Genomic DNA, 230686 nt, shown 5'->3' with positions numbered 1-230686 from the left:
CGGTTGGAATCCGCGATCCTGCGCGCGGACCCGGCGCTGGATCCGGCCGCGAGACCCATGGACACATCACCACCCGAGCCGGTACGACCGGCGCAGTTACCGCCCGCCGCCCACGGATTCGCCGGACGCGCAGAAGAACTCGCCCGGCTCGACACCGGATTGGAATCCGCGTCGGGCATGAAGATCTGGGTGATCAGTGGCACCGCCGGCGTCGGCAAGACGGCGCTCGCCCTCCACTGGGCCCACCGCCACCGGGAGAGGTTCCCGGGTGGGCAGCTCTACCTCGACCTCCGTGGCTTCGACGCCGAGCACGACCCGCTCAGCGAGTCCGCCGGACTCCTCCAGTTGCTCAGCAGCCTCGGTGTCGATCACCGGCTGATCCCAGCGGATGCGGCGGGCCGGGCCGCCCTGTTCCGCTCACTGCTGGCCGGCCACCGCGTCCTGCTGGTGCTGGACAACGTGCGCGACGCCGCCCAGGTGTACGCGCTGATTCCGTCGGCGGGCACGGTCATCCTCACCAGTAGGCAGCGGCTCGGAGAGCTGATCGCCCGCACCGGCGCGCAAACACTGTCGCTGTCCGTGCTCACCGCCGCCGACTCTCGCCGGCTGCTGGAGGCCTCGCTCGGCGTCGACCAGGTCGCCACCGAAGCAGCCGCAGCCGGGAAGCTGGCGGATCTCTGCGGTCACCTGCCGCTCGCACTGCGGATCGCGGTGGCCAACATCGTCGCTATTCCGAAGGCGGAGATCACCGGGTTGGTGCAGGAACTCTCCGATGGCGACCGGTTGGCCGGGTTCACCGTGGACGGCGCCGAGGAAAGTGCCGTCACGAGAGCGTTCGCCTCGTCCTACTGGGCGCTTCCGGCGGAGCATCGCCTGCTCTTCCGTCGCCTCGGGCTGCTGCCGGGACCGACGTTCACTGCACTGCCCGCGAGCGTGGCCGCCGGGCTGCCCCCGGCTCGGACTGACCGACTGATAAAGGCACTGGCCGCGGCGCACCTGATCGAGCAATACACACGCGGGCGCTTCCGGCTCCACGACCTGCTCCGAAGGTATGCGGTCGGCCGGGCGCTGGTAGAAGACACCGCTGTCGAGCTCGAACACGCTCGCCGACTCGTCCTGGACCATTACCTGCACACGGCTGACGCGGCGGGCAGGCAGCTCATCTCTCACTTTCTGCGGCTGCCGAGGAAGGTGGAGAACGGGATCAGCTTCCCGGACAACAACAGTGCGCTCGCCTGGCTCGACGCCGAGTGGCCGACTCTCGCCGCCGCGGTCGGTCAGGCAGCGGCGCGAGGTCCACGACCGCTGGCATGGCACATCGTCGACGCCCTCCGCGCCTATTTCCACCAGCGCGGTCACCGGACGGAATGGGTGGAGATGGCCTCGTTGGGGCTGGAAGCCGCGCACGGCGAGGGCGACGAACGGGCGCAAGCTGCGATGCACCAGAGCATCGCGCTCGCCTACGTCAACATGGGCCACTACGTCGAGGCACAAGACCATCTCGACAGTGCACTACGGCGGAACGCGGCCGACGGCTGGCACGAAGGCCGCGCCGCCGTGCTGAACAATCTCAGTGCGGTGCACCAGCGCCTCGGTGACCCCCACGCGTCGATCGACTGCGGGCTGGAATCGCTGGACCTTCAACACAAGTTGGGGAATGGCGCCGGGAGCGCCATGACACTGGCGAATCTCGGCTTCGCCTATTGGCAGTTGGGCCTGCTGGACCAAGCGCTGGAGCACTTCGGCCGGGCGCTGGAACTGGGGGAGCGGCAACGCGCCCGCTTCAGCGTCGCCGTCCTGCTCGTGGATCTCGGGAACGTGCACCGTGACCTCGGCAACCCGGACACGGCCGAGGAGTTCTACGCCCGGGCGCTGGCCGCCAACCGTGAACTCGGGTATCACTACGGCGAAGCGACCGCGCTGTCCGGCCGTGCGCTGCTGCACTGTCAGACCGGCCCATCGGAGCAAACCCTCGACGACGCCCGGTCGGCAGTCGAACTGACCAGGAAGATCAGTGACCGCGGCACCGAAGCGTGGGCGCTCAACGCCCTCGGTGATGTCTGTCTGCGGTTGGGCCTGCCCGCCGAAGCCGCAGACCATCACAACCGAGCCCTGCAGGTGGCGCGCTCGACCAGCTTCCGCTGGTGTGAGGCTGACGCGTTGCGCGGCTCGGCCATGGCGCTGCTGAACCTCGATGTCCTCGACGAAGCCCAGGCCCGAGCCACGCTCGCCATCGACCTCGCTCACCGGGCCGGGTACCGGCTCGTCGAGGCCCGCGCATCGCACGCCCTCGCCGAGATTCGGGCGAGGCTAAATGGGGCATCTCGCAAGTCGGTGGAGGAGTAGCCGGGCAGGGCTGCTGGTGTCACCCGACGTTCAGGTAGAACGGTCCTCACCTCGACCGGACACGGCCAGCATCATTAAGAGCTCCTAACTCTTTGGAAGTGGTCGAGTCGGCGCCAGCAGGTGATGGCGCAGGCGAGGGTGAGAAGCGAAGTCTCCGGGTACGGTCGCCCTGTGGACCTTCGATCTCGGCGAGCTGCCAGCAAGCGTGTACTTGGAACCATGGCGATAGCTGGAGGTTTCCTGGCCTGCGTGCTCACGATGGCGAGCGACTCCGGGCACGCCGAAACGTATGTCATTGCGGGACTCCTTGTCCTGGCAGGGATCGGGCTGCGTATTGAGGCTGCAATCATCGATACAGCAGTGCAGCTGCCGTTGCTGCCACCATCAGCGCAAACGTTGGCCGATGCGAGTGGCAACGACGCCGACAGCGCGAATAGCTCGTCGTCACAGACAAGAGACCGCAGTCCGCAGTCGCCGTAGGACCAGACGATGCCGAACTCGCAGCAGAATCCGGCCAGACCGTGGTCGTCAGCGGCCATAGCCTGCCGCAATGATCAGATCCGAACACCGCGCCTTGCCGGATCGCGGCCCGGACTCCGCCTCGGCTCGACCGCCCTTATGAAACAGGCCCTAGTTGGATATCGGTTGTCTGCTGACGAGGTGAAGGCGCGATCCGACGCCCCTGCGGCGTCTAGCTCTTTGCGCGAAACCCCGGATGAGCTCAATGGAGCTTCAGGCCCTCCTTGACGACTCCCTCTCCCGCTCGGCCGGGCACCTATGGGACGGGGCGCGCTTCAGAAGGATCGGGATGCTCACTACGTCGCGCCTGCGCTGTCGCCCGTCCTCCCTGGTCGAGGTCGATTTGCGAGCCGAGCCGGACGAGTGCATGGGTTCTGCAAGCGCGTCACGTGACAGTGGTCGGACTGGCCCATCAACTGGCAGGAGCCGATACGTGCGGAAAATCCTCAGCCTGGTCTTGACTGTTCTGTCAGTCGTCATGTCCGCGGCGACAGTCGCGCATGCCGACGACGGGCCCGTGACCCGGGTGACGCTGACCAGCGCGAACAGTTTCCACTCGCGGGTCGAGGAGCGTCTGCTGAGCAGGACGGTCACCCTCGCGGCCGGTGAATCCCGGCACGTGCGCGGACGCCTCCAGGCGACCAGCAGCGTGCAGCAGATCGTGTCGATGAACAACACCCTGAAGTGTGTGAACCCAGCCGGCGCAGTCGTCGGCACCACATCAACGTCGTCGCGGAACCACGAGGGCTCGGACACCACCTATTACGCCAAGCCTGGGCACCTGCCGATCTACGCCGACCTGCTCTTCACCGCGCCATCGGCGGGCACCTACACCTGCGGCATGTACGGGTACACGGCCTCCACCTCGCTCGACGGCTACTACCTGACCGCCGTCGCGACAGACACCTGGCTGGAGGTGAGCGACACCAGCCAGGTGGGTGCGCGGTGGTGGCAGAACCCGGCGTGCAGCAGCACCGGCACGTCGAGCACCTGTACTTACGTCGGCGCCGGTACGTCTACGGCCTGGGTGTTCTACGACGACGGCACCCCCGTGCACAAATGGAACGCCGCCGCCAATGCGACCTCGGCTCAGGCGCTGGCGACGCTGGAACTGACCACCTGCTACACGGGCACCGCGTCATGCAAGAGCGCCATCGACGCGTACGAGCAGCCGCGCGGGACGAATGCGGTGGTCGACGTGCGTTTCGAGTTCATCCAACTCGACCGGACCGCCCACACCTGCCGCACGACGAGCACCGCAACCTCGCGCAAGACGATTCGCGACGACGCCCACCACTACGTCGCGAACTTCGCCCTCACCGGCGTGCCGATCGACCCGACCTGCGGAACCCGGACCTTCATCATGCGGATCTTCGTGAAACACGTCTCCGGTAATCCGATCAAGATCGACGGGGTCCAGAGCACGACCTCATTGACGAACGGCATCGCCATGAACATCTTCTGACCGTCGCCGGCCCCGGCTGCCCGACCGCCCGTCAAAGAGGACATGGAAAGGATGCGGGCCCTCCACGGGAGGGGCCCGCATTCGTGCGTTCCGTAGGCCGAGGTGGGGCCACCGCGATCCGGCGGTAGGCGGACTGCAGGCGGATTGCAAGGGGACTGCGGGCATCCCGCGCGAAGGTAGCGGCATCGAGCCCATCGCCCCAAGAGGAGGTTCCGTGCGTAGACGCATGGTGTTTGTGAGTTGTGTACTCGTAGCGGTCGCGGGTACGACGTCCGCAGCCCAGGCAGCGGTGTCCCCGGACCGAGCGGCCGCACAACCGTCGCTCGCCGGTTTCGCCCCGGCCGTCGACGTCGACGCGATGAACCGGCAGTTCCACCACCTGGAAGCCATTGCCGCCGGAAGTCCGGAGGGCTCGGGCGGCACGTACTTCGACGAGAAGACCGGGCAACTGGTCGTCCGGCAGGTGGCGAACGCCGACGGCGCGCGACTGCGGGCCGAGGTGGCGGCACGCTCGCGACAGGCGGGCGAGGTGCCGGTCCGGTTCGAGACCACGACGGTGTCGATGCGGCGGCTGGAGACCGCCACGAAGGCGTTGAAGAGTTCCCGGGCCTGGGCCGGCGGCAGCGCCGGGAGTGTGCACCAGGTATGGCTGGACCGCCTGACACCGCAGATTGTCATCGACGCCTCCGGCGACGCCGAGGCCCTCGTCGCGGCGGCGGTCAAGGCCACCTCCCTGACTCCGAGGGTGTCCCTATCGAAGACCGGAACTGTCGAGGCGAGCCGCCGGGTCGACAGCGTCCCCTACTACGGTGGGCTGGCACTGTTCAACAGCGTTCCCGGAAACGCCCGTACCGCGGACGCATTCTGCACGACCGGATTCCGGATGACCCGCGGCGGGACCAACAGCAACTGGGTGACCACCGCCGGACACTGCGGCCCGAACCAGCGCAACTTCTGGCACGGCGGCTGGAACCTGCGGGTCAGCTCGAACTACTACAGCCTGGGCACGGACGTCGCCATGCTGGCGGGGGAGAACGGCGCCTACTTCAGCCGGCACTCCTGGTTCGGTGGGCGGGACACCAGCACGTCACACCCGGTGACGGCGAAGTTGACCGGATGGCCCGCCATCGGGTCGGCGGTCTACCTGTCCGGTGCCAACGGTGGTCTGGTGTACGGCCTGGTCCGGGACACCAACAACACCGACTGCAACGGCACGCCGACGGTTGTCGTCGACACGGTCACCGGGCACCCGAGCGACGGTCCGGTGCTCGGTGGCGACTCGGGCGGACCGGTCACGCGATGGAACACCGCCACCTCGGCGACGAACGACCTCACCGCCGAGGGCATCATCACCTGTAGCAACAGCTCGAGCCGGGCGGACTTCACGCCCATCCACCGCGTCGAGGCGGCCACGGATGCCGTCGTGGTGATCGGCGGCAACTGACCCGGTCCGGTACGCGGGCGGCGAGCGTGCCGCCCGCGTACCGGTGCCTTGGGGCCGGGGTCAGTTCGTGTACGACGACGTTGTCGGCTCGGGAGGCGAAGGCGCGCCGGGTCCAGGTGCCGTTGCTGTCGGTCCAGGTGGAGGTGACCTCTCCGGTCCGGAAGTCGGTGATGCGGGCGTACCCGTTGGCCGTGGTCATGCCGGGCGTGCTGATCTGCAACTCGAAGCCGGGGTGGTAGGTCTGGGTCCAGCGCAGGCTCCAGCCGGCCGCGAAATCCGTGTTGGCTCCGCCGTAGTTCCCGGCCAGCGCCTTGTCCCGCGCGTCGGCCAGCCGCCCCTGGAGTACCGGCGAGGTGACACCCCGGCTCCCGTTGGGCAGCACGAAACGATGGTTATCGAAAATCACCTTCTCGAGGGCGGCGTTCCGTACCGGACCGCGCCGTACTCACCGTTGCCGGTGAGGAACCCGTCCGTCCAGGTTGTCGCCGCCCTCGCGTCGTGGATCCCGCGCTCGGGCAGGGTGACGTGAGGCGCGGCGGCGGTGGCCCGTCCGGCGCCCACGGCCGGGATCAGGACCGCCGAGCCGGTGGTCAAAGCGGCGGTGGCGAGCAGGCGCCTCCGGTTCACGGGCAGGTCCGTCATCAGGAGTCCCCTTCGACACCGAGGCTGAAGGTTGTGCGTCATATCGCCCGCAGCCCGTGGGGTCTGGGCTACGCCGCAGCGTCCGACACTCGTGGGGTGGCGCTCCGGGTCGGCGACACGGTCTACGTCTCCGGGCCAACTCTCGCACGACGACCAGGGCATCGTGGGTGAGAACGACATCCACAAGCAGTGCGAGATGACGTTCGCCCACCTCGACCGCTTGCTGGAGCACTTCGGTGCGACGCGCCGTCAGGTCATTCGGACCACCGTGATCCTCACCAACCGGCGGGAGAACTTCGGCTCGGCCGCCGCCGCGCACAGCGCCTACTTCGGTGACCACCGGCCGACGAGCACGACCTTCGGGGCCGTGGAACTGGCGCTCCCGGGCCAGGTCGTCGAGATCGGCGCGGTCGCGCTGCTCAACCTGCCGCGCTAGCTCGATCGTCAACCTGGTCCGAGCTGGTCAGGCATGCTGTCCTGGGGGCCAGGAGCACTGGCCAACGAATCCCTCACGTAGCACCGCCGGAACCGACCGATTGACCGGCCGATCCGGTGCCGGCCGTAGCGTCCGACACTCGTTACCTAGAACCCAACCGGACGCGCCTGCGCACGGGGTGCGCTCAACGGGCGCGGCCGGCCGAACCGAGCACCCGAGCACCCGAGCACGGCGACCGTCACCCTCTCGTGACAGCGCCAAGGATGTGAGAAGCGATGACAAGCCTGGCAACGACGACGAGCTGGCCGAGCCTGCGGGTCTCGGACTGGACCGCCACTCGCGACACCCTGCACATGTGGACCCAGATCGTGGGCAAGATCCGCATGGCGCACGCTCCGTTTCTCAACCACTGGTGGCAGGTGACCCTGTACGTGAGCCCGCGCGGGTTGACGACATCCGCCATCCCGTACGGCACGGGAGCCTTCGAGATCGAGTTCGACTTCATCGATCATCGGCTCGACATTCGCACCAGCGACGGCGGCGCGCAGAGCCTCCCGCTCCGGCCGATGCCGGTCGCCGAGTTCTACTCGCGGGTCATGGCCATGCTCGACGAGCTCGGGATCGAGGCACCGATCCGGCCGCGCCCCAACGAGGTCGACCCGGCGATCCCGTTCGCCGAGGACCACCAGCACGCCTCCTACGACGGTGAGTCGGCCGCCCTGTTCTGGCGACAGCTGTTGCAGGCGAACCGGGTGATGGGCGAGTTCCGCTCACACTTCGTGGGCAAGGTCAGCCCGGTGCACTTCTTCTGGGGCGGGATGGACCTCGCCTGCACCCGCTTCTCCGGCCGGTCGGCCCCGCCGCACCCGGGGGGCGTGCCCAACTGCGGGGACTGGGTCATGGTCGAGGGCTACTCCCGCGAGCTGTCCAGCTGCGGGTTCTGGCCCGGCGGCGGTGAGGAAGGTGCCTTCTACTCGTACGCCTACCCCGCACCCGACGGGTTCGCCGAGCAACGGATCGGCCCCGAAGGCGCGTACTTCAGCAGCGAATTCCAGCAGTTCCTCCTGCCCTACGAGGTCGTACGCGCGGCACCGGACCCGGACCGCGCGGTCGCCGAGTTCCTCCGCACCACCTACGAGGCCGCCGCGGACCTCGGGCGCTGGGACCGCTCCGCGCTGGAGGACAACCCATCTCGCTGGGACCGAAAATCTGCATCGTGACGACAGAGACTGGCGCGGCATCAATGGGCGCACGGGCGGACCGGTCGTGCGCCCGTGGGCGTCTAGGGCCCGTGTCAAAGCCCCTGGCCGGACTGTGCCTCGGCTCGACCGAGGACTTAGACACAGGCCCTAGCTGAGCCGTAGGTCTCCAGCGAAGTCGATCCTGGCCAGCTGCCTACGGGAGGTGATGCCCAGCTTGGGGTAGACGTTGGCCAGGTGGTGGCCGACCGTGCGGGGGCTGATGAGCAGCTGCGCCGCGATCTCCCGATTGGTCAGACGGTCCGCGGCCAGCTGCGCGACCCGGAGCTCCTGCGCGGTCAGCCCGGCTGCTGTCGGAGGATCGGCTACGCGGGGGGTGCCCCCCGGGTCGGTCAGGGCCTGCTCGCGTAGCGCCCGCACCCGCAGTGGGTCCGCGCCCAGGCGGTCAAAGGTCTCGGCGGCTGCGGCGAGCTGAGTACTGGCGTCGGCCCGGCGGCGTGCCCGCCGCAGCCACTCCCCGTAGAGCAGCCGAGTGCGGGCGTACTCGAACGAATGCGCCCCCGCCCCCGCGACGTCCAGGGCGGCTCGGAACGAGATTTCGGCCGCCGATCCGCCCTGGACGAGGGCCCGGAGACGGTGGCTGGCTGTGCGGGCCCAGGTCGCACCCGTACGCTGCGCCCACTCCTGCACCATGGCGACCTGAGCCACGGCGACGTCGCTGCTGCCGACCTGCACCGCCGCTTCGACGGTGTCCACGGCGGCGAGCAGCGCGATGGTGGCGTGGGATGCCTCGTGGCCGGACTCGACGAGGCACAGCAGGTCACTCAGCGCCTTCTGTGGACGGCCGTCGAACAGCGCTGCCCGTCCACGAAGCCAGTACGCCGATGCGCTGAGCGCTCGCACCCCACGCGGCACCGAGACCCGCAGCATCCGGGTGCCCCGACACCGCAGCACCGTCGCGTCGGATGCCGCACTGACGGCGTACTCGAGCAGTGTGGTCTTGCCGATGCCCGGCTCACCCCACAGCACGAGCCCGGAACCCGCGCGATCCGCCGCCCGATCCAGCAGCCGGTCCAGCGCCGCGGTCTCGGCGTGCCGTCCGAACAGTTCCATGTCTCACCCCATTGTCGCCTGGCCGTGATGCGAGCACGGCCCATCGCGGCCAGCGGACGAAATCGGTCTGGCCGTTGGACGCGGCAGCCGTGCCGCTTGCGGTGTTGCACGCACGTGTCCTGCTGGACCACGACGAGCGCGTCCCTCCATGACAGCGTGGACGCGCCCGAGGCGTCAGTGACGCGGTGTCACGATCGCTGGTGACCTGGTGTCACTGTTCGTAGCCGGGTGAGCGCCGAACACTGGGGTGGTGACCGCCGCGCCGGTCGGCCCCGTATCGGACATGAAATCTGATGGAGGACACATGGTAGTGAATGTGAAAGATGCCCCCGAGGCCAAACAGTACGAGGCTCGGTTCGAGGGAGAGTCCAAGGTCGCGGGTATCGCGCAGTACATCCGCACCACGGAACTCATCGCGTTCGTACACACCGAGGTCTCGTCGGAGTACGAGGGCAGGGGAGTTGGGGCGGCCCTGGCCCGCACCGGCCTCGACGAGGCCCGCGCCGCGGGCCTGCTGGTCCTGCCCACCTGCCCATTCTTCGCGGGGTGGATCGCCCGGCACCCCGAGTACCAGGACCTGGTGTACCAGTCCCGCAGCAGAGTCAGCGACTGAACAGCAGGGCAAGTCAGCGAGATGGAGGTCGGTATGAGCAGCGGAACCGCGAAGAAGGCATACGAGGGCCAGTCGATCACCGTGACCTTTCAGGCCACGCGTTGCCTGCATGCCGCCGAGTGCGTCCGCAGCTTGCCGGAGGTCTTCGACCCGGGCCAGCGCCCGTGGATCCGACCCGACGCTGCCGAGGCCGAGCGCTTGGCCGAAGTGATCCGGCGCTGTCCCTCCGGAGCGTTGCAGTACGAACTCGTCGACGGTGGGGCGGAGACCCCGGATCGGCCCACGCGGATCACGGGCGACTCCGCCGGACAGTAGATCGTGCGCGGACACTGCCTCGACCGTGTGGCGGCGACAGGGTTATCACTGGTGCGGCAAGTCTTGAGTAGGGGAGTCAGATGCGAAAAACCTTGTCGGTCGTGCTCGTTTCGGCGGTCGCGGCGATGTCGCTGGTGTCGGTTCTGGGGGCTTCCCAAGCGACGGCGCAAAGCGGGTTGAAGTGGGGTCCGTGCCCCGCCGACAGCGCGCTGCCCGGACTGGAATGCACGACGGTCCAGGTTCCCCTGGACTATCGGAAGCCGCAGGGGCGGCAGCTTGACGTGGCGGTCTCCCGTCTGCCGAGCAAGGACCCGTCGCGGCGCCGGGGCGTGTTGGTAACCAACCCGGGCGGTCCCGGCGCCGGGGGACTGATCTACCCGGGCCTGCTCGCCGGCAATCTGTCGCCGCAGCCGCTGCCGCGCAGCGTCCAGGACCAGTACGACGTGATCGGATTCGACCCGCGCGGTGTGGGCCACAGCTCGCCGGTGACCTGTGACGTGACGCCGGAGCAGATCGCCCGGCGCAACCTTTGGTACCCGGCTGACGCGGCCGGCGTACGGAAGGACGCCGAGATCGCGAAGGCGATGGCCCGGCAGTGTGCGACATCGGAGACGGCCGCGCTGCTGCCCCACATCACCACCGCGAACACCGCACGGGACATGGACCGCATTCGGGAAGCGCTGGGCGAGCCGAAGATCTCTTACCTCGGTGTGTCGTACGGCACCTACCTCGGTGCGGTCTACACGACGATGTTCCCCCAGCACAGTGACCGGTTCGTGCTCGACAGCAACCTCGGCCCCGGTGGTTACGACCTCACCGCCATGCGACGGCTCGGCCGCGGCCTGGAGGACCGGTTCCCGGACTTCGCGACGTTCGCCGCCGCCAATCCCCAGTACGGACTGGGCACGACGCCGAAGCAGGTGCGCGCGAAGTTCTTCGACCTCGCCGCGCGGCTGGAGAAGTCACCGGTGCAGGGCGTGGACGGTTCGTTGTTCCGGGGGATCACGTTCGACCACCTCTACAGCGACGTGAGCATGCCCACCCTGGCTGCAGTGTGGAAAGCGCTCGACACGAACGAGTCGATGCCGCCCGAGCCGCCGCCCGCGAATATCGACAACGCCGTCTCCGGCCGCCTGCATGTCATCTGCGGCGATTCGAAGTGGCCGAGTTCCGTCCGCGATTATCAGCGGGCCGTCGCGGTCCACCGGGTCAAGTACCCGATGGTCGGTGCCGCCGCGGCCAATATCGGTCCGTGCGCATTCTGGCCGTCCCCGGTCGAGCGGCCGGTGCGAATTGGTGACCGAGGGCCGTCGAACGTGCTGATGGTGCAGAACCTTCGCGACCCCGGGACCCCGCTGGTCGGCGCCCGCGAACTCAGGAACGCGTTCGGTGACCGGGCGCGGATGGTGACGGTGGACCAGGGTGGCCACGGTGCCTACCTGCTCTTCGCCAAGAACATGTGCGCCAACAACACGGCGACGGCCTTCCTCACCACCGGCCAGCGTCCGCGGCACGACATCACGTGTGCGGCCGAGGCCGGCTGAGCGACGGAACCTACTGCCCTCGGCGGGCACCGGCGGCGTAGATCGTCGTCATCTGACAGATGTCTCGACGCGGCGCGGCACCAAGACTGCGGGTAGTTCCATCGATGCGTGCTCGCACGCGCGATCACGCCTGCCGGAGGTCTGCCATGCCGACGACACACTCAGCATCCGCCCCACCGGGTCCGGCGAAGAAGCCGGTTCTCCGGTGGCCACGGCGCTCCCGACAGCCCAGGCCAGCGATCGCCCTGCTCGTCATGACCCTGGTCGCGACGACCGCGACAGCTGTCGCCGGTCCGGCCACGCCGGCCTTCGCCAACGACCACTACGGCAGCATCGAATCCGCCGCCGAGGCGAACCGGGACTGGATGGCACGGGTGTCGGACGACGCCAGCCTGGCCGACCTGTCGATTCCCGGCACCCACGACACCCTCGCGCTCTGCGGCCAGTCGGCGGGCAACGGCGACTGCGAATTCATCTCGACGAGCCTCACCCAGACGCAGGAACGCCACGGGTACAGCGCGGAGACCCTGGCCACCCAACTGGACGCCGGCATCCGGTCGATCGACATCAGGGTCCGGGTGGACAGGGGCGACGCCGGACTGACGTTCACCGTCCACCACGGTGTCTACTACCAGTGGGCCAACTTCACCGACGTGCTCACGAAGATCGAGACGTTCCTGCGGGCGAACCCGACCGAGACGGTGCTGCTGAACCTCAAGGCCGAGTGCCTGGGCAGCGATGGAAGTTGCGCCGACGCGGAGGGCTACGACAGCACCGAGTGGCGCCGGAAGGTGTTCGACTCGTACCTCACCGGCCGCTACCACACCGGCAACGGTGACGAGACGAGGCAGGGCAGAGCCTGGGGAAGCCTGTTCTGGAGCAACTCCGTCAACGGTGTCGAGCAGACGACCACGCCGACCCTCGGCGCCGTACGCGGGAAGATCGTCCTGCTCGGGTTCCGCGGACCGGCCGGCGGCATCTACGGCGGCTACGGCATCGGGCAGCTCTACCCCGCCGGCGGCTCCTACGAGGGCTACGTGCAGGACAACTTCACCGTCACCCAGGTCAGCGACATCGACGACAAGTGGGAGAGTGTTCGGACGCACCTGCGCAAGACCAACGGGGTGTGGGACGCCAACCGTGGCGAGCAGACCCGACACGACCACGAGCCGGGCTCGCTCTACATGAACTTCACCAGCGGCACGGGTGGCCTGGCCCACCCGTACACGGTCGCCGGTGGCACCCCGACGGCGACCGGGGTCAACGAGTTCCTCATCCAGTGCCTGCGGGCCAGCAACGACAGGTGCCCGGAGTTCTACCCGAACCGGGCGGGCAACTTCGGTGGACGCCAGACCATGGACCGGCTCGGCATCGTGATGATGGACTTCCCGGGCGGAAAGCTGATCGACGAGATCGTCGCCCGCAATCCCGCCGGTCGGGCCGGCGGCAGTCGCAACGGCGGGGCCGGCGACCCGATGGAGCAGCATGCCGGCGGTGACAACGGAGGCACCCGACCGGTGGTGCCGACGGACCACGCGCAGTGCCGCCCGGACGGCATGATCCCGACCGCCGGCACCAGCACCCCCTACTGCCGGGTCTACCAGGGCGACGGCCGGGAGTGGCTCGGCCAGGGCCGGAGTCGTCGGGTGATCGGCTACTTCAACGGCAGCCGTACCGGGGCCGACGGCAAGCCCTCCTACCTGGTCAAGAACATGCCGTGGTCAAAGCTGACCCACATCAACTACGCCTTCGCCCGAGTCGAGAACAACCGGATCTCGGTCGGAGCGGATGGCCCGAACAACCCGGCAACCGGCATGACCTGGAACGTTCCCGGCACCGAGATGGACCAGAGCCTGCCGTACCGGGGGCACTTCAACCTGTTGACCACCTACAAGCGTCAGCACCCCCGGGTGAAGACGCTGATCTCGGTGGGCGGCTGGGCGGAGAGCCGTGGCTTCTACGGCATGACCACAAACGCCGACGGTACGACCAACCAGGCCGGGATCAACACGTTCTCCGACTCGGTGGTCGACTTCCTTGGCCGGTACGGCTTCGACGGCGTCGACATCGACTTCGAGTACCCGACCGTGCTGGACGACACCGGCAACCCGAACGACTGGAACGATGCTCGCTCCCGCCGCAAGGGACTGCCGACCTCGTACACGGCCCTCATGAAGACGTTGCGGGAGAAGTTGGACCGGGCGTCTGCCACCAACGGTCGCTACCACCTGCTCACCTCCGCCACGTCGGCCTCCGGCTACCTGGTCCGGGGCATGGAGAACCAGAAGGCGCTGCGCTACCAGGACTACACCAACCTCATGGCGTACGACTACCACGGCTCCTGGAACGACGTGGTCGGTCCGAACGCCGCCCTGCACGACGACGGCAAGGACCCGGAGCTGAGCGACCTGTACTCCACGCCGGAATATCAGAAGATCGGCTACTTCAACACCGACTGGGCCTTCCACCACCTGCGCGGCGCGATGCAGGCCGGGCGGATCAACATCGGCATCCCGTACTACACCCGGGGTTGGCGCAACGTCACAGGTGGCAGCAACGGGATGTGGGGCAGATCCGTCGGCAGCAACTGTCAGCCGGGTACCGGCCTGGTACGTCCGTGCGGCAACGGCGCGCTCGGCATCGACAACATCTGGCACGACCTCGACGCCAGCGGTCAGGAGGTCGGCGCCGGGGTCAACCCGATGTGGCACGCCAAGAACCTGGAACGCGACCTCACCCCCCGTTACGCGAAGGCGGTCGGCCTCACGCCGGACAGCGACCCGAACGATCGGCGCACCGGCACGTACGACCGGCACTGGGACGCGACGACCCGTACCGCGTGGCTGTGGAACCCCGAGAAGAAGACCTATCTCTCCATCCAGGACACCGAGGCCTTGGACCAGGTCGTCGACTACGTCAACCGCAAGGGCGCGGGTGGCGTGATGATGTGGGAACTCTCCGGTGACTACGAGTGCCCGGCCGAGGCGACCGCCGACAACCCCTGTGTGATGGGCTACAGCCTGACCAACCGGCTGCACGAACGGCTCCAGGGCGCCGCCGCGTACGGCGACAGCCGCAGCGCCGGCAGTTCGGTGCAGCGTCCGGCACTGGCCCTCGACGTGACAGTCGACCTGATCCGCTACCCGACCGACACGGCGAGTCTATGGCCGCTGACCCCGACCGTCCGGATCAGCAACAACACCGGAGTGACCATCGGCGGCGGCAAGGGCAACGTCATCTCGTTCGACCTGCCGACCTCGACACCCCCGCTGATCAAGGACGGCAACTGGCAGACCGGCGCCCAGGGCGGCCGGTGGCAGGTGCAGGCCGGGCACACCGGCCCCAACGTAGGCACCGGACTGTCCGGCGCCTTCCACCGGGTCAGCCTCACCCTGGACTACTGCCAGATCATCCCGGCCGGACAGAGCCTGGACGTGCCGATCATCTACTACATCCCGGCCACCGGGCCGGTGAACACCACAGTCAAGCTGGGCGGCACCACGTTCGCCTCGGTGCCGGAGCAGAACCGGGGTGCCGCGAAGGTGATCCCGGCGACGGGCGGGTGTTCGGCACCGGCCTGGGACGCCGGCAAGGTCTACAACCCGGCGACCCAGTCGGTGGAGAACACCACAGTGAAGTACGCCGGCAAGGTCTGGCAGGCCAAGTGGTGGACCCAGGGCAACGTGCCCGGCACCGGGGCCAACTCGGACCTGGAGCCCTGGCGGCTCATCGGCCCGGCCGGCTGACGCGGAGGCGGTGGCATCCAGGTCCGGCCCGGATGCCACCGCCCTCGCAGCACCGGTCAGTGCTCGACGACGCCCTCCGACGCCCGGCGCAGCACCGCCCCCGCGATCTCCACCCGGCTGTGCATGTTGAGCTTCGCCAGGATCCGCGAGATGTGCGTCTGGGCCGTCCGGCGGGTGAGAAAAAGATTCTGTGCGATGTCCGGCGTGGAACGACCCGCCGCGACAAGCAGGGCGACCTTGCGCTCGGTCGGCGTCAACGCGTCCCAGCCGTGCCCCGGCCGTCTGCTCCGGGCACCCCGTACCCCACGACGAATCCCGCGACCGCGCAGCCTGGCCTCGGCACGGCGAATATCCCAGGTGGCGCCGAAAGTGCCGTACAGGTCGATCGCCTCGTTCAGGGCGGTCCGTGCCTGCGCGATGTCGCCCCGCTGCGCCAGGACGACGGCGAGATCCTCCAGCGTCCCGGCGAGTTCCACCGGCACCCCGCTCGCCCGGTAGTGCGCCACGGCGGAACGAATAGTCGCCGGGTCGCCGCTGCGCAGGCCGCGACACCGATCAGCGGACGCGGCCGCTCGCGCCGGCACCTGCTCTGCCGCCGCCTCCGCCAGGCAGGCGCGTACCCCGGCCTCCGCGGCCGACCGGTCGTCGACCGCGAGAGCGAGTCGGACGAACCGGGGCAGCCACTGGTGGGTCAGGGTCATCTCCCCTGGCCGTCGGTCGAGAAGAGCGGCCAAATGGTCCAACGCCATCCGCAGATCGCCGTCCTGCTCGGCGGCAAGGGACCGCGCCACTAGCAGGAAGTCGAGGTTTTCCCGATCGGCAACGGTCACGACCGGGCGGTCGAGTCCCGCGCGAAGATGGGCGGCGGCCCTGACCCGCTCGCCCCGATGGCCAGCGATGAGCGCGGACACACCGTGCCAGAGCCGCCCCGGGCCGCCATCGCGCAGCCCACGGTATGTCGATGTCGAGGTGTCCTGCGCGACCGCGTCGAGTTCGGCCAGGGCGTCGTCCCACCGCCCCAGCCAGAACAGCAACACGGCGGCGGTCACCCCGGCGGTCGTGTCGTCCATGCGGTTGGCCGCGCGGAGAAAGTCCCGGGCTTCACACAGCGCCGCCTCAGCGTCCGTCCATCGGCTCAGGTTCTGGAGCGAGAAGATCCGTCCGTGCAGGGCGAACGCCCTCAGGTCGACGTGGTCGGCGACGAAGCTCAACGCCTCGATCGCCGCCTCCGCGCTGTGCAGGGCGAGCCGGTGCTGCCGTCGCACGGAATGGCTGGCCCAGAGACCCGTCAGCGCGTACGCCGTCGCGAAAGCGTCTCCGGCCACGGCTGCCGTGCGGAGCGCGTCCCGAGCGGTGGCGTCCGCCGCCGCCAGGTCCCCGGAGCCCGCCCGCTGGAACATGGCCAGCGAGGCGAGCAGCCGGGCCCGCCAGGCGTCGGGTAGGTCAGCTCCGGCGAGGGCCCGGTGCAGGTTGGCCACCGCCGCGTCGTTGTGCCCGCCACTGCACAGCGCGCGGGCGAGCATCCAGTGGAGCTGCCCCCGGTCGTCCGGGTCGACGACCAACCCCAGGGTCTGCCGCACCCGTTGCGCGGCTTCCTCGTGCTCGCCGGCGGCGATGAGGACCCGCGCCAGGTTCATGCGGAGCACCACCCATACGTCCTCGTCACCCGGGTCGTGGTCCACCTCGCGACGGAGCAGCTCGGCCGCGAGATGCGGCGCCCAACCCGCCAGCACCGGTCCGGCCCCGGCCAGCCACCGTCGCGCCCAGCGGTTCCCGACAACGCCGGAGGCGAGGAGATGCTGAGCCACACGCTGCGGTTCGACGCTGGTGGACTCCAAGGCCCGTGCCACATCGAGGTGCAGTGCGGCGCGCAACGCGGCCGGCATCCCGTCGTACAGGGCCTGCCGGAGCAACGGATGCCGGAATCGCAGCCGAGGGCCGGCCTCGACCAGGATGCCCGCAGTCACCGCCTCCTGGAGGTCGGCGGAGAAGTCGATCGCCGGACGGCCGAGCAGTGCGGCGAGTTCGGTGACCGCGAATTCGCCGCCGAGCAGCGCGGCCGCCCGCATCAACTCGACGGTACCGGCCGGGACGGAACTCAGCCTGCCTTCCAGGGCCGCGGCCAGCGATCTCGGGACCACGCCGGCAGCTGAGTCGCGCACCTCGGCCTGCGCGCCGATGTCCAGCAGGTCCTCACGAACCAGTGACTCGACCAGTTCCCGCAGGAAGAGTGGATTGCCGGCCGCCTGAGCGGCGAGCCTGACGAGTCCGTCCCCGGGTGGCACGCCCACGAGTGCGGCGAGCAGATCGCGGACCGACTCCGGGGTGAGGGAACCGAGCGGGACGCGGAGCACGGCCCGCCGGCGTGCGACGGCGCGCAACCGCCGCACTGTCGACCGGTGAGCGCCGGGACGGTAGGAGAGGACCAGCAGCAACGGCAGGTACGCGGCGACCGAGGCCAGCCGGCGGCACACATCGATGGACGCGTCATCGGCCCACTGCACGTCGTCGACGAGGAGCATCATCGGGCCGGCGGTGCACAGTTCGTCGACCAGAGCGACGACCATTTCCACGGCCGCCGCGGCGTGACCGGCGTCGGCCAGATCGAGGACGGATCGCCTGTCGCTCAGGAGCTCCGCGATCCGCGCCCGGTGGGGATCCGTCGAGCGCGGCCTGATCTCCAGGCAGTCGAGTAGCACGCCCAGGAGTGGCGGATGAGCCAGTTGGTCGGCGACACCCTCGGACACCTGGCAGCCCAGCTCTCTGCCAACGTGGGCAGCGGCCGCCATCAGGGATGATTTGCCAATCCCCGGCTCGCCCTCGATCCAGACCACGCCGCCGGCGCCGAGACGCACCCGTTGCACGGCGTCCCACAGCTCCGTGAGTTCGGGCCCACGCCCGATCAGAAACCCTGGAGAGTTAACGGACGTCAGCATCGTGCCTCAGATCCATCGGCTGCCCCGCGCCGTCGGCCCGGTCATCGACGGCCAGCCACGTCGGCGGCGAATGCGGCAACCCAGGTCAGTGCGGAGTTCCAGTTGATGGTGATCTCGTTGACCGACCAGGCTTCCAGATTGTCGACGTAGCAGAGCTGCGGGGCGCATCCGTGCAGCCAACTCGCCGAGAGCGGGTCCTGGAGGCTGGAGTTGGGCCCCCCGGCAACCGATCCCACCGGCGGGTTCGGCAACCGGGCGTCGAACGATTTCGCGTACCACCGGCTGTGCTGGTTCTTCGCGTCGTTGCTGCCGTAGCCGGTGATGTAGGACTGCCCGAGGGCGTTTCGGCCCAGCAGGTAGTCGAGCCCTTCGAAGACGGCGTCGGCGTACCTGTCGTCGCCGGTGAGGTCGTGGGCGGTGGCCAGGACGACCTGGTTGTTCAGCATGGACGCGTTCGAGCCCCAGTCGTAGCGTCCCGTGGTGGGGGTGTAGGTCTGCCCGAAGCGCTCGGCCTTCTGGAACGAGATCAACCGGTCCGCGGCGGCGACCACCCATCCCTTGATTTGTTCGCGGTCGCTCAACCCGGTGCCGAGCCGCGCCAGATCGAGTTGGGCCAGCGCGGCCACCGAACCCCAGTAGAAGCCGTTCTGGCTGAAGGCCGTACCGGCGGTGTGGAACCGGCTGGCCCGGACGGCGGTGAGGTAGGTGGCGTCCTTGGTGGTCAGGTACAGCTCGGCCGCGGCCCAGTAGAACTCGTCGGAGACGTCCCCGTCGTTGTAGGGCCCCCCGCCGCTGCGGTCCTCGTACGGCGCGAAGAGCGCCGGGTTGGCCCGGGCCGCGGCGTACGCGCGTTCGGCCGCTGCCCGCAGCCGGGCGGCGAAGCCGGCGTCGTGCGCCTGGTAGATCCTCGCTGCCTGGGCCGCGACGGCGGCCAGGTTCAGGGTGGCCGCGGTCGACGGGCGGTGCAGTTCCCGGGGTTTCCGGTCCTGGTGTGGCAGCATCGGCGGCCCGGTCCAGGTCTCGTCGTGAACCTTGTGGTGGACCATGCCGGCCAGGGGGAGGCCGTCGGGCACCTGCATCTTCAGCATGAAATCGAGGTTCCAGCGGGCCTCGTCGAGGATGTCCGGGACACCGTTTACGCGTTCCGGCACGGCCAGGGTGCCGTCGCCGAGGGCCGCCGGCCGGTTGCGCTCCCAGGTCGACAGGAGCTGGTACGTCGCGATGCCGCCGTTGACGACGTACTTGCCGTGGTCGCCGGCGTCGTACCAGCCGCCGGTGACGTCCAGTCGGTAGGAGCAGGTCCAGTTGTTCAGGAACGACTTCGGCTCCTGACAGGGCACCTGGGTGTCGCCACCGTTCGGTGACTCCGCGACGTGCCCGGCCGGGCGGGCGTACGCCGCCCCGGCGATGCCCCCGTCGATCGCGATCCCACTGCGGTTGGTGTAGAAGAGGCGGGTCGCGTCGGTGCGCAGCCGGTCGTACAGGTCCGCGCGGATGTCGAACGGGTGACTGGGGCGGTCGACCCAGCCGTCGTACACCAATTCGAACCGGCCGGTGGTCGTGACGTGGCTGAAGTCGATCACATGGGTGTTGGCGCTTGCCGACGCGTCGAAGCCGGTCGGGGTGGTCCGACCCGTCGCCACCGTCGCACCGCCGCCGACCCGGCGCAGCGTCCACGGCACCGCGTGGGACGCGCCGTACAGCAACGTCGCCCGTTTGGGTCCGTTGGGTAGGTAGCCGTGCTGGTTCACCTTGAGGTCCGGCCCGGCGTCGGCCCGGTACGCGTACTCGGCGCCGGTGAGCGTCACGTCGTCCATGCAGAACTCGTACGGCGCCGTGGACTTACCGAGCCGGAACTGGAGCTGGGCCAACCGGTACGGCTCCGGGTAGGTCGTGGTGATGGTGTACTCGTACTCCTTCCAGGCGGTGCCGGTGGTGAAGCCCTTGTTCAGGTACGTGACATTGGTCGGGTTGTCGAAGGGCGCGAGGTAGACCAGCGGGCTCGCCGCCGTGTTCGTCCGGGCGCGGAACCGCAGCGTGTACGTGGCGCCGCCGGGCAGGTAGATGCTGTTGTGGCCCACCAGGACGTCCCACGGGTTGGTGGACGCGGGCGCGGTCACGCAGAAGGTCCCGCCGTCCAGTTTCGGCGTCATTCCGGCGTTCACCCACCACGGCTTGTCAGTGCCGGTGAACGTGCTGTTCTGCAACAGCCGGCCGTCGAGCTGCGGCCGGGGTGGCCCACCCCCGTACGCCGGCAGCGTTCCCGCCGGCAGGTCCTGCCCGCCGCCCTGGCCGGGCTGTCCCGGGCCGGGATCCGCGCTGCCGTACCGGGGCAGCAGCCAACCGTCGAGGCCGCCGGAGGCGGCGCTGACCAGGACGAAGTCGCTGATCAGGTCGGCGTCGAGGTCGGCGAACAGGCCGGTGGTGCCGGCGAACGGGCCATCGTCACGGATCGGGCCCAGTGACCGCCAGCCGGTCGTCGCGCTCCACGGTGCGCCGGTGTTCTCCCAGGCCTGCACTTTGCCGCTGGGGTAGTCGACGCGCAGCACGTCGGCCCGGCGGTCACCTGTGACATCCGTGAACGACGTCTGGTAATAGCCGTCGGCGGGGGTCGCGAAGCCACTGACCGAGTGCCAGTCGCCCGGCACCGGCGTCCGGCCCTGGGACCGGTTCTCCCAGAGGCTGGCGTGGCTCAGCCGATCCGAGTTGATCAGGTCGTCGTCTCCGTCACCGTCGATGTCGACGAAGCGCGGGTTCTCGTAGCGCAGGTCGTTGGCCACGATGGTGGGTGCTCCCAACCGGATCTGCGCGGCGTCGGACTCGTTGCGGGACATCCAGATGACCCGGGTCCCGGTGGGCGACTCGTCAGCGGTCTGCAACCGGACGTAGTCGTCCCGGTCGTCGCCGTCGAGGTCGCCGAAGTGCACCGTACTGGGCAGACCCCGGTCCGGCGGGCTGATGTCACCGAGGGCGGTCCAGGTGGATCGGGGGCCGTTGTTGCGCCACGCCGGTATCCGACCGTCGGGCTGAACGATGACGTGATCGGCGTCGCCGTCGCCGTCGAGGTCGGGGAAGTGGGTCTCCGAGCCGGCCGGGGTGGCGTCCCGGAACTCACCGATCGGGTCCCAGCGCGGGCCGATGCCGTTGCGGGGCTCCGGTCGCCACTGGTAGAAGTCCTGCGCGACCACCAACCGCGCTCCGAGAGCGTTGGCGGAGGGTTGCAGGGAGCCGCCGAGCCCAGGCGTGAAGATCTGCCCGTCCTTGAACTGCCACCGGGACACATCTGCCTGCTCCGAGCAGAGGGTGCTGCCGGTGCTCCGGGAGTTCGCGTCCCAGGACAGACACCGCTCGGTCGCCGGGTCGGCCTGCGGCCAGGCGAGCTGGTACTGACCCCCAGCCGTGCTGAAGCGCACCTGGAGGGCCTCGTCGAGGCTGCCGCGCGGCGTCCTGACGTGTGGTCCGATGTCGTCGCCGTCGTTCGTCTTCGACGCGATCACCGCGTGCTCCAGGTGGCGGGCGAAGAAGCGGTAGGTGTCGCCGGGGACCGGGGCGTAACAGTCCCGCTCGGTCGTCGTCCGGGGCGCGAGGCCACCGCCGGAGCCACAGCCGGCGTTCACGACGTAACGGACATACCTGTGGTCGGAGTTCCCGCCGCGAACCTCGGCGTTGATGGTGTTGTTGTTCCCGTTGCTGGCATAGGCGAAGTCCAGCTCTTCGCCGCCCTCGTGGGTGGGCTGGCCCGCCGCGACGATGTGGCTCTGCAACGCGGCCGGCATCCGTGCCGGGTCCTGGTTGAAGTCGGCGAGCACCATCCATTCGCCGGTGGGGCGACCGGCCATGAACTGCCGCGCCGTCTCGATGATGTCGGGGGCGTCGTTGGCACTGTTCGGACCGTTGGACTGCGCGTGGGCGGTGAAGTACCAGTCGGTGCCGATCTGGACGCCCATCATCGGCCGCGAGTTGAACCGCGAATGCACCGGCAAGATCACGGCGTCGGTCACCGTCTCCCGGGTGACGATGGCCAGGCCGTTGCGTTGTTGACCGGTGTCGGCCCAGTAGATCTGCACCAGGTCCGGGCGGCTTTCCGAGCCGATGTTGTACAGATGCTCGGTGACGCCGGCCTCGGCGAATTGCCGATCCATCCACACCGCCCGGTCGGGCGGTTGGCTGCCCGCCTCCTGGAGTGCGGCGACCTGCACCCCCTCCTGGTTGAGCATCTGCTGCACAGCGGTCAGCCATCGCGACTCCGGAGGCCCTCCGCCCCCTTGATGCTGGCCCTGCATGTTCCAGGACCCCACGTTCAGGTCCCGCGCCACCGCTGCCGCCGGTGTCGGCGGTTCCAGGGCGTACAGAGCCGTCGACACCGTCGTCAATGCGATGATCGCGGCCAGTCGCCTGCGCACCACGCCCACGTCAAATCCTCCAGACCGACCTCGTCGCCCGCCACCGAGATCACGGAGACGATGCGGCAGCGGAGCCCCGCACCGCATCGGTGGAAATTGCCTATTCGGGCAGGGGATCCGGCCGGCGTGCGTTCCGCCGCTGCCTCCCGGGGTTCCTTTGTCCAGACTGGAACGATGTCGTCAACCCAGTCGATCCAGCTTCTCGCGAGCGGTGGTGTCGGGCCGAGGCGTGAGGACCACGAGGCGCAGGTCGGTGTTCTGGGTGGTCAGGACGTTGGCGTCCAGCGGGATGGCGCCCACGTCCGGGTGGACGGCTGTCTTGTGCGCGCTCTCGTGATGGGCCACCGCACGGAGGGCCCAGAGGTGGCGGAACCTGTCGTTCCCGGCCATGCGCGAGATCAGGGCCGCCACGTCGGGGTCGTTCGGATAGCGGGCGCTGGTCGCGCGCAGGTCGGCCACCAACGACTGCTCGAAGTAGGCGCGCTCGCTGTCGGTCTGGCGGACGCGAGGGTTTCGGGATTCGAACTGGACGATCAAGGCGTTGCGATCGTCGGCGATGGCGCCGGTGGGGTCGCCGAAGACGGCCGCGAACAGCCGGTTCCAGTGCAGCAGTCGCCACACGGCGTCGTAGACGGCCGCCGGGGTGTCGCCGAGGTGGTCGATGACGCGGTGCAGGCTGCTGGGGATCAGGTGGGGTATCCGGTCCGGGGCCGCGGCGAAGCCGGCCAGGCGCATCAGGTGCGCCTCCTCGTCGTCGGAGAGTCGTAGCGCGCGAGCCAGGGAGGTGCACACCTGCGCCGATGGTGTGGCGGCCCGGCCCTGTTCGAGGCGTGCCACGTATTCGGGGGAGATGCCGGCCAGTGCTGCCAGCTCGCCGCGCCGTAGCCCGACGACGCGCCGAGGTGATGCGTTCTGGAGACCGACTGCGGCCGGGTCCGTGCGATCCCGCCAGGCCCGCAGCGCGGTTCCGAGGTCATTCATGAACCCCATGATCCGCCATTGGTCCGGGGAACTGGGTGGTACCAGCGGTACGCGGAAGATCTGTGGCTTCCACAGTGGTGGTTCCGCCGTCGAGGATGGGGATCATGAGCAGAGTGACCAGAATGCATCACATCGGAGTGCCGGTCAGCGATTTGGCGCGGTCGGTGAGGTGGTACGAGGACGCCCTCGGCATCGCGCCGAACGGTGTGACGATCTCGGCGACGAACCCGGCGATCGGTGCGGTTGTCGAGGTCGAGAACGCGTCGATGCGGGCCTCCTTCGCGTTGGCCGGTGACAACGTCCTGCTGGAACTCATCCAGTACGACAGCCCGCGGCCGAGGCCCTTCACCGGGCGCAACTCTGACGTCGGGGTCATGCACCTGTGTTTTGAGGTCGACGACCTCGACTCGGCGCACCGCGACCTGGTGCGGCGGGGCGTGCACGTCAACGCCGATCCGGTCGTGCTCCAGGACGGCGATGGCGTCGAAGCGGGGGCGCTGGCCGGGACGAAGATCCTCTACCTACGTGACCCCGACGGCATCCAGCTGGAACTGTTCGAGTTGCCCTCGTAGGAGCGCCGACTCCAGACCCGGCGGCCGTCCCGGTCGGTGCGCTGCTGTGGTTACCATCGGTGGGGCCGATCAACCGGAGGGCACCATTCGTCCGGCGACACGCAGAAGCTGATGACAGATACCAGGTCGGGATTGTTCGTCGCTCGCGAGGCGGAGCTGGGCGAGATTGCCTCGGTGACGGCAGCCGCGGCGCGGAGCCGCGGCGGGGCGATGCTCGTTCTCGGTGACGCGGGGATCGGCAAGTCGACGCTCATCGGTGCGGCCGCTTCGCGGCTCGACGGATGGCAGGTGCTGCGGGCCGGTGGTGTCGAGTTCGAGAGCGAACTGCCCTACTCGGCCCTGCACCAGTTGTGCGCGCCCGTGCTCGACCACCGCGCTGGGCTCCCCGTACCGCAGCGGAGCGCGCTCGACGCGGTGTTCGGGCTGCACGCCGGGGTCAGGCCGACTCCGATGCTCGTCGGGCTGGCCGTCCTGGGCCTGCTGAGTGCCGTAGGCCGGCGCAGGCCGGTGTTCTGCGCGGTCGACGACGTGCAGTGGATCGACGCCGGCTCGCGGCTGGTACTGGCCTTCGTCGCGGCACGCGTTGCGGCGGAGCGGGTCGCCATGGTGTTCGCTGCCCGCGACGCCGACTCGGTGTCGGAGCTCGGTCGCCTACCCGCCCTCACTCTCACCGGGCTCACTGATTCGGAAGCCCTCACCCTGCTGCGGTATCGGGCACCCTTCGGCCACGATGCAGCGATCGTGCAACGGATCCTCGCCGAAGCGGCCGGCAACCCTCTTGCCCTGGTGGAGTTCGCCCGCGACGCCGGACCGTTCGGGCTACCCGGGGACGCCGGGCACCGCGCCGTGGAACACCGGTTCGTGAGTCGGTTCCTGCGGCTGCCGGCACCCACGCGCGCGGTTCTGGCGCTGGCCGCGGCGGAGCCGACAGGCGATCTCGTGCTGCTGCGGCGTGCGATGGCGATCCAGGGGTTGGACGCCGTGGACCTGACCGCGGCCGAGGACAGCGGCCTGTTGGTGACCGGGCCCCGGGTGCACTTCCGGCATCCGTTGGCGCGTTCCGCGGTGTACCGGTCGACCGGCGCCGGGTTGCGACGGCGGGCACACACGGCGCTCGCCGCCGGTACCGACGTCGACGTCGATCCCGACCGCCGCGCCTGGCACCAGGCGAACGCGATCACCGGCCCGGATGAGGAGACCGCTGCGGAGCTGGAGCGTTCGGCCGGACGGGCACAGCGCCGCGGCGGATTGGCGGCCGTGGCCGCGTTCCTCGAGCGCGCGGCCCGACTGACCCCCGGCCGGTCGGGGCAGGCCCGCCGGTTGTTGGCCGCGGCGAGAGCGCGGTTGGGTTCGGGGGAACCTTCTGCCGCCCGGGATCTGGTGGACGAGGCCGAGCGTCTCCAGCCGGACCCCGTCGACCGCCGCGCCGCGCGACTGCTGCGCGCGACGATCGACTATCACGTGGCGCGCAGTATCCCGGCGACGATCGCGCTCATCGAGGCGGCCGACGGCGTGGGGCCCGACGAGGTCCGCGAGACCTACCTGGAGGCGTTCGCATCGCTCATGTTCAGCGTCGACGAGCCGGGGAGGTTGCGGCGGCTCGCCCTGCACATCCGGGAACGGGTGCCCCAGCGTCAGCCGCCACGCCCGGTCGACCTGCTGCTGCAGGCGTTGGTCGAGCAGAACCTCCGCCCGGTGGACGAGGCGATGCCCCTGATGCGCCGCACGGTCGACGCCTTCCGGGACCACGCCCGCACGTCCGACGCGGATCCGTGGTGGATGGAACGCGCCTGCGTGCTGAGCGTCGACCTCGGTGACAGCGACGCCATGGAGGAGATCGCCGACCGTCAGGTGGATCTCGCCCGGACACAGGGCGCCTACGCGATCCTTCCCCATGCGTTGCGCTTCCAGGCGGCAGCCCGGACGATCGTGGGCCGCTTCGCCGACGCGCAGGTCTGCATCATCGAGGCGCGTGCGGTCGACGAAGCCGCCGGCACGTCCAACCTCGTCGGGTCCGACCTGATGCTTGCCGCATGGAGCGGGGACGTCGACCGGTTCCGCGAGATCCGGGAGAAGCTGCGCGGCTGGGTGGGGGTGAATTTCACCGCCCTGCACTACGCGGAGAGCGTGCTGTGCAACGGCAGCGGCGATCACCAGTCCGCGCTCGACGCGTTGCTGCTCGTGCGGGACCAGCACCGGCGCGGCGCGTACGCCGTCACCGCCTTCCACAACGAGCTGGTCGAAGCCGCCGCGTACCTCGGACGTGCCGAAGAAGCCAAGGAATCGGCTGACTGGATCGGGGATGTCGCACGGGTCAACCCGAACGCGTGGACGACGGGCGCGCATCTGCTGGCGTGTGCGCTGCTCGACCCGGGGCTCGGCGCGCAGGACCACTACCGTGCCGCGATCAGCCGGTTCGCCGGGAGCAGGATGCGGGTCCACTACGCGCGTGCCCGACTGCTCTACGGACAGTGGCTGCGACGGGTCGGCCGTCGCGCCGAGGCGCGGGTGGAACTGCGCGCCGCGCACGAACTGCTCTCCACCATCGGCGCGCGCGGGTTCGCCGGCCGCGCCGCCCGCGAACTGGACGCCATCGGCGAGCCGACCCTGGCCGACGACGCCGATCCGCTCGCAGGGCTGACCGCCCGCGAACTACTCGTCGCCCGCAAGGTCGCCTCCGGCGCGGGCACCAAGGAGGTCGCCGCACTGCTGTTCGTCAGCCCGCGAACGATCGATGCCCACCTGCGCAACCTCTACCGCAAGCTGGGCATCACCTCACGCCGGCAACTGCGAGAACTACTCCGCTGACGGAGCAGGGCCCACCGAGCGACGAAAGGGCCCCGCCGGTACGAGACCGGCGGGGCCCTTGGGTCACGTCAGCGCCGGGCCCGATCACACTCCCGTTCGGCACGCGTCTTCAGCTCCGTCAGCCACGTCTCCAGGCCCGCCCCGAGAGCCACGGTGGAGAAATCGACGTCCTGCTCCACCTGGTCACCGCGCCACGTCTCCTCGGTACGCACGAGAACCCGGCCGTCGATCTCGGTGAACGTCCACACGTGCACCCCCTCGTCGATGCGCAGCCCCGCACCGATCGCCGGGCCGTCCCACCGAAGGCACCTCTGCTGCTGAAGCTGCCGGACGGTGGACGTGACGACGAGGGTCGTGGCGGGATTCAGCGCGGTCTCGAGGACCGGTGTCGTCCATCGGAACGACGAACCGGGACGCAGTGGGCCACGATCGAGCCGCTTGCTGGATGAAACGGGCGTCTGCCACGACGGCCAGCGTTCCACGTCGGTCTGCAACTTCCAGACGGTCCGTAGCGGAGCGTCGATCGTCGTCTCCGTCCGATAGCGAATCTTCGCCTCGGTGTCGACAGTCCGTCCCGCACAGCGCACCGTCGCGCGGTCGGAGCCGACATCACGCCCGACCTCGGCCCGAGCCGGCGCACCTGCGGCGCCCACGAGGCCGGCCACAACCACTGCCGTCGCGGCAGCGGCGAACACACGGTTCTTCACGATGCGGTCACCGCCTCGGCGGCACCCTTGAGTCGTTCCAGCCACCCGGCGAGGGTCGTGTCGAGGCCCTCCTGGAACGGCGCGGGGTCGGCGTCGACAGGCGGGCCGGCGAAGGACTCCTCGGTCGACACCTCCACACCGTCGCCGGCTGGAGTGAGAGCCCAGACGTGGACGCCGAGGACCCCGTTTGGTCCGTCACCGTATCCCCGCCACACGAGGCGTTCCCGCAGCCGTACCTGAACGATCGTCGACTCGATCTCCATGCCCGCGGCCGCCCAGCGGAACACGGAGCCCGGCGCGAGCGGACCGGGTGTTTCCACGCGTGCGTACGCGATGTCTGGCAGCCAGGTCGTCCATGCGTCGATGTCGGTGAGGATCCGCCACACGACGTCCGCCGACGCGGTCACCGTGACGCTGTGGCGGCTGACCACCGGGGCCGACACGTCAATGCCGGCCCCGTCGGTGTCCGTGATGTTCTCCATCGTGAAGCCTTTCTGCGGTCACTGACCATCGGATCGCCGGGCATGAGCGAGCCGCTAGATCCACACCCGGTAGACGCGATCGTGCCAAGACGGCAACCGCTGCACATCGGCAAGAACTACCTAGTTCGCGGTATGTGCGCCGGCCACGGTGAAGATCCTTACCTCCGTGCCTGCTACAGCTGACGGCGTCCCGGGTGGCATGGGCATCGACTGCGGGGCGATCTGATCTCGGAGGGTGTGTAACTACACACCCATGTGCTTCAATGCCGCTACCGGATAGTTGATCGTGGCCTCAACACCTGAGGCTCGCAGGACAACGAGGAGAGTGCATGAGGCGACGGATACCCGCACTGCTGGCGGCAATCGTCCTCGGCCTGGGACTGGCCCCGGGGCCCGTCCACGCGGCGCCACCCGCGAGCGTCAGCGTGGGCGGGGGCATCGTCGCCCCGCCGCGGTTCGACTTCGCGACCGCCCGCGCCGCCGCGGACCCGGAGACCCAGGCACGCATCGCCGCCATCGCCGCGCTGCTACCGGAAAACTGGCAGGCCATGCTTGCCGACAAGCGGGAGAGGATGGGCCTGAAACCGTCCCTCGCGCAACAGTTGGTCACGGACGCGATCGACCCGTCGCTCTATCAGTGCCAGGACACCCAGTTCAGCACGTACACACTGGGCCTGCTCGAAGGCGTCGACCTGGACACCCTGCTGGTCCTGCTCATCTTTGGCGTCCTGGATTACGCGGCCTACGACGCGCTCATCTACGGCCAGCCCAACAACGAGGCGGACTACGGCCTGCCCGCCAGCCACAAGAGCACGTTGAAGCGGACCTTCAAGGACGCACAGCAGTTCTGGGACGTCAACCTGTTCGACGTCAAGCTCATGGCCATGCAGAACGACATGCTGCAGGATCCCGCGCGAGTAGCTCGGATGGTGGCCTTCATCTGGGGACTGGACGAGGATCAGGCGGCAGCAGCCGCCGCCGAGATCATGGGCATCATCGGCTCCGTCCCCGCGCTCGACGGAGGACGCAACCCGATCTTCACCCTGAATGCCTTCGCCTTCACCGCCGAGGGTGAGGTCGACCCGTTGCTGCGTGACGTCCCGGACAAGGTCGTCTTCGGCGAGGGCATGCTCACCGCGATCGGCGCACTCGGCCTGGGAACAGCCGGCGCGCGCGCGATCCTCGCCCACGAGATGGCCCACCATGTTCAATTCGAACAGGGCCTGTTCGACAGCCCGCTGACCGGCGCCGAGGCGACCCGCCGCACCGAACTGATGGCCGACGGCTTCGGCACCTACTTCGTCACCCACCCGCGCGGGCTCAACTTCAACGGCGTCCAAATCCACCAGGCGCAACAGACGTTCTACGAGGTCGGCGACTGCTTCTTCGACGACCCCAGCCACCACGGCACCCCGAACCAGCGCCTGCGGGCCTCGGTCTGGGGCGCCCAGATCGCCCAGCAGGCCACGGGCATCCGGCCCATCCTGCCGTCGATGAATCTCTTCAACCGATTCGAGCGCAAGCTCCCGGCGCTGATCAAGCCAGACGCGCACCCGGAACCGGCCGGCCGCCTCTGACCCGTCGTACCCCCGGTGGGCCGTCGGAATCCGGACGGCCCACCGGGGCGCTTATGCAAGATGATCGCCTTATCGCCGGGCTAAAGCCGGTTGGAAAAGAAGGTCACCCCAGACGAGGGCGGCAGGTTGCGGTTCATTGACCCCGACCGCGACGAGCGCGTGGACGTTGACCCTCCGCTCGTGCTCACGGACCTTTATCGTCAACGCGTCCATTCGCACGAACGGGTAGTGGGCGGCATTGAGAGGCCGGTCGCGGAACGCCTCGACCTGGACGTCCAGGTGCGCTGCCCGCGTTCGACCCGGTCGTCTACCAGCCGCGTCCCCAACCTCTCTGGGTTGAACACCTAGCGGACGCGAAGCTCGGCCACGAGGAGGTGGACCAGGCGGCGTGCGTCGTGACGGGGATCGTTGCCCGCGCCGATGCAGAGATTGCCGACGCCGCGTAGTAGCCCGTGGGAGTCCATGTGGGGGCGGATCTCATCGGCGGTCGCCGTGGTTGTACTGGCCCTGCATCCGTCGGTCACGCTCGTCCACACCTGCCGCCCGGTGTAGCGGGGGATCCTGAACCAGTCGGCGCCCCGCCATGCTTCTCCGGGTCAAGTTGGCCCTTGAGATGTCGTTGACCGGTTCGATCAACTGGCGGTGGTCCTTGACTCGGCCGGATCCATTGTGGAAGGCCGGGACCTGTGCCACGGCCACGGAACAGTAGTGCCGCGAGCGCGGGAAGGGTGGCGGCGACGGCGATCGTCGCCCACGGCCCGGCGCCGGTGACCAGCACTCCGCCCGCGGCGTAGGCCAAGGATCCAGCCAGCCCGTTCGCGGACGCCAGCCAAGCGAACGCGGTCAGCCGATGCCCGCCTGTCAGGTTCTCGCTCAGATCGGTCAGCAGGGCCGCTGCCGACGGTGTGATGAACACGCCGGCGAGGAACGCCAGCGGGTACAGGGCCGGAGCGGACCGGGCGGCGAGCAGCAGGGCGAACCCGACAGCGCTGCCGAGCAGCAGCAGCCGTACCTGCCGGCGCACCGGTGCACGCCAGGACCGCGACCCGTACCACAATCCACCCACGACACTGCCCGCCGCCCACGTCGCGAGCACTGCCCCGCTGGCGGCCGAGGAGCTGAACGTGACCGCGACCGCGATCAGCGCGACCTCCACAAGACCGATCGCGGCCATCTGGACCGCCGCCACTCCCAGCCACGGGGAAAGCCGGATCAGCATCCGGCGGTCCGCAGCCTGCTCCGGTGCGTCCGGCGACGACTCCGGCGACGGGACGCGACGCTGCTGGATCAGCAGGGTGGTGGCACCGGCAACCGGGAGCAGCGCGGTTCCGGCCAGGGCAGCCGTCGGGCTGCTCAAGGCCACGACCAGCCCGACGAGGGCAGGCCCCAGTACGAACAGCACTTCGGTGCCCACGGTGTCCAGGCCGTACGCGGCGATGCGTTCCTGCGGGTCCTCGATGGTAGTCGCGATCGTGGCTCGGAGCGTTGCGCTCAGCGGTGGGATCGCCGCACCGGCCAGCACGACACCGGCCCAGAAGTTCCACGACTGCCACGGCAGGACGATGACTAACAGGCCGGTGCTGCTCAGGATCCCGGCGATCAGTAGGACGAGGTTGCCGTAGCGTTCGGCCAGCCGGGCGATCAGCGGCCCGCTCAGGCTCGCGCAGAGTCCGTAGGTGGCGGCGGCCGCGCCCGCAATGGCGAACCCGCCGTACCGCTGGTTGGCCAGCAGCAGGATGAGCAGCGGTGACATCGTCTGGGCTAGCCGTGCGACGAGTGCGCCGATCAGGGCCGCCAGAATCTGCCGGTTCGCGACCACTCCGGCGTAGCGGCGCAGGCCCGTCGTCTCGTTACCGGTCATTCGGCAGTCTCCGTCCCTGGTGCGGTCTGCGCGAAGCCGCGCACGGCCAGCCGGACCGGGCCGCGTCCGTCGCGGCGGGTCCGGCCCGCCTTCTCCACGTGGCCGCGGGTGATTTCCTCGACCGCCTCGCCCCAGGCTCTGAGTTCGGCGGGTGTCATGAGGACGGTCCGGGTGTACACGGTGGTACTCGATGCCCAGTCGTCGCTCCCGGCCTGCGGTGACGCCAGGAAGCTTAGGAAGAGCCTGAGGTCGTGCCGGGCCGCGGCGCCGATCGCGTCCGTGCGGGCGCTGTCGGAGTCCGCGCCACCGGTCTTTCCTGGCAGGGGCATCCGTACCTCGTCGAAACGGCGTCGCCAGGGTCGCTGCCGGTTGTCTTCGGCAAGTGGAGAGCCCTGCTCCACCAGGCCCTGTTTGGCGAGCACGTGCAAGTGATACGAGCAGGACTTGGGAGAGAGATTGAGCTGCGTCGCGCATTCCGAGGCGGTCAGCCGGTCGTGGACGCGGAGCAGATCCAGGATCCGGAGCCGCGCGGGATGGGCCAGCGCGCGCAGCCCTTCGACATCTGTGACAGATGTGGAAGACATGTTCCGAATCTACCCGCAGCCCGGATCCCCGCACCTTCGTCGAGCAGGTGGTCGAATTAGATAATTCCACCAGGAACATTCCTGCCCTTCCGCCCGTCAGCGAGGCTGGACCAGGCCGTTGTCGTACGCGAAGATCACTGCCTGGATCCGGTCGCGGGCGCCGATCTTGAACAGGACTCGTCCGACGTGCTTCTTCACGGTCGACTCGGTCAGCGTGAAGCGTTCGGCGATCTCGGTGTTGGTGGCGCCCTGGCCGATCGCCTCGAGCACCTCGCGCTCCCGCTCGCTCAGCGTGCTCAGGCGGGGATTCTCGGATGCTGCCGGCGCCGGTTCCTGCAGGTAGGCGTCCATCAGCTTGCGGGTCAGGCTGGGGGCTACCACTGAGTCTCCGCTCGCGACGGCGCGAATACCGGCGATCAGTTCCTCGGGGCGCGCGTCCTTGAGTAGAAAGCCGCTCGCTCCGGCTCGAAGTCCGGCGTAGACGTATTCGTCCAGATCGAATGTGGTCAGGATCAGCACGTGGGTGCGGGAACCGGACGCGGTTATGCGGCGGGTGGCCTCGATGCCGTCCATGCCGGGCATACGCACATCCATCAGCACCACATCGGGCCGGGTCTGATCGACTTTCCGCACTGCCTCGGTGCCGGTGGCGGCCTCACCCACCACGGTGATGCCGGGGGTGCCGTCGAGCAGCATCTTGAAGCCCATTCGTTGCAACTGCTGGTCGTCGACGATCAGGACGGTGGTCATAAGGGCTCCTTGAGGACTACGTCAACGAGCCAGCCGTTCTCCACCGGGCCAGCGGTCACTATCCCGCTGTACATGGCGGCGCGTTCGCGTATGCCGAGCAGGCCGTGGCTAGGAGGGGCCGGTATGGCACGGCCGTTGTCGTGAACGCGTACCCGTACCTCTCCGCGGCAGGCAGCGAGAGTGACTGTCGCGGACGCGCTGCGCCCCGCGTGTTTGAGGGTGTTGGTGAGCGCTTCCTGGACGATGCGGTAGACCGCTAGCTGCAGCCCCTTGCCGAGGGTGTGCAGCTCGCCCGAGGTGGAGTAGGTGACTGGCAGCCCGGCTGCCCGCACACTCGGCAGCAGCCGGTCGAGATCGTCGATGCCGGGCTGCGGTCTCAACTGCGGACCAGGGTCACCCTCGCGCAGCACGCCCAGCACCCGGCGCAGCTCCGCGAGCGCCTGGCGGCCGGTCTCGCCGATCAGCCGGAGCGGTTCGGCGGTCTGCTCCTGCCGCGATCTGGCGAGGGCGGCGCTGCCGTCGGCGAGGCCGACGATCACCGACACGTGATGGCCGACGATGTCGTGCATCTCGCGGGCCACCCGGGCCCGCTCCTCAGCGACGGCCAGGCGGGCCTGCTGATCCCGTTCGATCTCGAGGCGGGCGGCCCGGTCCTCCAGGGCGATGAGGTACGCCCGGCGGGTGCGCACCGCGACGCCGGACGCGACCGCGGCCGCCTCCGTGCCGATCGCCAGGAGCAGGGTGGTGACGCGGTTCTCCGTCACCGGGTTGATCAGGTAGATCTCGGCGACCAGCAGCGCGAGGGCAATCCCGGAGGCCCAGGCCAGCGCCCGCCACGAACCGCGGGAGGCCACCCCGAACAGCATCACGAGCAGGATCACTCCGGCGCCGACGCCGACGTCCAGCAGTCCCTCGACCAACTCGATGGTCGCGGTGGCCAGGAACGCCGGGAACGGGTACCGCCGCCGCCAGTAGAGCGGTGGCAGCAGCACCAGGGTCGCGATGGTCGCCGACAGGGGTTTCTCGATGATGTTCGGGATGCTGAAGAGCACGATCGGGACGGCTACCAGGGTGTCCATCACCCACGGGTGGCACCGGTCGAACGCCCGCAGCCGTGCCTGCCGGTCCACGAGCCATCCCTGCGTGCTCATCGCCCGAGTCTCCCTTACGCGTCGGTCTTCTTGAGCCGATAGGCGGCAGCGGCGAGCGTCACGGCCACGTACCCGGCGAAGACCGCGAGACCGGCCCACGGATCCAGCGTGCCGTCCGTGGGAGCCAGTGCCATCACGGCGCTGCCCGCGTTGCTGGGCAGGTAGGGGGTGACGGCATCGTCGATCGAGTCCGGCAGCAGCGGGGCCAGAACGGGCACCACCAGCAGCGCGCCGGACAGGATCGCGATGGCGCCGGCGCTGGACCGGACGATCATGCCGAGCGCGACGCCGAGCACCGCGACCAGCCCCAGATAGAGGCCGGCGCCGAACAGGGCCCGCACGACGCCCTCGTCACCGAGGCCCAGACCGTCGACCTTCTCGTTGAGCACGGCCGACCCCACGGCGAAAGAGGCGAAGGCGCCGATGGTCATCGTCACGAAGGCGGCCGCCCCGGCCACGAGGCCCTTTGACCACAGCACCGGCAACCGGCGCGGCACCGCGGCCAAAGTCGCCCGGATCATGCCGGTGGTGTATTCGCTCGCCCCCAGCAACGCGCCGAGCACACCGACGGACAGGGCGGCCAGGACGCTGCCCGACAGGGCCAGATCGACCGAGGTCGGACCCTCACCGGAGAAGGACGCCGAGGCGATCATGCCGAAGACGATCAGGAGGAAGACGGAGATTCCGGTCGTGATCCAGGTGGAGCGCAGGGAGGAGAACTTGGTCCATTCGGCGGCGACGACGCCGCCAGGGGTGATCTTCATCGGGAGGCCTCGTATTCGACAGCGTCGCGGGTCAGGTCCATGAACGCCTCTTCGAGGGAGGCGTTCTGCGGGGTGAGTTCGAACAGCGGGATGCCGCGAGCAGCCGCGGCCAGCCCGATCACGCGGGCGGAGGTGCCGGAGACGAGCAGTTCCTCGGCGCCGGTCGAGGTGACCGTGATGCCCGGGCCGGCAATCGTCGTGCGCAGCGCGTCGGGCGCGGGAGTGACGATCCGGACGCCCTCGACTGTCACGAAGTCGGCCACTGTGGTGTCGGCCAGCAGTCTGCCCCGGCCGATGATGACCAGGTGGTCCGCGATCAGCGACACCTCGCTCATCAGGTGCGAGGACAGCATCACGGTGCGGCCCTCGGCGGCCAGGCCGGTGAGCAGGTTGCGCACCCAGAGGACACCCTCGGGGTCGAGGCCGTTGACCGGCTCGTCGAGCATCACCACGGCCGGGTCGCCGAGCAGCGCGGCGGCGATGCCGAGCCGCTGGCCCATGCCGAGGGAGAACGCACCGACCCGCTTGTGGGCGACGGCCGAGAGGCCGGCCAGGTCGAGCACCTCGTCCACGCGCGAGCGCGGGATGCCGTTCGTGCGAGCCAATGCCAGAAGGTGGCTGACCGCCGTCCGGCCGGGGTGTGCGGCCTTGGCCTCGAGTAGAACGCCGATGTCGCGCAGCGGCGCCTGCGACGACGCGTACGGCCTGCCGTTGACCAGCACGTCGCCGGAGGTCGGGGCATCGAGACCGACGATCATCCGCATGGTCGTCGACTTGCCGGCGCCGTTGGGGCCGAGGAAGCCGGTGACCTGTCCGGGCTTCGCGGTGAACGACAGGCGGTCGACGACCGTCTTCGCACCGTATCGCTTGGTTACTTCGCGTACCTGAATCATGCTCACCACGCTAGGTCCGGGCACAGCCCCCATCGTGGTACCGCGGTCGGCATTTCCGGCCCGCCATTGGTACCCAGGTTCTACTGGCCATCGCTCGCGCTGCTCGCGTTCGGTCTCGCCGTGTTCGCCGGCACCTGGCTGGCGCCTCGGCTGACCGAACGGGCCGGGAGCCGGACCGCTGTGGCCCTCGGGGCGGTACTGACTGCGGCGGGGTACATGCCGACGGCACTGGTTCACGACGCCGCAGCCACCTTCGTCGTCTGGCAGGTCCTGATCGGGGCCGGCAACGGCGTGGTGCTGGCCACGCCCTCGACGTATGTGGTTACTCGGGCGCCTGCGGACGCGGCCGGCATCAGCTCCGGCTTGTTCAACACCGCGCGGGCGGTCGGAGGCGCTTTGTCCGGTGCCACCTTCGCGGCCGTGTCATGGCGGCCCTGTCGAGCCACGTGCCCGGGGTCGCAACGCCGGTGACGGGTAAGGCCGGCTACGTGACGGTCTGGCTCGCCTGCGCCGTCTTGGCGGTCGTCGTAGCCGCTGTGGCGCTCTGTTTGCCCATGAGAAGGTCTGTTCGAACTCGAAATCCTTCGCGAGCCGGCCAAGGACCTCCACGGCGGTTTGGCAGACCGAGCACTTGAGCAACCGGCCGAGTTGCACAGTGACGAATTCCGGCTCGGTCTGCTGTCCACAGGACTCGCACCTTGGGACCAAATTGCCACCGCTGGTAGCTTCGCTGAAGCTCTCAGCAGAGGTCACCATCAAAGCCAGACTTGCGCGAGCTCCAATCATCTACATCGGCCGGCAGATGTCCGGAATGGTGCGGCCTTGAGGCGGGCGACCGGTTGCTGCCGGCGGTTTGCCCGGCGAGCCTGACCAGAGCTGAAAGTGGGCCAGGGCAGTGGGGAGAGTCGTACGTCCCGCGCGTCAACCGACGCGGAGGGGGCCCGCTCGCTCACTGGAGGCGTCCGGCGAGGTCACGTACGACCTCATCGAACACCCGGTCGGCTTCGCAGGGGCTGTGTCCCTTGATCGGTGGCGGGAAGATGTCTCCGGGCGCGGCGGTGACGTCCCGTGGGTCGCGTAGCCGTCGATCCACCGACGGCGTTCGGTCGAATGTCCCGGGTGCCGCGTCGGGTTGCTGAGGCGGCGGGAAAACACGGCCGCCGATGGGGTCGGTGTCTCGCCACAGGTTCACCCACCGCCAGTCGACCCGGTTGGCGATCTCGTGGATCACCTCGTCGCTGATGTACGCGGGAAAGAGGCGGCCGTACAGACGTCGCAGCGGCGAGCCGTGGGTCAGCAGCGCGATCCGGTCGGTGACCCGTGGCGGCAGTTGGAGCACTGTCGCGGCAAGTAGGGCGGAGCCGTGGCTGTGTCCGGTGAGCACCACAGTGTTTCCGGAGTCGACGAGGTGGGTGATGCGGCAGGTCAGTTCGGGGACGGCCCGTTCGGCGTAGCAGGGTGGCGCGAACGGGTGGGCGGCTCTGGGCCAGAAGGTGCCCAGGTCCCACAGCACGCCGACGTACCGGCGGAATCCGGGGGTGCGGTAGGCGAAGATTCCGCCGATGATCAGGCCGAGGAAGAGGGCGGCGATCAGGTAGCTGCCGGCGCCGATGGCGAAGTTGACGAAGCCGGCGGGGAGGCCGACGTAGCGCTGGATCAGTTCGCTGGGAGGCGTCGGGAGCAGGCCGAGCGTGACTGCTGCGATGCCGATTCCGGCGAGGCAGGTGTAGAGAACCGCGAGCGGTACCAGCTTCTCGGTGAACCGGGCACGGGCCATGGTTCTGCGTACCTGCCGCAGCCGTGGTGTGGCATCGGTAGGCGCGTTTGGGAAGTCACGAGCGACGATTGCCGACGCGGCCCGGATCCGTCCCGGTCGGGTCGCCAGCGATTCCACGCCAGCGACGGCCAGTGTCACCAGCACGGCCAGTGAGAAGCCGAGGATCGCCCAGATGCAGGCGTGGGGTGGGCTGCTGATCGACGCCTGTGCGGTCGGCGCCCCCCTGTTCAGGATGTCGGACACCCGGTAGACCAGTTCCGCGGAGAAGGTGAGCGCCAGATTGATCGCGGCGACGGAGGCCGCCAGGGCGCCGAGCCTGAGCGAGAACGCGACATGCGGCTGTCGATCCCGGTGCGAGAACAACGCCACCCCTAGGACAACCAGCAGTACCGCCTGACCGATGAACAGCCCGACGACGGTCAGCTCGTAGCCGGGCAGCCCGTTGCGCTCCGGCCAGGAGGCGGAGCTGGTCAGAATGTGGAGCCAGACCAGCACGGTCAGACCGAGGGCGATCGTGCGCAACACACGGACCAACCGGTCGAGCCGCCGTTCAGTGGGCGTGGTCAGGGGTGGGGTGCAGAGCAGAACCACACACATGATCAGCAAGAGTCCGGACGTTGCCGCCAGCGCGACGGTGCCGATCGACAGACCCTGTGCCGCCCGGGCACCGAGCAGGCTGAGGTCCAGCGTGGCAAACGCCGCCGCGACATGAATCGAGCGCAGTCGACCGACCAGCGGCTCATTGTCCCATCGGCCGACTGCGGTGAGTCGGTGCGTCGGAAGGGGCTGGTTGGCCGCGCGGGGAACGTGAGCCGGCAGTGCCGGGCGAGCGGTGATCCTCCACACCAGGGCGATCGCCGCTACCGGCACCAGCGCGAGCACCGCCAGACGCAGTCCGGCGGGACGCCCTCCGAGCCAGGAGAGCCAACTGCGTCCCGCCAGGCACTCCGGTGAGGACATGCATTTCCAGGCGATCACGTCCAGCGCGATCCCGACGATGCTCAGCACGTACATCCCGGTCAGGGTGAGTGCCAGCAACCGGCACAGGGCCTTGATCACCGGGTCGGAGCCGGCTGCGGCCGGACGCATCCAGATGGCGAGGTTGATCAGCATGAAGGGCAACAGGATCACCATCGACAGCGTTCGCACCGCGTTGCCGGCCGGCAGATTGTTCCAGCGGTAGGCCTCGAGCGTCACTCCGTCCGCCTCGCCGCCCTCGTGAAATTCCGGCCCGGGCCGGTAGAAGCCACCCCGGTGGTCGCCCGCCACCTGTCGCACATGTGGCCGATCCAGCAGCTCAGCCGGGCCGATGGCGGACACCCCGTGCACCCGCAGTTCCACCACACCGACATCCCCGGCGCGCCCGCCCGCCTCTCGCTGATCCATCCCGTACCGGCCCCCGGCGCGTCCGCGGCGCACACGACCCGCTCGGCTGATCCGGCGGCGCCCGCGTGGCGGAACGGCGTACCCCCCGAAGGGGGAAACAACCCTGAGCTGTCGGCGTGGCATCAAGTTCGGCGATGGTGCTGACCGACGCGACGCCGTCGCCGACCACCCGGCAACGTTGACCCACCACCGGCGCGAAGATCCACCGAGAGTCCCTGACAACCATCGAGGTGATCGGCCCTCGCTCAGCCGACGACTCGGCGGCGACGAGGTGGAGTGGCACGTCTGACGCAACCCCGGCCGCTCGGGTCGGAGATCAATTCAGACCGACCCGCCGGGGCAGCTATGCGGTGGACGGGGTGATGAGCTCATCGGCGACCCAACGCGCGACGCCAGCGGGGTAGGGCGCCGGCAGTATGAGCACGATGTGCCCGAAGCCGGCACCGATCGCCCTGCCGATGGCGTCCCGGGTGAGCCCGGGCTGGTCGTAGGGGACGGGCAGGTTGATCGAGCGGGTGATCGACGCTGGGTCGCGGCCGATTTCGGCGCAGTAGCGTTCCAGCAGGGCGCTGCGGCTGACGGCGTCGTCGATGTCTCCGCTGGCGATGTTCCAGATGTCCGCGTGCTCGGCGACCACCCGCAATGTGGCGGCGGAGCGGCCACCGATAACGATCGGCGGGTGCGGGCGCTGCACGGGCTTGGGGCTGGCGAACGCTCCGGTGAGGTCGACATACGTTCCGTGGAAGTCGAACGGCTCGTTGCCGGCCCAGAGTCGCCGGATGACAGTGAGCGCCTCGGCGAGGCTGCCAACGGCGTCGGCGGTGTCGGCGAATGGCAGGCCGTGCGCGGCGTATTCCCGCCGAGCCAGAGGGTGACCAGGCCGTGACCCGACGCCGATGCCGAAGTCGAGGCGCCCGCCGGAGACGATGTCGACGACCGTGGCGATCTTGGCGAGCATCGTGGGAGGCCGGAAGCGGTTGCTGGTCACCATCACGCCCAGTCGCAGCCGCTCGGTCTGCGCGGCGAGGGCGGAGAGCAGGGTCCAGCCTTCGTACGCCGGTCCGTCCGGGTTGCCACTGATGGGCATGAGGTGGTCGAACAGCCACGCGTGCTCGATCTCGGCAATGGCGTCCGCTTCCTGCCATACCCGCAGGATGTCGTGGTAGTCGACGTGCATCGGGGCGGTCATGAGCCCGAAGCTGGGCGAGGGCTTGCTTGGCATGGGTCCGTTCGTCCTTGCGGCGCCGAGCCCGGAAGGTCTGGCTCTGTGGCGGGTCAGCGGCAGGCGGACGCGCGGGCGCACGTCCGCCTGCCACGCGGGCACTGACGTGCCGAGTGATCAGCGGCGGCGCAGCGCCGGCTCGAGCAGAGCGGGCGGGGTGTCGTTCTTCTCATGGGCGGCGAGGTCGACGCCGGGAGCCACGATCGCGTCGATCGCGTCCAGCACGTCGGCCGAGAGCACCGTGTCCGCGGCGGCGAGCTGCGAGCGGAGGTGGTCCATCGTGCGGGGGCCGATGATCGCGCTGGTCACGCCCGGGTGCGCGGTCACGAAGCCGAGCGCGAGTTGGATGATGCTGAGGCCAGCCTCGTCGGCGACTGTGGCGAGCTGCTCGACGGCGTCGAGCTTGGCGCGGTTGGCGGGGATACTGATGTCGTAGCGCTGCTGCATGAAGCCCGAGCGGTTCGTGCTGATGTCCTGGCCGGCACGGATCGCGCCGGATAGCCAGCCCGATGCCAGCGGGCTCCAGGCGAGCACGCCCATGCCGTACTCCTGCGTCGCGGGCAGCACGTGGGTCTCGATGCCACGCTGCAGAATCGAGTAGTTCGGCTGCTCGGTCACGTAACGGCTCAGACGTCCCTCGTGGGCGGCCCACTGCGCCTGCACGATGCGGTAGGCGGGGAAGGTCGAGGAGCCGAAGTAGCGGATCTTGCCCGCGCGCTGCAGGTCCGTCAGCGCCGACAGCGTCTCGTCGTCGCTGGTCGTCGGATCCCACCGGTGCATCTGGTAGAGGTCGACGTGGTCGACACCGAGGCGGCGCAGGCTGTTCTCCAGCGCGGTGACCAGCCAGCGGCGCGACCCGCCCCGCTGGTTGCGCTCGTCGCCCATTGGCAGGGTCGCCTTGGTGGCCAGAACGACGTCGTCGCGGCGGCTGGCGATGGCCTTGCCGACCATCTCCTCGGACTGGCCGCCGCTGTAGGCGTCGGCGGTGTCGATGAGGTTGATCCCCGCGTCGACCGCCGCCTCGACGATGGCGGTGGCGTCCTCCTGGGTGGTGTTGCCGATCTTGCCGAAGTTCATCGCGCCGAGCACGAGAGCGCTGACCTGCACGCCAGTGCGACCCAAGGTGCGGTACTGCATGGCTGGTTCTCCTTCAGACGTCCGGCGGTCCACGGTTTGGTGGTAGCGCGACCGGTTCATTATGCTGAGCAAGCGGAGCATCGTTCCGGTAAACACTATACGGAACTATGTTCCGGATGCCAGGTGGAGTGACGGAGGTAACGCGACGTGGCTGACATCGACAGCGGCGTGGAGCAACCGGTCCCGCGCAAGCGGGCCGACGCCCGGCGCAACGAGAAGGCCCTGCTCGACGCTGCCGCTGCGGCGTTCGTCACCTCCGGCGTCGACGTCCCCGTGCGGGACATCGCCGTACGGGCGGGCGTCGGCGTGGGCACGATCTACCGCCATTTCCCCAGCCGGGCCGACCTCATCGTCGCCGTCTACCGGCACCAGATTGAGGCGTGCGCCGAGGCGGGGCCGGCCCTACTGGCCGAGAGCGGCACGCCGTACGCTGCCCTGGCGCAGTGGATCGACCTGTTCGTCGACTTCCTGGTCACCAAGCACGGTCTTGCCGCAGCTCTGCAGTCCGACGACGCCGCCTTCCAGACCCTGCACTCCTACTTCCTCGACCGGCTCGTCCCGGTCTGCGACCAGCTCCTCGAGGCCGCCGTCACCGCCGCCGAGATCCGCCCCGACCTGGACGCCTACGGGCTGCTGCGCGGCGTCGGCAATCTCTGCATCGGCGCGGGCAACGACCCCCGTTACGACGCACGCCGCCTGGTCGACCTCCTGGTGGCCGGGCTTCGCGTCCGCTAGTGCGGTGTCCACAACGTTCACCGGGCGTCCGGTGGTCGTTGCGGATCCTCGCCTTGTGGGCGAGCGACTCCCCAGCGCCACGTCCCGATCGCCGGTCTGCGGGCATCCCGCGATCTACCCATGTCAAGCAGCGGCTGAGGGGTTCTGAGCAAAGATCTCTCGGAGCCTGACATTTTCCTGGCCTGCGTCGTCATATTGGTGAGGGCGGCGACCGGTGGCCCGGAACGGAGTGAGAAATGAAGGTTTTCATCGCTGGTGGGCGCGGCCGTGTCGGCTCCCCCCTTGCCGACAAGCTGGAGGCCAGGGGCATCGAGGTGGTCTCGGGAGGACTTGACGACGGGATCGACGTGATCTCTGGTGAGGGGCTCGCCGAGGCCCTCGTCGGAGTCGACACCATCGTGAACGTCCTGAACACCCCCCGTTTTGATGCGGAGGGGGCCATTTCGTTCTTCGAGGAAGCGATCAACAATCTGAATGCGGAGGGCAAGCGGGCAGGTGTGCGTCATCACGTCCTGCTCTCCATCGTCGGCGTCGGACAAGGAGACGCGTCTGAGATTGGGTACTACCTCGGAAAGGTAGCGCAGGAGAAGGCCGCACGATCCGGTTCGATCCCCGCAACCATCATCCGAGCCACTCAGTTCCAGAGCTACATTCCCATCCTCATTGACCAACACACCGTGGACGGAAAGGTTTTCGCTCCCAGATCGTTCATCCAGCCCGTCGAGCTGGACGAGGTCATCGAGCTGCTCGCCGAGGCTGCCACGACTTTGGAGCCGGGAAGCGAGGTCGAGATCGCTGGACCCGACCGCTACTACCACGATGACCTTTTCCGTGCCACGCTGGCTGATCGCGAAGACGACCGCGAGGTTGTGACCGTGGACGCGGAAGGGGCAACCGATGCCATGGTTCCACGTGGCGCTCACCGGGTAGGCACTGTGAGGTACCCCATTTCAGGAATCCCCCTCGCCTGAAACCAAAATAGGAGGACGATGGAACGCTCGACTGTCGGGTGATAGTGAGGCATGCCGCGCTTGGACCGGAAAGGGTGCCCAATGTCGGACGATTCTCCTGCCGAATCCGTAGGGTTTGGAGGAGTCGAGCGCGATGAATCGCAGATTCTCGATTCCGTCGCGGCCGAGCGACGTCGTTTGATGTCGCTGGCGTTTCGCATGATGGGCACTCTGGCCGATGCTGAAGATGTTGTGCAAGAGACGTACGTCAGATGGTATCGCCTTGAGGCCGAGGAACGCGAAGCGATTGCCACGCCCGCTGCGTGGTTGATGCGAGTTGCGAGCCGTATCTCACTCGACATGCTGGGCTCCGCGCGGGCACGACGGGAGACGTACGTCGGACAATGGCTACCGGAGCCAGTCCCATCTGACCTCTTCGCGGACACAGCGAAGGAGCCAACGAGTTCCAGCCATATCGCCGCCGATCCGCTCGATCGCGTTTCCCTCGATGATTCGGTCAGTATGGCTTTGTTGACGGTCCTCGAGTCTATGACCCCGGCGGAGCGAGTGACGTTCGTACTTCATGATGTATTCGGCGTGCCGTTTGGCGAGATTGCTAGTGTTGTAGGCCGTTCACCAGGAGCCGTACGGCAATTGGCGACGTCCGCACGTCGGCACGTTCGAGGAGGAAGGCGGGCACAAGTTTCTCCTCAACAGCATGATGAAGTTGTTCGGGCATTCCGCGACGCAACGGTTGGAGGGAATATTGAAGACCTGTTGCGCGTATTGGCCCCAGATGTCGAACTGCGAGTAGATGGCGGCGGATTCGTCAATGCCGCACCTCAGGTTATTCGCGGTTCGGATCATGTGGCGCGGTGGCTCATGGGAGTGATGCGTAAGCAACCCGCTCTCCGTTTTGAGCGACGAGACACGGCTGACGGCCTCGGATACATACTTAGAAACGAGGAGCGGCGATATGGGATGGCCACCTTCGACGTCAGTGCCGAATGTGTCACGAACGTGTGGCTGATGCTTAATCCGCTGAAATTGAGGAATTGGTCACTCGACTAAGAGATTGCAGATCATTAACACGTTGTTTTGATCTTGTTGTCCTCGCCGGTCTGTGCCTGGACCCGGTCCCGAAGGGCGGCGAGGGTCGTGGGTGGGGTTGTCGCCGGTGGGATGGTGATGCCGTGTGCCGCCGGGTTGGGCAGCGGCTGGGTGTGCACGATCCGACGCCCAGCTCTGGGGCGTCACCCTGAACCGCTTCCGCTATCAGCGGCTCGGGCCCGAATCGGAGTTCCCGATCACGATGCTGGCGGGCGAGGGGGGATCGGGTCAGATCTGGGTCGATGTCCTGTGCGCCGGTCGAGACCCCGCTCGGTGTCGCCACCGAAGTGCGCGCCGCAACCGAACGGCTGCTACAACGACTCGCCGACGAAAGCGGATCCTCCCTCCGGAAACTCGACCCGAACCGCGGTCACCCACCCGCGCGCGTGAGCGCCGGCCTGGCCGCACAGGTCTTGCATGGCGACCGTACTTCTCGGCGATGTGCCGGCCCGCTGGCAGACGCTGATTGTCGGCGGGCTACAGGTTGTTGATCCGGGCCAGTAGGTCTGCCTCGGTCAGGTTTTCCAGGACCGCGTCCTGCTTACGGCCCAGGACCGCCAGCAGCTTCTCCTTCTCCAGCTTCTTGGCCGCCGCCGCCTTCGCCGCCTGGTCCTCCATGAGGCGGACGGCGATGACGTGCTTGACGACCTCCAGCTTGGCTTCCAAGGTTGCCTTGGCCGGATTGGCCTCGGTGGCCACGAACGACTCGGTGTCGACGGCCTTGAGCTCGGCGTTGACCGCCTTGGCCACATCATCGAGGCTGAAGCCGGATTTGGCGGTCAGCGGAAGCTCCCACAGCTGTTCCGTGGTCAGCAGTCCCTTGGCCGACGGATAGCGGAACTTCTCCCGTGTGGCCTTCTCAAAAATGGTCACGGTAGCCTCTCCGGAATATCTGGTTAAGGAATCAGAACTGGATGCTGATGAGGCGGCGCCGGCCGCCGGTCATGGTCACCTTGGCGACCACAGAGCTGCGGACCGTGGAGCTGAAGCCGAGGCCGGACAGCTGATCCGGAGACGGCTCGCACTTGGTGCGGTCGCCGAGAACCTCGAACACCTTGCGGTGCGGTTGCAGATCGCTGCGGAGGAACTCGTTGTAGATCCCCCGCGTCGGCTGGTCGTTGACGCACCCCTTGAGGATGAAGAAGTAGTGCCGGTTGCCGACCTCGTTGTCATCGAAGTAGTTCGGCGAGTACATGATGGTGGACACCGGTACGAACTGTTCGGTGGTGATGCCCCACAACTCCTTGCCCGCACTGCCCGGATGCACGTCCTTACCCGGCCGGAAGGCGGTGATCACCCCGTCGGCAACCGTCATCCGGCCCACCTCGACGGTCTCCTTGTGGCCGACCGCGCGCTCGTGGCTGTAATGCTCGATCTTCCCGTCGCTCTCGGTCTCGATCACGAAGCCGACCTGGGCGCTGTCCCGCTTGCGGTACTGGTTCACCTCGATCCGGTACTCACCGTCGGAGACACGGTCGGTCCAGGTGATGTTCTCCACCGGCTCGCGGGAGAGCGTCCCGCTGGCGTTCATGTCGACGTCCAGCTTGTTGCGCTTCTCCTGGTACCAGATGTGGTCGCCGTTGGGTTCGTACACGTGCAGGTCTAGGTCGTCGTGGTTGAACCAGGACAGGCTCACCCGCAGCTTGCCGGTGACGTTGCCGCCGGCCCGCTTTACCTTCTCCCTGATCGAGTCGGTGACGTTGCCGCCGTACGACCAGCCGAAATCGTTGTCCCACTTGAACAACCGCGGAGCAGCCGGGTTCCGGCCGGTGGTGAGGCTGACGAGGTGCGGCTCGTAGGTGTTGGCGACCCACAGGTCGATGGTGGCGGCACCGGGCAGGATGTCCTTCATGAAGGAGACCACGGGAACCTCCTCCGGCTTGGCGTCGCGAAGGAGCGCACCCGACGATCGGATGGTGGCCGCCTGCATGAGCAGCCCTTCGATGCCGTCCTTCATCCGCGCCTGGGTGTCGTTGTCGACCCACAGCACATTGGTGACCGACACGTCGGACAGCCGGGCGAACCGTCGCTGCAACGACTCCTCGATGCCCAGCTCGGCAATGGTCCTCATGGCGGCCTTGACCATGCCCGGAGTAATCAACGCCGTGGGGCGCTGGTAATTCTGCGGCGCCACCTTCGCCTCGAACGACCGGACCGCCTGCTCCAGGTCGACACCCGCGGAGAGACCCTGAACCAGGGTGCCGATCACCGTGTTGCGGAGCCGGGCCGCCGGGTTCATGGCGTTGGTGAAGACGAAGGCACGTTGGTCGGTCGCCTGGGTCCACCAGTTCTGCAGTGAGCGGAACTCGGTCACCGCCCGACGATGCTCCGCGCCGCGGTAGAGGGCGTTGTCGTCGACGAGGTCGACGACGGTGTCCAGAGCGTGCCGGGTCAGCTCGGCCAGGCCACGCTGGAAGACCTGCACCGCGGCGTCAAAGTTGCCCTGTGCCGCGCCGACGTCCTCGCTGCGATGCCGCTCTTCCACCCGGCCGTGCAGGTGGTGCCACACCTCGACCTGGCCGTCGCGCAACGTTCGGGTGGTCTTCGTCCCGTACTGCGCCTGGGTGGACCGGAAGATGGTGGACAACGGCAGCGAAAGAACGAACTCGTCCAGAGCGGCGGCGACGACGGAGAAGACCGGGTCGAATGCCGACACCCCGGACCAGACGGTACGGACCCGCCCGTCGTGGATCTCGACGACGTTGCCGAAGTGCTTGATGAAACCGCGGCAGGTCGAGCAGTCGTACTCGGATCGCTCACGGAACCGCAGATTGGTGCCGGCGGGAAAGGAGTCGAGAAAGGTGAGCCAGAGCGAGTCCCGGTCGAGACCGTCGCCGACGGCGTACAACTCGCCGCGGGACATCGTGGACAGACGCGAAGTCACATCCGTCGTGAACTGCTGGAAATCGCCCACCGTTCATCCCCCTTGATCGTCGGAGATGCTACGCAGCGAACGCCAATCGGAGAAGCGCGTTTACGGCTGTCCGCACGGTCACGGGCCGGCGCCGGTGGCCGGCGGTAAGTCGACCGGAGCGCGTACGGCGGTGGGGACCGGGCGCCGGCGGTCATGCACGGCGATCGTGGCCCCGGCGGCGGCGCAGCCATTACGAGACGTCCCTTGGACGAGAACCTGTCCGCGAGCGCGATCACCATGGCCGCGGTCGACGTGATCGCGACGCCCGGACACCCCAGCGGACCAGTGACCTCCCGGAGCCCTCGGTCGCACCTTGGAGGCGCCAGCTTCAAGACCACGAAGTCGATCACGATCTTCAGGGCTTCGCTCGACGTCCGCACCCCTGCGGCGGTCAGGCGGAGGCCCGGCTTCATGAGAATCCGGGCCGCCCGCCGGGCGTACGCCCGTTGACCAAGCCGCTTACTTCGGCAGGCGGACTACCGGTGAAGTCAGGCGAAGAGGTTGCCGGTGATGTCGGCGTAGAAGTCGGCGGGATCGCGGGAGAGGGAGGCCTTGACGTTGGCGGTGGGCTGGTCAGCGATGACTTCGATCTTGCCTGCCTCCAGTCCGTCGAGGGCCTGGGCGACCACCACGTGGGGCGCGAGCTTGGGGATGTCGACGCCAGCCATCATGTCCGTGTCGGCGATCGCCAGCGCCAGGGCGGTGACCAGAGTCTTCTGGTCGGCCAACTCAAGCCGGATGCCGTTCGTCAGGGACCACTCCGCGGCCTTGGAGGCGGCGTAGCCGTTGCTGCCGGGGCTGAAGGTGTACCAGCTCAGCGCCGAGATGACGTTGAGGATGGCCCCACCGGCCAGCCTGGGCGCGAAGGCGCGGGTGACGTTGAGAGTGCCCCAGAAGTTGGTGTCGAGGTCGCGGCGGATGTTCTCCGTGGAGGGGCCGAGCAGCGGGGCTTCGGTGGAGGTGCCGGCGTTGTTGATGAGGATGTCGAGGTCGCCCACCTTGCCTGCGGCGGCCTCGATAGACGCGGGATCCGTGATGTCCAGCTGAAGCGCGACGGCGCCGGGGATGTCGATGCTTTCCAGGCGACGGGCGGTCGCATAGACGGTGGCGCCCCGGGCGAGAAGGGCCTCGGCGAAGGCCTTGCCGAGGCCGCGGTTGGCTCCGGTCACGAGAGCTGTTGAGCCGTTGATTTGCATATCGCCACGCTAAAACCTCACGTTGACGTCAGGGGCAAACATGTGCGAGGTGAATCACGCTCGCGAACTGATCAAGAGCTGATGATTGAGATCCGCGACCGTCGACGGTGCAGCGGGGAAGCGCGACCCAGCCGAGCTCCCGGCGCACGAAGGGATCGCGCTGCCGATGACCGGCCGTTCGACCGGTGGCCCGACGGCGATCTGCACTGGAGCGGTGCCCAGATCTAGGGCATGTGTTGAAGTCCGTCACAGCGCGGAGGTGTGGTGCGGACCATAGATGTGGATCTTATGGCCCACGTGCATGTCCTGAGCTGCGGGATGGCTGGCACCGGCCGGCGTCTCGAGTCGTCTAACGCCACGGCGGCATGTCGCGGCCGGAAGCCGGCCATCATCCGCTAGCCGGCGCTGCCCTCGTGTCGTAGCGTCTTCGGCCTCGCGCGGAAGTGGACCTGCTCACCCTGCTGGCCGAACAGGCTGAGGAACTCGGCCCCTTCACCGTCGAGTGTCCCGAACCAGTGGGGGGGTACGGGTGTCGAACTCGGCGGCCTCGCCGGGAAGGAGGACGAGGTCGTGACTGCCAAGCATGAGGCGTAAGCGCCCGTTGAGGACGTAGAGCCACTCGTAACCCTCGTGTGTGCGGAGGTCCGGCGTGTCCGATCCGCCTGCCGCAATCACGATCTTGAAGGCCTGGATGCCGCCCGGTCGGCGCGTGAGCGGCAGCAGGGTCGCCCCGTCGCGCCTGACCGGACGGAGGTTGGCGAACCGCTGCTCGAAGATCGCCGACCCCGATCTCGGCTCTGCCGGACGCCCCGACCATCGCGCGCGATGCGAAAACTCCCCGCTGCCCGAAATGTCCGACTAAGTTCACTGGTGCTGCACCGCTTCAGGTGGTGAGCCGTAAGGAGCTTGATCGAGATGCGGGAAGTGAACGAGGAGTTCCTGGTCGGGCTAGCAGAAATCGCAGCCACGCTTCTCGGGACGTTCCTCGTGGGCGTGTTCTTCTATCTGGACTCAGGGCAGCGCCGCGTTCGCCAGTCCGGGGCTGACCGATACGTGCGTTCGGGTGCGCGGGGCGTGTTTTTGCTGACCGGGCTGCCGCTCGTCGTGCCACTCGCACTCGCCAATCTTGCTCCCATCTGGGGTGTGCTGGCGTTCGCTGTGCTCAGCGCCCTGCTGGTCGCTGCGGCGGCCGATTCTGCCTTTCGGATCCTGCGGAACCGCAACTCGCGCACGTCCATCGCGTTCGCCGTGAATGAGGTTGTGTCGGACATAGCTGTGCTCTTTATCGTCGCAGCACCCTGGGTCCTCGGCGGATGGATCCCGCCGCCATCCGCGTTCGTTCCTTCGCTGGTGCTAGCGCTCGGATGCGGATTCCTCAGCACAGTTGCGCTCGTCATGACTCTTTTTGATCCACCACCAAGCGAGTTCGTGTCCGGTAGGTGACCGGCTCACCTTCGGGCGTCGGCAGGGTTACCTGGAAGCCCGAGAGGAGACAGCATGGGGAAGGAAGGCTCCGGCTGGGGCTGGTGGAAGCGACTGCCCGCCAAGCGGCCACCCGCGCCGTCACCGCGACCATCGTCAACAACCTCGTCGTGGCGGCGGTGTTTAGCCAGCAGTGATCGACGGTCTTTCGCTGGTACTCCAGTCGAGGATCGTGACCAGGGCTCGTCGGGTAGTAGTGGCTACCCTCGTGCCCGCCGCCTGTGATCCCTGCCTGGAAGCCGCCTGGCACGTCGGTCAACCAGCTGCCGGCTTCTCGGGAGAGGGCGGTGCTGGGCGCGGTGGCAGCCCGCGTCGGCCGTCGGGCTATTCAGTCATCGCAAGTGCGTCTTATCCGTGGGCGCTGCGGCAACGTGGTACGACTGCTTCAGCGATTAGCCGACGAGGCGGGCGGACCGGGTGACGAGGAATAGAGTGGCCAATCTGCTGCGCAAACGTGAGAGTCCGCAACGGCCGACTTTCCTGGAACTGTTCTTCGATCTCGTCTACGTCTTCGCGCTCACCCGGATTGTGCACGAGTTGGTGTTGGACTACACCAGGGGTCACGTCCCGGAGCGGTTGACCACCTCCCTTGCGGAGAACGGCGAGACGCTGCTGTTGCTCCTGGCTCTCTGGTGGATCTGGACCCAGACGGCATGGGTGACCAGCCGATTCGATCCGTTCCAGCCGCCGATCCAGTTCGTTGTCGTTGCGACGATGTACGGGAGCCTGCTCCTGGCGGTCGCGATTTCGGGGGCTCTCGCCGAGACGGGCCTGCTCTTCGCGAGCACCTATGTCGCGATTCAGGTGGGCCGCACCCTCTTCTTCGTAGGTGTCGTGCGCGGTCATAATCTGCGCCGCGTCAATATGTTGGCGCTCATCTGGTTCGGCGCGTCGGCCGTACCATGGCTGGCCGGAGCCTTTGTTCCCGAGGTGACGCGCAATTCGCTGTGGACGGTGGCCCTGGCAATCGACTACCTGGGGGCCAGACTCGGCTGGCCGGTACCGGGGGTGGGTCGCTCGCGGGTGTCCCCGTGGGCCGTCGCGGGCGAGCACTTGGCCGAGCGCTACTGGCAGCTTGTCATCGTCGCGCTTGGCGAGACGATCCTGACCTCCGGATCGAGTCTTCTCCGCGGTCCGATCGTGGCTGAACGAACGATGGCCCTTACATTGTCGTTCCTCACCACGGTGTTGCTGTGGCGGATCTACTTCTATCGAGCTGGCCAAATTCTGGGCGAGGCCATCGCGGCATCCCCCGACCCCGGCCGGCTCGGTCGGTTGGCCGAGTTCTCACACCTGCTCATGGTGGCCGGCATCCTCGGCAGCTCAGCCGGCTCCGAACTCGTCCTCATGGATCCGTCCGGAGACGCCAAACCCGCCTGGGTCGGAGCCATCCTCGGCGGGCCTGCGCTCTACCTCGCCGGGCGCTCAGTATTCGAGTATGTGGCCTTCGCCCGAGTGTCCTGGCCACGACCGATCGGGATCCTCGTCCTCGCGGCCATGGCACCGATCATGGTCGGCCTACCGCCTCTCGGGGTCGCTGCGGCAGCAGTCGCGGTCCTGCTCGGCGTCGCCGTCTCGGATACGGCCCGAGCCCACGGGCGTCCACTGGAGGAGGCCTCACCGCCACGCTGACGCGTGTCCGGTGCTGCAGCGATGCCGGGCCTGCGGTGTCGATCCGGGTGCACCCGGCGTCCGTACTGTCCCGTCGCCGTGGGGGCCTGTTGCTGGCTGCGACAGATCAGTTCGGCCCTCGGCGGACGTCCGTCCCCTGCTCGGCGAACGCTTTGAAGTCCTGCATGTGTTGCCGCGACTGCTTGCGAAACGAGCCAGGCATGAGCAGCGCCACCAGCCGCATCAGGAGTCCGTCGAACCGGAACTCGCTCTCGCTCTCCCACAGTGTCGTGTTCGGACCGGCGTCGATGAACCGGTCGCGTTGGGCCTGCCACATGCCCTCGCCGACGATCTCGCGGTCGTAGTGCACGACGACCGAGCTCGGGATGGCGTGCAGATCCGTGGGATCCACGCGCGTGATGGTCTCGGTGGCCTCCATCCTCTGCTTCCCCATCTGGAACACGACTCGCGAGGTGGTCCCGAGCTGGCCGTGCGCCCCGTTCATCGGCTCGTGCAGCACCAGGCCCCGCAGCCACTTTGGCACCTGCGCCGGGTCGGAGATCAGCCGGACCACCTTCTCGCGGGGCAGGTCTACTTCGATCGAGGTGGTGTACTTCATCGCTCGTTGCCTCCGGGGACGTAGAACGCGGTCGTGGCCTCGACCGCGGCCGCCACGTGATCCGGATCGCCGCCGGCGGCCAGGTGAGCTTCGCCCCACGCCACAGCGCTACGCCTGGCGAACTCGCGGCCCGCGGGGGAGGTCTCGAACTCCTCGTGATCGAGGGCCTCGCCGTCGGCTAGGAATCGGGCCAGGGTGAGGAGATGCAGGTCCCAGCCCACACCACCGGCACCGGGGCCGTAGGTCGGGAACATGGGCTCGCCGACTGCCGCTGCGTGGACCAGCTCGAACTCGGTGCCGCCGGCAGGGCTCGGGGACAGGAGCACCTCGACCTCGCTCGTACCCGGCCACTCGTCGGCCTCCGGACCGAAGAGCCAGGACACCCGCAGCCGCCGCGGCGGGTCGCACCGGAGGATCTCGCCGTGCTCACCGCCGTCCAGTTCGAACGACCCCCCGAGCCGAAGGTTGCCGGTGATCGGCTTCAACCAGCGGCCCAGCCGCTCGGGGTCGGTGATGGCGTTCCACACCTCGTCGACCGGTGCGTCGTAGCAACGCCGCAGCTCAATCGTGTACGCGTCGCCGCCGGACAGGGTCGCTGCGCCCATCGTCCGGCGCGCAGCGGCCAGTTCGTCCAGTACATCCTTCATGTCATGTTCCTTTCGCTGGCGGATCGGCCTTGCCAACACCCGGGGTCCGGGATGCACGCCTGCCACGGGCCAGCTCAGTTCCCAGGGCATCGAGCCGCTGATCCCAGAACCTGCGAAACCGGTCCAACCACACGTCAACCTCGCTCAGCGGCGTGGGGTCGACGGCGTAGAACCGGCGAGCCCCCTCGGCCCGGACCGACGCGAACCCGTTCTCGCGCAGAACGCGCAGATGTTGCGAGACGGCCGGCTGGGACAGTGTGAACTCGGCCCGGATCACGTCGGTGATCGCGCCGGAGGTCTGCTCACCGTCGGCGAGCAGCTCCAGGATGCGCCGGCGCACCGGGTCTCCGAGGATGTCGAACGCGTGCACGACTCAGAACCATACCAGGCACTACTTATATAAGTCAGAACTGGCACTTCCCCGTCACCCCCTGACCCACGCCCACCGCCGCCCTTGCCGCACGGGGGGAGTGGTTGGCGATGACGACAACCACACCCTCGCCGCCATGTACCGATCCTGACGGAACTCCCGTAGTTCGACACCATCCGCCTCTGCCGCTGACAGGGCGAGCACGGTCGCCGATATTCGCACCGCGACGCCTACTCCTTCACACCGATGTCGTCGATCGGGGGTGCGCTGAGTAGCCGTCGGACGGGCCACACAGTGGTTGCCAACGCCAGCAGTGTCGTGCCGCCGAGCACCGCCACCCATCCGAGCGGCGGGACGTACGGGATCGGGCTGCCGGTCAGTCCGTTGACGATCGCGCTCAGGGTCAGCGCCGCGATCGTCGCGCCGATCAGCACCGAGGTGCCGAGCAGCCCGGCCTGTTCGGCCTGGACCATCCTTCGAATCTGACGGCGGGTGACCCCGACCAGTTGGAGCAACGCCAACTCACGGCGGCGGGCCAGCGCGGCCATCACCATGGTGGTGGCCGCCGCCAGCGCCGCGTACCCCACCATCACGCCGATCAGCAGCCGGTTGAGCCAGGCGTCGAGCGCCAAGTCGGTGCTGATCAGGCGTGTACGGGCGTAGGGACACCAACCCCACCCCCGTCGCGCGCGATCACCCTCGCCGCTCCGCTCGGGGCGTCGTTCAATGGTGATCGCGCCCGGTCGGACGGCGACGCTCCGCGCGATCCTGGTGCGGACACCCGCCAGAGACAGGGGCGGTTCGCGCGCTGTGCGCCCGACTCGCGTCTGGTCAGCGGACGGCGACGGCCTCGGTAGGTTCTGCCTCGTCCCGGACGGCACGGACCGAATTTTTCGGGCCGTGCAGTGTGATGTGGAGAAAGAGTGCGCCCATGACGGCGACGCCCGCCGTCAGGAGCCTATGTAGCGACCACACCGTCATATGGTGACTTGCCGGCGGGCGGCCACTCTGCTGACTGTGAAGTTGATTGCGAAAATCCCAACCACGGCTTCGAGGAGTAAGTTTCGCGGGCTCCAGTCCCAACCGTAGAGCGTCCAATTGGTCGGCTGATAGGCCAGCATGGGCAGCATTAGTGCCAGAAGGACCGCGCTGGCCGCGATCGATACCCGCACATCAAAGGCTGCGCCCACGAGGGCCGCCACCAGCCCGGCGGCCATGATGACCGGTAGGGTCAACCCGCCTGCCCAGCCATTGAGCGGATTGGGCGTTATGAACGCTATAGCCATCGTGGCACCGAGAAGCCAGGTCCATGGTCGCGTGGCCCGTGGCTGGCGCGCTCGAAGTAGTGCCACCATTGTTAACACGGCTAACAAGCATATCCACGTAGAGATTTGCATGATCAGGTAGAGACCTGTCCGGAGCCCCAAGGCGTCGTCGTACCTCGCCCATGGCTCTACTGCGTATCTCAGGTCATTCGCTGCGGAGTACCAGACCTCCCAGCCGAAGGCGCCGATGGTTATGGGGAGTGCGAGGCGGTAGCGAGCCCACACCGCGGCGGTCAGCGCGAGAAGCAGCAATGTGGGCGTGACCGAGCTTCGCTCATACAGGAAGTTGGCGGAATTACCCGGCAGCAGCAGCCATACGCGCCACGTGAGGGGCAGGGCCGTAAGGGCGACGCCGCACACGAGCAGGGACAGTGCGATCGATCGCAGGGCGGAGTGTCGCAAGGTGTCCCGGGAGCGGAGCTGGTCTACGCCGGAGCGGACCCGCAGACCTCCCACCACGAGTGCGAGGGACTCCCGAAGCCTCGGGTGCCTCCGGTCCGTCTCGCCCGCGACCAGCAGCGTCTCCAGCATCTCGTCGGCGCGGTACTGCCGATAGGCCCGAGGGTACGCGCGCAGCAGCCACCGGTAGCGGCGCTCAAGGCCGGTCATGCCGGCGCCGTCCGAACCGTCGCGGCCGTCGACCGTACGGAGCGGTCTCGAACGACCCGAGCCGCAGCGATCAGCCGCGTCGCCTCATCGTGCAGTGCGGACAACCCGCGCTCGGTCAGCTCGTAGGTGCGACGGGCACGACCGTTGACCACCGTCTCCTCGGCCACCCGCACCATCTCCTCACCGTTGAGCCGGTCGAGTGCGGCGTACAGCGTGCCGGTCGTCAACCGCACTCGCCCGTCGGACAACTCCTGCGCGCGTTTGACGATGGCGTAGCCGTGCAACGGCTCGTCCTGCAACGCGGCGAGGATGAAGTACGTGGGCTCGCGCATCGGAGCGGAGGGTCTAGTCATGTCATCGACATAAGCAGATCGTCGACGTATCCGTCAAGCGCAAGTGTCGGCCGGATGCGGTGAGGCGAGGCGAGGCGAGGGAGTATGCCGTGGAGCTGCAACTGCGCATGTCCGACAAGGTTCGAGATTTCGTCGAGCAGATACCGCACGAAATGCTGGTGCGGTTCCCGATCATTCGAAACGAGGCCGTGGGCCGGGTGAATCAGGCCTGCGCACACCACCACGGCGACCAACTGCTGACCCCACCCGGCGGGCCGGCCGTCCGCTGCTCGGTCGAGCTGTCGTACCTCCGTCACTCCTCGTGCCGCCATCGGGATTGACCCCCGTTGTCTACGTCCCATACCGTTGGCCACATCAATTCACGGGGGTGAATGATGTATCCAACGGATGTCTCTCGTGCCACTGTCCGCCAGAGACGACTGCCTACTGGACGATCCAGGCCGCTGACGCCCACTGCGCCGGCCGAACGTTCGTCTCCACGTACGGCGACCCGGGTTGTGCCCGATCTGATTCCGTAGTCAACGCCCTGCACGCCGCCGATCCGCGTCGGGCGCTGACACGGGCCCGCCGAGCGGTCGTCACCGACCCCGAGTGCCAGCCCCGGTTCCGTCGGTTTCGATGGCGGCCCAGTCGCCAGGTCGCTCCCGCGACCATCCCGCACCTCACGAAATCCCGATCTCGCCTAACAACGACCAGGCATGGCCTGGTCGGTTGGAGCTGCCATGTCTGTCGATGTAGGTCACGCCGCCGCCGACCCAGCAGAGGTGGGTGGGCTGCGCAGCCGCAGCGGGCCCAACGGGTGGCTCGGATTGGTGCGGCTGCGCTGGCTCGCCGCCGCCACCGCGCTACTGATGCCGGCGGCGGGGATGCCGGTGTTGGCCGAACGGCCGGCCGCCGCGGCACCCGCCGCTGCCCCCTGCGTGGCGGAGGCGGCCTCCCCGGCGCAGGCACTGGCCGTGGCGAAGGACTGTGCCCGGCCGGTGGTGGTCGGCTCGTCCCGCTCCGAGTACGCGCAGGTAACGGCGCAACCGGACGGTCGGCTCAGGTTCGAGTCCGGGGTGGTTCCGCAGTGGACCCGCCGCGCGGACGGCACCTGGGTGGACGTCGACCTCGACCTCGCCCGGGGCTCCGACGGACGGGTACGGCCGGCCGCGTCGGCGGCGGAGGTGGCGTTCTCCGGTGGCGGGGCGGCTCCGCTGGCAACCCTGACCAGGGAAGGGAAGACCCTCACGGTGGGCTGGCCGGCCGCGCTGCCGGCGCCGGCGCTCACCGGCGACACCGCGACGTACCCCGAGGTGTTGCCCGGCGTCGACCTCGCGGTCCAGGCGACCCGGACCGGCTTCACCCACGTGCTGGTGGTGAAGACGGCCACGGCGGCTGCCAACCCGGCGCTGCGCCAGATCCGATTCGACCTGGGCGGCGACGCGCGGGCGGTCCGATTGCCGGACGGGTCGTTGCGGGCCGACGTCGGCGCCACGGCTTTCGCCACGGCCACACCGGCGACGATGTGGAACTCCGCGGGTCAGACGACGATCGCCGGCAGGGCCGGTGTGGCTTCGGTGCCCGCCGAGCGTTCCTCGGTCGACGGACCGGCGGCGACCGCGCGGACCGTACGGGTGGAAACCGCAGTGGACGCCACCGGTGACCTGCTGCTGACCCCGGACCCGGCCATGCTCGGCGCAGACGCGGGCGACTTCCCGGTCTTCATCGACCCGGCCTGGTCGGTGAAGCAGAACCGCTGGGCGTACGCGACCAACAACGGCTGCTCCAACTCCGACGTCAGCGTGGCCCGGGTCGGGCTGAGCCCGGAGGGGCCCTGCCAGGGGCAGCTCTACCGGTCGTTCTTCCAGTTCCCCCTGACCGCCATGAAGGGGAAGCACATCGAGAGCGCCTACGTGCAGATGAAGCTGGACCACTCATGGTCGTGTGACGACAGTTGGGCCTACATGTACCACGTGCCGGCGATCGACCACGCCATGCAGGCGACCTGGTCGAAGATGAAGCTCAACGCGATCATGGACGGTGCGCCCGGGCACGCGAACGAGGCGGGTGGTTGCGGTGTCATCCAACCCGACATGACCATGAACTTCGAGTCCGGCGTGGTGACCTCGAAGGTCCAGGCCGTCGCCAGCGCCGGCGGCACCGCGATCACTGTCGGCTTCGCCGCCCGGGACAGCGCCGGCGACGGCGAGTCCACCCAGGGCCGGTGGAAGAAGTTCTTCCCGAACGACGCCAAGCTGGTCGTCGACTACGACTCCATCCCGGGCAAGCCGAACGGTCTCCAGGTCGCCGGTGTCGCCTGCCTGCCCGACGGCGTACTGCCGATCGGCACGCTGGCTCCGAAGTTCTCCGCCGTCTACCCGGACGCCGACACCACCCAGAGCCTGACCGGCACCTACGAGTGGATCGAGGTGCCGGCCGCCGGCATCGGCACCGTCACCGACGCGTACCCGACCCGGCTGACCCGGCCGCCGACCGCGTCCGCACCCGCGAACGGCCGGGCCACCGCCGCCGCCGTGGCCGTCGTCACCGGCAAGACGTACGCGTACCGGGTGACCGCCGTCGACCCGGCACCGTACTCGCGGTGGAGCGGCTGGTCGCCATGGTGCCAGTTCACCGCCGACACCACCGTTCCCCCGGTCACGGTCACGCTCCAGGGCTCGCCGGGCGGGCCGGGCGAACCGGTCACCTTCCGGATCGAGTCGGCCGCCACCGACGCCACGTCGTTCAAGTACGGCTGGACCGGCCCGACCACGGTGGTGACCGCAACCGGCACCCCGAAGAGCGCCACCGTGACGCTGCGGCCCCCGAAGTACGGCCAGAACACGCTGTACGTCTCGGCCGTCGACGCCACCCGCAACGAGGGGTATGGCAGCGTCGAGTTCGTCGTCGACCGTCCCTCCCCGGCGATCGCCCGCTGGGGGCTGGAAACCTACCCGGGTGTCACGCAGGGCCAGGCGCTCGCCGACCAACAGGGCGCGGTCGCCGGTGACACCCCGCTGGCCCCGACGAACGTCAGCTGGGCCGCCGACGCCCGGCTTCTCGGCGGTGGCAGCGCCGCGTTCAACGGCACCACCTCACAGGCCGCCACCGCGGCTCCCGTGCTCGACACCACCAACTCGTTCAGCGTGGCCGCCTGGGTCAGGCCGGGTGTCCTGCCGACCAGCGACATGAAGGTGCTCACCCAGGACGCCACCGACGCCGCCCGGTTCGAGTTCGGCGTACGCCGGCAAGGCACCCCGCAGGTCCCGCACTGGTCGTTCGTCATGAAGGACACCTCGGCGCAGACCAGCGCGAGCCGGGTGGCGATCGCCCCGACCCCGTTCACCGCGGCCGAGGCGGCACGCTGGACCCACCTGGCCGGTGTCTACGACAGGACCGCCGGCAAACTGCGGCTCTACGTCAACGGCGTACGGGTGGCCGAGACCGACTACGTCGCGGCGCCCTGGCCCACCAGCGGTAAGTTCGTGGTCGGTCGAGGCTTCGCGGCGGGTCTCCCGTCCAACTGGTGGACCGGCAACATCGCCGACGTGCAGGTGTTCAACCGGGTGCTGGTCGACCACGACTTCACCGGCCAACTCGCCACCGACGAGTACTCCGGTGGCTTCGACGAACCAGGCATCCTCGCCCCGATCGAGGTCGGACGCTGGGACATGAACGCCGCCAGGCCCTGTTACCAGGTCGGCATCCCGTCCACCTGCGAGGCACCGGACGGAGCGACGTGGGGCCGGCGGTTGAGTCTGACCCAGGGCGCGACGGTCGACGCCGGCTACCGCGACAGCGGCCTGATGCTCGACAAGCGCCACTTCGTGGAGGACCCGGCCGACCCGTACTTCGGCCTGTCCACGCTGGAGTACGGCTGGTCGCAGCGAAACCTGGCCGCCGAGGGCAGCCCGCCGCAGTGGCAGGACACCCCGGTGCTACGTACCGACGACTCGTTCACCGTCTCGGTCTGGGTACGCCCGGACCAGTTCGAGCCCCGTACCTTCACCGCGGCCGGGCAGCGGGGCACCAAGGAGTCAGCCTTCTACCTCTCCCTACGGGAGTACCGCCTCGCCAGCGGCGCGAGCGAGCACCGCTGGCGGTTCACAGTGGGCGGTGCGGACGACGACGTCACGCCGGTGCGCGTCCATGCCGAGGGAAACCGGCTGCTGACCGAGGACGACATCGGCACCTGGACCCACCTGGCCGGCGTCTACGACGCCCAGGCCGCTGAGATCCGGCTGTACGTCAACGGCGTCCTGGAGAAGTCCACGCCCTGCGCCGGGGTGTTCCGCGCGACGGGGCCGCTGACAGTGGGGGCGGCGCTGTTCACCGGCCCCGGCGAGCAGCCCCGCCTCGTCGACTACTTCCAGGGCGGCCTGGACGACCTGCTGGTCTACCAGGGCGCCCTGACCGACACCGCGGTTTCCGAACTACACAAGTCACAGGCACAGGCACAGCTCCAGTCCTGAGCGCCGGTCAACCGCCGGACCGGTGACCGGTTCCGGTCCCACACCCGACCTCGTCGACCCCTTATTCCGGAGGATCCAGTGAACGGTCCGCGTCAACGAGGCTCGGGTGCCAAGCCACCGGGTCGACCTCGTCAGGTGCTCGCCGCCATCGTCACCGCGGTGGTAGCGGGGTCGATGCTTGTGGCATCGCCGGCGACGGCGGGCGCGCTCGCCGCCCCGGAGCGCCTGCGGTCGCAGGCCGACCCGGTGGACAAGCACGGCGGGGAGGTACGCGGGATCGCCTGGCCCACACCGGCCCCGGCGGGCAAGCCGGCCCCGCCGCCGGTGTGGCCCAAGGCGGGCCGGGCAGCGGCCTCGCTCGGGACCGGGCGCGCGGACACCTCGGGCACACCAGGCGTACGGGTTGGTCAGCTTCCGGTCTGGGTGAACCGGGCCGGTGGTTCCGCGAGCGGGGACCCGACCGACGTGACTGTCGAGATCGTCGGTCGCGACGCCGTTGCACCGACCTGGCGGGACGGCGTGGTCCTCCAGGTGGGCGGTGCGCAACGGGCTGCCGGACCGGCGAGGGTCAACCTGTCCGTCGACTACAACGAATTCCGCCATGCGTACGGAGGTAGCTGGGCTGACCGTCTGCGGCTGTGGCAGCTACCGCCCTGTGCCCTGACCACACCGGATGCTCCGGGCTGCCAGGCCAGCCCCCTCCCTTCCCGCAACGACACCGTGACCGGTCGCGTGTCCGCCGAGGTGTCGACGGCCGGCGGCAGCGTGGTCGCGCTCGCGGCCGACGCCAAGGGGTCGGCGGGCGACTTCACCGCCACCTCGCTGTCAGCGTCGGCCACCTGGACCGGCGGCGGCTCCACCGGCGGGTTCTCCTGGGCGTACCCGATGCGGACCCCGCCGGGGCTGAATGGCCCCAGCCCAACGGTCTCGCTGGCCTATTCGTCGGCGAGCGTCGACGGACGGTCGGCCGCCACGAACAACCAACCGTCATTCGTCGGCGAGGGCTTCGACTACTGGCCCGGCTACATCGAGCGCAGCTATGTGTCGTGCAGCGACGACAAGACCCCCGGCGCCAACAACGAGAAGAAGACCGGAGATCTCTGCTGGCGCTCCGACAACGCCACCATGACCCTGAACGGCACCGGTACGGAACTGGTGTTCCAGGACGGCAAGGGCTGGCATTCGCGCAGCGAGCAGGGCGCGAGGATCGAGAAGCTGGCGAACGCCTCGAACGGCGACAACAACGGCGAGCACTGGCGGGTCACCACCACCGACGGGGTCCAGTACTACTTCGGGTTGAACAGCCTGCCCGGCCAGAGCAGTGGCACCAACTCGACCTGGACCGCACCCGTGTTCGGCAACCACGACAACGAGCCCTGCCACGCCAACGAGTTTCTGGACTCGGACTGCACCCAGGCGTGGCGATGGAACCTCGACTACGTCGTCGACCCGCGCGGCAACACGATGTCGTACTGGTACGACAGAGAGAACAACAAGTACGCGCAGAACCTGACCGCGGCGTCCGACGTCTCCTACGTCCGGGGCGGGATGATCCGCCGGATCGACTACGGCACCTGGGACCGTGGCACCAGCGACCGGTCGACCACCCCGATCGCCCAGGTCCTGTTCACGCCGGCCGACCGGTGTGTGACGTCGAACTGCGGCACCCACAACGCGACGAACTGGCCGGACGTGCCATGGGACCAGGAGTGCACCGGGTCGGAGTGCGGCGACAACTTCTCCCCGACCTTCTGGACCACGAAACGACTCGCGAAGGTCACGACCCGGGTCTGGGACACGACGAAGGCGACCCCGGACTGGCAGGACGTCGACTCCTGGACCCTCACCCACACGTTCCCGTCGCCCGGCGACGGCACCAACGCGGGGCTGTGGCTCGCCTCCATCGCACGCACCGGTCACGTCGGCACGGCCGTCACCCTGCCGCCGATCACGTTCGAGCCGACCGCGATGCCGAACCGGGTCCTCACCGACTCGAACACGACGAACAACTGGCAGCGTATCGCCAACATCGTCACCGAGACGGGCGCGAAGATCCAGGTCACCTACAGCCTGCCGGAATGCCACAAGGACAACGTTCCGAGTGGAGCACACACCAACACCAAGCTCTGCTATCCGGTCATCGGACCCGACCCCAACGGTGCCGAGGACGCGCTGCTGACGGAGTGGTGGCACAAGTACGTGGTACGCCACGTGTCCGAGTCGGACGTGCAACTCGCCGGTGGACACCAGGCGCCGCCGAAGTTCACCACCTACTCGTACGGTGGCAACCCGGCCTGGCACTACTCCGACGACGACGGTCTGATCAAGCCGAAGCACAAGACCTGGAACCAGTTCCGGGGCTATTCGGAGGTCACCACCCGGGTCGGCGACACCGACGGCCGGAAGACCCTGACCGTCACCAAGTATCTGCGCGGGATGCACGGTGACCGCTCCAGTCCCACGGGCGGCACCAGACAGGTGACCGTCGGCGCCTCGCTGGGCAACGAGACCGTTCACGACGAGGACTGGTTCGCCGGCTCGGTGCGTGAGGAGACCGTCTACAACGGCGACCTCAACAAGCCGGTCAGCAGGACCGTGAACGTACCCTGGCAGTCCCCGCCGACCGCCAGTCGCACGATCAACAACGACCTGGTCACGGCCCGCTTCACGAACACCCGGCTGACCTATTCCGCGACCGCGCTCGGCGCGGACGGTGCGGCCGGCTGGCGGGTCACCCGCTCCACGTCGGCGTTCGACGACACCCACGGCACCCTCGACTGGACCCAGGACGACGGCGACGTCGACGTGGCCGGTGACGAGCAGTGTGTCACCCAGACCTACAACCGCAACCTGGGCAGGAACCAGACCGGGCTGTTGAAACGGGTCACCACGAACGCCCTGCCCTGTGGGACGGCACCGGTCAGCGCCGGCGACGTCGTGGCCGACGCCCGTTACAGCTATGACGGTGCGGCCAGCGCGGACACCGCGCCGACCTACGGCTCCATCTCCCGAACCGAACAACTGCGCGACTGGACGGCCACGACCGGCACGGTTTTCCAGACGGAGGGCCAGGCCACCTACGACGCTTTCGGACGGGCGGTCACCACGACCGACGCACGGTCGGTGACCACCGCGACCGCGTACACGCCGGCCGTGGGCGGGCCGGTGACCAGGGTCAGCAAGACCATCAAGAGCGGGTTCAACTGGACGAGTCACGAGGAGGTGTCGCGGTACTGGGGGACGGCCTGGAAGACCACCGACGTGAACTCCCGCGTGGCCGAGGTGACCCTGGACGGCCTGGGACGGACGACTCAGGTCTGGAAGGTGGGTTGGTCGAAGGCGGACAACCCGCAGAAGCCGTCCGTCCGCTACGTGTACGCCTATTCACCGACCCGGTCCGACTACTCGTCGGTCAGGACCGAGACTCTGAACGCCGCCGGCAATTACCAGACGACGTATCAGATCTACGACGCGATGTTGCGGCCCCGGCAGACCCAGTCCTCCGGGATCGGCGGCGGTCGTCTCGTCACCGACACCATCTACGACCGCTGGGGGCGGACCGCCGTCGCGTACGGGGCGCATGCCGAGCCGGGCACGGCCTCGGGGACGCTGTGGTGGGAGCCCGAGTGGTCGGTGCCGGCGGTCGCCCGCACCGAGTACGACGACGCCAGCCGCCCGATCGCGGAGGTCTCGCTCGCCGGGGACGGTGTGACGAACCTGGTGGAGAAGTGGCGGACCAGCACGTCGTACCGGGGTGACAGCATCGCCCGCACCCCGGCCCCCGGTGACGTCCCGACCACCAGATTCCTCGACTTCAAGGGACGCGACGTCGAGGTACGCCAGCACACCACTCCGGCGGGTGTCTCCGGCGCCTACGACGCGGTCAGGTACACGTACAACCGGAAGAACCAGCTCACGAAGATCACCGACCCGGCCGGCAACGAGTGGACCTACAAGTACGACATCAGGGGTCGACAGATCGAGTCCCGTGACCCGGACAAGGGCACGAGCGTTTCCGCCTACACCCTCTACGGCGACCTGGAGAAGGGCGTCGACGCCCGTGGTGAGGTGCTCGTCTACACCTACGACGCCATGGGCCGCCGGACCGGCCAGTACGACGACGCGGTCTCGCCGGGCAAGCTGCGGGCCGAATGGAAGTACGACCAGCTCTTCACCGGCGTCACCGTACGCGGACAACTGACCCAGTCGACCCGGTACGAACCGGCAGGCTCGGCCAACGCGTACACCTGGCGGGCGATCAACTTCAACACCCGTTACCAGGTGATCGGGGACCAGTACGTCATTCCGAGCACGGTCACCGGACTGGGACAGGAGTGGACCTACTCGTACGGGTTCGCCCCCACCGACGGGACACAAGTCTCGATCACCTACCCCGGTGCCGGCGGCCTCGCCGAGGAGACGGTGAGCACCGGATACGACGGCACGACCGGACTGCCGCAGACGCTGACCACGAACCTGCCGACGGTCGGGTCGTACGTCGTCGGGCAGCAGTACACCGTGTACGGCGAGCCCACCGTCCTGACCCGGAAGACCGCCGGGGGGACGTACGTCGAGGACAACAACGTCTACGAGACGGACACCCGCCGGATCCGACAGACGACGATCAAGCCGGAGACCTCGGCCGGCACCATCTCCGACCGCACCTACTCCTACGACGCCGCCGGTAACATCCTGCAACTCGTCGACAAGCCAGGGGTCGGACAGGCCGAGAGCCAGTGCTTCCGGTACGACGGGCTGCGCCGCCTGACCTCGGCCTGGACGCCCCGAGCCGGCGTGGAGTGCGCCACCGATCCGTCGGTGGGGAACCTGGGCGGACCCGCCCCCTACTGGACCGACTGGACGTTCGACCGGATCGGCAACCGGCTGACCCAGACCAGCCACGGCTCGACGGGCAACACCACGAACACGTACACGGTGCCCACCAGCGGCGCGAACTCCGTACGGCCGCACACGGTGACCTCCGTCCGGACCGAGGCACCCGGACAGGCGCCGGTGACCAAGTCGTACGGCTACAACGCCACCGGCGAGACCGCCACCCGGCCGGGTGTGGCCGCCGACCAGACGTTGGCCTGGGATGCCGAGGGTCGACTGACAAGCGTCACCGAGAGCGGCGCCACACTGGCCAGTCACGTCTACAACGCCGAGGGCGAGCGGATCCTCCGACGAGACGCCACCGGCACCACCCTCTACCTGCCCGGAATGGAGATCCGGCGAGACCTCGGCGCGACGCAGAACACCGCCACCCGGTACTACTCCTTCGCCGGCAAGTCGATCGCCAGCCGTTCGGACGGCGGTGGACTGCAGTGGCTGTTCAGCGACCACCAGGGCACCCAACAGATCAGCGTGAACGCGGCGACCCAGGCGGTCACGATCCGCCGCCAGACCCCGTACGGTGCACCGCGCGGGGACCAGGCGGCCTGGCCCAACGGCAAGGGCTTCGTCGGTGGCGACATCGACTCGACCGGGCTGACCCACATCGGGGCACGGGAGTACGACCCGACGCTCGGCAGGTTCGTGTCGGTCGACCCGTTGATGGACCAGAACCAACCGCAGCAGTGGCACGGCTACGCGTACGCCGGCAACTCGCCGATCACGTTCAGCGACCCGACCGGGTTGATCCAGGATGACGTCTGGGCCGGTCGGGCAAGTCCGGACGACGTAAAGCGAAACGACGGAGGCTCGGGTTCCGGCGGTGGCGGCGGTGGCGGTGGCGGTGGCTCGAAAGCCGGCCAACCGGATCGTGATGAGGAAGTCAAGAAGCGGCGGAAAGCCTTCATCAATTTCACGGTTCACTACATCGGTGACTGCGATACCTACGGCGGCTTCCGCGGCTACCGCTATTTCAGGTGTCACATCTCCGACTTCACTCCGGCTGAACTTCAGGAGTCGCTTGCCGCCTTCATGTGTGAGGTCGAGGGCGACTGCGCTATGCGGGACGCCCGGGCCAAGGAATCGAAGCTCAAGTTCTACGAGTGGATGAGCTGGATTCCTGGCATTGGGATTCCGTACTCCATTGCGCTCGCCAAGGAGAAGCTTGACAACGGCGACTACGTCGGGCTGGTTCTCGATCTCGCCGGAGCAATTCCGGTGGGCAAGGCCGGAAAAGTTGTCGGCGAAGGCGTCGATCTTCTTTCCGGTGCCTCGAAGGCAGCCGATGACGTGGTCGAGGCATGCAGAGTGGTCAACAGCTTCAGCCGGGACACGCCGGTACTCATGGCGGATGGTTCGACAAAGGAGATCGGGGACGTCAAGGTCGGTGACCTGGTGCAGGCGACCGATCCCCACGCCGGTGTGACTGCAGCCAAACAGGTGACTCGCCTGCACCTGAATCGCGACTCGCAGCTCACGACGCTCGTCCTGGTGCTGCCCACTGGTGCGATGGCTGATGTCGAGACCACGTGGGAGCACCCGATCTGGTCCGTGTCCCGTGGCTACTGGGTTAATGCGGCCGAGCTTGTGGCGGGGGAGCGGCTGCGCTCGAGCGCTGGGAGTGAGGTGCGAATCGCGAGCGTCCGTAATTACACTGGCGCCCAGTACATGCACAACCTCACCATTTCCGATATCCACACGTACTATGTGCTGGCCGGCACCGCGCCAGTGCTGGTTCACAACGTCAATGATATTCCGCTACCAACTCAGGTTCAGGGTAAAAATCAGCCGCTGACCAACAAGCAAGCTGAACATCTTGCTAAGTATCTTGGATACAAGAAAACGAACTTCCGTGTTCGTGGTCAACCTGTTTTCACGAACGGGAAGACTTTCATCTCGCAGGACATTGGCAGTGGGGATGGATCACACAACGGCGGAACGTGGAAGATTGCCAACTCGGTGGACGACCTCGGGAGGAAATCTACTCGGCTTGCCACCACGGACGCGCTCTTGAACAAGATTGGATGCTGAAAGTGGGAGATGACAACACCCCTGAGAAGCAATTTTACTGGAGCCTTGATCTGCCGGGCATGACGGCCGATCAAGCAGTCCAAGTGGGCTCTGTCATTAAAGATCAAGGGATTGACCTTGAGGTGCTGTTGGTCGACCCGTCCAACTTCCTGACGCTTCATCTTGATCGGGAATCGGTGGAAGCTATAGTGGCCGGCTTGACTGTGGTCCGCTCGAATCCTGTTAATGACAGCTTGAGGGAATCGCTGGAAGATTGGTTGGCGTACCCGGAGCGTTGATCCGCCTGATCTGTCCGCTCGAGAGTTGCATTCAAAATGGAGAGGTGATCGCGGTCAGCGCGACCGCCGGTTGCCGGTTGCGGGTCGCGTGGCTACACCGCTAAGCCGTATCACGGAGGGCCTCAGGTGCTGCCCACGTCTGCTTCGCTGGTGGAATGACTCCGCCTTCGTCCGTACTGTGCCGTGAGGCTGTAGCGCGCGCATTCAAGCACCGAGCGGCCAGTTGCCGGCGGGGTCTGGCGCTGGCGCGGGAGGCCGGGTACGAGAACACGGTGTCCGCGCACCTGGCCAATCTGGCGCTGCTGGCGGCTCCGCGCGGTGACGAGGAACTCTGCGAGCGGCGGGCCCGCGAGGCGCGGCCATCGCCCTGCCACACCGGGTGGGACTGTACGGAGGTGGCGACGTACGCGCTGACGATGCTGAGACGCTGACTTTAGGCAGTGGAAGAAGTGGGCTGGTCGGGCCGAGTCGTCGGAGGAAGTGCAGGACCAAACGCCGCTTCTGTAGATGCTGTATATCGGCGTAGAGCGTTTCGGGCGAGCGGGCTGCGGTCCGTCCCAGGTCCGTCATCTGAGATGCCGATCCCACGGGCAACGTCTTGAGCAGGCCCATCAGGCTCGAGATCTCTTCGACGGGCTCGAAGATGTCGGCCATGGTGCTTCCGGCTGTCAATCGGGTGACGTCCGCTCATGCCGAGATCGGTGCGTTCGTGACGTCAGCCGGCCTGCCAGCCGGCGGGGTCGATGCCGCCGGGCAGTGGCGCCGCAGGGTCGTAGGGCTGCCGGGTGAAGATGAAGGTGCCAAGATCGAGGTGGCTGACGGCGCCGGCCGAGTCGTGGTGCACCCGCAGCCGTTCGCCGGCGAAGTAGCCGTTGATTCCCTTCCAGCCGCCGTCGTCGGTGGGGCGTAGCCGGGTGCCGCGCCCGCCGCCGGACAGCGAGGTCAACTCCAGGAAGCCATCAGCCTGCGGGCGCAGCAGATAAGGGGCAGGCCCCCAGTACCATGGGCCGGCGAGATCCAGTAGCTGTGGGTCAACTGAGGGTAGTGGTCGCACGGGGCAGGGATCCGCGGCTCCCGCTCAGCGACCGTCTGCAGAAGATCAGCGGCGAGCGTGCCGGCGGAGAGGCCGGCGGTCACGTTTCCCATCACGACCGCGCCCAGCGCGTCATCGGGGCTGACCCAGACGGTCGCGACGAAGCCCGGCATCGAGCCGGTGTGCCCGGCCAACAGCCGGCCGTCACGGCGCAGCAACTGCATACCGAGCCCGTACCCGCTGTCTGAGTCCGTCGCCTCCGGCGGGCTCGCCGGGTTGCGCATCTGCGCGACGGTGCCCGGATGCAACACCCGGTCGTCGCCGTCGATGAGGAACGCGGCGAACCTGGCCAGGTCCGTTACGGTCGACCACAGCTGTCCGGCAGGCGCCATCAGACCGGTGTCCACGGCGGGCTCCGCAAGGAGCACATCGGCCCAGGGATGCACCGCCCAGCCTGTGGCGTGCGGCGCGACCGGCAGCAGGGTGGTGCGGGTCATTGCGAGCGGCTCCAGCACCTCGCGCCGCAGCACCTCGCCCCACGCCTGGCCCCGGACCCGCTGCACCAGCGCGCCGAGCAGCGCATAGCCGGGGTTGGAGTAGTGGTGGCGCTGTCCGGGCGGATGCACCTGCGGGTCGCTGCCCAGCACGTCGGCCAGGTCGGGTCGCAGCGCGCCCGGGGTTCGTTCCCACCATGGGCCGGGCGCTTCGGCGATCAGCCCGGCGGTGTGCGCCAGCAGCGCACCCACCGTGGCCTGACCCGCCGCTGTGTCGGGGAGGTGGTCGGCCAGTGGGTCGGTAAGCGCGAGTCGCCCCTCGTCGCGCAGGCGCAGCACCAGCACCGCCAGGAAAGTCTTGGTGATCGAGCCGATCCGGTATTGGAGGTTGCCGTCCGGCACCCTGCCGTCCACCGTTCCCCACCCGTCCACCCACACAGGACGACCATCCCGCACCACGGCGGCGACGACCGAAGGCGCCCGACCCGCTACCTGAGCAGTGGCCAGCCGGTGGACCAGCGCCCGTCGGGTTTCGGGTAACAGCGGCGCCGGGATCGGTGACATGCGGGCCAACCTACCGGGTGGGCCGTGTGATTTGGGCGGCCCAGCCACGAGGCGGTCACCTTTGCCTGGAGTGGGCTCACCCCGGGCGATGCCGGCGGTGCTCCGGCGGGAGGTCGCCGAACCCGAGCCGGTCCTCGTTCAGCGCGTTGTAAATGATCAGCCAGCCGTCTGCGAATCTCTCTGGCGGCAATTTCTCGCTGGGTCCGAGCCAGCCTGGCGTAGGCGCCGCCGACGCGGGTTCTGCGGCCTCAACTGACCCGTGTGCGGATCTCGCGGACCACGGTGGGCCAGATTTCCTGGGGCAGGTCGTGACCGGTGCCGGGCAGTTCGACGTAGCGGGCGTCTGGCACCGACGCGGCGATGCGGCGGCCGGCGGCGGGGCGGATCAGCGGGTCCTGCTCGCCGTGTAACACCAGGGTGGGCGCGCGGAGTTCGCGCAGGCGCGGGCCGTGCCAGGTGGCGCTGGTCTGCCGGGCCTGGGCGCGGCTGTCGCGGACACCGCTGGGCAGCCCGGCGTCGAGTTCGCGCTCCACGCGGAGGCGGGCGTCGTGCTCGTCGAACGGGTAGCCGGGAGAGGCGACCGCCCGCAACAGGGCCAGGCCGGCCGCCACGTCGCCGTCGCGGCCGACGGGCTGGCGCATGCGCGCCAGGCGTGCCAGGAACGGGAGGCGCACATAGCGCAGGACCGCGCCACCACGAATGTCGCTCGGCACGGCGGCGAAGGAGGTCACTGTGTGCACCCGCTCCGGGTGGCGTAGCGCGGTGCGCTGAGCGACCAGGCCGCCTTGGGAGATGCCGAAGAGGTGGGCACGCTGCCACCCGAGCGCATCGAGCACGGCGACGGTGTCGTCGGCCATGTCCTCGGCGGTGTAGGCGGGCGGCCGCCGGCGGAACAGGGCGGTCACCGGGTTGCCGACCGGGGTGTCGTCGAAGTGGGTGGAGCCGCCGGCGTCGCGGCCGTCGAACGAGGCCACGTGGAAGCCGGCGTTGATCAGCGCGGCGACCAGCCCGTCGGGCCAGTAGAAACGGGACACGCCGAGCCCCATGAGCAGCAGCAGCGGCTCGCCGCCGGTGCCGCCGTGGTCGTCGGCCGCGAGGTGTACGTCACCGTTGCGTGCGGTGTACGGGGTTCTGGTCATCTCTGCCTCACCTGTTCGAGAACGGCGTTCGCGAACACCGTATGCCAATAGGTAGGATGGACGCAATCGAGAGGGGTGGCAATGGAGGCGATGCCGATATGGCTTCGGGAACGGCGCACGGGAGTGGGCCGGCCCGCCGAGCGGTCCCGAACGGAGGTGACCGCCGCGGCGATCGCGCTGGCCGATCAACAGGGGCTGGCCGCGGTCTCGATGCGCCGTATCGCCGCCGAATTGGGCACTGGGGCGGCGTCGCTCTACCGCTATGTCGACAGCCGGGACGACCTGCTCGACCTGATGACCGACGAGGTGGCGGCGGCCTACCAGCTGCCGGCGCCGGGTGGCCCCTGGCTGCCGGGCCTGCTGGAGGTGTGCCGACAGGGGCGCGAGCTGATGCTGCGGCACCGCTGGCTGCCGGAGCTGCTGCTCACGCGCTCGGCGCTCGGCCCGCACGGTACCGATCTGCTGGAGCACGTGCTGGCGCTCCTCGCCCGGCACCCGGCGGATGTGGGCCGCAAGCTGGAGGCGTTCGCCGTGATGAACACGCTCACCGCCGCGTTCGTCCTCAACGAACTCAATGGGAGCACTAGCACCCGGCAGAGGCAGGGCGCGTACCTGGCACACGTGATCGCGGCGGGCCGGCACGCCCACCTGACGGCGGCGCTTGCCGACGGTCCGCTGGTGCCCGCGCCACGCTTCGAGGACATGATGTCGCGGGTACTCGTCGGCTTGCTGAAGGAGTGAACAGCCGGCTGCCCGTCATCGCAAGGCGTTTGAGACGAGGGCAAGGCTCGCGGGCTCGACGAGCGGCAGCGCGGAAGACGACGGATACTCGCCTGATGACTGGACCCGATCTCGACCCCGAACAGTATCCGCCCATCGACCCGCGCGAACCGGTGCCCGACGACGCGGGAGTCCTCCTGCCCGGCGCGCCGGACGAATTGCCAGAAGCCCCGACCGAACCGATGCCGGACGACGGCGGGAACGCCGGTGGCGTGCGCGAGCCGGCATAGATCAGTCCGTGAACGAGCGCGACACCAGCCTGACCGCCGATGTCGGCGCCGACGGCGCTCAAGACGTCGGGGGATGGGCGGTCAGGCGGAGTGCCGGTTGCGGCCGAGTGACAGGAGCAGACCGACGGCGGCCAAGGCGATTCCGGCGGCGGCGGTGTATGCGGGGAGTTGGGCGGGGATGCCGAGGTGGACGGTGATGCCGAGGATCCGGGACAGGCCCCAGGGCAGCAGCGCGAGCTGGTCATTCCACACCGTCAGCGCGCGTTCCAGGCCCACCACCGATACCAGGGCGGACAGCACGCCGAGGGGCACGCCCGCGGCGGTGAGGGTCAGCCCGACGGCGCTTCGGCGGCGCAGGCCGTACCGGTCCCGTAGGACCACGGCGACGACCACGAACAGCCAGCAGAACGCCGCGAACGCGACGGTGACGTACGCCGCGCGCCGACTCGGCGCGGTCCAGAAGGCGAACCAGTAACCGCCCGGTCCGCGCCCGGCGAGCGCCGCCAGCAGCAGCACGCTGCGCAGCAGCGCGACGCCGCCGACCACGGCCCACAGGTGGAACGGGTCTCGGCGACCGACGGCGAGGCGTACGACGAGGGTGAATAGCGCCCACCCACCGAGGGTGACCAACAGGTGCGCCGGCGCGGCGAACCAGGTCAACACGATCCGGCTCGCCACCAGCACCACGGCCGGGACCAGCCACACCAACACCCGGTCCGCCCGCGTCACGGGCGTCGGCAGCGCGGCGACCCGCCACGGCCGGAGCGCGCCGAGCAGCAACCCGCGTGCGGCGGCCGCGCCGAACCCGCGCCCGTACAGGCCGAGCAGCACCACCAGCAGGATCGACCCGAGCAACGCCCGGGCCGCCCAGGCCATCGCCGGGTCCCGGTCGGCGCGCCGCGCCCCGAGGTCGGCGGCGGTGAAGTTGTACGCGGGCAGGTCCAGGTCGGCGCCGTAGCGCTGCCGGTGCGCGTCGCGCGCGTCGTGGTACGCCGCCGCGGCCAGCCGCCAGTCGTCACGGGCGGCCGGTGCACCCGTGTCCAGCCACTGCGCGTGCCGCAGCACCATGGCCCGGTACGCGCTCAGCGTCTCGAACAGGTCGACCTGGTAGTCGAGAGTCGCGGTGAAGCGCCCGCGCAGTTCGGCATCCCGCCAGGTCGCCGGATCGGTCGCGGCGACCAGGTCGCGCATGCGTCGGGCCAGCACGACGGCCTGCGTGCCCTCCTCGATCGCCTCGTCGACGCGACCGCCGGTCACCGCGTAGATGCTGTCCAGCGCCGCCGAGTCGCCGGTCGGGATGTCCCACTCGAAGATCCACATCATGGGCGGCGGTTCCAGCCCGAGCGCCCGCACCGACCGGTCGGCGTACGGACCGATGTAGAGGCCTCTGGTGACCGCCTGCCGGGACAGCGCCATGGCCTGCCCGATCGCGGCGACGGTGCCCGGGTCACCGGAGAACGTGCGGTACGCCCAGTCAGCCGTGACCTGCGCCGGGTCGGCGTGCGGATCCCAGGCCAGGCGGCCGACGGCGTACGTGTTGAGGTCGTAGAGCTGCCAGAAGCCTGCGCGCAGGTACAGCGACATGGGCCCGGCGCGCAACGGCCCGCCGTCCTGGGTCCAGTTCCAGACACCCTCGACGTTCGGGTTGGCGGCAAGGAAAGCGCGTAGTGCCTGGCGGTGCAGCGGGCCGAGGTCGTTGGGTAGCGAGCCGAACGCCTCGAACTCCCGCCGGGCCTGGAACTCCACGATGCGGCGGTGCTCGCCGCCCAACAGTGTGGTGTTCAGCGGTAGGTGGCTGTAGAAATCGCCGAGTGTGTACTTGGTGGACACGATCAGGTGCGGATCGTCGAGCCCGCCGAGGACCTGCGCGTACGACACCGGGTTGGTGTGCAGGTCACCGACGGCGCCGACGCCCACCGTCCAGGTGCGGAAGATGATCTCTTTCCCGGCTGGGCCCGCGGTGTCCAGCAGCGCCCGCAGCATCGCGCGTACCGATGTCTCCGTGGTGACAGCGAGCCTTGACGAGTAGTCCCAGCCGGTCGCGGCGTACACCTCGCCGCCCTCGCCGACGCGGACCATCAGGCCGTCGACGAACGGCATGTTCTCGAACAGCTCGGCCAGACCGGCCTGGTAGACCGCCCACAGCCGAGGGTCGGCCACGTCGAGGGCGCCGACGGTCCGCGTCAGGTATGCCTCCAGCGGGGGTGACACCGCGAGCATGTCGGTCAGCAGGAAGACCCGCACGCCCATGTCCTCGGCGTACCGGAAGACGGGCCCGAACGCAGCGACCATCGCCCGTGCGCGGTCGACGTGCGAGTCGCCGGGCGGGTAGACCGCGCGCCCGTCGCCGACCTTCGCGAACGTGACGTACTCCAGGAAGCCGGGCACGACGATCCCGTTGAATCCCTGCGCCACCGAGTGATCGACGAACTGCCGAAACTGCGCGTCGATGCGTGCCACCGCGCCAGCGTCCACCCACGGGGCGCGAGGCAGCACCGCCGATCCGACCACGTCGGTGTTCAGGCCATAGTCGTCGCCGGCGGCGAAGACGGCCGGGTCGGGCTCGCGTCCCACCGAACCCGCGTCGGTCAGCCGCAGGCCGAGCCGCGGGATGACCACTCGACCCGCGTCCGCCGCGGGGAGCACCTCGGCGCCGGAGCGGATCCGGTCGGCCAACCGGTACATCCCGGCCGCCGCGCCCGCGACGTCGCCACCCTGGACGGTCAACTCGGTGCCGCGCACGTCGAGCCGGTACGACTCGCGCGTCCCGCTGAGGGCGGCCAGCACGCCCGCCCGCAGCGTGCTCACCGCCGACAGGTCCGGAGCCGTGCCGTCGCCCGGCGCGGCCGTCGCGGACCCGGCCGGGCTCGACGTGGCCGGGACGAGCACCGGCCGAGGCAGGCCGCGGAAGACGACAGCGTCGGCGACGGCGGCCGCGGCCTTCCTGACACGAAGCTCGTCGGGCACGACGAGGGACGCCAACGGCGGGACCGGTGCCGGTGTCCGCGCCGGCGCGGCGAGGGCGTCCTCGCGCGGCACGGCGGCGGGGGAGTGGCTCAGCCCCAGCGTGCCACCGACCCCCCAGGCCGCTGCCGCGCCGAGCGCCAACAGGACCACCGCGGCGACGAGCAGCGGGTACGGCCTGCGGACCTGGGCAACATGAGCCACGCTCGCATGGTAATAGCCGTAGGCTGGGTCAATGCGGTCCGGACGTGCCCTCGTCGGGCTCACCACGCTCCTGACCATCGTGTTCGCCGTTCCAGAGTGGCGGATCGTCGAGGAGTACCCGCTCCGCGCCATACCCCTGCTACTCGCCAACACCCTGCCGGTGCTGGCGATCCGCTGGAACCCCGTCGCCATCGCGCTCGTCTTCGGTGTCACGTACCCGCTCTGGCTCGAAACGCCATTCGACGGAGCGCACGAGGGCCACTTCCTCCAGTCGCTGCCGCTGATGGTCGCCCTCTACGCCGCCGGCGCTTGGCGCCGGCCGCTCTGGCAGCGGGCCATCGCCCTCGCCACTCCCTTGTGGATGATGACCGCTGTCGTCGCCGGCCAGTGGCCGGTGAGCGTGACCGACCTGCTCTACGTCGCAGTGGTCTGCGGCGTGGTCTGGGCCCTCGGAGTCGCCATCGACGACCGGCAGCGCCACGCCGAGGACCTGGAGGTCAAGGCCGAGCTGTTGCGGGCGGCGCAGCAGGCGCTCGCCGAGCGCGCCATCGCCGACGAGCGCTCCCGGCTTGCCCGCGAGCTGCACGACGTCATCGCCCACGCGATGAGTGTCATCACCGTCCAGGCTGGCGTCGGCGCTCACCTGGTCGGCGCCCGTCCGGCGCAGGCCGCCGAGGCGCTCACCATCATCGAGCGGACCGGTCGGGAAGCGCTCTCGGAGTTGCGCCGCATGCTGACCGTTCTCCGCGACCCGGCCCGAAGCGACCAGGTCGGTCCGGCCCCAGCGCCGCAGCCGGGCCTCGCCGACGTGCCGTCGCTGGTGGCCGCCGCAGGCGACGCCGGGGTCACCGTCACCGTCGCGGCCTCGGGACCACCGGTGCCGCTCCCACCCGGCCTCGACCTCGCCGCCTACCGGGTGATCCAGGAGTCGCTCACCAACGTCATCAAGCACGCGCCGGGCGTGCGGACCCAGCTCACCATCAGCTACCAACCAGACCGGCTCACAGTGGAGATCCACGACCTCGGCGCTGCCGAGCCGGCGTACATTCCTGGCCAGGGCCTGCGGGGGATGGCCGAGCGGGTCGCCCTCTACGACGGCGAGCTGTCGACCTCGGGCGGACCCGACGGGTTCCGGGTAACCGCCACCTTTCCACTGGAGGCGCCGTGATCCGAGTCCTGATCGCCGACGACCAGGCGCTACTGCGGGCCGGCTTCCGGGCGCTGCTCGACAACGACCCTCAGATCGAGGTGGTGGCCGAGGCCGAGGACGGGGAGCGGGCGGTGGCCGCCGTCGCCGAACACCGACCCGACGTGGTGCTGATGGACATTCGCATGCCGAAGCTGGACGGGATAGCGGCGACGCGCCAGGTGCTGGCCGCCGCCGACCCGCCGCACGTGTTGATCCTGACGACCTACGACACCGATGAGAACGTCTTCGACGCGCTGGAGGCGGGCGCCGTTGGCTTCCTGGTGAAGGACACCCCGCCGGTACAGCTGCTGGAGGCGGTCAGGTCGGCCGTGCGCGGCGGCGCTGTCATCTCACCATCGACGACCCGCCGCCTGGTCGACCATCTGGTCGCCGCTCGGCTGCGGCGGGACCGGCCAGCGCCGACCGCGCTGGCGGCCCTCACCGAGCGGGAGCGCGAGGTGTTGGGTCTCATCGCCCGCGGCTGCTCCAACCGGGAGATAGCCGGCCGGCTCCACATCGCCGAGCTGACCGTGAAGACCCACGTCTCCCGGGTCCTGACCAAGCTCGCGGTGGAGAGCCGGGTCCAAGCGGCAGTGGTCGCCTACGAGACAGGGCTGGTCCAGGCCGTACCTCCTTCGGAGTAGCCGCGAACGCCGCCTTTGGCGGACGTGCCCGGGCCCCGCGCTCTCGTAGCGTCACCTCATGGATGTCGTGAGGGTCGAGAATCTCCGCAAGAGCTGCGGGCGCGTGGTCGCCGTCGAGGACGTGTCCTTCACAGTGCGGCGGGGCGAGATCTTCGGGTTGCTCGGCCCGAACGGCACCGGCAAGACCACTATTGTGGAGTGCCTTCAAGGTCTGCGAAGGCGAGACGGGGGCAGGGTCGAGGTCCTGGGCCTGGACCCGGCCCACGAGCCGGACCAGTTGCGCCGCCGGGTCGGGTCGCAACTGCAGTCCTCCGCCCTGCCCGACCGGCTGCGGGTGGCCGAAGCGATCCGGCTCTTCGCCCCGTCGGGGTCCAGCGGAGACGTCGAGGCAGCGCTGGTGGCCTGGGACCTGGCCGCGTTGCGCCGCCGACCGTTCGCCGCGCTCTCCGGCGGCCAACGGCAGCGGCTCTTCCTCGCCCTGGCGATGCTCGGCCAGCCGGAGGTCGTCTTCCTGGACGAGCTGACCACCGGGCTGGACCCGCAGGCGCGGCGCGTGACCTGGGACCTGGTCCGAGGGGTACGCGAACGGGGGGCCACAGTTGTCCTCGTCACCCACCTCATGGAAGAGGCGCACGCACTCTGCGACCGGGTAGCCATAGTGGATGGCGGTCGGGTTGTCGCGCTCGACCGCCCGGACACCCTCACCGCTCAGCAGGGCGGCCCGATCACCATCACCTTCACCCTCGACGGTCACGACGTCGGCTTCCTCGCCGGAATACCGGGCATCAGCAACGTCAGCGCCACCGGCGGTGTAGTCACCATCGCCGGGCAGGCCCGGGTCACGGTGCCGGTGGCGGCAGCCCTCGCCGAACGGCGGCTATTTCCCGCCGACTTTCGGACTCACCATCCCACGCTCGAGGACGTCTTCCTCGCCACCACCGGTCGCCGGCTTCGCGACGAACCACAGAGGAGACCGTAATGACCGCCCGCATCGTCTGGACCGAGATCAAGCTGCTCGGCCGGGAACCGATCACGCTGCTGATGAGCCTGGCGTTTCCCGCCCTCCTGCTGGTCCTGCTGGCCGGCTCGTTCGGCAACGAGCCCGATCCGGAGATGGGCGGCATCGGCGGTGTCGACTTCTACGTGCCCGTGTACGCCGCCGCGGCGATCGCCGTGATGGGCTTCCTCGGCGTCCCTACCCACCTGGCCGCGTATCGCGAACGGGGAGTGTTACGGCGGTTCCGCGCGGCCGGGGTCTCCGCCTGGCCGCTCGCGGGTGCGCAGATCATCGTCACCGCACTGATGGCCGCGGTCGCCGCCGCTCTCATGATCGCGATCGGATTCGGAGGCTACGACCTCAACGCACCGTCCTCGACCACCGGGGTGCTGGCCGGGTTTCTCGCCGGCACGCTGGCCTTCGCGGCGCTCGGAGTCCTGCTCGGGACGCTACTACCGACCGCGCGGGCCGCTCAGGGGGTGGGGCTGCTGCTCTTCTTCGGGCTCTTCTTCATCGCCGGTGGCGGGCCTCCGCCGTACCTGCTTCCCGACGCCCTCAACACCGCCGTCGACTTCACCCCGATGGGGCCGCTGATGGACGCGGTCAGCGACCCGTGGCACGGCGCCGGTTTCAACCTGACCGCCGTAGCGGCCCTGCTCGGCATAGCCGTGATGGCCGCGTTCCTCGCCGTCCGCCGGCTCGCCCGAACCTGAACGACGGCCCCCGGGCCTGAGCTGGAACGGCCATCACCTGCACGCCGAAGTCGACCTGCCGGTGTGGATGTGGTTTGCGGCCTGGCCGACACGACCGGCACGGAGCCGGTCGTCCTTCCAGTGGACCAGGATTCGGCAGACCTGGTACTTGTCCGCGCATACGGTCGGCCCCGAATGGACCCGCCGCGTCGAAGGCCGCGCCTGCTTCGGGCCCTCGGCTTGGTGTTCAGCCGCAATCTGCGACTGGCGTTGGTCGGCACGGCCGCGATACTCGCCACGGCCAGCGTCCTGCTGGCGTACACCCGCGCGTTTCATCCTTGGCAGCGCCGGCGTTCGCAGCCGCCATGATGGGCCAGCAGGTCATCGACACCATCTCGGTCGGCCGCCGGGTATTGCTGGTGGCCGAGTTTCCCGTTGGCGCCGGGTCCGAAATCGAGGGACGGTACTGCCACGACGTCAACCAGCCGGGCGCAGTGAGGGTGATCGCGGTGCGGACCGGTCGGACGGGACAGACCATCTGGTCGTTGCCGGAACGTCGGCCACTGGTCCGCACCGACCGGCTGATCGTGCTGGCCACGCGCGCCGGTCTCGCCGCGCTGCTGCCCCGCACCGTACCCAGCCCCGACGCTGAACCACTGGCAGAGGTCGCGCCTTTGCGGCTGCTTGCGCCGGCACCGCGCGATGGCGAGTGAACGCTCCTCGTAGCCCCGACCGTACTCCGAGCATCGCATCTCTCGGCCGTTCGATCCGCGCTCGGGCGAGGAACCGCGCGTGAGTAGGCCAGTCCCGCCGCCCTCGCATTCGCCTATGCTGCGTCGTCCGGCGGCGTCAGCGAGGTGGTGGAGGCAGCGTCGGGCTGTCGAGCCAGGCGGCGAACAGGCCGTCCAAGGGCTCGCGGGCGAAGCGCTGGGCGTGCAGCCGGAACTGTTCGGTCGTCACCGTCGCGTGCTGGTGCTCGGCGACCCAGGCTCGCAGCAGCGCGAAGAACGACTCGTCGCCGACCCTCTTACGCAGGGCATGCACGGTCAGCGCGCCACGCTTGTAGACCAGCGGGTCGAACATCCTGTCGACGCCGGGATCTGCGACGACGACATGGCGTGGGCGAGCCGCGACCCACGCGTACCACCGGGCGGCCAGGGCGTCTGTTGGCAGGTCGCCGCAGACTCCTGACCACAGCCACTCGGCGTAGGTGGCGAAGCCCTCGTTGAGCCAGATGTGCCGCCAGTCCGCCACCGTGAGGCTGTTGCCGAACCACTGATGGGCCAGTTCGTGCACGACCAGCCGCTCGTGCGTGCGCCGCCCGTCGACGTGGTTTCGCCCGAAGACCGCCATGCCCTGCGCTTCGACCGGATCGTCGAGGTCGTCGTCGGCGACCACGACGACGTACTCCCCGAAGGGGTACGGCCCGAAGAGCCGCCGCAGCGCCGACATGATCTGGCCATGCCGGCCGAAGTCGTGAGCGGCGTTCCGGCGCAGCGCGGGCGGAATCGCCGCGCGCTGCGCCACCTCACCGACAGCCAGATCTACCATCTCGTAGCGTCCGATCTGCACGCTCATCAGGTATGGCGAGGTGGGTTCGCGGCGCTCGTACACCCAGGTAGTGCCACTCGCGCCCCGCTGCTGTAGTACGGGATCACCGGTCACCAGAACGGTGTAGGGGGAGGGCGCTGTGACTGCCACCCGGAAGGTGGCCTTGGCGCCGGGTTGGTCATCGCACGGGAACCATGACGGAGACCCGTTTGGCTGGCTGGCCACGAGCACCCCGTCGGTGAGTTCCTCCCACCCGAGCTCGCCCCACCGGCCGGAGATGGGCACCGGCTTTCCCGCATAGCGGATCTCCACCCGGAAGGTGTCCCCGGCGCCGATCGGCCGCTCCGGTTTGATCTGCAGTTTGTCCGGCCGGTGCAGGTACTTTGCCGGGCGCCCGTCCACTCGGACGTCCTGGACGCGCAGCCGACCGAAATCGAGAGTGAACCGAGAGAGCGACTGCGAAGCCGCAGCGGTGATGCCAGCCCGGCCAGCGAGCCGGTTCGACACGACCCGGTAGTCGAGGTCCAGGTCGTAGTGCCGTACCCGGTAGCCGCCGTTGCCGTGCTCGGGCAGGTAGGAGTCGCCCGAGTGGCCGGCGCCGGGCGTTGCGCCGCTCGACGCCGACGCCGCCTTCGGATTCATGCCGACCGTGCCGCTGGCGCCGACCAGGTGGTGATCGGATTGCCCAACCACCGGCTGTCGCACGGCACGGCGTCGCCGCGGGTCACCAGTGAACCGGGCCCGACCGTGGTCCGCGCGCCGATGCTCGCGCCCGGCAGGACGATGCCGTGCGGGCCCAGCGCGGCTCCCGCGCCCAGTGTCACCTGGTCCATGCTCATCACACGATCATGGAACAGGTGGGTCTGCACCACACAACCGCGGTTCACCGTCGCACCATCGCCGAGGCGCACCAGGTCGTACTCGGGGAGCCAGTAGGTCTCCAGCCAGACGCCCCGGCCGATCTTCGCACCGAGCGTGCGCAGCCACGCCGTCAGCAGTGGCGTGCCGGTCGCGAAACGGACCAGCCACGGCGCGGCGAGGACCTCGACGAACGTGTCCGCGAGCTCGTTGCGCCACACGAAGGAGGTCCACAGGGCGCGCTCGGCGACCCGGAAGCGCCCGACCAACAGCCACTTCGCGGCCGTCGCGATGGCGGCGGCGACGATCGCCGCACCCAGCAGCACCGGCCCGGCGGCGAGAGCGGCCGCCCACCACCCGGCAACCCGCCAGACGAGCGAGAGTACGGCGAGGACGCCGATCGCCAGGGCGCCGGCGCACATCACCGGAACGATCCGGCACAGCTCGATCGCAGCCCGGGCCAGCTTCAACCGGACCGGTGGGTCGAAGGTGCGGCTTGTGTCGGCTGCTTCCACGGTCCGGCGCAGCGGCATCGGCGGTGCGCCGAGCCAGGATGAACCCTTCTTCGCCTTGAACGGCGCTGACGACAACACCCCGACCAGGCCCCGCTTCGGCACCGAACGTCCGGGCGCGGCCATTCCCGAGTTGCCGAGGAACGCCTGCTTACCGATGCGGGCCGGAGCGACGCGCAGCCACCCGTGGCTCAGCTCGTAGGTCGCGACCATGGTGTCGTCGGCCAGGAAGGCCCCGTCGGCGACCGTGGTCATCGCCGGCAGCGCGAGCACTGTGGATGCCTCCACCCCGCGTCCCACCTTGGCACCGAGCAGCCGCAACCACACAGGTGTGAAGAGGCTGGCGTAGAGCGGGAACAGCCCCACCCGGGCCATCCCCATCAGCCGCTCGGTCGTCCAGACCTGCCACGCCACCCGCCCCTGCACCGGGTGGTACCCGGCGCGCAGGCCGATGCTGAGCGCCCGGACGGCCCCGAGCACCACCAGCGCGTAGCCCACGACGTAGGCGACGGCCGCCACCGCGACGGCGGCCAGCACCGCGCCGACAGTTGGTCGGATGGCGAGCGTCCAGCCGAGCAGGGCGAGCGCAGGCAGGGCGGCCACGACCGGAACCAGCCCCAGCAACTGGGCCGTCAACCCGTACGCGAGCGGCCAGAGGCGTGCACCCGTCCGCGATCGAGAGGGACGCTGCCCGGGCCACCCGTCCGAATCCTTGGCAACTGCGGCTGCGGCCGGTGAGCCGGCCCAGTATTGGTTGGCCGGTACGGCGCCGGCCACCGTCGAGCCCGCGGCGACGCGGGCGCCCTTGCCGATCCGAGCGCCGGGCATCAGGGTGCTGCGGGAACCGACCCGGGCGTCGGCGCCGACGCGAACCCTGCCGATGCGGACGACATCGCCATCAACCCAGTGGCCGGACAGATCGACCTCCGGCTCGATCGCCGCGCCCCGGCCGAGCTTCAGCAGGCCGGTCACCGGCGGCGCGGAGTGCAGGTCGACGTCGGCCCCGATCTGCGCGCCGAGGGCCCGGGCGTAAGTGATCATCCAGGATGCTCCGGCGACGCTGGTGGCGCCGGTCAGCTCGGCGAGGCGTTCGGCGGCCCACAGCCGCAGGTGCACGCCGCCACCGCGGGGGTAGCTGCCGGGGCGTACCCCACGAAGCAGCAGTCGCGCTCCCGCGGCGGCCAGGGTTATCCGACCCGGCGGGCTGAACAGCACAAGCCAGCCCAGCGCCACCCACCACCAGGAAACGGCCGGCGCCCAAGGTGCGGGAGCGAACAGGGCGAGGACGTTGCCGAGGGCGGCCAGGACTGTCAGCCAGCGCAGCCCGACCAACACGAGCATCGGCACCATCATCGCGGCCTGGATCAGCCCGGCGCGCCTCGGCACCGGCCGGACCTCACGGCGCGTCGCCGCAGTGGTGTCGAGTGCGTCGAGCACCGCCGCGAGCCGCGACAGTTTCGGGTGGAGGTAGATGTCGGCCACCGAGACGCGCGGGTGCCGGCGCCGGATCCACGCCACCAGTTGCGCCGCGTTCAGGCTGCCGCCGCCGTAGGTGAAGAAGTCCGCGTCCGCCTCGGTGGGGCGTACACCCAGGATCTCCGCCCAACCGCCAGCGAGCCACTCCTCCGTCCCGGTCAGCTCAACCACCGCGTCGCCCGGGGTGGCCAGCGGCCAGGGCAGCGCGGCCCGATCCACCTTGCCGGATGTCCGGGTCGGCAGCGCATCCACCACGGCCAGCAGCGGCACCAGCGCGGCCGGCAGCTGCTCACGGATCCGCAGCGCCGCCGTCGCCGCATCGAAGGTGACGCCGTCGTGCGGAACCACGTACCCCACCAGCAGTTGGTTGCCCGCGGCGGTGCGCTGCACCGCCGCGGCCGCACCGGCGACTGTGGGCAGAGCCTGCAGCGCGGCGTCGATCTCACCCAGCTCGATCCGGCGTCCGCCGAGCTTCACCTGCTCGTCACCGCGACCGACGAACAGGAGCCCCTCGGGCTCCGCCCGGACGATGTCCCCGCTGCGGTACGCCCGCTCCCAGCCGAGCGCGGGCAGCGCCGCGAACTTCTCGGCATCCTTGCCCGGATCCAGATAGCGGGCGAGTCCCACCCCGCCGATGACCAGCTCGCCGGTCTCACCCATCGCTACCGGAGCGCCGGATCCGTCGACCACGGCGAGCGCCCAACCGGCCAGCGGCAACCCGATGCGGACCGGCCCCTCGCCGGTCATCCGCGCGGCGCACGCGACCACAGTCGCCTCGGTCGGTCCGTACGTGTTCCAGACCTCGCGACCCTCGACGGCCAAGCGCTGCGCGAGCTCCGGCGGGCAGGCCTCCCCACCAAAGATCAGCAGCCGCACCTCCTCCAGCGCCTCGACCGGCCACAGCGCAGCCAGCGTCGGCACCGTCGACACCACCGAGATGCGCTGCTCGGCCAACCACGGACCGAGGTCGACACCGCTGCGGACGAGCGACCGCGCGGCCGGCACCAGACACGCGCCGTGCCGCCACGCCAACCACATCTCCTCGCAGGACGCGTCGAACGCCACCGACAGCCCGGCCAGGACCCGATCCTGCGGGCCGATCGCCTCGCTCGCCTCGTCGGCGAGGAACAACTGCGCCTCGGCGTCCACGAATGCCGCCGCCGCGCCGTGGCTGACCGCCACACCCTTCGGGGTGCCCGTCGAGCCGGAGGTGAAGATGACCCAGGCGTCGTCGTCCGGGCCGGGCCGAGCGGTCCGACCCGCGGGGGTACGACGCAGCGACACCGCCAGCCCGTCACCGAGGACCGCCACGACCCCCGCCTCGGTGAAGACGAGCTCGGCGCGTTCCTCGGGATCGTCCGCGTCCACCGGCACGTAGGCCGCGCCCGCCGCGAGAACGCCGAGGATCGCCAGGTACAGCTCTGCCGTACCGGAGGAGATCCGGACGCCCACCCGGTCGCCGACACCGATGCCGTGCCCGGCGAGCGACCTCCGTACGGCCTCGACCTCATCGGCCAGTTCGCGGTACGTCAATGTGGTGGCACCGCTGTCGAGCGCACCCGCGTCGGCGTGCGCGCGCACGGAGTCGTCGAGAATGTCGACAAGCGTGCGGCGGGCCGGGGCGGAGGCGGATCGGAACACCGCAGGGATCGTCGGTGCGACAGCTGACGGCGGTAGCGCGACCACCTGGGGTTCACTCGTCACGGGCACCCGGCGTTCACCTTTTCGTCTTGCGGATCGGCGTCAACCAGGCGCGCGGCACGCGGGCCGCCCTGGGCAGCCCTCAACGCTACGTCGCACCTGGCCGTGAGCAACGGCATCGTGTCCACCACCACAGCGACCCGTGGGAACGTCGAACGCCTGCGAAACGCCACCGGCCGGGCACACTCGTGTCTGTGCTCAGGCCGTGTCGTCGCTACGGATGTGAACGGTCCCACCGTCGCTGCGCAGTTCCTCCGTCACCTGCTTCTCGGTCAGGGCGACCAGGTGCGAGTCGATGCTCGCCCCGTCCTTGAGGCGCTGGTGCGTTTCGTGCACGAGGGCGGAGATCTCGCTCTCCTCGGCATCCGGGAATCGTTGTTTCAGCGTCTCGACCTGGCGTTGCAAGGCGATCTCCGGGTCAACGAGACCGCCACTGGCTGCGGGTTCGGTCATCACACACCTCGCACGTCGTCTTCAGTGTCTGCACAGGTAGTGCCCCGGACATCCACTTGACATTCCGTCGTTTGTGCAATGTTCACCTGCGGGAGCAGGCCTTCTCGGCAACCGCTCGCCCGTAGCCCGGACTTCCACCACCGCCTTACCGGAGCGCTACTAGCTCTGAGCCTGGCGGTGGCCGCCGCGCTGATCACGACCGTGCTCGTGGCCCAATCTGCGCCGGATGACGGCGACTGGCCTGGGTGATCGGGCGACGTAGGCTCGGGCGATGAGCAAGCTGTCCGTCGAGTCGGCGCCTGCCACCGGTCCGGCAGCTCGCAGACAACCTCAGCGTCAACCAGAACACCGTCGTGAAGGCGTACGCCGCGTTGCGTGAGACGGGGTGCGGGCGGCGTTCGTGGAGTGCAACGAGGAACGCGCGCAGGCGTTCTCGAAGGAGCTCTACGCGTTCGAGCGCGCGTCGATCTTCCGGCTGGAGGAACGGCTCATCGTCGACGGCAGACCGGCCGGTTCCATCCGCCGCAAATACCTGCACAGCGATGTCTCCCATGCCGACCTGCCTGGGTTGCCGGCGCCGATCCAGGTGTTCGCGGTCATGGTGGCGTTGAGCGGCTGGGACCTCGTCGACGCCCTCGGGTAGGGCGCAGAGTGCGCCGGACATCAGATCGACGCCGACCAACGTTGCCCGGGCGGTGAGCAGGTAGGTCATTTGCCGCACATCGGGGCGCATCCCACGGAAATGAGGCGGATGAAGCGGCGCAGCGGGTAGCTATGACATAGATGGGATTACATGTCTTGCGTGAACTCAGGTAGGAAGGCTGAAGGCACGTCTCGGTGCTGATTCCTGAGAAGGAGCGACAGATGAAACATTCCCTGCGCCGCTTACGAACGGGGGCGGTCGCGCTCGCCGCCTGCACACTCGGGCTGAGCCTACTGTCGGTACCCGCCGCCGAGGCGTACTCGGTTGCCCCTCTCGCGCCACAATCCGAGCGGGCACCGGAATCGAACCAGTTCTCGGCGGAGGGTGTGACCACGATCGGTGAACTCCGCACCGTCGACAGCTCCCTGTCCTACGCCACCAACGGCGGAACACAGATCATCCAGCACCCCGGTGCCACCTACGTCAAGGTGCACTTCAGCGCACTGCGGCTGGCCGAAGGCGACCACGTCACCGTGTCGAGCCGCGACGGCAAGGAGAGCTACCGGTACGACCGCCACCTGAACCGGGCGACGGGTTCGGACTACACCACCGACGGACAGCCGGGTTTCTGGGCGATGTCGGTGGAGGGCGACACCGCGGTGGTGACACTGCACAGCAGCCGCCCCTCACGTGGCAGCGCCGCCACCATCGACCGGTTCTGGCGCGGATACGACCGCACGGAGATCGCCGCGCACAACTTCTCCGCCCAGTCCGTGTGCAGCACCGACGCGCGCCGGGACGTGGTCTGCTACCAGAACAGCCACCCCACCGAGTACGCCCGCGGCAGGGCGGTGGCGCGGCTGCTGATCAGCGGCGGTGGACTGTGCACCACCTGGCGGGTCGGCGACACCAACCGGATGCTGACGAACAAGCACTGCTTCTCGACGCAGTCCGCCGTGAGCGGCAGCGAGATGCAGTTCAACTACCAGTGCGCCACCTGCGGCGGCGCGAATCCCGGCGCCGGCACCAAGGTCAGCGGTGCCACCCTCTACAGGGTGAGCAGCGGCGGCTCCAACCAGCTGGACTACGCACTGTTCTCGGTCAACAACTTCGCCGCCATCCAGGGATTCGGCACGCTGTACCTGGCAACCACCGCCACCAGCAACGGCACCCGGATCTATGTCCCCGGGCACGGCGACGGCAGTGCGAAGCGGCTGTCGATCTACGAGGACACCCAGAACGGCGCGACCTGCGCCGTCCGGAACGCGAACTACAACACCTGGAACATCAGTTACAGCTGCGACACCTCCGGCGGCAACTCGGGTTCACCAGTGCTGAACGCCAGCCACCGTGTGATCGCCCTGCACCACCTCGGCGGTTGTCCGTCGAACCAGGGCGCGAAGGCGCACCTGATCTACAACGAGATCGCCAGCCTGATCGACAACGGCTGAGACGGTGGGCCGCCGATGCGCGCTCTGCGCCTTGGCGGCCAATCGGCATCCTCGCCACCGGTCGCCCCGGTCCGGCTGCGTGCCAGGGCCCGCCGTTCGGCGGACCCTGGCACCCGGGAGAAGATCAGCGCAGGGTGTCGATGTCGATGACGAACCGGTACCGCACGTCCGAGGCGAGGACCCGTTCGTACGCGTCGTTGACTGCCTCGGCGCCGATGACTTCAACCTCGGGAGCGATGCCGCGCTCGGCGCAGAAGTCCAGCATCTCCTGCGTCTCGGCGATGCTGCCAATGCTGGAGCCGGCGAACGAACGTCGATTGCCGAACAACGCGAAGACGGGCACCGGTAGCGGCTCAGGCGGGGCACCCACGCTGACAAGCGTGCCGTCCAGACGCAGCAGACCGAGGTAGCTGGCCATGTCGATCGGTGCGCTGACCGTGTTGATGATCAGGTCGAAGTTGTTCTTGAGCACCTCGAACGTCGCCGGGTCCTTGGTGGCGTAGTAGTGCTCGGCTCCGAAACGCAGGCCGTCGTCCTTCTTGCCCAGCGTCTGTGACAGCACTGTCACCTCGGCGCCCATCGCTGCGGCGATCTTGACGGCCATGTGGCCCAGACCACCCAGGCCCACCACGGCGACCTTCTTGCCGGGGCCGGCGTTCCAGTGCGCCAACGGGGAGTACGTGGTGATGCCCGCGCACAGCATCGGCGCGGCCGCCTCGTAGGGGATGCTTTCCGGCACCCGCAGCACGAAGTCCTCGTTCACGACGACGTGGGTCGAGTACCCGCCCTGGGTCACGGTGCCGTCCCGGTCGACGCCGGCGTACGTCTGGGTGTTGCCCTTGAGGCAGTACTGCTCGTTGCCGGTGCGGCAGTTCTCGCACTCGCGACACGAGTTGACCATGCAGCCAACACCGGCGCGGTCGCCGACCGCGTGACGGGTGACGTCGGCGCCGACCTCGGTGATCCGGCCGACGATCTCGTGGCCGACGGTGAGCGGGTAGGGAACGCTGCCCCAGTCACCGCGCACTGTGTGGATGTCGGAGTGGCAGATGCCGGCGTAGCGGATTTCGATGAGAACATCGTGCGGGCCCAGGTCTCGCCGTTCGATAGTGGTGCGCACGAGCGGTTCGGTGGCCGAGGGCGCGGCGATGGCGTTGACGGTGAAGATGATGTCCTCCGGTGACGTGATGCTGACCTGCCTGCACCTCACCACAGCCGTGGCGGCGCTGCGAGTCTCTGTCGAGGCGCGTACTGCTGGTACCCCTCAGGAGCGCGGGGTGTCGCTCCGGGCGATCAGGCTACTTCTTTGCTGCGCCCACCTTCCCGGCAACACCAGCTGGCAGGCAGTGAGACCGGTGATGAATGCCTGATCTAGGTTTGTAGTACCAGAACATCCCTTCCCTGGGCTCCGATGGCGGACGTGCGGGCCGCTCAGGTCACCAGGCCCCGGCGGTACGCGTACACCACGGCCTGCACCCGGTCGCGCAGGTCGAGCTTGCTGAGGATGCGGGACACGTACGTCTTGACCGTCTCCTGGCTGATCACCAGGGCCGCGGCGATCTCGCTGTTGGAGAGGCCCTCCGCCATGAGCCGGAGCACCTCCAGCTCGCGCGGGGTCAGCGCGCCGCCGTCCGGGTCACCCTCGGCCGGGCGGATGCGGGCCGCGTACCTGCCCACCAGTTGCCGGGTCACCTCCGGGGCCAGCAGCGCGGCGCCCGTCGCTACCGTGCGGATGCCGTGAAGCAGCTGCGCAGGTGGGGCGTCCTTGAGCAGGAAGCCGCTGGCACCCGCGCGCAGAGCCTCGTAGACGTACTCGTCGAGGTTGAACGTCGTCACCACGAGGACCTTCACCGGCACGGGAACCCCGGCACCGGCCAGCAGGCGGGTCGCCTCGATGCCGTCGAGCACCGGCATCCGGATGTCCATCACCACCACGTCCGGCCGGAGCCGAAGGGCCAGGTCGACTGCCGCGCGTCCGTCGCCGCACTCGCCGACGATCTCCATATCGGGCTGGGCGTCGATGATCGTGGCGAATCCGGCGCGGATCAGCTCCTGATCGTCGCAGACGAGCACCCGGACCGGCGCGGTCACGACGGGTTCCCAGCCGGGATCCGGGCCCGCACAAGGAAGCCGCCGCCGGCCTGCGCACCGGCGCTGAAGTCGCCACCGAGGACTGTGACCCGCTCCCGGAGCCCGGCGAGGCCGCGCCCGCTGCCGCCCGGGGATGCGCTGTCACCCCCGGAGCCGTCGGTGCTGATCTCCACGGTCGTCTCTCCTTCCCCGTGGTGAACGCGAACCCTGGTCCGGCTGCCGTGCGCGTACTTCAGCGCGTTCGTCAGCGCCTCCTGCACCACCCGGTACGCCACCACCTCGGCGCTGCCGGTGGCCACCGCCGGTGTGCCCTCCCGGACGAACTCGACCGGCTGCCCGGCCTGCCGGGAATGGTCGACGAGGGCGTCCAGGTCGCCGACGGAGGGCGTACGCGGATCGGCTGTGCTGTTGTGATCCGGGTTGAGCAGGTCGAGCAGCTGCCGGAGGTCGCCAATGGCCCGGCGGCCGGTCCCGGTGATCGCTGTCAGGGTCTGGTCGAGCTTGTCCGGGGCGCCCGTCAGGTAACGCGCCGCCTCGGCCTGCACGACCATCGCCGTCACGTGGTGGGTGACGACGTCGTGCAGCTCCCGGGCGATGCGCGTGCGCTCCGCAGTACGGGTGGCCTCCTCGACGTGGCGGCGGCGTTCGGCCTCGGTGGCCCGGTTCTGGCGCAGCCACGCCCCGATGCCCCACGCGAGCGCCAGCAGCAGGTAGAAGGTGGTGAACCCCGCAACGCCCTCACCCGAACCGAGCCGGTCGAGGGAGATCGCCAGGGGCACGTACGCCGCCGAGGCGAGACCCACGACGGACCAGCGGTGCCGTTCCAGGTGGGCGCCGGCGCTGATGAGCGCGATGGCCAGCCCCGTACCCGCGATGGTGTGGTAGCCGCGGAGCTGGTCGATCGCGAAGCCGAGCGACACGAGCGTGAGGCAGACGGCCGGCCACCGACGCCGCACGGCGAGCGGCAGGCACTCCAGGGCGACGACACCGATGGTCAGCGCGTCGTACGGGCGGTCCGGAAGGTCGCCGAGCTGCGTACCCTGCCGCTCCAGGGCCGGGACCACCGTCGCGAGGGCGAGGGCCAGGGCGATCGGGAGGTCCCGGACCGTGATCGGCCACTGCTGCCACAGATCCGGGAGCCTCCGGAGCTTGATCACTGGGTGACTGTAGCGGTTGCCGGGGCCTGCGCCGTGCGGCGGCGGCGCGGGATGATGTGCCCGCGGCGCTTGGCCAGCCACAGGAACACCACGGTCAGCACCACGCCGGCCAGCACCGCGTACAGGCTGCCCTCCGGCCCGAAGTCGCCACCGCTCAGCGCGACCGGGCCCGACGTCGAAGCATCGAGCAGGCCCTTCGACTCGCCGTTGCCCGAGACCACGACGCTGAAGATGCCGCCGGCGGCGAAGTTCCAGCCGAAGTGCAGGCCGATCGGGACCCACAGGTTCCGGGTGGCGGCGTAGCAGGCGGCCAGCATGAACCCGGCCTCGATGGCGATGGCGGTCGCCCCCCACAGTGTGGCGTCCGAGTTCGCCAGGTGGATCGCGCCGAACACCACGCCGGTCAGGGCGAGAGCGATCCAGGTGCCCGTACGCTCCTCGACAATGCGGAACAGCACACCCCGGAACAGCAGTTCCTCGGTGACGGCGGCGGCCGCCATGAACCCGAGCAGACCCAGCGCTCCCGTCGGCGAACCCCAGCCCTGCACGTGGTAACCATCGAGGAATGCGATGTTGGCGATGACGGCCGCGAACATGGCGAAGCCCGACCAAGGAGGTGAGCGATGGTCTGTCCCAAGTCCGTAAGGCGGTAGTTCGTCGGGAACCGCGGTTCAGGCACGCCTCTTGTGTTCTGCGCGTCGTGCAACTCATCCTTTTCCTCGGCGGAAAGGTGTTGCTGGCCACGTTCAACCGCTTCGACGAAATTCATTTTCACCGTCACCACCACCGACGGCCGGAACCGCACGTTGGTCGGTAGACCAGCGACACCGATTCCTCCACGATGGAGCCGCAGGTGCCACGGTGTTTCCAGCGGCACGTTGGACGATGGCAACCGCTCGATCTTGTGCCTCTCCCATGCGTCCATCCTGCTCTGCCTGCGCCAGCCGATTCGCCCTGCGCGCGCCTGATGAATGCGATTGCCTCCGGCGGGTGTACCTCCCGCTCCAGACCGGATCCGACTCCGGTAACCAGGCCGGCCGCCCCTGGACTCCGGGCAGCTTGGGGATGGCCGACGAACCACCGTCATCCGACGCGCACCACCCGGCAGGGCCAAGCCTGCGCGGCGGGATCCGACAACCAGTCAGACGGCAAGATCAACGCTGGGAGGCGACCGTACGGGTAGGTCCACCGACCTGACCGGACCCCTGCCGATCAGACGATTTGAAATGCTGTGGTGGGCGCATGAAACGCCAAACGGCGGCCCGCTGAATCAGTCGGGCCGCCGTTCGCAGGGTGGATCAGAGCGGGCGGATGTTCTCCGCCTGCGGGCCCTTCTGGCCCTGGGTGATGTCGAACTCCACCTTCTGGTTCTCGTCGAGGCTGCGGAAGCCGCTCGCCGAGATCGCGGAGAAGTGGGCGAAGACGTCGGCGCCGCCGTCGTCCGGGCTGATGAAGCCGAAGCCCTTGTCGGCGTTGAACCACTTCACGGTACCTGTAGTCATGTCTGCTCCTCGCAGGCTGTTGGAGACCGCACTGTGCGGACCCTTACGCCGCCGCGTTGATCACCCGCGTCGAAACGACACGAAAAACGAAGAAGCGCCTGGGTGGGTTCAGATGACCCATCAGGCGCTGGAAAACGTCTACGGAAATCAAAACTGCAACACGGCTACCGTAGCAGATGATCCGTCGTCCATCCCGGTGGGGGGACCTGGTCACGTGTCTGCTTCATCGATACCGCCCTGGCGAAGCGTGAAGCGAACGTCGACCGGCCGTCGCTGCCCACGACGACCGGGCGGGCCGGCAGTGCGGGGCCGGCGCCAAGAGCGCCGGCCCCGCTGTGGTCGACCTGTTCAGGCGCGGAAGAAGGTGCACTGGAAGGCAAAGTCGTCCACCCGCACCGCACCGCTGCCACCGAGCAGGGAGACGCGGACGAACACCTTGTTTGGACCGTTCGCGTAGCTGGCCACGTCATGCCGCCGCCACGTGGTGTCGGTGATCCGGACGGTGCGCAGCGCGAGGTAGGTCCAGCTCGCCGGATCGATCACCTCGATGTTGAGCACCGCCGGCCCGCTGACCGCCCGGACGAAGAACCCGCCGCCACAGGTGGTGGAGTGCCCGGCGGTACGAGGCCCCACTGTGAGCAGCTTGCCCACCCCGGACCAACCACCGGTCGAGGTCGTGAGAATGGCGTTGTTCGAACCAGACCGGGCCGTTCCCGTGCCCAACTCGAAGGCTCCGCTCCCGGCCCCGGAGCGATGGAACTCCCATACCGCTGCCGGATTCCCCTCGAATCCGTCGGTGTGCTGCCAGAGGTCCGCCTGAGCGGGGCCGACGGCCACGGTCAGGGCCACCGCCGTCGCCATGACGGCCGCGGCGGTGAGGCGTACGGCTCTGGTGATTGCGGTTCTCATCCCTGTCTCCTTCGCTCGTCGCCGCTCGTCACGGCGCGCCGTAGATGACGACCTGGTACGCGTTGATCGCCTCTCCCACCGGCTGATGCCAGGTGCGCGGCGTCGAGTTGCACTGGCTGCCGTTCCGGTTGGCGTGCGAGTTCAACCCGTAGGCGGTGTTGGTGGCGAACAGCGGCCCACCGCTGTCGCCGCCGAGGGTGCAGATGTTGGTCTCGACCATCTGCCGTACGGTGCCGCCGGCGCCGTTGACCGTCACGTTTGTCTTGAGCACGGAGCCGCACCTGAATCCGGTGGTCCTGCCCGAGTTGCAGACCGACAGCCCACTCACGGCCGTCGCCCAACCGTGGATGCTGCGGCTTGTGTTGTTCCACAGGTTGATGACGCCGGTCGCCCAGACCGACGAACCGTTCATCCAGATGAGGCCGTAGTCGTTCTCCGGATAGTTGCTCTCCAGCGACGGCCCGACGTCCTGCCCGTTGGGCAGTGTCCAGTGCGGGTAGCCCTGAGTGCAGTGGCCGGCCGTGATGACGTAGTTGAAGGTGTAGTCGGTGGCGGTGAACCCGACCGAGCAGCCGCCCAACGAGTCCCCACTGGAGATCCCGACGTTCGGCTGAATCTGGCCGGCGCTGGTCTCGAACCGCACCGCCGCGCCGAACTTGCGCGCCATGGAGCGTTGCACGGCGTTCTTCACCCCCGACGCCGGCAGGCTCACCACCACCTGGTTGGTCGCCGGGTCCACCCCCCAGGTCGTGTTCGGCTCACTCGGCGCAGCCTCCAGCGCCCGCTGGATGGACTGGAGTTGCCGTTCGCCACGAGCGACGATGCGCGCCTTCGCGCCAGCGGCGGTCACCTTCGCGGCAGCCGCGGCGTCGGTGACAGTGACGACGAGGGTGCCATCGGACAGGTAAGCGCCGCCCGAACTGGCACCCAGCTCAGTGGTCAACTGGTTGGCGACTCGCACGTTGGCGTTCTCGGCACTGAGCAGCTTCTCGGCGGCATCGCGGCTGATGCCCCGCTGCTCGGCGATCGCCTCGGCCATGTCCGCAGCCCTGTCCGCCCGGTACCCGCCGACGGGAGCCAGGGCAGCCCGGCCATCGGTGTGGGCCGGATTCGCCGCGCCCCCGGGTTGGGCCGGTCGGTCTACCGGCCCGGCCGCCGCGGCCGTCGGGACGAAGGCCACCGACGCCACGACGGCGAGTGCCATCGCGAGCAGGGACCTGCTGCTGGGTCTTTTCGTACGCGGGTGGCTGACAACAGGTTCTGACATTCACCGCTCCCATCACGAGGGGGACTGGTCGGCCGGGTCAGGAGTCGGACGGCCCGGACCGGACGGCAATCCTCGCAATCGAGAGGGGACGGCGAGTGGGATGTTGGACGCGACTGGACATGGCTGGACACGGCTGGACGCCAAACTCCGGTCGGTGCCAGGTGGGAGCGTCAGCCGATTCTTGCCGTCATCGATCGCAGAAAGAACTACTGGCGGGTGTGGCGGTAGGAGGGGAGAAGCCAGCCAGGTGCGTATCGGGTGCGGCCGGCGATCACCCAGACGAGCTCGACCGTCAGGGCTGCCGCGACCACCGCGAACGCGGCGCCGCGCCAGGACAGCCAGTCTTGGGGGGTGACCAAGGCCAAGAGCGCGGCGAGCAGGCTGACGATTCCCACGTCGTAGGTCAGGCGGGCGCGGAAGAGGTACTTGCCCTGTAGGAGGTAGTCCCTGCGCTGCACTTGCCGCATCCGCTCCGCCACGTCCGTGTCGTCGGCGCTGGGCTGCCAGCCGGAGCGTTCGGCGGGGGAGGCGGAATACAGCAGCCCGGCGACGGTGAACTGCACACAGAAGACGAACATGGCCGCGGCGAGGGCGAGCGCGAACGTAGCAGGTCCGGCGAGGCGCACTTTCACGTCGCTAGTGAGCAGCACGGCGAGCGTGGCGAGGGCGAATCCGGCCAGTAGCGGCGCGGCGACGGTGCCCATGGATCGGAACGCGTCGGTCGTGCCCAGGGGGTAGCGCACCAGCCAGCGCGGTCCGTTCGACATGGCGGGCCTACTCGGTGTCGGCAGGCGGCGGATCGGCGCGCACCGGCGCCGCAGGACCGGAGTCGCCCTCGGGCGGCATGCCGGCATCGCCTGCGTAGTGGGCGGAGCACCACGTTTCGTGTCTGCCACGGGTGAGCTCACACTCGGGACAGAAGTCGTCGATCGGGAATGCGCCGCGGTCGGTCAACGCTCAGGCTCCAGATCCGGTGCGGGTGAGGCCAGTGTAGACAGGGTACCGTCGTCGCCCTGGCAGACGAACGCCGCCCAGTAACGGGGCTCGGGGTGCCGCTCGCGGGTGCGCAACTGTGCCTGGCGCAGCGCCTCGGCGCGGGGCTGCCCCTCTCTCAGAAGCTGATAGAAGTCCGTCATGAGCTGCGCCGTCTGCTCGTCCGGGACCTTCCACAGACTCATCACGAGGGTGCGGGCGCCGGCCAGCACGAAACAGCGGCGTAGACCGAAGACGCCTTCGCCGGGTTCCACCTCGCCCAGACCGGTGTCGCACGCGGACAGCACCACAAGCTCTGTGCCGTTCAGATCCAGGTCGGTCACCTCCAATGCCGTGAGGATGCCGTTGCCGGCACCGTCGGGTGGCTCGCCGCCGCTCAGCCATGTGTTCGCGCCGGCCATCGCGAGCGCGGAACGCAACAGCGGGTTCGCCAACCGGCTGCCGGCCATGCGGGCGAAGTCTTCGTCGGCGGCCACCAACGGGCCCGGAGTTGCGAGTACACCGTTGAGCACGAGCGACATCTGATCCGGGCCAGTCGGGCGGATGGTCATGCCGACGGCGATCTCGTGCGGTGCCAGGGGCGGTTGGCGCTTGAGGGCGAAACCGTGCGTGGCGATGTGGAGGACCACCGGTGCGTGAGTGTCCTGAACCGCCGTCTTCGTTGCCTCACCGGCGAGTCTGGGCAGTACACCTAGCAGCCTGCCGACGCGTTTGCCCTCTTCGACGGCGGCTGGCAGCGGTGCCAGGGGCCTCCCCAGCCCGCCGGGTGAACCGAGGTCGTAGTCGGGGCCGGCCACCACCAGCGGCGGCGTAGACGACCGCCGGGCCGGTGCGCCAAGCCGGAGCAGGTCCCGGGTCGCGGTCAGGTAGGAGATGGTGTAGTCGTCGATCACCTGTCGGCCCCCAGTGGTCGCCAGCATCTCGAATGGCAGCCGCAGCAGGTCGCCGTCCGGTGCGATCAACAACCGGCGGGTGCCGCCGACCGCAGCGCACAACGGGTCGAACACGACTGCCCGGAGGCGCTGCGACGCGTCCGGGGGCGCAGCCTCAGGGCTGATCGGCTGCCGCGCCCCGATGGGTTGGTCGCGTCGGCCGGTGACCTGGGCCCGCACGGCCGCGACAAGCTCGTCCACTGCCGCGGCCACCCCCAGGTCGACCAGCACCGGCTCATCGGGCCGCTCGGGTAGCAGGACGACAGCGAGGTACCGTGCCGGCCGCCACTGCTGCTCGCCCCGGCTTCGAATGGCGGCGAAGTCGAAGTCGCCGTACCGCAGCAGCTCCACCGACGCCGCGCCGGCAGGCGTCGCCCGCGCCACCGTCGCACTGTCCATTCGTCGGCCAAGGCGGCCCGCATCGAAGCCCGGCAGGTCCCGCGCCAGTTCCGCCTCCAGCACCTCACACTCCTGGCGAGCCCGACGTAGCTCTCGGTGGAAGCCCGCCTCGTTGCTCTGGCCGGGGCCTGCGAGCTGCTGCTCAGCTACCCACCGGCGTAGCTGAGCCAACTGATCGAGTCGCGCCCGCAGACCAGGATCCGCAGCGGCCGCGGCACGCCGCTGCGCGAACGAGTCAATCCCCAGCCCTTTGCGGTCCACCACCAGATCCGCCAGCCGGCGGACACACTCCGGTGAGTCCGTGAACCGTGACATCACCAGCGCGACGTACTGCCCGACGCGGACCCGTGACGCCCTCAGCAGCTGCACAAGCTGCTCCTGCGAGCCGTAGGCGCTGAGCTCGGCGAACATCTCGCGCTGCCGGTCGAGTACCTCGGTCAGCAGCCGCAGGGCCTCGTCCGCGTCGCCGTGCGCCGCGTGCAGCTCGGCCAGATTGCCCAAGAGCGCTGTGTGTTGGTGCCCCCCGATCGCCGAGGGACGGGTTGCCGCCAGGGCAGCCCGATAGTTGTGCCATGCGTCGTCAAATCGGCCCTGCGCCTGCTGCAGCCGCGCAAGGTTGCTCAGCATCACCGGGTCGTCGTCCCGACCCAGTTCCCGGGTGATGGCGCGTGCGTCGTCGAGCAGTTCCTGCGCCCGCGCGTACTCGCCGCGCTGCTCGTGCAGGACGGCGACAGACATGAGCGTCGGGACCACCTCCGCGCTGCGATCCCCAGCCACTCGTCGTTTGATCGCCAGCGCATGCAGGTAGTGCTTCTCAGCAGCGTCGAGTTCGCCGGCACTTTGATAGAGATGACCAAGGCGGGACAGGATGGCAGCTACCGGTAGCCGATCGTTGTCGAGTTGCTGGCACAACCTGAACGCCTCGTGCAGGTCAGCCTCTGCCGCGTTGCCGTCGCCCACCTGCGCGTGCAGCTCCGCGCGCACCGCCAGCAGACCCGCCAGCGCCTCAGGCAACCGGGAGGCGAACGGCCGCAGCGGCTCGATGCTCGAACGAAGCTGCGCCCGCGCATCGCCGAGCGCACCGGCCTCCAGCAGACGCTGCGCCTGATACCGAACCGCGTACGCCATTTGAGCAAGGGGTGCGCCGTCGGTGTACTCCACCGGTTTGTAGAGCGGGAAGTAGCCGGCTTCGTCGTCGACACCCACCGGGTACACCAGCCGCTCTCGCCACCGGTCGGTGTCCAACTCGGGTACCACAGCTGCTAGCCGAAGCTGGTCGAACAGCTCCCGACCATGCGCGGCGTACGCGGCCTCGATGCCGTTAGGCTCCTCGTCCGAGAACACCGCGATATGGCGGTCCGGGACCTCCAGCAGGGTGATCTGTGTACGGACGCCGTCGGTCACCCTGTCGAGAATCTTGAACAGCCGGTCCCTCGGCCACAGACACAGGCCCCAATCGGCAAGCATCAGCGGAAGCGTCCGCGCATTCGCGGAAAAAATCAGATAACGATGCCGGGCGACGAAACCACCCGGTCGCCCCGAGGCGTCGCAGAACGTCGGCTCCCGAAGAAACAAGCCGGGTCGGTACTTCGCCAGCACCGCGCTCGGCAGGCTGGTGTCTCGAAAGAACACGCCACATTCGGCAAAGTCCGCCCTCAGGTCACCCATAGACGGAACAGTATGGGCGGGTGTCCAGGTCCGACCGACCCGCAGTGCTGCCAGAGTGCCCCGCTGTCGATCACCGCCGGGGGCGTAGCCGTTCGTCGTCGAAAATGATCTCGATTAGCGGGCTGTGCCTGAGCCAGTCCTCCAGGCGCTGGCGTTGGGTGACGCGCATACGCAAACCGGGCTCGTCCTGCAGGGCGACGACCGCCGACAGTACGCGGTGGCGTACCGCGGGATCCTTGACCGGCACTGCGGTGGCCGGGAGGTCTGCCCGGACGCCGTTCTTGAGGTGGAAGGTGAAGTGCGGGTGCGCCGACAGGTTGGCGTGCCAGCTTCGGGGCACCGGCATCCCGCTGAGGTACCAGCGGCCGTCGACATGGTGGAACCAGATCTCGATGCGCCTCGGGCGGCCGGTGCGCCGGCCCAGGGTGGTGATGTCGATGGTGCGTGCCTCGCGCGGCGAGCCCGGGCCGATTGCCAGAGCGCCCCTGACCGCGCTCACGTCGTAGCTTCTGTCCGCGGTGTCGGTCATGGTCGGCTGCCTCACTCGTGCCTCACCGAAATGGCTTTGGGGCAAGTCAACCGTCACGCCGGAAGGGCTGCTAGGGGCATCCTGGCGGATCCTTGCACGATCCTGCCCTCGTGCAGACACAGCGCGGCGGCGAGCGGGGCAGACGCAATGGCCGACGCACCCCTGGGCGGCGAGCACGTTGACACGGTCCATGCCCCGGCCATTCAAGAGGATTGGGCATGAGGCGAAGAGGATCGTTCTTTTCGCGGGCCCGGCGCAGCGGTCTTCTGGAAGGGACACACTTCGCACGGATTCCGACGAATCCTCAGGCCTAGGAGGCACACCATGAAGGTAGCCGTCGTCACCGGTGCAAGCTCCGGCATCGGCCAGAGCGCGGCCCTGCAGATCGCCCGGCGCGGTGCCGGCGTCATCCTGACCTACAGCTCCAACGAACAGGGTGCCAAGGACACCGTCGCGCGGATCGAGCAGCAGGGTGGCGTTGCCGTGGCGCTGCACCTGGATCTCGGTGATACGGCGGGATTCACCATCTTCCGGGAGACCGTTGCCGAGGCGCTGCGCGAGACCTTCCAGCGGCACTCCTTCGACCACCTGGTCAACAACGCCGGATTCGCCGGCATGGCGATGATCGAGGACACCCGCGAGGAGGAATTCGACCGGCTCACGGACGGCCTGTTCAAGGGGCCCTTCTTCCTCACCCAGGCCCTGCTGCCGCTCCTCGCCGACGGCGGCGCCATCATCAACCTGACCAGCAACTCCACGCTGCCCCAGGTGACCGCGCCGGGATACTCGGTCTACGCGGCGCTCAAGGGCGCCGTGGCAGTGCTCACCCGCTACATGGCCAAGGAGTTCGGTCCCCGCGGCATCCGCGTGAACTCGGTCGCACCGGGAGCCACCGTCACCCGCTTCGCCGACGACGCGTTCGGCAAGAACCCGCAGATCATCCCGGAGCTGGCGAAGACCTTCACTCTCGGCCGCGTCGGTGAGCCCGACGACATCGGCATGGTCATTGCCATGTTGGTCTCCGAGGAAGGCCGGTGGATCACCGCCCAGGACATCGAGGTCTCGGGAGGACAGAACCTCTGAATGTCTGCCCAATCCTGCCGGGTCAGCGACCCGCGTGGAGTTTTGTGCAAGGATGGCTTCATGTCTGCCCTGGACGAAATGCGGGAGCTTCTCAACCGGCATGCGCGGCCCGACATGAGCACCGCGATCGAGGGCATCAAGGTGTGCAAGTTCAACCATCCGAATGCGTCGGCGGCCGGGATGTCCGGGACCGTGCTCGCAGTCATCGCCCAGGGCGGCAAACGCCTCGCCCTGGGCGAGCGCCTTTACGAATATGGGCCCGGTGAGTACCTGATCGCCTCCGCCGACCTCCCCGTCACCGGCCATGTCCTGGACACCGGGCAACCCACCCTCGGCTTCGGCATGACTCTCGCTCCCTCAGCCCTTGCTGAGCTCCTCCTGGAAGCCGACCCCCGAGACCTGCCGGTCACCCCACGCACCGCATCACCCGGCATTGCCGTCTCCACGGCCTCGCCGTCACTGCTGGACGCCATCGTGCGCCTGTTGCGGCTGCTGGAGCAGCCCGCGGACCGCAAGATCCTCGCTCCCATGGTCAAGCGGGAAATCCTCTGGCATCTCCTGCGCGGCGAGCAGGGCGTCGCCATCCGTCAGCTCGGTCTCGCCGACAGCGGACTGGCCCACATCAACCGCGCTGTGCGTCAGATCCGGGAGAACTACGCCACCGCCTTTCGCGTGGAAGACCTGGCGGAGATCGCCGGCATGAGCGTCTCAGCGTTCCACCGTAACTTTCACACCGTCACAGGAATGAGCCCCATCCAGTTCCAAAAACGCATCCGCCTGCAAGAAGCTCGGCTCCTGCTCGCCAGCCGCCCCTCAGACATCACCGGCGTGGGCCTCAGCGTCGGCTACGACAGCCCTTCCCAGTTCAGCCGCGAATACCGCCGCATGTTCGGCACGCCGCCAAGCAGGGACACCCAACTCCGCACTCCGCCAGCAGAATTCGTCACCGCGCTGCCCTGAACCAGACCCTGTCGGGACCTTGGTGTTCCCAGTGCGGGAGCATGACCAGCGGACATGCTCGGGGCTAATGGTGAACTATGACCCACTCAGAGCGCGGGCCGTCCGCTCACTGACGGCTCTCCTTTATCTTCGGCACTGGCGTGCCGTCGTCGCACCGTGCCTTGATCTCGCTCCTGTTGCCCGCGGACAGCAGCACCACCTGGATCTCCTTGACCGGCCCGGCGTTGTAGTCCTTGACGCGGTAGCCAGGGGCAGGCGCGACGTCGACAACGCGAGCCTGATCGCCGGTGCAGAGCACAGTCACCACACCGCCGAGTGCCCGAAGGGGCGTACCTGGCCTCGGGGAGGGCGGCGCCGGCGCGGCACTCGGCGGCCCCGTCGGCTGTTCGGCACTGGGTGACGTTGTAGGGCCAGGGCCGGCCGTGGAACCAGCTCTGGCGATCGGTTCGACCGGCCCGGCCGGAGCGGTCGCCGTACGGCTCGGTCGTGAGACTGGCGCGGGCTCCGCGGACGTCTGCCGGGGAGCAGGTGCCTCAGAGGCAGCAACGTCGAAGGCGGCGTCGGGTGGGGTGGAACCGTCACGCGTGGCGACCCCGCCCGATCTGCCATCGACGGGCATGAACTGGGGGAGCAGGAGCGACATGGTCCCCGCCGTCACGATGAGGACGGGGACCAACACGGTGTTGGGGATGCGGCGACGCCGACCGGGAGGGGGACTGGCGGTGGTCGGGGCCGACACGGGCGAGACGGATGGCGACTGCGCCGCCTGTTTCTCCCGCCGTTCGGCGTCATCGGCCAGACCGTGCAGGGTCGTGGCCACCTCTGCGGCGTCCGGCCGATCCGCGGGATCCCTGGCGAGGCAACTGTCGAGGAGGCGGTGAACCTCCGGTGACACTCCCTCGATGTCAGGCAGTGGCGCCGGATCGACGTACACGTGAGCGGTCAACATCTGCGTGGGAGTCTCCGCCGACCAAGGCAGCTCATTGGTCAGCGTTCGGTACAGCAACAGTCCGAGCGCGTAGACGTCGGAGGCAGGCAGGACAGTGCCACCGGCGAGCCGTTCGGGCGCGAGGTACGCCGCGGTGCCCAACAGCTGTCCGTCCGCCTCCAGCTCCGGCCGACCGACAGTGCTGGCGATACCGAAATCGACAACCTTCACACCGGCCGGTGTGAGCATCACGTTGGACGGCTTGATGTCCCGGTGCACCAGCTTACGTTCGTGCGCGGCAGCGAGCGCCTCGGCGACCTGCGCGCACGTCCGCATCGCGGTGGCCGGCGGCAGCGGACCGGCGGCAAGTCGCTGGGACAGGGTCTGGCCGGGCAGCAGTTCCATCACCACATACGAGACCTGGCGGCCGGCGGCGTCGGTGTGCTCGCCATAGTCGTACACACTCGTCACGTGCGGGTGCCAGAGGCCGGCCGCGGCCCTGGCCTCTGCCTGGATGCGTTGCTGTGCGCCTCGGGCGGTAGCTTGCGCGCCGGCCAGGACCTTGACGGCCACCGCGCGTTCGAGGACCCGGTCCCGCGCCCGCCAGACGGCCGACATGCCACCAGTACCGAGACGGCTCTCGACCTGATACCTGTCGTCCAACAGATCACCGACCATCACTGGGACAGCTTGCCAGAATGGACTCGCAGCGGCAGGGCGACCCGGATCCACACTGGTCAGCAGCCTTCACGGTCAAGGCTCTCACCGCCCCGACGACGTCCGGCTGCGGTACAGCCGAATCGATGGCATCATGCCCTGGATCAGGGACGTTCATCGATTCGGGGAGTGACGGTGTACGGAGCGGGCAGCTCGGCGACCCGACGGCATATGCGACAGCTCATTGCGGTTGTGGTCGGCGCGTTGGCCGTCCTGGTCGCCGTTCCGGCACCCGCGCGGGCGGCCACGTGGTCCCCGATCCAGGTGGTGTCGGAAGCCGGTTGGAGCGGGCAGGACCAGCCCTTCGTCGCTGTCGACAGGCAGGGCGACTCGCTGCTCGCCTGGGCTGGCTGCGACAGCAACGCGAGCGGCTGCTACGACCAGGTGAAGGCGCAGACCGCGTCGGTCGACGGCGTGCTGGGGCCGGTCCAGACGCTCTCGCCGCTCGGCGCGTCCGCGTCCTGGCCCAAGGTCGCCTCCGACGACGACGGCGACTCCGCTGTCGTGTGGACGCAAGACGGTCTCGTGGCGGGCCGCCGGGTGTCTGCCACAGGCGAACTAGGCCCGCTGCGCACTATCGCGACGTGGAGCGCGACGAGTCCGGCTGTGGCTGTCGACCCCTCGGGTCTGGCGCTTGTCACCTGGACGGAGTCCCGTGACGGCGCGTACACGACGAAAGCCCGTTACTTCGGCGCGGACAGCTCGCTCGGCCCGGAGCTGACCCTGGGCGTCGGTCCGGATCAGCCGGTCGTGGCCGTCGACCGCACCGGAACCGCCCTCGTCGCCTGGACGGAGAACTACGAGCGGGTCGTAGCGCGCCGGGTCCGCCCGGAGGGGGTCTCCGCCCTGCGCGCCATCGCCGGGGTGGCCACCGACGTCAGGTACGCCAGCGTTTCGGTAGCAGTGGATCGGGACGGGGACGCGGTGATCAGCTACCGGTGGTCGAAGGCGGGTGAGCCGCCTCGCCTGCGCGTGCGGCACTACAGCCACACCGACACGTTGGGCACCGTCATCAGCGTGTCGCCGGCCGCCCACGAGCTGACCTTCTTCGACGAACTCGCCGGCGACCTCGACGGTGACGCGGTGCTGACCTGGGGCCGCTGGACCTCCGACGGCACGCAGGTCTTCGCCCGCTCGATCTCCAGCACCGGCGCCCTCGGCGCGGTCACCAGGCTCGGTGCCGGCGACTGGCCGAAGGTCACAGTGGACGACGACGGCGACGGCCTCATCACCTGGCAAGCGCCCAGCCCTGACTTCTCGACCAGTCGAGTGCACGCCAGGACGATCGGGCAGGACGGCGCCTTCGGTGCGGCCGAGATCCTCGCTCCCGACGGACGCTACGCGCAGCCGGCGTCCAGCCCGACGGGCCGGTTCTGGGTGATCTGGCAGAAGGGGTCCTACCCGAGCGACATCCGGGCGCGCTTCGGTGGGCAAGCGGGCTGACCCGGTCGTCGAGTCAGCCGGCCAGCTGCCGACGGCGTGCCGCCAGGTCCGCTAGCACCTGACCGCGCCGGTCGTGCCAGGCCAGGGAGTCGGCGATCCCGGTGAACAGGTCGCGCTTCGCCCTCCAGCCCAGCACCTCCCAGGCCCGCCGGCTACGGGTGAAGCCGCCAGCGGTGTCTCCGGGGCGCCGAGGTGCCTCGCGGACCAGAACCGGACGGTCCACCACCGCGTTGAACGCCGCGACCAGTTCCAACACCGTCGTGCCGGTGCCACTGCCCAGGTTGAGGGCGGTGTGCGAAGCGCCACCGACGGCGAAGATGTCATCGAATCGGGCCAGCGCCCGAAGGTGGGCGTCGGCCAGGTCCCAGACGTGGACGTAGTCACGCAGCCCCGAACCGTCGCGTGTGGGCCAGTCCAGACCGTTCACCGAAAACGGCACGCCGGCCTGGTGCGCCTGCATCAACCGGCCCAGAGCGTGCGTCGGCGCGGCGACCTGGAGCCCGGTGCGCAGGGCCGGGTCCGCGCCGATTGGATTGAAGTAACGCAGGGACAGCACTCTCAGTGGGCTACTGGCCGCGATGTCGGCGAGCATCCGTTCCACCACCAGCTTCGTCTGCGCGTACGGGCTGGTGGCGTGCAGTGGCGACACCTCGTCGACACCGAGATCCGCGTCCGGCCGGTAGATGGCCGCGGACGAGCTGAAGATCAACCGGTGTACGCCATGCGCGAGCAGTCGGTCGACGAACTCCAGGGTGGCGGAGACGTTCGCCCGGTAGTAGTCCACCGGCCGGGCCACCGAGTCCGGTACCGCGATGAGGGCCGCGCAATGAACTACCGCATCGATGTCCGGATGCCGCGTCAACAGCCGGTCCACCCCGTCCGCGTCCGCGATGTCGGCGAGGTGGAAGGACCGCCCCCGGCAGAACTCACGACGACCGGTGACCAGGCTGTCCAGCACCACAGGTGTGTGGCCTGCGTCGATCAGGGCGGACGCGACAGTACTCCCGATGAATCCTGCCCCACCCGCGATCAGCACCTTCACGAGCAGACCTCCCCGCCGGTACCCGACAACGCGTCGCACCCTTTTGCATTCTTGTCCTAACGCAGGGCCTCTGAGCTGGGAAATTGACCGATCGGTGCGCCGCCTGGACGTTGACGAAGACCGATGACTGGTCGGCGGCTGGACGGGTACGCGGCGGCTCGGGTCGGACGCGCGGGTCGAATCAGGAGGCGGTATGACTGAGGAGCGCATCGGGGTCGCGGTGGTCGGACTGGGTGGAGCGGTCGCGACCACGGCGATAGCCGGGGTGGAGTTGTTGCGATTGGGCATGACGGACATGTCGGGACTACCCCTGGCGCACCGCACCGATCTGGTGTCGTACGAGTCGATGGTCTTCGGGGGCTGGGACCTGGCTCCGGACGACCTGGCCAAGGCGGCACACGTGCACCGCGTGGTGGAGCCAGCCCACCTGGACACCGTCGCGGGGCCGCTGGGGCAGATCCAGCCCTGGCCGGCCGTGGCTGACCCGGCGTACTGCCGCAACGCCACCGGGGCGAACGTGGTGCCGATCGGGCCGCTGCGCGAGCGGGTGTCGCACCTGCGCGCCGACCTGGGCCGATTCAGGTCGGCGCAGGACGTCCAGCGGGTGGTGGTGGTCAACCTGGCCTCCACCGAGGCCCGACCGGACCCGGCGTCGCCGGTGCTGCAGAGCCTCGACGGGTTCGAGGCTGGGCTGGACGCCGACGATCCCGCCATCACCCCCGGTCTGCTCTACGCGTACGCGGCGATCCGGGAGGGCTGCCCCTACGTCAACTTCACGCCCAGCCTGGGTGCCGACGTGCCCGCGCTGTTGAAGTTGGCCGAGCGGGAGGGCGTGCCGGTCGCCGGCAAGGACGGCAAGACCGGTCAGACGTTGATCAAGACGGTGCTCGCCCCGGCCTTCCGGTCCCGGGCATTGACCGTGGAGGGCTGGTACTCGACGAACATCCTGGGCAACCGGGACGGGCAGATCCTCGACGACCCGTCGTCGTTGGCCAGCAAGCTGGACACGAAGGGCTCGGTGCTCAACCAGATCCTCGGTTACGACGTGGACGACCACGTGGTCCGGATCGACTACTACCGGCCGCGCGGTGACGCCAAGGAAGCCTGGGACAACATCGACCTGATCGGCTTCCTCGGGCAGCGGATGCAGCTCAAGGTCAACTTCCTCTGCCGGGACTCGATCCTCGCCGCGCCACTGGTGCTGGACCTGGCGCGACTCATGGCGGAGGCCGCCCGCCGCGGTGAGAGTGGCGCGCAGGAGCAACTCGGTTATTTCTTCAAGGCCCCGATGACCCGGGACGGCCGGACCCCCGAACACGCGCTGCACGCGCAGGAGCGGACACTGCTGGACTGGCTGGACGCGGCGCCATGACCACCGCGCTGGCGGCTCCGCCGGTCGACCGACTGGCCGCTCTGACACCCACGCTGCGCCAGATCGGCGACCTCAAACGGGTCCGGGTGGCCCACGCCGACGGCTCGGTGGCCGAGCGGGCGTTCTCCCGAGCGTGGGCGGCCATCGCCGGCGGCGCCGACCCGGCGATCGTCGCCGACAGCGAGTGCGCCGCCGCGCTGGCGGGGGCCCGCCTCGGGGGGATGGACGCGGCCACCCTCAGCGCCTGCGGGCTGGCGGAGACCGAGGTGGAGAACGTCCTGGGCCGCGCTGTCGACGAACTTGTCGGCTCGCTGCACCCGGACACCGGACGCCGGGTGCGAGCGGCGCTGCCCTACCTGGTTGCCCAAGCCCTGTCGGACGCGCCGGTTCCATCGTTCGTGACGGCCCTGCGCCGACAGCCGCGTGCCGGTGCCACCGCCGCGGGACGGCCACGCCTGGTGGTCGAGCCAGCCGAGAACCACGCCGAGCACTGCTGGGCCGTCGCCGTGTACGGTGCGCTGCTCGCCGACGACACCGGCGCCGACCCGGCGCAGGCGTTCCTGCTCGGCCTGGCCCACCACCTGCACAACGCCCGGCTACCCGACGCGGGCTTCGCCGGTGAACTGCTGCTCGGCGCTTACCTGGAGCCGATGACCGACCGGCTCACCGAGTGGGAGTTGGCCGAGCTGCCGGAGCACCTGGCCGCCCGAGTCAAGGCGGTGCTGGCGTTGCGGGTGGACGCCGACACGCCCCTCGGACGGGCCTTCCACAGCGCGGACGTGCTGGACCGGGTGCTCCAGGTGCACCATCACGCCCGGGCCGCCGCGTTCACCGTCGAGCACGCCCTGGTGGATCTTGAGATCGTGCACGACGGCCCGGTGGTGGACTACCAACGGGCCGTACTGCGGGCGGCCGGGCTGTGACCGCCGTCCGCGCGGTGCCCGCCACCACAGCGACCGGGTGGCGTGGCCCCGACGGCACACCCCTGCACGCCGACACGTCGTGCACCCTCACCGACGGAGTACGCCGCTGGCCCGTGGTGGAGACCATTCCCTGGCTGCGTCCGGACCGCGACGACCTGCGGGAGCAGGCGGTGGCCGCCCTCGACGCTGGTGAACCGGATCAGGCCGCTGTGACGCTGCTCGCCGACTCCGACGACTGGTGGGACGGCCCGGCGCCACCGGCGGATCAACTTCGTGCGGCGCTACGTGCCAGCACCCTGCGCGAGGCTGTCGAGCTGCTGGGGCTCGGCCGGGTCGGGCTCTACTTCCTGCACCGCTGGTCCGACCCGAGCTGGTTGGCGGCCCTGGCGCTCACCGCCGCTCATCCGCCCAACGGTCGGCCGGTGGTCGATCTGGCCTGTGGGGCCGGCCACCTGCTGCGACACCTGGTCCTGCACGGCCACCGCGATCTGACCGGCGTCGACGTGGTCTTCGCCAAGCTCTGGCTGGCCCGCCGGTTCGTGCTGCCGCCCGACGCGCCGGTGGCGCTGGTGTGCGCCGACCTGACCGCGGCCTGGCCGCTACCACCGCAGTCGGCGCCTCGCCACGTGGCCTGCCACGACGCGCTCTACTTCCTGCCGGACAAGGCTGCCGTGGTGGCCGCCGCGCTCGACTGCGCAGGGCCCGCCGGGGCGGTGCTCCTCGGTCACCTGCACAACGCACAGCACCCCGCCGGCACGACCGGGCTGCCGCTGCCACCCGACAGCTGGACGGCCCTGCTGCCTGGCGCCAACGCGTACGCCGAGGAAGACCTGACGGCGGCGACGGCGGCCGGGCACCTGCCCGCTCCGGCCGACCCCGCCACGCTGATCGGCACCGAGGCTGTCGGCCTGGCCCGGGACGCGGGCGACGCACCGGCCGACGCCGCACTGCTGCGGCCCGCGCCGGCGAGCCCACTGCGACCCAACCCGCTCTACACCGACGGGGTCCGCCGCTGGCCCGACCCGCGATGGGCAGCCGAGTACGGCGACCGGGCCGCCGCGTACCTGCCGCAGCGTTGGCCGACGGACCCGGGCCCGGACGCGGTGCGACGTCGCCTTCTGCTCGACCTGCCCGAGCGGTGGTGAACGATGAAACCCGTCGGGTGGGGTGTGGTCGGCTGCGGCTGGGTCGCCCGTGACCACGTCGCCCCGGCGATCCGCGCCGCCGGGCACCGGCTCGTCGCCGCCTGCGACAGGGATCCGGCCGCCGCCCGGGGACTCGCCCCGGAGCGGGTGGCCACAACCGACCTGCACGAGCTGCTCGATCACCCGGAGGTCGAGGCGGTACACGTCGCGACCCCCAACCACACCCACGCCGACGTGGTGGCCGCGGTGGCAAAGGCAGGGCTGCCAGTGCTGTGCGAGAAGCCCCTGGCGGCGACGGTGCCCGACGCCCGTCGACTGGTCGACGCGGCCGGTGGCGCCCTCGCCGGGGCCGCCTTCGACCAGCGGTTCCACCCCGCCCACCAGCGAATCGCCGAGATGGTCGCCGCCGGTGATCTGGGCACTGTGACCGCGATCCGGATCGTCTACGGCTGTTGGCTGCCCGAGCGGTGGAGCCCCGACGGCCGACCGCACGACAACTGGCGCATCGACCCGGCTCGCTCCGGCGGCGGGGCCCTGGTGGACCTGGCCCCGCACGGCGTCGACCTGGTCGGTGTGCTGCTCGGCGACGACCTGGTCGAGCTGACCGTACGGACCCAGCGGCGGGTGCACCCCTACCCGGTGGACGACGGAGCGCTGGTGGCCGGCGTGACCGGCGGTGGGGTGCTGGTCCAGGCACACGTGTCGTTCAACACCGCCGATCCGCTCCCTCGACGCCGACTGGAGGTGGTCGGCACCGGCGCACAACTTGTCGCTGTGGACACCCTCGGTCAGAGCGCCGGCGGCACACTGACCCGTCTCGACGCCGCGACCGGCACCGCCACCGAGGTGCCGTTCGACGTCGACACGACCCCGTTCACCGGTCAGGCGCGCGCCTTCTCCGCCGCCGTACGCGGAGGCGGTTGGCAGTGGCCTCTGGACCGGGACCTGCGCCTGCACGAGTTGCTGCAGACCGCCGCGGAGAGGAGCTGACAGTGCCCCTCCGCCCGTATGCCTGCGCGAACTGCGGCCACTGGCAACGCTGGTTCGCGTCCCCGCCGTCCTGCCCGGTCTGCACTGACGTGCGCAACGCGCTGCCCGAGGATGGCTGGCAGTTCACCTCCGCCGACGAGGTGGCGGTCGGACGACAGGCACGCTCGGCAGTGGTCGCTCCCGGGGTGACCGGTTACTGGTGCGAGCCGCAGCTCGGGCTCGGCACCACCGGCTGGGTGATCGAGTCCGACGTCGGTCTGGTCGGTTGGGAGGCGGCCGGCTGGTACCCGGCCGACGCCATCGCCGACCTGCGTGCCCGTGGTGGTCTTGTCGCGCTCGGGGCGAGTCACGTGCACGGGTACGGCGCTCTGTGGCAGCTCCAGGACGAACTCGCCCCGACGGTGCTCGCGATCGGTGTCGACGATCTCGTCTGGACCAAGGCGTTCCAGGTGACCTGGCCCACCGACGATCGGCACCTGCTCGCACCCGGCCTGGTGATGTACCGCAGTGGCGGCCACTTCCCCGGCCACAGTGTGCTGCACGACGAACAACGCGGAATCCTCTTCGTCGGTGACCTGATCAAGGTGGAGCTTGCCGGTGAGACACCGGTCGGTCTCTCCTGCCACAAGGCGTTCCACGCCCAGATTCCGCTCTCGCACGCCGAGGTGCGCCAGGCCCGCGACCTGGTCGAGAAGCTCGACTTCGACGCGGTGGCCACACCCTTCGAGTACGCGGCGCCGGTCTCTCGCCGGCAGGTGCTCGCCCTGTTCGACCGGCAGCTGCGGGGGCAGCCGACGGCCGGACCCATACCGATCGAGGAGCTGACGTGACCCGAGCCGCCGAACCGCGTACCCCCACCGTCTCGGCGATGTCGGTCGCCGACCGGCTCGCCGCTGTCCTGCCAGCCGGCGAGGTCGGTGACTTCGACATCTCCAGGCTGGACCGGCTCGGTCTGCCGGTGGTCTCCGCCGACCACCTCGGCGACGGCTGGCCCCGGGCCGCCGCCGTGGGTTACGGCGCCACCCTCGAGCAGGCGCGTACCGGCGCGTACGGGGAGCTGGCGGAGGCCCTGTTGCTGCACGGACAGCTGCGGGCCATGGTTCCCCGGCGGGCCTCGTACGCGCAGCTTCGTACCGAGCTGGGCGCCGGTGGCGTGGTGGATCCGCGGTCCCTGGTGCTGCGAGCCGGCACCACTGTCGACGACGACCAGCCCCGCTCGTGGCTGCCCACGGTTCGGTGGCGTACCGGAGAGACAGTGCTGGTGCCTGCGGAGTTCTGCGGTTCCTCGAGCGAGGACCTGCCCTGGCAGGACCCGGCCGAGCGACTCGTCACGGTGATCACCAACGGTTCGGGCGCTGGCGACACCATTGAACGGGCCGTCGCACACGGCCTCCTGGAACTGCTGCAACGCGACGGCAACACCACAGCTTTCCGGGCCATGGACGCCGGCGTGGTGATCGACCTCGACGAGGTCCGGGACCCGGTGACCCGAGCCACGGTGGACCGGCTGCGGGCCGCCAACATCGACGTCGTCCCGAAGCTCGCCTCCACCGCCTTCGGGTTGGTCGACGTGCACGTCGTCGGCATCGACAGGGAGCCGGAAACCCCGCCGCTGGCGGTCACCGCGTGTGGGGAGGCCGCTCACCCGGACCGGGAGACCGCACTGCGCAAGGCGCTGCTGGAGTACGTCTCCTCCCGCTCCCGCAAGGTTTTCTCCCATGGGCCGTTGGAGACGCTGCGGCGGTTCACGCCGGAGGCGTACTGGCGGCGAGAGTTCGCCCGACCGGCCGAATCACAGGAGACCCGAGCGTTCACCGCGATGCGCGAGTGGACGCACCTCGACGGCGGGCAACTGCGTGCCCTGCTGGAACCCGTGGTGCTGGCCCGACGCAGCACCGTGCCCTTCACCACGTTGCCCACAGTCGCGCCGGGAAGCCTCGACGACCCGAGCGCGTTGCTGGCCGACCTGCTGCACCGGCTCGCCGAGTTCGACGTACTGGTCGTCGTCGCACCGGGCGACGGGGCGGTGGCGGTCAAGGTGATCGTGCCCGGCCTGGAGGCGGAAACCATGTCGTACGGGCGAATCGCGGCTCGTGGGGTCGAGCGCCTGATGGAGAAGGACTCGCCGCTGGTCGGGCTCGGGGCGCCCCCGCACGGCGGTGCCGCGCCGGTGGTCCTCGACCCGGCCGGTCGGGAGCGACTGGGCAACGACGCCTGGCTCGACCTGAGCTTGGTCGCCCGGACGATCGGCCCGCTCTACCCGCTCTACCGTGAACCGAGCCGGCACGCCGTCGCCGCGGGGGGCGGCCTCGGCACCGGGACCCGGAGTCAGCCATGAGCCTGCGATACGCCTACAACACCAACGGGATGACGTCGCACCGGCTCGACGACGCGCTCACCCTGCTGGCCGACTGCGGCTACGACGGCGTCGCGCTCACCCTCGACGTCGCCCACCACGACCCGTACGCGCCCGACCTCGCCGGGCGCACCCGCCGGCTGGCCCGCCGTCTCGACGCGCTCGGACTCGCCAGCGTGGTGGAGACAGGTGCGCGGTTCCTGCTCGACCCGCGGCGCAAGCACCATCCCACACTGGTCTCGCCGGCCGAGGACGACCGGACGCGGCGGCGTGACTTCCTCCGTCTCTGCGTGGACGTCGCTGTCGAACTGGGCAGCGAGGCGGTGTCGTTCTGGGCCGGCGTACCCGATCCCGGCACCGACAGTGACCGCGCCTGGCACTGGCTCGTCGACGGCGTCCGCGACGTCGCCGAGTACGCCGGCCGGCACAGCATGACGTGCGCCCTCGAGCCGGAGCCGGGGATGCTGGTCGACGACTGCGACGACTGGGCCCGGCTCGCGGCCGAGGTCCCCGGCCTCACGCTGGCCCTGGACACCGGTCACTGCCTCGTGTCCGGCCGGTACGACCCGGCCGCCGCGGTGCGCGCCTTCGCGACCAGTCTGGGTGCCTGTGCCATCGAGGACATGCCCCACGGCCGGCACGAGCACCGCGCCCCCGGCGAGGGCGATCTGGACTTCCCAGCGGTGCTCGGCGCACTGACCGAGGCAGGCTATTCCGGCCTGGTCAGCCTCGAACTCTCCAGGGACGCACATCGGGCCGACACCCTGGTGCCTGCCGCACTGGCCGCGCTGCGCCACGCCGAGCAGCAGCCCCACACGTCCGCCGAGCTGAAGGTCGGTGTCCGATGAGGATCTGCTTCGTGTCGCGCCGTTACTGGCCGGCGGTTTCCGGGATGAGCGCGTACGCCGAGAACCTGCTACGACACCTGGTCCGCGCCGGCCACGAGCCCACACTGGTGTCCCAGTACCGGGGCGACACCGCGGGCCGCGCCGTCTACGGTGGCGGCCCACCACCGTCGGACCGGGTGCCTGCCGGCGTCGAGGTGCACGCCCTGGAGGCGCGCGGGGAACAGGCCGTGGGCCGGGGCGAGCCGGCGGACTTCGAGGCGGACGTCGCGGAGATGACCGACACCGTGCTGCGACTGCACGCCCGCCGACCCTTCGACGTGCTGCACGCGCAGTACGCGTACCCCAACGGGCTTGCGGTGCTCCGTGCGGCCCGGGCGGCCGGGCTGCCCGCCGTGGTCTCGGTGCAGGGCGGCGACGGTCACTGGGTCGGCACCTGCTGTGCCACCCACCGTCACCTCGTGCGGGCGGTCTTCACGCACGCGCCGGCACTGCTGATCGGGTCACCGTCGTTCGCCGCCGAGGTCAGCCAGCGGCACGACCTTGATCCGACCCGCTTCACCGTCGTACCCGGGGCCACCGACACCGAACGATTCGTGCCGGTCGCGTTCCCCGGTCGGGTCTCGGACCCGGCAGTGCTGCTCTACCACGGCCGGGTCGACGCGCGGAAGGGTGTGCTCGACCTGCTCGACGCGGTCGCCAAGCTCCGCGCGGAGACGGTGCCGGTGCGTCTGCTGATCTCGGGCATCGGCCCCGACGTGGGTGCCGTCGAGACCCGGATCACCGAGCTGGGTCTCGCCGACACCGTCGAGCTGCTCGGCGCGGTGCCCTACGAACGGGCCCACGAGGTATACGCGCGGGGAGAGATCTTCGTCAGCCCCACCTACGCGGAGGGCTTCTCCAACACCATCCTGGAGGCGATGGCCAGCGGCCTGCCGGTCATCTCCACCGACGTGGTCGGCGTCCGCGACTGTGTGCGCCCGGAGGAGAACGGTCTGCTGGTGCCGGCCGGTGATCCGGCGGCTCTGGCGGGCGCCGTTCGCCGCCTGATCGACGACCCGGCGATGCGCCGTCGGCTCGCCGGTCAGGCCCGCAATGACGTCGAGCAGCAGTGGAGCTGGCCGGTGATCGCTGGTCGGATCACCGCCGTCTACGACGGGCTGGGCGCATCCGTACCGGAGATCCCTGACCCGCCGGTCGACTCGACCTGTCGCTTCCGCGCGGCACCGCACCTGCTGTGAGCGCGGGTCGGCAAGCCCCGCCGTCCCGACCGACGGGCCACCGTTGACGACGCGTCCCGGGGTCGCGGTGGCGGTCAGCCCGCACCTGGACGACGCGGTGTTCTCCGTCGGCGGCACCCTCGCGGCACTGGCCGCGACGGGTTGGACGGTACGAGTGGTCACCTGCTTCACCGCCAGCATGCCAGACCTGTCACCGTTCGCCCTGGCCTGCCAGCTCGACAAGGGGATCGCGGCCGACGTCGACTACATGGCGCTGCGCCGGGCGGAGGACGAAGCAGCCTGTGCGGTGCTCGGGGTGCAGCCGGTACACCTGCCACTACCTGAGGCGCCGCACCGCGGTTATCCCGACCCGGCCGCGCTCTTCGCCGGTGTCCGAGCCGACGACCGGGCGGCGGCGGCCCTCGTACCGGCGCTGCTTCCGCACCTGGCGGACGCCGACGTGATCCTCGCGCCGCAGGCCCTCGGTGACCACGCCGACCATCGCATCGTCACCGAGACGGTCGCCGCGCTCAGCCCGGACGCCCTGTGGTGGCGGGACGTGCCGTACGTCAGCCGGCAACCAGCTGCGTCACAGTGGCGTTGCGTGCCCGATGGTGTCGAGGCGGGCGCTGAGATCGGCGAACATCTGACCAGGAAGGTGGCCGCCGCCGCCAGTTATCACAGCCAACTTGGTTTCCAGTTCGGTCAGGTCGGGGTGGCTCCGCTGCTGCGCAACCTCGCCGCCGCGGAGGCTGCCAGGTTGGGCCTGCCGGGCGCGGTCGAGGCGTTACGCGGCAGTGTGGACAGTCTCCGGTTGATCGGCGCGGTGTCATTCTTGCGGAGCGACCGATGAGGGGCGGCGGTAAGGGCCGGTCGTGCTCGGCAGGCACTTCGGTGTGCGGTGGGGGACAATCGAGAAATGTTTGTCATCAAGGAGCGGTTCTTCTCGATCGGCGACGACTTCGACGTGCTCGACGAGCACGGCACCAAGGTCTTCCATGTCGACGGCAAGGTGCTCAGCGTCCGCAACAAAGTCGTCATCGAGGACGCCTCCGGCCATGAGGTCGCCACGCTGCACCGGCATCTGGTGGCGCTGCGTCCGACGTACGAGATCCGGATCGGCGGCGAGAAGGCCGCAGAGGTCCGTAAGAAGCTGCTCACGCCGTTTCGCGACAAGTTCACCATCGACGTGCCGGGGCCTGATGACCTGGAGATGAAGGGTGACCTGCTCGACCACGAGTACGTGATCGAGCGCGGCGGCACCGAGGTGGCCTCGGTCTCCAAGCGGTGGCTGACGATCCGGGACACCTACGCCGTGCAGGTCACCGCCGGCGTCGACCCACTGCTCATCATCGGCAGCGTCCTCGCGCTCGACCTGGCCCTGAACCGCGACAAGAAGAAGAAGGACGACGAGGACTGACCCCCTGGGCGACAGCGGCATCGCTCGGGCTCGTGGCCGGGACGCCCTGACGCAGCCCCTGACCAGGCTGGGCATGAGCAGCCGGCCGCGTCACTGGTTGTGGGGCCGGATGTTGTGGTTGAGGTGGAACACGTTGTGCGGGTCCCAGATCGTCTTGAGCGCGGTGAGCCGGGCGAGCTTGGCGGCCGGGTACGCGCGGCGTACCCCGCGTTGCCCCTCGTCGGCGGCGAGCGAGTTGACGTAGACACCGTCGGCGTACGGGTCGAGCGCGGCTGCCGCGCTGCGAGCCGCGGTCGCCGAGGTCCGTCCGCAGACCGGCCGCTGATGATGCCCGCGCACGAGGGAACACCCGCCACACGTATCGCCGCTCACGAGCCCGACGGCCGTCGGCGACAGTGCGGCGCGGGATTGAGCTAGTCGGCGCGCGATCATCTGATCGTGGGTTGGGCTCGGGCCGACGAGATGGGTTCGTCCCGGCACAATGATTGCGATGATCTCGTGGCGTGGTGGGCTGTGGTGGCTGGTGGTCGGTCCGGCTGCGGGGGTGGCGCTGGGCGCCGTCGACTCGCTCGTGAACCATGTGCCGGTGCTGCTGGGCGAGGTCGGCACCGCGCGTGCTGAGCGGGGCGGCTGGTCACAGGCCGCGGAGTTCGCCAGTCTCATCCTCGACGCCGGATGGGCCTGGGCGGCGATGGCCGTGCTGGTGGGCTGGCTGGTGAGTCGGGGCGTACGACTGGCGGCGGGGATGCTGCGCGGCGCCCTGGCGAGCGGCTGCACGCTGATGTCCGCCACCATCGCGTACTACGGCGTGGACGTGATTTTCGACGGCGGCATCTGGTGGGACACAGCGACCCGGTACTGGCTGATCGCCAGTGTGTGTCTCGGCCCTCCGCTCGGGGCTGTCGGGGCGTTGATCCAGCGCTCTGGTCCGGTCGGAACGCTCGCTGTCCTCCTTGTGCCCGTCGGCGCGGCGCTGCAGATGGTGCTGCTGCCCCCGCCGCCGGAGAGCGCGATGGCCTGGCCGGTGCGGTTGAGCGTCTGGGCCGCGGCAGTGGTCGCCGCCGTGCTGATCGCTCGTCGGACACCCCAACCCATGGACACTCGCTGATGCTCTCGCGGTGCGAGGACCGACCGGGGAACCTGGAAAGGGGTCTTGGGCGTGGGCCTCGCCTACCTGGCGCCGCACCTCACGAGCTGTCGCAGTGCATCGAGTGTCGCCGGGGCGAGCACGTCCGGGTTCGCGGCTCAGCCCGTGGGCGAACGCGGAGTGGGCCTGCTGGCCTACGCTCCGGCCGGGGAGGAGTTCGCCGGCGGGGTCAGGAGCCCGAGGTCCCCAGCGGCGAAGGGTGGGAGCGCGGCGGCACCGCACCCTCGTCCACCACACACGCGATATCTACTGAGCACCATGAAGGGGATGACCGTGAACGACGACGTCACCGAGTACATCAACAAGACGCAGCCGTGGCAGATCGACGTATGCGACAAACTGCGTGCGATGATCAACGAAACTGTTCCAGGTGTCGAGGAGCGGCTTCAGTACGGCAAGCCGCACTACCTCAAGAACGGCCATTACGCTGCCGTCATCGCGGTAGCCAAGGCCAAGGTCTCGTTCATGGTCTTCAACGCCACTGACATCCCCGAGGTCAAGGGATTCCTGCGGTCGATGGGCAACGGTGAACGCAAGACTGTCGACATCACGGAAGGGCAAGACGTCGACTATGGCCAACTTGCCAGTTTCCTGAGCAAGACCACGGCGGCCCTGTAGGCGCAGCCCCCCGCCCCGGTCCCCTCGCTCGGAAGCGAGGGGACCGGGGCGCCGCTGCGCCCCGGACCCGTCCGGCCTGCTCCGTCGGTACGGAGTGGGGCCTCTTCGCTCACCCGCAGCGTTGACCGTTGAGGGTGAAGGCGGTCGGTGCCGGGTTGGTGCCGCTCCACGTGCCGTTGAAGCCAGTGCTGGTGGACGCGCCGGGGGCGAGTGTGCCGTTCCAACTCATGCTGTCCGCTGTGACGCTCGTTCCGTTCTGTTTCCAGGTGGCCGACCAGCCCTGGCCGACCTTCTGGCCGGTGGTGGGGAAATCGAAGGCGAGTTTCCAGCCGTTAATCGCGGTGGTGCCGGTGTTCTTGATCGTCACGGTCGCGGTGAAGCCGCCCGGCCAACTGTTCGCCGCGTAGCCGACCGCGCAGACGTTGGTCGGGGCGGTGGGCGCGGTCCGTACGGTCAGGCCGGGGGAGGCCGCCGAGACGTTGCCCGCCGCGTCCCGCGCGGTCACCACGAAGGTGTACGGGGTGTCCGGCGTCAGCCCGGTCACTGTGTACGTGGTCCCGGTGGCGTTGCCCACCTTCACGGGGCCGGCGGTGTCGACCCGGTGCACGTCGTAGCCGGTGACTGCGGTGTCGTCGGTGGACGGCGTCCAGGCCAGCGCGACGCTGTCGCCGGTGATCGTGCCGGCGGTCGGCTTGCCCGGGGCGGTCGGCGCCTGGGTGTCGCCGGGCGTGGTGTCGCGCGGCAGGACCAGGTGAGTGATCGAGTTGGCCGGGAACGTGGCCGTGAGTCCGCCGGCGGTCACCGGCTGGTCGGCCTCCCGGACGACGCCGGCGAGGTCCGCCCCGCTGTAACGGTAGACCTGAGCGGTGCTGGCGGAGGCGCCGGTGAGGGCGATCGGGCTGGTCAGGTCGTCGCCGGTCTTGTTGATGACGACAACTGTGAGCGCCTTGTCGGCGCTCCGCTCGGCGGCGTACACAGCCAGCCTGCCCTGGTCGGCGCTGGTCGCCTGGACGGAGGTTTCGCCGAACGCGCCGCCCTTGCCGTCGTAGTTGCGGTAGACGCGGAAGGCGTTGGCCACCGGCTGGTCGGCCGTGGGTGCGGTCCAGAGGGTGGCCAGGTCGAGCCCTTCGCGGCCGAAGATGCCGAGGACGTCAGCCTGGGCGAGCGCGCCGTTGAGCGATCCGTGGCCGCCCCAGTTGTACTCGGTCATCGCGATCTTCGTGCCCGGGTAGTGCTGGTCGACCAACTCGCGCAGGCGCGGGATGTACCGGACCGGACTGTTGATCCAGCTCTCGTCCACGTAGGTCGGGTCCCAGAGTTGGCGGGTCGAGCGCAGTCGCAGCGCCTGGGTGTTGGCGTCGCCGGCCGCTTCGCCCAAAACGCCGGACTGCTGCGGGTAGAGGTGGACGTCGAAGTAGTCGAGGATGCGTGTGCCGTGCTGCTGCTCGTACTCGCGCATCCGGTCCAGGTACCACGGGCCGAGGTCCTGGCCGCCGTGCGCGGCCTTGTCCGGCGGGTTCGACCAGCAGCCGGTGCGCGAACAGGTGTCCTGGTCGAGGCCCGAGTAGAGGATCGAGTTCAGGCCCCAGCCGACGGGACCGAGGGTCTTAGCGCCCGGGTCGGCAGCCTTGATCGCGGCGGCGTACTCGTAGGTGCGGTCGCGTAGCTCGTCGTAGCCCAGCCCGGCCGGGCGGACGTCGCGGTGGGTGGAGTGCCACAGGTCCGGCTCGTTGTCCAGGTTGTAGAACTGGACCCCGCCGTCGGCGGCGGCGCCGAACTGCCCCTTGAGGTGGTTGACGAAGTCGGCGGCGTACTCCGGACCGACGGCGACGCTCGTGTCCTTCGGATCGTTGCCGGTGATCAGTGACCCGTCCGGCTCTATGCCGTTGCCACAATCCGGTGCCCAGGTGTCGGTGGATTGCTGCGGGCCGTACTTGGCGACGCTGAAGCCGCACGCCCGCGACCGGTCCTTGGCGATCCAGCCGAGCATCGGAATCGTCATGACCGTGGCGGCGCCGGTGGCCTTGTTCTGCTGCACGAACCGGTCGGTCTCCGAGCCCTCCGGGAGTTCTTCCGGACTCGGGTTGTCGTTGGGGATGTTCTCGAAGAACCAGTCCGACGCGCGGTTGGTGGTGTCGGCTCGGAAGTTGTAGCGGGTGGTGGCGTTGCCGCCGTAGCGGTGCACCGGCAGCCGCAGGTCGCGGGCGAGGACCTGGTCGGCGAAGTTCATGCCGTAGACGTACGGGCTGATCTGGTGCCGGGCGGCAGTGGTGTCCACGGCCAGCGCGGGGCCGGCTGCGGCCAGGGCCGGCTCCGGCAGGGCCAGACCGCCGAGAGCCGTGGCGAGCACGACCGGAAGTAGAGCTGTGGTGAGACGCACGAGCATTCCTTTCGCAGAGGAGCTCGACGATGGGAGCGCTTCCACAGCGTTACGCCTTCCTGGCTCCGAGTCAACGCCGCAGGGCATTCCACTGTCGGCCGACCGAAGTCAACCTCTTCACATATAATGACGTCCGTCAATGTGGTTGTGGCTGATGCGGCGTGCCGGAATAGCTCGGATCGCCGCAGCGCGGAGGCAACCGCGCCGCAACGGTGCGAGCGGGAGCACCTCAGCGTCGCACGGCCGGAAAGTTCCTGCTGGTCCGTCCCCTGTGGTGGGCAGCCAGCCGTCATGAAGGATGACAATGCGCAGATTTTTCGCGGTGTTCAGCGCCGCCCTGATCCTCGGCGCCGCGGTTGGCAGTGTCCCGGCCGGCGCATCGGGGGCCTCCCCGCCATCGTGCCCCCGTGGCCTGCTCTTCTGTGAGGACTTCGAGCGACTGCCTCCCGGGGGACCCAGCACGTTGAAGTGGGGCGTCGACACCCGCCATGGCACGCTCACCGTCGAACGTGCCCGTCGTGGCAACCAGGTGCTGCACGTTCACACAGTTGACAACGGACGTGCCTTCCTGCGCGTCGACGACTTCGTCGCGCCGGGCAACCGCTTCTACGGCCGGATGCGCCTGCGCGTCGACGCCTTCCCCGCGGCCCCGGACTGGGCGCACTTCACGCTTGTGGAAGCGACCGGCACCGGCAGCGCGGAGGTCGTCCGTCCGGTCGGTGGGCAGTACGCGCCAACGGTCCCCGGAACCTTCTGGGGGGTCGGCGCCGACGGTGGTCCGACCGGCGACTGGACCAACTGGCGGGAGTCCGCCCCGGTGGTCGAGGACACCTGGCAGTGCTTCGAGTGGAAGATCGACGCGGCGGACAACAGCGTCGCGGTGTGGATCGATGGCGTGGCGAACCCGGAGCTGACAGCCTCCACGAACGACCACGGTGGCAACGACGTTCCCTTCGTCCTGCCGACTGTCGACACAGTGAAGATCGGCTGGCAGCTTTACCAGGGCGGCACGACACCGGGCGAGTTCGACCTCTGGATCGACGACATCGCCCTGTCGAGCAAGCGGCTCGGCTGCTGATCCGGGGCCAGTCCCGATGAATGTCCCTGCCGGGGTGTGGCTTTGCTGCCGCACCCCGGCGGCGGACCGGCCTCCATGGCGATCATCGATATCTGTCGCTACGATCCGACATCGACAGGCTACTGAGCGTCAATGTGTGCTGTCGGCACGTCCCGGACGCCGGCAGTCCGGCGCCGCTACGAACGAGGTGCCGGCCTGAGGATCACGCCGTCTCGACGAAGGGAACTCGGATGACGGAGAGCGCGCAGACCACCGATAGCCGAACCGTTCCGCCGGCCCGGTCGTACCCGTTCAGTGTGCCCGACCGTCTCGTCGTCGACCCGACCTACGGCGAGCTGCGCGAGAACGAGCCGATGACCCGGGTAAAGCTCCCCTACGGCGAGGAGGCGTGGCTCGCCACCCGGTACGAGGACGTCCGCACGGTCCTCGGCGATGTGCGGTTCGGCCGCGCCCCTGCCGTCCAGCGCGACGAGCCCAGGCTCACACCGCGCCAGCAGTACAGCGGCATGCTGACCCTGGACCCGCCCGATCACACTCGGCTGCGCCGGCTGGTGGCGAAGGCGTTCACAGCACGTCGGGTAGAGGCGCTGCGACCCCGAACCCAGGAGATCGCCGACGCACTGGTCGACAACATGGTCGCGCTCGGCCCTCCGGCCGACCTGGTGGAGCACGTCGCCACGCCGCTGCCGATCCAGGTGATCTGCGAGCTGCTCGGGGTCCCGTACGCCGACCGCGACCGCTTCCACATCTGGTCCGAGGCGATCGTCTCGACCACCTCGCTTCCCATGGAGACGATCCAGGAGTACCTGAACAATCTCTGGGGCTACATCGGTGACCTGGTCGCCGAGCGCCGCCGCGAGCCGGGGATCGACGACCTGCTCGGCGCGTTGGTGCGGGCCCGCGACGAGATTCAGGATCGGCTCAGCGAGACCGAGCTGGTGGAGTTGGCCGGCGGGCTGCTCGCGGCCGGCCACGAGACCACAGTGACCCAGATCCCCAACTTCATCTACGTGCTGCTGCAGAATCCCGACCAGCTCGCTCTACTGCGGGCCGACCCGTCGCTCGTGCCGGCCGCGGTCGAGGAACTGTTGCGGTACGTGCCGCTCGGCGTCGGCTCCTCCTTCGCCAGGTACGCCAAGGAGGACGTCGAGGTCGGCGGGGTGATGGTCCGGGCAGGCGAGCCCGTTCTCGGCTCACTGTCATCGGCGAATCGCGACGGTACCGTCTTCGCCGACCCGGACCGGCTGGATCTCGAGCGCGCGCAGAACCCGCACCTGGGTTTCGGGCACGGCGTACACCACTGCGTCGGCGCGCAGTTGGCCCGAATGGAGTTGCAGGTAGCCGTAGCCACCCTCGTGACTCGACTGCCCGGACTGCGGCTCGCCGTACCCGAAGCCGAGCTGGAGTGGAAGCGGGGCATGTTGGTGCGGGGCCTGCTCGGCATGCCGGTGGTCTGGTGAGCACCGCCTGGCGAATCGGGGTGGACACACGCCGCTGCATCGGTACGAGCATCTGCGCCGGCACCGCGCCCGAGCACTTCCACCTGGTCGGCGGCCTGTCCGCGCCGCTGGCCGACGTCGTCGCCCCGGCCGACGTCATCCTCGACGCCGCCGACTCGTGCCCCGTGGAGGCGATCACGGTTCACGACCTCACCGACGACCGGCTGATCGCGCCGCAGGATTGACCCGAGATCGAGCCCGGCCGTCTGCGCCCACGAGCTGGGCAGGTGCGGAAGTTTCGGCAGATCAGCGACGAGACGGTCGCTCTGCCGCGGCGGCTCTGCTGACGGCTTGCGCCAGCACTCCGATCCGGTTCGTCTTCGCCGACCAGGGCTTCGCCGCCGTCTGGTCGACTGGTGCCGCGATCTCCTCCGGACGGTGCTCGACGGCCTGCTCAATCACTGACTTAGAAAGAGAGCAGTCAGAAGCGTTTGGCGTATCTCGCGGCGGCCAGTGTGGCGAAGGCACTAAACGAGACCCCGCCACCGGCCGTACCGGCAGTGCCCGCTGCCGTTCAGCCAGACGGTAAGGCGGATCTTGGACAGTGCGATGCTGGCGGGCTCCTCTGATCCGCACGATGCCAGGTAGCTCCCGGTCGCACCGGCGTCAGACAGCCGCCGTCGCCGGCTGTCGGACGATCGGAGATGCTCATGACCACCCCGATGGGCTCGCGCCGGCACCGCCCCAGCGACGACGTCCGGCGGCTGCACACCGCGCTGCTACGGATGCCCGCCGACATCGCCACCGACGAACTGGTCGACGCCCGGTACGGGCCGACCACCCGCCGTGGGGTCGCTGAGTTCCAACGGGCGTACAAGCTGCCGGTGACCGGCACTGTGGACGGGGCGACCCGGGACGCGGTGCAGATGGTGCTGGCCGAGCCGCCGTCGGGGTTCGTCGTGGTGGGTCGGGTGCGTTGGGCCGACGGGCAGCCGGCGAACGCTCTGACTGTCAGCGCGTTCGACCGGGACCTGCGGGACGCCGAGAAACTCGGCGAGGCGACCACCGGGGACGACGGGCTGTATCGCGTCGACTATTCGCGGGACGGTTTCACCCGCTCCGAGAAGCAGTCCGCTGACCTGTTCGTCCGGGTGTCCGCTGGTGATCGCCTCCTGTCCGACCCGCCGCTGAGCGCGGTGCTGTTCAACGCCCCCGAGCTGGCCGTGCTCACAGTGGACCTGTCCGGTGGTGGGGACCGGAAACGCAGTGAGTACGAGCGGATCCTCGCCACGATTGTCCCGCTGCTCGGCCAGGTCCCGTTGTACGAGCTGCGGCAGGACGACGAGGCCGAGGACGTGACGTTCCTGGCCGCCGAGACCGGACTCCCCGCGACGGCGCTGGCGCACTTCGGTGTGGCGCAGAAACTGGCCGCGTCCTACAAGCTGCCGGCGGTGTTCGGTTACGCGCTGTTCGCCGAGCGGACGCTGTTGACCACGAGCCGCACCGGCGCCGCGCTCGCCCGGTTCGACGTCGATTTGAACACCGAACTGCGGCCGCTGTACTACGACATCGCCCTGCTCGACGAGCACACCGTCCGGAACGCCGTCGCCGACGCCGTGCGCCATCGGTTCGTTCCCGAGGACCTGCTCGGCGAGCTGGACCGGATTCTCGACATGTTGGCCCGGGTACGGCCGGAGGCCAAGGAGTACGTCGCGCAGGAACGACCGAAGGTGTTGTACGGGCGGGTGGAGCGGTTCCTCGCCGACGGCGCGCACGAGCGGGTCCAGAGTCTCCTCGCCGCCGACGCCGCCGGTGACCTGCCCGGGCTGATCGCCCGCCTGGCCGAGGCGGCGGCGTTTCCCGACCGGTCGGCTGCCGAGGCGGCCGGCGCGGCGAGCGTGCTGGCCGACGTGCTGGGCTACGACGAGACGATCGTCGACCGGGTCCGTGACAGCGAGGGGATCGAGGGGGCGGCTGACGTACGCCGGCTGGCCCGGCTGGCCCCGGCGGACTGGCGGCGGGTGTTGCGGGACAGCACCGCGGATGTCCGGGTGGCCGGTCAGCCGGTTCGGCCGGAGCTGATCGACCTGCACGCCGGTGCACTGGCCCGCAAGCTGGAGAGGCGCTATCCCACAACCGCCTTCACCGCGCAGCTCGAACGCGACGCGGGCACCGTGGTCGGCACCGCAACCGCAGCCGGCGCCGGAGGCCAACGATCCGACGGCAGCGACATTCGGCCCGGCCCCGATCGCCGGGCTGACCCCGACGAGCAGCCCGGCGAGAACGAGGAGCCCGGCAACGACGAGCGGGCCAGCGCCGCCGAGCGCGCCTTCGGTGGGCACCGGGACGTGGTGCTCGAACTGCTCACCGCGAATCCGGATTTCGACCTCGCGACCGGCAACGTGGAGCGCCTGCTGCGCGACCACCCGGAGCGGCTGCGGACCGGGCGGCCGGCGCTCAAGGCCGCGCAGCGGATCTTCAAGCTGGCGCCGACCTATCGGCAGACGACGGCGTTGCTGGCTGCCGAAGTGCCGTCGGCGGCACGGATCCACGCCCTCGGCGAGACGCGGTTCGTGGCCACCGCAGTGAACACCGGCCGGTTCACCGACGAGCAGGCCCGGTCGGTGTATCGCCGGGCCGTGGACGTGCACGTGGCGAGCGGGCTGCTGGCCGGCGAACTCCAGAGCGCGGCTCGGGCGCTACCGGTCCGGGCCCTGGGCGGCTCGGCGGCCCCGGACCTCACCCCGGTCAGCGCCGACTTTCCCAACCTGAGCAGTCTGTTCCAGCTCGCCGACTCCAGCTACTGCGAGCCGTGCCGCAGCGTGCACAGCGCCGCCGCGTACCTGGTGGACGTCCTTCAGTTCCTCGGTAACCGGCTGGTCACCGACGCCGACACGCCGGGTCCGGCCACCAAGGTCGCCCGGGACGTCCTGTACGGTCGCCGGCCGGACCTCGGCGACCTGGATCTGAGCTGCGAGAACACCGACCTTCCGTTGCCCTACCTGGACCTGGTGTGCGAACTGCTGGAGGAGGCGGTGGCACCGGACGCGGGCCTGGCGTTCGGGGGCCCGCTGAGCGGCGGCGTCGATCCGGTGGAGGCGCCGTCGGCCGGACTGCTGAGCCTGTTGCAGGGCCAGGGATGGCCGTTCACCGACCGATCGCTCGTGTACGAGCCGGACCTGGCTGGAGCCCGCGTGGTGCGGGACATCGGCGTGGTGGCCAAGGCGACCCCGGACGGGGGCGGCGGGTGGTTCGTGCGCCGATTGCGCCAGACCACCGGCACCGCCCTGGAGTTGGCGGCCGCGCCGCAGTACGTGAATGCCGCCGCCTACACCCTGCTGGCGGGGAGCCGGTACGCGTTCGCCCTGCCGTTCGACCTGGCGCACGAGGAGACCCGCAGCTACTTCGCCCAGTTCGACATCGCCCGTGCCGACGTGATGCGGGCGCTGCGCCGGTCGACAGGCCCGAACGACGAGGCCGTCGCCGCCGAGGAACTGGGGATCAGCGACGCGCAGCGGCAGCTGGTGGTCACCGCCGACCCGGCGGCACAGGACGACATCTGGAACACCGCGCCGCTCGGCGCTCTGGGCGGCATCGCCCGCGTGGACAACTTCCTCGCTCGGGCGCGCCTGGACTATCGGGAGTTGACCGAGCTGCTGGCGCTGGCCTGGGTCAATCCCGGGAACGCCATGTTCGTCAAGCACCTGGACACCGGGTCCGACTTCAGCGCAAAGCGGATCCAGCAGCTCACCGACGCACGCCTGGACCGGATCCACCGGTTCCTGCGCCTGCTGCGCGCGCCGGCCTGCACCGGTTGGACGCCGCCGCTCCTGGACCGGGCTATCCGGGCCGACGCGTTGGGCGGGGGCGCCCTGGACGACGACCTCCTGGTCGCGGTGGCGGCGCTGCACCGGCTGGCCGCGCGGCTCGGGCTGCCGTTGCCCGAGGTGGTCGACCTGTTCGCGCCGCTGGACGAGTCGCGGTACGCCGAGGTGTTCCGCAACTCCGCGAACGGCCCGGTCCTCGAAGCGTTCGAGCCGGCCCACGTGCTCGCCAACGAGCAGGCGGAGCTGACCACGCCCGGCTCGGGTGCCCCGCTGTCGGCGCACGAGGCGTACCTGGCGACCTGCCTGGGGGCCACGACGGCGGACACCGCCCTGCTGGTGGCCGATCTTCCGGCCCCGGCGATCGTCAGCAACGTCGGCCTGCACGCGGTGTACGCGGGGACGCTGCTGGCCCGGTCGCTCGGGCTCACCACCACCGAGTACCTGATCATGAAGGATCTGACCGGGTCGGATCCGCTCACCGCACCGGCCACCGCGCTGGCCTTCGTCGACCTTCTCGACGCTGCCTGGGCCGGCACCGGCATCCGCCCGGCGGACCTGCGCTACCTGCTCCGACACGAAGCCGACGACCTGGCCGCTCGGGACCTGCCGGACGAGACGCTGACCACGGTGCTCACCGGGTTGCAGGCCGGCTACCAGAGCGGGTACGCGGCGACCCGACCCGCTGTCGACCCGGCGGCGCCGCCCGAGGAGAACCTGCCGGGCATGCGTGCCCTGCTGGCCACAGTGCCCGGGATGACCGAGGCGGACCTGGCCGGCTTCGCCTCGATAGTGGAGGGTGGTTGGACCGACGCGGTGACCACCCCGGCGCAGTTCGTCGACGCGAAGCTCGCCGCCCTGGTGGACACCACACCGATAACAGCGGCGATCGTGGCCAACCCCACCGAGGCCCAGCAGAACACGCTGCTGCTGGCCATCACCACTGCCCTGTCCAGCTCCGCGTACACCCGTACCAAGCAGGAGCTGGCGGTGGCGGCGGTGGCCGACACCTTCGGGTTCTCGGCGGACGCCGCAGCGACGGTGCTGGCCGGCGCGGAGCTGACCCGGCCGCTGCTCGCGGTGCTCACCGACGACGCGCTGGTGGACCTGGTGAACGAGCCACCGGCGCCGCCGGCGGTCACCCCGGCCGGGTTCGACGAGCAGTACCGGGCACTGCGCCTGCTGCACGTGCTGGGCCGGCTCATCGAGCACCTGACGGTGCCCGACGCGGACCTCGGTTGGCTGCTGACGAACGCCGGGTCGCTCGGCTGGTTGGCCCCGGACCAGGCGCCCTACCAGACCGGCCGCCCGCCGGCCCCGTTGGCCGACTGGATCCGGTTGGCTGCCGGGGTCGAGCTGGCCCGCACCTACCCGCCGGTGGCGAACCCGCTGGACGCGGCCGCGCCGTGGACGGTGTACGGGCTGTTCGACCTGGTCCTGGCGGCCGGCACCACCGCCGCGCAGGTCCACACCCACCTGGCGCAGCTCGGCGGCTTTGACGCCACAGTGCTGGCCGACCTGGACGCCCACCTCGAACTGTCGGCGGTGGACCTCACCGCGTACCGGTCGCCGGCGACGATCCAGCGGCTGGCCCACGCGCTCACTCTGCTGCGCCGGCTGGGCCTACCGGTGGCGGCGGCGGTGCCGCTGGGTCAGCCAGTCACCACGGCGGCGGGGGCGGCAACCATGCGGCAGGCCCTGAAGGCGCGCTACGCCGAGGCCGAGTGGTTCGGGGTGCTCCAGGGGGTGCAGGACCGGCTGCGGGTGGCCAAGCGGGACGCGCTGGTCGCGTACCTGTTGGCCGAGAACCCGGGGCTGCGCGACACCAACGACCTGTACGACCACTTCCTCATCGATGTCGAGATGGGCGCCTGCATGGCGACGTCGCGCATCGTGCAGGCGCACGCCACCGTTCAGCTGTACGTGCAGCGCTGCCTGCTGGGCCTGGAGCCGGACAGCGTCGCGGCGGTCACCGAGGATCCGGGTTGGGACCAGTGGAACTGGATGGCCAACTACCGGGTGTGGGAGGCCAACCGGAAGATCTTCCTGTATCCGGAGAACTGGATCCTGCCGGAGTTGCGGGACGACAAGTCGGAGCTGTTCACCGAGTTGGACGACCAGTTGCAGCAGGACGAGCTGACCGACCTGGCGGTGGAGAACGCCACGATCACGTACCTGGAGAAGCTCGACGACCTGGCGCACCTGGACGTGATGGCCTGCTACTACCAGCACGACAGGCATCTCATGCACGTGTTCGCCCGCACCCGGGGCGGCGACCCGACGGTGTACTACCACAGGCAGTTCGAGCGGGAGCGGTACTGGACGCCGTGGCGGCGGGTGCCGCTGGACATCGCTGGCGACCACCTGCTCGCCTTCGACCGCAACAGCCGGCTCACGGTGGCCTGGCCGGTCTTCACGCAGGAGACGGACACGGCGCAGACCTCCCAGATTCCGGACCCGGACGGCATTCCGCCGGGCGGAACGGAGACGGAGCGGCCGCGCCGGCGGTGGCGGATCCAGCTGGCCATCGGCGAGCGGGCGCAGGACCGCTGGCAGCCGAAGAAGATCTCGAAGGACGCGCTGTACTACCCGGCCAGCGGCTACCGGGAGGACCTCCCCGCAGCGGACGAGTTCACCTGCTTCGCGTACGCGGCCGGAGCGGCCGGCCAGGCGATCAGCGTGCTCACCGGCACCGAGTTCGTCGGCTCGTTCGCGCTGACCGGCTGCCGGGGCTATCCGGAGCCGGTGCCTGGCGGCGGTTCCGGCAACCTGCTGCTGTCGCCGGTGTTCAAGGACACCGAGCTGCTGGCCGAACGGTTCACCGAACTGGTCTTTCGGGAACAGAACGACCTGGCGATCAGCACCCCGCTGATGGGCGCGTTCCAGACGCTGGTGGCGCAGACGCCCGGCCGGTTCCGGGTGACGTACCCCATGCAGATGTCGTTGCTGGACTGGATCATCATGCTGCTGGGACTGGCGCAGAGCGTCCGAGGCACCCACGACCGCCGGCCGGTACTGCCACTGGGCACCCTGATGCCGTACTTCTACGGCGACTACGACCGTGGCTACGTGATCATCCCGGGCTTCTACGACCGGCGTGCCGAGGACCCGGCGGACCGGATCGAGAAGACGTACAGCGACGTGGACGAGTTCGCCCGCGACGTGTTGGCGCTGCTCACCGAATACCTGCGCCGATACGCCGAGGACCCGGCGCACGACCTCGCGGCCGCCGTGCAGGCGATGACCGAGGACGCGGAGTACCACCGGCTGATCGCCGAGTTCGAGGTCTACGGCACCCTGTCGTACGGGGTGCGGTTCGCGAACTTCTACCACCCGCTGCTGTGTTTCCTACGGGCCACTGTCTACCGCTCGGGCGTGCCGGCGTTGCTGAGTCGGACCACCCAGCTCACCAACACGGGGTTCGACTTCGCCGCCACCTACCAGCCGGCGCCGGTGGTCGTGTCGCCGTACCCGGTGGAGGACCTGGACTTCGCCGCGGACGGCGCGTACGCGGGCTACAACTGGGAGCTGTTCTACCACCTCCCGTTCGACATCGCGCTGCGGCTCAACCGGGACCAGCGGTTCGCCGAGGCGCGCAACTGGTTCCACCACATCTTCAACCCGGTCGGCACCGCCGACGGTGCCGCCGCTCCGCAGAAGTACTGGGTCACCAAGCCGTTCTTCCAGACCGGAGTGCCCGAGCTGCTCGACCAGCGGATCGGCGACATTCTCACGGCGATAGCGGCCGACCCGTCGGGGGCCAGCATCACCGACCTGAAGTTCGCCGTGGAGCAGTGGCGGGCGAAGCCGTTCAACCCGCACGTGGTGGCTCGCAGCCGGCCGGTCGCCTACCAGCTCGCCGTGGTGGTCAGCTACATCAAGAACCTGGTCGACTGGGGCGACCAGTTGTTCCGGCAGTTCACCCGGGAGTCCGTCACCCAGGCCACCCAGCTTTACATCCTGGCCGACAAACTGCTCGGGCCGAAGCCGAGCGTGGTGCCGCCGCTGGTCAGTCCGGCTCCGGCCACCGTGAACCAGCTCCAGGCCACTGTGGACCTGTTCGGCAACGCGCTGCTGGACCTGGAGAACCTGATCCCCGACCTGGACCTGCTGCCGCACGGCGGGGCGGAACTGCCCAGCCCATTGAGCTACTCGGCGCTGTACTTCTGCGTCCCGCCCAACGAGGAGATGCTCCGGCTGTGGGATCTGATCGCCGATCGGCTGTTCAAGATCCGCAACTGCCAGAACATCGACGGGGTGGAGAGCATGCTCGCCCTGTTCTCGCCGCCGATCGATCCGGGAGCGTTGGTCCGGGCCGCCGCCGCCGGCATGTCCGTCTCATCGTTCCTGGCCGGGCTCGGCGCGCCGCTGCCGAACTACCGGTTCCGGGTGCTGGCCCAGAAGGCCACCGAACTCGTCGGGTACGTCGGTGAGCTGGGCGGCGGGCTGCTCGCCGCAATGGAGAAGCGGGACGCCGAGCAACTCGCCAGGCTGCGCGCCGGCCAGGAGATCGCCCTGCTCGACGCGGTACGGGCGGTCAAGCTCGCCACCATCGCGGAGGCCGAGGGCAACGTCGCGGCGCTGGAACTGAGCCGCAAGGTGGTGGAGGAGCGGCAACGCTACTACGCCGGCCGGCCGTACATGAACGCCTGGGAGATCACCGCCACCACGTTGTCCGGGGTGTCGCTGCTCGGCGAGACCGCGATCGCTGTGGGCTACATCCTGTCCGGCGGGCTGAAGCTGATTCCCAACTTCACCGCAGGCGGCGCCGGCTTCGGTGGCTCGCCCACCGTGACCCTCACTCTCGGCGGGGACAAGGCCGGTGCCGCCGCCGACTCGGCGGTGATGACCCTGGAGGCGATCGCCCGAGCCCTGGACAAGGCCGCCGGGATGGCAGCCAACCAGGGCGGCTACCGCCGCCGGATGGACGACTGGGAACACCAGGCCGCGCTGGCCGGTCTCGAACTGACCCAGCTCGACCAGCAGCTCCTCACCGGGCGGCTGCACGTGGCTATGCTCACCGACGAGCTGGCGGCGCACGACCGGGAAGCCGACAACGCCCTCGCCACCGAGGAGTACCTGCGCGGCAAGTACACAAACACCGAGCTGTACCAGTGGATGGTCAGCCGAGCCAGCTCCGTCTACTTCGGGGCGTACCAGCTCGCCTTCGACGTGGCGAAGAAGGCCGAGCGGTGCTTCGCCCACGAGCTGGGCAGCGAGGCCACCTTCCTGCAACCCGGCTACTGGGACAGCCTGCGTAAGGGGCTGACGGTGGCGGACGCGCTGCGCCACGACCTGAAGCGGATGGAGGTGGCCTACCTCGACCGGCACAGCCGCGAGCGCGAGCTGACCCGGCACGTCTCGCTGGCACAGCTCGACCCGGCGGCGTTGATCGAGCTGCGGGCCACCGGCAGTTGCGTGGTAAACGTGCCGGAGGCGCTGTTCGACCTGGACCACCCCGGGCACTACTTCCGCCGGCTCCGCACTGTCAGCCTGTCCATCCCGTGCGTGGCCGGCCCCTACACCCCGGTCACAGCGAAGCTCTCCCTGATCGGCAACCGGTACCGGACCACCACCGCGGCCCGGCAGAGCGCCACCAGCGCCAAGGAGAAGTACGCCGAGACACCCGGCGACGAGCGGTTCGCGTACAACGTGGGCGGCATCGAGTCGATCGCTACCAGCAGCGGCCTCAGCGACAGCGGCATGTTCGAGCTGAACTTCGCCGACGACCGCTACCTGCCGTTCGAGGGCAAGGGCGCGATCGGCACCTGGCGGCTGGAACTGCCGACGGCGGTCCGCCAGTTCGACTACGACAGCATCAGCGACATCATCCTGCACCTGCGGTACACGGCCCGCGACGGCGGCTCGACGCTGCGCGGCGTGGTCGAGGACTCCCTGCGGGAGATGCTCAACGAGATGCTTGTCGACGCTGGCCGGACGGGGCTGTACCAGGCATACAGCCTGCGCCACCACTTCCCGGACGAGTGGTGGCAGCTCACCCAGCAGCAGAGCACCGAGCTGACCATCGGGCCGGAGCACCTGCCGTACCTCGCCCGCGAGCACCAGCCGGTGGTGGACCAGGTGACCTGGTACGCCCGGGTGGACGGTGATCCCGGGACGTACGACCTCACGGTGGCCGGTGACCCGGTGACGTTGAACCGGGACGCTGACCTGCGGCAGTGCGTGGGTCAGTCCGATCCGCTGGTTCTCGGCACCCCGGTCACGGTGGCGGCCGACCCGGACGGCCTGACCGACCTTGTCGTCCTGCTGCACTACCGGCTCGACGGCTGAGGGGGCGCGGTGACGACCAGCTACCCGGTCGGCGGCGGATCGTGGGGGCCGGGGCCCGGCTCCCGGTGGCGGGGCTCCGCCGACCCGACCGGCGCCGGCGCTCCCGGCGGAGCGGGTGGGGCATTCGGACCGGGCGGGCCGCCGACCGACGCGACCGGCACCGGGCCGTCGTCGGCCGGTCGGGGCGCGACCGGGCCGGGACTCGGCGGACCGGCGATCAGCCTGCCCACCGGCGGCGGTGCGATCCGGGCCATCGGCGAGACGTTCGCCGCCCACCCGGTCACCGGGACCGGCGGCATGTCCGTGCCCATCCCGGTCAGCGGCGGCCGGTCCGGGTTCCAACCCGACCTGACGCTCAGCTACGACTCGGGCGCCGGGAACGGTCCGTTCGGCCTCGGCTGGCAACTGCCCGTGCCGGCCATCAGCCGGCGCACCGACCGCGGCCTGCCCCGCTACGACGACACCGACACCTTCCTGCTGTCCGGGGAGGACGACCTGATCCCGGTGCCCGGCGGCACACCGGTCGCCGGGCACACTGTGCAGCGGTTCCGGCCACGGACGGAGGGGGCGTTCGCCCGCATCGAGCGGTGGACCCGGGACTCCGACGGTGACGTGCACTGGCGCACCCTGTCCGGGTCGAACCTGCTGGCCGTGTACGGCCGTGACGTCGGCTCCCGCATCGGCCTGGGCGGGCGGGTGCACACCTGGCTGCTCTGCGAGACCCGCGACGATCGGGGCAACGCGGTCACCTACACCTACAAGGCCGAGGACGCCGCCGGCCTGGACCTGGACCGGCCGCACGAACGGCACCGCACCGACCGGAACGTCAACCGCTACCTCAAGTCGGTGCGGTACGGCAACACGGTGCCGCTGCTCGACCCCGACGGCCGACGCCCGGTGGACCTGACGCCGGCCCAGATCGCCGACGCCGGCTGGCTGTTCGAGGTGGTGCTCGACTACGGCGAGCACCACGCGGACACCCCGCTACCTGCTGACACCGGGGACTGGACCTGCCGGCCGGACCCGTTCTCGACCTACCGCGCGGGATTCGAGGTCCGCACCTACCGGCTGTGTCGCCGGATCCTGATGTTCCACAACTTCCCCGACGAGCCGGAGGTGGGCGCGGACTGCCTGGTCCGCGCGGTGGAGTTGGAATACGCCAGCGGGCCGGTGCTGTCCACCCTGGTCGAGGTGACCCAGCGCGGCTACGCCCCGGCCGCCGGCGGCGGGCACACCAACGCCGCGCTGCCCCCGGTGACATTCGAATACACACCGGCCACCATCGCGGCGACCACCCGGGAACTCGAGCGCGGCAGCCTGGAGAACCTGCCGGCCGGCGTGGACGGACGGACCGATCTGTGGGTGGACCTGGACGGGGAAGGACTCGCCGGCGTGCTGACCGGGCACGAGGGTGCCCTCTACTACCGGCCGAACCTCGGCGCCGGCCGGATCGGCCCGGTCGCCGCGCTGCCCACGGTGCCGTCGCTGACCGACCTGGCCGGCGGACACCAGCAACTGGTCGACGTGAACGGTGACGGGCGGATCGAGCTGGTCCAGCTCGGCACCGCACCGGCGGGCTTCGTCCGCCGCACCGACGACGCCGGCTGGTCCGGCTTCCAGCCGTTCAGCGAGCTGCCCGCCGTCGACTGGGCCAGCCCCGACCTTCTGCTGCTGGACCTCACCGGGGACGGCCGTGCCGACCTGCTGATCGCCGGTGACACAGTGCTGGCCTGGCACGAGTCGCTGGCCGAGGCGGGGTACGGGCCGGCGCGACCCGCGCTCTGGCCCGCGGACGAGGACCGTGGGCCGCGGCTGCTGCGCTCCGATGACCGGCAGAGCATCTTCCTCGCCGACATGTCCGGCGACGGGCTCACCGACCTGGTCCGGGTCCGCGACGGTTCCGTCTGCTACTGGCCCAACGTCGGTTACGGACGATTCGGCGCCACTGTCGAGATGGACGACGCGCCGTGGTTCACCGGGCTGGACGAGTTCGACCCGGCCCGGGTGCTCCTCACCGACGTGGACGGCACCGGCGCGATGGACCTGTGCTACCTGGGCCGGCGCGAGATCCGGCTCTGGTACAACCAGTCCGGCAACGGCTGGTCGGCCCCCGCCGACCTGCCCGACCTGCCGCACGTCACGCCCGATTCGACTGTGACAGTGACCGACCTGCTGGGCACTGGCACCGGCTGCCTGGTGTGGTCGTCGCCGCTGCCCGGCGACGCCGCCGGCCCGGTGCGCTACCTGAACCTGGCCGCCGACGGCAAGCCGCACCTGCTCACCCGCGTGGTGAACAACCTGGGCGGCGAGACCACCATCCGGTACGCCGCTTCCACCGCCTTCCAGCTGGCCGACCGACGAGCCGGCCAGCCGTGGTTGACCAGGCTGCCGTTCGCGGTGCAGGTCGTCGAGCGGGTGGAACAGGTGGACCGGATCACCGGGACCCGGCTGGTCACCGGCTACCGCTACCACCACGGGCACTACGACGGCGTCGAGCGGGAGTTCGCCGGCTTCGGCATGGTCGAGCAGATCGACGGCGAGTCGTTCGTGGACCACGTGTTGGGCGTCGAGGCGGTCGACGGGCACCAGGACACCTCGCCCGAACTGTTCCAGCCACCGGTCACCACGAAGACCTGGTACCACACCGGCGCGCCTGTCGACCTGTCCACCGAGTGGTACGCCGGCCGACACCTGCCCACAGCGGAGCTGCCGGCCGGAGTCTCCGCCACGGAGCTGCGGGAGAGCCGGCGGGCGTTGCGGGGCCTGCCGCTCCGGCAGGAGGTGTACTCGTACGACGGCGGTGCCGCGCAGGAGCACCCGTACGGGGTGGTCGAGCAGACGTACCAGGTGCAGCGGCTGGACGCGCGGGTGTTCGTCGCCGTCGAGCGGGAGGCAGTCAGCCTCTCCTACGACCGGCAGCCGGACGAGCCCCGGATCAGCCACCGGCTCAACCTGGTCCTCGGCCCGTACGGCACCGTCGTCCAGGCCGCCGCGGTGGTCTACGGCCGCACCACGCCCGACCCCGAGCTGCCCGCCGAGGTGACCGCCGAACAGCGGCGTCGTCACGTCACGTACGGCGAGCAGCGGTACACCCCGGACATCGACGAGACGCTGCCGGTGCCGGCGTACCGGATCCGCGCCGCGTACGAGGCCCTCGGGCACGAACTCACCGGGCTGGCCCCGGCCGGCCCGCTGTTCACCCGCGACGAACTGCTCGCCGGTTTCGCCGCGGCCACCCCGATCGGGTACGAGGTGGTGGCCGACGAGGTCAGCGCGCAACGGCGGTTGCTGTCCCGGTCACAGGTGCGGTTCCGGGACAACGCGCTGACGCCGCTGCCGGCCGGGCAGTGGGACAGCCTGGGGCTGGGGCACCAGACGTACCAACTCGCCTTCACCCCGGCCGCGCTGGCCGCCGGTTACGGCACGGCGGTGACCGACGCGGACCTGGCCGCCGCCGGCTACGCGCACCTCGACGGCGGCCCGGACTGGTGGATACCGTCCGGCGAGCTGCGCTACCCCGCCGATCCGGCCGCGCACTTCTACCTGTCCGACGGGGCCCGGGACGCGCTGGGCATGGCGACGGCGGTCACCTTCGACGGCTACCACCTGCTCACCGAGCGGGTGACGATCGACCAGGCGGCCTGGTCGGTCACCACAGCTGTCAACAACTACCTGGTGCTCGGGCCGAGCCTCGTCACCGACCCGAACGGGCAGCGCCGCGCGGTGCGCTACGACGAGTTGGGCCGGGTGGTGGCCTCGGCGCTGCTCGGCCGGCCCGGCGCCGGGGACGGCGACACGCTCGACGATCCGACGTTGACGTTCACCTACGACCCGTTCAACTGGGTGGTCAACGGCCAGCCCGCGTACAGCCGGGGCCGGCACCGGGAACGACACGGCCCGACCAACCCGCGCTGGCTGGAGAGCTACGAGTACAGCACCGGCACCGGTGGTGTGGCGATCACCAAGTCGCGGGTGCATCCGGGCAGGGCCCTGGAGGTGGGTGAGGACGGGGTCGCCGTCGAGGTGGACGCCGACCCGCGCTGGGTCGGCACCGGCCGCACTGTGGTCAACAACAAGGGCAACCCGGTGAAGCGGTACCAGCCCTACTTCAGCACCACCCACGAGTACGAGGACGCCGCGGCGCTGCGCGAGATCGGCGCCACAGCGATCCGCTACTACGACCCGCTGGGCCGGGCCGTGCTGACCCGGTATCCGGACGGCACCCTCAGCCGGGTCGAGTCCACTGCCTGGTCGCATCGGCTGTCCGATGCCAACGACACGGTGCTCGACAGCCAGTGGTACGCCGAGCGGGGCAGCCCCGCCGTGTCCGATCCGGAACCGGCCGACCCGGCCACCCGCGCCGCGTGGCTCGCCGCCAAGCACGCCGACACGCCCTCCGTGATCCACTTCGACAGCCTCGGCCGGGCCGTCTACACGGTGGCCGACCGGGGTGCCGGCCAGCGGTTCGGCGTACGCACCAGCGGAGACCTCACCGGCCGGTCCTCGGACGGGTACGACGCGCTGGGCCGGCACATCGCCACCGCGGCCACCGCCATGCACGGCGCGGGAGTGCGGTCGTGGAGCGCGGAGAAGGGCGAGCGGTGGGTGTTCCAGGACGTGCTCGGCGGGGTGCGCCGGATCTGGGACGAACACGGCCGGACCTTCCGCACCACGTACGACGCCCTGCACCGGCCCGTCGGCCTGTACGTCAGCGAGTCCGCCGGCGCGGAACGCTGCGTGCAGTACGTGGTCTTCGGCGACCGGCATCCGGACGCGGCGACGCTGGGCCTGCACGGCGTGCCGTACCTGGTGTTCGACCCGGCGGGCCAGGTGCGGGTGCCCGAGGTGGACTTCAAGGGCAACCCGCGCCGCGCCGAACGGAGACTCGCCACCGACCACGTCGACGGCCCGGACTGGTCGCCGGTGGCCGCCGCGCCCGACCACGCCGCGCTGCTGACCGCCGCGGCGCCACTGCTGGAGAGCGAGGTGTTCGGCACTGCCGCCGAGTACGACGCGGTGAACCGCCCGACAGTTGTCACCCTGCCCGACGCCACCGAGCTACGACCGACCTACCTCGAGGGCGGCATGCTGGGCCGGCTCACCGCGCGGCTGCGCGGCCAGGGCGCGGAGGTGGAGTTCCTGTCCGAGCAGGACTACGACGCGCTGGGTCGGCGGCGGTTCGCCCGGCACGGCAACGGGCTGGTCACCGAGTACTTCTACGACCCGATGACGTTCCGGCTGGAACGTCTGCTCACCGCCGGGGTGCGCGACCTGCGCTACACATACGACCCGGTGGGCAACCTCACCCGGGTGGCCGAGCCGGGTGCGCCCACCTTCTTCGGCAACGCGGCGGTGCCCACCGCCAGTGACTACGAGTACGACCCGCTCTACCAGTTGGTCCGGGCGAGTGGGCGGGAGTTGGCCGGGGCGCCGAACGACGCGATCCGTGACCACACCGACGTGCCGCCGGCCGGAAGCCTTACCGATGCCGGAGCGGTACGTGCCTACACCGAGGAGTACGAGTACGACCCGCTGGGCAACCTCACAGTGCTCCGGCACCGGTTCCGGACGCAGGCCGGCGTAGGCGCCGGCTGGACCCGGCACCACCGGTACGCGTACCAGGACGACCCGGCCGACGCCACGAACCGGCTGGCCGCCACGAGCCTGCCCGGCGACGCCGACGGTGGCCCCTACTCGGCCCTGTACGCGCACGACGCCGTCGGCAACCTGACCGTCATGCCGCACCTGCCGGCCCTGGAGTGGAACGTCCACGACCAACTCCGCCGGGTCGACCTCGGCGGCGGTGGCGAGGCCCGGTTCGTCTACGCCGCGAGCGGGCAGCGGCTGCGCAAGGTCGTGGACCGGCCGGGCAGCGTCCAACTTGAATGGATCTTCCTGGGTGCGGTCACCGTGTTCCGCCGACGCAACAGGGTCACCGGCACCCTCCAGCACGAACGGTGGACCACCACGATCGCCGACGACACCGGCCCGGTCGCCCAGGTGGACGTCAAGACCGTCGACGTCGGCGGCTTCGACCCGGCCAACCCCCTCGGCGTACCGCTGATCCGCTACCAGCTCACCAACCACCTCGGTTCGGCCGTGCTGGAAACCGACGAGGCCGGGGCGGTGATCTCCTACGAGGAGTACCACCCGTACGGCACTACCGCGTACCGCTACGGCCGCCCGGGCGCCGACCTCAGCCTGAAGCGGTACCGCTTCGGCGGGCACGAAATGGACGACGAAACCGGCTTCTGCTACGCCGGGGCCCGGTACTACGTGCCGTGGCTGGGACGGTGGGCGAGCAGCGACCCGGGCGGCTTCGCCGACGGGGGCAACCTGTTCCGGTACTGCCGCAACAACCCGGTGGGAATGGTCGACCCGTCCGGGTTCAAGCCCACCACTGTCAAGGGGCCGGAAACCCACGACATCTCCATCACGGAGTCCCACTTCACCGGGTCCGAGAACCCCACAGTGGAGGACTTCCGCCGCTACCTCAGCAGCCACGGCGCAACCCTCGACCCGCGAATCAACAACAAGAACTCGGTCATCTACTACCAGGCAAACGTCACCCTCAACCTGGAGGGCGGCAACTGGTCCGAGCACCCGGGCGGCACCTGGGTGCTGCACGCCGTACTGCCGCCGCCGGCACCGCCGAAGCCGAAGCCGGCGCCGCCTCCGCCGCCACCGGAGCCGCCACCGGCCGAGCCGCCGCCACCCGCCCCGGCCCCGCCACCCGAACCGCCGCCCGCCGCGCCGCCGGCCGACACCGGCGGCAAGGCTCCGGCCGCACCCGGCGCCGTCGGCGGGGCCGCCGCGCACACCGCGCCCGCCGCCGAGAAGTTCATCTGGAACTTCAAGTTCAAAGGCGGCCGGGGGACGTTCCGCGGCAACATCCTCGAATGGTTGTACGGCATGCCGTGGCGCGACAACACGGCGAAGTACGACCTGGAGACCAGCACCACGGTCAAGCAGATCAAGACGACCGACCGGTACGGCAAGGCCGGTGACATCGCCCGGGAGGCGACCCGGGACGCGGACGCCGCGATCCAGGCCAACCCGACCGGCACCATGGCCGGCAAGCGATCCCAGGCCGTCATCATCACCGAGACCGACGCGCCGGCCAGCGCCGGAAACGCGATCCGCACGGCCACCAACCCGGGACGCGGGCGGGACATCCCGGCCAGTGCCACCGCGCCGGAGCACGTGCGAGGACTGCCCGGCCGGACCGGCATGCTCGGCAAGGGGCTCGGTATCGCCGGCTTCGGCCTGTCGGCGTTCGCCCTGTGGGGCGACTACCAGCACGGAGACTGGGAGATGGGCGTCGGTGACGCACTCGGCGCGGTCGGCGGTGGCCTGGAGCTGTACGCCATCGCCGTGCCCGGTGCCACTGTCGCGACCGTCAGCGCGATGACCGCCGGACTGGTGATCGGTGGCATTGGTCTGGCCGCCGTCTCGTACGTCAGCATGAACCGGGCCGCCGAGGTCGGCGACACGCCGGGGGTGGTGGCCGGTGGCGTCGGCATCGGGGCCGGCCTGGCCATCGCCGCGGGTGCCATCGGCATCGCGGCCGGCAGCGTGGTGATCGCCCCGGTCGTGCTCGTGGTCGGCATCGTCGCCGCCATCGGCGTGGGAGTCTTCCACGCGGGCCGCTACTTCGACTGGTGGTGACCCAGGTTTCCCGGGGCCACGTCGGCGATACTGTCGGCGTGGAGTACGTGTCCAGAGTGCCGCGACCGCCGCTGGACGGGCTGATCGACGACCTCTACTACCTGGAGGGTGCGCCGCCGTACGCCCGGCTGACGCTGCCGGCAAGTCCGGCGGCGTTTCTCATCGTCAACCTCGGCGCACCGTTTCGTATCCGTGCCGGCACCGACATCGAGACGGCCGACTACGCCGACGGCTGCGTGGTCACCACGCCCACTCGCGCGTTCGAGTTCGGCTACCCGACCAGGACCCGGTCCGTCGGCGTGCACTTCAAGCCGTGGGGGCCGGCACCGTTCCTGCCGATGCCCGCGACGGAGCTGTGTGACCGGCCGGCGACGGTAGAGCAGGTGTGGGGGAGGCGCGCCACTGCTGAGCTGCGGGACCGGCTGGCCACAGCCGAGGGACCTCACGAGATGCTGACGCTGCTCGAGGAGGAGCTGATGCGACGGCTGGGCGACGCGGCCGGCCTGGGGCTGGTCCGCCATACGAGCCGCATCATCGCCGCGACCAGCGGTGCGGTGGCGATCGACGACCTGAGGGTTTCCGCCGGTGTCAGCAGCACTCACCTTGCACAGCGGTTCAAGGAGCTCATCGGCGTCACGCCGAAGCGGTTGGCCCGCAGCTACCGCTTCGCCGCCACAGTGCTCTCGATCAACCTCGCCGAACCGATCGACTGGGCCGACCTCGCCGGTGGCGCCGGCTACTTCGACCAGGCCCACTTCGGCCACGAGTTCCGGGCCTTCACCGGGCTCACACCGACCCGGTACGTCGACGTCAGGCGGCGGTTCCTGCGCGAGCATCCCGGCCACGTGCTGGGCGGCTGGCCGCTACCGACCGATTGATTCCTTACAAGAGCGACAGCCCACGAAACTCTAGCCTGAGGGCATTCCCAAGCAGAGGAGCGCGCACGTGGGCGACGTAGTCATGTACAGCTCGGTGTCGGTGGACGGCTTCATCGCGGACGAGAACGACCAGCCCGGACCGCTGTTCGACTGGTTGACCAGCGGCGACGTTCCATTGGACGAGAGCGGCACGTTGACGGTGTCGCAGACGTCCCACGACTACATCAGGCCGTACTGGGACCAGATCGGGGTGACGATCGCCGGCCGCCACGTCTTCGACCTGACGGACGGCTGGGACGGAAAGCCTCCGAGCGGGATCGACAACGTGGTCGTCGTGACGCACCGGCCGAAGCCCGAGGGCTGGGACCCCGAGGCGCCGTTTCACTTCGTCGACGGCGTCACAGCAGCAGTGGCCAAAGCGCAGGAGCTCGCGGGTGATCGCATCGTCGAGGTCGCCGCTGGCGACGTCGGCGGCCAGGTGCTTGCCGCGGGCCTGGTCGACGAGGTGCGCATGGACGTCGTACCCGTGGTGTTCGGGTCCGGCAAGCGCTACTTCGGGTCGGTCCACGCGCAGCACCTGTTGGAGGATCCCGACGTGGTGATTCAGGGCAACCGGGTGCTTCACCTGCGCTATCGGGTGCGCCGTTGACCGATCTGAGCGGGCTGGCGGGTCGCGCGGCGGGGGAGAGCCGAAGTGACGCTCCTTCTTCTCCTGCCCCGACCTGACCACCCAACCCGCCTGGACGGCCTCGGCCTGGCGGTCGCGGGCTTGGCTGATCGAGCCCGATGGGCGCTGTGCCAAGCGTCCCTCAGCCACGGGTGCGCCTAGTGATGCGGGCCTGGGCGGCGAGGCTGATGAGCGTGAGGAGGACGGTCAACGCGGTGTAGCAGACGACTGCCGGCACCTCGCCGAGAGGGCCGACGAGCTGCCCCTCGATGACGATGGGTAGCCCGAAGGCGACGTAGGAGACGACGTAGATTCCGCCGACGACTCCCGCGCGCTGGTGCGCTGCCGCGAGCGGGAAGATGAGGCGTAGCGCTGCGGTGAAGGACGCGCCGAAGCCGACACCGGCGACAGCCTGCCCGATGATCATGACGGCCAGGCTTCCGACGAACACTCCACCGATGATGCCGATGGCCCCGGCGAGGGACGCGTAGATCCCGATGATCATCGCGCGCCGCGGGTCGACGCGCGCGAAGGCCAGTCCGACGATGGCCGACACCGCCGGCGCGATGAACCCGGCCACGCCGTTGAGCAGGCCGCTGTCCAGATGAAAGACGCTGCGAACCATGCTCGGCGCCAGCCCGCCGGAGAGACCTGCGAGCATCCAGACGGCGGCGACCACGGGTGCCGCGGCGGCGAACTCCGCTCGGGCGGCGGGCGGGACGGCGACGCGCGGAACCATCGAGCGGAGAGCGCCCGCGGTACGGGGCATGGTCTCCGGAGACAGGGCGATCACGACGGCGCCGAGAATTGTGAGGACGACCAGGACGGCGAAGACGATCGAGTTCGCCCTGGGCGTGAGCTGGATGGCGAGACCGGCCAGCAGGGAGCCGGCGCCTAGCCCACCGGTCAGGCCGACACTGCCGAGGACCGTACCCAGCCTCTTCTTGTTCGGCGGGGCGAGTTCGACGAGCGCCGCGGTGAAGGCGGCCGTCGCCGCGCCGCTGGCGACGCCTTGGACGATGCGACCGGCGATCACCCAACTCACGTCGGGGGCGACGAGGAACAGCACATTCGACGCGAGCTGGATCACCAGTGCGCCGATCAGCACCGGGCGCCGGCCGACATGGTCGGACAGCGACCCCAGGGTGAGGACGGCGGCGAGGAAGCCGATCGCGTAGACAGCGAACGCCAGCGTGAGCAGCGACGGTGCGAAGTTCCACTGCTGGCGGTAGAGCACCAGCAGGGGCGTCAGCACACCCGCCGCGAGATACAGGCTGGTGAACGCGAGCGCTGTGCCTGTCAACGCCAGGCCGGCGGGGAGGGTGCGCCGCCGCCGGGTCGAGGGCGCGTCGATGGTTCCCGAAATCGTGGACATGACAGCTCCAGAGGGGCGGCCGCAGCGATGGGCCGAAGGATTGGTGAAGGTGGGGAGGGGATGTGGCCGCCCGGGCCGCTGCCGTCGGGCCCGGATCTGGTCCACTGCCGAGTTCGGCGCGGCGCGGCGGCCAGATCGCGATCGCTAGTCGGTAATGACGACGACGCCCGACAAGGCATCCAGCAGTTCCACAGTGCGCTCGGCAGCCCGATCGATCTGGACCCGTGGCTCGGCCGGGATCCGCTGCTCGTTGTAGGTGCCGGGCCCGTAGAACTGTCCGTAGCTCAGTACCACGCCACCCTCGGCGAGGACGGCGCGCTCCAACTCGGCGACAGCCCGGGCGTCGGGCCCGTCCGGAAGCTGCCAGGCGACGGTTTGGGCCAGGATCTTCGGCGATCCGCTCTGCCGCGCCGCCTCGATGAGATTCTGGTTGCCCTCGGTCCGGATCCGAGCGTTCAGCTCCGCATGATCGCCGATCCTCTCCACCTCGTCCGGTAGATCGGTCAGTTCGTTCAGAATGATGTCCGGTCCGAAGTCTCGAACCGCCTGGACCAGGGCGTCCCGGTCGAAGACGTCACACAGGATCGGCTCGGCGCCAAGGTGCGCCAGCAGTTCCGTCTTGTCGGACGATCGCGTCATGCCACCGACCACGTGCCCCCTCTCAACCAGTCGGGGGATCAGCCGCTGTCCGATTACGCCGGACGCACCGGCAAGAAATACCCGCATCATTCTTCCAATCGTTCGTAGGTCGGTAGGTCGAGCTCTGCGCGCTGCCGCCGCCGGATCACCTGTCGGTGGAACATTCGCCCAGCTCAGGCGTGCTGTGAGCTCTGGGGCTCTTGTCCGTTTGCTGGTGCTTCGTTCGTGGTCACGGCCGCAAAGTTACGCGTCGAGTGGCACTGCCCGCTGGTCCAATTCGGCGACAGATCCGTGGGCCAATTGGGCCTGATCCGGAGCATCCACGAGCGCCAGGCGTACGCCATCCGCAGCGAACGCCGACCTGACGAGGCACGGCTAGGGCATGACCCCGCACAAGGCGTCCAGCGCTCCCGCCCATGCGCTGTCCGAGGGAGCCGCGTAGTTGACCACCAGGGCGTCCCGCTCGGCCAACTGCCATTTCGAGTCGGCCAGCTCATGGCGGAAGTCGGCCATTCGGGCCACGGCCAGGCCCTGGCGGGCGGCCGCCTGGACGACCGGACCCTCGGTGCCGGACGGAAGCTCGATGACCGCTTGCAGCCCGGCGGCCAACCCGCTCACGCGGACGCTGGGCGCCCGCTGGGCCAACGCGGCGACCAGCTCGTCCCGGCGGCGCCGGTAGCGCACACGCATCGAGCGCACCTGACGGTCGTACGCGCCCGAGGCGATGAACTCGGCGAGCGTCAGCTGCTCCAGCGCACTCGACATGTAGTCGATGTCCCCTTTGGCCGCCACGACCTCCGGGACCAGATCCTTGGGCAGCACCATCCAACCGAGCCGCAACCCGGGAGCCAGCGACTTGCTCGCCGTGCCGAAGTACACCACCCGCTCCGGGTCGAGGCCCTGCAGCGCGCCCACCGGCTGGCGGTCGTATCTGAACTCCCCGTCGTAGTCGTCCTCCAGAATCAGCCCGTTGGTGGCGCGGGCCCAGTCCACCGCCGCCATGCGCCGCTGCGGGGTCAACGCGACCCCCGTTGGGTACTGATGCGCCGGTGTCAACAGCGCCGCCCCTGCCGCGTTCAACCCCGCCAGGTCATCGGTACGCGCGCCGTGCTCGTCAACGTAGAGGGGTGGGATGCGCAGGCCGGCGCTGGTCAGCAGATCGCGATACACGTCGAGGCCGTACGACTCGACAGCCAGCGCCGTGACCCGCCGCGCACGCAGGACCTGCGCCATCAGCGTCAGACCGTGGTGGAAACCGGCGCAGATCACGATCCGGTCCGGCTCGGCGTACACCCCGCGAGCCCGCGCCAGATAATCCGCGAGGGCGGTACGCAGTTCCACCCGGCCGAGAGCGTCGCCGTAACCGAAGGCATCGTTCGGGGCCGCCGTCAGAGCCCGACGAGCTGCTGCGAGCCACTGTGTACGGGGGAACTCCGCGAGGGTCGGCGTACCCGGCAGCAAGCCGTACGTGGGACGGCGCTGAGCGGGCCTCGGGCGAGCTGCGGCGGGCGTCGCGCCGCGCGGTTCGGCCCTTTTGGCCACCCGCGTTCCGGAGCCCTGTCGGGCGGTGATCCAGCCCTCGGCGACCAGCTCGGCGTAGGTGTCGGCAACGGTGTTGCGGGCGACACCAAGATCAGCTGCGAGCGAGCGGGACGACGGTAGCCGCGTGCCGGGCACCAGACGTCCGGTCCGGATGGCCTCCCGCAGGGCATCCGTGAGCCCGGCGCGCAGGCCGGGGCCGGTCAGGTCCAGATGGAGGTCGACGCCGAACATCGACGCTGACCTGGACCCCGAATTGGCCCGCGAATCTGCCACGAAAGCAGACCATATAGCAGTCCAACCGACCACGGAGCGAAGCCGGATAACGACCATCAACGGCACGGTGCGGCCAGTGACCCGGGGCGGGGCACGTGACAGTGACCCGCCCCTGATCAGATCAGAGTTGCCGGTAGTAGACGGCCACCGGCAGCGGCGTGCAGCCCAGTGCTTCGTACAGGGCTCGGGCGGGCGCGTGGAATCCGTCCCCGCCCGTGCCGATCGTGACGACCTCGGCGCCGAGGTCCCGCATCGCGGCGAACGCGTGCTCGCACAGCACGGTGCCCGTGCCGAGCCGGCGATGCTCGGTGGACACGGCGAGGATAGTGACGCTGGCATTTCGGCGCTCAGGCTCTACCGCCCAGGCCACGTAGCCAGCGATGGCACCGTTGATCTCGGCGACCGCGACGTACCGGTGCTCGGCGGGGTCGTGGAGCTCGGCAACCTGCTTGACGTAGTCGTCGCGCCACTCACCGTGCTGGTTGGCGAAGACGACCTCGCCCACCAGCGGGCGGAAGGAGTCTTCGTAGAACGGTCCGAACGTATCGATGGTCAGTTCGGTGAGCTGGGCCAGGTCATGCTGAAGAAACGAGCGGATACGCATGTGAGTGTGCCTCTCAAGCTGAGGGTCTGAAAGCCAACAGAACGGGCATCAGATGGCCAGCCAGCGGCCGGAACGGCGGCGAGCCGACCCTCAGTGGCGCGTACGCCAAGCGGCGAAGCAACTCATGACCGAAATCCTACCGGGCGGCTGCAACCGCATTCGTGGCACAGAGCGTCCGCCGAGGCCGCGGGGAACAGGTTTCAGAGCGCGTTCTTCACCCGCCGGGCGCCCAGACCGGGATCCTCCTCGCTCGCGGCGACGGAGACCACCAACGCGCCGCAATCGGTACCAGGTGGCCGGCCGAGTCGGGTTCTTCTTCCGCGGACCTGCATCCTGACGTACCCCCGAATCTGGGGGCATCGGCTGTCGTGGAGCAGGCACGGTCCTACCCGACCCGTGGTACGAGTCGACCGACGGTGTCGCCTGGTGCCGTCGGGTCAGGCTGGGCCGTTGACCAGTGGGTCGTGGACCCGGCCGAGGAACAGCGGTACGCCGGTGAGCCGGTCATGGATGACGTACAGGAATGGCCGGTTGACGAAGAACTGCGGCCCTTGCGGGATCGACGGCGGGCGGACGATGACCGCCGACGCGGCTGCCGCCTCGGTGCCCTTCTCGTCCACCCCGATGAACGTCTCGTGCACCACGTCGTCGATGCACAGGGCCGGCTCGGTGCTCATACGGGTGAAATCGGCCTGTGACGTGAATGCCGTGGGCATGCCGAGGCTGCTCAGCGCGGCGCCCAGCTCGGCCGGCAGGCGGAACGTCCACCGGGGCAGGCGCAGTTCGACGTCCGTGATCCGGAACCCGGTCAGCAACGCGCCCAGCCACGTCGCGTCGAGGTTCGCCTCGACCGCGGCGAGATCGTCCCGGGTCGGCATGACGATAGCCATGGCAAGCCCGTCGCCTGCGTACGGCACGTCGACTGCGCGCCACCCGTCCCCCTCGAGGTAACCCATTCGGTCGAAGGGACCACGCATGATCGGGACGTCGACAACCGTTCCGTCGTCCCTTGTGAACGGTCCCACCGCCGTGGCCGCCACGGTGAACGGGTACTTCCAGGCCGCCTTGAGGTAGATCGCGTTGGTCAGTATCAGGCTGGTGTTGGGGCTCACGGCGTCGGACTGCAAGAGCTCCGGAATCTTCGCGTTGGTCCGATCGGACACCCAGGTGTTGATCTCCTGGCGGGCCACCTCCGGCGCACCGCGAAAGTCGACCGGTCGCGGCGTGGCGCCGTAATAGCCGGCCAGGGTGTCCCGGAACCCGGGTCGCAGACACAGATCGAGTCGTGTCCACAGCGCATTGGCAGTGGTCAGCCGAGGCTGCTTGACTCCGTCACCGTCCTGGTAGCGGCCGGCGAGCGTCTGCTCGACGGTATTGAGCCCGCTGTCGAGTGCGCCGGGGCGCGGATGCGGCGCGTGGAGCACCGTGTCCATCTCGTCCGCCGTGGCAGAGCCGGCGCCCGCCCTGGTCATCGCGAGCGCGAGCCCGACCGAGTACGGCGCGCACACCACATTGCCGCCTGCCCGGGTCGATGCCACCGTGCGGTAGAGGTCGGCCGTGAAGCCGCGAACGGCGGTAGCGGCGGCCGGCATCGTGGCCGGGTCGGGTGGTACGCGGACCGCATCCGTCGCGGTGGACGGCGTGCCGGGCCAACGGAAATCACCTGGTGCGGCGGTAAGGGCAGCGGCCGCTAGCGGGACCGCCCGCAACACGGATCGACGCGAGACCATGTCTCGAGGTTAGAGCAGTCCCACGGAGACGCACCAGGCGCAGACCCAAATTCATCGAAACTCAGCGATGTCTATCACTCATGCGTTGAAGAAGCGCGAGATCAGCGGGAGTTCCGGCGGCTTGTTACTCGTACCGGTACTTCAGCGAGTCCGCCTCGGCCTTCTCGATGTCGGCGATCGTCAGTTCGGGCATTCGTAGCTGGGCCAGCGTCACCTCGGCCGAGGTCGGCTGGGCGTCCGTCGGTAGCCACTGCTCGGGCTTCCAGGCCCCGCTGCGCAACAGTGCCTTGGGGCAGTGCGGGTAGACCTCGTCGATCCCCAGCACCAGTGCACTGGCCGGTGGCTTGCCCACGGCGGTCAGCTGCGACAGCAGCTCGGGGCGAGTGGAGACGCAGGCCCGGCCGTTCACCCTGAGCGTCGTGGTGCGCCCGGGGATGATGAACAGCAGCCCGGCCCGTCCGGTGGCGACGACGTTCTGCAGGCTGTCCAGACGCTTGTTGCCGGTGGCGTCCGGTATTGCCACCGTCCGTGCGTCCAGGACGGCGACGAAGCCGGCAGGGCCACCGCGCGGGGAGACGTCGCAGTTGCCCTCGGCGTCCATGGTGGCGACCAGGACAAGCGACGAGCAGCCGATCAACCGCCGGGTCTGCTCGGTGAGCTCGGTCATCTGCTTTCGCACGGCCGCTTCGCTGGGAAGTTCGTAAGCCCGGCGCAGCGACTCCTGGTCGGGCACGGCGTCGAGGCGCAGCGAGTCGAAGGCACTGGCAGCGAGAACTGGCGTCATGCATCGACACTAATCGACCAACCTGACCGTTCCGGCCTTCGTCACGGCGACGGTCTTGCCCAAATCATCTTAGTCATTAAGATAATCGTGTGAGCATATCGACGGACTTCTCCGTGGCGATCGCCGGCGCCGGACTCTCCGGCCTCTGCCTCGCCCAGTACCTGATGCGCGCCGGCATCGACGTGCACGTCTACGAGCGGGACCCGGGTCCCTTCGTCCGGCGGCAGGGCTACCGGATCATTCTCGACCGGTACGGCCTGGAGGCGCTGCGCGAGAGCCTGCCCCGCTCGCTGTACAGCCTGGCGCTGACCACCGGCGACGAGCCCGGCGGCCACCTACGCTTCACCGACAGCCGGCTCCGGGACGCGTTCGCCATCACCTTCAAGGACGAGCCGCACGCGACCCGCCAGGTCGACCGGCTGACCCTGCGGTCGATCCTGCAGTCCGGGCTGGAGGGGCGCATCCACTACGGCAAGAATGCCGTCGCGGTGGACGATGACGACCCGGCGCGGCCGCGGCTGCTGTTCTCCGACGGCGGGGCCGCGGCGGCAAGCGTCGTCGTGGGCGCCGACGGCGTTGGCTCGGCGCTGCGCGCGCAGATCATGCCGGACGCGAACCCGGCGAACACCCCGATGGCGGGCATCTACGGCCGGTCGCCTCTGTGGCGCAACGGCGAGAGCATCATCCCGGACACGCTGCGCACCAGCGGGGTCCTGGCCATCGCCGACCGGCCGGGCCGCGCCTTCTTCTTCACCCCCATGCGCTTCGGCGAGAGCCCGCCCGAGGCGTTCGCGCGCCTGGCCCCGGGCAGCTATGCGCCCACCGGCGACGACTACGTCATGTGGGGACTGCTGCTCCGGCAGGAGGAGGTGCCCATGGGCCTCCGGGGCGACCTGCTGGCGTTGTGGCGACTGGCCTCCGGGATGAGCATGGACTTCCACCCGGTCATCCGGCGGCTGGTCGGCACGGCCGAGCTGGACGCCACTGTGCTCAACCTCTTCGCCACCGGCCAGCGCCCGCGCCGGTGGGCGATGCCCCGGGCGACGATGATGGGCGACGCCGTGCACGTCATGCCGCCGTTCGGCGCGCACGGCGGCAACACCGCGCTGCGTGACGCCGCCCTGCTCGGCCACAAGCTCGTCGAGGCCCGGGCCAACGGCGCGCCGGTGGAGGAGGCGATCGCCCGCTACCAGGACGAGATGGTGCCCTACGCCTTCCGCGCCGTCGACACCGCCGCGAGGCTGATGCGCCGCCTCACCGGGGACGCGGCCGCACCCCACTGGGTGCTGACCCGCGTGCTACCTCGGCTGCACCGGGTCACCGTCCCGGAGGGATGATTGCCGGCATGTCCCACGAGCCGGCCCGTGCGCCCGCGATCGCCGACCTCATGCGCGCCGGACGGGAGACGTCGCGGCTGTCCATGGTGTTCCGGTACGCCATCGCGGAGCGGCTGGGCCTCGCCGTGAGCGACCTGGAATGCCTCGACTACCTGGCGGACTTCGGATCCGCCACCGCGGGGCAGGTCGCCGAGCGGACCAACCTCACCACCGGGGCGGTGACCAGCATGCTCCGCCGGCTCCAGCAGGCGGGCTACGTGACGGCCGAGCGCGATCCGGCGGACCGGCGGCGGGTGATCGTCGCTCTGCGGCCGGAGCGGATGGCCGAGTTGGAGCGACCGTACGAGCGGTTCGCCGAGCGGGCGGAGCAACTCATCGAGGGCTACAGCGTCGAGGAGGTCACGCTGCTGGTCCGGCACTACGACCGCATGCAGGCGATGTACCTCGCCGAGTTGGACCGTCTCCGCAGCGGCGACACCGCGCAGCGGTCGGTTTGAGGTGGCGTGGTGCGACTGACGGCGCTGCCCGTTTACCGTCTGGCGACGAGATGTTGCCAGTCACCGGTCGGCGCCCGTTGTGCGCAGGCCCTGTCCGCCGCGATGGCCGTTCGACTCGAGCAGATCCACCGTGAGGCGGCCGTCGGCTAGCGGGAGTCGGGGCGGTCACGTCTCACCGGTCCCGCCAGTTCGAGCTTCTGCAGCTCGGCCCGCACCTCGTCGGCCGCGGTGTGGCCGATCTGGTCGAGCGAGACGACCGCATCCTCCAGCGCCTCCCGCGCGCCGTCATTGTCGCCGATGGCGGTGAGGCTCTCCGCGAGGTGTCGCAGGATGTCCGCCTCGTTGTAGTGGTCGTCGAAGCGGCGGATCAGCGCCCGCGCCCGGTGATAGCAGTCGATGGCCTGCTCGTACTCGCCCAGGTGATGGTGGGCGTAGCCCATCGTGTCCCAGGTGCCCGCTTCGGCGTGTTCGTCGCCGATCTCCTGGTCGAGGGCCGTCGCCTGCGCGCCGAAGCGCAACGTCTGCCGATGGTCGCCGAGCATGCTGTACAACCAGCCCACGTTGTTCAACGCCGCCGCCTGCCCCGGCCGGTCACCGAGCCGGCGGTAGAGCTCTAGCGCCCGTTCGTTGTGGCCGAGCGCGCCCGGCCAATCGCCCTGGTTGTGGCAGACCCACCCCAGGCCCCGGTGGGTGTCGGCCTGTTTCGCGTGGTCGTCCAGCTCGACGAAGATCTGCAGTGCGTGATGGTGCTGCTCGTACCCCACGTCCAGACGCCCCAGCTGGGTGTGGGCTACGCCCAGACTGCGATGGGCCTGCGCCTGCCGGTGCCGGTCTCCCATCCGCCGCGCCGCGGCGAGCGCCAGGTGCTGGGTGTCGATCCAGTCGTTCCAGTGCCCCTTGTAGTCGAAGAAGGTCTCCAGCGTCCGTGCCAACTGCCATACGTGGAGGTCACGGCCGTGCTCCGCCGCGTACGCCAGGATGCCCAGCAACATCTGGTGTTCGGTGACGAACCAGGCGAGAGCCTCGGCGTGGTCGGCCAGCGAATCGACGCCCATCGGCACGTCGGTCCCGGCCGCGCCGTCCGGCTCGGCCGCGTCGCGATTGGGCTCGACGAGCCGGGCCGCCCGGCCGGCGGTGTGTAGGACAAAGTTCAGCAGCCGGTCCATCGCGTCGCTGCGGGCCTGCGCCGGCTGGTCGTCGTCCACCCGATGCCGAGCATAGAGGCGCACCAGATCGTGCATCCGGTAGCGGGCCTGTCGCGGCACCTGGACCAGATGCGAGTCGCGCAACTCAGTCAACAGGAGCCGGCTGCGGTCCCGGGAGCGGCCGACGAGGCTGGCTGCGGCGGCCAGCCCGATCTCCGGTGCGGGCACTAGTGAGAGCAGAACGAACAGTCGGGCCGCCTCGGCGCTGAGCGCGTGGTGCGAGGCGGCGAACACGGCGCGGATGTCGCCGTGCAGATCGCCCACGGTCAGGGCGTCGAGCCGGGTCGCTTCCTCGCGAAGCTCCTCGCTGACCACGCTCAGCGGCAGGTCAGGCTGCATCGCCGCTCGAGCCGCCACGATGCTCAGGGCCAGGGGAAGGCCGGCACACCGGGACGCGATGTCCCGTACGCTCTGCGGCTCGACCGCCGCCCCGTGCCGGTTGAGCAGGTGGATCAACAGGTTGCGGGCCTCCGGCTCCGTCAACACCTCCAGGTCGACCGGCCGGGCGCCGTGCGCGGCGATGAGCCCGCCGAGGCGGGCCCGGCTGGTCACCAGCACCGTGCAGTGCTGCCCGCCGGGAAGCAGTGGAATCACCTGGGTCACGTCGCGGGCGTTGTCGAGCACGATCAGCATGCGTTTGTCGGCCAACAGGCTGCGGTAGAGGGCGGTCTGTGCGTCCAGGTCTACCGGAACCGTCTCGGCGGGCACGTGCAGCGCGTCCAGTAACCCGCGCAGCACGACCTCGGGTGACACCGGAGCGCTAACCTCGAAGCCACGTAGGTTCACGTACAACTGACCGTCCGGAAATCGCTTCAGGTTGTCGTACGCCCAGTGCAGCGCGAGCCAGGTCTTGCCGACGCCCCCGGGACCGCCGATGGTGGCGACGCCGCCGTCGGCGCCGGAGGCGGCGGACAGCGCGGCGAGTTCGTCGGCCCGACCGACGAAGCCCGCGGGTGGCGCCGGCAGTTGGCGGGGTACGTCACTGCGGGCGACGGCGGTCTCCGGGATGGGCGCGGCGAGAGTTGGGTCGCCGCTGATCATCCGCAGGTGCAGGCGTTGCAACTCCGACATGGGATCGACGCCGAGTGAGTCCGCCAGTCGGCGGCGTAGGGCCAGGTAATGGTCGAGCGCGTCGGCCTGCCTCCCGGACCGGCACAGCGCCAGCATGAGCTGACCGATCAGCCGTTCGTCGAACGGATGCTCCGCCACGGCGCGCAGGAGTTGCGGCACCAGGGCGGCGTGCTGGCCGCAGCGCAGCGCGACATCGGTGCGGTCCCGGTCGGCGGTGACCCGCTCCCGGTCGGCGGCCGTCCGGACATCATCGAGCCACGGCGTGTCGAGCTGACCCAGCGGAGTGCCTCGCCACAACCCCAAAGCCTCGTCGAAGATCCGCAACGCCCGTCCGGCATCCTCGGTGGTCCGGGCGACAGCGAGCAGTTCGCGGAACCGGTGCAGGTCGATCGCCCACGGGTCCACCTGGAGCAGGTAGCCGCCGGACTGCCGCCGGATCGACACATCGGCGGCCTCACCGAGACTGCGGCGCAGTCGTGACAGATAGCTGTAGAGCGAACTCGACGCCGACTGCGGTCGCAGGTCACCCCAGGCCCGGCTGATCAGTTGATCCGTGCGGATCAACTGATTGGCGCCGATGAGCAGGACCGCCAGCACGCCCCGCTGTCGAAGATGCCCCAGGTCGATCAACCGGCCTGCGACGCGAGCCTCGACCTCACCCGGCAGTCTGAACTCGACAGCCATCGCCGCGACCCCATTCGTCCCGGCGCGCGCCCCGCACGCTCACCCGTCACACGGTTGCTCACGATGGTTCCAGGTGGACGGCCACGCCGCCGCCCCACTTCCACAGTCTGGAAGTGCCCAGGACCGCGGCTCGCCGGCCCGCCACCGCCTGACTAGGGGATTCAAGGTACCTACAAGGTTCGCGGCAGTGGTCAGACGAATACTCGGCCGATGTCACTCCTTCCGTTGTTCAGAGGCGCCATGACGCTGGCGCTCCTGATGCCGCTGACACTGGTCGCGGCGGCGAAAATCCCTGGTGCCACGCCGGCCGCTCAAGCGAGCGGTCGCGGGCTCGAAGGCGCCTGGGCGAAGGCGGCCCAGGCCGGCGCGCCCGTCGAGGTTCCCGACCGCTTCACCGAGACGATGAAGGTGTGGGCCGATCCCGATGGCAAGCACCTGCGGGCTCAGCTGCACACCCGACCCATTCAACTCAAGAACCCGGGCACCGGCGTGTGGGAGCCCATCGACACCAACATCGTCGCTCGCGACGGTGTGCTGCGGACGGTACGCACGAAGGTTCCGCTGAGCCTCGGCGGGCGCGGCAGCAAGAGCCTGGTCTCGGCAGCCGGTAGCAACGGTACGGTCAACCTGAGCGTGAAGCAGGCGCTGCCGGAGCCGAAAATCTCCGGCAACACGGTCACCTACCCCGACGCGGTGTCCAGGGGAGTGGACCTCGTGGTGCGGGCCGAATCCGACGGGTTCGTCTCGCAGGTTGTCTTCCGGCACCGGCCGACCGGCCCGGTGACGGTGCGGATGCCGCTCACGCTGCCCAAGGGAACCACCTTCGGCAAGACGTCGCAGGGACTACCCCAACTGAAGGACGGCAAGGGCGCGGCGAAAGCCGCACCGGTCGTGCTGACCGCAACCGACGCCAAGCTCGGCAAGGCATCTCCGGTCGCGGCGCGCGTGGAGAAGTCGGAGCTGGTCTTCTCGCCGGACCCGAAGTTCCTCGCCGACCCGGCGGTGGCCTTCCCGGTGACGGTCGCCGCCGCCTCGGAGTGGTTCGGCGGCGGCGTGCCGCAGGATGCCTGGGTCAGCAAGAACGACCCCTACAACAACCATGCCGCCGAGGGATGGTTGCGCGCCGGTACCACCCAGACCAGCGCCGACATCGCCCGGGTGTACCTGAGGTTCAACACCGACGCCCCGGAGTTGGCGGGGGCATCGGTCGTCCAGGCAGACCTGATCATGTGGAACTACAAGTCCGGCGGCCCCAACGGAGCCCTCTGCGGTGACCCGCTGGGCGCTGGCATCGTCGCCGCGCGCCTCGGCTCCTCGTGGAGTTCCACCACTTTGGACTGGTACAACCAGCCCTCCACCACCGGCAGCGCCGAAGGCCTGAACCGGGCGGGCTACAACTACGACGCCGTCAACACCTGGTGCGCCAAGGACGAGGAGGTCTGGCACCGGGTCACCGGCATGGCCCGGGCCTGGATCGAGCAGGACGCACCCAACTACGGGCTGGTGCTGCGGGCCGCCAGCGAGACCGCCGCGACCAACTGGCGCCAGTACTACGCCAGCGAGTTTGGTGGCGGCGACCCGTATCCGGGCTACCGTCACCCGCCCGCCCTCATGGTCGAGTACACGCCGCCACCCACGCGCACCGAGTGGGTGAAGTTCGAGTCGGACGCCGAGTTGACCGAGTTCCCCAGCTACGAAGAGGCCAAGGAGATGGCCGCCCAGCCGCTTGACGACGCCAGCTGGGGGCTGACCAACGAAGAGGCCGACGAATTCGAGAAGCTCGGCGTGGGCGTGCCCAGCGAGGTCGACTCCCGGCGACTTCGGCCGATACCGAGTGACGAGGAGATCGACCCGGCCGACATCGAACCCGACGAGGTGCCGTCCGGAGACCTCCCGGTCGACGAGACCAAGCCCACGGTCACCGGCGTGCAGCCGGTCGCCGGCAGCACCAACGTCCCGGTCGACACCACCGTCACCGTGACCTTCGGCGAGAAGGTCTGGAATCCGAAGATCATCATTAAGGACCCCAGCGGGACCGCGGCCCCGGGCACGACGACCTGGGACGCCACCGGACAGATCGCCACCTTCACTCCGGCGCAGCCGCTGAAGCCCAGCACCGCGTACAGCGCGGAGGCCCGTGAGGCGCACGACGAGGACGGCAACGAACAGGACCCGCACGGCTGGCAGTTCACCACCGAGAACGACACAAAGCCCCCGGCCGTCTCCGCGGTGACCCCGGCGGCCCAGGCGACCGACGTTCCGGTCGCCACGGCAGTCACAGCGACGTTCACCGAGCCGGTCGACGGTGCCCAGCTCGCGCTGAAGAACCCCGCTGGCACGTCGATCATTGGAACATCCGCCATGGACGCCGCAAAACGGGTACTCACCTTCACCCCGGCGGGGCCGCTGGCCGAAACCACCGCGTACACCGCCGAGGTGTCAGGGGCCACTGACGTCGCGGGCAACGCGATGTCCTCCTCGCACACATGGTCGTTCACCACCGGTGTGAAACCGCCGACCGGGCTCGTGGCCTCCTATGGCATGAACGAGGGGACCGGGACGAGCGTGGGTGACTCATCCGGCCAGAGCAACGCCGGCACGGCCACCAACACGACGTGGAGCACCAACGGCAGGTACGGCAAGGCGTTGTCGTTCAACGGCACCAGCAGCCTGGTCACCGTCGCCGACGCGCCCTCGTTGCGGCTCACCGGCGGGCTGACCCTGTCGGCGTGGGTGCGGCCCTCCTCAGTCGTGAGTTGGCGCAGCGTGGTCACCAAGAACCTCGCCACCGGGGAGGGCGCCTCCTACGTGCTGTACGGCTCGAACGGCGAAGCGCCGTCGGGCTGGCTGCAGCGCGGCGGCCAGCCGTACCAGGTGAGCGGTGGCACGCCGCTGGCCGTCAACGCCTGGAGCCACTTGACGGTCACCTATGACAGCGCCGACGCCCGGCTGTACGTCAACGGAACCCAGGCTGCCCGGACACCGCTCACGGGGCCGCTTGACGTCGACGGAGGGAAGGTGACAATCGGTGGCAACACGGTCTGGGGCGAGTACTTCAGCGGCCTGATCGACGAGGTGCGCGTCTACAACCGCGCCCTCGACGCGACCCAGATCCAGGCCGACATGGCCACTCCGGTCGGCGCCACCGGCCCCACCCCCACACCGACTCCGACCGCGACGCCAACGCCCACCCCGAGCCCGTCGCCCACCGGCCCGTCGAACCCGGTGCCCGGACTGGTGGCGGCCTACAACATGAACCAGGGCTCCGGCACTACGGTCTCCGACTCTTCTGGGCAGGCCAACAGCGGAGCGGCCCACGACACGACCTGGGCCACCAACGGCAGGTACGGCAAGGCGTTGTCGTTCAACGGCACCAGCAGCCTGGTCACCGTCACGCACGCGCCATCGTTGCGACTGACCACCGCGCTGACCCTGTCCGCCTGGGTCAGACCGGACGAGCAGTCCGACTGGCACACGGTGGTTATGAAGAACCTTGCATCCGGAATCAACGCCTCGTACGGCCTGTACGCCTCCGACAGGGACGGGCCCGCGGGGTGGCTCACCACCACCGGCGAGCCGGTCACTCCCCAGGGGCCCACCGCACTGCCGGACGGCACGTGGAGCAATGTGGCACTTACCTACGACGGCAGCAGGGCCACCCTCTACGTCAACGGCACAAAGGCCGGCGAGGTCGCCGTCACCGGCACCATCGACGACGACGGGGGCACGCTCACCATCGGCGGCAACGAGATCTGGGGCGAGTACTTCAGCGGCCTGATCGACGAGGTGCGCGTCTACAACCGCGCGCTCACCGCGGCGCAGATCCAGAGCGACATGAACACGCCGATCGGCGCCGCCCCGGCGGCGCAGCGCGCCACGTCCGCCAGCAGCACCACGGACATCGCGAAGCTCGCGATCTCCGGGGCTGAGGGGACCACTCCGGCGTTCACCACCTGGGTGTCGCGTCCACCGAACCAGCCGGCAAAGGTGCAGGTCGAGGTGGCCGCGCTGCCGGAGAAGTCCCCGACGGGTAAGTCGGCGGTCGACGCGAAACCGATCTGGTCGGGCACCGTGACCAGCACGGGCGGCGCGGCACGCCACACGCTGCGGATGCCATCCGGCAAGCTCACCAAGGGCCAGTGGGTGCGGTGGCACGCACGCACGACGGCGCCCGACGGAACCGGCGCGTGGTCGAAGTGGCAGACGTTCCAGGTCGGCGAAGCCCACTCGGCCGGGAAGCTCCCCCCGCAAGGCGCGTTCGCGGCGGCCGACGAGAACACGGGGGCGCCGTTCAACTACGAGCGGATCGACCGCGCGGGCTGCAACGCCGCGCGTCTGAGCTCGCCCCGACCCAACCACGCGTTCGGCTGGACCGTCCTGCGCCCCTATTCGGCCTGCCACAGCAAGATCCTGGGCTGGGCCGACTTCGAGGTGAATCAGTACACCGGCCTGCCGACGAGCCGATGCCCGAAGTCCAAGGGCGTGATGATGACCGTCAACGTGATCGTGTTCACCAACCTGGGCACCACGAACGGCAAACCGGTTGTCGGCGCCCCAGCGGATTCGACCCTCACAGCCAGGGACATCAGCCTCTGGACCAGCATCACCAACATCAAGACCGAGGCCGCCAACTGCACGCCCACGAACGCGTTCGACGGCGACACGCTTCGGCTCCGGATCGACGCGCGAGGGTCCGACAACTCCGAATGCACGATGACCGAGGGATCCAACCGGGACGCGACGATCGGCGCCTTCAAGCGGGACGGTGAGGACGCGTTCGTCTTCCAGTCGCAACCAAGGGCCTGGGGGAACTGCACTCTGCGGCCCAAGCTGTTCAACGCCGACAGCTTCCTGTTCATCGATCCCACGCCCTTCCGACTGTGGCAGTATCTCTCCACCCAGAACGGACCCCCGACCAGGCGGGGCGATCTCCCCTTCGTCGCCCGCTGCGACAGCGAACGCATCAGGTATCGCACGTTGATCGGGGGAGAGCTGAAGTGGACCGGCAACACCGGAGGGTGCAGGTTCCTCGGTGCCGATCGGGTCTACACCATGTACTCCCAGGACCCCGACCGGTGGGAGGTGGCGCAGCACATCCAGTTCGCCTTCCAGAACCCGCAGGGCACGGAGCCGAAGGTAAGTCTGACGGGTGTGCCCATCGCCAAGAGCTTCCCCGGCAACTACGACGCCTGCGGGGCAACGCCGTGCGCGAAGGTACCCCTCACCAAGCGGGCGAACAGCGCGCGTGTACCCCAGCCCGACGGGGCGCTCTACACCTCGAAGAACAAGTATTTTCGCGACAAGTACCGCGTGAACCTTCCCGGATACGGTCCGGGTAAGCAGTGCGACGAGTATCCGTTCGCATCCACCAACCAGGCGCTCGGTATCGAGGGGCAGATGGTCAACAATGTCTGGACTCCGAGCCTCAACGCGTCACTACGCATGGTGACCACCGCCCAGAACGCGGCTGCCGGGCGTGACCTCGGGGCCTTCTACGCCCGATATCGCGTGTTCAGTAGCGGGCAGCTCGAAGGAGGACTGCAGAACAGGCCATCCAACGCCTTTTTCGTTCGGATCAAGCCGGGCCTTCCACCGGCCTCGTAGCGACTGGTTCTCGTAGCGACTGGTTGAGGAGGGGGAGCCCATCTGGGCCCCCCTCCGCCCGGCTTCCGGTGATTCTCACCCCTCCGTGGGTTGCCTCGGCAGCCACCACAAGAGGAGTGAGCCCGCATGCCGTACCACGTCACCTATGGTCCGTAGCCGCCCGCTGACGCCGCAGGGACGGCCGGGGCGGCCAGCTTGACCCTGGGGCGGTCGGCGTCCGGATGACGCAGCTCGTCGAAGATGGTCAGCGCCTCTCGCCACGCCCGGCGCGCGGCGTCGAGGTCACCGGCGGCCTGCAGGCTGTCGCCCAGGTTGTCCAGCACCTCCGCCTCGTCGTAGCGGTCGCCGAGCTCCCGGTGCAGCACCAGCGCCCGCCGGTAGCAGTCCGCGGCCCGGTCGTGGTCGCCGAGGCCGTGCCGGACGTAGCCGAGACTGTCCCAGGTCAGTGCCGCGCCGTGCCGATCGCCGGTCTCCTCGTGCAGCCGCAGGGCCTCCTGGCAGCAGCGCAGCGCCGGCCCTGGCTCGCCGAGCCTGGCGTGCATCCAGCCCAGGTTGTTGAGCGCCTTGGCCTGCCCGACCCGGTAGCCGGCGGCCCGGTACAGGTCGAGGGCCAGCCGGGTCTCGTCGAGCGCCGCCCGTAGCTGGCCCTGCCGTGTGAGCACCCAGCTCACCCCGAGGTGCGTGTGCGCCCGTCCGGTGTCGTCGCCCAACTCGCGGTACAGCTCCAGGTCGCGCCGGTAGTGCCGGTGTGCTGCCTCGTGTTCGCCCGACCAGGTGCAGGCGATGGCGAGGCCACGGTGCGCCAGGGCCTGACCGGCCAGGTCACCCCGGCGCAGCGCCGCCGCCAGGGCGGTCCGCTGCGCGGCGGCCAGCTCGGGCCAGTGTCCGCTGCGATCGAGGTACGTGGTGAGGGCCGCCGCCAGTGTCCACGCGTGCCGGTCCAGGCCGGTGCCCGCCGCCTGCTCCACACAGGCCAGCAGGACGTGGCGCTCGGCGGCGAACCACGCCGTCGCCCATGCGTGCTCCGGCCGGTCGCCCACCGTCACCCCCGGCTCGGCCGGCGGGAGCGTGGCAGGTCGCGCCAACCGGTACGGGTCGAGCAGGTGGTCCGCCGCGTGCGAGGCGTACAGGTAGTGGTCGAAGAGGCGGCGTCGGGCGGCCTTCCGCTCGGACTCGGGGTCGGTGCCGTGACACAACTCCGAGGCGTACGCGCGAAGCAGGTCGTGCATCGTGTACCGGCCGGGGGTGCGCTCGGTGAGCAGGTTCGCCCGGGTGAGGTCGGCCAGCAGTGGTTCGACCCGAGCCGGCGGCAGGCCGGCGAGGCTGGCCACCGCCGTCCGTCCGGCGTCGGGGCCGGGGTGCAGCCCCAGTAGCCGGAACAACCGGGCCGGGTCGGCGTCCAACGCCCGGTACGACCAGGAGAAGACCGCCCGTACGTCGGTCGTGGGGTCGCCGGTGGCCAGTGCGGTGAGCCGAACCGGGTCGGTGTCCCGCAGTTCGGTGGCGAACGCCCCCAGCGGTACGTCGGGCTGCCCGACGGCGCGGGCCGCGACGACGGCCAAAGCCAACGGCAGGCCGGCGCAGCGGCGCACGATCTCGTCCAGCGCCGCCGCTTCGCGCCCGACACGCCCGCGACCGAGCCGACCGACCAGCAGCTCCCGGGCCTCGCCGGGCGGAAGCACGTCCAACGTCACAGGGTGGGCGCCGGCGTTGACCACCAGGCCGGTGAGCCGATTGCGGCTGGTCACCACGACCAGGCTGCCCGGGGATCCCGGCAGCAGGGGCCGCACCTGCTCCTCGTCGCGGGCGTTGTCGAGCAGCACCAGGACCCGACGGTCGGCGAGCAGTGTCCGGAACAGGGCGGCCTGCCCGGGCAGGTCGGCAGGCACCCGCTGGGGCGGCACGTGCAGCGCCTCCAGGAAGCCGCGCAGCGCCTCGCCCGGCGACACGGCCCGGCCGTCGAGGTCGAATCCGCGCAGGTTGACGTAGAGCTGCCCATCCGGGTACCGGTGCGCGACCCGGTAGGCCCAGTGCACCGCGAGGGTCGTCTTGCCGACCCCGGCGGTGCCGGCGATGGCGGAGATGACCACCGCCCGGCCCGGACCCTCCTCGCCGGAGTTACCGGCGGCCCCCGCCGGCCCGGCGGGCAGCAATGCGTCCAGTTGCCGCAGCGCCGTCGCGCGGCCGGTGAACCAGGCGGGGGCGCCGGGAAGCTGCGCTGGAGACGGGCCGTGGGGCTTGGCAGGTGTGGGCTCGGTCGGCGTCCGCCCCCTCAGCACCCGCAGGTGGGCCCCGCTCAGCTCGGGGCCGGGCTCCACGCCCAACTCGTCGACGAGGTGGCGGCGGGTCTCGGCGTAGAGCCGCAGTGCGGCGGCCCGCTGGCCGCAGCCGGCCAGGGCGAGCAGATACCCGGCCACCAGCGACTCCCGCAGCGGATGCTCGGCCGCCAGGGGGCGTAGGGCACGCGCGGTCGCGGCGAACCGGCCGAGGCCGAGTTCCACGGCGGCAAGCCGCTCGTATGCGAGCAGGCGTTGCTCATCAAGGCCGGTGGCCGCAGCGTCGACGAAGGCTCCGGTCGCGCCCGCCAGCGCCGGCCCCCGCCACAGCGCCAGGCCGTCGCGCAGCAGCCGCGCCGCCTCCGCCCGCCGGCCGGCAGCCTCCTCGGCGCGGGCCTGCTCGATCGCCGCGGTGAACTCGGCGAGGTCCAGCTCGGCCATGGGTACGGTGAGCCGGTAGCCGCTGCCCTGGGTCGTCAGCAGGTCGGCCGCTCCTACCTCGCGCAGGGCCGACCGGATTCGGGAGACACAGACCTGAACCTGGGTCCGGGCGCTGGCGGGTGGTTCCTCAGCCCAGAGCGCCGACACGATCTGCCCGAGGGGCACCAGCCGATCGGCGTTGAGGAGGAGCAGCGCGAGCACCGCGCGTTGCTGAGGGCGGTCGATGGGAAGGACCCGCCCCCCGGCGGTCACCTGGACGGGGCCGAGGAGGGTCCACCGCATGGCTTTCCTCGTCAGTCGTGATCGGACGTCCACAGTCTACGAACGCGGTGGTCGGCACGGCCGGCGCCAAGCGGTCGGATAGCGGACGACAAGCGGCCCCGCCCAGGCTCGTCTCAGTCATCGGACCTGTTGGTCCGGGCGGGAGGCAGGCCGGCACGGCGCCGGTCGAGGCGGACAGGAGAGCGACATGCGAGTAACCAAGGGGCGGGGCGTGCTGACGGCCGTCATGTCGACGGCAGCTGTGGTGGCCGGCATGGGTTGGGCGGCGCCGGCCTCGGCGGCGCCGGCGGGGTTGGAGACGGTCACCCATTCGGCCGCGGAGAGCAGCGCGGACAAGTCGGCGCTCGCGGCCTGCCCGGCCGGCAAGGTGGTCACCGGGGGCGGCGGGTTCCTCGTCGCCGGTTCGTCGGCCGCCGGACGGGTGGGGCTGGACCGGTTGGAGCCGCTGTCGAACGGCACCGGGTTCTTCGTGACGATGCGGGAGGCGGGCCCTGTCAACTTCACCGGCGACTGGGCATTGCAGGCCCTCGCCCAGTGCGCCACCACGCCGGCCGGGTACCAGGTGGTGGCCACGACCGGGGCGATCGGAACGGAGTTCGTCACGGCGAGCTGCGGGACGAAGAAGGTCATCGGCATGGGTGGGCGGATCAACAGCGGCCTGGGCGACGTCGTGCTCGACCAGGTGGTGCCGTCGTCGGACCTGACGTCGGTGACCGTCCGGGCGGTCGCTGTGCAGGGCACCTCGCCGGCCGGCTGGAGCGCCACCTCGATCGCGGTCTGCGCCAACGGGCCCGCCGGGCTGGAGCGGGTCGTGTCGACGGGGACGAGCGCGAGCAACTCGTCCGACAGCGGCCTCAAGGCGTGCCCGGCCGGCAAGGGCCTCTACAGCGCGGGCGCTGACATCAACGCCGGCAACGGTCAGGTGCTACTGACCGCAGTCAACATCACCGGGGGTGACACCGTGCGGTTGCGAGCGGACGAGGACGCCGACGGCTTCGCCGGCTCGTGGAGCCTCAACGGATACGGCATCTGCGGGAGCTGATCCGGCATCGCCCCTCTTGGTTCGTACAGGTCAGAAGGCTGCTTCCCGGGTTCGGGAAGCAGCCTTCTCACTGTCGTGCGGCAGCAGCCCTGCCTGTTCTGGGTCGGGGTGTGGTCAGCGGACGTCGCCCGTAACAGGGAGCGCTCGGGTGACGACAGGAGTCGATGGCGTAAAGATGCGAAACGTCGGCATTGGCGCGTGGTGAACGACGGGTATCCCGGGCGGGGGTCCTACGTCGATCATTGCCCGAGGATAGATATGAGTCACTCTCACCTCCTGGCGGAACGCCCGGGCGCGGAGGGCGAGACGTCGGCACCGGAAGCCGGGCGTGACCGAACGGCCCGACTCCGCGTCCCCGGAGGATCGCCATGCCCCGTCCCGCTCTCCGTAACCGGCTCGCGGCCTTCACCGCCGCCGTCCTGACCGCGAGCGTCCTGACGGTGACCCCGCCGTCACCGGCGCTGGCCGCCACGACGTTCGCCGCCAACGACTACTGCCTCGGCCAGTGCGCCGACATCCTGCCCCCTGGGCAGAACGGCAACGCCACGCTGGTCGCCATCCTGGCGCACCAGGCGCTCGGCACCCGCCCGGCGCACTCCAGCGACCAGCTCGACGAGTACGCGAACCTGGTCTACAACTACGCCGGGCTGACCGACGAGCAGATCGCCCACTTCTACAACGACGCCTCGTTCGGCGTCCCGGCCGCACAGGTGGAGAGCACCGTCTCGCCGCGCGCGGACGTCACCATCGTGCGGGACAAGGCCACCGGCGTCCCGCACGTCACCGGCACCACCCGCGCCGGCACCATGTTCGGCGCCGGCTACGCCGGAGCCCAGGACCGGCTCTGGGTGATGGACCTGCTGCGGCACGTCGGCCGCGGCAACGTCACCTCGTTCGCCGGCGGCGCCCCTGGCAACCGTGAGCTGGAGCAGAGCGTCTGGGCCAACTCGCCCTACACCGAGGCGGATCTCCAGGCCCAGGTGGACGCGCTGCGCACCAAGGGCGCCCGGGGCCAGCAGCTCTACACCGACGTGGTCGACTACATCGCAGGCATCAACGCCTACATCGACAAGTCGATCGCCGAGGACAACTACCCGGGTGAGTACGTGCTCGCCGGCGCCGGCAAGCCGAAGCACTTCACAATGACCGATTTGATCGCCACCGCCGGCGTGATCGGCGGACTCTTCGGCGGGGGCGGCGGCAGCGAGATCCAGTCCGCGCTGGTCCGGGTGGCCGCCCGCGCCAAGTACGGTGCCACCGAGGGCGACCGGGTGTGGGCGGCGTTCCGCTCGCAGAACGACCCGGAGACCGTCCTCACCCTGCACGACGGGCAGAGCTTCCCGTACGGGGCGACGCCGCCCGGCGCGACCAGCGCGGTGCTCCCCGACGCCGGCTCGGTGGTCGCCGAACCCCTCGCCTACGACGCCACCGGCGGGGCCGCCGCCCGCACCGGCGCCAGCACCGCCACCAAGGATTTGCTCGGCGGCCTGGCCAACCTGCGCGCGCACGGCATGTCCAACGCGGTGGTGGTCTCCGGACGGCACACCACCACCGGCAACCCGGTGGCCGTGTTCGGGCCGCAGACCGGCTACTTCGCGCCGCAGTTGCTGATGCTCCAGGAGTTGCAGGGCCCGGGCATCAGCGCTCGGGGCGCCGCGTTCGCCGGGCTCAACCTCTACGTGCTGCTCGGCCGGGGCCAGGACTACGCGTGGAGCGCGACCTCCGCCTCCCAGGACCTCACCGACACGTACGCGGTGCCGCTGTGCACCACCGACGGCAGCGCCCCGACGCTGCGCACCAACCGCTACCTCTACCACGGGCAGTGCCTCGCCATGGAGGCGCTGGAGCAGCGCAACTCCTGGTCGCCGACGCTGGCCGACTCCACCCCGGCGGGCTCGTACACCCTGCGTGCGCTGCGCACGAAGTACGGGCTGGTGGCCCACCGGGGGCTGGTGAACGGGCAGCCGACCGCGTTCACGAAACTGCGCTCGACCTACCGGCACGAGGCTGACTCGGCGATCGGCTTCCAGGCCTTCAACGACCCGTCGGCGATGGGCAGCGCGGCCGCGTTCCAGGCGTCCGCGGCCGACGTCGGGTACGCGTTCAACTGGTTCTACGTCAACTCGACCGAGGCGGCGTACTACAACTCCGGCGCGAACCCGGTCCGTCCGGCCACCGCCGACCCGAACCTGCCCACGAAGGCCGACCCGGCGTACGAGTGGGCCGGCTGGAACCCGGACACCAACGACGCCACCTACACGCCGGCGTCGGCGCATCCGCAGTCGGTCAACCAGGACTACTACGTCAGCTGGAACAACAAGCAGGCGCGGGACTTCGGGGCCGCCGACGGTAACTTCAGCTTCGGCTCCGTACACCGGGCCCAGCTGCTCGACGGCCCGGTGCGCGCGGCGATCGCCCAGCGCAAGCTCGGCCGCGCCGACGTCGTCACGATCATGGCGGACGCGGCGGTGACCGACCTGCGCGGCCAGCAGGTCCTCGGCGACCTGCTGCGGGTGCTGGACAGCACGCCGGTCACCGATCCGGCGCTGGCCGACGCGGTGGGCAAGCTGCGCGCCTGGCAGCAGGCCGGGGCCCGCCGGGTGGAGACGTCACCCGGCTCCAAGGTCTACCAGCACGCCGACGCGATCCGGATCTTCGACGCCTGGTGGCCGCTGCTGGCCTCGGCGCAGTTCCGCCCCGGCCTGGGGCCGGATCTCTACGCCGCGCTGGTCGACGCGATCGAGGTGAACGAGGCGCCGTCGGGCGGCCAGAACGGGGGACGCGACGGTGCCGCGAGCTGGGCGTTGCAGGGCCAGGCGCACAAGGGCTCGTCGTTCCAGCACGGGTGGTGGGGCTACGTCGACAAGGACCTGCGGACCGTGCTCGGCGACCCGGTGGCCGGTGGGCTGGGCCGCGCGTACTGCGGCAACGGCAACCTCGGCGCATGCCGGCAGGCACTGCTCGACGCGCTCGGCCAGGCCGCCGCCGTGCCGGCCACCACCGTCTACCCCGGCGACAAGTCCTGCGGGGCCGGCGACCAGTGGTGTGCCGACTCGATCGCCCACTCCGGGCTCGGCGGCATCACCCACCCGGTGATCGCCTGGCAGAACCGCCCCACCTACCAGCAGGTCGTCTCGTTCCCGGCGCGCCGGGGCGACGACGTCACCAACCTGGCGCAGGGCCGCCCGACCACCGCGTCGAGCACCCAGTTCCTGACCGGCCACACGCCGGACAAGGCTGTCGACGGCAGTCTCGGCAGCCGGTGGGCGAGCAGCTACAACGACAACCAGTGGCTCCGGGTCGACCTCGGCGCGGCCCGCAGCGTCAGCCGGGCGGTCCTTCGGTGGGAGTCGGCTCACGCCACCTCGTACCGGATCGAGGTCTCCGGCGACGGCACCTCCTGGACGCCGGTGTTCGCCACCACGACCGGCAACGGCGGCGTCGACAACGCCACCTTCGCCCCGGTCACCGCCCGCTACGTGCGGGTGTACGGGGTCAAGCGGGCCACCTCGTACGGGTTCTCGCTCTACGAATTCGAGCTGTACGGCAAGTGACAGTGCTCGGAGGGGCCGGCGGGAATCACTCGCCGGCCCCTCCGGTGCACAGCGGGGCCCGACTAACGGGTCGGCTCCCCGGACGGCTGCACCAGGAACGATCTGATGTGTTCCAGCGCCATGTCCAGAGCGACTTCCATGGGTGCGACGTCGTGCGCGGCGTTCGCCAGCAGGTAGCCGCCCTGCAGAGCGGCCATCAATCCCGTGGCCAGCTTCTCCGGGTCGGCGTCCTGGCGCAGAAGGCCGCTGTCGCGCATCCGGTGCAGACCATCACTGATCAGCTTTTCCCATGCCGCGAACGTCTCCGACAGGGACGATCGAGCCTGCTCATCCTGATCAGACAGCTCGAGAGTCATCGACCCGAGCCCGCACCCGTACTTGCCGTTGTTCAGCGAGTTGGCCTGGACCAGCGCGTTACGCCACCGGACCAGCCCTGCGAACGATCTCAGTCGTTCGAGCCCCGCGCGCTCGCGCTGAAGCACTAGCGCGCCTCGATACTTGACCAAGGCGCGCACGAGTTCCTGCTTGTCGGCGAAGTGGTGGTAGAGCTGAGACTTGCTCGTCTGGCTTGCCTCGCGGATGTCGTCAAGGGTCGTCGCGTTCACTCCGCGCACGAGCATCAGGCGGTTCGCTGCCTCGAGGATCCGCTCTCGCGTCGCGATGCCTCGTTGACTGATCCTCCGCCTGGTCGTCGGCGCAGCCACCTGCTCGTCGCTCATTTGTCAAGTCTATCCAGCGGGCCAGATGATCTAGAGGGAATGGGACCTCGGAGTCCACGTCCCAACGGCCAGGTGGACGGTGTACCCACTATTCCTGATCATCGTGACACGAGCTTTCCTGGACCATCTGGTCCTCAACGCAAGGATTGTCCGGGCGGACCGCCTCGGCCCGGACCGGCGCGCGGACCGTGGTCCGCGCGCCGGAGGTGTCAGGCCGTCGCCCGCTTCGGAAGCTTCCACCCGGGCCGAGGGAAGTGGCAGGTGTATCCGTTGGGGTAGGTCTGCAGGTAGTTCTGGTGCTCAGGCTCGGCCTCCCAGAAGTCGCCGGCAGCGGTGACCTCGGTGACGACAGTGCCGGGCCACAGGCCCGAGGCGTCGACGTCGGCGATGGTGTCCTCGGCGACCCGCTTCTGCTCGTCGCTGGTGTAGAAGATCGCCGAGCGGTAGCTGATGCCGATGTCGTTACCCTGGCGGTTCCTCGTCGACGGGTCGTGGATCTGGAAGAAGAACTCGAGCAGCGCGCGGAAGTCGGTCTTGTCGGTGTCGTAGACGACCTCGATGGACTCCGCGTGGGTGCCGTGGTTGCGGTAGGTGGCGTTCGGGACGTCGCCGCCGCTGTAGCCGACGCGCGTGGACACGATGCCGGGCTGGCGGCGGAACAACTCCTCCATGCCCCAGAAGCAGCCGCCGGCGAGGATTGCCTTTTCGGTGTTCACGTCGTCTCCTTGCCTGTCGTCGTGCCAGCCCACCTGGACACGCAAGTGAAGACACTCTTCGGGCCGGCGATATTCCCGCAGTCTCTACCTTACCTGGACCCTATAGTCCAGGTAAGGCTTGTCTGACCGATGCCTGGCCATGACGTCGCTAATGAGGCTGATCTGGTACTTCCCACCGGCCACGGCAGCGCCCGCGTGGCCCAATAGTGGACTTGACGGACCAGTTTTACCGTAGCTAGGTTCGGGGGCCACCGGTCAGCGTGGTGCGGCACGGCGCCGAGGCGTGGCGTCGCCGATGCCGGGAAACGGAAAGGCGCTCCTCGTGCCAGTGCAGACGAGGGCTGGATACAAGGAGGTATCTGATGAAGGCGATCGTGGTGACGGACGAGGCTGCGGGAACGGCCGGGATGAGGCTGGTGGAGCGGCCTGAGCCGGAACCGGCGCTCAACGACGTCGTCGTTCAGGTGCATGCGTCGGGGTTCGTCCCGACCGAGATGGCGTGGCCCTCGACCTGGACCGATCGCCTCGGCCGTGACCGGACCCCGTCGATACCTGGGCATGAGCTGGCCGGAGTGGTCAGCGCTCTCGGGTATGGCACCACGGGGCTCTCAGTGGGACAGCGGGTGTTCGGCCTTACGGACTGGACCCGCGACGGCACCCTGGCGGAGTATGTGGCCGTCGAGGCGCGCAACCTCGCGCCGCTGCCCGGCGACGTCGACTTCACGGTGGGAGCCAGCCTGCCGATCTCTGGCCTGACCGCCTGGCAGGGGTTGTTCGAGCACGGCCGCCTTCGGGCGGGGCAGAGCGTCCTCGTGCACGGCGCGGCCGGCGCAGTCGGTTCGATGGTGACGCAGCTCGCCAGTGAGGTCGGCGCCTACGTCATCGGCACCGGACGCGCCGCCGACCGTCATAACGCCCTCGACTTCGGCGCGCACGAGTTCGTCGACCTTGGCAGCGATGCCCTGGAAGACGTCGGCGGAGTCGATCTGGTTTTCGACGTCATCGGCGGTGACATCGGGAAGCGGTCGGCAGGCCTGATTCGAGCCGGAGGAACACTGGTTTCCGTTGTCGGGCCGTCCGAGACGCGGCCCGTGGACGGCTTGGCGATCGATTTCGTGGTGATGCCTGACCGCACCCAACTGGGTGAAATCGTTCAGCGGGTACGGGACGGACGACTGCGGACGAACATCGGCAACGTCGCAGGCCTCGACGACGCCGTCGCCGCTCTCAACCCGACCGAGCGCATCACCGGAAAGACGATCATCCGCACTCGCTCCTAGGGATTCGCCACGGGCGTCGCCGCGGGCCGCGACGGTGGCTGATGCCCTGGTCGTCTCGTACCGGGGCCGCCGATCGGTCGCCCACCACACCGCCTGCCTGACGCAGGTGTGGTCGGCGGTTGTTCGCCGATGTTGGCCGCCTGCCCCTGGACGGGGTGGCACCCTGAGAACGTGGACTGGGCAGTGAGCCGGGGGAAGCTGGCATCGGGGTTGCGGTGAACGGCCTCTGATGCGTACCGCATTGATCGTAGTGGCCGCGCTGGCGACGGCGGTGGTCGTGGACCTGATCGCTGGCATGGTCGTCCGTCGGGTGGCCCATGGCCGTTACCAGTGGTTGCTGGAGCCGCTGCGGCATGCCTGCCGCCGCCCGGCGGCGGCGCTGCTGCTGGTCGGGGCGCTGTACTACGCGCTGCCGCTGGGTCCGGCCGGGTGGCAGCGTCATCTGCGGCACGCCGTCCTGGTGGCTCTGGTGCTGTCCGGGGCGTGGTTGGTGATCAAGGCGTTGCACGTCGCCGAGGCGGTCGCGTTCAGTCGGCTGCCGGGTGACGCGGTCGCCAGCCGGCGGGTGCGGCGGGCCCGGACGCAGATTCGCCCCATGCGGCGGCTCACCGTCGCCGTGGTCACCATCGTCGCGATCGGCCTGATCCTGATCACCTTTCGGCCGGTACGCCTCTTCGGCGTCTCCGTGTTGACGTCGGCGGGGGTGGTCGGCGCGTTGATCGGCCTTTCGGCCCGTACCGCGCTCGGCAACGCGTTCGCCGGTGTCCAGGTCGCTTTCGCCGACGGCCTGCACGTCGGCGACGTGCTGGTGGTGGACGGCGAATGGGGTCGAGTTGAGGAGGTGAAGCTGACCAACGTGGTGATCCGGCTCTGGGACGAGCGGATGCTCATCCTGCCGACCACGTACTTCACCGAGCGGCCGTTTCAGAACTGGACCCGGAACGAGTCAAGGGTTGTCGGCAAAATCCAGATCCATGTCGACCACACCGCGGACCTGGACGACCTACGTCGGGAAGCGCGCCGGCTGGTGGAGTCCTCACCGCTGTGGGATCGCGACCAGTGGGTGCTTCAGATGGTCGACTCCACCCCGCAGACAGCTGTCATCCAGGTGCAGGCCTCGGCCGCCGACGGCGCCAGCGCCTGGGACCTGCGCTGCGACCTGCGCGAGGGACTGGTGCGCTACCTGCGCGACCGTCATCCCCAGTGGCTGCCCCGCACCCGCGGTCAGTATCAGCCTTGAACGGGCGGGTCCGACGGGCCGCTGTCAGACTGCCCGCTCTTCTCGTCCCGCCAGCCATCGGGTCGCGGATGGTAGCCGTAAGCGGCAGCCCGAACCGTTTCCTCGTTCTCCAACCCGGAGCCGATCGCGCCGCCGACGGTGGCCAGCGAGCTGGTGATCCAGGCGAGCGTCAGATAGTCGGTGAAGTGGACCGGTCGCTGCAAGGTCTGTTCCAGCACTGATGTGTCGATCAGCAGCGCCGCGACGAGCACCGTTCCCACGAACAACACCACGTAGGACAGCACAGTGGCCAGAGTGAGGGTGAGGATCGTACCCAGGTTGAACAGCCGGGCCAGTTCGGTCGGCGTCTCGCGGCTCGGTTTCTCCCACAGGTCGTGCGCGATGATCAACCAGGCCACCAACGCTGTCAGCCCGAGCAGCATGATCACGGCGAGCCGGAGTCCGCCGAGCGCGTCGCCCATCTGCCAGATGGTGTCCGTGGTGAGCGCGAACGCGGCAGTGCCGAACGCGCCGACCAACAGCTTCGACAGGCCCAGCAGGGCACGCCCCGGACGGTTCGCGCGAACCATGCCGATCAACAGCCGTAACCGGCCGACGAGCCGCGAGGCGACGTAGCGCCGCTCACCGGGGTCGGCCTCGCCGACCACCTGGTGGACGGCGGGAACCCGGGTTGCCATCTCGGCCGGTGCCCAGCCGGCCGGCGGCACCCGCTGGTCGGAAGCCTCGGTCAGCAGCCGGCTCACCAGATCCGGAACGGCAGCGCGGGCCGCCCGCAGCTGGTGCAGTCCCAGCGCGGGCAGGGACACCACAGCGACCCGACGCCGAGCGGAGGTCTGCGCGACCAGCGGCACCCGTTCGGCATGCAGCGGCAGGTCGGTCAGGCAGATGGCGACGTCCCACTGGTCGTCGGCACGCCGTTGGGCAAGATCATCGAGTAGTGCCTCAACGCCGCCGTCGCGGCGCGGCGCCACGTCGCCCCAGCCTTCCCGGACGGTCCACCGCACGTCCGCGTTCACCCGCTCGGCGAGCCCGCTGGCCAGTTCGGTGGTGAGCCGCGCGGCCACCCGAGCCGGGTGGTCCGGCGGGGTCGCCACCAACCCGACGACGATCTCCGTGCGGTCCTCTGTCATCGGTGCTCCTCAGCGGTAGCCGTGCTCGGCCGCTGCCGCCGAGAGGAGCACCCCGACCAGCCCGCACAGCGCCACAGCGACGCACTCGTCGAACCGGGCGCCCCGTCCACGCAGCCTAAGAGACCACCCCGATCGGTGCAGCGGGTTCAGTGGAAGGGGCCACCCGGTGATGGCCTCGACAGTGTCGCGCCGCCGTGAACGATCCCGTTGGCTACGAGGTCAGGACGATCCTCCCGAAGACCTCGCCGGCGTCCATCTTCTGGTGCGCCACCACCGACTGCTCCAGCGGCAGGACCTCGTGCACCACGGTCTGGAGTTCCCCACGATCGGCGGCGGCGAACTGCTCCACTCGCACGGCTCGTCGAGCGGCCGCCGGCACCGTCGCCGCACTGAAGGTGGCGAACGACATCGACTTCTGGAACGCGGCCATCAACCTCGTCCCGAAGTCCGCTGGCGGTTGGCCGCCCACCGCGCCGACGGCCACGAGCCGGCCGTTGGGGTTGAGTCGGTCGAGGAACGTGGGCATGTCCGGACCGGCGACGACCGCCTGCTCGGCGTAGCCGCCGCCCGTACCGGTGAAGGCCCAGACGCGTTGCCCGACCACGCGGGGCCGACGCCGTCGCCCACGGCCGTGACCGTTCCGGCAACCTCGCCGCCCGGGATGTGACCCTCGCGGAAGCCGTACGCGGCGAGAGCACCGCTCCGGATCAGGACGTCGGCGCCAGCCACGCCCACCGCCTCGGTGGTGATCAACGCCTCTCCGGGAGCGGGCACCGGTACAGGAAGGTGATCGGCGCCCAGCCGGCGGTACGCGGACAATGGGGCGATGAAGCGAGACGTGAGCCTGATGCGGTTGACTGGTACGCGCGCCAACGGCGCGGTGGCGACGGGCGCGGCGGCTACCGGCGCCAGGGCTGCGGGGGCGGCCTCGATCGGCGCCCTCGCCGTGGGGGCGCTGGCCGTGGGGGCCGTGGCTGTCGGGGCGCTGGCCATCGGGCGGCTGGCGATCCGCCGGGCGGTCGTACGGGAGTTGCGCATCGGCCGGTTGGAGATCGACGAGTTGGTGGTGCACAGCCGACCCACCGCCGAGGGATGAGGGGTGGGCAGCCGGTTGGTCTGCCCACCCCCCTGACATCGGGTCAGTAGCGACGCAGGACGCGCTTGTCCGCGTCCAGGCGGCGATCGAGTTTGATCACGATGAACTCGTTGTTGTCGGCCTGGCCGGGCGTCCGGCCCGCCGACGACGGGAAGTTGTTGTCATTCAGGACGGCGAGCGTGCGGTCGTCGAGGATCACCACGTCCTCGATCGTCTGGAACGGGAACGTGAACGGGTCACCGAACCCGCCGACGTGCCGAGGGTTGGCGATCGCCATCAGGTCGGCGACAAGCGTCTTGTCGAGCAGTCCGTCGCGGTTCCGGTCGCGCTTGTCGGCGAGATAGATCTTCTTGACCTTTGCCGTCTCGCCCTGACCGTTGTCCCGCTCGATGATGAGGAAGCGGTCCCGATCGACCATGATGGCGTCACCGATCGCGTGAGCAGGAGAGTCGAGCGCGTAGGCCCAGCGCCGGCCGGTGTAGGCGTTGGCCCGGGTGTCGAACTCGTTGAGCCGGAGGGTGCCGGCCGGGTCGCCAGTGGTCGTGCCCTCAAGCAGCGGGTAGAGCATGCGACCGTCCGGAGACTGGGCCATGCCCTCGAAGCCCTTGCTGCTGGCGAGGTTGGCCGGGGTGGCACCGCGGCCCGGGTTCTCGGGGGCGAACACCCCCGGCAGCGGCACCGGCGCCTGTAGCAAGCGGCCCGCCCGGTCGAAGTGCAGCAGGTACGGACCGAACTCGTCACCGAGCCAGTACGTGCCATCCGCCGTCCGGGTGATCGACTCGACGTCGAAGTCGGCTCCGGTGAGCACGCGGTCGGCACGAGTGAGCGGGAACGGCACCTTGCCATACGGGTCGGTCAGGTTGATGCCACCGACCACGTCCACGGCCCCGCTGCCGAAATCGGGCGCGACCCGCTGAACACGCAGCACGAAGTCCGCACTGTTGGCCTTGTTGCCGAAGCCGTTGTCGGACAGCACGTCGAAGGTGCCGTCGGTGTTGCGCAGGACGCCGCTGAACCCCTGGATCGGTTGGTCGGCGAACGGCGGGGTGATCCCATTGATGGGGGCACTGCCGAGCGACGAGCCGGACGGTTCGCTGCCGGAAACGAAGGTCGCCGCTGGCAGCGCGGCGAACGTCAACAACTCGGCCTGGCCCCACGTGTTCCGCTCGGCCGCGGCCGCTGTCGCGGCGCCCGGCAGCGTCAGGGTCAGGGCGACCACCGCAGCAGTCAGGCCCACCCGCTTGCTTACTGCCATCAATCCTCATCTCTCCAGGTACGAGCAGGACGTTCTCGGTCCGCTGGCACCGTAGAGCGACGCGGTGAATTCGAACTGGCCACAGGGGAATGCACGCTCAAACCGTGCTGTCACTTTGTCGGCGGCTCGACTGAAGGCTCACGGCGGGGTGTGGTGCCGTACGGCTGTCAGCCGCGCCGGGGGTACCGGCGGACGGTGAGCACCCCGGCGGTCGCCAACAGTGCCCCCGCCAGGAGATACATCCAGCGGTCGTGGGCCGCGTCCCAGCCGTCGCCCACGTCGACGAGGAAAGCCACCGAGGCCGGCAGCAGCGCCACCACCGTCATCCCGAGCAGCAGCATCGGGGCGGCGAGTGGACTGCCGATCCCGCGCGGCGACCGCCGCCAGCCGACTGCCGACGTGAGGAACGCGACCGCCGCGACGGTAGCGGCCTCACGGGTCAGGTCCGCGTACGGCAGCGACGCGGTCTCCGGCCCGGACCGTGTCACCAGCAGCGCTGCCGCCCAGCACGCACCGCCGACGACCGCGGCGGGGACCGCTCGTAGCAGCGCCCCGAGCCAGGCCGGGACCGGCAGCGTCTCCGCGGTCGGCTTCGCCGGGTCGTCGAGTACGAACGTGACGCCGAGGCCGACGCAGGCCATCACCAACCGCAGCAGCGTGATGTGCTCGTCGGGAGGCAGGACCGACCCGGTCACAGCCGGTGGGGACACGATCGCCACACCGACGACCCCGGCCGCCAGCAGCGGCGAGATCCGCGTCGCCCGCAGCGTCGGCCAGACCAGCGCCGCCACCGTCCGTAGTCGCCCACCCCGCCTCGGCGCGGGCCCGCCGGCCGCCGGCCCCGCCGCGCCGACGGCTGGCACGTCGCTCACGGGACGCACGGCAGCGCCTCGGCGTCCGGGGCGAGCGGCTGGATCGGCACCCCGAAGATGGCGCCGAACCGCTCCAACGGTGTGTCGGGCGCCGTCAGCTCGGCCCAGTGCCGCTCGACCAGCAGCGGTACCTCATCGGACGGCCGTTCCAGCAACTCCAACGCCGGTGCCGCCGCCCGGTCGGGTGCCAAGATGCCGTACAGGCCCGATATGTCGCTGAAGACGAGCGCACCGGTGCTCGTCTCGTCCAGCGAACGCATCCCGGCCAGGGTGGTCGGCGACGCCTGCCCGACAAGCCACACCAGGAGCGCCGCCCGCGCCCCGCAGAGGAAGTTCCCCCCGTCGTACGCCTTCGCGGCCATCAGCCGGTAGGCAACCTCGGCGGCCAGGGCGGCGGCTGCCCGATCGTCGCCCCACGCGGTGTCGACCCGGACCGCCTCCGGGGTGCCCGCCGCCGCGTCCTCGACCTTCCAAGCGGCCACCGCCTGCATGGCCTCGGCGACGGACCCGGAACCCCCGGCCGAGATCTCCTCGGCGAGGGCCCGCTGCCGCACCGCGAGCGGTGGCCCGGACGAGGCGGCGCTGTCCGGCACGACAGCGCGTACGGCGGTGACCACCGACTCCCACCCGGGAACGAACCCGTCGAACCCGTCGAAGTAGCAGTAGGTGACGTCGCCTCGCAGGACGCACGACTGGATGCTCGCCGGCCGGTCTTTGACGGTCGCGCGGGCCACCGCGATGTCGGGGTCGGGCCGCGACTGGGTCAGCCCGCCGCCGACGGCGAGGATCAGCCCGACGACGAGCCCGGCCGCGACGACCTGCCGCCGCGCGTTGGCCCGGGCCAGAACGGCCGCGGCGAGCAGGACGGTGATCCCGACCAGGTAGACCAGGTGCCGGGCCGCGGGCCGGTCGGAGACACCAGCGGGCACCGGAGCCGGGAACTCACTGATGTAGACCGGAAACAGGAAGCGCCAGCCGGTCCCGATGAGCATCAGGGTGGTCACCATGATCGCCGCGTACTCCAGCACGAAGACGAGCAGGACGAGCAGGGGGGCGACCAGCACGGAGCGGATCAGGACCCCGGCGAGCACCCCGACGGCGCCGAGGAGCAGCGTCAGCGCCGACGGGGTCAGCATCGTGGCGACGTCGACCGACCCGGCAGCGCCCGGCAGCGCCGCGGAGACCCCGACCCGGACGGCGACGAGCAGCAAGCTGAGGCCTGCCAGCGGTAGCAGGGCCAGGAGGAACCCGCCGACCCGCCATGCTGGCGGCAGCACCAGGACGTCGTAGGACGCGTCGACATGGTGTCGGTGCGCCCGTAGCGTGACGAGGTTCGCCACGATCAGCGCCGACCCGCCGAGGACCGGCAACGCGAGCAGCTGGATCGTGATCAGCTCATCGGGGAGCACCGGATATCGGTTGGCCGAGCCGGACAGCCAGCCCCACAGCCACGGGCCGAGGAACAGCAGCGCGGCCGCGACGGTGAGCGGGTGTCGGAGCATCCGAACCGACTCGAACCGGGCGAGTGCGAGCATCGCCTGCCGACGCCCGTGCGTCGACGGCGGCGTCGGTCGGGCCGGCGCGTCCACCGTCAGGACCGCGGTCATCGCGCGCCGCCCGCGATCGCCGACGCCTCGGTGGTGGCGCCGACCAGCGTCAGGTAGCCGTCCTCGATCGACGGCTGCACCAGCGCGGCCCCGGATGGGGGGTCGCCGACGTGGCGGTGCAGCCCCGTGCCCGTCCGCCATGATGCCAACGCCCCTGCCTGCCGCGCCGCGCTCGTCCACACCCGGCCGGCGGCCAGCCCGGCGAGCTGCGCCGGGGTGCCCTCGAACCGCACTCGGCCCCGGTCGAGGACGACGACCTCCTGGCACAGCGACATGACGTCCTCGGTCTGATGGGTGGACAGCAGCACCGTCTTGCGCTCGCCGAGGTCCGCGATCAGCTCCCGGAACCGCAGCCGCTGCTCCGGGTCGAGGCCGACCGTCGGTTCGTCGAGGATGACCAGGTCCGGGTCGCCGACCAGGGCCGCCGCCAGCGCGAGCCGTTGCTTCATGCCGCCGGACAGGGTCCGGATCCGGGATCGCCGTCGGTCGTCGAGGCCGACGGCGGCGAGCACCCGGGCGACCTCGGTGTGCCGCGTCGTGCGGTGGGTGAGCTCCTTGAGAATCGCGACGTAGTCGACGAACTCGAACGCGGTGAACGACGGGTGGAAGCCCGGATCCTGCGGCAGGTAGCCCAGCAGACGCCGGACCGCGAGCCGCCCGGGCGGCGTGCTCGGGTCGTGACCGAAGACCCGCAGCGTTCCGCCGTCGGCCGGCAGGGCCGTCGCGACGATCCGCAGCAGCGTCGTCTTGCCCGCGCCGTTCGGGCCGAGCAACCCGGTCACCCCGGTGCGCAACGTGAACGACACGTCCTCGAGCGCTGTGGCGCGCCCGTACCGCAGCGCCAGACCGGTTGCCCGAACGGCAGTCATGAAGCTCTCCTCATCAGGTTGGGGACGTGGTAGCTGTCGTAGGTGCCGCGCTGACGCGACAGTGCCACCGCGGCGATCCCGCCCACGATGACGACGCCCACCTGCCCGGCCACTGTGAAGACGAGCCGGTCGCCGAAGGTGGCGGCGACCACTGCCGCCCAGCCGACGCCGACGGCGACAGCGGCCGGTCCCGCGCCGAGGCGAGGCGAGAGCAGCAGCGACAGCACTGTCAGGGCGAGCGACGGCAGGAACCAACCGGTCGCGCGCAGCCCGTACTCGTAGATGAAGAGGCTGGCCACGGCGGACAGCGCGGTGGTCGCGGACAGGACCGCGAGACACCGCAACAGCAGTAACCGGAACGAGCGGATCGGAGTGACCACAGCGATCTCGTGGGTGGGGTCGATGCCGGGCGCGAACGACATGGCGACCGCGACCAGCGGCAACAGCGGGGCCACGGCGAGGAACACGACCGGGTCGGTGAACACGGCGACCGTCGCCGTCAACGCGGCAGTGACCGCTATCGCCACCAGCCACGACAGCCGCAGCGCCGGCGTCGCCGCGAGCAGCCGCGCGGTGTGGTCGGAAACGCCTACCGTGATCATCAACCGTTCGACAGGCCCCGGTCGCGGCGCGTCCAGGGCGACGTCGAGGCGGGCCCAGCCTCCGTCGATCGCCGACTCCAGGTCGACTGTCGCGGCGGCGGCGAGGCGTTCGCGGCACTCACCGCACGCGACCAGGTGCGCCTCCGTGGACCACAGACCAGGGGCGGCGAGGGTACGGGTGGCGTAGGCGCGTAGGTCCTCGTCGAGCAGGTGCCAGGTCATGTCAACTCCTCTCGCAGCTGCCGGCGGGCGCGCATCGCCCGGGTCTTGACGGTGCCGGCGGGGATGCCGAGCAGGACGGCGGCCTCGGCGGTGGAGAGGCCGTCAAGGACGGTGGCGCGGATGACAGCGCGCAGCTCCGGGGAGAGGCGGGCGAGAGCCCCGCCGAGGTCGCCGTGCTCGAGCCCGATCAGTACCTGCTCCTCGGCGGACGACTCGTCGCGGCCGCGCAGGCGGGCCAGTAGCCGACCGAGCCGGTCGCGGGACGTGCGGCGACGCAGCGCGTCGATGAGCCGGCGCGACCCGATCCGCCACAGCCAGGCAGCGGCGTCGGTGTCGCGAGGCCGGAACGAGGCCGCGGCGCCGGTCCACACGGCGAGGAACGTCTCCTGCACGACGTCGTCGACGAGGGCGTCGTCGGCGCAGCGGTAGCACAGGCGCAGACGCAGCCACGGCGCGTGCCGGCGGTAGAACGCCTCGAGCGCGTTCCGGTCGCCGCCTGCGATCAGGGCCAGGAGGCCGGCGTCGTCCTGGACGGTCATGCCTACCTATCGCAGCGGGACCGAACTTTGGTTCGCAATGGTGGCACGACTTCTCATCCCTGGTCGGTGCGCCGCCGTCACCCGTCAGCGGCCCTGCAGGCGCTTCACGTTGTCGCCGAAGGTCCAGCCCTTCGACCCGTCCCAGTTCGCCGACCAGGTCATCAGGCCCTTGAGGCCGGGCACGGAGTTCCAGGCCTGCGTGACGAGCGACGTCGACAGGTAGCCGCCGCCCGCCCCGATCTGTGCCGGCAGACCCGGGACCTGCTTGTCGTACGGCACTCGGATGGTGGTGCCCTGGATCGTGAGCCCGTTGTTCAGGCACTGCGTCTGCACGGTGAAGCCCTGCACGGTGCCCGCCGGGTACGAGTCGCCGGCGCAGCCGTACATGCTGCCGTTGTAGTACTGCATGTTCAGCCACCAGAGCCGACCGTTGTCCACGTACTTCTTGATGATCGGCAGGTACGAGCCCCAGATCGAGCCGTAGACCACGCTGCCGCCGGTGACGTAGGCCGTCTCCGGTGCCATGGTCAGGCCGAAGTTCGACGGCATCCGGGCCAGCACTCCGTCGATGATCCGGATCAGGTTGGCCTGCGACGTGGACAGGGTGTTGATGTTGCCGCTGCCGGTCAGGCCGGTCTCGATGTCGATGTCGATGCCGTCGAAGTGGTAGGCCGTCAGGATCGGCACGATCGTCGCGATGAACCGGTCGGCGACAGCGGCGGAGCTCAGGTCGATGCCCGCTGCGGCTCCGCCGATCGACATCAGGATGGTGGCGCCGGCCGCCTTGGCCTGGCACATCTCGGCCGGGGTGGCCACCTTCACGCCGGCGTCCATGCCGTTCTCCCAGAGGACCGTGCCGTCCGAGCGGATCACCGGGAACGCAGCGTTGATCACGTTGTAGCCGTGCTGGTTGAGCCGGCTGTCGGTGATCGGGATCCAGCCGAGGCCGGGGTGCACGCCGTTGGTGGCCCCGTCCCAGTTCTCCCAGTAGCCCTGCAACACCTTGCCGGTGGGTCGCGACTTCACCGCGCAGTTCCCACCGGTTGGCGGCGGTGTGGTGGGGGGAGGTGTGGTCGGTGGTGGCGTGGTGGGCGGCGGGGTCGTCGGCGGTGGCGTGGTGGGCGGCGGCGTCGTTCCCGAGCACGCGCCGAGGTCACGCCAGAGCGACGGGGTCGAGGCGGGGTTCCAGCCGGCGCCGGGGTGCGCGGTGTGGGTGACCAGTGCCTGGTAGAGCCGGCCGCTGTAGGTGACCTGGGCGCCCGCCTGGTAGGTGGGGCCCTCGGCCCAGGTGGGGGCGGTGCAGGCGACCATCGGGACGGCGTTGGCCGAGGGTACGGCCGCCATGCTGCTGGGAACGAAGGCGACGGCGGCCGTGACGGTCATCGCCGCCCCGGCTACCACTGCGAAAATTCGACGGCTTCTCATGGCTCACTCCCCAGGCTTCGATGACCCGCGACCTCCACATATTGACGTTCGTGAGAGTTAATATCAAGGGTTGTTTACAGATGCCGGGAAGTCGGGGGAGCGCGGCCGGCTGGAGCGTCCACCGGCCGTCGAGTGAGCCCGTTTGGTGGCGTGTCCTCCCGCAAGGTGAAACTTGAGTTATTTTCCTCTTCTGTCCGAGATTCGCGCTCGGCGTGAATACGGTGAGGTCGGGCGATCATGCACGTCATCGCGCACATCTGCCCGCGTTCGGAAACCACTGACCAACGAGGGAGAAGAGACATGCTCGGTATCTCGCTACGTCGGCCGAAGGCCATCGCCGCAACGCTGGCCGCCGCAACGCTGGTGACGGTGCTCGGCTCAGCCGCCCCAGGCGTGTCCGCGGACGGCGGTGGGCGACCAACGCCGGACGAGGGGCATCGCACCAAACCAACAATCGTCCTGGTCCATGGCGCCTGGGCCGACGGCTCGAGCTGGAGTGGGGAGGTCCGCAGACTCCAGGCACGCGGTTTCGATGTCCAGGTCGCGCCGCAACCCAACCGGGGGCCGTCAATCGACAGCGGCTACCTGAAGGACTTCCTGTCCACCATCGAAGGTCCCATCGTGGTCGCGGCCCACTCGTACGGCGGCTTCGTGGCGAGCGATGCCTTGACCGGCAACAAGAATGTCAAGGCACTCGTGTTCGTCGACGCCTTCGCCCCGGACAAGGGTGAGACCGTGGAGCAACTCACCGCCGGCTCCGGCTCGGTGCTCGAGCCGGCTCTGACCGACCCCACGAGCGTCTTCAAGCTCGTGCCGTTCCCCGGTGCCCCGGAAGGTGCTGTCGACGCGTACGTCCTGCCGAAGATATTCATCACCGGCTTCGCCAACGGTCTGCCTCGGCGGCAGGCGGAGGTGCTCGCCGTGTCCCAGAGCGCGCTGGCCACGAACGCCCTGGGTGAGCCGGCCACGGAGCCGGCGTGGAAGACGATCCCGGTATGGGCGGTGATCGGCACCGAGGATCGGGTCATCCCGCCGGCTCGTCAGGAGGAGATGATGAAGCGTGCGGGGGCCGACATCACCCGGATCGACGCCGGTCACCTGGGCCTGATCTCGCATCCCGGTGAGGTCACCGAGGTCATCGTGGAGGCGGCCCGGACGACCGCCTGACCGTCTCATGACCCTCGGCAGCAACGGCGAAGAGGCCGGCCGTGGCATCGCGGTGAGCGACGCCACGGCCGGCTGTCGTGTCAGTCGGTCGCCTTGGCGGCCGCCTCGATCTGGTTCGTGACCGCTCCCGCGTCCGTGACCATGGACAGGTGGGGGGCGTTGATCTCGATGGCGTGCGCCTTGGCCCTCTTGGACATGGCGACCTGCTGAGCGGCAGGGATGACGGCGTCCTGCTTGCCGATCACCGACCACGAGGGAATGGTGCGCCAGGCCGGCTCGCCGGACTCCTCGACCAGGGCATTGAAGGCCAGCGGACGCTGCCGGGCCGCCAGCACCGCGACGTCCTTGGCGGAAATGGTCTTGTCGGCGAACGCCTTGCCGAAGATCGACGGCTTCACGTAGAGGTTGACATTGTGCGGGTCGTCGCCGGGGATCGCGACCTGGTCGAAGACGGTGGACGCTTCGGCCGCGAAGACCGAGCCCGGCACGGCCGAGGTCAGCGACAGCACCGTGTCGTGCTGGTCCGGGATGTACGCGTCGACGTACACCAGGGCCTTGACCTGCTTGTCGCCCAGAGCGGCGTTCGTGATGACCATGCCGCCGTACGAGTGCCCGACGAGGACGATCGGTCCGGTGATGGTGTCCAGGTACGCGCGCAGATTCGCGGCGTCGTTCTGCACGCCCGTCAGGAGGTTCGGCGGCGTGACCACCCGGTAACCGTCGTGCTGGAGCTTGGCCGCCACCTTGTCCCAGCTCGACCCGTCCGCCCACGCCCCGTGCACGAGCACGACTGTCGGCTTGACCGCTGCGGGGCGCGAATGCAAAGCGCTACTCGTCGAAGCCTGCGCGGTGCCGATACCGGCACCTACCAGGGTGAGGGCACCGATGGCCACGCCTACGGAGATGAGGCGCCGCCGGAAGGACAATGTCACAGTGTTTCCTTTCACTTCACTTCGCAAAGAAGTCGAGCAGGGCGGCGTTGACCTGATCGCTGTGGGTCCAGGCAATGGCGTGCGGCCCGCCCTCGATGACGAGGAAGCGCGAATCACCGACGAAGGCGGACACCCGCTGGCCGGTAACCGCGATGGGCAGGACTCGGTCCTGGTCGCCCTGAATCACGAGTACCGGCACGTCAATCTTGGACAGGTCGGCACGGAAGTCGGTGAGCCAGGTCGGGATACAGGCCACCGCGGCGACAGGAGATCCGGCCACGGCCACGTTCACACTTGCCTGGAACTCGTCGTCGCTGACCAGCGAGCCGCCATAGACGTCGAAGTTGTAGAAGTTCTTTAGGAACTGCTTGAGCCACCCGTTGCGGTCCGCCCGCGCGGCCTCAATGAACCCATCGAACAACGACTGCGGTGCGCCTTCGGGGTTATCGTCCGTCCGCAGGAGAAAAGGCGGGATCGGCGACATCAGCACGGCCTTCGCGACCCGCTCGGTGCCGTAACGACCCAGGTACCGGGCAACGTCGCCGGTTCCCATCGAGTGACCCACGAGAATGGCGTCGCGGACGTCCAGTTTCGTGAGCAGCACGTTCACGTCGTCGGCGAACGTGTCGACGTCGTACCCACCGTCGGGCTGGCTGGACTTGCCCCAACCCCGCCGGTCATACGTGATGACCCGGTAACCGGCTGCGAGTAGTGCGGAGACCTGCTTTTCCCAGGCCTGCCCGCTCAGCGGATAGCCGTGGCTGAGTACCACAGGCGTACCGGAGCCGTGATCCTCGTAATAGATCTCGATCGGGTCGGCTCCCTCTGAGCCAACTGTGACATGGGGCATGCGCACTCCTTGGGCTTGCGTTCCGCGTTGGAACCATGCCGAAGGTACGGAGATGACACCCTTTCGCGAATCGCCCGAACCACGTAGTCCCCGTTGTTGGCGACCGGCTCGTCGGACAACGAGAAGTGGGCGATGCGGGGGACCCGGGGCAAACCGCAGGCTGAGCCGAAAAGCGAAGCCGCTGCCCTTCCATCCCTAGGATGTCAATCGTGACGACGCCCGACCGCAGGCTGCCGGACGGGCCGCCGTCCCACTGCGAGTTCAAGGTCTTCGGCGGTCTCGGCTGCCGGCGAGACGGCTCGGACGTCGATCTTGGCCCGGTCCGCCAGCGGATCATCCTGGCCAAGCTCCTCGCCGCCGGGGGTGACGCGGTCAGCCTCGACACCATCATCGACAGCCTGTGGGACGAACAACCGCCGGCCAGCGCCGCCAACCAGATCCACCGCCACGTCGGGAACCTCCGGCGGATCCTCGAACCGGACCTGGACGTCCGCGAAACCGGTCGATACCTCCTACCGGCCGGTACGGGCTACCGGCTGACCCTCGCGACCGAGGCCTCCGATCTGGCCATGTATCGCGAGTTGGTCCGGCGGGCCCGCGAGGCGCTCGCCGGCGAGGACGTCATGGCCGGCGTCCGGGCGTACCTGACCGCTCTGGAGCTTGGCCGAAGCCCTGCGTTCACCGACCTTCCGGCCAGTGCGTTGAGCTCGCCGGAGTTCGTCGCCATCGAACGGGAGCGCGTCGCGGTGGCGCTCGCGGCCAGCGAGGCAGCGATCGCCCACGGCATGGCTGACACCGTGTTGACCCCACTGCTGAGCGTGGCCGCCGCGGTGCCGCTGGACGAGGCGCTACAGGCGTGCCTGATGCGCGCGTACGTGGCCACCGGTCACCGGGCGGAAGGGGTACGGGTCTTCGAGCGGACCCGTCAACGTCTCGCCGAGGAACTGGGGGTGGACCCGGGGCCGGAGCTGCGGGAGGCCTATCGGGAACTACTCGCCAGCGGCTGGACCCTGCAGGAGGAACTGCGCCCGCCGGAGGCTCCCCGGCCCGCACAGCTGCCGCCGCAGGTCGCGGGCTTCGTCCGCCGAAACGACGTGGCCGCCGTGCTCGACGACCAACTGTCCGACGCGTTCGGCGATGCCACCATCGTGATCACCGTGCTCGGCGGCATGGGTGGCATCGGTAAGACCGCGCTCGCCGTGCACCGGGCCCACCAGATCGCCAGCGAGTTCCCCGATGGCCAGTTGTTCCTGAACTTGAGGGGTCTCGATCCGGACGGACGCGTCATGTCACCGGAGGAGGCACTCGCCACGTTGCTCGCGTCCCTGGGCGAGCCGGCGGTCTCGTCACCGCAGGAGACCGTCGACGCGCAGGCAGCTCGTTACCGCAGTCGCCTCTTCGGTCGTCGCCTGCTGATCCTCCTGGACAACGCGCGCGACTCCGATCAGGTCCGCCCGCTGTTGCCAGCCTCCCGGGGCTGTCTGGTCATCGTGACGAGCCGCAACCGGATGACGAGCCTGGTCACCCGGGAGGGCGCACGTTACCTGCACGTCGATCGGCTGACCGGGGCCGAGTCCCGCCAGCTTCTGATCAACCGGCTCGGCGTCCGTCGCGCCACAGCGAACCCGGACGCGTTGGACAAGGTCATCACGCTCTGCGCCGGGCTGCCGCTCGCACTGGCGATCGTCGCGGCCCGCGTGGCCCTCAACCCGGCCCTGCCGTTGAGCGCGGCCCTCAGCGACGTCTCGGCGCCGTCCGCCCGACTCGACGCGCTGTCCAGCGCGGACTCGTCCGACGACGTCCGATCGGTGTTCTCGTGGTCGTACCAGTCGCTCGACCCAGCAACGGCGCAGGCGTTTCGTGCCCTCGCCGTCCACCCGGGTCCACTGATCCCGCTGGAGTCGGCGGCCAGTGTCGCCGGAGTCGGTCGCGCACAGGCGCGCGCACTGCTCATGGAACTGGTGACCGCGAATCTGCTCGACGAGTCGCAGCCAGGGCGGTATGTGCTGCACGACCTGTTGCGGGCCTACGCGGGTGAGCTCCTCGACGAGGATCAAGAACGCCCGCAGTACGAGCGGCGTCTCATCACGCATTACCTGCACTCGGCCCGCGCCGCGTACGCGACGCACCACCGGCAGCCAGTCGGCGCCGTCGGCGAACCGCCGTCAGAGGTGACGCCTGAATCGTTCGACAGCGTGCCACAGGCTGCCGCCTGGTACGCACGGGAACGGGCCGCCCTGTGGGCGACAATCGATCTGGCCCTCGCACACGGCCTCGGGCGGGACGCGGCGGCCATGGTCCTCGCCGCCTCGGCGCCGGGCAGCACCTCCATACCCCCGGGCCGGACACAGACCGCACTCGCGATCCTCGATCTGGTCAGCGTGCTCGGTGAGCCACTGATGGAGGCCGAACTTCTTCGTAGCGTCGGTGAGGTCTTCGCCCCGCTGCCGCAGGCCGACGAGCATCTCCGTCGATCCCTGTCCATCTTCGAAGGCGCTGGAGAGCTGGCCGGGCAGGCCGACGTCCTGCGAAACCTCGCCGTGCTGTCGTTGTCGCGTGGTGACCATGACGCCGCCAACGCGTACGGCGAACGCTCGGTGGATCTTGCCCGGCAGACGGGGCACCAGGAACTGCTCGCCGTTGCGCTGCTGACACTCACGAGAGCGCTCCTGGGGTCCTCTCGGTTCGAGACCGGCACACGGTTCGCGGACGAAGGGTTGTCCATTGCCGTGGCGCAGCACCTCGATCACCTGAAGATCTACTACGCACAGGTCATCGCCGAATCCTCCTGGAAACTTGGCCGGCTCGAACGAGCGGTGGAGGTGTCGGAGTGGGGATTGACGGAAGGCCTCTGTGAGTCGGACGGTCCCCGGTGCGCCGTCGCGGCGATCCTCGCGCGGGCCGCCTTCGATCTGGGCGACCTGGTGCGCGCGGAACGGGGGTGCCAGCAGTTCGAGAGCCTCATCGCCGACAACGGCTTCCGGGAACTCATCGAGTTCTCCGGCATGGAACAGGCCGAGACATACCGGACAATGGTCGCGTACGTCCGGGCCCGCCTGAGCCTGATGAGGGGTGCGTCGTGAGCGGCTAGGGCGAGCACTCAGTCTGCACTCGTCGTGCACCGCGGTGCGGTCGGATGGTCGTCGAGACCCCGAACCCTCGCCCGAGGAGCACCATGCGCCGCGTCGTAACCGAGCCTGCCCGAGTCCTTCCCCGTGCGGTACTGACCCCGCGGCAGGAACAGATCGCCCTGCTGGTGGCGGCCGGCTCCACGAACGTCGAGGTCGCGACGAACCTGGTCATCAGCACCCACACCGTCAAACATCACCTACGCGGAGTGTTCCACCGGCTGGGCGTCGCATCCCGCCGCGAACTGCGTGGCAGGCTGGCCGGCCACGACACGACCAACCACTTCGCCCAGAGTTGCTGCCTGACCAGCCAGGAGCGGGCCATCGCGCGGCGGGTCTCGAACGGCGCCTCCAACCGCGAGGTGGCGGCACAACTGTTCATCAGCCCGAGCACTGTGGACTATCACCTACGCAAGATCTTCCGCAAGCTCGGCATCACCTCGCGCAGAGAACTGGCGGGGCGGGACGCACGCGTTGCGCCCGAACTGGTCCGGCGACCAACCCCTGCACTAGCGACACCAGGCGTACCGCAGTGTTCGCCTGACCGACGACTCGGCTTGACGTCTCGGCCAGATCTATCTACATCCATATACCTATGACGGGACATCACCCACACCACTGCCATCACGACCACGGATCCGACGACGACGTGCCGTACGGCCAGGTGGAGATCCCCGCAGGCCTCGGCCGACGGGCGCTCCTGGCCGGTGCCGGCGGAACGCTGATGCTGGCCGCGCTACCGACCGCCGCCCGGGCGGCCAACACGACGATGGCCGGGGCCCCGACCGCTGCGGCCGGCGCCGGCCGGTCATCCCTGATCACCCAGGGCACGATGCTGGTCCACACCGACATGCACAACCACACGGTCATGTCGGACGGTGACGGCAGCGCCGAGGCCGCGTTCGCCTCGATGCGCGAGGCCGGTCTGGACGTCGCCGCGCTGACCGACCACGCCACCCTCTTCGCCATCGACGGGCTCAGCTCGTCCGAGTGGCGGACCACCGGTGACCTGGCCAACGCGGCCAACGACCCGGGCCAGTTCACAGCGATCCGCGGGTTCGAGTGGTCGCATCCGTTGCAGGGGCACATCAACGTCTGGAACACCTCCGACTTCGCCGACCTGTTGCGGGCCGGTAGCCCCGGCAGCCTGTACAACTGGCTCGCCGGCAGGCCCGGGGGTCTGGCGAGCTTCAACCACCCTGGTCGGGAGGCGGGCCGGTTCAACAACTTCTCCCTCAACGCCTCGGTCCGCAATCAGCTCGTGGGGCTGGAGATGTTCAACCGGACCGACGACTTCCTCTTCGAGGGCTGGTCGTCGGGTGTGACGTCACCGCTGGTGGCCTGCCTGAACGCCGGTTGGCGGCCGGCTCTGACCGGTGTCACCGACGAGCACGGCACCACGTGGGGCTTCCACGAGGGCAAGGGCCGCAGCGGCCTGTGGGTCGCCGAGAACACCCGCGCGGCGGTGTTCGAGGCGATGGCCGCCCGCCGTTCCTTCGCCACGCGCGTCTCGGGCCTCCGCGTTGACGCCACAGCCAACGGCGTACGCATGGGTGGGGTGCTGAACGTGACCTCCGGTGACGTCCGGTTCCTGCTGGATCTGGACCGCGGCTCGGCCTGGGACGGCAAGCCCCTGCGGATCCAGGTCCTCCGTCCCGGCACCTCGGCGCCGACCGTCGTCGACGTCATCGACACCGTCAACGGCCAGGTCACCGACTTCACAGTGCCGCTCAACGTCACCGACGGCGACTGGGTGGTGCTCCGGATCTCCGACCCGTCAGTGCCCAACGGCACCCCCGGCCCGGCCGGCCACCCCTGTAACGACTTCGCGGTGGCCTACACCAGCCCCTGGTGGCTGCGGCCCTGACCGTCGAGGTGCCGCTCCCGGCACAGCCGGCCAGCCGCCTGCGGCTGGCCGGTCGTTCCGGGTCGCCGCAATCTGTCCACGATCGGCGACAATACGGTCGGTATTCTGCACCTGTCATCCGACAAGCTCCCCCTGTGTTCGTTCGCGGTGACCTGAGCGCCCAGGGATGCGGCCATTGAGAGGACCCGGCGATGAGCCTGCCGTTCCCGTTGCACCAGAATCCGAGCCCGGCGAGCGCGCAGCGGCGAGCCGAGATCATGGCGAATCCGGGGTTCGGCAGGCACTTCACCGACCACATGGCACGGGCGGTGTGGAGGCCGGACGGCGGCTGGCAGGACTCCGAGATCATCCCCTTCGGTCCGATTCTCATGCACCCGGCGGCGGCCGTGCTGCACTATGCCCAGGAGATCTTCGAGGGGATGAAGGCGTACCGGCACCGGGACGGCTCGATCTGGTCGTTCCGGCCGCAAGCCAACGGCGAGCGCTTCGCCCGATCGGCCCGACGGCTGGCACTGCCCGAACTGCCGGTGCCGGACTTCATGGCCTCGGTCGAGGGACTGGTCCGTGCCGATCAGGTGTGGGTCCCGGACGAGAACGAATACAGCGTCTATCTGCGGCCGTTCATGTTCGCCTCCGAACCGTTCCTGGGAGTTCGCCCGGCCAAGGAGATCACCTACATGGTGATCGCCTGCCCCGTCGGCGCGTACTTCTCCGGTGGCGTCAAGCCGGTCTCCATCTGGCTCTCCACCGAGTACACCCGGGCGGCGCGGGGCGGTACGGGCGAGGCGAAGTGCGGCGGCAACTACGCCTCCAGCCTGGCCCCGATGGTCGAGGCCGCCGAGCACGGCTGTGAGCAGGTCTGTTTCCTGGACGCCGCCGAGGGCCGCTACGTGGAGGAGCTCGGCGGCATGAACCTCTACTTCATCACTGCCGACGGCCGGATCATCACCCCGGGACTCGGCACGATCCTCGAGGGCGTCACCCGGGGATCGATCCTCATCCTGGCCAAGGACCTGGGCCTGGAGGTCGAGGAGCGCCCGGTGGAGATCAGGGAATGGCAGGAGGGCGTGGCCTCCGGCGCTATCACCGAGGTCTTCGCGTGTGGCACCGGCGCCGTGGTCACGCCGGTCGGGCGCCTGGTCTGGGACGGCGGCGAGGTGACGGCCCCGGAGGCCGGCGCCGAGGGCTCGGTGACCATGCGGCTGCGCCGCCACCTGCTTGACATCCAGTACGGCCGGGCCGCCGACCCGCACGGCTGGATGACCCGCCTCGTCTGACGAGGTACGCCGGGACCGCCCCCACGGCCGCTCGGATCAGCCGCTGCTGTCCGTGGTCGCCCAACGGGCCGGCGGCGGTGTCACGGCGTGCGGTAATGGCCGGTGAGCCGACCGAGCTTCATGGCCAGGTGCAGGCACAGCCGTTCGTTGCCGTCCTTGAGGTCGGTCCCGGCGAGCTGCTCCACCCGTTGCAGCCGGTAGTAGAGGGTCGTCCGGTGCAACCGGAGCTTCTCGGCGGTCGCGTGCGCGTTGCCCGCCAGGTCGAGGTAGGCCTCCAGGGTCTCCAGCAGCACCTGGTGGGCATCGTCGCGCAGCAGCCGCTCCAGCCCGGGATGAACACCCGCGACGTCGAGGTGCTCGCTGTCCAGTTGAGACAACACGCGGTAGATGCCCAGGCCGGCCCAGGAGACGACCCCGCCCAGCGCGGGTAGTTGTGTGCCGACCCGGGCGGCGTGCGCAGCCTCCTGGTAGGAATCGACCGCGCTGGAGAGCCCGCCGCGAGGCTGTCCGATCCCGGTCACCGTCCGGTCCACCGAGGCCAGGCCCCGGGTCGAGGCGCCCAGCGCGTCGTTGAGATGAGCGGCGGAGGCCTCCGGCGAGGGGCGGCCAGCGACCCGGTCGCCGCAGACCAGCAGCACCCCATGGTCGTGCCAGACCAGGTGCAGTGTCTCCCGCACGCCGATCCACCGGCGGGTGGCTACCAGGGCCTGTTCAAGGGCGATCCGGGCCACCTCGTCGGGCTGCCTCCCAGCGGCCGGCACGAGCTGGGCGACGAGCGCGACTGTCGCCCCGTCGGCGACCACCACGCCTTCCTCCAGCAGCGCCCGCGCCGCGTGCTCGCGCGCCTGCCGGCTCTCCACCAGCAGGGTGCGGGTGGCCTCGGTCTCCCGCTGTGAGGCGAGTTCACCGAGCAGGTTCTCCCGGTACAGGGCCAACGACAGGTCGGTGAAGGGGCCGGTCGCGGTGGCGATGTCGGCGTCGGTCATCGAACCGTCCGCGTCGATGAACCAGACGAACCCGAGCAACAGGTCGTCGTGCCGGATCGGCACGCAGACCCTCGCCAGCAGGTCCAGCTCGGCGCACGCGGGGGTGCGGACCGGCGCGTGCGCCGTGAGTATGCCCCTGTCTCGGAACCAGGCGATCACCTCCGGCGTCGTCTGCCGGCGCAGGATCGACGTCCGGCGGACGTCGTCCATCGGGCCGTCGTGCTCGCTGTAGGCGACCACCCGCTGTCGCCGGTCCTCGATGAGGGCGGGTCGCCCCACCCGGACGGCGACGGCGTCGACGATTCGCTGGAGCTCACCGTGCATGTAACTCCCAAGGTTGCGCTGCGTGACAGGGATCGCGCGACCGCCAGTCCTTACCCTCCGGTGCGGGTGGGTCATCGCGCAAGGTCCACTGTCGAAGTCACGACAAAAAGACGGGCCGCGTCGCGACGGTTCCGGCATCTGTCCGAAGACCAGGGGCGACAGGCGTTCCTAGGGTTCCGGTACGGACCGCACCAGCACCGCGCTCGGTGCGGGTGGGATGACGGGCGGGGGATTGCCGAGTGGGAGCTGGTAGGCCCTGGCAGGGCGTGCTGGTCGCCATCGCCACGCCGTTTCGCGCCGACCTGTCGGTCGACTTCGACAAGCTTCAGGAACACGTCCGTTGGCTCGCCTCCGAGGGGTGCGACGGGGTTTCGCCGTGCGTGTCGATGGGGGAGTACCGGGCCCTCTCCGACGATGAGCGGGCCGCGGTGGTGAGGGCGACGGTGCAGGCCGCACCGTCCGGCTGCGCTGTGGTGCCCGGCGTCGGCGGTTACGGCAGCAGGCAGGCCCGCCGTTGGGCGGAACAGGCCGCCGAGGCCGGTGCCCACGGCGTGCTCGCGCGGCCACCCGACGGACCGGCCGCCCGCCCCGCCGACGTGGTCGCCCACTACCGGGAGGTGGCGGCGGTCGGCCTGCCGGTGGTCGCCCACAACGACCCGTACGACTCCCGGTTGGACCTCACGCCGGACCTGCTGGCGACCGTCGCCGAGATCGACGGGATCGTCGCGGTCAAGGAGGTCACCGGCGACGTACGCAGGTTGCACCGCCTGCGGGACCTCTGCCCGCACGTCGACGTGCTGGTCGGCGCGGACGACGTGGTGCTCGAACTGGTGCTGTGTGGCGCCGCCGGATGGGTCGCCACCCTGCCCAACGCGCTGCCCCGCCAGGCCGTGCGCCTGTACGAGCTGTGCGCCGCCCGCGATCTGGGCCGGGCGCTGCCGCTCTACGCCGAGCTGCACCCGATCCTCGGCTGGGCCTCTCGGCCGGAAGCCGTGCAGGCCGTCAAGCTCGCCATGGAGTGCGCCGGACGGTTCGGTGGGCGCTGCCGTCCACCGCGCGGACCGCTGTCCGGGACTGCCGCCGACCGGGTGCGCCGCGACGTGCTGCGGGCCCTCGCGGCAACGGCCGATCCGGCTTCCGGGACCGGCCCTGGCTGATCCGCCGGTGGGCGCCGGTCATTCAGGTGTCGGAAGTCGCCGGCCCACCTGCCGACATCTGCACAGTGACCGGCACCGGCCCGTACTCCTAGATTCGCTGCGCGGCCTGCTGACAGGTGTTCCGCTACACCCCCACCGGGACGCCGGCGCCGCGTTTCCTCCGACGAGAGGTGGTTCCGTGCACCGTGCTACCCCCCACCGCACCCGGCTGAGGCGGGCCGTGCTGGCCGCAGCCGTGGTGACCACGCTCGTGGCGACCGGCGCGGCGCAGGCCGCCGCGGCCCCGGCCAACCCGGCCGGCGGCACCGCGCCGTTCCAGGTCCTCGACCCGCAGGCCTGGCAGAACCCGGACACGATGACCTGGAACGACTACAAGGCCGTGCCCGGCAAGAACTGGGCCGACCCGAGCGTGTCCGGCTCGGTCCGTAACTTCAAGATCGCCCTGGTGGCGCTCGACTATCCGGACGAGACGTTCGCGGTCTCCCAGCGGGCCCGCTCGACGGTCTTCGGCAACCCCCAGTCCGTCGCGACAAACATTCCCCGGGCGGACGTGCCGAAGTTCTACCAGGACTTCCTGAACACCCCGAACACCCTCAACAAGGGCCACACGCTGCACGAGTACTGGATGCAGGACTCCAACGGTCGCTACGGCGTCGACCTCACCGGGTTCGGGCCGTACCAGATGCCGGCCAAGTCCTACCAGTACGGGCTGGACAACGGGTTCAACCCGGGCGCCTGCCCGAGCGGGGACGTGTGTGGCAAGAACATCCGTACCGACGGCCTGGGCGCCTGGCGGGCTGCCGTCGGCGAGGAGGTCGCCAACCAGTACGAGCTGGTGTTCATCCTCAGCGCCGGCCAGGACGAGTCGTCGACCTGGCAGGAGTTCGGGCAGATGATCTTCCAGAACAAGGAGGACGTGCCGGATGCCTGGGGCCCGCCGGACCCCAACCTGCCGAACTGGGCTAAGACCCGCTACGTGGACTGGACCTCGTGGAAGGCGGCGGCGACACTGTGGCCGAACGCCGGTGGCGGGTCCTCGACGCAGGGGGAGAGCTCCGGCATGGGCGTCTACGCCCACGAGCTGACCCATCTGCTGGGCATCGGCGACAACTACAACAACCCGTACGGCGAGCCGCTGCGCAGGGCGTACACCGGGATCTGGAGCATGATGTCGCGCGGGTCGTTCAATGGCCCGGGCGGCCCGCACACCCGCTGGCAGATCCCGCCGACCAACGGCGGCTCGATGGGCTCGCTGCACACGGTGCGGGACAAACTCAAGATCGGCCTGCTCGGTGAGGAGCACGTGCTGCGGCTGTCACGGGAGTCGCTGGCCTCGTCGGGCCTGGTGGTCGCGCAGGTCACGGCCCGGGCGGTCGACGCCGGCCAGAAGGGTCTGAGCGGCGTGAACATCGCGCTGAACAAGGACCTGTCGCCGACGTGTGGCGTCACCACCGACCCGTTGTGCGACGGTGGCAACTTCAACAACTACACGGTCGAGGTCGTCGACCGGATGGGCGCGGACTCCTTCACCCCGGACAGTGGCGTGCTGGTCAGCAAGACGAAGAACGCCGACAGTGCGCCCTTTCAGTGGGTGGTGGACGCCAACCCGCAGGATATCGACATGATCGACTTCTACCGGCCCGACGGCACCCCGCAGAAGATCACCATGGGTGACTACCGGCAGCTCTCCGACGCGCTGTTCCACGCCGGCGCGGACACCGGAAGCCAGTACGAGTACGTCGACGAGGCCAACCGGCTGCACTTCTACATCATCGACCTCAAGCGGGACTCGGCCGGCTCGCTCTCCTACACCGTGGCGGTGCGTTCGCTCGACGGCACCGGCGGGCCGAGTAGTCACGGCGTGCTGCTGGGCAAGGGCGAGGTGAGCGGCGGCGGCAAGCCGACCAACCGCGGGGTGACCTGCTCGTTCGAGCTGACCAACACCGGTTCCTACTCGGCCGGCGGGCAGCAGCACCCGGAGGACGTCAGCGCGTACCTGAAGTCGGACGTCTTCCGCCTGTCGGCGGAGGTCGCCGGCAAGGGCTGGCGGACCTGGCTGCCCAACCAGCTCGCCACCGCGCAGTTCGGCAAGGCCACCACTGTCAAGGTGTCGGTGGGCGCCACCGCCGCCGCCGCGAACACCGGTTTCGTGAAGCTCACCGCGACCTCGGAGAGCGACCCGACGAAGACGGTGACCAAGCAGTGCCGGGTCGAGAAGTCCTGACCTGCGCCCGAGGTTGACCCCGTTCCTGCCGGGTCCGCGGCGGTAGGCCGCCACGGACCCGGCAGGCGGACGGAAGGAGGATGACGTGCGGCGAAGCATCGTGACTCTGCTCTCCCTGCTGCTGGCTGGCGCTACCGGCTGCGGCACCGTCGGCGCCGCCCAGGAGGCTGTCGATCCGACGACCGTCCGGGTCCTGGTTCGCGACATCAACATCCGGGCCGCGGGCGTGGACTGCGCCGGAACCGGTCCGTACCAGCACTTCCACAACCGGGCGCCGTTCCGCGTGCTCGACCCGGACGGGGCGGCGCTGGCGAGCGGGCAGCTACCGGCGGGGACCGCGGTGGCCGCCTTCGCCGAGGATCTGGGGGTCGAGCGTCTGCCCACCTACTGCGAGTTCGCCGTTGGAGTGCGCGTGCCGCAGCGGGCCTCCTATCGGCTGGAGGTGGACGGCCGGCCGGCGCTCGACCTGACGCCGGACAGCAGCGAGGGCCCGGCGCTCGTGGCGGTGGTGCCGTCATGAGGCGGGTGTTCCTGCCGCTGGTGCTGGCGGCGGCGCTGCTGGGCGGATGCAGCACGCCCGAGCCCGCGCCCGCCCCGACGCCCGTCGGAGGGGCGGCGGCGCTGCCCGGGCCGGTCCCCGCCGACCTGGCGTTGCGCCCGGCGCCCGGCACCGCCCCGGCCGCCCCGGCGTTCACCGGCGCACTGACCGACGGCACACCGTTCGCCGCCGCCGAGCTGTGGGCGCAGCGTCCCGTGGTCCTCACCTTCTTCAGCTCCTGGTGCACCACCTGCGCCAGCCGCCAGGCCGCTCTCAGTGAGCTGGCCCGCAGCTATCGGGACCGGGTGGTCTTCGTCGGTGTGACCGGCGCGGACCAGGCCGACGAGGTCCAGGACTACCTCCGCGCTCACCGGGTGGAGTACCCGGTGGTCGTGGACGACCAGCAGACGATCTGGCGTTCGTACGCGGTGCGGGAGCCGCCGACCGTCGTGCTGGTGGCCAAGGGCGGCGCCCTGCTCCGCGGCTGGCCGGGTGGCCTGGACGCCCCGACACTCGACCGGCGGCTGCGGGAGCTGGTGCTGGCCGACCAGCCGTAGTCCCGTCACCCGGGCACCCCGGGTGCGGCCCGCGTCGAAGCACACCCGGCGAAGTTCCTACAGGTGCAGGTGGTGGCGCAGGCCACCGGCTCGTAGCGTACGCAGCCTCGGACACATCAAGGAGAATGCATGCCTACAGTGGGAACGCGCTGGCGCACAGGCGTGGCCGTACTGTCCGCGACTGTGCTCGCCGCCCTCGGCGCGGCGCCGCAGGCGCAGGCGGCGGACGGCCCGCCGTCGATCGTCGTCCAGGACGGCGTCACCCAGCCGGTGTTCGGCTACGCCGACGCCATTCGGGAACGCCTGTTCATCGACTCCACCTTCGACAGCGACAACGACGGTCTGCGCGACATCATCGCGTTCGACCTGATGCGGCCGGCGGCGACCGCGCAGGGGCTCAAGGCCCCCGTGGTGATGGACGCCAGCCCCTACTACTCGACGGTCTGCCGAGGCAACGAGTCCGAATGCAAGGCGGACCTCGACGGCGACGGGCTGCTCGACAAGTGGCCACTGTTCTACGACAACTACTTCGTGCCGCGCGGCTACGCGGTCATCCTGCTGGACATGGTCGGCACCAACAACTCCACCGGCTGCCCGACCACAAACGCCAACCAGGACAACCTGAGCGCCAAGCAGGCCATCAACTGGCTCAACGGCCGGGCCACCGCCCGTAACGCCGCCGGCGAGGTCGTCAAGGCGGACTGGCACAACGGCAAGACGGGGATGATCGGCAAGTCGTACGACGGCTCGCTGGCGATGGCCACGGCGGTGACCGGCGTGAAGGGCCTGACCACTGTCGTACCCATCAGCGGACCGACCGAGTACTACGACTACGTGCGCAGCAACGGCGTGGTCACCCGTGGCAACAGCTACGTGTCCTCGCTGGCCAACACGGTCACCAACCCCGAGCGCCGGGACTACTGCAAGCCGGTGCGCGACGCGATAGGCGCCGCCGACGGCGACGAGCACGGCGACTACACGGCCTTCTGGAACGAGCGCAGCTACGTCAAGAAGGTCCCCAACGTCACCGCCAGTGTGCTGCTCTACCACGGCCTCAACGACGACAACGTCCGGCCGGACCACTTCAGCAAGTTCTGGTACGCCCTGGCGGAGAACAACGTGCCGCGCAAGCTGTGGCTGTCGCAGGAGGGCCACGTCGACCCGTTCGACTCGCGCCGCGCGGTGTGGGTGTCGACGCTGCACAGGTGGTTCGACTTCTGGCTGCAGAACGTCGCCAACGGCATCATGGACGAGCCGCGGGTGGACCTGGAGCGCTCCGCCGACGTGTGGGAGACCCACGCCGACTGGCCGGTCCCCGGCAAGGCCGACACGGAGGTGTTCCTCCAGCCCGGCACCACCGGCGCGGGCGGTCTCGGGCTGGTGCCCACCACGAAGCCGGCGACCGGCGCGTTCCAGGACAGCCGCACGCAGAGCCAGAACACCATGATCCTCAACCCGGACGTGGTGCAGCCCAACCGGCTGGCCTTCCTCTCCGCGCCACTCACCGCGCCGCTGCACATCTCCGGCACACCCACAGTGCAACTGCGGGCCTCCGCCGATCAGACCGACACCAATCTCGGGGCGATCCTTGTCGACTACGGCACCGACGAGCGGGTCGCGCACCGGGCCTCCGGCGAGGGGATCATCACCCTGACCACCGAGGACTGCTGGGGCCAGAGCAGCCCGACCGACGACGGCTGCTACAAGCAGACGACGAAGCGGGTGGCCACTGCCGACTACGAGCTGGTCACCAAGGGCATCATGGACGCCCAGAACCGGCAGTCGATCCGCGTCGCCGTGCCGCTGGTGCAGGGGGAGTCATACAACTTCAGCTTCCCGTTGCTGCCCGAGGACTACGTCTTCAAGCCCGGCCACCGGATCGGCGTGATCATCGTGGCCAGCTACCCGCAGTACTCCAGCCAGGCGGACACCACCGCCGCGAACCTGCAGGTCGCGCTGAAGAGCAGCAACATCGTCCTGCCCGTGGTCGGCGGCACCGCCGCCGCACACGCCGCCGGCCTCTGACCGGCTGACCGACGGGCCGCCCTGCGCGGCTCGTCACCGGGGCGGCCCGGCGATCAACCCTCCACCGAGGGCTACCGATCGCCGGGCCGATCGGTCGTCATTGGAGGACCGCTGAGGGGCGGCGGTAAGGGTCGGTCGCGGCACCTGGTGGCGCTGCGTCCCACGTACGAGATCCGGATCGGCGGCGAGAAGGCGGCAGAGGTCCGTAAGAAGCTGCTCACGCCGTTTCGCGACAGGTTCACCATCGACGTGCCGGGGCCTGATGACCTGGAGATGAAGGGTGACCTGCTCGACCACGAGTACGTGATCGAGCGCGGCGGCACCGAGGTGGCCTCGGTCTCCAAGCGGTGGCTGACGATCCGGGACACCTAGGCCGGGCACCGCGCCCCTGCTCGCGGCGTTGGATGTGCTGGGTTCGGCCGTGCGGTCCGGACAGCCGCCCGAGCGTGCGGACACCACTATGGCATTGACAGAGATTTATCTCCCGGTCCACACTCTCTGTGCGAGAGAGCGCTCTCCGCGCCGTTCGGTACCTCCTCCGCCACCGCCGGTCCGCAGTCGACCTGCCGCCGGGAGCTGGAAGGAATCGCCATGAACCGTGCACCGAGGATGTTCGGCATCGCCGCCGTGGTGCTCGCCACGCTCGGCCTCACGCCGACCGCGGGCTTCGCCGACCCGGGTCCGGCTCCGGACGCGCCGAGCGCTTCGCCCACCCTGGACATGGACCCCGCGATGGTCGCCGCCATGCGGAGGGATCTGCACCTCACCGACGCCCAGATCGTCAAGCGGGTACGGGTCGAGGCCACCGCGCCCGCTGTCGAGCGGCGGCTGCGCGCGAGGCTCGGCCCGTCGTTCGCCGGCGCCTGGATCCCGGAGGGCGGCGATCGCCTGACCGTCGCGGTCACCGACACCTCCGCCATCACCGTGGTACGCGCGCAGGGCGCGGACGTGAGCGTCGTCTCCCGCAGCGAGAAGCAGCTCAACGCTACGCTGGCGGCGCTCGACCGACACGGTGCCAAGGCCGGCGGTAGCGTCCACGGCTGGTACGTCGACGTCCAGGCCAACCGCGTCGTCGTGCGGGTGAAGCCCGGCGGCGAGGCAGCCGCCAGAGCGTTCGCCCGGCAGAGCGACGTCGCCGTCGACGCCATCGCCGTCGTCGAGGCCCCCGAAGCACCCCGGCCCCTGTACGACGTCCGCGGTGGCGACCAGTACGTCATCAACGGCAACACGCTCTGCTCGGTCGGCTTCGCGGTCGTCGGCGGCTTCGTCAGCGCCGGACACTGTGGCGGAGTTGGTAGCCCCACCCTCGGCTACAACAACGTCGCACAGGGCAGCTTCGCGGGCTCGTCCTTCCCCGGCAACGACTACTCGTGGATCCGTACCAACAGTTCCTGGACACCTCAGCCGTGGGTCAACAACTACTCCGGCGGCAACGTGACGGTGGCAGGTTCGCAGGACGCCGCGATCGGCAGCTCGGTGTGCCGGTCCGGCCGTACGACCGGCTGGCGCTGCGGCACGATTCTGGGCCGCAACGAGACGATCAACTATGCCCAGGGCGCCGTCTCCGGCCTGAGCCGCAGCAACGCCTGTGCCGAGCCCGGGGACTCCGGCGGCTCCTGGATCTCGGGGAACCAGGCGCAGGGCGTGACCTCGGGCGGGTCCGGTAACTGCAGTTCCGGTGCCACGATGTGGTTCCAGCCGGTCAACGAGATCCTCAGCACCTATGGACTCAGTCTGATCACCTCCGGCGGAGGCGGTAACACCCGCTTGATCAGTAACTGGAACAACAAGTGCATAGACGTGCCGTCGTCCAACTTCTCCGAAGGAGTACCGCTGCAGACCTGGGTATGCAATGGCACTGCCGCCCAGGCCTGGACGTTCAGCGGCGGGGCGTTGCGGTCCCAGAACAACAAGTGCATGGACGTCTCCGGCGGGTCCACCGCCAACGGTGCGGTCGTTCAGCTCTGGTCCTGCAACGGCACCGGTGCTCAGCAGTTCGTCCTGTCGGCGGCCGGCGACCTGGTGAATCCGCAGGCAAACAAGTGTGTCGACATCGACGGCTGGAACGGCAACGACGGCGCGCGTCTGATCATCTGGGACTGCGCCGGCACCGCCAACCAGAAGTGGCGGCAAGGCTGACCCCTTCAACGACGAGCTCACGGCCAGGCTCCGTCCCCTCGTCATGGCCCTCCCGGTTGGTACGCCACCGGCGGCGGCAAGGTCGGAGCGCGGCCACCGATGCGGTCAGCGACCGAGCCGGTCCTCGTCGCCGACAGTGCTGCACGCCGGCCCCCGGCGGCTGTCGGCGGGATCTGACCGAAGCTCGCGGGTGGTCGCCATGCACGTTCGGATGGTCTGGGGTACGTAGGCCGGGTCGCCGGCCGGGCACGGCCGCACACCTGGACGCCGCCGCGCAGCCGGCCGGTCGATGATGGTCGCCGTCCGGCCGCGCAGGTTGTTCGGAGCTGTCGGGCCTACCGGCGCATGGCGGGTCGCCTGCCGTGGGTCCACGCGCGCAACGCCCATTCCAAGGGGCCGTACCGGAACCGCCGCATCCACCAACGACTGGCTGCCACCTGGACCACAAAGATCGTCAGTGCGATGAGCAGCGTCTGCACCGGCGCGGTGTGGCCGGCCAGGCCCAGCCCGACGCCGGTGAAGACGAGCACGCAGATGAGCGACTGGCCCAGGTAGTTCGTCAGCGCCATGCGCCCCGCGGGCGCCAACGCGTCCGCGACGCGCGGACGCCGTGTGAACAGACGCAGCAGAGTCGCGGCGTAGGCCGCCGCGAGGAACGGCGCGGTGACGATGCTGACCATCAGGCCGGTCATGTTCGCCGTGCCGCCGCCGATCGCGAACACGGCGGCGCCGGCCAGGCCGACCGGATAGCCGACCCGCTCGCATCGGCGCAGCACGTTCTCGTGGGCGTGCGCGGCGGCGAGCATCCGGTGCTTGCCAGCGGCCAGACCGACGAGGAACGCGGCGAAGGCCAACGGTCCTTGCACGGCAAGGGTGCCGAGCATCGCCGGCAACGAGCGCAGGTGCTCGAGGACGACATCACCGAGCCCGCCGCGTAGGGCCTCCGTCGAACGCGCACCGGCGGTGACCGCGGCGGCCTGGTCCGGGACCACAGCGGCACCGAGAACCGCGGCCAGACCGACAACGAACGCGGTAACGCCCACGATGACCGCCGCCGTACGCAGGGCGGAGCGCGGCTCGATCCGCCGTATGGCGAGCAGTACGAGACCCAGCAACGCGTACGTGGTGAGGATGTCACCGTGGAACAGCAGCACCGCGTGCAGCGCCCCGAGTACGAACAACCCGGACAGCCGGCGTAGGAACGACCGGCCGAAGGCCGCCCCACGCCGGGCCGCCGAGTCGAGTTGCAGGGTGAAGCTGTAGCCGAACAGGAATGAGAACAGCAGGTACGCCTTCATCGCGAACAGCAGTTCGACGGCACCTGCCACCAGCCGGTCGAGCGCACCGTACGACGGATCGCTGACCAGTTGGAACGCATATCCGGAGCTGAAGTACCACACGTTCACCAGCAGGATGAGCAGCAGCGCAATCCCGCGCAACGCGTCGACGACGTTGATCCGGGCGCCGTCGATGCTCCCAGCGGTTGCATCCGGGACATGGCCCTGCTGGCCGGGGCGGAGCACAGTCATGACATCGCTCCTCGCGAGACGCTTGTGTCGGCGTACGAGGCAGCGACCGGTTCGCGGGTCACCGCGCGGCCACCGGGGCCATCGGCGGCGTTACGAAGCGACTTCAGAGCAGTGGAATCAGTCATGTCGTACAGCGTATGAGTGCACTAGCTGCCATCAACAGTGAGGCTGGCACCCGTATTTGTCCACGGGGTACCGTGACTGCACTAGTGCACGGGAGGCTGTTGTGGAGGAACCGCCGTACCGTCGGATCGCCGCCGATCTCGCGGACCGGATCTTGTCGGGCGAGCTCGCGCCCGGGGTGAGGATCCCGTCGACCCGGCAGCTCATGGCCGAGTACGGGATCGCGATGGCGACCGCGACGAAGGTCCTGGCAACGCTGCGCGAACGGGGTCTCGTTGAGCCCCTGCGGGGCGTCGGCACAGTGGTCGCCGCGGCCGGTGCGGGTAGAGCACCCGACCCTGATCGCGAGCAGGTGGTCGCCGCCGCCGTGGCCATCGCCGCCGCCGAGGGGTTGCACGGCCTGTCGATGCGCCGGCTCGCCGGCCAGCTCGGCATTCCGACGATGGCGATCTACCGGTACGTGGCCGACCGCGAAGAGCTGGTGCTGTTCATGATCGACAAGGTGATGGCCGACAACCCGCCCCCGGCCCTCACCCCGGACCACGACGGCTGGCGGGTCTGCCTGGAGGCCGTCGCCCAGTTGCAGTGGGCGATGTACCGTCGGCACACCTGGCTGGCCCAGGCGCTCTCCTTCACCCGGCCACTGCCGGCCCCGCACGCCATGGCCCACACCGAGTGGATGATGCGCGCCCTGGAGGGGCGCGGGCTCGACCTGAACGCACAGTTCACGGCGGCGGTGGCGGTGGCCAACTACGTGCGCGGCACGGCGGTGAACCTGGCCGAGGAGGCGCAGGCCGAGCAGGACAGCGGCCTGACCGACACCCAGTGGGTGGCGGCCCACGGAGAACGGATCGGCGCGGCTCTGGCCGACGGGCGGCTCCCGCTGATGGCCCGCTTCATCACCGCCGACGACATGGTCTGGAGCCTGGACACGCTCTTCGAGTTCGGCCTCCAGCGCCTCCTCGATGGCCTCGCCCCGCTCCTGCGCTGACGTCAGGGGCCTTTACCGGGCCGGCGGCAATGGAGACCGCCGGCGCGGCGCGATGTGGCGTCAGAGTCGGGAGGTGAAGGTGGCCAGGAAGCGGTGCGGGGTGACGACACCGGCGTTGTCGAAGCAGATGACGTCGACGTCGGCGTTTGTGGTGTACGTCCAGGGCTGGGTGAGGTGGCAGTAGTTGCTGCCGGTGCCCTGCGCCACCACCTGAACGTGCGTCTCCTTGAGGCCGACCTGCGGGAAGGTCGCCAGGTAGCGGCCGGAGGGCGCCAACGGTGCCACGGTGTTCGCACCGACACCGAGTACCGAGTTGTCGTTGGTCGGCCCGCCGACGGCGGTGCCCAGATAACCGAAGTACGACGGCGGTCCGAGCGAGCCGATCACCGGCCGCCGACGGTGGTACGAGAGGACGAAGTCGGTGTTGATGAACGCGCCGGCCTGGTCGTAGCAGAAGACGTACACCTGCACGCCGGTGCCAACGGCGCTCCAGGAGTAGACCTTGCAGCGACGCGGACCGGCGTTCGGCTGCACGGCGGTGACCTGCACGTTGCCCGCGAGCAGCCCGGCCAGTCCCACCCCGGGCAGCCGCACCAGGTACTGCCCGACGCCCAGCGGTCCGACAGTGTTCACCGCACCCGTGGAGTTGTACGACTGCGCCACCAGGCCGCTGCTCCACTGCGCGTACGCGTGGGCGGTGCCGGCCGGCAGCACGCCCGAGCTGGTCGTCCAGAGCACTGTGAACGGGGTGTCGTCGCGCGTGCCGCCCGGCTTGTGGCACTGCACGTCGACGATCTCGTCGGTGCCGGACTGGAACCAGCGGACCACCTCGCAGTAGTGACCGGTCCGGTTCACCGGGGTCACGTGCGGCACGCCCCGGGAACCGGCGCCGATCTGCGGGAAGCGGACCTGGAACCGGCCGGGCGCGAGCTTGATGCCGTCGGCCCAGGCGGCCGGAAACGCGGTCTTCCAGCTACCCCACTGCCGGCTGGTGTCCAGCACGGTCCAGGCCGACACTGTGGGGTCCTTGACGTACGCGAAGCCCCAGCGGTCGGCGGTGGCCGCCGCAGCCGGTGCCGGCGGCGCGAGTGCGCTGGCTGCCAGGACGGCGGCCAGCGCCGTGGTGACGAACGATCGGAGACGCATCTGTTCCTCCAGTCGACGGGAACATCTCGGAGAGGAGTGTGCGCGTAGTGATCTGATGGTCACAGTCGGCTACATCGTGCTCTGGTGTCGGCTGTCCGCTACTCGTGAGCGAGATTCTGAGCAGTGCTAGCACTTTGCTGACGCCTCGCGTCTGCTGCCGCTGACCGCACCGGCCGAGGCCTCGGGCACCCAGGGATCGGCGCGCGCCCACTGGCATTCTTCGGGTAACGACTCGACGACCTGCCCGGCGTGGTACCAATACCCGGATAGGCGAAGCCGGCAGGAATGGGCGGCCCATGTCGACAAGGGCAGCAGCGCTGCTTCGAAAACCCGGGCAACCCCAGCGACCGAGCCTTCTGGAACTCTTCTTCGACCTGGTCTTCATCTTTGCCCTCAATCGGGTCTCGCAGCGGCTGGTCGAGGAACTCACCGAGCAGCGTGTCGTCCTCATCGAGGCGGGCGAGACGCTGCTGTTGCTGCTGGCCTTCATCGTGCTGTGGTTCGTCACGGCGTGGGTCACCGACCTCTACGACCCGCAGCGGCCGCAGCTTCAGGTGCTGGTCTACACGGCCATGCTCGGGGCGCTGGTGATGGCAGTCGCGGTGCCGCACGCGTTCGGTGACAGAGGTCTGGCCTTCGCTGGTGCGTACGTTGCCGTCCACATCATCCGTGGGCTGGTCATCGTGCCGCTTCTGCGCGGCCACGAAGCTCAGCGCCGAGCGGCTGGAGTGTTCTTCTGGTTCACGTTGTCGGCAGTGCCGTGGATCGCCGGCGCGATCGTGACGGATCTGGCCCGCACCCTGTTGTGGACGCTCGCGATCGCCATCGACGGCGCGGCACTGCTGTTGTTCTATCCCGCACCGTGGTCCCGCCCCACCCAACGGCAGTGGCCCGTCCTGGCCGAATACCTGTCTGAGCGTTACCGACAATTCTTCATCATTGCCCTGGGCGAATTGATTTTGACGACCGGCTCGACCTACAGCGACACATCGTTTCGAAACGGCGGAGCGGCGGCAGCTTTCTCGGTTTCCTTCATCACCACTGTGCTGCTTTTCCGTGTCTACATCTTCAGGGCGGGCCAGCTGTTGCCCGAAGCCATCAGGGCCGCCGCTGAGCCCGCGCACCTAATCCGGGAGGCTTTCCTCGCGCATGTACTCATGGTGGCCGGGATCGTCGCCGTTGCCGTCGGATACGAGATCGTGATCGAACATCCGTTCGGGCATACCAACGCGGCGTGGATCCTCGTCGTCCTCGGCGGACCGATGCTCTTCCTGATCGGACGAGCCTTGGTGGAACATGCCGTCTTCGCCCGGGTGTCCCACTCTCGGATCATCGGCGCTCTGGCGCTTGCTGGCGCGTCGCCATTCATGATCTTCGTGCCGCCGCTGGCCGTGGCCGTCACCGCCGTCATCGTCCTCGCCGGCATCGCCGCTTCCGACGCGGTCCACGCCAAGGGGAAACCGCCCGAACGACCGCACCCGGCCTACTCCAGGCAGTGAGCATGGAACCTTCACCGACCCGTGATGGCCGCGATGGCGCTGTTGACGACGGTGGCCGTCACGGTGCTGGTCACGGCCGCCGCCGCGGCGTCGGCACCCCAGTTGCCCCGCTCGAGTTCCTTGGCCCGGCTGATCACCGATGACGTCCACGGGATCTCGCTGTGGAACTGCGGGAGCGTCCCGCTCGCCGAGAGCAGCGCCGCGAGCGCGGCGACCCGCGCCTGCGGCTCCGCGCCGTCCACGAGGACCTGCCGAACGTCGGCGAGCAAGCGGGCCCGTCGTTCGGTTCTGCCCTCCCGAAGGGCCGTCGTCCGGAACAGGCCGAGCACCTTACGGGGCTCCTGGTCGATGTCGCCTCGCGCGATGAGCCGCTCCAGCACTGGCTGGCGCAGGGCTGGACCGATCGCGGCCAGGGCCGTCTGCACCCCCCTCGGTTTCTCGGCGAGGTAGTCCCACGCGGGGCGTAGGAGGCCATCCGTCGGTGGGTGACCCGCCACGCTCCGGAGCCGTCCCCGGTCCGCACTGGTCAGGTGGCCGCCGAGGGTGAGGTCCGCGAGAACGGCGCCGCCGAGGACGTAGAAGAGGGTGTTCTCTCCCGCGATGGTCCCGGACCTGGGTTGGAACAGGAGCAGTAGGAGATCTTCCACCAGGGTCGGCGCGTACGACCGGGCGTCGAAGGTCATCGGCGCGGCTCCCAGCGGAAGAGTCGGGTGGCCAGAGCGACGGCGACGACGACCCAGCCGAGCGTGGGCGCGAGCAGGAGCAGGGAGTCGGTCACGGCGACACCGCCGTTCCAGGCGTTCATTGTCAGTTCGGTGGCCGCGCCGCCGGGCAGCAGCCGCTTGAGCCAGGCGAGGTTCTCGGTGCCGGTGATGCCCACCCAGCTGGCCATGGCGATCACCCCGAGGGTAACGGGCAGGGTGGTGACCTGGGCGTGTTCGGGGGAGTTCGTCAACCCGGCCGTGGCCAACGCCAAGCCGATCATCATGGCCACTGTCGCCAGGACCGCCACCACCAGCAGGGCGACGTTCGCCGGTGCGCCGGCGACCACTGCCAGGGCGGTCAGGATCGCTGTCACCTGCACCCCGGCGAGGACGACCACTGGCAGCAGGAGGCCGGCGAGGATGCCGGCGTCGCCTTCGGCGGTGGAGCGCAGCCGCTTGAGGAAGAGATTCTGTCGCCGGGACGCCAGGGTGGTGACGGCGGTGGCGTACAGCCCGAACGCGGCCACCGTGAACGTGACGATCGCGGCGATGTAGCCGAGGCTCCCGATGGCGGCGTAGGTCTCGTGCTGACGGACGAAGAACACACAGACCGCGACCGGGATGATGAGGCTGGTGATCAGCACCAGCCGGTTACGGAAGATCTGGATCAGTTCGCTGGACGCGATGGACAACACGGTGAGGCTCCTCGCGGAAGATCGAATCAACTGTTGATGGCGCGGAAGACGTCGTCGAGGCGGGTCGGCCCCGCCGCCAGGTCCCGCAGTTCCACGACGTGGTCCTGCGCCCAGCCGAGCAGGAGGTGCAGGTCCTTCTGCAGTTCGAAGGTCTCGACAACTACCTTCCCGTCCGCGTCGACGGTGGCCCGCACCGGCAGCGTCGGCACCGGTGCCGGGAGGGAGAAGCGGATGACAGCGGGCAGGGTGCGGGTCAACTCGGAGACGGTGCCTTCCCTGTGGAAGGCGCCCTCGTGCATCAGCCCGATCCGGTCCGCGCGCTGTTGTGCCTCCTCCAGGTAGTGCGTGGTGAGCACGATGGTCGCGCCGTTCTCCCGGAGCCGGTCCACCGTCGCCCAGACCGCATCGCGGGACTGGATGTCGAGGCCTGTGGTCGGCTCGTCCAGGAAGATCAGCTCCGGGGTGCCGTAGACCGCTGTGGCGAAGTCCAGCCGCCGCTTCTCCCCGCCGGACAACTGCGACACCTTGCGGCCGGCTCGGCCGGTGAGGTCGACCATGTCGAGCACCCGGCCGACGTCGTCGGTGCGTCGGGTGAGCCGACCGATCAGACCGACGGACTCACGGACGGTGAGGTCCGGGGAGAATCCGCTCTCCTGGAGCATGACGCCCATTCGGGGACGTACCGCTCTCCGGTCGTCGGGGCTGTGCCCGAAGACGCGTACGGTGCCCGAGGTTGGCCTCCGATGTCCTTCGACAACCTCAAGGGTCGAGGTCTTTCCGGCTCCGTTGGTGCCCAGCAGCGCGTAGAGCTCTCCGGGTCGCACCTCGAAGGTGACGTCCTTGACGGCGTGGAAGTCACCATAGGTGAGGTTCAGCCGGTCGACTTCGATGACGGGTGTGGTGGACATACACCAATGACAGCGCGGGCGCCGCCGACCCGTCAGTGGCGCCACGTCATCACCGCATGTGACGTGGTGTCACTGGTCGGCGCCTCTGGCTGCCGGATACTGACATGGTGACCGCGAGAACGCCGCGCTTCACCGAGTCGACGCAGGGGAGACTGCGCCGGCTCAACCTCGCCACGTCACTGCCGCCGGTGGTGTTCGCCGCGGTGGTCCTGCTCTGGACCGACGCGCGTAGCTGGTGGCACATCGTCGTCCTGGCGCCGGGTGCCGTGGCGGCCGTGGTGGCCTTCGAACGGTGGACGGCAAACGACCTCGCCCGGGTCGCGCTGCCCTGCCTTGTTGTGGCGGCAGCGGTCTGGCCCCTCGGGGTCCTGGTGACCGGCAGCCCCAACGCCTACTGGGGTGTCTGCGCCGTAGGCTCGCTTGCCCTGCGCGAGGTGCGACGGCGTCGGGCTCTGACGATGGCCGGGCTGTTCACCTACGTCGCCGCCGTCGGCGCGGCACGGCTGCTGGTGCAGCGGGACGACATAGGTCACGTCCTGGTCACCTACGTTCTCATCCCGACCGCTCTCACCGTCGTCGTGACGGCCTTCACGGTGGTCGGCGAGCGGTTCTACGACCTCATCCGGGAGCTCGAACAGACTCGGAAACGCGAGGCGGAGCTGGCCGTGGTCCGGGAGCGCGTACGGTTCGCCAGCGACCTGCACGACATCCAGGGCCACACCCTGCACGTGGTCAAGCTGAAGATCGCCCTGGCCCAGCGACTGCTGCTCCGCGACACCGCTCGGGCGGAGAAGGAGCTGCGGGAGACGTACACGCTGGTCAGCGACACCATCGCGCAGACCAAGGAACTCGCCTACGCACAACGGCGGCTCAACCTCACCGCGGAGATTGAAAACGCGAAGAACCTGTTCGAGGCCGCCGGCATCCGGGTCCGGGTCACCCGGGAGGCCGAGGTCGATCCCCGCGCCAGTGAGCTACTCGGGCAGGTGCTGCGGGAGACGACCACGAACATCCTGCGGCACGCGCAGGCCACCCAGGTGCAGATCACGCTCGCCGCGTCGGGCATCACCATCGTCAACGACGGCGTGACCGCCAGCACGCCCCCGGAGCTCAGGGGGCTGGCGGCACTGAGGCAACGGGTGGCGGGCGACGGGGGTGAGCTGACGGTGGAACAGAAGGACGGGCGGTTCCTGACCGCGGCGGTCTTGCCACCCGCTCGGGCCGACGCGGCCCCGACGGTCAGCGGGAAGGACGGCCGATGACCACCATCGTGCTCGCCGACGACGAGGCGCTGCTGCGCACGGCCCTGGCCGCGCTGCTGCCGATGGAGGGCGACATCACCGTTCTCGCCGAGGCGCAGGACGGCCGGTCGGCGATCGCCGCCACCCTGCGGCACCGGCCCGACGTGCTGGTCATCGACCTGGAGATGCCGGGCGTGGACGGCCTGGGCGCCGTCGCCGAGATCCGCCGCGAGCGACCGGAGCAGGTGATCCTCATGCTGACCCGGCACGCCCGCCCCGGCGTGCTGCGCAAGGCGCTGAAGCTCGGCGTCCAGGGCTTCGTCAGCAAGTCCGCCGAGCCGGCCCACATCACCTCGGTCATCGCCACCCTGCACTCGGGGAAACGCTGGATCGACCCGGACGTGTCAGTCCTCGCCGTCACCGAGGACAGCCCCCTCACCGACCGGGAAGCCGACGTCCTGCGGGTCACCGGCGAGGGCTACTCGGTCGCCGACATCGCCGCTCGGCTCCACCTCGCTCCGGGCACCGTCCGCAACTACCTCTCCAACGCGATGCGCAAGACCCAGACCCGGACCCGCCACGACGCGGCCCGCTACGCCCGCGAACACGACTGGCTGTAGACGGCCGGCGTGATCAGCGACATCACCCTCTACGTCCGGCCCTTGCCGGCGCTCACCTGCTGATGGCTCGTCTCGGGCCCGACCTGGCCCGGCGCAACGGACAGCCGGGCCTGGCTCGGCTGATCCCGTTCGCCAGCGGCGCGATGCACTCGATGGCCGCCACCGGCGAACGGAGGATCATGCCGAGAGTGGCACCCCGGTAGCAGCATCTGCTGCCAGCGATCGCCGCCGAGAACCCGCCGCCGAGACCTAGTCGGGTAGGTGTTGGCGCTCCCGCACCTCGCTCTCCTGGGGGAGTGGAACCGGCCCGGGGAGGGAGGCGTCACGGTGTTGGCTCGGCGAGGGTGCTGGTATGCCCGCTTACAGAGGTCGTCGCTGGGCGTACGGCGCCTTGGCTTGGTTGATCTTCTTTGTGGTGTCCCACGTGCTCCTGGTGTTCTTCCCCGGGCCCGATCCCACCGGTGATGGACAGTGGGGCATGAGGGCCTACGTGATCTTCAACGTGGTGCTCATCTCCATGTCAGCCATCGGAGCAGCCGTCGTTCTGGCCACAGTCCGCCCGCCGGCTCGGCGTCTTCCCCAATGGTTACTGCTGGTGCCACTGTTGTTCGGCAGCATGCTGCTCGTCATCCGGGGTGTTCCAGGAATGGTCGAGAATCTTCTGATGGTCACCGGTGTCCGCCGCGGTGGTTTCGTGGGAGCGGCGGACATCTCGACGGGCGAGTTCTGGACCGGCATCGGAGTCAACACCTACTTTTTCGCAGGAGCGGTGTTGCTGGTTGGGACAACCGTCTCCTACGTCCGACGATCAGCGGGCCCGTCTCGGTGAGGCGTACCGGCGTCCGCGCGGGCGATCTCCTCCCGCAACAGAGTCGCCTCGTCGTCGCGGTCACAGAGCAGCAGCACAGTGAACTCTGGCTGGCCGAACGGGCTCGCCCAGTGATGAACGGCCTGCGCCAGGATCTGGAACAGTGTGTGCCGATCCTCGGCACTGCTCGACAGCACCCGAGGCGCGTTCTCGACGACGATGAGATACCCGTCCGCAGGCAACCAGTGCAGATCACGGAGACATTCGGACAACGCGTCCCAGTTCCAACCGAAGTAGCCGGGAAAGAGCAGCGCGTCGGAGAACTCGTAGAAGGTGTGGTCCGCGTCCGTCATCCTCGTTCCGTCGAGCCGGGCGACGACGAACCTGCCCGCTTCCGGTAACACCGCCGCCACCTCGACCAACTGACTGCGCGAGCAGACCTCGATCTGATCGGTGGAGCCGCTCCGCCAGTTGCTCATCGGACGATGACCAGGTTGGCCATGTCGACGACCGGCAGGTAGCCGAGGGCGGCGTAGATCTTGTTCGACGTCGGGTTGGCCTGGTCGGTGAACAGGCAGACCCGCGCGCCGTCGGCCTGGATTCGGCGGGAAACCTCGGCTACCGCGTTGCTGGCCCAACCACGTCCGCGCTGGACCGGCGGTGTGTACACCGGGCCCAGGCGGGCCACCCCGAACGACTGTGGATTGGCGCCGGTGAGGTGCACCGGCTCCCCGGTCTCGTCGACCCAGAACCACAGCCGTCCGGCTCGGATCCGACGCAGCACCTCCGCGTGGTCGAGCGCTTCGTGCGCACTCGTACCGGGCGGGCGGCCCGCCTGTTCGTCGGCGTCACCCGTGAACGCGGCGAGCCACTGCGTGACCAGTCCCGCGTCGTCCTCGGTCGCGGTCGCCAGGCTGCCCCGCACCGGTGGTGGCCCCGTCAGCTCGCCGAGCTCGTGCAGCCGTGTGTGCTGGGTGACCTGGACTTCACCCCCGCCGAGTCGGGCCAGCGCGGAGGCGCACAGCTCAGCGGCGGGCAGGGCCCCGTTGACAGCGAGGACCTCCTCCCCGCGCTCGTGCAAGGTGTGGGCCAGCGCAACGGCCGCCTCGTCGGGCATGGGCAGCAGGAACGGCGGATAGGGGGCATACGGCGCCGAGCGCATCCCGGCACCGACCACGGCACCGGAGTCGTCGCTGACCACCAGCCACCAGTTGCGGTCGGGCTGCGGGATCCCGTCGGCCCGCTGCGTTAACAGCCGGTGCGCGATGGTGGTCACGACAGTGCTGACGACCGGATCGGCGCCCAGGTAGTCACCCGCAACGGCCAGGAACTCGCCCGGATCGCTGAGGAACCGCAGCCGCAGTCCGGTCCTCGGGACAATGCTCATCCGCGTACGTTAGCCACCGCCCACCAGATCGAGACAGGAATTTTGTGCGGCCCGAGGACCTGTAAGCGCTAGCCAGCCGTGCGGCGGGCGCACGGTTGGTCTAGGCCGGGCGGGGTACACCGCCGCGAGTGGCGCGGGGGCTGGGCTCACCCGGCTTGGCCACCGAAGGTGCTTCGGAGGGGCCGATGTCGGGTGCATCAGCGCGGTCAAGCGGGCCCGGGATGTGCGATGACGTGGTGGAGCTGCGGGTACACGGCGCCGCCAGCGCAAGCGCCGCCCAGGTGTTGAACGTGGCGCAGGTCGAGCAGGTCGCGGGCGACCGCAGTGGGGGCTTCTACCGACCCCAACGCCCATGTTCGTGCGGCAGCGGTGAACGGGTGACGGAGGCGTACCGCTGGGGTGACCTGCCCGCCGGAAGCGTGGTCCGAACACTGACGCTGGTGTTCCTCCTGCCGTTCATGCTTGCCAACCTGGCGATCTGGATGCGACCGGCGAGCCCTGGCTCCGACGCGATTGTCAGATCCCTGTGCCGGTTGTTGGCGCTCACCCTCACCGCGCTCTACGTGCTGGCCTTCGTCGGCGTCACGCTGGACCTGGTCGCGTGGAAGTGCATGGGCTCGTCAGGCTGCCTGGCCGGGCGCACCTGGTTGTCCTGGTTGGGTGGGCAACCCGTGGGCCTGCGCCTCGCGGTACTCGCTGTGGTTCCGGCCGCCGCCATCGGCCTGCTCTGGCGGGCCAGCACCCGGCCGGGAAAGATGTTCGACGCGTTCCGCGCTCCGGCGGACGAGGTCTCCGAGCATCGACTCAGCGGGATCGGTCAGTGGGACGCCGGGCCGCTGGTGGGTCGGCTGCGCTCGATCCACGTCGCGGCGGCGTTCGCGACACTGGACGTCGCACTGCTTGCCGCCCGAGCCGCGAACGGCGCCTCGGCCAGCACGATCGCGTTGGCCGTGGCCACCGGGACGGTGCTGGCCAGCTGCGTGGTCCTGCTCTGCCTGCCACCGCTGCTCGACCGGGCCGCCTCGGATCAGCGACTGGACCGAATCACCCGCACGGTACGGACGGTAGCCGTGGCCCTGACCATCGTGGTGACGGTCCACGTCCTCGCCAGCCCGGCGCCGTGGCGCGAGGTGGGAGGCCTGCCCGGCTACGGCGCACTACTCACCTCGCTGTTCGTTGCGCAGACGATCCTGCTGACCGCCCTCGGCGCTGTGCTGCTCTGGCGCCGGGGTCGACGGCGGAACGCCATCCCGCTGCTCGGGCTGGGCGCGCTGGTGATGGCGGCCAGCGCGGTCAGTCTGGCGGTGGCAGTGTCCGCCGAGTTCGTCTACCGGGTGGCGGATTTCCTGGATCGCGACGCGCCGACCGGAGAGGGTCTGGCCTCCGGTCTGCCGCCGGCGTTCACCTGGGCGATCTTCGGCTTTCTCCGGACAGTGCTGTTCACGCTGGTGGTAGCGGTTCCGGTCATTCTCATCTCTCGACGCCGTCGGCTTCGTGCTGCGGCGGCGATCGTCGCCTGCGACTACCCGGACCCCCCGCCCGCAGCCGCGACCCGGCTGCGGCAGGTGCAGAAGGCGATAGCCAGGGCCCGCTTCACGGAAAGACTGATTCCGTTGGCGGTGGTCTACGCCTGCCTGGCCGGGATCGGCACGGCCACCACCACCCTCGGTCTGCTGGAGTTGCTGCCGAGCGAGTCTGTGCAGCGGTACGCACGGGTGCCCGGCGACCTGATCACCTTCTCCATCGCGTTCGGGAGCTGGGGGATCGCGGCGATCATCCTCGGCCTGACCATCGGTGGAATCTTCGCCTACCGGACGGCCGAATTCAGGCGCCACGTTGGTGTCCTGTGGGACCTGGGCACGTTCTGGCCCCGGGCCGCCCACCCGTTCGCGCCACCCTGCTACGCCGAACGAGCGGTGCCGGAGTTGACCCGACGAATCACGTACCTGGTCGGACGCGGCAACCTCGTGCTGCTCACGGCACACAGCCACGGTTCGGTGCTGGCCGCCGCGACAGTGCTCCAGTTACCGCCGCAGGTCAGCAGTCGAGTCGCTCTGCTCACCCATGGGTCACCTCTGTGCCGACTCTACGCCCGACTGTTCCCCGCCTTCGTCGACGACGAGGTGCTGCACGAGATCGGCTCTCGCGTCGACTGGCGGTGGGTGAACCTGTGGCGTGACACCGACTCGATCGGCGGCTGGATATTCACCGCCCACCGGACAACCACGCCGGTAACCGTCCGCGGGACGGCGGCAACGGTGGACCGCCGGCTACGGGATCCCGCCGACGTGGTGCCGCTACCTGGCGACAGCGTCCCGCCGCCGATCCAGGGACACCGGCCCCGCGGATCGGAGCAGCGGTACGCCGAGGCCGCCCGCGAGTTGATCGAGCGCCTTCGCCAGCCGATGAACTCAGTGCCGCTTCCGGGCGACCCGCCGACCGGGCACTGACGAACCCGCGGCGGTGGCGCGGGCGTGCCCGAAGTACATGAGCTCCCAGATCGCGTCCTCGGCGAACGCCTCGACCACCTGTCCGCCCTTGTGGTGCTCGATCGTGAGCAGGCCGGCGAAGCGGAGGTAGGCGCCGTTGAACCGGACCAACCGGGCCGCTGCCCGCTTCAGCCAGGGCAGGTCCTTGGTGAGGGGATTGCGGACCAGGTCGCGCTCGCGGTCGAAGGTCACCACGTACGTGTCGTCGTCGTCCACGTAGGTGTAGCGGACGATGCCCGCCACCGGCTTGCCGGTCTTCGCGTCGGTGTAGACCCCGTCCCGCTCGAACGTCATCTTCGCTGGATCGTCGCCGATGATCCGGCCGTCGCGGGCCAGCATGAAGATGGGGATCTCGGCGAAGCCGTACTTTTCGGCGCCAGTGATGAACGATGCGATGACCGTGTACGGTCCGGCCTGCCCCCGTCCCCAGTACCAGTCGTTGATGATCTTCGGCAGCCCGACGTTGCCCCAGTTGTGGTCGTGGTAGCCGACGCCGGTCGTCTCGTGCCGCACCCCGTCGATCGTGTACGAGCCCCGCACGGCTCCCTGGGGCACCGAGGGCAGCCAGTTGAACTCGAGGTCGCCCTCCGGGCCGAACAGCATGTGCCCGGTGGCCGGACGCCAGGCCGGGACCTCGGACGTCAGTGTGAAGTCGACCCTCAGCCCCCCGGCGGTCGCCTGGATCCGGTACTCGCGCAGGCTCTCGCCGTGGAAGCGGTTGCCCGGCCCCATGCCGACGTCGGTACGCCCGCTCGCCGCCGACCAGTCCGCTGCGGGGATCGCGATCGTGTTGTGGGACATCGTCCCGTCAGGCAGTTCCAGGTTGACCCGGAGCTGCGGTGACAGCGGGCTACCCGCCGCGCCGAGGTCCTTGTTCATGAACACCACGACAACCTTCGCGCCGTCGTCGAGGTGGGCGTCGAAGTACCACCACTCGTACGACCCGGCGCGATTGTCGGTGCGGGCGCCGTCCTCCCATTCGCGTACCGCATCGCGCTCCAGCCCGAAGCGGGCATAGTCGTCGCTGAGCGCGGCGAGTTCGGGGTGATCGAACATGACTCTTCGTCTCCGTTGCTTCTGCAAGATCAAACTGTGCGGACGCCTCACAGGGTGGCGAATCCCTGACGCCAGGAGGGATGGGTCGGGCTCCAGCCAAGGTGCGTGCGGGCGTGGTGGTTGCTCGCTCCTCGCGCCCAGCCATGCCGCTCGCCCTCGGTCACCGCTGGCGCTGGCACATTGGCCGCCGCGCAGAACGCGGGCACCCATTGCGAGGCGGCGGCTGGCTCGTCGTCGCAGACGTTGACGACGCCGACGGGCCACTCCAGAGCAGCGACCGCGGCGGCGACGGCGTCGTCGACGTGCAGCAGGCTACTCACGTCCGCGTCGGCGGGGACCTTGCCGGCGGCGGCGAACTGGGCCATCAGACCGTCGCGGGCGTACCAGGTGCCCGGGCCGTAGAGGGTGCCGTACCTCAGCAGGACCCACTCGGGCGCCTCCTGGACGGCGGATTCGAGCGCGGCGGCACCGGCCACACTGGTCTGGCGTGGCTCTGGGGCGTCGAGGTCGAGCGGGGTCTGCTCGGCCGCGGGCTCGGCGCCCGGCTCGTAGGCCCAGGCGATGCTCTGCGCCACGATCCGGCGTACCCCGGCGGCGAGCGCCGCGTCGACCAGATTGCGGGTCCCGGTCCGGCGCAGTCGCGAATTGGCGGCGAAGTCGCCAGTGCTCAGGCTGGTCAGCTGGTGCATCACCACGTCGGGCCGGGCGTCGCGGACGGCGGCCGCGACCGCGTCCCGGTCGAGCACGTCGACGGCGACCGGGCCGTTGCGGGCCAACCCGATGACCTCATGCCCCCGGGCGGTCAGGATCGGCTCGAGCCGGCGGCCGATGACGCCGGTCGAACCGGCGAGAACGATACGCATGACGTGCCTCTTCCGTCAGTTCGGCCGGATTGAGCGGCGGTTCTTACGCTGTTCGAGCTCGTCGGGGCTCACCAGCACCAGCATTTCCTGGCCGGGCGCGCACACCATCACGACCAGGAACTTGGTCACCTGATCGGACAGGTTGTTGGCCGACCGGTAGTGGATGACGTCGCCGCCTGGCTCCCAGAACGCCTCACCGGCCTTGATCACCCGTTCGGGCTCGCCCTCCAGCTCGAAGATCATCTCGCCCTCGAGCAGGTAGCCGAAGACCGGGCCGGAGTGCCGGTGTGGCGGCGTGCCCGGGTCGCCCGGTGGCAGTTCGATCGTCGCTGTCATCACGTGGGAGCCATCCGGCAACTCCGGTGGCATGGCCGTGCCCAGCAGCACGATCTCGTTATTTCCGATCTTCATGGTCTGCATGAGTCGAACGTATCCCCGACCGGACCAGCAGGATGGACCAGTTGGTGACCGGTCTGATGGACCAGTTGGCAGAGTCCGGACAGTGCCTCCTGCCAGGCGTGAGCCGGCGGCGCCGCGTATCCGAGGACCAGGGCTGCCGCCTGCCGCTCATCCGCGGGATCGTGCCAGTAGCCGTTGCCGTGCAGGCCGATCAGGCGCAGTCCCTCGCGGCGTCCGGCCTGGATCAGCCAGCGCTCCTCCGCCACGGAAGCCAGCGGTAGCAGCGCGTGTACGCCGGCAGCGATGCCCTTCAGCGCAGTGGTGGTCACCTCGGCAAGGCGGGCGGCCAGCTCGGTCCGGCGACGTCGGTAGGTCAGGCGCATGCGGCGGATGTGCCTGTCGTAGTCACCGTGCGTGAGCAGGTCGGCCATCGTGAGCTGGTCGATCGCGGAAACTGCGGCGCCGGCCTCCACGATCGTCGTCGTCAGTTCGCGACGCAGTGGCTCGGGTACGACGAACCAACCCAGGCGGACGCCCGGCGCCAGCGACTTGCTCGTGCTGCCCGCGTACACGATTCGCTCTGGTGCCAGCGCCTGCATGGCGCCCACCGGCCGCTGGTCGTAGCGGAACTCGCCGTCGTAGTCGTCCTCGATCAGGAACGCGTCGTGCTTCCGTGCCCACGCGATGAGCCGGTAGCGGTGCCGTGGGGCGAGCACCACCCCGGTCGGATGCTGGTGCGCCGGGGTGAGCAGCGCGGCCTGACCCGCCGCGTCATCCGGGTCGGCCCCGCCGGGGCCGACGGTGAGCGGGGTGACTGTCAGGCCCGCAGCACGCAGCACCGTGCGGTGATGGGCCAGACCAGGGTTCTCGGTGGCGATGGCGCGGACGCCGCGCCGGTGCAGCGTCCGCGCCAGCAGGGAGAGGCCCTGGGTGAGGCCCGCCGTGATCACCACCGCCTCCGGGTCGCAGAGCACCCCCCGAGTGCGTGCGAGATAGCCGGCCACCGCCGCCCGCAGTGCGGGTAGCCCGGTCGGTTCGGAGTAGTCCAGCGTGCCGCGTGGAGCCGTCGTCAGCGCCCGGCGGACGCTGTCCGCCCAGGCCGTTCGGGGGAACGACGCGAGGTCGGGAATCCCCGGCCGCAACTCGATCAATGGCCCTGCCGGGGGCGACGGCCGCGGTTGTCCGCGCGTGCCGGGCGGATCATGGAGCACGTCCGCGACCCGGGTGCCCGAGCCGGGTGCCGCCAGCAGCCACCCTTCCGCCACCAACTGCGCGTACGCCTGCACCACGGTGCCCCGGGCCAAGCCCAGGTCGGCGGCCAGGCTCCGGCTGCCAGGTAGGCGCGACCCGGCCCGCAGCCGGCCGGTCCGAATGCTCTCCCGTAACGCGCTCTCCAGCGAGCGACCCGGGGAACCCGCACTCCGATCGAACTCCAGATGCAGGTCAAGCGACTTCGTCACTCAGCAACGATCCCATTCGCGCGAGCGGCACCGGCAGGTTCGGCGACGACTCAGGCGCCAGACCATCGACCTCGACGTACGTGCCGTCGACGAACCACGCGTCGCCAGGCGCCGGTGCCGACTGTCACCACTGGAACTGGGCTAGTTTCTGAGGGTTGAGGATGATCAACACTCGTTCGATCCCGGCGGGTGAGGCGTCGATGGTGACCAGAGCGACAGTTGCCCCGGGCCGCGAGACGAGGATCGCGGCGTGGCCGTTGGATTCGACGATCTCCGGTGAGAGGTCGCGGCCGAACTTCCGGATCAGTCCCAGGATGTAACGCGCGACGTTGTCACGTCCGACGACGGGTAGCTGGGCGGCCCGGACGGTGCCGCCGCCGTCGGCGTAGGAGATGGCTGTTTCGGCGAGCAGTTCCTCGAGCTGGGCCAGTTCACCGGAGCGGGCTGCGGCGAGAAAGGCATGCAGCAGGCGGTCGCGGTCGGCGTGGCCGACCGGTTCGCGCCGCTGCCGGGCCAGGTGCGTGCGGGCGCGGTGGCCGAGCTGTCGTGCGTACGCCTCGCTGACGTCGAGTACCTCGCCGATCCGCCGGAATGGGTAGTCGAACGCCTCCCGCAGCACGTACACCGCCCGCTCGGCCGGGGTGAGCCGTTCCAACAGGAGTAGCACGGCGAGTTCGAGTGACTCGTTGCGCTCGGCCTGGAGTGTCGGGTCGGCGGAGGTGTCGACGGGCTCGGGCAGCCACGGTCCGGGATACAGCTCGCGGCGGGCGCGAGCCGACGTCGCGGCGTTCAGAGCGAGCCGAGAAGTCGTCGTGACCATGAACCCGATCGGGTCCCGTACCTGGCTGCGTTCGGTCTGCTGCCACCGGAGCCAGGCTTCCTGCACGATGTCCTCCGCCTCCGCGACACTGCCGAGCATCCGGTAGGCGATGCCGAAGAGCCGTGGACGGACCGCGTCGAACACCGCCAACGCGTCGACCAGTGCCCCGCCTCTTCCTCGCCCTGCCATGGCCGCCTCGTCGCCCCTATCCCTGAATTCGAACTGCCGCCGATATCGCTGCTGTCTGTTGAGCGCCAGCCACACAGATACCCCTTGCGGGGCCGTACTACAGCACTTGAGCGGTGTTATGGCCAGCGGCTTGGGTCGGCGACGATGTGAGCAGACCGACACAGACCTGCACGAGCGTGCCGACGAGCCAGGTAAAGGGACTGTCGATGCCGTCCTGTTCGTCGTCCGGCATCGTGTACCAGACGGTGTACATCGCTTTTACCGCGTGTTCAGCGGCGTCGACTGAACCCAGCAGCTGGTACGCGAGGTTCTTGAGGAGGCGTCGTTCGGCGACGACGACGCAGAACGCGCTGGGTAGCGCGTTTGGCCGAAGTGGCCGGAGGGGTTCGGGAAACATTGGCTCTCCCAGTGGTTGACGCAGCAGGTTCAGCGGGCGGCCCGAGACGAGGCGAGGTCGCGCCGAGCGGCCGATCGGTCGCGTAGCGCTGTCAGCAAGATGATCACCAGGCCGATGAGCGCCACTGCCGCGTTTGCGGTGGTGAGGAGGATCGCCTCACCGACTGTCGCCCCCTGCATGTTCGTGAGGTGATAGAAGAAATGGGGGAGCGCGAAGACCGAATAGGCAGCCGCGGCGGGGATGACGAAGTGGGCCTTGGGTTTGACCGCCGCGATGCCCAGCAGCAGGGCGATTGCCAGTGATGCCGTACCGAAGTCCCGCGCGTAGTGCTCGCTGAACGGCGGCGTGAGATCCACTGTCGGGAAGTTCGCGTAGAAGCTGGCCGGCCAGATCGCGTTCCAGGCCCCGACCACGAAATTGTCGAGAAACAAGATTGCCAGTGCGATGCGGATGATGGCGGTCATGATCGTCGCTCCTTGCGCTGTACCGGTGGTGGGCGAGTGTCACCAGGTACGGACCGAGCAGGTCTCCGATTCGTGACACACGGGCCCGGCCGCGACCTCTGCTGTCACGAATCGGGGGGCTGCTCGGTCCTGTTCGCAGACGCCGCGGTCGTTCGCGGCGGAGGGGAGCACGCCATGAAGAGAAGCACTGCGGCTCGCGTGACCGACACGTCAGACACCGGTCGGGCGTCTCGCATTCGTCCTAGCGTTGGATTGATCGTCACGGTCGCGCTCGCTGCCGGTTTCCCGCTGGCGGTCACACCCGCGCCCGCGTTCGCGCACGGCGCGACGCACTCGATCACGCCGACCGCCGGTGCCAGGCTCGCGAAGGCCCCGCAACGGGTCGAGGTGGTGTTCGCTGGCGAGATCACGTCCGACAGCAGTGTCACGGTGACGGACCACACGGGGACGGACTGGACAGGCGGTCGTCCGGTTGTCCACGGGGCGACGCTGCGCCATCAGGTGAGAGCGGATATGCCTGACGGCTGGTACGAGATCAGTTGGCGAGCGACCTTCACCGACGGACACCCGGTGGCCGGCACGGCGGAGTTCACAGTGGGAGCGGAGGCTGCGGCGGCCGCAGCGGCGAATCCGCTTCGGGCCCGTCTCACGCACGGCGGCGTCGTCGCGTTGTACGCCGCCTCGGGTGTAGCGGTACTGGCTCTCCTCCTCGCGATCATGACGCTCTCCCGTGGTGTCTACGCCGCCAGCAAGCGCACCGACCCAGGCGAGGGTTCCACCCTTTAGGGCTATTGCGCGGTCTATGTCGTGAACAAGAAGTCTCGGAAAGGTAGAACGGTGACATCACAGCGGCTCATCCCCCTTGCACCCCGGCCCCCGGTCCGGGCCACCCGCCACTGCGGCGTTACGGCAAACGCGGATCGGGAGGTAGCTCAGTGCGTATCGCGGTAGCCGGCGGGACCGGCGGCGTCGGACGTCTCGTCGTTCACGCCGTACGGTCCGCCGGCCACGAGCCGGTCATCCTCGCCCGCTCCACGGGCGTGGACCTGATCCGCGGTTCCGGGCTGGACGAGGCGCTGACCGGCGTGCCGGTCGTGATCGACGTCAGCAACGTGTCGACGATCAACCGGAAGAAGTCGGAAAGCTTCTTCGGCGCGGCGACGACGAACCTGCTCGCCGCAGGCCAGCGCGTCGGGGTGCGGCACCACGTCGCACTGTCGGTCGTCGGCGCCGACCGGGTCAATTGGGGTTACTACGCGGGCAAACGACGCCAGGAGAGCCTCGTCCTGGGCGGTGCGGTACCCGCTACGGTGCTCCGCTCGACGCAGTTCTACGAGTTGGCCGCGCAGATGCTCGCCACCATTCCCGGCCCGATCGCGGTGGTGCCCCAGATGCTCGTGCAGCCGATCGCGGCCCACGAAGTCGCCAACTGTCTCGTCGACCTCGCCCTGGCAGAACCGGCCGGCCGGGCGCCCGACATCGCCGGCCCGCAACAGTTGCGCATGTCTGCCATGGCCCGCCGCCTGCTCCGCGCCCGCGGGAGTCACCGCCTTGTCCTGCCCGTCCGCCTTCCGGGAGCGACCGGTCGAGCCATGGCCGGAGACGGCCTGCTGCCCACCGGCCCCGGCCCGCGCGGCAGACAGACCTTCGACCAGTGGCTGGCCAGCCCGGCAGCGCAGGACGACGCCGGGCGGACCCGATGAACGAAGGCCGACCACCCACCCCCGCCGCAGCGCAGCCAAGGTCGACAGACGGGCGGGACGCCGCGCTGACCGCGTTGATCCGGATCGCCCTGGCCGTCCTCTTCCTCGACGAACTCGTAGTCGGGTTCTGGAACCAGGTCTTCCCCGAAAGCTTCTACAACAACTTCCCGACCGTCAGCCTCACCCCGCCGTTCAGCGACCACTACGCGCGAGACTTCGGCGGAGCCACCCTCGGCCTGGCCGTCGTCCTCGGCATAGCGCTCGTCGCACCTCGGGCCGTTTTCACCATCCCCGCCGCGGCGGCGTTCTCCACCTTCGCCATACCCCACTTCTTCTTCCACCTGACCCACCTGCACCACGCCACCCCTGGTGAGAAGGTGTTCCTCACAACCGCCAATGCCGTCGTCGCCCTGCTCGGCCTTCTCGTCATCGCCCTGACGCTGGTGCGAGACGCCAGGCGTCGCCGCCCTCCGGCCACATGATGCGGGCGGACCCGGCACGACGCCGGGTCCGCCCGTTTCAGGTGTGCGGGATCTCGCCCTGCCGCTGGTCCATCTGCAGACCCTCGATCAGGTGCTGTGCGAGCTCGGCCGCGATCAGCCTGCGAGCGGCGCGAGCCGGAACTGCTGGTTGGTCTGTCCGTGGCAGTCGTAGAGCTGGATCTGGGCTCCGTTGGCGGTGCTCCAGGCGTCGAGGCATCGTCCGGACTGGACGTTGCTGATGGTGCCGTTGGAGTTGACGTTCCACTGTTGGTTGGTCTGGCTGTGGCAGCTGTAGATCTGCACTGCGGCGCCGTTGGCGGTGCCTGCCGCGTCGAGGCACATGGTGCCGTACACCTGCAGTTGTTTGTTCGAGGTGTAGGTCCATGCCTGGTTGGTTTGTTTGTTGCAGCCGTAGAGCTGGACCCGGGTGCCGTTGTTCCGTGAGGCGTTGGGTACGTCGACGCACCGGCCGGACTGCGTGCCGACGATCTCACTGGCGGAGCCGGGCGGAACGGTCGGTGGATCGGTGGGCGTCGGCGGATCGGTCGGCGGATCGGTCGGCGTCGAGGGCAGCAACGGGCAGGTGCTGCGGTAGGTGACCACGCCACTGGAGTCCAGCAGGGGGCAGAGGAACTGGCTGTACCGGGTGTCGTTGTCGATGAACATCTTGACGAACGGCAGCATGGTCCGGACCATCACCGGGTTCGACCGTCCGACCATGAAGCCATGATCCGCGCCGGCGACCTCCAGGTAGACGCTTTCCGTCGTGGCCGGGAGGCTGTTGTACAGGCCGGTGGCGTAGGACGGGGTGACCACAGTGTCCGCCTGCCCCGAGAAGATCATGGTGGGCACCCGGTCGTTGGCCAGGTTCGACGACGGCGAGTACGGCGCGATGCCGACCACTGCCTTCAATGACGAGCGTCGGGTGGCCGCGCTCAGAGCGCCACCGCCGCCCATCGAGTGACCGGCGACCGCCAACCGGTTGGGGTCGACCCGGTCCCGTACGGGGCTCTGCTGCGTGAGGTAGTCCAGTGCGGCGAGCAACTGGGTGCCTCGGGCAGTGTCGAAGTCGTTGCGGCTGTTGGTCTCGATGCCGATCACGACGAAGCCGTGCGACGCCAGCCACGGTCCCATCCAGGCCAACTCGGCGGAGAACAACGCCGTGTAACCCGGCGAGATCGCGATGGCCCCGAAGGTGCCCTGGCTGGTGTCGGTCGGGTAGTAGATCCGGCCGCCGTTGAAGCCGTACCCGGTCGGGACGCTGACCGACGTGTTGGCGAAGGGGCCGTTCACGGCGGTGACGCTGGTCCGGGTGGGGTCCGGGCCCCGCTGGTACGGGTTGTCGGCGGCCGACGCCGAGCCGGTCGCCACGGTGATGGTGAGCAACCCGACCGCGGCGGCGATCCCGGCCGCGGCGAGCTTGAACAGCCGTCCTCGAAAACGGGGGGACACTCGCTCGGTGTGGGTGTTGCCCGCGGGCGGGGGGTGGTGTCCGTGTCCTCGCACTATCGCTACCTCCTGGTGGTGGTGGATGGATGCGGGGCGGGCGGGCTCGGTGTGGTGTCGAGCCTGCCCGCCCCGGCGTTGTCCGGTCGTCAGCGCTGCAGCGTCAGCAGACCCGGCCGGTACGGCAGGAGGCCGTAGTCGCCGCCGGAGCTGGGCGAACGCCCCTGGTAGAGCAGTTGCAGGTTGCAGGCGTCAACGGTCATGGTCTGATCGGCGTTGCTGCGGATCAGTTCGCCGTGACTGATGTCGTTGGTCCAGGTGGCGCCGCTGTTCGCCTTGCCAGCGAAGGGGTTGCTCTCGGACGTCGCCTGCGGCGTCCACGTACCACCCAGACTGGTGGCTGTGAAGGAACGGAAGTACCGGCCCTGCGAACCGATCGCCTCGACGATCATCAGGTACTTGTTCAGGCCCTGGAGCTTGTAGACCTGAACGGCCTCGAAGAGGTTGTTCGTCGTGTCGGTCATGATGGTCGTGTAATTGGAGCCGAAGCTGCCCGGGAAGTTCCCGATGGGCATGCTGGCCCGGTAGATCCGGCCGTTGTCCCCGGCGAAGAACAGGTACATGTTCTGGTCGTCACCGATGAGTGCCTGGTCGATCGGACCGGTGCTGGAGTTGGAGATGCTGCCGCTGAACAGCGTCTGCGGCGACGACCACCCGTTCGGGTTGGTCGGGTCGCTGGAGGTCCGGTACGAGAAGGCCGGGCCGCCCCACTGGTAGGCCAGCACCCAGATGTTGCGCGGCGCGAAGTAGAACAGCGACGGTGCGACGGTCCCCGAGTTCATCGCGTTCTGGCTGGCCGAGCCCATCTGTGAGTAGTTGCTGAAGAGGCCAAAGTTCATCGAACCCCACGTGGTGCCGGTGTCGTGGGTGGTGGCGTAGACGAGCTGCTGGCCGTTGTACGGCGCGACGGTGAAGTCCTTCAGCGACACCCACCCGGACCTCGGCTGCGCCAGCGCACCCGACGACGACCAGCGGTACGACGAGGGAAGATCACACGTGCCGCCGGTCGGCGGCGGCGTCGTCGGGGTCGGCGTCGGGGTCGAGCCGCCGCCCGAGGCGGCGAGCCGGAACTGCTGGTTGGTCTGTCCGTGGCAGTCGTAGAGCTGGATCTGGGCACCGTTGGCGGTGCTCCAGGCGTCCAGGCATCGTCCGGACTGCACATTGCTGATGGTGCCGTTGGAGTTGACGTTCCACTGCTGGTTGGTCTGGCTGTGACAGCTGTAGATCTGCACCGCCGCACCGTTGCCGGTCCCGGCGGCGTCGAGGCACATGTTCCCGTACACCTGTAGCTGTTTGCCCGAGGTGTAGGTCCATGCCTGGTTGGTCTGCTTGTTGCAGTCGTAGAGCTGCACCCGGGTGCCGTTGCTGGTCGAGGCGTTGGGCACATCGACACACCGGCCCGACTGCGTGCCGACGATCTCGCTGGCGGAGCCGGGCGGGTTGGTGGGCGGGTTGGTGGGCGGGTCGGTGGGTGGGTCGGTGGGCGGGTTGGTGGGGCCCGCGCTGTTCAGCGCCTCCAGGGTGGAGGTGTAGGCGGCCTTCTTGGTGCCGTTGCACTCGAAGAGCAGCGGAGTGCCCCCGGAGCGCCACGAGTCGCAGTCGCGCACCCCCCACACGGTGAGCCCGTTGCAGCGAGCCACGGCAAGGCAGTCGTTGACCACACTGCGGTAGGTGTTGGCCTGCGTCGTGCCGGATCCCTCAATGTCCAACTCGGTGACCTGCACGTCCACCCCGAGGGCGGCGAAGCTGGACAGGGTGGTGCGGTAGTTGCTGTTGTACGGCGAGTTGGCGTTGAAGTGCGACTGGAAGCCGACGCAGTCGATCGGCACCCCACGAGACTTGAAGTCGCGCACCATGTTGTAGACGGCCTGTGTCTTGGCCCAGGTCCAGTTGTCGGTGTTGTAGTCGTTGTAGCAGAGCTTCGCGTTCGGGTCCGCCGCGTCGGCGGCGCGGAACGCGGCCTCGATCCAGTCGTTGCCGGTGCGCTGGAGGTTCGAGTTGCGGCGGGCGCCGCTGTTGCCGTCCTCGAACGCCTCGTTCACCACATCCCAAGAGTCGATCTTGCCTCGGTAGTAGGTGGCCACTCGGGTGACGTGGTTCAGCATCGCGTTGCGCAGCGCGGTGCCCTCCATGCTCTGCATCCAGCCCGGTTGCTGCGAGTACCAGGCCAGGGTGTGGCCCCGGACCTTCCAACCCCGGGAGATGGCGTGGTTCACGATCCGGTCCGCGTTGCCGAAGGTGAAGTTGTTCTGCTGCGGCTCGGTCGCGTCGATCTTCATTTCGTTCTCGGGAGTGATGCTGTTGAACTCGCGGTTCAGGATCGTCGTGTAGGCGCTGTCGTTGAGCTTGTTGGCGGCGACGGCGGCACCGAAGTACCGGCCGGACTGCGCCGCGGCAGCACCGAGGGTCGTCTCGGCGGCCTGGGCCAGGTTGGGCAGCAGTGACACGACCAGGGCCAGAATTATCGCGGCCGTTCCGGAAAAAGTGAGCGTTCGCAGTCGGGTGCGCCCGATGGGACGGGTCCGGGGAACCATGCTGATCCTCCTGTGGTGGGGTAAGAGATTCCTGTCGCTGTTCCATTGGGAGGCCCCGCCGGATGGCGGCGGGGACGATGGTGAGTCCGCCCGAGCGGGCCGGAGCTCAGGTCAGGCGTCAGCCCCGGATGCGAATCGGCTCGGGCTACCTGACCAGCGGATCAAGGGGCGGTGACAGGTAGGCCCGGTCGCCCGTCGGGGGGTGGTTGCGGGCGTTGGGCTCTTTCGGTGGTGGACGTGGTCACCTGGCAGGTGGGTGGGCCCGACGGTCGCGTGGAGCGCCTCCAGTGCTAAGGGATCTTGTTAACGTTCACACTTGTCGATGGCTCTCAGGCTGGCAGAAAATTCCAGAGTTTTCAACCGGTAGTTTCGGACCTGTTACGGGTCAGGGCGGTGGGGTTGGAGTCCAGGCGCACAGTGGCTGGTCGACCCGCGTTACGCGGTGAACCAGCTTCGGATGCGTCAAGCTGGACGTACGCCTCGGTGGCTCCACGCGCTGTGGCGAATCGCGGAACATTCCGCGTACGCGGCGCAGAGCGCGGCTCGACGAACCGTTGGGCTTACGGCTGCTCGTCGGCCTCGGGGGTGAGCTGCCGCATCAGCACCGCGAACCCTTGCCCCGACTCCACAAAGCCCAGCTTCCGGTAGAGCGTCAGAGCGGGGTGGTTGCTGTCGGTGACCTTGAGTCGTAGTTGTCTGACGCCGGCTGAGTGCGCACGGTGCAGTACCCGCGAGATCATCGCTGTGGCCAAGCCACTGCGGCGCCAGGGTGCACGGGTGCCCAGACAGTGCAGAATCGCCGTCGGCGTGTCCGTGCTGCCGTCGTCGAGCGCGAAGAGGAAGGCTGCCACCGGGTTGTCACTTCGGTCGACCTCGGCGAGCACCAGGCAGGAGAGGTCGGGCAGGAACCGCGGATGTCCGGTCGCGTGCTGGGGCCAGGCGCGCTGGTCTGGTCGAACCGCTGCCGGGCTGTCGGCGTAGGCCTCATTGTGGGCCAGCCGGGCCAGTTCGTCGTAGCGCTCGTCGACAGGTGTCAGCACCAGACCGGGCGGCAGCACGGGAGCCGGCGGCTCATCTGGCACCGTCAGGACGAGGTCCCGTTCGTGCCGGACCAACGCGAAGCCGCCATGGATCAGCAGCTCGCGGCCGGCCCGGTCGTTCTCGGCACACCGGATGCCGAGGACGGCCTGTGCCGATCCTCGGTTGTCCCGTAACTGCTTCGCCTGGTCGACGAGCCAGTGGTGCAGCTCTGCGCGGACGTCGTCGGCAATGTCGGGATGAAACACGTTGGTCAGGCGAATCCGGAGCACATCATCCGCTGTTCCCATGTCGGCGACCTCGCCGTATGCGGCGACGCTGCCGGTGTCATCGCGGCCAACTCGGGTGCGTCCGGCGCTGTCCGGCCCGAGAGTTGCCAGTCGATTCCGGACGTCCTCAGCGCGCTGCTCCATGCCGACCGGGGCGACCCCCTCGGCGCGCTGGAAGAGTGCTGCCAGCGCCGCCGCCTCGGCGGCCGTGGCGCGACTCCAGCCTGCGATCCTCATCAATGGTCATCCTATGGACCGGTTCGATGATGGTCAATCGCACGCCGGATCGTCGAAGAGCTCGACCATCCGGATTCTGGGCTGCCCGGATACCGCGGCTTTCGGTCAGGCCTGCGATTCCTGCCGACGTGGCGCGACCGGTCGACGTCAGCCGTCTCGACGTCGACGACCTAACCTCCTAGGATGCTCTGCGGGTTGTGCCTCAACCGACTGAGTCGCCCGTGCGGCGGGGGCCAAGGCCGCAGGCGGCTTCAGCTGCTCGGACCGCCCCGAGTAACGCACCTGGCAAGGGGGGCGTGACGCTACGGAGGTGGCCGTACACGTACTGAGAGCACCGTGTTCGGTCGACGCGGATGGCTGAAAGTTCGCGCCGATATTTGGTAACCAAATCGGCTGGCCAAGCCGTCAGGTCAATGACGGATCGCCACTGGGGGCGGTCGGCCGAGGAGGAATAAAGGACATGGGCGACGTGCGTGGGCGTTTGAGGGACGACCTGGCCCAACATCCCGCCCCGCCGTTGGGTGACCTGGTCCAACAGTCGGTGACGCAGGGCCGCCGACTGCGCCGCCAGCGCCGCCGGGCGCAGTTCGGCGTCGGCGGATCGGCGTTGGCGATGCTGCTCGTGATCGGCCTGGCCGCCGGGCCGCTCGGCGTCGGAGCGGATGACGCCGTTCAGCCCGGCGGGCCGAACGTGGTTTTACCGGGTGGGTCGGCGGACACCGCGACGCCGTCCCCGGCAGAGCCGTCGGATGGCGCCCCGGGCGGGTTCGAAGACGGCGCCGACGAAGACCCCTCTCGGTCAGTGCCGCCGACTCCCTCGACCACTGTGATCGACACCGTGAGGATCGGGGCGGGGCCGGACGGTGAGCTGCTGACCACCACACCGCAGGGCGCGCTGGAACTGCTGACCCGGCTGCTACCCAAGGGGAAGACCAGCGGCTTTGCGAGTCTGGAGAGCAGCGGGGCGGGCTCCGGCATGCCGTCCGTCCAGCTCTACCTGGACCGAGGCGACGGACCGGGCATGCTGCGGCTCTCCATCTACCGGGACCGCCTCGGCGGCGACCCTGTCCCGGGGACTGTGGAGCTGACCGAAGTACCCGACAACTGCGTGCAGCGCCAGATGGTCACCGTGCACCACCGCGCTGGCCTCCAGGTCGATGTCATGATCGCTACCTGTCTGGCCTGGGACGCCAAGGGAACCTCGCCGGCACCGCCCGTCCTCTCCGTGAAGGAGGCGATCGAGGTTGCCGCCAACCCGATCTGGGAGACGAGACTGCCGGCCGAGTACGTCATCAATGGTGCCAAGAGGTTCCCGAAGCTGGCCCGGTCGAATGGCTGACGAAGACTTCGTGGAGTTCGCGCAGGCGACAGTTGGCCGCCTGCGCGACGCGGCGTTCCTGATGTGCCGTGACTGGCATCTCGCTCAGGATCTCACGCAGACGACGCTGGCCAAGGTGTACGCCAACTGGAGGCGGGTCCGTCGGGCCGACGACCCCCACGCGTACGCCCGCAAGATACTGCTGCGTTGCATGATCGATCAGCAGCGGCGTCGTTCCAGCCGCGAGTTGGCGATGTCGGCGCCGCCGGAGCGGGGCGAGGAACATCCGGCCGAGCTGCGTATGACGTTGCTGGACGCGGTCGCGACCTTGCCGTTGCGGGATCGGGCGATCATCGTCCTGCGGTACTGGGACGACCTGAGCGTGGAGACAACCGCCGAGGTGGTGGGCGTCTCCACCGCCGTCGTCAAGAGCCAGAGCATGCGCTCCCTCAACCGCCTGCGCGAGTTGCTCGGCGAGACCCGTTCCGAGCTGTTCGCCGAGGAACGCCATTGACCGGTCCCGTCTGCGGCCTGGGTGCGGCGGATCTCGAAGGGGTCGGACCGTCGGCCGGCAACCGCCGCGTCTGTGCTGCGGCGGCGACGAACGTGCCGCCGCGCGTCATCGGCTGAAGCGCCACCTGCTGTGGCAAGTATCTGTGTTGGGGGAGGTTTTCGGTGTCCGCATCGAGCAACAGGACGAGCCGGGGCCGGATACGCGGCAGAGGCCGGGGTTCGGTCGCGGTCGTGCCGGCGGTCCTGACGGCGTTGCTGCTGATGGCCGCAGGGTGCCAGCGGGGGGAGCCCGGTGTCGGCCCCGACGAGCTGCACACCGCAAACGCGGAACGGGGTGACCCGAGCCCGCTGCTGGGGGCGGGCGATCTGGGAGCGGACTGGCATGAGGACGAGGCGCGAACCGGTCTGGCGTCCTGGCCGTGGGAGCAGGACAGCTGCCCCAACTACAAGAGCAGCGACTACCCGGCCAAGTCGCACCGGCGCGCTGCCGTGCAGCGCTACTACCGGCCGTCTGACGGCTCGCCGTCGGCCCACCACGTCGTGGAGACGTACGAACCTGGGTGGGCCGAGCGGAATGTCGATGACGTCCGTCGGGTCCTCCTGCGGTGCGCCAGCTACCCGGTCCTCGGATCGCAGGTCTCGTTCGACGTCGTGGATCCGCACTATCTGGAGGGCACCGGCATGCTCGTTCGAGGTCGCATCGCGCATGCGGACACCCCGAACACCATCACGTACTTCGTGATGCTGAAACGAGGCGAGACGGTCTCGACGATCCGCCTGCCCGATCCGGGCAGCCGGGACATGGTGGACTCGATCGCGGCGAGGGCGGTGGCCCGCCTTGGCTGAGTGGAGTCGGCAACTGCCGCGCCGCTGGGTCATCTCCGCGGTCGCCATGTCGCTGGCCGGCGTCGGGACGGCCGCCTTCGGTGCCACGCGCGGTCGCGACGGCCACGGAGTCGGACCATCGCACGGCCCATCGCCTACCAGTCCGGTCCCCACGACGCCGGCCGTCGACCGGATCGAGGAGGCGAGAACGCGCATCAATGCCTACGTGCAGCGGTACGACGGCCACCTGGCGGTCGCGGCACTGGATCGGCAAGGAACTGCTGCGGTGACTGTCGGCGCCAAGCGGTTCGAGACCGCCAGCATCGTCAAGGTCAACATCCTCGCGGCCCTCCTGCTGCGCCAGAACCCGCCGGGCAAGGCCCTGGGTTCTGACACCCGGCGGTTGGCCGAGGCCATGATCGTGTCCAGTGACAACGACGCGGCGGTCGCCCTGTGGCAGCGGATCGAGGGCTCGCGCGGCCTCAACGCCGCGAACCGCGCGCTCGGTCTGCGCGAGACCAAGCCCAACTCGCACTGGGGACTCACCACGACCACTGTCGCCGACCAGCTCCGTCTGCTGACCGCGCTGACGTCACCGACGGGGCCGCTGACCCCGCAGGACCGTACCTTCGTCATGGGCCTCATGAAGAAGGTGGTCCCCGAGCAGCGGTGGGGAGTCACCGCCGCGCGGGAGCCGGGCAATCGCTCCGAGTACGTCAAGAACGGCTGGGACACCGCTGATGTCGACGGGGGTCGCTGGCTCGTCAACAGCATCGGGCGGATCGTCGAGGCCCGTCATGACTGGCTGATCGCTGTGCTCTCCGATCATCACGTGAGCCAGAAAGAGGGCATCCGCGTCGTCGAGAAGGCCGCCACGTACGTGCTCAAGGAGCTGCGCGCCGCCACCGCGGAGGATGGCTTCTGATCCGTCGTCCCGAACCTGTCGGAATTCAGCAGCAGCGGTACGTCGTCCACCGGGTGAGATCTACGCTCTGTCGGGCGCCGCTTCGCGTTGTCTTCACGCGCTCCCACCCGTCTCCAGGCGAGGTCCGCATGACTGCCTCCCGCATTTCCGACTTTTCTCTGGTCGTGTCCGCTGACGACGGCACGGGCGGCGACGGCGTCGACGAGTTGGCCGAGATGCTGCGGTTCGCGCTGGTCGAGGCGGGTGCCACTCGGATCGACCAGACGACGACAGGTACCGCGCCCGACGGCACCCGCGGAATCGAGCTGCTCGGCGCAATCGCGTTCATCGTCACCGCCGTGCAGACCGTCGAGGCCCTGACCACTGTGGTGGAGGCAATCCGCGGCTGCCTCGCCCGCGACCCCGGCCGCCGCCAACGAGTGCGGCTGACAGTGGCCGGGGTCGACGTGGAGGTCGCCGCCGACAGCGACGTCGCGCCGATCGTGGCCGCGCTCCTGGCGCAACCCGGCCGGCCCGTGACCGGGCTACGGCGGGCACTCGTGGTCGCGAACGCCCGGTACGACGACCCGGCGCTCGCCGCCCTGCGCGCCCCGACCCACGACGCGGACGCGCTCGCCCGGGTTCTCGGCGACCCGGCGATCGGCGGCTTCGACGTCGAGCTGCTGATGGACGCCGACGAGCGCACCGTCCGGCGGCGGGTCGCTGGATTTTTCGCCGACCGCGACCGCGACGACCTGCTGCTGCTGCATTTCTCCTGCCACGGCGTCAAGGATCCGCACGGCCGGCTCTATCTGGCCGCGCGCGACACCGACCTGACGTCACTGGGCGCCACCGGGGTTGCCGCCGCGTTCGTCAACGATCAGCTCGCGCAGACCCAGTCCAAGCGCGTGATCCTGGTATTGGACTGCTGCTACAGCGGCGCCTTCAACCGAGGCGTGGCGGCTCGCGCCGACCGGAGCGTGCACATCGGCGACGAGTTCAACACCGGCACCGGCCGGATCGTGCTCACCGCTTCCAGTGCGACCGAGTACGCGTTCGAGGGCGGCGACCTGACCCGTGCCGAAGCTGGCACATCGGTCTTCACCACGGCACTGGTCGACGGGCTGGCAACCGGCGAGGCGGACCTTGGCGGCGACGGCGAGATCTCGGTCGACGAACTCTACGACTACACCTACCGGCAGGTCCGTGAGCGGACCCCGGGCCAGACGCCGATGAAGTGGACGTTCGGCGTCGAGGGCAGCCTGACCGTCGCCCGCAGCGTCCGGCCAGCGGCTCTGCCCGAGGCGGTGCTCGCCGACCTGGCCAGTGAGCGGGTAGCCCTGCGACTGGAGGCCGTCACCGCGCTGCGTCGGCTTTGCCGCGGGCCGAACGCGAGCCTCGCCGAGCGGGCCTCGACCGAGCTGCGTCGCCTGCGCGACGAGGACGACAGCGCGCGCGTGCGGGTGGCCGCGACGACCGCACT

The 230686-nt window shown here is 69.5% G+C and carries 174 protein-coding genes and 6 pseudogenes (2 of these 180 running past the window's edge); 90 read left to right on the top strand and 90 right to left on the bottom strand.

Annotated elements, in window-relative coordinates; all coding sequences use genetic code 11:
- The 3 genes from AB0C19_RS01960 to AB0C19_RS01950 form a co-directional block, all read left to right on the top strand.
- Positions 1–2346, top strand: partial view of a tetratricopeptide repeat protein gene (locus AB0C19_RS01960; protein WP_357177986.1) — the 3' portion only. The gene continues 696 nt to the left of window position 1, outside the view; only the last 2346 of its 3042 coding nucleotides appear in the window; its start codon lies off the left edge, out of view; its stop codon occupies positions 2344–2346.
- Between the two features lie 808 nt (positions 2347–3154).
- Entirely contained in the window at positions 3155–4330 is a 1176-nt protein-coding gene (locus tag AB0C19_RS01955) for a hypothetical protein (RefSeq protein ID WP_357177983.1), read from the top strand.
- Between the two features lie 289 nt (positions 4331–4619).
- Entirely contained in the window at positions 4620–5774 is a 1155-nt protein-coding gene (locus AB0C19_RS01950) for a hypothetical protein (RefSeq protein ID WP_357177981.1), read from the top strand.
- Here the strand turns inward: AB0C19_RS01950 and AB0C19_RS01945 are convergent.
- Together AB0C19_RS01945 and AB0C19_RS01940 are read right to left on the bottom strand one after the other, a co-directional pair.
- Positions 5713–6156, bottom strand: a complete 444-nt coding sequence (locus AB0C19_RS01945; protein WP_357177978.1) for a glycoside hydrolase N-terminal domain-containing protein — start codon at positions 6154–6156, stop codon at positions 5713–5715. The genes AB0C19_RS01950 and AB0C19_RS01945 overlap by 62 nt on opposite strands.
- Before the next feature lie 20 nt (positions 6157–6176).
- On the bottom strand, positions 6177–6416 hold the full coding sequence (locus AB0C19_RS01940) for a hypothetical protein (RefSeq protein ID WP_357177975.1): 240 nt from the start codon (positions 6414–6416) through the stop codon (positions 6177–6179).
- 91 nt (positions 6417–6507) lie between these two features.
- Between AB0C19_RS01940 and AB0C19_RS01935 the strand changes: the two genes are divergently transcribed.
- Together AB0C19_RS01935 and AB0C19_RS01930 are read left to right on the top strand one after the other, a co-directional pair.
- Positions 6508–6852 (top strand): RidA family protein, encoded by a 345-nt coding sequence (locus AB0C19_RS01935; RefSeq protein ID WP_357177972.1) that lies wholly within the window; start codon positions 6508–6510, stop codon positions 6850–6852.
- A gap of 275 nt (positions 6853–7127) precedes the next feature.
- Positions 7128–8072 (top strand): DUF5996 family protein, encoded by a 945-nt coding sequence (locus tag AB0C19_RS01930; RefSeq protein ID WP_357177969.1) that lies wholly within the window; start codon positions 7128–7130, stop codon positions 8070–8072.
- A gap of 129 nt (positions 8073–8201) precedes the next feature.
- On the opposite strand, the gene AB0C19_RS01925 is transcribed toward AB0C19_RS01930, so the two are convergent.
- Complete coding sequence (locus AB0C19_RS01925; RefSeq protein ID WP_357177966.1) at positions 8202–9164, bottom strand: LuxR C-terminal-related transcriptional regulator; 963 nt, start codon at positions 9162–9164, stop codon at positions 8202–8204.
- A gap of 304 nt (positions 9165–9468) precedes the next feature.
- Here AB0C19_RS01925 and AB0C19_RS01920 point away from each other — a divergent pair, with 304 nt between their 5' ends.
- The 4 genes from AB0C19_RS01920 (at position 9469) to AB0C19_RS01905 (ending at position 15382) form a co-directional block, all read left to right on the top strand.
- On the top strand, positions 9469–9777 hold the full coding sequence (locus tag AB0C19_RS01920; RefSeq protein WP_196925686.1) for a GNAT family N-acetyltransferase: 309 nt from the start codon (positions 9469–9471) through the stop codon (positions 9775–9777).
- Between the two features lie 33 nt (positions 9778–9810).
- On the top strand, positions 9811–10092 hold the full coding sequence (locus AB0C19_RS01915; protein WP_357177962.1) for a (4Fe-4S)-binding protein: 282 nt from the start codon (positions 9811–9813) through the stop codon (positions 10090–10092).
- 80 nt (positions 10093–10172) lie between these two features.
- Positions 10173–11636, top strand: coding sequence for an alpha/beta hydrolase (locus tag AB0C19_RS01910; protein ID WP_357177959.1), 1464 nt, complete (start codon positions 10173–10175; stop codon positions 11634–11636).
- Between the two features lie 254 nt (positions 11637–11890).
- Positions 11891–15382, top strand: a complete 3492-nt coding sequence (locus tag AB0C19_RS01905) for a phosphatidylinositol-specific phospholipase C domain-containing protein (RefSeq protein ID WP_357177956.1) — start codon at positions 11891–11893, stop codon at positions 15380–15382.
- Between the two features lie 56 nt (positions 15383–15438).
- Here AB0C19_RS01905 and AB0C19_RS01900 read toward each other — a convergent pair whose 3' ends face one another.
- From AB0C19_RS01900 to AB0C19_RS01890, 3 genes are all read right to left on the bottom strand, one after another.
- Positions 15439–18318, bottom strand: a complete 2880-nt coding sequence (locus AB0C19_RS01900) for an AAA family ATPase (protein WP_357177953.1) — start codon at positions 18316–18318, stop codon at positions 15439–15441.
- A gap of 41 nt (positions 18319–18359) precedes the next feature.
- Positions 18360–22730, bottom strand: a complete 4371-nt coding sequence (locus AB0C19_RS01895; protein ID WP_357177950.1) for a glycoside hydrolase family 9 protein — start codon at positions 22728–22730, stop codon at positions 18360–18362.
- Positions 22731–22901: 171 nt separating this feature from the next.
- On the bottom strand, positions 22902–23702 hold the full coding sequence (locus tag AB0C19_RS01890) for a helix-turn-helix transcriptional regulator (protein ID WP_357177947.1): 801 nt from the start codon (positions 23700–23702) through the stop codon (positions 22902–22904).
- 122 nt (positions 23703–23824) lie between these two features.
- Here AB0C19_RS01890 and AB0C19_RS01885 point away from each other — a divergent pair, with 122 nt between their 5' ends.
- On the top strand, positions 23825–24274 hold the full coding sequence (locus tag AB0C19_RS01885; RefSeq protein ID WP_357177944.1) for a VOC family protein: 450 nt from the start codon (positions 23825–23827) through the stop codon (positions 24272–24274).
- Between the two features lie 111 nt (positions 24275–24385).
- The gene (locus AB0C19_RS01880; protein ID WP_357177940.1) at positions 24386–27082 is read left to right on the top strand and encodes an AAA family ATPase; all 2697 of its coding nucleotides are present in this window, start codon (positions 24386–24388) and stop codon (positions 27080–27082) included.
- A 68-nt stretch (positions 27083–27150) separates the two neighbouring features.
- Here the strand turns inward: AB0C19_RS01880 and AB0C19_RS01875 are convergent, their stop codons facing one another.
- Both AB0C19_RS01875 and AB0C19_RS01870 read right to left on the bottom strand, forming a co-directional pair.
- Entirely contained in the window at positions 27151–27789 is a 639-nt protein-coding gene (locus AB0C19_RS01875) for an SRPBCC family protein (protein WP_357177937.1), read from the bottom strand.
- Entirely contained in the window at positions 27786–28271 is a 486-nt protein-coding gene (locus AB0C19_RS01870; protein ID WP_357177934.1) for an SRPBCC family protein, read from the bottom strand. The genes AB0C19_RS01875 and AB0C19_RS01870 overlap by 4 nt, the downstream gene beginning before the upstream one ends.
- A 329-nt stretch (positions 28272–28600) precedes the next feature.
- Between AB0C19_RS01870 and AB0C19_RS01865 the strand changes: the two genes are divergently transcribed.
- The gene (locus tag AB0C19_RS01865; protein ID WP_357177930.1) at positions 28601–29848 is read left to right on the top strand and encodes a hypothetical protein; all 1248 of its coding nucleotides are present in this window, start codon (positions 28601–28603) and stop codon (positions 29846–29848) included.
- A 135-nt stretch (positions 29849–29983) separates the two neighbouring features.
- On the opposite strand, the pseudogene AB0C19_RS01860 reads toward AB0C19_RS01865, so the two are convergent.
- The 8 genes and pseudogenes from AB0C19_RS01860 to AB0C19_RS01825 form a co-directional block, all read right to left on the bottom strand.
- Positions 29984–30127, bottom strand: a pseudogene (locus AB0C19_RS01860) (transposase); the annotation flags it as partial.
- 65 nt (positions 30128–30192) lie between these two features.
- Positions 30193–30339 (bottom strand): annotated as a pseudogene (locus AB0C19_RS01855) (TetR family transcriptional regulator); the annotation flags it as partial.
- Positions 30340–30368: 29 nt separating this feature from the next.
- Positions 30369–31709: an MFS transporter gene (locus tag AB0C19_RS01850; protein ID WP_357177927.1), complete on the bottom strand. Its 1341-nt coding sequence runs from the start codon at positions 31707–31709 to the stop codon at positions 30369–30371.
- On the bottom strand, positions 31706–32293 hold the full coding sequence (locus AB0C19_RS01845; protein WP_357177924.1) for a helix-turn-helix domain-containing protein: 588 nt from the start codon (positions 32291–32293) through the stop codon (positions 31706–31708). The genes AB0C19_RS01850 and AB0C19_RS01845 overlap by 4 nt, the downstream gene beginning before the upstream one ends.
- 96 nt (positions 32294–32389) lie before the next feature.
- Entirely contained in the window at positions 32390–33043 is a 654-nt protein-coding gene (locus AB0C19_RS01840; protein WP_357177921.1) for a response regulator transcription factor, read from the bottom strand.
- Entirely contained in the window at positions 33040–34194 is a 1155-nt protein-coding gene (locus AB0C19_RS01835; RefSeq protein WP_357177918.1) for a histidine kinase, read from the bottom strand. Before AB0C19_RS01835 ends, AB0C19_RS01840 begins: the two co-directional genes overlap by 4 nt.
- 14 nt (positions 34195–34208) lie before the next feature.
- Positions 34209–34958: an ABC transporter permease gene (locus AB0C19_RS01830; RefSeq protein WP_357177915.1), complete on the bottom strand. Its 750-nt coding sequence runs from the start codon at positions 34956–34958 to the stop codon at positions 34209–34211.
- Positions 34955–35851 carry an ABC transporter ATP-binding protein gene (locus tag AB0C19_RS01825; protein WP_357177911.1) on the bottom strand — a complete coding sequence of 299 codons (897 nt, stop codon included), beginning with the start codon at positions 35849–35851 and terminating at the stop codon, positions 34955–34957. The genes AB0C19_RS01830 and AB0C19_RS01825 overlap by 4 nt, the downstream gene beginning before the upstream one ends.
- A 66-nt stretch (positions 35852–35917) precedes the next feature.
- Here AB0C19_RS01825 and AB0C19_RS01820 point away from each other — a divergent pair, with 66 nt between their 5' ends.
- Positions 35918–36322 carry an MFS transporter gene (locus tag AB0C19_RS01820; RefSeq protein WP_357177908.1) on the top strand — a complete coding sequence of 135 codons (405 nt, stop codon included), beginning with the start codon at positions 35918–35920 and terminating at the stop codon, positions 36320–36322.
- 478 nt (positions 36323–36800) lie between these two features.
- Here AB0C19_RS01820 and AB0C19_RS01815 read toward each other — a convergent pair whose 3' ends face one another.
- The 3 genes from AB0C19_RS01815 to AB0C19_RS01805 all read right to left on the bottom strand — a co-directional run bounded on the left by AB0C19_RS01815 (position 36801) and on the right by AB0C19_RS01805 (position 41373).
- On the bottom strand, positions 36801–39014 hold the full coding sequence (locus tag AB0C19_RS01815; protein WP_357177905.1) for a hypothetical protein: 2214 nt from the start codon (positions 39012–39014) through the stop codon (positions 36801–36803).
- Positions 39015–39357: 343 nt separating this feature from the next.
- Positions 39358–40236 (bottom strand): LLM class flavin-dependent oxidoreductase, encoded by an 879-nt coding sequence (locus tag AB0C19_RS01810; RefSeq protein ID WP_357177902.1) that lies wholly within the window; start codon positions 40234–40236, stop codon positions 39358–39360.
- A 117-nt stretch (positions 40237–40353) separates the two neighbouring features.
- Positions 40354–41373 (bottom strand): aldo/keto reductase, encoded by a 1020-nt coding sequence (locus tag AB0C19_RS01805; RefSeq protein ID WP_357177899.1) that lies wholly within the window; start codon positions 41371–41373, stop codon positions 40354–40356.
- 156 nt (positions 41374–41529) lie between these two features.
- On the opposite strand from AB0C19_RS01805, the gene AB0C19_RS01800 reads away from it, so the two are divergent.
- The 3 genes from AB0C19_RS01800 (at position 41530) to sigJ (AB0C19_RS01790) (ending at position 44129) form a co-directional block, all read left to right on the top strand.
- On the top strand, positions 41530–42108 hold the full coding sequence (locus AB0C19_RS01800) for a TetR/AcrR family transcriptional regulator (protein WP_357178260.1): 579 nt from the start codon (positions 41530–41532) through the stop codon (positions 42106–42108).
- A gap of 236 nt (positions 42109–42344) precedes the next feature.
- Positions 42345–43079, top strand: a complete 735-nt coding sequence (locus AB0C19_RS01795) for an NmrA family NAD(P)-binding protein (RefSeq protein WP_357177896.1) — start codon at positions 42345–42347, stop codon at positions 43077–43079.
- Between the two features lie 81 nt (positions 43080–43160).
- A complete protein-coding gene (gene sigJ / locus AB0C19_RS01790) occupies positions 43161–44129 on the top strand; it encodes an RNA polymerase sigma factor SigJ (RefSeq protein ID WP_357177893.1) in 969 nt (322 codons plus the stop codon).
- Between the two features lie 516 nt (positions 44130–44645).
- Here the strand turns inward: sigJ (AB0C19_RS01790) and AB0C19_RS01785 are convergent.
- The 4 genes and pseudogenes from AB0C19_RS01785 to AB0C19_RS01770 all read right to left on the bottom strand — a co-directional run.
- Positions 44646–45041, bottom strand: a complete 396-nt coding sequence (locus AB0C19_RS01785) for a hypothetical protein (RefSeq protein ID WP_357177890.1) — start codon at positions 45039–45041, stop codon at positions 44646–44648.
- Between the two features lie 31 nt (positions 45042–45072).
- Entirely contained in the window at positions 45073–47082 is a 2010-nt protein-coding gene (locus AB0C19_RS01780) for a hypothetical protein (RefSeq protein WP_357177887.1), read from the bottom strand.
- Between the two features lie 488 nt (positions 47083–47570).
- Positions 47571–48278: an SDR family oxidoreductase gene (locus tag AB0C19_RS01775; protein WP_357177884.1), complete on the bottom strand. Its 708-nt coding sequence runs from the start codon at positions 48276–48278 to the stop codon at positions 47571–47573.
- Positions 48279–48673: 395 nt separating this feature from the next.
- A pseudogene (locus AB0C19_RS01770) lies at positions 48674–49034 on the bottom strand (cupin domain-containing protein); the annotation flags it as partial.
- 159 nt (positions 49035–49193) lie between these two features.
- On the opposite strand from AB0C19_RS01770, the gene AB0C19_RS01765 reads away from it, so the two are divergent.
- Complete coding sequence (locus tag AB0C19_RS01765) at positions 49194–49721, top strand: hypothetical protein (RefSeq protein ID WP_357177881.1); 528 nt, start codon at positions 49194–49196, stop codon at positions 49719–49721.
- 471 nt (positions 49722–50192) lie between these two features.
- Positions 50193–51392, top strand: a complete 1200-nt coding sequence (locus AB0C19_RS01760) for a low temperature requirement protein A (RefSeq protein ID WP_357177878.1) — start codon at positions 50193–50195, stop codon at positions 51390–51392.
- Positions 51393–51498: 106 nt separating this feature from the next.
- Here the strand turns inward: AB0C19_RS01760 and AB0C19_RS01755 are convergent, their stop codons facing one another.
- From AB0C19_RS01755 to AB0C19_RS01730, 6 genes are all read right to left on the bottom strand, one after another.
- Positions 51499–51990 carry an SRPBCC family protein gene (locus AB0C19_RS01755; protein ID WP_357177874.1) on the bottom strand — a complete coding sequence of 164 codons (492 nt, stop codon included), beginning with the start codon at positions 51988–51990 and terminating at the stop codon, positions 51499–51501.
- Entirely contained in the window at positions 51987–52637 is a 651-nt protein-coding gene (locus AB0C19_RS01750; RefSeq protein ID WP_357177871.1) for an SRPBCC family protein, read from the bottom strand. Before AB0C19_RS01750 ends, AB0C19_RS01755 begins: the two co-directional genes overlap by 4 nt.
- 1 nt (position 52638) lies before the next feature.
- Entirely contained in the window at positions 52639–53007 is a 369-nt protein-coding gene (locus tag AB0C19_RS01745; protein WP_357177868.1) for a metalloregulator ArsR/SmtB family transcription factor, read from the bottom strand.
- Positions 53008–53237: 230 nt separating this feature from the next.
- A complete protein-coding gene (locus tag AB0C19_RS01740) occupies positions 53238–53639 on the bottom strand; it encodes an FtsX-like permease family protein (protein ID WP_357177865.1) in 402 nt (133 codons plus the stop codon).
- Positions 53640–53984: 345 nt separating this feature from the next.
- Entirely contained in the window at positions 53985–54941 is a 957-nt protein-coding gene (locus AB0C19_RS01735; protein WP_357177862.1) for a hypothetical protein, read from the bottom strand.
- On the bottom strand, positions 54938–55273 hold the full coding sequence (locus AB0C19_RS01730; RefSeq protein ID WP_357177859.1) for a PadR family transcriptional regulator: 336 nt from the start codon (positions 55271–55273) through the stop codon (positions 54938–54940). Before AB0C19_RS01730 ends, AB0C19_RS01735 begins: the two co-directional genes overlap by 4 nt.
- Positions 55274–55383: 110 nt before the next feature.
- Here AB0C19_RS01730 and AB0C19_RS01725 point away from each other — a divergent pair, with 110 nt between their 5' ends.
- The 5 genes from AB0C19_RS01725 (at position 55384) to AB0C19_RS01705 (ending at position 67378) form a co-directional block, all read left to right on the top strand.
- On the top strand, positions 55384–55614 hold the full coding sequence (locus tag AB0C19_RS01725) for a hypothetical protein (RefSeq protein ID WP_357177856.1): 231 nt from the start codon (positions 55384–55386) through the stop codon (positions 55612–55614).
- Between the two features lie 402 nt (positions 55615–56016).
- Complete coding sequence (locus AB0C19_RS01720; RefSeq protein WP_357177853.1) at positions 56017–59748, top strand: LamG domain-containing protein; 3732 nt, start codon at positions 56017–56019, stop codon at positions 59746–59748.
- A gap of 78 nt (positions 59749–59826) precedes the next feature.
- Positions 59827–66669, top strand: a complete 6843-nt coding sequence (locus AB0C19_RS01715; protein ID WP_357177850.1) for an RHS repeat-associated core domain-containing protein — start codon at positions 59827–59829, stop codon at positions 66667–66669.
- A complete protein-coding gene (locus AB0C19_RS01710; protein WP_357177847.1) occupies positions 66663–66947 on the top strand; it encodes a hypothetical protein in 285 nt (94 codons plus the stop codon). Before AB0C19_RS01715 ends, AB0C19_RS01710 begins: the two co-directional genes overlap by 7 nt.
- Before the next feature lie 272 nt (positions 66948–67219).
- Complete coding sequence (locus AB0C19_RS01705) at positions 67220–67378, top strand: hypothetical protein (protein WP_357177845.1); 159 nt, start codon at positions 67220–67222, stop codon at positions 67376–67378.
- Between the two features lie 284 nt (positions 67379–67662).
- Here AB0C19_RS01705 and AB0C19_RS01700 read toward each other — a convergent pair whose 3' ends face one another.
- The 3 genes from AB0C19_RS01700 to AB0C19_RS01690 all read right to left on the bottom strand — a co-directional run bounded on the left by AB0C19_RS01700 (position 67663) and on the right by AB0C19_RS01690 (position 70177).
- Positions 67663–67893: a hypothetical protein gene (locus AB0C19_RS01700; protein ID WP_357177842.1), complete on the bottom strand. Its 231-nt coding sequence runs from the start codon at positions 67891–67893 to the stop codon at positions 67663–67665.
- Positions 67890–69038 carry a serine hydrolase domain-containing protein gene (locus AB0C19_RS01695; protein WP_357177839.1) on the bottom strand — a complete coding sequence of 383 codons (1149 nt, stop codon included), beginning with the start codon at positions 69036–69038 and terminating at the stop codon, positions 67890–67892. Before AB0C19_RS01695 ends, AB0C19_RS01700 begins: the two co-directional genes overlap by 4 nt.
- Before the next feature lie 248 nt (positions 69039–69286).
- Positions 69287–70177 carry an alpha/beta hydrolase gene (locus AB0C19_RS01690; RefSeq protein ID WP_357177836.1) on the bottom strand — a complete coding sequence of 297 codons (891 nt, stop codon included), beginning with the start codon at positions 70175–70177 and terminating at the stop codon, positions 69287–69289.
- A 90-nt stretch (positions 70178–70267) separates the two neighbouring features.
- Here AB0C19_RS01690 and AB0C19_RS01685 point away from each other — a divergent pair, with 90 nt between their 5' ends.
- Positions 70268–70918: a TetR/AcrR family transcriptional regulator gene (locus AB0C19_RS01685; RefSeq protein WP_357177832.1), complete on the top strand. Its 651-nt coding sequence runs from the start codon at positions 70268–70270 to the stop codon at positions 70916–70918.
- A gap of 95 nt (positions 70919–71013) precedes the next feature.
- Positions 71014–71187: a hypothetical protein gene (locus AB0C19_RS01680; RefSeq protein WP_357177827.1), complete on the top strand. Its 174-nt coding sequence runs from the start codon at positions 71014–71016 to the stop codon at positions 71185–71187.
- 81 nt (positions 71188–71268) lie between these two features.
- On the opposite strand, the gene AB0C19_RS01675 is transcribed toward AB0C19_RS01680, so the two are convergent.
- Complete coding sequence (locus AB0C19_RS01675; protein ID WP_357177824.1) at positions 71269–74355, bottom strand: hypothetical protein; 3087 nt, start codon at positions 74353–74355, stop codon at positions 71269–71271.
- Positions 74356–74386: 31 nt separating this feature from the next.
- On the opposite strand from AB0C19_RS01675, the gene AB0C19_RS01670 reads away from it, so the two are divergent.
- The 5 genes from AB0C19_RS01670 to AB0C19_RS01650 all read left to right on the top strand — a co-directional run bounded on the left by AB0C19_RS01670 (position 74387) and on the right by AB0C19_RS01650 (position 78590).
- Positions 74387–75523 (top strand): histidine kinase, encoded by a 1137-nt coding sequence (locus tag AB0C19_RS01670; RefSeq protein ID WP_357177821.1) that lies wholly within the window; start codon positions 74387–74389, stop codon positions 75521–75523.
- Positions 75520–76188 (top strand): response regulator transcription factor, encoded by a 669-nt coding sequence (locus tag AB0C19_RS01665; RefSeq protein WP_357177818.1) that lies wholly within the window; start codon positions 75520–75522, stop codon positions 76186–76188. The genes AB0C19_RS01670 and AB0C19_RS01665 overlap by 4 nt, the downstream gene beginning before the upstream one ends.
- Before the next feature lie 58 nt (positions 76189–76246).
- Positions 76247–77167: an ABC transporter ATP-binding protein gene (locus AB0C19_RS01660; RefSeq protein WP_357177815.1), complete on the top strand. Its 921-nt coding sequence runs from the start codon at positions 76247–76249 to the stop codon at positions 77165–77167.
- Complete coding sequence (locus tag AB0C19_RS01655) at positions 77167–77898, top strand: ABC transporter permease (protein ID WP_357177812.1); 732 nt, start codon at positions 77167–77169, stop codon at positions 77896–77898. The genes AB0C19_RS01660 and AB0C19_RS01655 overlap by 1 nt, the downstream gene beginning before the upstream one ends.
- A gap of 347 nt (positions 77899–78245) precedes the next feature.
- A complete protein-coding gene (locus AB0C19_RS01650) occupies positions 78246–78590 on the top strand; it encodes a hypothetical protein (protein ID WP_357177809.1) in 345 nt (114 codons plus the stop codon).
- A gap of 136 nt (positions 78591–78726) precedes the next feature.
- Here AB0C19_RS01650 and AB0C19_RS01645 read toward each other — a convergent pair whose 3' ends face one another.
- The 3 genes from AB0C19_RS01645 to AB0C19_RS01635 all read right to left on the bottom strand — a co-directional run bounded on the left by AB0C19_RS01645 (position 78727) and on the right by AB0C19_RS01635 (position 84428).
- Positions 78727–80070: a M1 family metallopeptidase gene (locus AB0C19_RS01645; RefSeq protein WP_357177806.1), complete on the bottom strand. Its 1344-nt coding sequence runs from the start codon at positions 80068–80070 to the stop codon at positions 78727–78729.
- Entirely contained in the window at positions 80067–83984 is a 3918-nt protein-coding gene (locus AB0C19_RS01640) for a Pls/PosA family non-ribosomal peptide synthetase (protein ID WP_357177802.1), read from the bottom strand. The genes AB0C19_RS01645 and AB0C19_RS01640 overlap by 4 nt, the downstream gene beginning before the upstream one ends.
- A 189-nt stretch (positions 83985–84173) precedes the next feature.
- The gene (locus tag AB0C19_RS01635; protein ID WP_357177799.1) at positions 84174–84428 is read right to left on the bottom strand and encodes a three-helix bundle dimerization domain-containing protein; all 255 of its coding nucleotides are present in this window, start codon (positions 84426–84428) and stop codon (positions 84174–84176) included.
- Between the two features lie 385 nt (positions 84429–84813).
- Here AB0C19_RS01635 and AB0C19_RS01630 point away from each other — a divergent pair, with 385 nt between their 5' ends.
- Positions 84814–85071 (top strand): hypothetical protein, encoded by a 258-nt coding sequence (locus tag AB0C19_RS01630; RefSeq protein ID WP_357177796.1) that lies wholly within the window; start codon positions 84814–84816, stop codon positions 85069–85071.
- 221 nt (positions 85072–85292) lie between these two features.
- Positions 85293–86522: a serine protease gene (locus AB0C19_RS01625; protein ID WP_357177793.1), complete on the top strand. Its 1230-nt coding sequence runs from the start codon at positions 85293–85295 to the stop codon at positions 86520–86522.
- A 124-nt stretch (positions 86523–86646) separates the two neighbouring features.
- On the opposite strand, the gene AB0C19_RS01620 is transcribed toward AB0C19_RS01625, so the two are convergent.
- Entirely contained in the window at positions 86647–87690 is a 1044-nt protein-coding gene (locus AB0C19_RS01620; RefSeq protein ID WP_357178257.1) for an NAD(P)-dependent alcohol dehydrogenase, read from the bottom strand.
- On the opposite strand from AB0C19_RS01620, the gene AB0C19_RS01615 reads away from it, so the two are divergent.
- Entirely contained in the window at positions 87632–87892 is a 261-nt protein-coding gene (locus tag AB0C19_RS01615) for a hypothetical protein (protein WP_357178276.1), read from the top strand. The two genes, AB0C19_RS01620 and AB0C19_RS01615, sit on opposite strands and share 59 nt — an antisense overlap.
- Before the next feature lie 61 nt (positions 87893–87953).
- On the opposite strand, the gene AB0C19_RS01610 is transcribed toward AB0C19_RS01615, so the two are convergent.
- The 9 genes and pseudogenes from AB0C19_RS01610 to AB0C19_RS01570 form a co-directional block, all read right to left on the bottom strand.
- Positions 87954–88613, bottom strand: a complete 660-nt coding sequence (locus tag AB0C19_RS01610) for a response regulator transcription factor (protein ID WP_357177790.1) — start codon at positions 88611–88613, stop codon at positions 87954–87956.
- Positions 88610–89770, bottom strand: a complete 1161-nt coding sequence (locus AB0C19_RS01605) for a histidine kinase (protein WP_357177787.1) — start codon at positions 89768–89770, stop codon at positions 88610–88612. Before AB0C19_RS01605 ends, AB0C19_RS01610 begins: the two co-directional genes overlap by 4 nt.
- Positions 89767–90366 (bottom strand): annotated as a pseudogene (locus AB0C19_RS01600) (CPBP family intramembrane glutamic endopeptidase); the annotation flags it as partial. The pseudogene AB0C19_RS01600 and the gene AB0C19_RS01605, both read right to left, overlap by 4 nt.
- A gap of 702 nt (positions 90367–91068) precedes the next feature.
- Positions 91069–91272 (bottom strand): cold-shock protein, encoded by a 204-nt coding sequence (locus tag AB0C19_RS01595; protein ID WP_013283833.1) that lies wholly within the window; start codon positions 91270–91272, stop codon positions 91069–91071.
- A 348-nt stretch (positions 91273–91620) separates the two neighbouring features.
- Positions 91621–92181 (bottom strand): hypothetical protein, encoded by a 561-nt coding sequence (locus AB0C19_RS01590; protein ID WP_357177784.1) that lies wholly within the window; start codon positions 92179–92181, stop codon positions 91621–91623.
- A 28-nt stretch (positions 92182–92209) separates the two neighbouring features.
- On the bottom strand, positions 92210–93448 hold the full coding sequence (locus AB0C19_RS01585) for a S1 family peptidase (protein WP_357177781.1): 1239 nt from the start codon (positions 93446–93448) through the stop codon (positions 92210–92212).
- Positions 93449–93654: 206 nt separating this feature from the next.
- The gene (locus tag AB0C19_RS01580; RefSeq protein ID WP_357177778.1) at positions 93655–94215 is read right to left on the bottom strand and encodes a hypothetical protein; all 561 of its coding nucleotides are present in this window, start codon (positions 94213–94215) and stop codon (positions 93655–93657) included.
- 183 nt (positions 94216–94398) lie between these two features.
- The gene (locus AB0C19_RS01575) at positions 94399–97239 is read right to left on the bottom strand and encodes a CHAT domain-containing tetratricopeptide repeat protein (protein WP_357177775.1); all 2841 of its coding nucleotides are present in this window, start codon (positions 97237–97239) and stop codon (positions 94399–94401) included.
- 271 nt (positions 97240–97510) lie between these two features.
- Positions 97511–97969: a nitroreductase/quinone reductase family protein gene (locus AB0C19_RS01570; protein ID WP_357177772.1), complete on the bottom strand. Its 459-nt coding sequence runs from the start codon at positions 97967–97969 to the stop codon at positions 97511–97513.
- A gap of 324 nt (positions 97970–98293) precedes the next feature.
- On the opposite strand from AB0C19_RS01570, the gene AB0C19_RS01565 reads away from it, so the two are divergent.
- Positions 98294–99052, top strand: a complete 759-nt coding sequence (locus AB0C19_RS01565) for an SDR family oxidoreductase (protein ID WP_357177769.1) — start codon at positions 98294–98296, stop codon at positions 99050–99052.
- A 60-nt stretch (positions 99053–99112) separates the two neighbouring features.
- Positions 99113–100012, top strand: a complete 900-nt coding sequence (locus AB0C19_RS01560) for an AraC family transcriptional regulator (RefSeq protein ID WP_357177766.1) — start codon at positions 99113–99115, stop codon at positions 100010–100012.
- 106 nt (positions 100013–100118) lie between these two features.
- On the opposite strand, the gene AB0C19_RS01555 is transcribed toward AB0C19_RS01560, so the two are convergent.
- On the bottom strand, positions 100119–101618 hold the full coding sequence (locus tag AB0C19_RS01555) for a protein kinase (protein WP_357177763.1): 1500 nt from the start codon (positions 101616–101618) through the stop codon (positions 100119–100121).
- A gap of 210 nt (positions 101619–101828) precedes the next feature.
- Between AB0C19_RS01555 and AB0C19_RS01550 the strand changes: the two genes are divergently transcribed.
- Positions 101829–103100: a hypothetical protein gene (locus AB0C19_RS01550; protein ID WP_357177761.1), complete on the top strand. Its 1272-nt coding sequence runs from the start codon at positions 101829–101831 to the stop codon at positions 103098–103100.
- A 13-nt stretch (positions 103101–103113) separates the two neighbouring features.
- Here the strand turns inward: AB0C19_RS01550 and galE are convergent, their stop codons facing one another.
- Positions 103114–104142 (bottom strand): UDP-glucose 4-epimerase GalE, encoded by a 1029-nt coding sequence (gene galE / locus AB0C19_RS01545; RefSeq protein ID WP_357177758.1) that lies wholly within the window; start codon positions 104140–104142, stop codon positions 103114–103116.
- 193 nt (positions 104143–104335) lie between these two features.
- Here galE and AB0C19_RS01540 point away from each other — a divergent pair, with 193 nt between their 5' ends.
- The 10 genes from AB0C19_RS01540 (at position 104336) to AB0C19_RS01495 (ending at position 114413) form a co-directional block, all read left to right on the top strand.
- Positions 104336–105514: an inositol-3-phosphate synthase gene (locus AB0C19_RS01540; protein WP_357177755.1), complete on the top strand. Its 1179-nt coding sequence runs from the start codon at positions 104336–104338 to the stop codon at positions 105512–105514.
- Positions 105511–106437, top strand: a complete 927-nt coding sequence (locus AB0C19_RS01535; RefSeq protein ID WP_357177752.1) for an HD domain-containing protein — start codon at positions 105511–105513, stop codon at positions 106435–106437. Before AB0C19_RS01540 ends, AB0C19_RS01535 begins: the two co-directional genes overlap by 4 nt.
- Positions 106434–107582, top strand: coding sequence for a class I SAM-dependent methyltransferase (locus AB0C19_RS01530; protein WP_357177749.1), 1149 nt, complete (start codon positions 106434–106436; stop codon positions 107580–107582). Before AB0C19_RS01535 ends, AB0C19_RS01530 begins: the two co-directional genes overlap by 4 nt.
- 3 nt (positions 107583–107585) lie before the next feature.
- Positions 107586–108572 carry a Gfo/Idh/MocA family oxidoreductase gene (locus AB0C19_RS01525; RefSeq protein WP_357177746.1) on the top strand — a complete coding sequence of 329 codons (987 nt, stop codon included), beginning with the start codon at positions 107586–107588 and terminating at the stop codon, positions 108570–108572.
- Positions 108573–108574: 2 nt separating this feature from the next.
- Positions 108575–109402, top strand: a complete 828-nt coding sequence (locus tag AB0C19_RS01520; RefSeq protein WP_357177741.1) for an MBL fold metallo-hydrolase — start codon at positions 108575–108577, stop codon at positions 109400–109402.
- A complete protein-coding gene (locus AB0C19_RS01515) occupies positions 109399–110910 on the top strand; it encodes a YcaO-like family protein (protein WP_357177738.1) in 1512 nt (503 codons plus the stop codon). Before AB0C19_RS01520 ends, AB0C19_RS01515 begins: the two co-directional genes overlap by 4 nt.
- Positions 110907–111776, top strand: coding sequence for a sugar phosphate isomerase/epimerase family protein (locus tag AB0C19_RS01510; protein WP_357177735.1), 870 nt, complete (start codon positions 110907–110909; stop codon positions 111774–111776). Before AB0C19_RS01515 ends, AB0C19_RS01510 begins: the two co-directional genes overlap by 4 nt.
- Positions 111773–113014 carry a glycosyltransferase family 4 protein gene (locus tag AB0C19_RS01505; RefSeq protein WP_357177732.1) on the top strand — a complete coding sequence of 414 codons (1242 nt, stop codon included), beginning with the start codon at positions 111773–111775 and terminating at the stop codon, positions 113012–113014. The genes AB0C19_RS01510 and AB0C19_RS01505 overlap by 4 nt, the downstream gene beginning before the upstream one ends.
- A gap of 43 nt (positions 113015–113057) precedes the next feature.
- On the top strand, positions 113058–113846 hold the full coding sequence (locus tag AB0C19_RS01500; RefSeq protein WP_357177729.1) for a PIG-L family deacetylase: 789 nt from the start codon (positions 113058–113060) through the stop codon (positions 113844–113846).
- 66 nt (positions 113847–113912) lie between these two features.
- Positions 113913–114413, top strand: coding sequence for an LURP-one-related family protein (locus AB0C19_RS01495; protein WP_357177726.1), 501 nt, complete (start codon positions 113913–113915; stop codon positions 114411–114413).
- Between the two features lie 90 nt (positions 114414–114503).
- On the opposite strand, the gene AB0C19_RS01490 is transcribed toward AB0C19_RS01495, so the two are convergent.
- The gene (locus AB0C19_RS01490; protein ID WP_357177723.1) at positions 114504–114752 is read right to left on the bottom strand and encodes a BBE domain-containing protein; all 249 of its coding nucleotides are present in this window, start codon (positions 114750–114752) and stop codon (positions 114504–114506) included.
- Positions 114753–114903: 151 nt separating this feature from the next.
- Between AB0C19_RS01490 and AB0C19_RS01485 the strand changes: the two genes are divergently transcribed.
- Positions 114904–115521, top strand: coding sequence for a hypothetical protein (locus AB0C19_RS01485; protein WP_357177720.1), 618 nt, complete (start codon positions 114904–114906; stop codon positions 115519–115521).
- Positions 115522–115827: 306 nt separating this feature from the next.
- Positions 115828–116178, top strand: coding sequence for a DUF1801 domain-containing protein (locus AB0C19_RS01480; protein ID WP_357177717.1), 351 nt, complete (start codon positions 115828–115830; stop codon positions 116176–116178).
- A gap of 109 nt (positions 116179–116287) precedes the next feature.
- Here AB0C19_RS01480 and AB0C19_RS01475 read toward each other — a convergent pair whose 3' ends face one another.
- Positions 116288–118564 (bottom strand): glycoside hydrolase family 44 protein, encoded by a 2277-nt coding sequence (locus AB0C19_RS01475; protein ID WP_357177714.1) that lies wholly within the window; start codon positions 118562–118564, stop codon positions 116288–116290.
- A 298-nt stretch (positions 118565–118862) separates the two neighbouring features.
- On the opposite strand from AB0C19_RS01475, the gene AB0C19_RS01470 reads away from it, so the two are divergent.
- From AB0C19_RS01470 to AB0C19_RS01440, 7 genes are all read left to right on the top strand, one after another.
- A complete protein-coding gene (locus AB0C19_RS01470) occupies positions 118863–119636 on the top strand; it encodes a hypothetical protein (protein ID WP_357177711.1) in 774 nt (257 codons plus the stop codon).
- A gap of 230 nt (positions 119637–119866) precedes the next feature.
- Entirely contained in the window at positions 119867–121096 is a 1230-nt protein-coding gene (locus AB0C19_RS01465) for a cytochrome P450 (protein WP_357177708.1), read from the top strand.
- Positions 121093–121320, top strand: coding sequence for a ferredoxin (locus AB0C19_RS01460; RefSeq protein ID WP_357177705.1), 228 nt, complete (start codon positions 121093–121095; stop codon positions 121318–121320). The genes AB0C19_RS01465 and AB0C19_RS01460 overlap by 4 nt, the downstream gene beginning before the upstream one ends.
- A 465-nt stretch (positions 121321–121785) precedes the next feature.
- On the top strand, positions 121786–131190 hold the full coding sequence (locus AB0C19_RS01455; protein WP_357177701.1) for a neuraminidase-like domain-containing protein: 9405 nt from the start codon (positions 121786–121788) through the stop codon (positions 131188–131190).
- Between the two features lie 9 nt (positions 131191–131199).
- On the top strand, positions 131200–138858 hold the full coding sequence (locus AB0C19_RS01450) for a SpvB/TcaC N-terminal domain-containing protein (RefSeq protein WP_357177698.1): 7659 nt from the start codon (positions 131200–131202) through the stop codon (positions 138856–138858).
- Between the two features lie 38 nt (positions 138859–138896).
- A complete protein-coding gene (locus AB0C19_RS01445; protein WP_357177695.1) occupies positions 138897–139736 on the top strand; it encodes a helix-turn-helix domain-containing protein in 840 nt (279 codons plus the stop codon).
- A 67-nt stretch (positions 139737–139803) separates the two neighbouring features.
- On the top strand, positions 139804–140385 hold the full coding sequence (locus AB0C19_RS01440) for a dihydrofolate reductase family protein (RefSeq protein ID WP_357177692.1): 582 nt from the start codon (positions 139804–139806) through the stop codon (positions 140383–140385).
- 160 nt (positions 140386–140545) lie between these two features.
- Here the strand turns inward: AB0C19_RS01440 and AB0C19_RS01435 are convergent, their stop codons facing one another.
- From AB0C19_RS01435 to AB0C19_RS01420, 4 genes are all read right to left on the bottom strand, one after another.
- Positions 140546–141778, bottom strand: a complete 1233-nt coding sequence (locus AB0C19_RS01435) for an MFS transporter (RefSeq protein ID WP_357177689.1) — start codon at positions 141776–141778, stop codon at positions 140546–140548.
- Positions 141779–141922: 144 nt separating this feature from the next.
- Entirely contained in the window at positions 141923–142504 is a 582-nt protein-coding gene (locus tag AB0C19_RS01430; protein WP_357177686.1) for an NAD-dependent epimerase/dehydratase family protein, read from the bottom strand.
- A gap of 288 nt (positions 142505–142792) precedes the next feature.
- Positions 142793–144190, bottom strand: a complete 1398-nt coding sequence (locus tag AB0C19_RS01425; RefSeq protein ID WP_357177683.1) for a PLP-dependent aminotransferase family protein — start codon at positions 144188–144190, stop codon at positions 142793–142795.
- Between the two features lie 163 nt (positions 144191–144353).
- Complete coding sequence (locus AB0C19_RS01420) at positions 144354–144836, bottom strand: GNAT family N-acetyltransferase (protein WP_357177680.1); 483 nt, start codon at positions 144834–144836, stop codon at positions 144354–144356.
- Positions 144837–145045: 209 nt separating this feature from the next.
- Between AB0C19_RS01420 and AB0C19_RS01415 the strand changes: the two are divergent.
- Positions 145046–145158 (top strand): annotated as a pseudogene (locus AB0C19_RS01415) (VOC family protein); the annotation flags it as partial.
- Between the two features lie 115 nt (positions 145159–145273).
- On the opposite strand, the gene AB0C19_RS01410 reads toward AB0C19_RS01415, so the two are convergent.
- Entirely contained in the window at positions 145274–146566 is a 1293-nt protein-coding gene (locus AB0C19_RS01410) for a serpin family protein (protein WP_357177676.1), read from the bottom strand.
- Positions 146567–146690: 124 nt separating this feature from the next.
- On the bottom strand, positions 146691–147350 hold the full coding sequence (locus AB0C19_RS01405) for an MSMEG_1061 family FMN-dependent PPOX-type flavoprotein (RefSeq protein ID WP_357177673.1): 660 nt from the start codon (positions 147348–147350) through the stop codon (positions 146691–146693).
- A gap of 89 nt (positions 147351–147439) precedes the next feature.
- Here AB0C19_RS01405 and AB0C19_RS01400 point away from each other — a divergent pair, with 89 nt between their 5' ends.
- Together AB0C19_RS01400 and AB0C19_RS01395 are read left to right on the top strand one after the other, a co-directional pair.
- Positions 147440–148687, top strand: coding sequence for an NAD(P)/FAD-dependent oxidoreductase (locus tag AB0C19_RS01400; protein WP_357177670.1), 1248 nt, complete (start codon positions 147440–147442; stop codon positions 148685–148687).
- Between the two features lie 8 nt (positions 148688–148695).
- Positions 148696–149184: a MarR family transcriptional regulator gene (locus AB0C19_RS01395; protein ID WP_357177667.1), complete on the top strand. Its 489-nt coding sequence runs from the start codon at positions 148696–148698 to the stop codon at positions 149182–149184.
- Positions 149185–149330: 146 nt separating this feature from the next.
- Here AB0C19_RS01395 and AB0C19_RS01390 read toward each other — a convergent pair whose 3' ends face one another.
- Positions 149331–152144, bottom strand: coding sequence for a BTAD domain-containing putative transcriptional regulator (locus AB0C19_RS01390; protein WP_357177663.1), 2814 nt, complete (start codon positions 152142–152144; stop codon positions 149331–149333).
- A 240-nt stretch (positions 152145–152384) separates the two neighbouring features.
- Between AB0C19_RS01390 and AB0C19_RS01385 the strand changes: the two genes are divergently transcribed.
- Positions 152385–157748, top strand: a complete 5364-nt coding sequence (locus AB0C19_RS01385) for a LamG-like jellyroll fold domain-containing protein (protein WP_357177660.1) — start codon at positions 152385–152387, stop codon at positions 157746–157748.
- Between the two features lie 143 nt (positions 157749–157891).
- Here the strand turns inward: AB0C19_RS01385 and AB0C19_RS01380 are convergent, their stop codons facing one another.
- The gene (locus AB0C19_RS01380; RefSeq protein WP_357177657.1) at positions 157892–160747 is read right to left on the bottom strand and encodes a BTAD domain-containing putative transcriptional regulator; all 2856 of its coding nucleotides are present in this window, start codon (positions 160745–160747) and stop codon (positions 157892–157894) included.
- 187 nt (positions 160748–160934) lie between these two features.
- On the opposite strand from AB0C19_RS01380, the gene AB0C19_RS01375 reads away from it, so the two are divergent.
- Both AB0C19_RS01375 and AB0C19_RS01370 read left to right on the top strand, forming a co-directional pair.
- A complete protein-coding gene (locus AB0C19_RS01375) occupies positions 160935–161789 on the top strand; it encodes a hypothetical protein (RefSeq protein WP_357177654.1) in 855 nt (284 codons plus the stop codon).
- Positions 161790–162157: 368 nt separating this feature from the next.
- Entirely contained in the window at positions 162158–165343 is a 3186-nt protein-coding gene (locus tag AB0C19_RS01370; protein ID WP_357177651.1) for a penicillin acylase family protein, read from the top strand.
- A gap of 62 nt (positions 165344–165405) precedes the next feature.
- Here AB0C19_RS01370 and AB0C19_RS01365 read toward each other — a convergent pair whose 3' ends face one another.
- Both AB0C19_RS01365 and msrA read right to left on the bottom strand, forming a co-directional pair.
- Positions 165406–166062, bottom strand: coding sequence for a TetR/AcrR family transcriptional regulator (locus tag AB0C19_RS01365; RefSeq protein WP_357177648.1), 657 nt, complete (start codon positions 166060–166062; stop codon positions 165406–165408).
- A 209-nt stretch (positions 166063–166271) separates the two neighbouring features.
- Positions 166272–166778, bottom strand: coding sequence for a peptide-methionine (S)-S-oxide reductase MsrA (gene msrA, locus AB0C19_RS01360; protein ID WP_357177646.1), 507 nt, complete (start codon positions 166776–166778; stop codon positions 166272–166274).
- Between the two features lie 362 nt (positions 166779–167140).
- On the opposite strand from msrA, the gene AB0C19_RS01355 reads away from it, so the two are divergent.
- Together AB0C19_RS01355 and AB0C19_RS01350 are read left to right on the top strand one after the other, a co-directional pair.
- Positions 167141–168058: an NADP-dependent oxidoreductase gene (locus AB0C19_RS01355; protein WP_357177642.1), complete on the top strand. Its 918-nt coding sequence runs from the start codon at positions 167141–167143 to the stop codon at positions 168056–168058.
- Positions 168059–168287: 229 nt separating this feature from the next.
- Complete coding sequence (locus tag AB0C19_RS01350) at positions 168288–169298, top strand: mechanosensitive ion channel domain-containing protein (protein ID WP_357177640.1); 1011 nt, start codon at positions 168288–168290, stop codon at positions 169296–169298.
- Here AB0C19_RS01350 and AB0C19_RS01345 read toward each other — a convergent pair.
- The 3 genes and pseudogenes from AB0C19_RS01345 to AB0C19_RS01335 form a co-directional block, all read right to left on the bottom strand.
- Positions 169289–170428 (bottom strand): hypothetical protein, encoded by a 1140-nt coding sequence (locus tag AB0C19_RS01345; protein ID WP_357177636.1) that lies wholly within the window; start codon positions 170426–170428, stop codon positions 169289–169291. The genes AB0C19_RS01350 and AB0C19_RS01345 overlap by 10 nt on opposite strands.
- 211 nt (positions 170429–170639) lie before the next feature.
- On the bottom strand, positions 170640–171032 hold the full coding sequence (locus AB0C19_RS01340; protein WP_357177633.1) for a zinc-binding dehydrogenase: 393 nt from the start codon (positions 171030–171032) through the stop codon (positions 170640–170642).
- A gap of 38 nt (positions 171033–171070) precedes the next feature.
- Positions 171071–171157, bottom strand: a pseudogene (locus tag AB0C19_RS01335) (hypothetical protein); the annotation flags it as partial.
- 97 nt (positions 171158–171254) lie between these two features.
- Between AB0C19_RS01335 and AB0C19_RS01330 the strand changes: the two are divergent.
- Positions 171255–171524 (top strand): hypothetical protein, encoded by a 270-nt coding sequence (locus tag AB0C19_RS01330; RefSeq protein WP_357177630.1) that lies wholly within the window; start codon positions 171255–171257, stop codon positions 171522–171524.
- 43 nt (positions 171525–171567) lie between these two features.
- Here the strand turns inward: AB0C19_RS01330 and AB0C19_RS01325 are convergent, their stop codons facing one another.
- From AB0C19_RS01325 to AB0C19_RS01295, 7 genes are all read right to left on the bottom strand, one after another.
- Positions 171568–172779 carry an esterase-like activity of phytase family protein gene (locus AB0C19_RS01325; protein WP_357177627.1) on the bottom strand — a complete coding sequence of 404 codons (1212 nt, stop codon included), beginning with the start codon at positions 172777–172779 and terminating at the stop codon, positions 171568–171570.
- A gap of 167 nt (positions 172780–172946) precedes the next feature.
- Positions 172947–173651, bottom strand: a complete 705-nt coding sequence (locus AB0C19_RS01320) for a hypothetical protein (protein WP_357177624.1) — start codon at positions 173649–173651, stop codon at positions 172947–172949.
- Entirely contained in the window at positions 173648–175258 is a 1611-nt protein-coding gene (locus tag AB0C19_RS01315) for a hypothetical protein (RefSeq protein ID WP_357177621.1), read from the bottom strand. Before AB0C19_RS01315 ends, AB0C19_RS01320 begins: the two co-directional genes overlap by 4 nt.
- The gene (locus tag AB0C19_RS01310) at positions 175255–176127 is read right to left on the bottom strand and encodes an ATP-binding cassette domain-containing protein (RefSeq protein ID WP_357177617.1); all 873 of its coding nucleotides are present in this window, start codon (positions 176125–176127) and stop codon (positions 175255–175257) included. Before AB0C19_RS01310 ends, AB0C19_RS01315 begins: the two co-directional genes overlap by 4 nt.
- A complete protein-coding gene (locus tag AB0C19_RS01305; protein ID WP_357177614.1) occupies positions 176124–176951 on the bottom strand; it encodes a hypothetical protein in 828 nt (275 codons plus the stop codon). Before AB0C19_RS01305 ends, AB0C19_RS01310 begins: the two co-directional genes overlap by 4 nt.
- Positions 176948–177490, bottom strand: coding sequence for an RNA polymerase sigma factor (locus AB0C19_RS01300; protein ID WP_357177611.1), 543 nt, complete (start codon positions 177488–177490; stop codon positions 176948–176950). Before AB0C19_RS01300 ends, AB0C19_RS01305 begins: the two co-directional genes overlap by 4 nt.
- An 84-nt stretch (positions 177491–177574) precedes the next feature.
- The gene (locus AB0C19_RS01295; protein ID WP_357177608.1) at positions 177575–178915 is read right to left on the bottom strand and encodes a glycosyl hydrolase family 18 protein; all 1341 of its coding nucleotides are present in this window, start codon (positions 178913–178915) and stop codon (positions 177575–177577) included.
- Between the two features lie 300 nt (positions 178916–179215).
- On the opposite strand from AB0C19_RS01295, the gene AB0C19_RS01290 reads away from it, so the two are divergent.
- Positions 179216–180082 carry an alpha/beta hydrolase gene (locus tag AB0C19_RS01290; RefSeq protein WP_357177605.1) on the top strand — a complete coding sequence of 289 codons (867 nt, stop codon included), beginning with the start codon at positions 179216–179218 and terminating at the stop codon, positions 180080–180082.
- A gap of 80 nt (positions 180083–180162) precedes the next feature.
- Here AB0C19_RS01290 and AB0C19_RS01285 read toward each other — a convergent pair whose 3' ends face one another.
- Both AB0C19_RS01285 and AB0C19_RS01280 read right to left on the bottom strand, forming a co-directional pair.
- The gene (locus AB0C19_RS01285; RefSeq protein ID WP_357177602.1) at positions 180163–181014 is read right to left on the bottom strand and encodes an alpha/beta hydrolase; all 852 of its coding nucleotides are present in this window, start codon (positions 181012–181014) and stop codon (positions 180163–180165) included.
- 16 nt (positions 181015–181030) lie between these two features.
- The gene (locus AB0C19_RS01280; RefSeq protein ID WP_357177600.1) at positions 181031–181864 is read right to left on the bottom strand and encodes an alpha/beta hydrolase; all 834 of its coding nucleotides are present in this window, start codon (positions 181862–181864) and stop codon (positions 181031–181033) included.
- Positions 181865–182073: 209 nt separating this feature from the next.
- Here AB0C19_RS01280 and AB0C19_RS01275 point away from each other — a divergent pair, with 209 nt between their 5' ends.
- The 4 genes from AB0C19_RS01275 (at position 182074) to AB0C19_RS01260 (ending at position 188136) form a co-directional block, all read left to right on the top strand.
- Complete coding sequence (locus tag AB0C19_RS01275; RefSeq protein WP_357177598.1) at positions 182074–184947, top strand: BTAD domain-containing putative transcriptional regulator; 2874 nt, start codon at positions 182074–182076, stop codon at positions 184945–184947.
- A 92-nt stretch (positions 184948–185039) separates the two neighbouring features.
- Positions 185040–185591: a helix-turn-helix transcriptional regulator gene (locus AB0C19_RS01270; protein ID WP_357177596.1), complete on the top strand. Its 552-nt coding sequence runs from the start codon at positions 185040–185042 to the stop codon at positions 185589–185591.
- The gene (locus AB0C19_RS01265) at positions 185588–186859 is read left to right on the top strand and encodes a CehA/McbA family metallohydrolase (RefSeq protein ID WP_357177594.1); all 1272 of its coding nucleotides are present in this window, start codon (positions 185588–185590) and stop codon (positions 186857–186859) included. Before AB0C19_RS01270 ends, AB0C19_RS01265 begins: the two co-directional genes overlap by 4 nt.
- A gap of 191 nt (positions 186860–187050) precedes the next feature.
- Positions 187051–188136, top strand: coding sequence for a branched-chain amino acid aminotransferase (locus AB0C19_RS01260; protein ID WP_357177592.1), 1086 nt, complete (start codon positions 187051–187053; stop codon positions 188134–188136).
- Between the two features lie 80 nt (positions 188137–188216).
- Here AB0C19_RS01260 and AB0C19_RS01255 read toward each other — a convergent pair whose 3' ends face one another.
- On the bottom strand, positions 188217–189446 hold the full coding sequence (locus AB0C19_RS01255) for a helix-turn-helix domain-containing protein (RefSeq protein WP_357177590.1): 1230 nt from the start codon (positions 189444–189446) through the stop codon (positions 188217–188219).
- A gap of 239 nt (positions 189447–189685) precedes the next feature.
- On the opposite strand from AB0C19_RS01255, the gene AB0C19_RS01250 reads away from it, so the two are divergent.
- The 7 genes from AB0C19_RS01250 (at position 189686) to AB0C19_RS01220 (ending at position 198086) form a co-directional block, all read left to right on the top strand.
- Positions 189686–190603, top strand: coding sequence for a dihydrodipicolinate synthase family protein (locus tag AB0C19_RS01250; RefSeq protein WP_357177588.1), 918 nt, complete (start codon positions 189686–189688; stop codon positions 190601–190603).
- A gap of 178 nt (positions 190604–190781) precedes the next feature.
- Positions 190782–192827, top strand: coding sequence for a M6 family metalloprotease domain-containing protein (locus AB0C19_RS01245; protein WP_357177586.1), 2046 nt, complete (start codon positions 190782–190784; stop codon positions 192825–192827).
- An 85-nt stretch (positions 192828–192912) separates the two neighbouring features.
- Positions 192913–193347, top strand: a complete 435-nt coding sequence (locus AB0C19_RS01240; protein WP_357177584.1) for a hypothetical protein — start codon at positions 192913–192915, stop codon at positions 193345–193347.
- Positions 193344–193922: a TlpA disulfide reductase family protein gene (locus AB0C19_RS01235; protein ID WP_357177582.1), complete on the top strand. Its 579-nt coding sequence runs from the start codon at positions 193344–193346 to the stop codon at positions 193920–193922. The genes AB0C19_RS01240 and AB0C19_RS01235 overlap by 4 nt, the downstream gene beginning before the upstream one ends.
- A gap of 129 nt (positions 193923–194051) precedes the next feature.
- The gene (locus tag AB0C19_RS01230; RefSeq protein WP_357177580.1) at positions 194052–195947 is read left to right on the top strand and encodes a CocE/NonD family hydrolase; all 1896 of its coding nucleotides are present in this window, start codon (positions 194052–194054) and stop codon (positions 195945–195947) included.
- Between the two features lie 147 nt (positions 195948–196094).
- Positions 196095–196319, top strand: coding sequence for a hypothetical protein (locus AB0C19_RS01225; RefSeq protein WP_357177577.1), 225 nt, complete (start codon positions 196095–196097; stop codon positions 196317–196319).
- Positions 196320–196538: 219 nt separating this feature from the next.
- The gene (locus AB0C19_RS01220) at positions 196539–198086 is read left to right on the top strand and encodes a ricin-type beta-trefoil lectin domain protein (RefSeq protein WP_357177575.1); all 1548 of its coding nucleotides are present in this window, start codon (positions 196539–196541) and stop codon (positions 198084–198086) included.
- A 335-nt stretch (positions 198087–198421) separates the two neighbouring features.
- Here AB0C19_RS01220 and AB0C19_RS01215 read toward each other — a convergent pair whose 3' ends face one another.
- The gene (locus AB0C19_RS01215; protein WP_357177573.1) at positions 198422–199615 is read right to left on the bottom strand and encodes a DUF418 domain-containing protein; all 1194 of its coding nucleotides are present in this window, start codon (positions 199613–199615) and stop codon (positions 198422–198424) included.
- A gap of 226 nt (positions 199616–199841) precedes the next feature.
- Between AB0C19_RS01215 and AB0C19_RS01210 the strand changes: the two genes are divergently transcribed.
- Complete coding sequence (locus AB0C19_RS01210) at positions 199842–200729, top strand: TetR/AcrR family transcriptional regulator C-terminal domain-containing protein (RefSeq protein WP_357177571.1); 888 nt, start codon at positions 199842–199844, stop codon at positions 200727–200729.
- 60 nt (positions 200730–200789) lie between these two features.
- Here the strand turns inward: AB0C19_RS01210 and AB0C19_RS01205 are convergent, their stop codons facing one another.
- Positions 200790–201875: a hypothetical protein gene (locus AB0C19_RS01205; protein ID WP_357177569.1), complete on the bottom strand. Its 1086-nt coding sequence runs from the start codon at positions 201873–201875 to the stop codon at positions 200790–200792.
- 296 nt (positions 201876–202171) lie between these two features.
- On the opposite strand from AB0C19_RS01205, the gene AB0C19_RS01200 reads away from it, so the two are divergent.
- The gene (locus AB0C19_RS01200; RefSeq protein WP_357177567.1) at positions 202172–203374 is read left to right on the top strand and encodes a low temperature requirement protein A; all 1203 of its coding nucleotides are present in this window, start codon (positions 202172–202174) and stop codon (positions 203372–203374) included.
- Positions 203375–203385: 11 nt separating this feature from the next.
- Here the strand turns inward: AB0C19_RS01200 and AB0C19_RS01195 are convergent, their stop codons facing one another.
- Genes AB0C19_RS01195 through AB0C19_RS01185 form a run of 3 tightly spaced genes read right to left on the bottom strand, consistent with a single transcriptional unit; the run spans position 203386 to position 205681 of the window.
- The gene (locus AB0C19_RS01195; RefSeq protein WP_357177565.1) at positions 203386–204057 is read right to left on the bottom strand and encodes a GPP34 family phosphoprotein; all 672 of its coding nucleotides are present in this window, start codon (positions 204055–204057) and stop codon (positions 203386–203388) included.
- On the bottom strand, positions 204054–204773 hold the full coding sequence (locus AB0C19_RS01190; RefSeq protein WP_357177563.1) for an ABC transporter permease: 720 nt from the start codon (positions 204771–204773) through the stop codon (positions 204054–204056). The genes AB0C19_RS01195 and AB0C19_RS01190 overlap by 4 nt, the downstream gene beginning before the upstream one ends.
- Before the next feature lie 26 nt (positions 204774–204799).
- Positions 204800–205681 (bottom strand): ABC transporter ATP-binding protein, encoded by an 882-nt coding sequence (locus AB0C19_RS01185; RefSeq protein WP_357177561.1) that lies wholly within the window; start codon positions 205679–205681, stop codon positions 204800–204802.
- A gap of 107 nt (positions 205682–205788) precedes the next feature.
- Here AB0C19_RS01185 and AB0C19_RS01180 point away from each other — a divergent pair, with 107 nt between their 5' ends.
- The 3 genes from AB0C19_RS01180 (at position 205789) to AB0C19_RS01170 (ending at position 208371) form a co-directional block, all read left to right on the top strand.
- A complete protein-coding gene (locus AB0C19_RS01180) occupies positions 205789–206943 on the top strand; it encodes a histidine kinase (RefSeq protein WP_357177559.1) in 1155 nt (384 codons plus the stop codon).
- Positions 206940–207542, top strand: a complete 603-nt coding sequence (locus AB0C19_RS01175; RefSeq protein WP_357177557.1) for a response regulator transcription factor — start codon at positions 206940–206942, stop codon at positions 207540–207542. Before AB0C19_RS01180 ends, AB0C19_RS01175 begins: the two co-directional genes overlap by 4 nt.
- A gap of 352 nt (positions 207543–207894) precedes the next feature.
- Positions 207895–208371: a hypothetical protein gene (locus tag AB0C19_RS01170; RefSeq protein ID WP_357177555.1), complete on the top strand. Its 477-nt coding sequence runs from the start codon at positions 207895–207897 to the stop codon at positions 208369–208371.
- Here AB0C19_RS01170 and AB0C19_RS01165 read toward each other — a convergent pair.
- Together AB0C19_RS01165 and AB0C19_RS01160 are read right to left on the bottom strand one after the other, a co-directional pair.
- The gene (locus tag AB0C19_RS01165) at positions 208338–208829 is read right to left on the bottom strand and encodes a barstar family protein (protein ID WP_357177553.1); all 492 of its coding nucleotides are present in this window, start codon (positions 208827–208829) and stop codon (positions 208338–208340) included. The genes AB0C19_RS01170 and AB0C19_RS01165 overlap by 34 nt on opposite strands.
- Positions 208826–209737 carry a GNAT family N-acetyltransferase gene (locus AB0C19_RS01160; protein WP_357177551.1) on the bottom strand — a complete coding sequence of 304 codons (912 nt, stop codon included), beginning with the start codon at positions 209735–209737 and terminating at the stop codon, positions 208826–208828. Before AB0C19_RS01160 ends, AB0C19_RS01165 begins: the two co-directional genes overlap by 4 nt.
- Before the next feature lie 221 nt (positions 209738–209958).
- On the opposite strand from AB0C19_RS01160, the gene AB0C19_RS01155 reads away from it, so the two are divergent.
- A complete protein-coding gene (locus AB0C19_RS01155) occupies positions 209959–212187 on the top strand; it encodes a hypothetical protein (protein ID WP_357177549.1) in 2229 nt (742 codons plus the stop codon).
- Here AB0C19_RS01155 and AB0C19_RS01150 read toward each other — a convergent pair.
- The 7 genes from AB0C19_RS01150 to AB0C19_RS01120 all read right to left on the bottom strand — a co-directional run bounded on the left by AB0C19_RS01150 (position 212149) and on the right by AB0C19_RS01120 (position 217874).
- Positions 212149–213282 (bottom strand): hypothetical protein, encoded by a 1134-nt coding sequence (locus AB0C19_RS01150; RefSeq protein WP_357177547.1) that lies wholly within the window; start codon positions 213280–213282, stop codon positions 212149–212151. The two genes, AB0C19_RS01155 and AB0C19_RS01150, sit on opposite strands and share 39 nt — an antisense overlap.
- A 47-nt stretch (positions 213283–213329) precedes the next feature.
- Positions 213330–214145, bottom strand: coding sequence for an NAD(P)-dependent oxidoreductase (locus tag AB0C19_RS01145; RefSeq protein ID WP_357177545.1), 816 nt, complete (start codon positions 214143–214145; stop codon positions 213330–213332).
- Positions 214146–214160: 15 nt separating this feature from the next.
- Positions 214161–214565, bottom strand: coding sequence for a cupin domain-containing protein (locus AB0C19_RS01140; protein WP_357177543.1), 405 nt, complete (start codon positions 214563–214565; stop codon positions 214161–214163).
- On the bottom strand, positions 214553–216004 hold the full coding sequence (locus AB0C19_RS01135; RefSeq protein WP_357177541.1) for a PLP-dependent aminotransferase family protein: 1452 nt from the start codon (positions 216002–216004) through the stop codon (positions 214553–214555). The genes AB0C19_RS01140 and AB0C19_RS01135 overlap by 13 nt, the downstream gene beginning before the upstream one ends.
- A gap of 124 nt (positions 216005–216128) precedes the next feature.
- Entirely contained in the window at positions 216129–217013 is an 885-nt protein-coding gene (gene sigJ / locus AB0C19_RS01130) for an RNA polymerase sigma factor SigJ (RefSeq protein ID WP_357177539.1), read from the bottom strand.
- Between the two features lie 97 nt (positions 217014–217110).
- The gene (locus tag AB0C19_RS01125) at positions 217111–217410 is read right to left on the bottom strand and encodes a hypothetical protein (protein WP_357177537.1); all 300 of its coding nucleotides are present in this window, start codon (positions 217408–217410) and stop codon (positions 217111–217113) included.
- A gap of 29 nt (positions 217411–217439) precedes the next feature.
- On the bottom strand, positions 217440–217874 hold the full coding sequence (locus tag AB0C19_RS01120) for a hypothetical protein (RefSeq protein ID WP_357177535.1): 435 nt from the start codon (positions 217872–217874) through the stop codon (positions 217440–217442).
- Between the two features lie 252 nt (positions 217875–218126).
- On the opposite strand from AB0C19_RS01120, the gene AB0C19_RS01115 reads away from it, so the two are divergent.
- The 3 genes from AB0C19_RS01115 to AB0C19_RS01105 all read left to right on the top strand — a co-directional run bounded on the left by AB0C19_RS01115 (position 218127) and on the right by AB0C19_RS01105 (position 220059).
- Positions 218127–218660: a copper resistance CopC family protein gene (locus AB0C19_RS01115; RefSeq protein ID WP_357177533.1), complete on the top strand. Its 534-nt coding sequence runs from the start codon at positions 218127–218129 to the stop codon at positions 218658–218660.
- Positions 218661–218809: 149 nt separating this feature from the next.
- Positions 218810–219577, top strand: a complete 768-nt coding sequence (locus AB0C19_RS01110; RefSeq protein WP_357177531.1) for an SDR family oxidoreductase — start codon at positions 218810–218812, stop codon at positions 219575–219577.
- Complete coding sequence (locus AB0C19_RS01105; protein WP_357177529.1) at positions 219574–220059, top strand: hypothetical protein; 486 nt, start codon at positions 219574–219576, stop codon at positions 220057–220059. The genes AB0C19_RS01110 and AB0C19_RS01105 overlap by 4 nt, the downstream gene beginning before the upstream one ends.
- Positions 220060–220173: 114 nt before the next feature.
- On the opposite strand, the gene AB0C19_RS01100 is transcribed toward AB0C19_RS01105, so the two are convergent.
- From AB0C19_RS01100 to AB0C19_RS01090, 3 genes are all read right to left on the bottom strand, one after another.
- Positions 220174–221511 (bottom strand): ricin-type beta-trefoil lectin domain protein, encoded by a 1338-nt coding sequence (locus AB0C19_RS01100; protein WP_357177527.1) that lies wholly within the window; start codon positions 221509–221511, stop codon positions 220174–220176.
- 143 nt (positions 221512–221654) lie between these two features.
- Positions 221655–224099, bottom strand: coding sequence for a non-reducing end alpha-L-arabinofuranosidase family hydrolase (locus tag AB0C19_RS01095; protein ID WP_357177525.1), 2445 nt, complete (start codon positions 224097–224099; stop codon positions 221655–221657).
- Positions 224100–224659: 560 nt separating this feature from the next.
- On the bottom strand, positions 224660–225643 hold the full coding sequence (locus AB0C19_RS01090) for a GNAT family N-acetyltransferase (RefSeq protein WP_357177523.1): 984 nt from the start codon (positions 225641–225643) through the stop codon (positions 224660–224662).
- Positions 225644–226103: 460 nt separating this feature from the next.
- On the opposite strand from AB0C19_RS01090, the gene AB0C19_RS01085 reads away from it, so the two are divergent.
- From AB0C19_RS01085 to AB0C19_RS01065, 5 genes are all read left to right on the top strand, one after another.
- Positions 226104–226982: a hypothetical protein gene (locus AB0C19_RS01085; protein WP_357177521.1), complete on the top strand. Its 879-nt coding sequence runs from the start codon at positions 226104–226106 to the stop codon at positions 226980–226982.
- Positions 226975–227475: a SigE family RNA polymerase sigma factor gene (locus tag AB0C19_RS01080; protein WP_112639157.1), complete on the top strand. Its 501-nt coding sequence runs from the start codon at positions 226975–226977 to the stop codon at positions 227473–227475. The genes AB0C19_RS01085 and AB0C19_RS01080 overlap by 8 nt, the downstream gene beginning before the upstream one ends.
- 230 nt (positions 227476–227705) lie before the next feature.
- A complete protein-coding gene (locus tag AB0C19_RS01075) occupies positions 227706–228320 on the top strand; it encodes a hypothetical protein (RefSeq protein ID WP_357177518.1) in 615 nt (204 codons plus the stop codon).
- Positions 228313–229224: a serine hydrolase gene (locus tag AB0C19_RS01070; protein ID WP_357177515.1), complete on the top strand. Its 912-nt coding sequence runs from the start codon at positions 228313–228315 to the stop codon at positions 229222–229224. Before AB0C19_RS01075 ends, AB0C19_RS01070 begins: the two co-directional genes overlap by 8 nt.
- A gap of 164 nt (positions 229225–229388) precedes the next feature.
- Positions 229389–230686 carry the 5' portion of a caspase family protein gene (locus AB0C19_RS01065; RefSeq protein WP_357177513.1) on the top strand. It continues 1174 nt past the right edge of the window, so the window shows 1298 of its 2472 coding nt (coding positions 1–1298); the start codon lies at positions 229389–229391; its stop codon lies off the right edge, out of view.

This window comes from Micromonospora sp. NPDC048842 (assembly GCF_040649935.1).
GTDB classification, from domain to species: Bacteria; Actinomycetota; Actinomycetes; order Mycobacteriales; family Micromonosporaceae; genus Micromonospora; species Micromonospora hortensis.
The sequence above is the reverse complement of the archived record's forward strand: the minus strand, read 5'-3'. Positions and strand labels throughout refer to the sequence as shown.

Excerpts from the sequence above, each read along its gene's own strand:
- AB0C19_RS01955 (WP_357177983.1), top strand. The coding sequence starts at position 3,155 with ATGCTCACTACGTCGCGCCTGCGCTGTCGCCCGTCCTCCCTGGTCGAG.
- AB0C19_RS01940 (WP_357177975.1), bottom strand. The coding sequence starts at position 6,416 with ATGACGGACCTGCCCGTGAACCGGAGGCGCCTGCTCGCCACCGCCGCT.
- AB0C19_RS01930 (WP_357177969.1), top strand. The coding sequence starts at position 7,128 with ATGACAAGCCTGGCAACGACGACGAGCTGGCCGAGCCTGCGGGTCTCG.
- AB0C19_RS01925 (WP_357177966.1), bottom strand. The coding sequence starts at position 9,164 with ATGGAACTGTTCGGACGGCACGCCGAGACCGCGGCGCTGGACCGGCTG.
- AB0C19_RS01920 (WP_196925686.1), top strand. The coding sequence starts at position 9,469 with ATGGTAGTGAATGTGAAAGATGCCCCCGAGGCCAAACAGTACGAGGCT.
- AB0C19_RS01915 (WP_357177962.1), top strand. The coding sequence starts at position 9,811 with ATGAGCAGCGGAACCGCGAAGAAGGCATACGAGGGCCAGTCGATCACC.
- AB0C19_RS01910 (WP_357177959.1), top strand. The coding sequence starts at position 10,173 with ATGCGAAAAACCTTGTCGGTCGTGCTCGTTTCGGCGGTCGCGGCGATG.
- AB0C19_RS01905 (WP_357177956.1), top strand. The coding sequence starts at position 11,891 with ATGACCCTGGTCGCGACGACCGCGACAGCTGTCGCCGGTCCGGCCACG.
- AB0C19_RS01900 (WP_357177953.1), bottom strand. The coding sequence starts at position 18,318 with ATGCTGACGTCCGTTAACTCTCCAGGGTTTCTGATCGGGCGTGGGCCC.
- AB0C19_RS01890 (WP_357177947.1), bottom strand. The coding sequence starts at position 23,702 with ATGAATGACCTCGGAACCGCGCTGCGGGCCTGGCGGGATCGCACGGAC.
- AB0C19_RS01885 (WP_357177944.1), top strand. The coding sequence starts at position 23,825 with ATGCATCACATCGGAGTGCCGGTCAGCGATTTGGCGCGGTCGGTGAGG.
- AB0C19_RS01880 (WP_357177940.1), top strand. The coding sequence starts at position 24,386 with ATGACAGATACCAGGTCGGGATTGTTCGTCGCTCGCGAGGCGGAGCTG.
- AB0C19_RS01870 (WP_357177934.1), bottom strand. The coding sequence starts at position 28,271 with ATGGAGAACATCACGGACACCGACGGGGCCGGCATTGACGTGTCGGCC.
- AB0C19_RS01865 (WP_357177930.1), top strand. The coding sequence starts at position 28,601 with ATGAGGCGACGGATACCCGCACTGCTGGCGGCAATCGTCCTCGGCCTG.
- AB0C19_RS01850 (WP_357177927.1), bottom strand. The coding sequence starts at position 31,709 with ATGACCGGTAACGAGACGACGGGCCTGCGCCGCTACGCCGGAGTGGTC.
- AB0C19_RS01845 (WP_357177924.1), bottom strand. The coding sequence starts at position 32,293 with ATGTCTTCCACATCTGTCACAGATGTCGAAGGGCTGCGCGCGCTGGCC.
- AB0C19_RS01840 (WP_357177921.1), bottom strand. The coding sequence starts at position 33,043 with ATGACCACCGTCCTGATCGTCGACGACCAGCAGTTGCAACGAATGGGC.
- AB0C19_RS01835 (WP_357177918.1), bottom strand. The coding sequence starts at position 34,194 with ATGAGCACGCAGGGATGGCTCGTGGACCGGCAGGCACGGCTGCGGGCG.
- AB0C19_RS01830 (WP_357177915.1), bottom strand. The coding sequence starts at position 34,958 with ATGAAGATCACCCCTGGCGGCGTCGTCGCCGCCGAATGGACCAAGTTC.
- AB0C19_RS01825 (WP_357177911.1), bottom strand. The coding sequence starts at position 35,851 with ATGATTCAGGTACGCGAAGTAACCAAGCGATACGGTGCGAAGACGGTC.
- AB0C19_RS01815 (WP_357177905.1), bottom strand. The coding sequence starts at position 39,014 with ATGGATCAGCGAGAGGCGGGCGGGCGCGCCGGGGATGTCGGTGTGGTG.
- AB0C19_RS01810 (WP_357177902.1), bottom strand. The coding sequence starts at position 40,236 with ATGCCAAGCAAGCCCTCGCCCAGCTTCGGGCTCATGACCGCCCCGATG.
- AB0C19_RS01805 (WP_357177899.1), bottom strand. The coding sequence starts at position 41,373 with ATGCAGTACCGCACCTTGGGTCGCACTGGCGTGCAGGTCAGCGCTCTC.
- AB0C19_RS01795 (WP_357177896.1), top strand. The coding sequence starts at position 42,345 with ATGAAGGTTTTCATCGCTGGTGGGCGCGGCCGTGTCGGCTCCCCCCTT.
- sigJ (WP_357177893.1), top strand. The coding sequence starts at position 43,161 with ATGTCGGACGATTCTCCTGCCGAATCCGTAGGGTTTGGAGGAGTCGAG.
- AB0C19_RS01775 (WP_357177884.1), bottom strand. The coding sequence starts at position 48,278 with ATGCAAATCAACGGCTCAACAGCTCTCGTGACCGGAGCCAACCGCGGC.
- AB0C19_RS01765 (WP_357177881.1), top strand. The coding sequence starts at position 49,194 with ATGCGGGAAGTGAACGAGGAGTTCCTGGTCGGGCTAGCAGAAATCGCA.
- AB0C19_RS01755 (WP_357177874.1), bottom strand. The coding sequence starts at position 51,990 with ATGAAGTACACCACCTCGATCGAAGTAGACCTGCCCCGCGAGAAGGTG.
- AB0C19_RS01750 (WP_357177871.1), bottom strand. The coding sequence starts at position 52,637 with ATGAAGGATGTACTGGACGAACTGGCCGCTGCGCGCCGGACGATGGGC.
- AB0C19_RS01735 (WP_357177862.1), bottom strand. The coding sequence starts at position 54,941 with ATGACCGGCCTTGAGCGCCGCTACCGGTGGCTGCTGCGCGCGTACCCT.
- AB0C19_RS01730 (WP_357177859.1), bottom strand. The coding sequence starts at position 55,273 with ATGCGCGAGCCCACGTACTTCATCCTCGCCGCGTTGCAGGACGAGCCG.
- AB0C19_RS01720 (WP_357177853.1), top strand. The coding sequence starts at position 56,017 with ATGTCTGTCGATGTAGGTCACGCCGCCGCCGACCCAGCAGAGGTGGGT.
- AB0C19_RS01710 (WP_357177847.1), top strand. The coding sequence starts at position 66,663 with ATGCTGAAAGTGGGAGATGACAACACCCCTGAGAAGCAATTTTACTGG.
- AB0C19_RS01695 (WP_357177839.1), bottom strand. The coding sequence starts at position 69,038 with ATGTCACCGATCCCGGCGCCGCTGTTACCCGAAACCCGACGGGCGCTG.
- AB0C19_RS01690 (WP_357177836.1), bottom strand. The coding sequence starts at position 70,177 with ATGACCAGAACCCCGTACACCGCACGCAACGGTGACGTACACCTCGCG.
- AB0C19_RS01685 (WP_357177832.1), top strand. The coding sequence starts at position 70,268 with ATGCCGATATGGCTTCGGGAACGGCGCACGGGAGTGGGCCGGCCCGCC.
- AB0C19_RS01680 (WP_357177827.1), top strand. The coding sequence starts at position 71,014 with ATGACTGGACCCGATCTCGACCCCGAACAGTATCCGCCCATCGACCCG.
- AB0C19_RS01670 (WP_357177821.1), top strand. The coding sequence starts at position 74,387 with ATGCGGTCCGGACGTGCCCTCGTCGGGCTCACCACGCTCCTGACCATC.
- AB0C19_RS01660 (WP_357177815.1), top strand. The coding sequence starts at position 76,247 with ATGGATGTCGTGAGGGTCGAGAATCTCCGCAAGAGCTGCGGGCGCGTG.
- AB0C19_RS01655 (WP_357177812.1), top strand. The coding sequence starts at position 77,167 with ATGACCGCCCGCATCGTCTGGACCGAGATCAAGCTGCTCGGCCGGGAA.
- AB0C19_RS01650 (WP_357177809.1), top strand. The coding sequence starts at position 78,246 with ATGGGCCAGCAGGTCATCGACACCATCTCGGTCGGCCGCCGGGTATTG.
- AB0C19_RS01645 (WP_357177806.1), bottom strand. The coding sequence starts at position 80,070 with ATGAATCCGAAGGCGGCGTCGGCGTCGAGCGGCGCAACGCCCGGCGCC.
- AB0C19_RS01635 (WP_357177799.1), bottom strand. The coding sequence starts at position 84,428 with ATGACCGAACCCGCAGCCAGTGGCGGTCTCGTTGACCCGGAGATCGCC.
- AB0C19_RS01625 (WP_357177793.1), top strand. The coding sequence starts at position 85,293 with ATGAAACATTCCCTGCGCCGCTTACGAACGGGGGCGGTCGCGCTCGCC.
- AB0C19_RS01595 (WP_013283833.1), bottom strand. The coding sequence starts at position 91,272 with ATGACTACAGGTACCGTGAAGTGGTTCAACGCCGACAAGGGCTTCGGC.
- AB0C19_RS01590 (WP_357177784.1), bottom strand. The coding sequence starts at position 92,181 with ATGAGAACCGCAATCACCAGAGCCGTACGCCTCACCGCCGCGGCCGTC.
- AB0C19_RS01585 (WP_357177781.1), bottom strand. The coding sequence starts at position 93,448 with ATGTCAGAACCTGTTGTCAGCCACCCGCGTACGAAAAGACCCAGCAGC.
- AB0C19_RS01580 (WP_357177778.1), bottom strand. The coding sequence starts at position 94,215 with ATGTCGAACGGACCGCGCTGGCTGGTGCGCTACCCCCTGGGCACGACC.
- AB0C19_RS01575 (WP_357177775.1), bottom strand. The coding sequence starts at position 97,239 with ATGCTTGCCGATTGGGGCCTGTGTCTGTGGCCGAGGGACCGGCTGTTC.
- AB0C19_RS01570 (WP_357177772.1), bottom strand. The coding sequence starts at position 97,969 with ATGACCGACACCGCGGACAGAAGCTACGACGTGAGCGCGGTCAGGGGC.
- AB0C19_RS01565 (WP_357177769.1), top strand. The coding sequence starts at position 98,294 with ATGAAGGTAGCCGTCGTCACCGGTGCAAGCTCCGGCATCGGCCAGAGC.
- AB0C19_RS01560 (WP_357177766.1), top strand. The coding sequence starts at position 99,113 with ATGTCTGCCCTGGACGAAATGCGGGAGCTTCTCAACCGGCATGCGCGG.
- AB0C19_RS01555 (WP_357177763.1), bottom strand. The coding sequence starts at position 101,618 with ATGGTCGGTGATCTGTTGGACGACAGGTATCAGGTCGAGAGCCGTCTC.
- AB0C19_RS01550 (WP_357177761.1), top strand. The coding sequence starts at position 101,829 with ATGCGACAGCTCATTGCGGTTGTGGTCGGCGCGTTGGCCGTCCTGGTC.
- AB0C19_RS01540 (WP_357177755.1), top strand. The coding sequence starts at position 104,336 with ATGACTGAGGAGCGCATCGGGGTCGCGGTGGTCGGACTGGGTGGAGCG.
- AB0C19_RS01535 (WP_357177752.1), top strand. The coding sequence starts at position 105,511 with ATGACCACCGCGCTGGCGGCTCCGCCGGTCGACCGACTGGCCGCTCTG.
- AB0C19_RS01525 (WP_357177746.1), top strand. The coding sequence starts at position 107,586 with ATGAAACCCGTCGGGTGGGGTGTGGTCGGCTGCGGCTGGGTCGCCCGT.
- AB0C19_RS01510 (WP_357177735.1), top strand. The coding sequence starts at position 110,907 with ATGAGCCTGCGATACGCCTACAACACCAACGGGATGACGTCGCACCGG.
- AB0C19_RS01505 (WP_357177732.1), top strand. The coding sequence starts at position 111,773 with ATGAGGATCTGCTTCGTGTCGCGCCGTTACTGGCCGGCGGTTTCCGGG.
- AB0C19_RS01495 (WP_357177726.1), top strand. The coding sequence starts at position 113,913 with ATGTTTGTCATCAAGGAGCGGTTCTTCTCGATCGGCGACGACTTCGAC.
- AB0C19_RS01485 (WP_357177720.1), top strand. The coding sequence starts at position 114,904 with ATGATCTCGTGGCGTGGTGGGCTGTGGTGGCTGGTGGTCGGTCCGGCT.
- AB0C19_RS01480 (WP_357177717.1), top strand. The coding sequence starts at position 115,828 with ATGACCGTGAACGACGACGTCACCGAGTACATCAACAAGACGCAGCCG.
- AB0C19_RS01475 (WP_357177714.1), bottom strand. The coding sequence starts at position 118,564 with ATGCTCGTGCGTCTCACCACAGCTCTACTTCCGGTCGTGCTCGCCACG.
- AB0C19_RS01470 (WP_357177711.1), top strand. The coding sequence starts at position 118,863 with ATGCGCAGATTTTTCGCGGTGTTCAGCGCCGCCCTGATCCTCGGCGCC.
- AB0C19_RS01465 (WP_357177708.1), top strand. The coding sequence starts at position 119,867 with ATGACGGAGAGCGCGCAGACCACCGATAGCCGAACCGTTCCGCCGGCC.
- AB0C19_RS01455 (WP_357177701.1), top strand. The coding sequence starts at position 121,786 with ATGACCACCCCGATGGGCTCGCGCCGGCACCGCCCCAGCGACGACGTC.
- AB0C19_RS01435 (WP_357177689.1), bottom strand. The coding sequence starts at position 141,778 with ATGTCCACGATTTCGGGAACCATCGACGCGCCCTCGACCCGGCGGCGG.
- AB0C19_RS01430 (WP_357177686.1), bottom strand. The coding sequence starts at position 142,504 with ATGCGGGTATTTCTTGCCGGTGCGTCCGGCGTAATCGGACAGCGGCTG.
- AB0C19_RS01425 (WP_357177683.1), bottom strand. The coding sequence starts at position 144,190 with ATGTTCGGCGTCGACCTCCATCTGGACCTGACCGGCCCCGGCCTGCGC.
- AB0C19_RS01420 (WP_357177680.1), bottom strand. The coding sequence starts at position 144,836 with ATGCGTATCCGCTCGTTTCTTCAGCATGACCTGGCCCAGCTCACCGAA.
- AB0C19_RS01410 (WP_357177676.1), bottom strand. The coding sequence starts at position 146,566 with ATGGTCTCGCGTCGATCCGTGTTGCGGGCGGTCCCGCTAGCGGCCGCT.
- AB0C19_RS01405 (WP_357177673.1), bottom strand. The coding sequence starts at position 147,350 with ATGACGCCAGTTCTCGCTGCCAGTGCCTTCGACTCGCTGCGCCTCGAC.
- AB0C19_RS01395 (WP_357177667.1), top strand. The coding sequence starts at position 148,696 with ATGTCCCACGAGCCGGCCCGTGCGCCCGCGATCGCCGACCTCATGCGC.
- AB0C19_RS01390 (WP_357177663.1), bottom strand. The coding sequence starts at position 152,144 with ATGGCTGTCGAGTTCAGACTGCCGGGTGAGGTCGAGGCTCGCGTCGCA.
- AB0C19_RS01385 (WP_357177660.1), top strand. The coding sequence starts at position 152,385 with ATGACGCTGGCGCTCCTGATGCCGCTGACACTGGTCGCGGCGGCGAAA.
- AB0C19_RS01380 (WP_357177657.1), bottom strand. The coding sequence starts at position 160,747 with ATGCGGTGGACCCTCCTCGGCCCCGTCCAGGTGACCGCCGGGGGGCGG.
- AB0C19_RS01375 (WP_357177654.1), top strand. The coding sequence starts at position 160,935 with ATGCGAGTAACCAAGGGGCGGGGCGTGCTGACGGCCGTCATGTCGACG.
- AB0C19_RS01370 (WP_357177651.1), top strand. The coding sequence starts at position 162,158 with ATGCCCCGTCCCGCTCTCCGTAACCGGCTCGCGGCCTTCACCGCCGCC.
- AB0C19_RS01365 (WP_357177648.1), bottom strand. The coding sequence starts at position 166,062 with ATGAGCGACGAGCAGGTGGCTGCGCCGACGACCAGGCGGAGGATCAGT.
- AB0C19_RS01355 (WP_357177642.1), top strand. The coding sequence starts at position 167,141 with ATGAAGGCGATCGTGGTGACGGACGAGGCTGCGGGAACGGCCGGGATG.
- AB0C19_RS01350 (WP_357177640.1), top strand. The coding sequence starts at position 168,288 with ATGCGTACCGCATTGATCGTAGTGGCCGCGCTGGCGACGGCGGTGGTC.
- AB0C19_RS01345 (WP_357177636.1), bottom strand. The coding sequence starts at position 170,428 with ATGACAGAGGACCGCACGGAGATCGTCGTCGGGTTGGTGGCGACCCCG.
- AB0C19_RS01330 (WP_357177630.1), top strand. The coding sequence starts at position 171,255 with ATGAAGCGAGACGTGAGCCTGATGCGGTTGACTGGTACGCGCGCCAAC.
- AB0C19_RS01325 (WP_357177627.1), bottom strand. The coding sequence starts at position 172,779 with ATGGCAGTAAGCAAGCGGGTGGGCCTGACTGCTGCGGTGGTCGCCCTG.
- AB0C19_RS01315 (WP_357177621.1), bottom strand. The coding sequence starts at position 175,258 with ATGACCGCGGTCCTGACGGTGGACGCGCCGGCCCGACCGACGCCGCCG.
- AB0C19_RS01310 (WP_357177617.1), bottom strand. The coding sequence starts at position 176,127 with ATGACTGCCGTTCGGGCAACCGGTCTGGCGCTGCGGTACGGGCGCGCC.
- AB0C19_RS01305 (WP_357177614.1), bottom strand. The coding sequence starts at position 176,951 with ATGACCTGGCACCTGCTCGACGAGGACCTACGCGCCTACGCCACCCGT.
- AB0C19_RS01300 (WP_357177611.1), bottom strand. The coding sequence starts at position 177,490 with ATGACCGTCCAGGACGACGCCGGCCTCCTGGCCCTGATCGCAGGCGGC.
- AB0C19_RS01295 (WP_357177608.1), bottom strand. The coding sequence starts at position 178,915 with ATGAGAAGCCGTCGAATTTTCGCAGTGGTAGCCGGGGCGGCGATGACC.
- AB0C19_RS01290 (WP_357177605.1), top strand. The coding sequence starts at position 179,216 with ATGCTCGGTATCTCGCTACGTCGGCCGAAGGCCATCGCCGCAACGCTG.
- AB0C19_RS01280 (WP_357177600.1), bottom strand. The coding sequence starts at position 181,864 with ATGCCCCATGTCACAGTTGGCTCAGAGGGAGCCGACCCGATCGAGATC.
- AB0C19_RS01270 (WP_357177596.1), top strand. The coding sequence starts at position 185,040 with ATGCGCCGCGTCGTAACCGAGCCTGCCCGAGTCCTTCCCCGTGCGGTA.
- AB0C19_RS01265 (WP_357177594.1), top strand. The coding sequence starts at position 185,588 with ATGACGGGACATCACCCACACCACTGCCATCACGACCACGGATCCGAC.
- AB0C19_RS01260 (WP_357177592.1), top strand. The coding sequence starts at position 187,051 with ATGAGCCTGCCGTTCCCGTTGCACCAGAATCCGAGCCCGGCGAGCGCG.
- AB0C19_RS01255 (WP_357177590.1), bottom strand. The coding sequence starts at position 189,446 with ATGCACGGTGAGCTCCAGCGAATCGTCGACGCCGTCGCCGTCCGGGTG.
- AB0C19_RS01235 (WP_357177582.1), top strand. The coding sequence starts at position 193,344 with ATGAGGCGGGTGTTCCTGCCGCTGGTGCTGGCGGCGGCGCTGCTGGGC.
- AB0C19_RS01230 (WP_357177580.1), top strand. The coding sequence starts at position 194,052 with ATGCCTACAGTGGGAACGCGCTGGCGCACAGGCGTGGCCGTACTGTCC.
- AB0C19_RS01220 (WP_357177575.1), top strand. The coding sequence starts at position 196,539 with ATGAACCGTGCACCGAGGATGTTCGGCATCGCCGCCGTGGTGCTCGCC.
- AB0C19_RS01215 (WP_357177573.1), bottom strand. The coding sequence starts at position 199,615 with ATGACTGTGCTCCGCCCCGGCCAGCAGGGCCATGTCCCGGATGCAACC.
- AB0C19_RS01205 (WP_357177569.1), bottom strand. The coding sequence starts at position 201,875 with ATGCGTCTCCGATCGTTCGTCACCACGGCGCTGGCCGCCGTCCTGGCA.
- AB0C19_RS01200 (WP_357177567.1), top strand. The coding sequence starts at position 202,172 with ATGTCGACAAGGGCAGCAGCGCTGCTTCGAAAACCCGGGCAACCCCAG.
- AB0C19_RS01195 (WP_357177565.1), bottom strand. The coding sequence starts at position 204,057 with ATGACCTTCGACGCCCGGTCGTACGCGCCGACCCTGGTGGAAGATCTC.
- AB0C19_RS01185 (WP_357177561.1), bottom strand. The coding sequence starts at position 205,681 with ATGTCCACCACACCCGTCATCGAAGTCGACCGGCTGAACCTCACCTAT.
- AB0C19_RS01175 (WP_357177557.1), top strand. The coding sequence starts at position 206,940 with ATGACCACCATCGTGCTCGCCGACGACGAGGCGCTGCTGCGCACGGCC.
- AB0C19_RS01170 (WP_357177555.1), top strand. The coding sequence starts at position 207,895 with ATGCCCGCTTACAGAGGTCGTCGCTGGGCGTACGGCGCCTTGGCTTGG.
- AB0C19_RS01165 (WP_357177553.1), bottom strand. The coding sequence starts at position 208,829 with ATGAGCAACTGGCGGAGCGGCTCCACCGATCAGATCGAGGTCTGCTCG.
- AB0C19_RS01160 (WP_357177551.1), bottom strand. The coding sequence starts at position 209,737 with ATGAGCATTGTCCCGAGGACCGGACTGCGGCTGCGGTTCCTCAGCGAT.
- AB0C19_RS01155 (WP_357177549.1), top strand. The coding sequence starts at position 209,959 with ATGTGCGATGACGTGGTGGAGCTGCGGGTACACGGCGCCGCCAGCGCA.
- AB0C19_RS01150 (WP_357177547.1), bottom strand. The coding sequence starts at position 213,282 with ATGTTCGATCACCCCGAACTCGCCGCGCTCAGCGACGACTATGCCCGC.
- AB0C19_RS01145 (WP_357177545.1), bottom strand. The coding sequence starts at position 214,145 with ATGCGTATCGTTCTCGCCGGTTCGACCGGCGTCATCGGCCGCCGGCTC.
- AB0C19_RS01140 (WP_357177543.1), bottom strand. The coding sequence starts at position 214,565 with ATGCAGACCATGAAGATCGGAAATAACGAGATCGTGCTGCTGGGCACG.
- sigJ (WP_357177539.1), bottom strand. The coding sequence starts at position 217,013 with ATGGCAGGGCGAGGAAGAGGCGGGGCACTGGTCGACGCGTTGGCGGTG.
- AB0C19_RS01125 (WP_357177537.1), bottom strand. The coding sequence starts at position 217,410 with ATGTTTCCCGAACCCCTCCGGCCACTTCGGCCAAACGCGCTACCCAGC.
- AB0C19_RS01120 (WP_357177535.1), bottom strand. The coding sequence starts at position 217,874 with ATGACCGCCATCATCCGCATCGCACTGGCAATCTTGTTTCTCGACAAT.
- AB0C19_RS01105 (WP_357177529.1), top strand. The coding sequence starts at position 219,574 with ATGAACGAAGGCCGACCACCCACCCCCGCCGCAGCGCAGCCAAGGTCG.
- AB0C19_RS01095 (WP_357177525.1), bottom strand. The coding sequence starts at position 224,099 with ATGGTTCCCCGGACCCGTCCCATCGGGCGCACCCGACTGCGAACGCTC.
- AB0C19_RS01090 (WP_357177523.1), bottom strand. The coding sequence starts at position 225,643 with ATGAGGATCGCAGGCTGGAGTCGCGCCACGGCCGCCGAGGCGGCGGCG.
- AB0C19_RS01085 (WP_357177521.1), top strand. The coding sequence starts at position 226,104 with ATGGGCGACGTGCGTGGGCGTTTGAGGGACGACCTGGCCCAACATCCC.
- AB0C19_RS01080 (WP_112639157.1), top strand. The coding sequence starts at position 226,975 with ATGGCTGACGAAGACTTCGTGGAGTTCGCGCAGGCGACAGTTGGCCGC.